Origin of the sequence: Castellaniella sp. GW247-6E4, from assembly GCF_040276065.1 — a bacterium.
In the GTDB taxonomy this organism is placed as follows: Bacteria; Pseudomonadota; Gammaproteobacteria; order Burkholderiales; family Burkholderiaceae_B; genus Castellaniella.
Genome location: NZ_JBELOI010000003.1, coordinates 57,121 through 246,520 on the forward strand (window position 1 = coordinate 57,121; position 189,400 = coordinate 246,520).

Sequence of the window (189,400 nt, forward strand, 5' to 3'; positions counted from 1 at the left end):
GCTCGTCATGCACCTGCATCACCATCAGGCTGCGCAGGCCCTCGGCGCTCAACCAGCGTTGCACCGCGACCATGGCCATCTTGATCAAATCGGCCGCCGTGCCCTGCATGGGCGCATTGATGGCGGCGCGCTCGGCCGCCGCCGCCCGCGGCCCCTTGGCGCCGGCGGACAGCTCGGGAAAGTGCAGCCGGCGCCCGAACACGGTCTGCACGTAGCCCTGCTCACGGGCCTGCTTGCGGATGCGATCCATGTATTGCGCCACACCCGGATAGCGCATGAAATAGCGGTCGATGTAGGACTTCGCCGCCGCGCGCGTGATACCCAGGTTCGAGGCCAGGCCGAATTCACCCATTCCGTAGATCAGGCCGAAATTGATCGCCTTGGCGGCCCGGCGCTGTTCGGCGCCGACCTCGTCCAGGGACAGGCCAAACACCTCGGCCGCGGTGGCGCGGTGAATGTCCAGGCCCTCGGCAAACGCCCGCCGCAGGTTTTCGTCGCCCGACACGTGCGCCATGACGCGCAGTTCGATCTGCGAATAATCGGCCGAGACGATTCGCCCCAGGCTGGAGACGAAGGCGGTGCGCACCCGGCGCCCCTCAGCCGTGCGCACGGGAATGTTCTGCAGATTGGGATCCGAAGAGGCCAGGCGGCCGGTGATGACCGCCGCCTGCGCATAGCGAGTATGCACCCGCCCGCTGCGGGGATCGACCATGCGCGGCAGCTTGTCGGTGTAGGTGGACTTGAGCTTGGCCAGGCCGCGGTACTCGAGCAGCAAACGAGGCAGGGGATAGTCCGCCGCCAGGCGGCTGAGCACCTCCTCGTCGGTGGACGGCGCGCCGCCGGCCGTCTTGCGCAGCACCGGCAGTTGCATGCGCTGAAACAGGATCTCGCCCAGTTGCTTGGGCGAGTTCAGGTTGAAGGGCTGTCCAGCCAGGGCGTGCGCCTCGCCCTCGAGCACAATCATCTGCTGGCCCAGCTCATGGCTCTGTGTCGCCAGGGCACCGGCGTCGATGGCCACTCCGTTGCGCTCGACCGTGGTCAGGACGTCCGAGGTCTCGATCTCGAGGCGATACGTGCGCTCCAGGCCCTCGTCGGCGCTGACCTTGGGATACAGGACCTCATGCAGGCGAAGGGTGAAGTCCGCATCCTCGGCCCCGTAATGCGCCGCACGCTCGAGGTCGACCTCATCGAAGCCGATCTGCCGGGCGCCCTTGCCGCACAGGTCCTCGTAGGTCGTGCCGGTCACGCCCAGCCAGCGCTGGCCGAGTTCCTGCAGGTTGACGCGCCGGTGGGATTCGAGCACGTAGGCCTGCAGCATCGTGTCGTGCTGGACGCCGCGCAGGGCCACCCCCTCGTTGGCCAGGACGTGCGCATCGTACTTCGCGTGATGCAGGAGCTTGGCCGCCTCGGGGTCCTCGAGCCAAGGCCGCAGCCGCTCGAGGACCAGGGCCCGGGCCAGTTGCACCGGCGCGCCCGGGCCACGATGCCCGACGGGGATGTAGCAGGCGCGGCCGGCCTCGACGGATAGGGAAATGCCCACCAGGCGCGCGGCCATCGGATCCAGGCTGGTGGTTTCGGTGTCCATTGCCACGAGCGCGGCCCCACGGATACGCTCGACCCAGCGTTCCAGGGCCGGGAGGTCAAGCACGGTCTCGTACTTGATCTCGGCGGGCGCCTCGACCTGCGGGGCGACGCGGGCGTCCTGCGCCGGTATGCGCTGCGGGTCGCCAGTGGCCTCGCGCAGCCACGAGCGAAAGCCATAGGCCTCGTAGAGGCGCAACAAGGTATCGTGGTCGGGCGCCCTGAAACTCAGGGCCGACGGCCGCATGCCCTCGGGCAGTTCGCAATCCAGCCGGATGGTCAGCAAGTCGCGGGTCAGGGGAAAATTAGGCAGGGCCGCGCGCAGGTTTTCCCCCGCCACGCCCTTAATCTCGCCGGCCCGGGCGATCAGCGTCTCGATGTCGCCGTAGGACGAGAGCCACTTGGCCGCGGTCTTGGGGCCGACCTTGTCCACGCCGGGTACGTTGTCGATCGTATCGCCCGTCAGCATCAGGAATTCGACGATGCGTTCGGGCGGCACGCCGAACTTGCGCACGACGCCCTCGATGTCCTGGCGCTCGCCCGACATGGTGTTGATGAGTTCGACGTGCTCATCAACGAGTTGGGCCAAGTCCTTGTCACCGGTCGAGATGATGGTGTGGAAGCCCTCGCCGCTGGCTTGCCGGGCCAGGGTGCCGATCACGTCGTCCGCCTCGACGCCCGGCTGCACGATCACCGTCCATCCCAGGGCCGCGGCGGCCTCGTGGATGGGCGCGACCTGCGCCCTGAGATCCTCGGGCATGGACGGGCGGTTGGCCTTGTACTCGGGATACAGGACCTCGCGAAAGGAGCCGCCGGGCGCATCAAACACACATGCGCCATAATCCGCCCTATCCTTGTAATCCTCAAGGAGCCTCCTTAACATGGAGATGACGCCATACAGGGCCCCGGTCGGCTCCCCTCGCGCATTGCGCAAATCAGGCATCGCGTGGTATGCGCGATACAGATAGCTCGACCCATCCACCAGCAACAAGGTTTTTTTCATGGCTAACAATAAAACGACACGGATATCCGCAGAACAACAGATTCCAACGATTATCTCAGAGATGAGCACGGCAGCTCAGGCTTTTCGACATATCGGCCTGGGCGTCAGTGTTTTCGGCAGCGCCCGCATTCCCCGCGGCCACCCCTTTTACGACCTCGGGCTCGAGGTCGGAGCGCGCATCGCCCAACTCGGCCTGCCGGTGATCGCCGGCGGCGGCCCCGGCCTGATGGAGGCCACCAACCGCGGCGCCTTCGAGGCTGGAGGGCGCAGCGTCGGCCTGAACATCCGCCTGCCGCGCGAAAAGCGCGACAACCCCTACCAGACCGACAGCCTCCATTTCGAGTACTTCAACTCGCGCAAGGCATCGTTCTTCATGCACAGCCTGGCCTACGTGGTCTTGCCCGGAGGATTCGGCACACTGGACGAGGTCTTCGAGGCCATCACACTGGTCCAGACGCTCAAGCAGCCCCCCGCGCCCATCATTCTGGTCGGCGTCGAATTCTGGTCGGGCCTGATGGGCTGGGTGCGCGATCAACTCCTGACCCACGGCATGGTCAGCCCCTACGATCTCGACCTGATTCTGATGACGGACGATCTGGACGAGGTCATGCGGCTCGTCCAGGAGGCCGCGCAGATCGAGCCCAACCGCGAGCCCGCCCTGCCTGAGTAAAGCGCCGACAGGGGTCATCATGATGCGACGAGGCGGGGTCCCGGGTTCAAGACCGCGCCTTGCCACGGGCGGTGCGGCATGCGCGCGCCCGGTCACTCCGGAGGTCCAACCATGAAGAGCACCATGCTGGGCGCCGCGCTACTCGCCATCGCGGGCCTGATCCCCGCCACGGGTGCCGCGCAGGATGCACAGACACTGAAGATCGCCACCGAGCCGGACTACCCGCCGTTCGAGTACCGCGACACCGATGGCCAGCTCGCGGGCTTCGATATCGACATCGGCAACGAGGTCTGTAAACGATTGGCCCGCGAATGCGCGTGGGTCGATCAACCCTTTGACAGCCTGATCCCCGGCCTGCAGGCCCATAAGTTCGATCTGGTCAACGCGACCATGACCGCCACCGACGCCCGCCGCAAGATCATCGACTTTTCCACGCCCATGTACATCGTGCAGGTCAAGCTCATGGTCCGCAAAGGCAGTGGCCTGCAGCCTACGGCACAGTCCCTCAAGGGCAAGCGCGTCGGCGTCCAACAGGGCACCACCATGGAAACCTACGCGCGCCAGGAATGGGCGCCCCAGGGTGTCGAGATCGTCTCGTATCCCAGCCATACCAATGCCTTCGTGGCCATGGCCTCGGGACGGTTGGACGCCACCTTCCAGGAGGCGCAAAGCGCGGTCGATGGTTTCTTGAACAAGCCCGAGGGCGCCAATTTCGAACTGGTCGCCTCGCCGCTGGACTCGCCGATCCTCAACCAGCCGATCGCGATGGGCATCCGCAAGGGCAACCCGCTCAAGGTCGAGGTCGACCGAGCGCTGGAATCCATGCTGGCCGACGGCACCCTCCAAGGCTACGCCCGGAAGTATTTCGCCGAGGGCAATATTGCGTTTCCCGGCGCCCGGTAGCCCGGTCCAGGCCCCATCGCTCACACATGCCCACACTCGACGTCCAAAACATTCACAAACGCTACGGCGACAACGAGGTCCTCAAGGGCGTCTCCCTGACGGCCGACGCGGGCGACGTGGTCTGCATCCTGGGGTCCAGCGGATCGGGGAAATCGACTCTCCTGCGATGCATCAATTTCCTGGAAAAACCCGACCAGGGCACCGTCTCGCTCAACGGCGAAACGCTCAGAATCGTCACCGACAAGCGCGGCGAGCCCCACGTGGCGGACCTGGATCAATTGCGCCGGCTACGCTCGAAACTGGCGATGGTTTTCCAGCACTTCAACCTCTGGGCCCACATGAACGTGCTGGGCAACGTGACCGAAGCGCCGATCCAGGTGCTGAAGGTCGGGCGGGCCGAGGCGATCGAGCGCGCGCGCCATTACCTGGCCAAGGTGGGCCTGTCGTCCAACCTCGAGACGCAGTACCCATCCTCGCTGTCGGGCGGACAGCAGCAGCGCGTGGCGATTGCCCGCGCGCTGGCGATGGAGCCCGAGGTCATGCTGTTCGACGAGCCCACCTCGGCCCTGGACCCCGAACTGGTCGGCGAGGTCCTCAGGGTGATGCAGAAACTCGCCGAGGAAGGCCGCACCATGCTGGTGGTCACGCATGAAATGGGATTCGCCCGCAACCTGGCCTCCCAGGTCATGTTCCTGCACCAGGGGCGGGCCGAGGAGGTCGGCCCGCCATCAGAGGTCTTCGACAATCCGCAAAGCCCGCGGCTGCGGCAATTTTTGTCCGGCAATCTGAAGTAGGGCCCGATGCCCGAGCCTGCGTCAACGGGCGGCGACCTTGCTGTTCGCACGCAGCTCCAGCTGGCGAGAGACGCGCTCTACTCTTTGGGTCACTACGCGCCCGGCGTCGATCCGCCTCCGGACTGGAGCAAGGAAAGCCATGGCGGCCCAACGACCTTCGGTTTCGCGCAATGGCAAAACGGCAAGCTCGTCACTCTGCGGGGCCGGTGAGCCGGCGCCGCATCAGCACGTGGGGGATGCCCGCCTCCATGAACGTCGGGCCCTCCTCCACAAAACCATGGCGAGCATAGAAGGGCCGCGCCCGCAACTGCGCGGCGAGGATGACTTCCTCGTCACCGCGCCGGCGGGCTTCATCCACCAGGGCGGCCAATAGGGCCGCGCCGACCCCCTGGCCTCGCCAGGGCTTGCGCACCGCCATGCGGCCGATATGGCCGTCAGGCAGCAAGCGCCCCGTGCCCATGGGGCGCCCGTCGGCGGCATAGGCGATGGCATGGACACACTGCGCATCCATCCCGTCGAGCTCAAGCTCGAGCGGGACATCCTGCTCGTGGACGAAGACCTCGCTGCGGATGCGCGAAGCCTGCGGACCCAGGTCCTCCCATAAACCCGTCGCCACGCGCCGCGCACTCCCGTCCGGTCGATCAATGTCCGCCGCGTCCTCCAGCCCAAGCGCGAACGCCAGCACCTCGGGCTGCCAATCGGCGAAATCCGCAAGTCCGTGGTCGCTGCCCTCGATGATCCGCTGGCGGGACCCCGCGTAGCGAGCCCGCATCTCGCGCCAATCCAGAACCTCGTCGCCGGTGGCGGCCACCAGGAAATAACGCGCCGGATCCGATAGCACGGGAATCTCGGCCTCGGCCTGCGCCAGTTCCTGGACGTAGTCCGGCAGGAATTCGAATGGCGCGTCGCCATGGAAGGTCCGGTGCGATCCAACCTGGGTCGCCAGGTCCCGGGCCGCATGGACGACCGGATTGAGCACAACGGCCCGGCATCCCAGGCGCTCGGCGAGCCAGGTGGCGTAGAACCCCCCCAAGGACGAGCCGATGACCGCCAGGTCCTCGCGACGCCCGCCGGCCGCCAGCCATTGCTCGGCCCGTGCCAGGGCCTGGGCCAGGGCCGCGCGCGGGCTGGCCGGTAATTGGGGGCACCACCACTGTCCGTCGAGCCCTCGTGCGGCCAGGGCCGCCGCCATCAGGCGCGCCTTGTGGGACTGTGGCGAGGAACGGAACCCATGCAGGTAGAGGATCATGGCCGGACTCGTGGCGGGGCGGCTCAGGCGGATTCGCGCAGGCTGCGACGGCGTTCGTGCTCCTGCAGATAGCGCTTGCGCAGACGGATGGACTTCGGCGTGACCTCGACCAGTTCGTCGTCGGCGATGAATTCGACGGCGTACTCCAGGCTCATCTCGATGGGCGGCACCAGGTCGATGTGCTCGTCCTTGCCGGAGGCGCGCACGTTGGTGAGCTTTTTTTCCTTGATCGGATTGACCACCAGGTCGTTGTCGCGCGAATGGATGCCGATGATCATGCCCTCGTACACCGGGTCCTGGGGCGAGACGAACATGCGACCGCGCTCTTGCAGCTTCCAGAGCGCATAGGCCACGGCCGTACCATCGTCCTGGCTGATCAGCACGCCGTTTCGGCGCTCGCCCACGCCGCCCTCGCGCATGGGGCCATAGCTGTCGAAAATATGGCTTATCAGCCCGGTGCCGCGCGTCAGCGTCAGAAATTCACCCTGAAAACCGATGAGGCCGCGCGCGGGGATGCGGTATTCCAGGCGTGTGCGGCCGCGCCCGTCGGCCTGCATGTCGAGCAGATCGCCCTTGCGACGGCCGAGTTCCTCCATCACACCGCCCTGGTGGCTGTCCTCGACATCCACGGTCAGCAGCTCGTAGGGCTCCTGGCGCACGCCATCGATCTCCTTGATCATGACTCGTGGCCGGGATACGGCGAGCTCGTAGCCCTCGCGCCGCATGTTCTCGAGCAGAATGGTCAAATGCAGTTCGCCACGCCCGCACACCTCGAACACCGTGTCGTCATCCGTATCGTTGACGCGCAGGGCCACGTTGGACTTGAGCTCACGCTCGAGGCGGTCGCGCAATTGGCGGCTGGTGACGAACTTGCCTTCGCGGCCGGCCAGCGGCGAGGTGTTGACCATGAAGTTCATGGTCAGCGTGGGCTCGTCGATGCGCAGCAGCGGCAGCGCCTCGGGTACGGCCGGATCCACCAGGGTGCAGCCGATGCCGATGTCCTCGATACCGTTGATCAGCACGATGTCGCCGGCCTCGGCGTGGTCGACCAGTTCGCGGTCCAGGCCCTTGAACTTCAGCACCTGGTTGACGCGGCCCTTGATCGGATCGCCCTCGGGCCCGAACTTGACGAGCACGTCCTGGCCGGTGTGCAAGCGCCCGCGGTTGATGCGGCCCACGCCGATCTTGCCCACATAGCTGCTGTAGTCCAGCGAGATGACCTGCATCTGCAAGGGGGCGTCGGGGTCGTCGTCGCGCTGCGGCACGTGGCGCAGGATGGCATCGAACAAGGGGCGCATGTCGCCCTCGCGCACGTCGTTGCTGAGGCCGGCGTAGCCCGACAGGCCCGAGGCATAGATCACGGGGAAATCGAGCTGCTCCTCGGTCGCGCCGAGCTTGTCGAACAGATCGAATGTCGCATTGACCACATAGTCGGGACGCGCACCCGGGCGGTCGACCTTGTTCACCACGACGATGGGCTTGAGGCCCAGGGCCAGTGCCTTGCGGGTGACAAAACGGGTCTGCGGCATGGGGCCTTCAACCGCGTCGACCAGCAGCAACACACCATCGACCATGGACAGCACGCGCTCGACCTCGCCGCCGAAGTCGGCGTGGCCCGGGGTGTCGATGATATTGATGTGGGTGCCCTCGTACTCGACCGCGCAGTTCTTGGCGAGGATGGTGATCCCGCGCTCGCGTTCGATGTCCCCCGAATCCATGACCCGTTCGGAGACCTGCTGGTTTTCACGGAAAGTGCCCGACTGTCGCAGGAGTTGATCGACGAGAGTGGTTTTGCCGTGGTCGACGTGGGCGATGATGGCCACGTTACGCAAAGCGCGTTTCATGCGGAGTCCTCTGGTTTGATGACCGCCGGCAACAAAGGGGCCGGCAGTGCGTGTAAGGGGATCAGCGCCGATTGCGGCGCCTCCATGGTCTGCAAGGCGTCAAGTCCGATCGAGCGCTCGATGTCGAAAGGGCCGACCCGGGTGCGGCGCAGGACCGCCAAGTGGGCATAGCATCCCAGGGCGCGGCCGATGTCCTGCGCGAGGGTGCGGATGTAGGTGCCTTTGCTGCAATCCACCTGCACGAGGGCCTGCCGGGGATCGCAGGAGAGCAGGTCCAGCGCGTGGATGGTCACACGGCGCGCGGGGCGCTCCAGCTCGATACCCTGGCGCGCGTACTCATATAGCGGCTTGCCGTCGCGCTTGAGCGCCGAGATCATCGGCGGCACCTGCTCGATGGGGCCGCGAAACTGCGCCAGCACCTCCTCGAGCCGATCGCGCGCGACACCCTCGAAATCCTCGGGCGCACGCCGGGTCACGACGCCAGTACAGTCACCGCTATCGGTTTCCTCGCCGAAAGCCAGCGTCGCCAGGTAAGTCTTGTCGGCCTCGAGCATGGCGCTCGAGATCTTGGTCGCACGGCCGAAGCAGCACAACAGCAAGCCTGTCGCAAAAGGATCCAGGGTGCCGGTATGACCGGCCTTGCGCGCGTCGACCGCGCGCTTGGCACGCTGCAGGGCATGGTTGCTGGACAGGCCTTCGGGTTTGTCCAGCAACAGGACGCCGTCGAGCAACTGCCCGCGTCGGGATGCCATCGTTCAATCCGTCCAGGGTGGAGACGACAGCCCGTCAGGGCTCGCCGTCGGGGTCTTCGAGCTCGGGGATTCCCGAGGCGCCCGCATGCGGGCGATTGGCCCGATCGATCAGTTGGGACAATTCGATGCCACGCGCCAACTGCGCATCGTGCAGAAAGCGCAGGGTCGGCACCGTATGGATGTGCAACAGCTTGAAGAGCTGGGAATGCAGCCAGCCGGCCTTTTCGTTGAGTGCCTGGGACGCGGCCTCGGGCTCGGCGCCCAGCACGGTGAAATACACCTTGGCATGGGCATAGTCGGCCGTCAGATCCACCCCGGTCAGCGTGATCAGCCCCACGCGTGCGACGTCCAGTTCGCGCTGGACGAGGCCGGCCAGATCCTTCTGGATCTGGTCGGCCAAGCGCGTATTGCGGCCGGGATTGGATTTGGGTTTATGACGAGCCATATCGATAGCGTCCGGACGGACTACAGCGTCCGGGCGACCTCCTTGATCTCGAAGATCTCGAGCTGGTCGCCGACCTGGATATCGTTGTTGCCCTTGAGCGTGATCCCGCAATCGAAGCCAGACTTGATCTCCTTGACATCGTCCTTGAAGCGACGCAAGGAATCAATCGAACCGCTCCAGTGCACGACGTGGTTGCGCAGCAGGCGAACCTGGGAATCGCGTCGCACCAGGCCCTCGAGCACCATGCAGCCCGCGATATTGCCCACGCGCGACACGGTGAAGACCTCGCGAATCTCGACCAGGCCGATGATTTCCTCGCGTTTTTCCGGTGCCAGCATGCCCGAGAGGGCATTGCGCACATCATCGATCGCGTCGTAGATGATGTTGTAGTAGCGCAGATCGATGTCGTTGGTCTCGGCGAGCTTTTTGGCGCTCTGGTCGGCGCGCACGTTGAAGCCGATGATGACCGCGTTCGAGGCGATGGCCAGGTTGACGTCGCTCTCGGAGATGCCGCCCACGGCCGCGTGCACGACCTGCACCCGGACCTCGTCGGTGGAGAGTTTCAGCAAGGAGGACACCAGGGCCTCTTGCGAGCCTTGCACGTCGGTCTTGACGATCAGGGCCAGCGTGCGGGCACCCTCGCCCATGTTGTCGAACATGGACTCGAGCTTGGCGGCCTGCTGGCGCGCGAGCTTGACGTCGCGGAACTTGCCCTGGCGGAACAGCGCGATCTCGCGCGCCTTGCGCTCATCGGCCAGAACCAGGACCTCGTCGCCGGCCGCCGGGACCTCGGCCAGGCCCTGGATCTCGACCGGCGTGGACGGGCCGGCGGATTGCGTGGGCTTGCCGGTATCGTTGAGCATGGCGCGCACGCGGCCAAAGGCCACGCCCGCCAGCACCGCATCGCCGCGATGCAGCGTACCGCTCTGGACCAGGATGGTTGCCACCGGGCCGCGCCCCTTGTCCAGGCGCGCCTCGATGACGATGCCCTTGGCGGGCGCGTCCACCGATGCGGTGAGTTCGAGAATTTCGGCCTGCAGCAGGACGTTCTCGAGCAACTCGTCGATGCCGGCGCCCGTCTTGGCCGACACAGGCACGAAAGGCACGTCGCCGCCGTACTCCTCGGGCACGACCTCCTCGGCCACCAGCTCTTGCTTGACGCGCTCGGGATTCGCCTCGGGCTTGTCGATCTTGTTGATCGCCACCACCAGGGGCACGTTGGCCGCCTTGGCGTGGTGGATGGCTTCCTTGGTCTGCGGCATGACGCCGTCGTCCGCGGCCACCACCAGGATCACGATATCGGTCGCCTGGGCGCCGCGCGCACGCATGGCGGTAAAGGCCTCGTGACCCGGGGTATCGAGGAAGGTCACCATGCCCCGGTCGGTCTTGACGTTGTAGGCACCGATGTGCTGCGTGATGCCGCCTGCTTCGCCGGTGGCCACTTTGGTGCGCCGGATGTAGTCCAGCAGCGAGGTCTTGCCGTGATCGACGTGGCCCATGACGGTCACCACGGGCGCGCGCGGCAGGGCTTCGGTCTCGGTCGACTCGGCATCCTCGAGGAAAGCCTCCGGATCGTCGAGCTTGGCGGCGATGGCGGTATGACCCAGCTCCTCTACCACGATCATGGCCGTTTCCTGGTCCAGAATCTGGTTGATGGTGACCATCTGGCCGAGCTTCATCAAGTGCTTGATGACCTCGGCGGCCTTGACAGCCATCTTGTGCGCGAGATCCGCGACGGAAATTGTCTCTGGGACGTGGACCTCGCGGGCGATGAACTCGGCATGCTGCACCTCGTTTTGCTCGATGCGCTGGCGGCCCTGGCGACCCTGACGGCCCTTGCCGCCCCCCCGACCCTTGCCGCCCGCGCGCCAGGCATCACGCCCCGCGCCCGGCGACAGCGTCTCGGCCCTGGAGGCGGGCTTCTTGCGTCCGCCGTCATTGGCCCAGCTCGAGGACACATCCGCGGTCTTGATGATTTTCTTGCCCTCGGTTTCTTTCTTGGGGGTCGTCTTGGCGCCCGCGGGCTTGTGCAGAGTGCCGGTCTTGGACTCCTCGGGCTCGGGCGCGCGCAAGACCTTGCGCGGACGGCTGAGCATCTCGCGCAGGGCCGCGGCCTCGGCCTCGGCGGCGCGGCGCGCCCGGTCGCGCTCGGGGTCGGCGGCCGGGGCCGCGCGGCGGGCTCGACCCGCCGTCGGCGCCGAAACCGGCGCGGCCGGCGGCGTGACCTCGGCGGCGCCGGCATCGGCCTCAGGCCCGGCATCGGCATCGGCATCGGCCGTAGCCTCGGCCTCGGCAGGCGCGGGCTCCGATTCCGGCGCTTCGGCGGCGGGTTGGGCCGGCGCGGCGTCTAGCGCCTCAACGGCCTCGGGTACGGTGGCCTCGTCGGGCGCGGCGGCCTCGACCACAACGGGGGCCTCGGGCGCCGGCTGGGCGGCATCATGTTCGGACGCGGATGCGGCCGGCGGCGTGGCCACCGGGGCCTCGGCCTGGGGCTCGGCAGGCACCTGGGCGGGCGCCGGGGCCTCGGGCGCGGCAGCGCCTTCGGCGCGTGCAGTCTCGACCAATTCGGCCGGATCGCGCTTGACGAAGACGCGCTTCTTGCGGACCTCGACCTGGATGGTGCGAGAACGCCCCGAACCATCCGCCTGATGGATTTCACTGGTCTGGCGGCGGGTCAAGGTGAGCTTCTTGCCCTGGCTGGTGCCGTGTGAGCGCTGCAAGGCCTCGAGCAAGGCGGCCTTGTCCGCGTCGGTCACGCCGGCGTCCACCGATTCGAGCTCGACGCCCGCCGAACGGAATTGTTCCAGCAGCACGTTAGCGGGCATGTTCAGCTCTTCGGCAAACTGAGCGACGGTGTTACTCGGCATTCGACTCTCTCTTTATCACTACTATTTCGGACAATGGCGCTGGGTGGACGGGCGGCGGCGGAATCAGGCCTCGTCCTCGAACCAATGCGCCCTTGCCTGCATGATCATGTCGCTGGCGACGTCCTGCGGCAGATCCGTCATTTCCGCCAGTTCGTCGGCGGCCAACTCGGCCAGATCGTCCAGCGTCGTGATGCCATGCTCGGCGAGCCTGGCCACCAACGCGGCATCCATGCCGTTGATTTCAAGCAGATCGCGCGCGGTCTGCACGCGTTCCTCGTGGGCAATCGCCTCAGTCAGCAAGGCATTGCGCGCCCGCGTGCGCAGCTCGTTGACCGTGTCCTCGTCGAAGGCCTCGATCTCGAGCAGCTCCTGCATCGGCACGTAGGCGACCTCCTCGAGGCCGGTGAAACCCTCGTCGATCAGGATGTCGGCGACCTCCTCGTCCACATCGAGCCTGGAAATGAAGGTATGCCGCAGCGTGGTGCGCTCTTCGTCCTGACGGTTCTGGCTCTCCTCGGGCGTCATGATATTGATCTGCCAGCCGGTGAGTTCGGAAGCCAGGCGCACATTCTGTCCACGCGCGCCGATCGCCTTGGGCAGATTTTCCTCGTCGACCACGACATCCATGGCGTGCCGATCCTCGTCGACGAGAATGGAGACCACGTGCGCAGGCGCCAGCGCGCCGATGACGAATTCGGCCGGGTCGTCGGCCCACAGCACGATGTCCACCTGTTCGCCGCCGAGCTCGTTGCGCACGGCGGTGACGCGCGACCCGCGCATGCCCACGCAGGTGCCGATCGGGTCGATGCGCTTGTCGTAGGCCACGACGGCGATCTTGGCACGCACGCCTGGATCGCGAGCCGCCGCCTTGATCTCGAGCAGGCCCTGCTCGATCTCGGGAACCTCGTTCTCGAACAGCTCGCGGATGAATTCCGGCGCGGTGCGCGAGAGGATGACCTGCTGGCCGCGCGCGGTGTAATCAACCTTCATGACCCAGGCGCGCACACGATCGCCGGCCCGGATATTTTCCTTGGGGATCATCTCGGTGCGCGGCAGCCGGGCCTCGACCTTGCCGATCTCGATGATGGCATCGCCCTTGTCCAGGCGTTTGACCGTGCCCGACACAATGGTTTCGCCCCGATCCAGGAAGTCATTGAGCACCTGCTCGCGCTCGGCGTCGCGGATCTTTTGCAAGATCGCCTGCTTGGCCGCCTGCGCGCCGATGCGGCCGAACTCGACGGGCTCGAGAGGCTCTTCGATGTACTCGCCCTCTTGGATGCCGGGCACGAGCTCCTGGGCCTCGGAGAGCAGCTCTTGCTGATCGGGCTCTTGGAGGCCAGCCTCGTCGGGCACCACCAGCCAGCGGCGGAATCCCTCGTGCTCGCCGGTCTGGCGATCGATGGCCACGCGAATGTCGGTGTCTTCTTTGAAGCGTTTTTTCATGGCCGATGCCAGGGCGCTCTCGAGGGCGCCGAACACGACCTCGCGCTCGACGTTCTTTTCACGCGCCAGGGCGTCGACCAATAGAAGAATTTCGCGACTCATCGCTTCTTACCTTTGAAATCAAGAACCGGGTCCAGCTTGGCCCGATCCACATCGTCAAAAGAAAACTCAAGCACCCGCGGCTGGCCCGGATGCGGTTCATATTCCAGGCTCAGGGCGGGCTCGGCGGCGTCCGCCACCCGCAGGACGCCGGTGAAGACCTTGCGGTTATCGACTGGTTCGCGCAGGCGGATCTCGATGCGCTGCCCGTCAAACCGCAAATAGTCGGCCAGACGGCGCAAGGGCCGATCGACGCCAGGCGAACTGACCTCGAGGCGCTGGTAGTCGACGCCTTCGACCTCGAAGACACGTGATAACTGCCGGGACACCTGCTCGCAATCCTCGATACGCACGCCCTCGGGACGATCGATGGTGACGCGCAGCAGGCCCAGCGGGGCGCGTTCCACATCCACCAGTTCCATATCGAGTCCCCGCATCGCCTGCTGGGTGATCGCAAAGATATCCGCCATAAATTCCAAAAAAAAGGGGCTGTCCGGCCAGCCCTTTGTCATAAGCCCCAGGGGGCCGCCAACGCCATGTCTGTAAAACAGTCTCGGCGGCAAAGCCCCCGGGGACGAGTCTGCCCAGGGGTCAGCCACCGGGGCCCTGGAAAACGGCAGCCACCAAAAGCCATGAGGCCCAACCCATCCACCACCCAGAAACTCGACCTACCGAAAACGCCATTCAGTCATGCATAACTCATCACTGTTATGCCATTCAGAACCGCCTGCCCGTCCACAACCACGACAACTCAAATGGCTGTAAAGCCTTTCATTATAACAGAATAGTGTCCTGTCACGGCGGTTTTCATTCACCGCCTGCCCAACCGCCCAAGCTGCGATTCATGGGCGTGCGCGCCGCTGGGCTGGCGCTCGCCCTGGCCCGTACCGCGCGCCCTGGGCGCGCGGTTTCCGGCGGGTTTTCGAGGTGCCTTGGCGGGACCGGTGCCCGCCCCCGCCCCCCCACCCTTGGCCGGGCGTTTACGTCCGCCCGCCGCCGGGCCGTGCTTGGCCGCGCCGGGCGCTCCCTGGGCAGCAGCCTTGGGGGCTTTCTTGCGACCCTGCCCGCCCTTCCCGGGCTTGTTGCCTTCAGGGTGGCCGTTGGCCAGGCCGCCGCTGATCAGCAGGCCCGGCGTGAACGGGTCGAGACCGCCCGAGCGTCCGCCCGAGACGCGGCCGCGGCGATTGAGGCGCGCGCCGTTCTGGCCATTCTGGCCGGGCGTCCCGAAGCCCGGCGGCAGCGCGCTGGCATACGAAAGCGGCTGGCGTTCCTGCAGCGGGCCCGCATCGTCCGAGGCCTCGCGGATCAGACCCAAGCGCAGCATCAGGGCGCCGACCATGGCGGGCTGGAGCTCCTCCCAGCGGCCGCGGCGCAAGGCCGGGGGCAGGACCACATCGCCGAAACGCGTGCGGATCAGGCGGCTGACCGTCACCCCCTGGGATTCGAACATCCTGCGCACCTCTCGATTGCGGCCCTCGCTGAGCGTCACGCGATACCAGCGATTGCTGCCCTCGCCCCCGAGATAGTCCAGCGTGCCGAACTGCGCCATGCCGTCTTCGAGCGCAACGCCCGCGATCAGCGTGTCCCGCTGCTCGGCACTCAATTCGCCGAGGATGCGCACCGCGTACTCGCGCTCCGCGCCGTAGCGGGGATGGGACAGGCGGTTGGCCAAGTCTCCCGAGGTGGTCAGGATCAGCAGCCCCTCGGTATTGAGGTCCAGGCGGCCGACCGACAGCCATTTGCTGCCACGAATCTTGGGCAGGCGGGCGAACACGGTGGCGCGCCCCCCGGGGTCGTCGTGGCTGACGATCTCGCCGGCCGGTTTGTGATAGAGAATGACGCGTGGCGGCTTGTTCGTCTTGGGGCGATTGACGGGCTTGCCGTTGACGCGCACCTTGTCGTCCGGGCCGATGCGCTGGCCAATGTGAGCCGGCTCGCCGTTGACGGACACCCGGCCCGCGATGATCAGTTCCTCCATGTCGCGCCGCGAGCCGACGCCCGCATCGGCCAGGACCTTGTGCAGCTTGGGCTGCAAGGCGTCGCTATTGAGGTATTTGTCCAGATGCTGCGCGGTCTTTGCCGAGTGCTCTAGATAGGACAAGGCGCGTGCCGCCTCCTCGTGGGACCCCTCGTCCACGGCGGGTGCCGCATCCACGGGAGCCTTGCCGGATTCGACCGCGTCCGCGTCGCCGCGCCGGCGGCGAAAGGGCGTGCGCAGCTTGCGGCCGCGCTGGCGTTGAGGTGCGCCGGCCGCGTCCTTCGCCCGTGCGGACTCCGGGGCGGACGTCTGCGGGGTGGAGTCGCGATCCGGCTTCGGCATCGCTTCGGTGTCTGAGGTCATGGGCTCCAGGGGCTCCTTCGATTTCAATTCCATCGACTGATTCAAGTTGTAGTAATTCGGATAATCGATTGGTCCGGGCATCCGGCTCATTCGGTCTGCGCGGCGGTCGATTCCTCGGCTGGCCGGCCCGCGGGCTCGGTGCCCGGCACGTCGGCCGACGCATCCGGCTCGAGATTCAAGATGCTCAGGACCTCGTGCTCTTGTCCGGATTCGAGCGCCGGCAACTCGTCGAGCGCCCGCAGGCCCAGATCGTCCAGGAAACGTCGAGTCGTGCCGAATAGCGCCGGGCGCCCCGGCGCATCGCGATGCCCGAGGACCTCGATCCAGCCGCGATCCTCGAGCGTGCGAACGATCTGCGCCGATACCGTGACCCCGCGCACATCCTCGATGTCGCCACGCGTCACCGGCTGGCGCCAGGCAATGATCGCCAGGGTCTCGAGCACGGCGCGCGAATAGCGCGGAGGCTTTTCAGGGTTGAGCCGGCCGAGGTAGCGCTGCATGTCCGGACGACTCTGGAAGCGCCATCCCCCGGCGAGCTGAACCAGTTCGAGGCCACGTTCCCGCCAATCCATCTGCAGGGTCGCCAGGTGGCGGCGTATATCGTCGCCCTCGACCGCATCGTCGAAGAGCTTGCGCAAATCGGATACCGCCAGGGGTTCGTCCGCGCACAACAGCGCCGCTTCGAGTACACGCAAGACTTCTGTGTCCGCCATTTTATCTTGAACTCATGTTTGTTGCTTGCCTACTTGCTTGGATTCACGATACTTGCTATTATTCTCTCTTCCAGACGCGGGGTGGAGCAGTCTGGCAGCTCGTCGGGCTCATAACCCGAAGGTCACAGGTTCAAATCCTGTCCCCGCAACCAGCTTTCCGGATCAAGGCCATTTGCCAATGCAAATGGCCTTTTTCCTTGGCGGCCCCAATCGCGGCCGCCCCAAGCCCTGCAATGCTCGAAACCCAGGCCATCGATCATGATTCGGATCGATCTGCCGCAGCGCGCAAAGCACCGGGCATAGCGAATATTCCGAGAGCAAAGTCCGCGAAAAACGCCGGAAAGAAAATGGGCCTGGAAACGGGCCTGCCGATGCGGCGGGCGGACGAACGGGGCATCGAGGCCGCGGGCCGCCGAAACCACACCCGCATCGTCCTGGAACTCGGCGCGCGATGCGCCTGGAGAGTGCCGCTATTACAACATCCGCCACACGACATTGCAATAGTGCGATGCGGCGCTACCACACCACGAAAAACAGGGCCCAGGCCACACAGAACGGCGCCAGGCCCAGCCCCACCAGGCCGACGGCGGCCACCCGGACGGATGGGCGCCGGCAGCGCAGCCCCGCGAGCCGCCACTCGAAGCGCAGGGTCCAGGCCAAGGCCAGGCCGAGCAGGAGGAAGCGCGCGGGATTGGCCCAGCCGGTCGGGACACCCTCGTGCTGCAGCAGAGTCAGCGTGGTTGCCGACAAGCCCAGGAACACCCCGGCCCCACCCGCCGGAATCAGCCCCTGCGCGAGCTTGTGCACACCCGCGAGGCGGCTGCGCAGCAGGCGCCCGGACGCATCCAGTACGCCCGGACGCCGCCAGGCGGGCAGCGCCCGATCGGCCAGCCACAGGCCAAGGAAGGCCGGGCCGCCCACGCACAGCGCCGCACCCGCGATGAACAGGAGGATGACCGCGCCATCGAGCCAGCTGAAGCTGTCGTTGACTTCGGGGTAATGCGTCAGCAGGAACCAGGGCGCATTCTGCGCCAGCGGCCAGTAGATGTCGCGCTCGACCAGCCAGGTCGCCGCCGCCTGTTTGATCGTCACGAACCAGGGGCTGGCGCTCCAGAGAAAGGCGCCGACTGCCAGGCCCATCAGGCCGAACACGATCAGCGTGGTCTGCCAGCCATCGCCCTCGGCGACGTGCATGATCTCGGACTCGGGCGAACGCGGACTCAGGGTGATCGCGCCGCGATAGTCGCTGCAGCGTCCACACATGTGGCACTCGGCGGCGCCCTTCATGTTGCGCAAGGGCAGCAAGGGCGCGCAGTTGATGGACTCGATCCGACGCACCGGCTGGCGCCAGGCCTGCGGATCGACGCGGTAGTACCAGGGCGCGAGCTTCGCGAGCAGATTGAACACGCCGCTGACCGGGCAGAGGTATTTGCACCAGACCCGTTTCTCGCGCCCGTACAGCCAGCCGACGATCATGGCGGCGACGGTCGAACCGCCCAGCACGGCGGCCACCGCCCACGGGTATTGATAGACGCTGACCAATTGCCCGTAGACCGTGGTCAAGGCGAACGCCACGAAAGGCCAGCCGCCCCAGCGCATCCAATGCGGGATGGCGCCGCCGCGCCCGTGTCCGCTCGCCCACTCGGTCAAGGCGCCCTCGGGACAGAACAGGCCGCACCAGGCCCGGCCGAACAGGGGAATCGACACCAGGACGAACGGCCACCAAATTCCCCAGAAGGCAAACTGCGCCAAGACCGTCAGATTGTTGAAAACGGAGGCCGTGCGATCCGGCAGCGTCATCAGGGCCGGCACCACCAGCAGAAAGACGTAGACTCCGACGATCACCCATTGCAGCCTGCGGATCGCCCGCTGGTGATCCCTGAGGAAACCCCCCGCGCGCGCTACGCGGGAACGAAACGTATAAGCCATCATCGTTCGCTAATCGCAGCCGGCGGGCCCGGCATTGGCCGGGTCCGGCTCGGCGAAGTTATGCCGCTGAATCACCGATGGAGACACCCGCCGCCGGCACGGCCGGGCGGGAGGCGCGGCGCAGCGTACCGATCGCGACCACCCAGTAGGCCAGCCAGATCAGGACCTGCGACAGGGCGGGATAGGCGCGATACCCGGCGAAATCCGCCAGCACCTTGCCCAGGCCACCCTCGGTGCCCAGCAGCCACGAGGTATTCCAGACCGGATCGATCAGGGCGGGCAGGACCTCGAGCGAAATCAGCCGGTCGGTGGCCGACACCAGCAAGGCGCCCGCGAGCAACAGCAGCAGGGCCTCGGTCAGCTTGAAGAAGCGCCGCCAGGTGATCAGCCGGCCGCCGAGCTGCAGGACCCAGAACGTCAGCAGCGCAGCGCCAAATCCGACAAGGCCCGCGAGCACCATTGATGCGGAGCGCCCCTCGTCCTGGGATGACAGGATGGCGCCGTAGAGGAACACGACCGTTTCGCTGCCCTCGCGCGCCACGGCGATCATGACTAGGGCGAGCAAACCCCACCAGCGATCCCGGCGGATCATCGAGCCCGCGCCGGCCTCGAGGTCGTGCTTCAGGCCCCGGCCGTGCGCGCGCATCCAGGCGACCATCTGGACCACTAGGACGCAGGCCACCAGGGCCATGATCGCCTGGAACCATTCCTGGCCGGTGTCCGAGAGCCACGAGGCCATGCCCAGCAGGACGAGCGCCAGCAGCCCCGCCAACGCCAGGCCACAGGCGACTCCCCCCCATAGCCAGGGCAGGCCGCGGCGGCCCGCGGGATCGCTGCGCAGCCAGGCATACAGAATGCCCACGACCAGCAGGGCCTCCACACTCTCACGCCAAACGATGAAACCGACTTGTTCCATGATGAAGAGGGCAATGTTTCAAGGAGAAGACGTCACGACCAGCGTTCCCTTGACCTCGGGATGGAAGTCATCGAAGAACGGGTACTCGCCCGGCCGGGAGAGCTTGAGCACGACGAAGGACTTGACCCCCGGGCCCAGCACTTTTTCCTTGCGCAACGGCAGGCTCTCGAATTCCACCGCCTCCGTGCTTTCATTGACCAGGACGATCTTGAACCGCCCCGCCGGCACCTCGAGGCGCGCCGGCTCGAATGTGCCGTCGGCCTTGAAGGTCAGCGTGTACGTGGGCAACTCGTCGGCCCGCACCATCACCGTCGCGCCGAACCCGAGGGCCAGCGCGCACATCCAGGCGACGAGCCGAGCACTCATCAATAGCCGCCTTTCTTGCCGGTTCCGGCATAGACGAACTCATAATGCGTCTCGAAAGTCTTGAACCATGGCGCGACGCCGGTTTCTTTATCCACGTGGCGGCCGAAATGGTTCATCGGGGCCGTTTCCGGCGAGCCGATGACGAACGTCAGGTTGTACTTGCCAGGTCCTTCGAGCTTGACGTTGTCGCCGTAGTGCGGGCCATCGTTGGCAACCATGGGCATGAGATCGCCCTTTTGCACCTTGTCGCTGCCCTGCTTGCGCAGCTCGTACTGGATGTTCAGATAGGGCGCCCACGCCCCTTCGGGCAGGCCGTTCTTGTTGTCGGCGGTCGCATGGATGTCGGCCTCGAGGTGGATGTCGGAATCCCGGGCCTCGCGCATCATGCCTGCGGGCTCCATTTCGACGGGCTGCAGATACACGGCGGCGATCTCCAGGCCGTTGACCTCGGCCGGTTCGCCGATGGGATATTCAGCGGCCACGGCCGAGGCTGCCAGCCCCAATCCCGCGAACGCCACGAGCCATTGCTTGACCATCGGCAGAGCCTCCTTTCGGATAAATATAACAAGATTGATTCTCGTTACTATATCACCGAGACTAGGCGTTCGACGACCCATGATTCAAAAAAAATCCGCCCGAAGGCGGATCATCCAAGCCCTAACCAAGATTGGGCGCGGCGCGTTTCACTTCTTTTTGCGCTTGGCCGAGGCCTCGGCATCGGCCTCGCCGAAGGGAAAGACCGAGAACATGCTGCGGGTCTGGTCCTGCATCTGGTCCTGCATCTGCACGAACAGGTTGCGGCTCTGCTCGATGTAGCTGTTCATCATGTTTTGCAGCGCCGGCGTCTGCACATTCATGAGCTGGGCCCAGACCTCGGGACCGAACTGCTGCTTGTACAAGCCCTGGGACTGTTCGGCCATCCGATCCTGGATATCCATGAGGACCTGGATGTTCTTTTCCAGGAACGACCCCATGACACCCTGCATGGCGTGACCATAGAACCGGATGATCTGCGACAAGGCCGTCGCCGAGAACATCGGAACCCCGCCCGATTCCTCCTCGAGGATGATTTGCAGCAGGATGCTGCGCGTCAGGTCCTCGCCGGACTTCGCGTCCACGACCTGGAACTCTTCGCTGCCGAGGACGAGCTCCTTGACATCCGCGAGCGTGATGTAGGCGCTGGACTGGGTGTCGTAGAGCCTGCGGTTGGGGTATTTCTTGATCAGGCGCACGGTCTTGGAAGTCTGTTGGGCCATTTTGCGCATCACCCCATGTGCAGGCCGCCATTGAGCGAAAAGTCCGCCCCGGTGGCAAAGCCTGAATCATCCGACGCCAACCACGCCACGATAGCCCCGATCTCCTCGGGGGTGCCCAGGCGTTTGACCGGGATCGTAGCGACGATCTTCTCGAGAACGTCAGGCCGGATGGCGCGCACCATGTCGGTCCCGATGTAGCCCGGCGACACTGTGTTGACCGTGACGCCCTTGCTGGCGACCTCCTGGGCCAGCGCCACGGTGAACCCATGGATCCCGGCCTTGGCGGTGGAATAGTTGGTTTGGCCGAACTGGCCCTTCTGGCCATTGACCGAACTGATGTTGACCACCCTCCCCCACTGGCGATCGACCATGTCGTCAATGACCTGCTTGGTCACGTTGAACAGGCTGTTGAGGTTGGTGTCGATGACCGTGCGCCAGTCCTCGAGCCCCATCTTGCGAAAGACCCCGTCGCGCGTGATGCCGGCATTGTTGACGAGCACGTCGATCGGGCCGAATTGTTCTTTGATCTGCGCAAAGGCCTGCACCGTCGAGTCCCAATCGGATACGTTGCCGACCGAGGCATGGAACTTGTAGCCCAGCGCGGCTTGCTCGCCGATCCACTTGGCATGATCCCGGCTGGGGCCGCAGCCCGCCACCACGGTGAACCCCTCCTTGGCCAGGCGCTGGCATATCGACGTGCCGATCCCCCCCATGCCCCCCGTGACGTAAGCCAGTTTCCCGCTCATGAGAATCTCCTGTTGTTGACGCGCTCACGCCGCGCGTACCCTCACATAATGCCCTGGCGCGGGCTCGAGAGTTCTGTATCGACGATTGCCGAGCGTGCCCTTGGAACGGGCCTTGCCACCGGAGTGGCCGGCCAGCCAGCCGAGCCAATCGGGCCACCAGCTACCCGAATGCCGAGGGGCGTCCCGCAGCCACGCATCGGCATCGGTCGCCCCCTCGCGGCGATCCCCCTCATCATACGCCCAGTAGCCTCGGCGCCCGCGCGCGGGCGGATTGATCACCCCGGCGATATGGCCCGACTCGCCCAACACGAAACGCGTGGCGCCGCGCAGCACGCGGCGGGACGCGTAGGCCGAGGTCCAGGGAACGATATGGTCCTCGCGCGAGGCGTACAGATAGGTCGGCATGCGCAAAGCGCCCAGATCGATTGGCTGGCCGCCGATCAGGACTGCGCCCGGGGTCTTGAGGCGGTTTTCCAGGTAGGTGTTCCGGAAATACCAGGCGAAGAACGGACCCGGCAGATTCGTGCCGTCGGCATTCCAGGCCAGCAGGTCGAAGGCCCGTGGGGCCTCGCCCATCATGTAGTTGGAAGCGACGTAGTTCCAGACGAGTTCGGCGGGCCTGAGAAACGAGAATGTCGTGCCCAGCTCGCGCGCGGTCATCAAGCCGCCGAGGCCGAATTGCCGTTCGCGCGCGCGCGCGTGGCATTCGTCGACGAACACATCGAGAATGCCGGTGTCGGCAAAGTCGAGGAAAGTCGTGAGCAACGTCAACGCGGCCACCGGGTCCTCGCCGCGCGCCTTGGCCAGGGCCAGCGTGCTGGCGAGCAGGGTCCCGCCGACACAAAACCCGAGGGCGTTGATCTGCGCTTGGCCGCTGATGGCGCGCACCACCTCGATGGCCCGCAGGACGCCATCCTGTATGTAGTCGTCCCAGCTCGCCTGATCGATGCCGTCCGTATCGGTGGCCAGCGGATTGCGCCACGAAATCATGTAGACGCTGAATCCGGCCTCGAGGGCGTGACGCACGAACGAGTTGTCGGCCTGCAGATCGAGGATGTAGAACTTGTTGATGCACGGCGGCACCATGAGCAGCGGGCGCGCATGCACCTGCGATGCCAGCGGGCGATACTGGATCACCTGCATCAAGGGGTTCTGGAAGACCACCGCGCCGGGCGTCGCGGCGATGTTCTCGCCCAGGGTGAACGCGGATTCGTCAGTCTGGCTGATGCGGCCTTTTTGCAGATCCTCGACCAGGTTTTGCAGGCCCTTGCGCAGCGATTCGCCCTGCGTGCGCCGCAGGGCCTCGAGGGCCTCGGGGTTGGTGGCCAAGTAATTGGCCGGCGAGGCGGCCTCGGTCCATTGCATGATCGCGAACTGCAGGCGCTGGCGTTCGTCCAGGGACAGCTCGGCGGCATCGGCCATTTGCCGCAGAGCGCGGGCGCCGATCAAGTAGGCATGTGCGGCAAACAGGCTCTGGGGGGTGTCGGCCCAGGCTGGCGAGGAGAACCGGCGGTCATCAGGCACGTCCAGCGTCCCCTCGCGCAGCCCCTCGAACAGGGCCTGGCATTCCCGCAGATAATCGGCCTGGATCCGGGCGAGGCGGTCGGGCGAAATGCCCTGCGGCACCTGCCCTGGAAACTGATTGCGCTCACCCACTGAAATTCCCCCTGCCTGAGTCCGGTCACGCATGACCGTCCATTGCAAACGATCATGGCCATTCTGACAAATCGTGTCAATCAGGGTAAGTCGCTAGTGTTCATGCGTCGTTTCAGCGGCGCCATGCGCGGGACGCGGCGCCAGCCACGCAACCGTTGCCTGCCGGCCCGTACGCGCGGCGCGCCGATAGGAATAGAAGCGCTGCGCATCGCGATACGTGCAAAGGTGGCTGCTCTCGATCTGCTCGACACCCGCGGCCCGCAGACGGTGGCTCGCAATCGCCGGCAAGTCGGCCAGCCAGCGATCGCTGCCAGGCCGCGCGTTAAAGAATGCAGCCGTCGACGGGTCAGGTCCGGTGAATGCCTCGCGCACCTCGGGCCCGACCTCGAAGCTCGCCTGGCCGATCGCCGGACCGATCCAGGCGTGCCAGCGGCTGTCGCGCGGCGCCCGCGGACGCATCCGCTCGAGGGTGTTCTCCAGCACGCCGGCCGCCAGCCCGCGCCAGCCCGCATGCGCGACGCCCAGCACGCCGCCCCCGGCATCGGCCAGCACCACGGGCAGGCAATCCGCGGTCATGATGATCAATGGACGATCGGGCCGCGTCGTGACCGCCGCATCGGCCCTGGGCGGCGCATCGCCGCCCCAGGCGTCGGCATCGCAGACCTCGGTGCCGTGCACCTGATCAAGCCATAGGGGTTCGGCCGGCAGGAGGCTGCCCAGCAAGGCGCGATTACGCAGGACATCCCGTGGCGCATCGCCCACGTGCAGCCCGAGGTTCAGGCCGTCCCAGGGCGGTGCGCTGCCTCCCCCGGCCCGCGTACTGCAGAAATAATGCACGCCGGGCCAGGGCTGGCCGGTCACGCGCTCGATGGCCGAATCCGCATACGCCGTGGTCATGATGTCTGGAGCCTCCTCACGATTGCCACTGGATCGCCGCACGCACCGCCATGAAGTCTGCGGGCGCACAGGCTTCGAACGCCAGCCACTCGCCCGAGGCCGGATCCTGGAAACTCAAGGCGCGCGCATGCAGCATCTGGCGGGCCGCGCCTGCCAGCGCCGCGCCCCCGTATACCGTGTCGCCCAACAAGGGATGGCGCAAACTGGCCATGTGCACGCGGATCTGGTGGGTGCGCCCGGTCTCGAGGCGGCAGGCCATCTCGGCCACCGGCGCCGGCCCGGCATGCCCGCGGCCCAGGGTCCGATAATGGGTGACCGCGGGCTTGGGCGCGATCGGATGCTGAGCGCTCATGCGCACCGGCACCCGCGCGTCGCGGCCGATCGCCAGGTCCACGGTGCCCTCGGGATCCGGCCAGCCATGCACCAGCGCGAGGTATTCGCGCTTGACGCTGCGAGCCTGCAACTGGCGCACCAGATGGGTCTGGGCAATCTCGTTGCGGGCGACCACCAGCAGGCCCGAGGTGTCCTTGTCCAGGCGATGCACGATTCCGGCCCGCGCCACGCGGGCGAGCTCTGGATATCGATGGAGCAAACCATTGAGCAGCGTGCCATGCCAGTTCCCCGCCCCCGGATGCGTCACCAGTCCCGCCGGCTTGTCGATCACGATCCAATCGGCGCCCTCGCCGACCACCCGGAATTCGACCGCCTCGGCGATGAACGCCATCGCCTCGGGCGCGGGCTGCGGCCAGACCTGGATCCGGTCGCCGGGTCCCGCCTTGGCGCGCACGCGCGCCGCCTGTCCATTGATGCGCACGTGGCCCTCGTCGATCCAGGCCTGCAGTCGGCTGCGAGAATGCTGCGGCATCAGGCGAGCCAGCACCTTGTCCAGGCGGTCGGCCAGCGCCGTAAACGGCAGCTCGAACTCCTCGGGCGGCGGCGCTTCGAAGTCCTCGGTTTCGATATCCGTGTCAGACATGTCGACAAATCATATAATCTGCCAGCAATGCTAACACCCTGATCAAGGATGCCCTGTGATCCTCTGCGACACGCTTCGTTTCAATGCCATCGCGCGGCGCGCGCTGGCGGCCATCGCTTTTCTCGCCCTGGCGCTCGCGGCGGGCTGCAGCTCGACCAAGGGAAATGTCGATCCGACCGCGGGCTGGAGCGCCGAGCGCCTGTACCAGCAGTCGCGCGAGGACATGAGCGGTGGCCGCTGGACCGAAGCCCGCCAAAACCTCGAAGCCCTCGAGGCACGCTATCCGTTCGGCATCTATGCCCAGCAGGCGCTGATCGACCAGGCCTACGTCAACTGGAAGGACGAGGAGCCCGAGCAGGCCAAGGCGGCGATCGACCGTTTCATGCAGCAATACCCCAACCACCCAGGCACCGACTACATGCTGTACCTCAAGGGCATGCTGACCTTCACCCCGCCCAGCGCGGTGCTATCGAACATCACGCGCCAGGATCCAGCCGAGCGCGACCCCAAGGGGCTGCGCGCGTCCTATGAGGCCTTCAACGAGCTGATCAAGCGCTATCCCGACAGCCGCTACACCCCCGATGCCCGCAAGCGCGTCGCCTGGCTGGTGAACACCATCGCCGAAAACGAGGTGCACGTCGCCGAGTATTACTACCAGCGCGGCGCCTACGTCGCGGCGGCCAACCGCGCGCAGACCGTGATCACGGATTTCGAGGGCGCGCCGATCGTGGAAAAGGCCCTCTACCTGATGATGATCAGCTATGACAAGCTGGGCCTGGACACGCTGCGCGACGACGCCAAGCGGGTCCTCGACCAGAACTTCCCCAACAGCAAGTACTACGCCCAGGGCCTGGACGAGTCCGTCAATTACTGGAACCCGATCAACTGGTTCTGAGGCCAGGCCCGCTCAATCGGCGGGCTTGCTGCCATCGATGGACTTTGCAACACGGGGTGGGCAGCGCGGACGCCGACTCTGAAACCGAACAGGGCACTAGCCGCTTGCCGAGCCCTCCTCGGCCGCCTGCGCGGGAGGACTTGCCAAAAACTCGCACGCCTGCGCCGCCTCGCGCGTGCGGGCGAACGGCGGCAGGCCGCGCCACAGGCGGCGACCGTAGGGTTTGTCGACCAGCCGGCCATCGCCAACCATCAGCACCCCCCAGTCCGCCTCGGAACGGATCAGGCGGCCGGCCCCTTGCTTGAGGACCAGCGCGGCTTGGGGCAGTTGATATTCCATGAACGGATTGCCGCCCTCGGCCCGGCAGGCGTTCAGGCGCGCCTCGATGACCGGATCGTCGGGCGGTGCGAAGGGCAGCTTGTCGATAGCCACCAGCGTGAGGGCATCGCCGGGCACATCGATGCCCTCCCAGAAACTGGCGCTGCCAACCAGCACCGCATCGCCTGCCCGGCGGAAACGCTCGAGCAGCAGTCCGCGGGAGACCTCACCCTGGCGCATGACCGGGCGCGTCGACGCGCATTCGGCGAGATGCCGCGCCAGCACGTCGGCGACCCGATCCACCGCTCGCAGGGTCGTGCACAGCACCAGCACCCCACCCGGACAGGCATCGACCAGCGGCAGCAAGGCCCGGGCGAAGGCATCGACGAACTGGGGATCCCCGGGCCAGGGCAAGCCCCGGGGTACGTACAGCAGGGCGCGCGCCGGGTAATCGAACGGCGAGGTCCAGTGGTCGGTCACCGCGTCCTCCAGGCCGAGCTGGCGCAGGAAATGTCCGAAATCCCCCTGAACCGAGAGCGTGGCCGAGGTCAGCACCCAGGTCTGTCCCGGACGCCGGAAGCCTGAAAAGATCCGTGCCACCGACAAGGGCGCGCGTTGCAAGCGCAGGGATTGGTTCCCAAGCTCGACCCAGCGCACCGCGGCCTCGCCTTCGGGGGCCGCCTCGCCGCGTGCGGGCAGGCGCCACTGCTGCAAGCGTCCGAGCAGGCCTTCGGCCGTGCGGGCCGCGGCCGCGAGGTCGGGATGGCGATCCTCCTGCGACTGCAGGCGCCGCGCGGCATCGTCCAGCGCCTCGATCAGAGCGTCGAGCTTTTCATCGAAAGCCTCGGCCTCGGGAATCGACTGGAAGGTTGCCCGTGCGCCGGGCATGAGCGCCACCGGCGCGGCGGCGAGCCGCAGCTCGCGCGCCGCGCCCTCGAGGCGCCGCGCGGCCTCGCTCCAGGGTGTCGCCTCGCGGGCATGCGCCAGACCTGCGGCCTCCATCGCACGCGCGCAGTCCAGCACCTGGTGCACGGAGACCGCTTGTCCCAGAAAGCGCGTGGCCGTATCGGGCAACTGATGAGCCTCGTCGAAGACCACCATGCGGGCCTCGGGCAGCAAGTCGGTGACGCCCTCCTCGCGCAAGGCGAGATCCGCCATGAACAGCGCATGATTGACCACCACCACATCGGCCTCCTGAGCATGGCGGCGGGCCTTGAGCAGGAAGCAGTCCCGCACGAAGGGGCACTCTTGCCCCAGGCAATTCTCACGGGTGGAGGTCGCGCGGTTCCAGATATCGGCCCCCTCGGGCACGGCGGGCAGCTCGGCCTTGTCGCCAGTGGCGGTCTCGCGGGTGAAACGCTGGATTTCGCGTAGCTGGCGGACCTCGTCGGCGGACTTCAGGCCGCGCTCGTCCTGGCCCAGGCGGTCAAGATGGTAATGGCACACGTAATTGGCGCGGCCCTTGAGCAACGCCACGTCGACCGGCAGTGCCAACGCCTCGCGCAGCCGCGGGATGTCGCGACGGAACAATTGATCCTGCAAGGTGCGGGTACCCGTTGAAATCAGGACCTTGTCGCCCGACAGGAAGGCCGGCACGAGGTAGGCCCAGGTCTTGCCCGTGCCGGTGCCCGCCTCGGCCACCAGCACGCCGCCGTCCGCCAGCGCGCGCCCGATCGCATCCGAGAGCTCGCGCTGGGCGATGCGCGGACTGTAGCCCGGCATATGGCGCGCCAGGGCGCCGGATGGGCCGAAAACATCGGTCAACTCGTGGGGAAACATGGCTGAGCGCTAGAGGGAGGATGGGGATCATGATAGCCGAGCCATTTCGGCAATGGCGCGGCCTTGTGGCAAAATCTGCCCCTTGTCGCTCGTACCTTATGATGAACCCATGAACACGATCAGCCCCACCCCCGCCGTCCGGACCGTCGACGACGCCCGCATTCTCAGATTGCTTGCCGAGGAATTGGGCGCACGCGCGGGGCAGGTCGCGGCCGCGGTCGAACTGCTCGATTCCGGCGCCACCGTCCCCTTCATCGCGCGCTACCGCAAGGAGGCCACCGGCGGCTTGGACGACACGGTGCTGCGCGCGCTCGAGCTACGGCTGATCTACCTGCGCGAACTCGAGGCGCGCCGCGTCGCGATCCTGGACTCGATCGAACAGCAGGGCAAGCTCGACGCCGACCTGAGCGCCCGCATCCTCGAGGCCGATAGCAAACAGCGCCTCGAGGACTTGTACGCGCCCTTCAAGCCCAAGCGCCGCACACGTGCCCAGATCGCCCGCGAGGCGGGCCTGGAGCCCCTGGCCGACGCCCTGCTCGAGGGTCCGGCGGTCGACCCGGTGGCCCTCGCCGCCGGATATCTGAACCCCGAGGCGGGTTTCGAGGATGCCAAGTCCGTGCTCAACGGCGCCCGCGACATCCTGGCCGAGCGCTTCGCCGAGGACGCCGCTCTGCTCGACACGCTGCGCGAGCACCTGTGGAAAACGGGCCTGCTCCACGCCCGCGTGGTCTCCGGCAAAGAGACCGAGGGCGAGAAATTCCGCGACTGGTTCGATTTCAGCGAAGCCTTGCGGGCCATGCCATCGCATCGGGCGCTGGCACTGCTGCGCGGCCGCCAGCAAGGCATCCTGGATCTGCGCCTGGAACTGGAACCAGACCTCGAGGCCCGCAATCCACACCCCTGCGTCCTGCGCATCGCCGAGACGCTGGACATCGATGCCCGCTTCGACACCCAAGCCGATGCCCGCCAGCACTGGCTCGCCGAGGTCTGCCGCTGGGCGTGGCGGGTCAAGCTGCTCACCGCCTTCGAGACCGAGCTCGTCGGACGGCTGCGCGAAGCCGCCGAGGCCGAGGCGATCCGCGTGTTCGCGGCCAATCTCAAGGACTTGCTGCTGGCCGCGCCGGCCGGCCCCAAGGCCGTGCTCGGCCTGGACCCGGGAATTCGTACCGGAGTCAAGGCCGCCGCCATCGACGCGACCGGCAAGGTGCTCGAAACGCACACCATCTACCCCTTCGAGCCGCGCCGTGACGTCGAAGGCAGCCTGCGCACGCTGGCCGACATGGTGCGCCGCCACGGGATCGACTTGATCGCCATCGGCAACGGCACGGCCTCGCGCGAGACCGAGCGCCTGGCGGGCCTGCTGCGCGAACGCCACCCCGAGCTGCGCTTCGAGCGCGCAGTGGTCTCCGAGGCCGGCGCCTCGGTCTATTCCGCCTCGGAGCTCGGCGCCCAGGAGTTTCCCGATATGGACGTGAGCCTGCGGGGCGCGGTGTCAATCGCCAGGCGCCTGCAGGACCCCCTGGCGGAGCTCGTCAAGATCGAGCCCAAGGCCATCGGCGTGGGCCAATATCAGCACGACGTCAACCAGCGCGACCTTGCGCGCTCGCTGGATGCCGTGGTCGAGGACTGCGTCAACGCTGTGGGGGTGGACGTCAACACCGCCTCGGCGCCGCTGCTGACGCGGGTGTCGGGGCTCAACGCCGCCCTGGCGCGCAACATCGTGGGCTGGCGCGAGCAGCACGGCGCCTTTCCCAATCGGCAGGCCCTGCGCGAGGTGCCGCGCTTTGGCGACAAGGCCTTCGAGCAGGCGGCCGGGTTCCTGCGCGTGCCGGCGTCGGACAATCCGCTGGACGCCTCGGCCGTGCACCCCGAAGCCTACCCGGTGGTCGAGCGCATCCTCGCGCGGATCGGCAAGCCGGCCGGCCAGATCATGGGGCAGGCCCAGGCGCTCAAGGGGCTGTCGCCCGCCGATTTCACCAGTGAACGATTCGGCCTGCCGACGGTGCGGGATATCTTTGCCGAGCTCGAAAAGCCCGGGCGCGACCCGCGTCCCGAATTCAAGACCGCGCGATTCATGGACGGCATCAACGACATCAAGGACCTCGTCCCCGGCATGATGCTCGAGGGCGTGGTGAGCAACGTCGCCAATTTCGGAGCCTTCGTCGATATTGGCGTGCACCAGGACGGCTTGGTGCACGTGTCGGCCCTGTCCGACCGCTACGTCAAGGACCCGCGCGACGTGGTGCGGGTTGGCCAGACTGTGCAAGTGCGGGTGCTCGAGGTGGACGCCGCCCGCAAGCGCATCGCGCTGAGCATGCGCAAGGACGAGCCGGCGGCGCGCGGGGACGGTGCGCGGGCGACCGAGCCCCGGCAACCGGCCCGCGCCGGCCAACGCGGCGGCCATTCCGAGCGTCCGACGGCGTCGCCCCAAGGCGCCATGGCCGATGCCTTCGCGCGCATGCAGGGCAAGCGCTGAGCCCATTTCCCACTACACATTCGGCAGAATTATTGATCCGTATCAGAACTGGAAAACGCACCATCGGTTAAAAGGTCGGCAAGGAGAACCGTCATGCCGCCCCCCCCGACCGACCGTGCCACTGATGCCCGGGCAGCCGCCCGGGCCACCGACCAGTATTTCCATGCCAGCCAGGCACGCGCCTTCGCATCGCTCTCGCCCGCCTCCCTCAGCCTGGCGTGGCTGGACTGGGCGATGCACCTGGCCGCCTCGCCAGGCAAACAGACCGAGCTCGCGCGCCTGGCCGTCGCCCACCAGAGCGAGCTGGCACGCTACCTGTACGATTGCCTGAAGACCGCAGGGGATCCGTCCCGAGCCTGCGTCACCCCCCCCGAAACCGACCGCCGCTTCAGCGACCCGGCCTGGTGCCGCTGGCCCTATAACCTGCTGCACCAGGGCTTTCTGCTGACCCAGAGCTGGTGGGAGGACGCCACGTCCGAAATACCAGGCGTCGACCCCCATCACCTGCACCAGGTGTCGTTCTGGGCGCGCCAATGGTTGGACATGATGTCGCCGGGCAACCAGCTCCATACCAACCCGGTCGCCCTGCGCCGTACCGCAAAGGAGCACGGCATGAATCTTGCGCGCGGCGGCGGGTATCTGCTGGAGGACATCGTCCGGCATCAGGCCGGCATGCCCATCGCGGGCGCGGAACGATTCCGCGTGGGCCGGGACGTTGCAGCCACCCAAGGCCAGGTGGTGGCCCGCAACCACCTGGCCGAGCTGATCCAGTATGCCCCGACGACCCGGACAGTCCGACCCGAGCCCGTGCTGCTGGTGCCGGCCTGGATCATGAAGTACTACATCCTCGACCTGTCGCCGCACAACTCCCTCGTGCGTTATCTTTGCGATCAGGGATACACCGTCTTTTGCCTGTCCTGGAAGAACCCCACCGACAAGGACGCGGAACTGGGTATGGACGACTATCTGCAGGACGGATTCTTCGCCGCCCTGGACATGATCGGGCGTATCCTGCCCGAACGCCGCATCCACGCGACCGGCTATTGCCTGGGTGGCACCTTGCTCGCCATCGCGGCGGCGGCCATGGCGCGCGATGGCGACGATCGACTGGCCACCATCAGCCTGTTCACCGCCCAGGTGGACTTCAGCGAACCGGGGGAGCTCGCCCTGTTCATCGACGAGGCACAGGTCCATATGCTCGAGGCGCAGATGCAGCGCCGGGGCTACTTCAGCGCCGACCAAATGGCCGGCGCCTTCCAGATGCTGCGGTCCTACGACCTGCTCTGGTCACGCATCCTCCACGAATACCTGCTGGGCGAGCGGCGCCCCATCAACGACCTGATGGCCTGGAACGCCGATACGACCCGCATGCCCGCCCGGATGCATTCCCAGTACCTGCGGCGCCTGTATCTGAACAACGACCTGAGTGCCGGACGCTATCCGGTGGGCGGTCGCCCGGTGTCGATCGGCGACATCCGCCGGCCGGTTTTCGCCGTCGGCACCCTCACCGATCACGTCGCCCCCTGGCGCTCGGTCTACAAGCTCCACCAGTTTTACCCCGGAGAGCTGAGCTTCGTGCTGACCAGCGGCGGGCACAATGCCGGCATCGTCAACGAACCCGGCCACCCCCGGCGCCAATACCGCATCCGCACTCGACAGCCCGGCGATGCCCACCTGCCGCCCGACGACTGGCTGGACGGGACGTCGGCGCACGCTGGATCCTGGTGGACCGCCTGGTCGCAATGGCTGGCGCAACGCTCGGGCCGCCGCGTAGCGCCGCCGACCCTGGGGGCACCCGGCTCGCCGGCCCTGGACGACGCGCCCGGCCGCTATGTATTGGAGTCCTGAACCATGATGCCGTGCAATCCCGAGGGCCCGCGGCGCAAGCGCGGGCGGGCCGCCGACATCACCCGCGCCCTGGGTGCGGCCTGCCTGCTGCTGATCCTCCCGGCATGCGTCAACCTGGCCCCCGAAACTCGAATTCCGCCCCTGCCGGTCGCCGATGCCTGGCCAGCCGACACCGGCACGGCCGCCGCCCGCGCGCTGGACGAGCTCGACTGGTCACATTATTTCCAGGACGCCGACATGCGCCGGCTGATCGGCCTGGCGCTGGCGCACAACCGCGATCTGCGCCTGGCCGCCCTGCGCGTGCGCGAGGCCGAGGCCGCCTATCGTATCCAGCGATCGGATCTGCCGCCATCGATCGGCGCCCAAGGCGGCACCGAGCGCAGCCACGTACCCGGCGACCTCAACCTGACCGGCCAACCTCAGATCCAGTCCCGGCACCAGGCCGGCATCGGCCTGAGCAACTGGGAAATCGACCTTTGGGGCCGGATCCGCAATTTGAAGGATGCCGCACTCGACGACTGGCTGGCCACGGAGGCTGCCCGCCAGGCCTTCCAGGTCGCGCTGGTGCGGCAAGTGGCCGATTCGGTATTGGCGCTGCGGGAACTGGACCAGCGCGCCTTTCTGGCGAACCAGGCGGTCCACAACCGCCGGCAGTCCCTGAATATTTTCGAGCAGCGCCTGGCGGTGGGCTCCTCGTCCGAACTGGAACTGACCCAAGTGCGCACCCTGCTGATCCAGGCCCAGGCGCTGCAAGCCCAATTGAAACAGGAACGGGCCGCCGCTGCCCACGCGTTGACCTTGCTGACGGGCACCGACCCCGGATTGGCGCCCATGGACGGCATCACACTGGAATCGACCTGGCTGACCCGGCTGGAACCGGGCCTGCCCTCTGAAGTCCTGCTGGCCCGCCCTGACATCCAGGCGGCCGAGGCCCAACTGCGGGCCGCCCACGCTCGGATCGGCGCCGCCCGGGCCGCCTTCCTGCCGCGCATCGCCCTGACCTCGAGCATCGGTTCGGCCAGTGCCGAGCTCGATGGGCTGTTCGACGGCGGCAGCAAGGCCTGGGTCTTTGCCCCCGTGATCCAGGTGCCGATCTTCACAGCCGGGCGCCTGCGCGCCAGCCTGGACGTCGCCGAAATCCGCCGTGACATGGCCGTGGCTACCTACGAGCGCAGCATCCAGGCCGCCTTCCGCGAGGTGTCCGACGCCCTGTCCGCGCGCCAGGGGCTGGCCGAGCAACTGGCCATCCAGGCCCGCATGGCGCAAACGCAGGCCGAGCGAGCCGGTCTGGCCCAACTACGCTACGACAGCGGCGCCACGCCCTATCTAGAGGTCCTGGATGCCGAGCGGGACTCGCTGAGCGCCCAACAGCAGTTGGTCCAGGTCCGCCGCGCCTGGCTGTCGAGTCAGGTCGCCCTGTATACGGCGCTGGGCGGCGGCACCGGCCAGGTCCCAGCCGACGCGCCTGCCTCGGCGGATACCGCCGCAGCCCCCGCCCCTAACGTTCTCCTCCCCCTATGACTCTCACCACCCACATCAGGAAATTCCTGCCGCTGATCCTCGTCGCCCTCATCGCCGTCGGCGCCTACGGTATCTGGCACTGGTCCCAGGACCAAGGTCCAGGGCCCGGCTTCGAGCGGGGCAACGGCCGGCTCGAAGCCACCGAAATCGACATCGCGACTCGGCTACCAGGCCGCATCGAACAAATCCTGGTCAACGAAGGCGATTTCGTGCAAGCGGGGCAAACCCTGGCCGTCATGAATCTGGACTCCCTCAAGGCTCAACTCGACGAAGCCCGCGCCCGCGAGCGCCAGGCCGGCCACGCCGCAATCGCCGCACAGGCCCAGGTCGCTCTGCGGCAAAGCGATGCCGCCACGGCGCAAGCCATCGTCAAGCAGCGGGAAAGCGATCTGTTCGCCGCGCGGCAGCGCTTGAACCGCTCCCGCTCACTGGCCCAGCGCGGAGCCGCCTCGCAACAAGAGCTGGACGACGACCAGGCGCGCCTATACAGCGCCGAGGCGGGGCTGGCCGCCGCACAGGCTCAAGTCGTGTCTGCCCAGGCCGGCATCTCCGCCGCACAGGCCGACCGGATCGGCGCTGAATCGGCCGTGGCGGCCGCCGCCGCCACCGTCGCCCGCATCCAGGCCGACCTCGAAGACAGCCGCCTGAAAGCGCCACGCGACGGCCGCATCCAGATGCGTGTCGCCCAACCCGGGGAGGTCCTGGGCGCCGGCGGACGTGTGCTCAACCTGTTGGACCTGGCCGACGTGACCATGACCTTCTTTATGCCCGAAACGGTCGCCGGACGTCTGGCCATGGGCAGTGAGGTACGCATCGTGCTGGATGCCGCCCCTCAATACGCGATCCCCGCCGAAATATCCTTCGTCGCCGGCCAGGCGCAATTCACCCCCAAAACCGTGGAGACCGCGAGCGAACGCCAAAAGCTCATGTTCCGTGTCAAGGCACGCATTCCACGAGACCTTCTGCTCAAGCACCTGGAACACGTCAAAACCGGCCTGCCCGGTGTCGCCTGGGTGCGCACCGACGCCTCGCTGCCCTGGCCGGCGTCACTGACCACCCGCCTGCCCGAGTGAGCCGATGAGACGGCACGCTTTCGTGGCGCGGATCCAGGGGTTGAACCACCGCTACGGCAAAACCCAGGCGCTGGAGCACATCGACCTCGACATTCCGGCAGGCCGCATGATCGGCCTCATCGGCCCGGACGGCGTGGGCAAATCCACACTTCTGTCGATCCTGGCCGGCGCGCGGATCATCCAGGATGGGCGGGTCGAGGTCCTGGGCGGCAATATGGCGCAACGCGCCCACCGCGGCCGAACCTGTCCGCGTATCGCCTACATGCCACAAGGCTTGGGAAAAAACCTCTATCCCACGCTGTCGGTCGAGGAAAACCTGCAGTTCTTCGCCCGCCTGTTCGGTCATGGGGCGGCCGAGCACCGCCGCCGCATCGACGAGTTGACGCGCAGCACCGGCCTGTATCCCTTCCTGTCGCGTCCGGCCGGCAAGCTCTCCGGAGGCATGAAACAAAAGCTCAGCCTGTGCTGCGCTCTGATCCACGACCCGGACTTCCTGATCCTGGACGAACCGACGACCGGCGTGGACCCCCTGGCTCGCGCTCAATTCTGGGACCTGATCGCCCGCATCCGCGGTGGCGCATCCAGCGGCCAGCCGACCCTGGAAAGCGCCACAAGCGTCATCGTCGCCACCGCCTACATGGACGAGGCACAAGGCGCCGACTGGCTGATCGCCATGGACGAAGGCCGTGTCCTCGCGACCGGCACGCCGGCTGAACTGTTGGCCAGCACGGGGCAGGCAACGCTGGAATCCGCCTTCATCGGCCTGCTGCCTGCCGCCAAGCGCGCGCGTCACGCGCCCGTCGACATCCCTCCATTGCCCGACGACACCGCCGACGATATCGCGATCGAAGCCCATGATCTGACCATGCGCTTCGGCAACTTCGTCGCGGTCGACCACGTCAGTTTCCGCATTCGCCGGGGCGAAATTTTCGGCTTTCTCGGCTCGAACGGCTGCGGCAAAACCACCACCATGAAAATGCTGACCGGACTGCTGCCGGCCAGTGAGGGCCGGGCCTGGCTGTTCGGCCGCGAAATCGACCCCGATGACCTGGGGGTGCGCCGTCGGGTCGGCTATATGTCGCAGTCCTTTTCGCTCTATGGAGAACTGACCGTCCGGCAGAACCTGGTCCTGCACGCCCGCCTGTTTCAAGTCCCGCCCGACAAGATCGATGAACGGGTCCAGGCCATGGTGGTGCGGTTCGATCTGGTCGATGTGCTGGACATGCTGCCCGTGAGTCTGCCGCTGGGCATACGCCAGCGCCTGTCATTGGCCGTGGCCATGGTTCACGAACCCGAGCTGCTGATTCTGGACGAACCGACCTCGGGCGTGGACCCTGTGGCGCGGGACGAATTCTGGCAGTTGCTGGTCACCCTATCACGGCGCGACCGGGTGACGATCTTCATTTCCACCCACTTCATGAACGAGGCCGAACGCTGCGATCGCATGTCCATGATGCATGCCGGCCGGGTGCTCGACAGCGATCGCCCGGCCGAATTGATGCGCAAACGTGGCGCCCACACCCTGGAGGAAGCCTTCATCGGCTACTTGCTGGAGGCTGAAAACAACCCGGCGCCCCCCGCGTACACCTCGGCCGGAGCAGTCGCACCCAGCGGTCGACTCGACAGTGCGGCACCCACCGTCCGCATCCGCCCCTTCAGCCTCGCACGGCTGCTCAGCACCATGCGGCGCGAATCCATGGAACTACGGCGCGACCCGGTGCGCGGCACACTGGCCCTGCTGGGATCCCTGGTGCTGATGTTCGTGATCGGCTTCGGCATCAGCATGGATGTCGAGAATCTGCGCTTTGCGGTCCTCGACCGGGATCAGAGCACCGTCAGTCGCGACTATGTGCTGAACCTCGCCGGATCGCGCTATTTCGTCGAACACCCCCCTATCCTCGACGAGGCCGACATGGATAGCCGCATGCGCAGCGGCGAACTATCGCTGGCGATCGAAATTCCTCCGGGATTCGCCGGCGACCTGCTGCGCGGCCGCAGAGCGGAAATCAGCGCCTGGATCGACGGCGCCATGCCACAACGTGCCGAGACCGTCCAGGGCTACGTCCAGGGGATGCACCAGCATTGGTTGGCGCAACAAGCGCGCGAGCGCCTGGGCCTATCGGTGGCGGCCCAGGCAACCCTCGAGACCCGCTTTCGCTACAACCCGGATGTACGCAGCCTGCCTGCCATGGTGCCCGTGGTCATCCCGCTGCTGCTGATCATGCTGCCGGCCATGCTGACCGCACTGGCCGTGGTTCGTGAAAAGGAAATCGGCTCAATCATCAATCTGTACGTCACTCCCGTGACCCGCACGGAGTTTCTGCTGGGAAAACAGATCCCCTACATCGGCCTGGCCCTGCTGAACTTCGCGGCCATGTGCCTGTTGGCAGTCACCGTATTCGAGGTGCCGATCAAGGGCAGTGTCGCCACCCTGGCACTGACCGGCATTGTGTACTGCATCGCCTCCACCGGCCTGGGCCTGCTGGCCTCGGCCCTGACACGCAGCCAGATCGCCGCGATGTTCTTCACCATGATGGCCACCCTGATCCCGGCGGTCCAGTTCTCGGGCCTGATGGATCCAGTCAGCTCGATGGAGGGCCTGGGGCGGATCGTCGGCGAGGTCTACCCGGCCGCCCACATGTTCACCATCAGCCGGGGGGTCTTCAACAAGGCGCTGGCATTCCGCGACCTGTGGCCGTCGATCTGGCCCATGGCGCTGTCCGTCCCGATCATCCTGGGCACAGCCATCGCCTTGCTTCGCAAGCAGGAACGCTGAGATGGCGCCTCATTCCCTTCGAACGATCTGGTGGTTGGGCATTAAAGAACTGTGGAGCCTATGGCGCGATCCCGTCATGCTCGTGCTGATCGCCTTTTCCTTCACGGTTTCGGTCTACACCGCCGCCACGGCAATCCCTGAAACCCTGCACCACGTCCCGATCGCCATCGTCGACGAGGACCATTCCCCGCTGTCGCAGCAAATCACGGCCGCCTTCTACCCTCCGCAATTCCTTTCGCCGGCCATGATCGGCCAGGAGCAAGTGGATCCCGGCATGGACACCGGCCGCTATACCTTCGCGCTCAACATTCCACCGAATTTTCAGCGCAACGTGCTGGCCGGGCGGACGGCGGAAATCCAGATCAACGTGGACGCGACGCGCATGAGCCAGGCGTTCACCGGCAACGCCCACATCCAGCAGATCATCCAAGGCGAGATCGAGGCGTTCATGCGCGCGCGCCGACCGGCCAGCGTGCCGCCGGTGGAGCTGGTCCTGCGCGCGCGATTCAATCCTGCCCTGGAAAACGCCTGGTTCGGCAGCCTGATGCAGATCATCAACCAGATCACCATGCTGTCTCTGATCCTGACCGGTGCCGCTCTGATCCGCGAACGGGAGCATGGCACCATCGAACACTTGCTGGTCATGCCCGTGACGCCGAACCAGATCATGCTCTCGAAAGTCTGGTCCATGAGCCTGGTGGTGCTGGTCGCCGCCGCCCTGTCGCTCAACGGCATCGTGCGCGGCCTGCTGCAGGTGCCAATCGAGGGGTCGCTGCCGCTGTTCTTCGTCGGCACCACCCTGCACCTGTTCGCCATGACGGCCATGGGCATCTGGCTGGCCACCCTGGCGCGCAATATGCCCCAGTTCGGCATGCTGATGATCCTGATCCTGCTGCCCCTGCAGATGTTGTCGGGCGGCAGCACGCCGCGCGAGAGCATGCCGCCGTTCGTCCAGGACCTGATGCTGGCCGCTCCAACGACGCACTTTGTCGAGCTGGGGCAGGCGATCTTGTACCGCGGCGCCGGATTCAGCGTGGTCTGGCCGGCCTTCCTTTCCCTCCTGGCCATTGGCTCGATTATGTTCTACTTGTCCTTGCGGCGCTTTCGCACGGCCATCGGCGCCATGGCCTGAAACGGCGGAACATTCCTATGAGCGATCCCTCACTGAGCACCCTGCGCAACCGAACCTTCGATGAACTTGCCGTGGGCGACCATGCCCGCATCGAACGCACCCTCGGCATCCGCGACATCCAACTATTCGCAGCCGTCTCGGGCGACGTCAACCCCCAGCATCTGGACCCCGACTACGCCGCCCACACCCCATTCCACGGCATCATCGCCCATGGCATGTGGGGCGCCTCACTGATCTCGGCCGTGCTGGGCACACAACTGCCGGGTCCCGGCACCATCTACTTGAGCCAGAGCCTGAATTTCCGCGCACCGGTGCGCGTGGGCGACAGGGTCACCGTCGAGGTCCGGGTCACGGATCTGGAAAAGGCGCAACAGCGCGTCCGCCTGGCCTGCATCTGCACGCTGCCAGACGGCACGGTCGCCATCGAGGGCGAGGCCCTCGTCCAGGCCCCCGAGGAACCCGTCGAACGCATCCGCACCACGCTGCCCGACATCCACATCCGGGAGCCGGCCGAAAATGGCCTCCGCACCCTGCTCGCCCACGTCCGCACGCTGGACGCAATTCGGGTGGCCGTTGTCCACCCCTGCGACGAGATCAGCTTGAAGGCGGCGCTCGATGCGCACCACGAGGGCCTGATCGAACCCGTTCTGGTCGCCCCACGAGCCCGGCTCGAGCAGGCCGCGCAAAGCCTGGGAGCGACGCTTGATGGATTGGATATTCGCGATGTGCCTCATAGCCATGCCGCTGCCGACCAGGCCGTCGCATTGGTCCGCGCCGGCGAGGTCGAGGCGCTGATGAAAGGCAGTCTGCACACCGACGAGCTGATGGCGGCCGTGGTACGCCGCGATGGGCTGCGCACCAAACGCCGGGTCAGCCACTGCTACCTGATGCAGACACCGCAGTACCCGCGCCCCTTCATCATCACCGACGCCGCCATCAATATCGCGCCGACGCTCGACCAGAAGGCCGACATCATCCGCAACGCCATCGACCTGGCCCACGCGATCGGTGTGAGCGACCCGCGCGTGGCCATCCTCGCCGCGGTGGAAACGGTCAGCGCCGCCATGCCCGCGACTCTGGACGCGGCCGCCCTGTGCAAGATGGCTGACCGCGGCCAGATCAGCGGCGGGCGTCTGGACGGACCGCTCGCCTTCGACAACGCAATCTCACAGGCCGCGGCCCGCATCAAGGGCATCCACTCGGATGTCGCCGGCCAAGCTGACATCCTGGTGGCGCCCGACCTGGAAAGCGGCAATATGCTGGCCAAACAATTGATGTACCTGGGAGACGCCGCCAGCGCCGGCCTGGTACTCGGCGCCCGCGTGCCGATCGTCCTGACCAGCCGGGCCGACACCTACGAATCGCGCATCGCATCCTGCGCCCTGGCGCTGCTGCTGGCGCACCACTATCGGAGCGCTCCGCCATGACCTTCGAGCACCCTGCGCCGCAGGAATTGATCCTGGTCCTGAACTGCGGCTCGTCGAGCATCAAGTTCGCCCTGTTCGATGCCGCAGCGGATCCACCCCCACGGCGTCCCGCCTGGAACGGCAAGGTCCAGGGAATCGGCGGCACACGACCGGATTTCGGTGAAACCGGCGTGACGGCGTTTCCGATCGATCTCGACGAGGCCCACCCCTACCGCAGCGCCCTGGATCTGATCCTGCGGCGCGTGCGGGCCCGCCTGGGCCAGGGTCGCCTCGTGGCCGCCGCCCACCGGGTCGTGCACGGCGGTCGCCGATACTCCACGCCGGCGCGCATCGACGCCGCCACGCTAGAGGACCTGCGCAGCTACATCCCCTTGGCGCCGCTGCACCAGCCTTTTGCGCTCGAGGCCATCGACATCCTGCTGCGCCAGCAGCCAGAGCTGCCCCAGATCGCATGCTTCGACACGGCATTCCACCATACGATGCCACAAGTCGAGCAGATGCTGCCCCTGCCCTACGATGCCTGGGAACGGGGCCTGCGCCGCTACGGCTTCCATGGCCTGTCCTACGAATACCTGTCCATCGCCCTGGCCGAGCGGCACGGAGAGCTCGCACATGGCCGGCTGATCGCGGCCCACCTGGGCAGCGGCGCCAGCCTGTGCGCCATGCGCGAACTGCGCAGCCAGGCGACCACCATGGGCTTTTCCTCGCTGGATGGCCTGATGATGGGCACCCGCACCGGCGCCCTGGATCCGGGAGCCTTGCTCTATCTGATGGAGATCGAGCGGCTCAGCCTCGAGGACGTCGGCCGGATTCTGTACCATGAATCCGGCCTGAAGGGCGTGTCGGGCATCTCGGCCGATCCCCGCGACCTGCTGGCGGCGGAAGCCCAGGCGCCACGCGCCCGGCTGGCCCTGGACCTGTATGTGCGCCGAATCGTGCGTGAGATCGGCGCGCTGACGGCCGTGCTGGGCGGGCTGGACATGTTGGTCTTCACGGCCGGAATCGGCGAACACAGTGTCGAGCTGCGCCGGCGTGTCTGCGAGGGCCTGGCCTGGCTGGGCGTGTCGCTGGATCCGGAGGCCAATGCGGCGCAGGCCACGACCCTCTCGATCGCCAGCAGTGCCGTGCGAGTCGCCATGGAGCCCACCAACGAAGAATGGGTCGCGGCCCGCCACGCAGGCGACCTGCTGGCCCGCGCGCGGGCGACCTTGTCCTAACTCAAGGCTGGCGGACGGACAAACCCCTATCATGGGGCTGCCAGCCACTCTACGTCGAGGCCCACTGAATGTTCCTGCACAACAACACGATTCTGGTGATCTTCATCCTCGGCGTCATCGCCACCTTCATCGGTTTCGGCATGCGCGATCGCAATCCAGGCATCGTCCTGCTGGGGATCGGCTTTCTGGCTGTCCTGTACGCCATCATCGGCAAGGCCATCGACGTCTTCGGCTAAGCGAGCGCCGGTCCGCCCCGATCCTCACCAAAGCGGCCCACCCCCCACTCAACCAGCTGCCCCTCGCGGCGCAACAGGAACAAGGCCTCCAGTCCCTGGCGCTGCGCCAGCGCCGGCCCCTCGCCGGGGCCGGCCACCAGCAGCGCCGTGGCCCAGGCATCCGCGCTCATGCAGTCGGCCGCCAGCACCGTGACGGATGCGACGGCATTGCGCACCGGCGCCACACGGCGCCCATCCATGGAGTGCGCGAGGCGCTCGGACCCCAAGCGGAACCAGCGCCGGTAGTCCCCCGAAGTCGCCACGGACAGATCCACGAGCTCGATCACCCCCCGGGCGGCACGCACACCGTCGCGCGGACTCTCCAGGGCCACGGCCCAAGGCTGCCCGTCCTCCCGCCCGCCCAGCGCCCGCAGCTCGCCATCCAACGATAGCAAGGCATGGCCGATCCCGTGTCGCTCCATCACGGCCGCCATGAGGTCCACGGCATAGCCCTTGGCGATCCCGCACAAATCCAGGATCATGGGCGCTTGCTTGCAGGCCCGGCCGCGCGCGCGATCCAGGGTGAGGGCACGATGCGCAAAATGATGCTCCGCGACCGCCTGACGAACAGCCTCGGGATCCGGCGCATCCCGTTCCGCGCCAAACCCCCAGGCGTTCACCAGCCCGCCGACGGCCGCGTCGAAGGCGCCGCCGCTGCGGCGGCCAACATCCAGGGCGCATGCCAGCACGGCCAGAATGTCCGGTGGCAGGGCCACCCACTCGCCAGGTGCGGCCCGGTTCAGGCGCATCAGATCGCTGTCCGCTTGCCATGGGGACATCTGCCGATCCACGCAGGCCACCGCCTCCTCGAGCTCGCGTGCAAGCGCCTGATGATCGGTGCCGACACCGGCCCGATAGCGCGCGGACCAGCGGGTCCCCATCGTCGGGCCGCTCAATACGGACATCCCGGCCTCAGAACACGTCTTCGGCATAACGCCCTCCTTCGCGCAGCCGCCGCACGTCCAGGCCGATGGCTCCGAGGATGTCATCCAGGGCCTCGGCCACACCGGCCGCCATCGGCCGGCTGCCGCAAACCCGCAGCGCGGCGCCTTCGGAGACCAGCGCGCGCAGGCGATCCGCATCGCGGCGCAAGGCATCCTGGACATAGCCGCCCCCATCCGGCACCCGGGAAAAGGCGGTCACCAGGCCCGACAAGCGGCCGTCGGCCAGCCAACCCCGGATCGCCTCGCCGAAATAAAAGTCCTCAGCGGGATGACGGGCACCGAAATACAGGAACATCGGAACTTTGCCGATATTGTCGCGAATGAAACCGGCCAGGGGGGCCACCCCTGTTCCGGCGCCGATCAGTGCCACCGGACGCTGTCCGCCCTCCAGGGTGAAGCCCGGATTGGGCTTGATGAACGCCCGAACGCGCTCCCCAGGCTCGAGTCCATGCAGAAAACCGGAACAGACGCCGCCGGGCAGCCGACGCACGCAGATTTCCAGAAATCCGTCCCGGCGGCTCGACGCCAGCGAATAGTAGCGGGGCACCGGGCTGGCGGGCGGCACGACGCCGACCAGATCCCCCGCCTCGAAACGCGGCATGCCCCGTCCGCGCAAACGGTCGACCCAGCCCGGATCGGACCAGCGAAAGCGCAGCACGACCGTCGGCCCATTGGCGCCGCCCACATACTCCTCGCGTCCGATCAGCTCCAGCGCAACGCTGGGGGGGACCCGAGGCACGTAGTCCAACACCAGCGTTTCCCCGAGGGCCCGCGAGAGGGCCACCCCCCAGCGCTCGAACTGCTGTGCAGACTGCTGGTGGATGCACTCCAGCGGCAAGGTTCGAGACCAGCCGCGGCCCCGCAGCACCCGCTCCACGGCCTCGGCATACGCGCAAAAGGCGGGAAACTGGCGATCGCCAAAACCCAGGACCGTGACCGGAACGGACCCCAATGGCAAGCCTGTGATCCGGTCCAGCGCCCGGGTGGCGTGGGCCGGCGCCTGGCCCTCGCCATAGGTGGCGGCCAGCACGAATACCTGACGCGCGGACTCGGGCACCTCGAACCGCTCCAGCGCAGCGGTATGGACTGCATGGCCATTGCGTGCGCAGGCCTCGTGCAGCGCCTGGGCGAACCCCCAGGTGGTGCCTCCCTCACTGGCCACGAAGATCAGGATATCGGCGCGCCTTGCCGGACGGTTGTCCCTCAGCCGCGGGACCCGGCCCCGGCCCTGACGCCAGATCAGCAAGCCAGATACCCAGAACGCCGGGAGGCTCGATCCGGCCAGACCCAGGATCAGCGCCCAGGCCCACAAGCCCTGGCCGGTGTGCAGCGCATGGGCCCACTCCTGGACTTGCCGGCCGACGGACGCAGGCTCCCACGCCAGCACATGACCGCTGCGTCGATCGATCCAGCCTGCGCCCCGATCCGTGGATACCACCCAGACATCCCCGGGATCATCGGCGGCGGGAAAGGTCAGCTTGCGCAAGCCATCCGCCGGCAGGCTGCGCAGCAACGGCAAATCCTCCACCGGCAGGTCGGGGCGATCGCCGGGCGCGGAAAGCACATCCGGATCGAAACCCGAATCGGCTGGAATCAGGCCGAAGGTCGTGGCGCTCATGTACAGCGCCGTCAGTGACAGCCAGGCCAGGATCAGCACCAGGATACGGCCCGCCACCGCGTGCACCCGCTGGGCGGACGTTCCACGAACCCGGCCCACAAGGCGGCGCCAGCCGCCCAGGCGTCGGGCCAGCATCACCGTCCCGGAGACCGACAACAGCAGCATGGCCAGGGCGAGCCCCGCCACCCCCAGCCGGCCGGCATCGCCCAGGAAGAAAGATCGGTGCAGATTGCGGAACCAGCGCTGCACCCCGGACGCCTGATAGTCGCCCAGCACCGTGCCGTCGGCGGGATCGATCCGGCGGGCCCGCGCCTGATTGCCGTCAAAGGAATAAGCCACGACCTCCCCGGCCGGCAGCCGCCGAAGCTCCTCGACCCCCGGAACATGATCGGCAACCCCGCGGGCCAGATCGGCCACCGTCAGGCCGGTCGGGACCGGTTCCGCCCGCCAGGCATCGCGTAGCGGAAAGAATGCCAGGACCGCCCCACTCACCCCGACGATCAAAGCCAGCGCGCCCGCCCACAAGCCCAGCCATCGGTGTATCCGCCGCCATTGCATGATGATCACCGAATCTGATAGCTGAAGGATCGGATGAATGGTCGTCCGGCGGTCTCCCGGCCGGCGCCGGCCACGGTCAGCGGCACGCGGATCTCGGCCGGACTGTCGCGCATGTCCTCGACCGCCGCATCGATACGCAGCTCATAACCGGCATCGAACAGCGCCTCGGCTAGATCCGCCGTCACCGTCAGCGTGCGGCCCGCGCCGACACTCGCGCCGGTCACCCCGTCCAGCCGGGCGGCGTCCCCCGCCGACAGGCGCTGCCAACCCGACAGATGCTTGTAGTATTTGGCCTTGCCGCCCGCGACCCACAAGGTGCCGGCGTAGGCGCCCTGGGCATCGGTCAGGTACACGGCCAGATAGGCGCCGTCGCCGCCGTAGTTCTTCAGCGTGGTCGACAGGGTCACGGTACGACTTTGCGCCAAGGCGGGAACCGCCAGCGCGCTAGCCGCCAGTAAAGCGGCAATAGAGAGGGTCTTCATGGCCGGCCCCCCTCCGGCGAACGCTCGGAGTTCAATTGATCCGGTCGCGCGCCCTCCCGCGGACGGCGAGCGGAGCGGTCCCGGTATTTCATCTTGACGATGTCGAGGGTTTCAGGATCGAGCGTGGCCTTGAAGGACCGGCCATCGGCGTCCCGGCCGGCGATCTCATAGCAACCATCGTCGATCTTTACGCGCGCCAGATCCCAGCCTTTGCGGCCCGCCAACTGATCGACGGCGTCCCGCGACTGCCAGCGCTCGATTGGCACCTCACAGTCTTCGCTCGCCGATGCCGGCGCGGCGGCCAGCCCCAGCGAGACCGCCAGCAGACAGGCACCGAATGTTCGGATCGTATGCATGTGGGTTCTCCTATTGTTGCGGCCACCGGGTGGCAGCCGTCGAAATCATGGTAAGAACCCAAACATTGACGCCAGATGAACGAGCGGTGGCGAGCCGCCCCCGAAAGGCCGGACCTTGATTAGGATCAAAGTTGGTGCCCGGCCAATCGCCGGGCGGCCTTTCAGTTGGCGAAGGCGGCGATGCCGGTGATGGCGCGCCCGAGAATCAGGGCGTGCACATCATGCGTGCCCTCGTAGGTATTGACCACCTCGAGATTGACCAAGTGGCGGGCGACGCAGAATTCATCCGAAATACCGTTGCCACCCAGCATGTCGCGTGCCATGCGCGCGATGTCCAGGGCCTTGCCGCAGGAATTGCGCTTGATGATCGAGGTGGCCTCGACGCACGCCATGCCCTCGCCCTTGAGGCGGCCGACGCGCAGCACGGCTTGCAGGCCCAGGGTGATTTCGGTCAGCATGTCGGCCAATTTTTTCTGGACCAACTGGTTGGCGGCCAGGGGGCGGCCAAACTGCTCGCGGTCCAGCACGTACTGGCGCGCAGTCTCATAGCAGGCCTCGGCCGCGCCCAGCGCGCCCCAGGCAATGCCATAGCGGGCGGAATTGAGGCAGGTGAAAGGCCCCTTGAGCCCCCGCACTTCGGGAAAGATGTTGTCCTCGGGGACAAAGACCTCGTCCAGCACGATTTCACCCGTGATCGAGGCGCGCAGGCCGACTTTGCCGTGAATGACGGGCGCCGACAGGCCCTTCCAGGCCTTTTCCAGAATGAAGCCGCGGATGTCGCCGGCCTCGTCCTTGGCCCAGACCACGAACACATCGGCGATCGGGCTGTTGGTGATCCAGGTCTTGGTCCCCGTCAGCTGGTAACCGCCCGGCACCTTCCGCGCCCGCGTCGCCATCGAACCCGGGTCGGATCCGTGATCGGGCTCGGTCAGCCCGAAGCAGCCGATCCACTCGCCCGAGGCCAGCTTGGGCAGGTATTTTTCCTTTTGCGCGGTGGTGCCGAACGTCTCGATGGGCACCATGACCAGGGAGCTCTGCACGCTCATCATCGAGCGGTAGCCGGAATCGATGCGCTCGACCTCGCGGGCGATCAGCCCGTAGCACACATCATTCATGCCCGCGCCGCCGTACCGCTCGGAGATCGTGGCGCCCAGCAGGCCCAGTTCGCCCATTTCGCGGAAGATCGCCGGCTCGGCCCGCTCATGGCGAAAAGCCTGCTGGACCCGAGGCAGCAAGCGATCCTGCGCATAAGCGCGCGCGGCGTCGCGCACCATGCGCTCGGTATCGCTCAACTGCTGGTCCAGCAGCAAAGGGTCGAGCCATTGGAACTGGGGGCGGGTAGCGGACATGAAAGTCTCCGGAAAAAATTCCACCAATGATTACAGTTATCCCACCCGAGCAGTCGACAAGGATGCCAGGGCCTCCTGGACCGCGCCCAGACGATCCGCCGGAATACGCGCCCAGCACTGGCCATCGACCTCTAGGCGGACCAGACCGTCGCCGTCCGTCGGCAGGCCGGACAGATCGCGGCCGACCAGAGAGCGGGTCAGACCATTGAGCCGCTTGGGGTCGCCAAAGGGCTCGGACAGCAGCAGCTCGGCGCCGTCCGCGCCGAACAAACGCTGGCGGAAGTGGCCGTCCTCATCCCGGAAGGACACGATCCGCGCACGACCGGCGCGCGTCCCGTCGGCGGTGGCGGGTCGGCCGCCGCCGACCGCCGCCCCGGAGGGCGAGCGCAAGCCCACGGCCTCGCGCAGGCGGGCCATGAAGGGCACGGCAATGCGTCGGGCCTTGGCGGCGCCGGCCTGGAGGACATCCTCGATCTGTTCCGGATGGGCCATCAGGTCCGCATAGCGTTCGCGCATCGGCCCGATCTGCGCCTCGATCCGCTCGCACAGGGCCTGCTTGGCCTCGCCCCAGCCCAGGCCCTGCTCCAGGGCGGCGCGAAATGATCGGCTCTCGTCGGGCGCGGCGAAGGCTCGGTACAGCGTATACAGATGCGAACCCTCGGCGTCCTTGGGCTCGCCCGGCTGGCGGGAATCCGTGACGATTTGCGCAACCGCGGCGCGCAGCGCCTTGGCCCCGCCCTCGAAGAGCGGAATCGTATTGTGATAGCTCTTGGACATCTTGCGCCCATCCAGGCCCGGCAAGGTGGCGACCTCCTCGTCGATCTGGACCTCGGGCAGCACGAACAAGGCCTCGCCCCCGCCGTATAGGTGGTTGAAGCGCTGGGCGATGTCGCGCGTCATCTCGAGGTGCTGGATCTGGTCGCGTCCGACCGGTACCCGGTGCGCGTTGAACATCAGGATGTCGGCGGCCATGAGCACGGGATACGAGAATAAGCCCATGGTCACGCCATCGTCCGGATCGACGGCCTTGGCCGCATTGGCGTCGACCGACGCCTTGTAAGCATGGGCCCGGTTCATCAGCCCCTTGGCCGTGACGCAGGTCAGCATCCAGCACAGCTCGGGAATCTCGGGAATATCCGACTGCCGATAAAAAGTGACGTGCCCGGGGTCCAGGCCGGCGGCGATCCAGGTCGCGGCGATCTCGAGGCGCGAACGGGCAATGCGGGCCGGCTCGTCGCACTTGATCAGCGCATGGTAGTCGGCCAGGAAAAAGAACGCATCCACCCCCGGCTGCGTGCTGGACTGGATGGCGGGACGGATGGCGCCCGCGTAGTTGCCCAGGTGGGGCGTGCCGGAGGTCGTGATGCCTGTGAGGACGCGCGTCGTGTCGATGGTCATGCGATAGGGGCCTGTTAACTGCTGCGCACAAGAGGGCCGGGTGTCAGAGCACCACCGCCGTCCGGCGCTGCTCGTCCAGATACTCGCGCGACTGCATTTCTATCAGGCGCGAGACGGTGCGGTGGAATTCGTTGGACATGGGACCCTGAGTATATAACTCGTCGGCGGGGCACTGCGCCGACAGGATGAGCTTGACCCGATGGTCGTAGAGCACATCCACCAGCCAGGTGAAGCGCCGCGCCTCGGAAGCCTGGCGCGGTGTCATGCATGGGACGTCCGACAAGATCACGGTCTGGAAGCGGTCGACCAGCTCGAGGTAATCGTTCTGCGAACGCGGGCCGCCGCAGAGGGTCGCGAAATCGAACCAGACCACCGTGCCGGCAAGGGCCACGGCCTGCACCTGCCGATTTTCGATGGTCAGCACCGGCTTTTGCGGCGCCGTGTCCGCCAGACGCTCGAAGGCCGCCCGCAATTCGTCGTGCGTGGCCGCCGTGATCGGCGTCAGATACGTGCGCAAGCCACCCAACATGAGGCGGCGGTAATCGATGCCGGCATCCACGTTCAACACGTCCATCCGGGCCTCGATCAGGTCGATCGCGGGCAGGATGCGATCGCGGTGCAGGCCGTCCGGATACAGGGTGGAGGGCTCGTAGTTCGAGGTCATGACGAAGGAGGTGCCGTATTCGAAGAGCCTGGACAGCAGGCGATACAGAATCATGGCATCGGCCACGTCCGAGACATGGAACTCGTCGAAACAGATCAGGCGATAGCGCTTGGCCACCTTGCGCGCCACATGGTCCAGGGGATCCGGCTCGCCGCTGACCGCGCGCAGCTCGCGGTGCACGCCGCGCATGAACTCGTGAAAGTGCAGGCGCGTCTTGCGCTTGACGGGCACCGTCACGTAGAACGCATCCATCAGGAAGCTCTTGCCCCGCCCCACCCCGCCCCACAGGTACACGCCGCGCGGGACCACCGGATGCAGGAAAAGCTTTTTCAGCGGGCTTGAGCGCTGCCGCTTGAAGTCGATCCAGTCGTCGTAGTAGCGCTGCAGACGCTCGACGGCGGTCCGCTGGGCCCCGTCAGCGACGAAGCCCCGCTCGCGCAGGGCTTCCTCATAGTATTCCCGGACATTCATGCCGGGCGGATCACAGGTTCAGCGTGCGCTTGTCGACCGCGAGCGCGGCCTCCTTGACGGCTTCCGAGAGGGTCGGATGCGCATGGCAGATCCGGGCGATGTCCTCGGCCGCGCCACGGAATTCCATAATGGCCACCGCCTCGGCGATGAGCTCGGAGGCCATGGGTCCCACGATGTGCACCCCCAGCACCTCGTCGGTCCGGGCATCGGCCAGGATCTTGACGAAGCCCGTGGTGTCGCCCAGCGCCCGCGCGCGCCCGTTGGCCATGAAGGGGAAGCTGCCCGCCTTGTACTCGCGGCCATCGGCCTTGAGGGCCTGCTCGGTCTTGCCCACCCAGGCCACCTCGGGCGAGGTGTAGATCACCCAGGGGATCGTATCGAAATTCACGTGGCCGTGCTGGCCGGCGATGCGCTCGGCGACCGCCACGCCTTCCTCCTCGGCCTTGTGCGCGAGCATCGGACCACGCACCACGTCGCCGACCGCCCAGACGTTGGCGAGATTGCTGCGGCAGTCCTCGTCCACGACGACAAAGCCGCGTTCGTCGAGCTTCAGGCCCACGACGTCGGCGCCCAGGCCCTGGGTATTGGGCACGCGGCCGATCGAGACGATCAACTGATTGACCGAGAGCTTCTGCTCGGCGCCCGCCGCGTCGGCGTAGGTGACGGTGACCCCCTTGGCCGAGGTCTTGACCTCGCCGATGCGCACGCCGGTCTGGATGTCCAGGCCCTGCTTGGCGTAGGCCTTTTGGGCTTCCTTGGCCACGTCGCGATCGACGGCGGCGAGAAACTCTGGCATGGCCTCGAGGATGGTGACCTCGGACCCCAGGCGGCGCCATACGCTGCCCATCTCGAGGCCGATCACGCCCGCGCCGATGACGCCGAGCTTCTTGGGCACCGCCGGAATACGCAGGGCGCCGTCATTGGACAGAACCTGCGTCTCGTCGAAAGGCAGACCCGGCAACTCGCGGGCGGCCGAACCCGTCGCCACGATCACGTGCCGACCCTCGAGCTCGTCCTCGGCGGCGCCGGAGACCTTGACCAGCCAGCCGAAATCGGTCTTGGCGGCCAGGGCGCCGGTCCCGTGGAAGAACGACACCTTGTTCTTTTTGAACAGGTACAGGATGCCATCGTTGTTCTGCTTGACGACGGTGTCCTTGCGGCCCACCAGTTTGTCCAGGTCCAGGCTTACGCCCTTGACCTGGATGCCGTGATCGGCCAGATGGTGGTTGACCTGGTCGAAGTGCTCGGAGGATTGCAACAAGGCCTTGGACGGAATGCATCCGACATTGGTGCAGGTGCCGCCGGGGGCGGGTTTGCCCGACGCGTTGGACCAGGCGTCCACGCAGGCCACCGACAGGCCGAGTTGGGCCGCGCGGATCGCGGCGATATAGCCGCCGGGGCCGGCGCCGATCACGATCACATCGAATTGTTTTGCCATGACTGTACTCGTAAATGGGTTCGAGGCGGCACCGGGTCGAGGCCGTGGGCACGCCCGGAGGACGCGCCCACGGCGTCCCGGCCAAAAGGCCGGCGCACGCCGTGGGGAAGCGGACTCAGACGCCGAGCAGCAGGCGCTGCGGGTCCTCGAGGGCTTCTTTCATGGCCACCAGGGCGAGAACGGCTTCGCGGCCGTCGATGATGCGGTGGTCGTAGGACAAGGCGAGATAGTTCATCGGGCGAATCACGACCTGGCCGTTTTCCGCCACCGGACGCTCTTTGGTGGCATGAATCCCCAGGATGGCCGATTGCGGCGGATTGATGATCGGCGTCGAAAGCATCGAGCCGAACACACCGCCATTCGAGATCGAGAAGGTTCCGCCGGTGAGTTCGTCCAGGCTGAGCTTGCCGTCCTGGGCGCGGCGGCCGAAATCGGCGATCTGCTTTTCGATCTCGGCGATCGAGAGCTGGTCGGCATTGCGCAGGATGGGCACCACCAGGCCGCGCGGGCTGCCGACCGCAATGCCGATGTCGAAATAACCGTGATAGATGATGTCCTTGCCATCGACCGAGGCGTTGACGACGGGATAACGCTTGAGGGCCGCGACCGCCGCCTTGACAAAGAAGGAGGTAAAGCCGAGCTTGACGCCGTGCTCTTTCTCGAATTGGTCTTTGTATTGCTTGCGCAGGTTGATGATGGCCTGCATATTGACCTCGTTGAACGTGGTCAGGATGGCATTTTCGGACTGGGACTGCAGCAGGCGCTCGGCCACGCGCGCGCGCAGGCGGCTCATGGGGACACGCTGTTCGGGACGGCCATCGAGGCCCAGCGAGGGCGGCGCGGAGACCGGGGCAGCGGCGGGCGACGCGCTTGCGGCGGTCGCCTGGATCGCGTCGCCTTTGGTGACGCGCCCCCCGCGGCCCGTGCCTTCGACGGTCGCCGGATCAATGCCTTTTTCCGACAGGATCTTGTTTGCCGCGGGCGAGGCCACGGCGGACTTGGCCGGCCCGGCCTCCTCGGCGGCCTGGGCCGCAGGGGCGGCGGGCGCCTGTGCGGCGGCTGTCGGCGCGGGCGCGGCCTTGGCGGCGGTGTCGATGCGCGCCAGCACCTCGCCGGACACGACGGTGCTGGCGTCGCCCTTGACGATTTCCGTCAACACGCCGGAGGACGGCGCGGGGACTTCGAGCACGACTTTATCGGTTTCCACCTCGATGAGAATTTCGTCCGCCTCAACGGCCTCGCCGGGTTGCTTCTTCCAATTGAGCAGCGTCGCCTCGGAAATCGACTCCGAAAGCTGCGGCACGAGGACTTCGATAATGGCCATAATGTGTTTCCCGTTCTATCTATGAATGTTCGCGTATCGGTGATCGGTCTTATTTGATGAGCGTGAAGCTTTTCAGCTTGGGCGAGAAGGCCTGCTCGATCAGATTGCGCTGCTGCTCCTGGTGCTTGGCCAGATAGCCCACCGCCGGCGAGGCCGACGCCTGGCGGCCAGCGTAGCCGAGCTTTTGCCCATCGGTCATGTTTTCGTAGAGATGGTGCTGGACGTAGAACCAGGGGCCCTGGTTCTGCGGCTCGTCCTGCACCCACACGATCTCGACGGCATTGCCGTACTTTTGCAGCTCGGCCTGGAAGGACTTGTGCGCAAAGGGGTAGAGCTGCTCGATGCGCAGAATGGCGACGTCCTTGCGGCCCTGATCGGCGCGGGCATGCACCAGATCGTAATAGACCCTGCCCGAGCACACCAGCACGCGCTTGACCTCGGCGGCGGCGATGCTCTCGTCGGCCTCGCCGATCACCGGCTTGAACCCGCCCTGGGCCAGATCCTCGAGAGGCGAGGTGGCATCCTTGTGGCGCAGCAGGGACTTGGGCGTCAAGATCACCAGCGGCTTGCGGAACGGACGGATCATCTGGCGGCGCAGCACGTGGTAGATCTGGGCGCCGTTGGTCGGCTGCACCACCTGCATATTGTTGTCCGCGCACAACTGCAGAAAGCGCTCGACGCGGGCCGAGGAGTGCTCGGGGCCCTGCCCCTCGTAGCCGTGCGGCAGCATCAGCGTCAGGCCGCATTGACGGCCCCACTTGGCCTCGCCCGAGCTGATGAACTGGTCGATCACGACCTGCGCGCCGTTGGCGAAGTCGCCGAACTGCGCCTCCCAGATGGTCAGCACGTTGGGCTCGGCGGTGGCATAGCCGTACTCGAAGCCCAGGACCGCCGCCTCGGAGAGCACCGAGTCGATGATCGTGAAGGTCGCCTGGCCGTCGGAGACGTTCTGCAGGGGCACATACGTGCCGTCGTCCCAGCGTTCGCGCTTTTGGTCATGCAGCACCGCATGGCGGTGGGTAAAGGTGCCCCGCCCCGAGTCCTGCCCGGTAATGCGGATGGCATAGCCGTTGGCCACCAGGGTCGCAAAGGCCAGGTGCTCGCCCATGCCCCAGTCCACGGGATGCTCGCCACGCGCCATGGCCAGGCGGTCGCCGAGGAGTTTTTTGACCAGCGGGTGCACGGTGAAGCCATCCGGCACCTGGGTGAGCGTTTCACCGATGCGTGTCAGTTCCGCCAACGGAATGCCCGTGTCGGCATGGTCGGTCCACTTGGCGCTCAGGAACGGCGACCAGTCGGTGGAGTATTTGTTCTTGTAGTCGGTCAGCACGGGTTCGACCGTGCGCTGGCCGTCCTCCATGAGCTGACGATAGTCCTTGACCATCTGGTCGGGCTCGGCCTCGGCCAGGATGCCTTGCGCCACCAGGCGGTCGGCGTAGAGCTTGCGCGTGCCAGGGTGCTTGCCGATACTCTTGTACATCAGGGGTTGGGTCAGCGAGGGCGTATCCTGCTCGTTGTGGCCAAGCTTGCGGAAACACACGATGTCGACCACAACATCGTGTTGGAATTGCTGACGGTAGTCCAGGGCGAGCTGGGTCACGAACACCACGGCCTCGGGATCGTCGCCGTTGACGTGGAACACAGGGGCCTCGATCATCTTGACCACGTCGGTGCAGTACAGCGTCGAGCGCGTATCGCGCGGATCCGAGGTCGTGAAGCCGATCTGGTTATTGATGACGATATGCAGGGTGCCGCCGGTGCCGTAGCCGCGGGTCTGGGCGAGGTTCAGGGTTTCCATCACCACGCCCTGGCCGGCAAAGGCCGCATCGCCATGCACCAGCACGGGCAGAACCTGCAGGCCCTCGTCGTCGCCCCGGCGATCCTGGCGGGCGCGCACGCTGCCCTCGACCACCGGGTTGACGATCTCGAGGTGCGAGGGATTGAAGGCCAGCGACAAGTGGACCGGGCCGCCCCGCGTCGACAGATCGCTGGAGAAGCCATTGTGGTACTTGACGTCGCCGTCGCTCAGGGCCTGACTGTGCTTGCCTTCGAATTCGGCGAACAGGTCGCCGGGCATCTTGCCCATGACATTGACCAGCATGTTCAGGCGGCCGCGGTGGGCCATGCCGACCACGATCTCCTGGACGCCGTTGTCGCCCGCGTGATTGATCACCTCGTCCATGGAGGCGATGAAGCTCTCGCCGCCCTCAAGGGAAAAGCGCTTCTGGCCCACATACTTGGTGTGCAGGAAGCGTTCCAGACCCTCGGCCTCGGTCACCTGGCGCAGGATGTTGCGCTTTTGCTCGACGGTGTACTCGGGCACGCCCAGCGTGGATTCCAGCCGTTCCTGGATCCAGCGCTTGACCGCCGGGTCCGAGATGTACATGAATTCGGCGCCGATGTTGCGGCAATAGGTATCGCGCAAGGCCTTGAGGATGTCCCGCAGGGTCATCGTATCGGCCTTGGTGAAATAGGTGTTGGTGGCGGAATAGACCTGGTCCAGATCGGCCTCGGTCAAGCCGTAGAACGCCGGATCCAGCTCGGGGATCTCGGGGCGGTCGCGGCGCTTGAGTGGATCGAGCTCGGCCAGGCGCGCGCCCAGCGAACGATACGCGGCGATGATGGACTGGACGTAGACCTGCTTGCCGGCGATCGCCAGGGCCTGGTCGGAGGCCTGCGCCGGGCGCACGGTGAAGCTGTTTTCACGGGCCCGCTGGGCGAACGACGCGACGATCGGCGCATGAGCTTGATCGCGGGTGGCCTCGCGGCCGTCGGCGGCGGGTTGGTGCTGGAGCTGGTCGAAGTAATTGCGCCACTGATCGGGAATGGAACCCGGGTTGTCTAGGTAGGACTCGTAGAGTTCCTCTACGTAGGGGGCATTGGCGCCGAAAAGATAGGAATTAGACTGGAGTTCTTGTTCCGTGGACATTGTATGCTTCACCTTACGAGTGCTTCACTCGAACGATGCAGGATTGGAAAACCTTCCGCGACACGGCCAGACCGGATAGCGGATAGCGGGGCAGAAGGCAACGTACGACGCCTTGCATAAGCCGTATTAGCGTCCAAGTATACCCGTGAACCTCTCGGGGTATACACTGATCGGCCCGAAACGGCTACTTTGACACCCATTCCAACCGCATCGGCGTTGGCATTAACAAACACCCGGCGCGAGCCGACCCTCCTCGGGTCACCGCGCACACTACAAACCAAGGGAAAAGGCAGGAGCTCGCTAAGACATGGACCTGAACGACGATCGAGCAAAAATGGCACTCGACTATCACGCGCACCCACACCCGGGCAAGATCTCCGTGATGCCGACCAAACCCCTGGCCAACCAGGACGATCTCTCCCTCGCCTACTCTCCCGGCGTGGCGGTCGCCTGCATGGCCATCCACGCCCAGGGCGAGGACGCGGCGGCCAAGTACACCTCGCGCGCCAATCTGGTGGGCGTGGTGACCAACGGCACCGCCGTGCTGGGCCTGGGCAACATCGGCCCGCTGGCGGCCAAGCCGGTCATGGAAGGCAAGGGTTGCCTGTTCAAGAAATTCGCCGGCATCGATGTCTTCGACATCGAACTCGCCGAACATGATCCCGACAAGCTCGTGGACATCATCGCTGCGCTCGAACCCACCCTGGGCGGGGTCAATCTCGAGGACATCAAGGCGCCCGAGTGCTTCTACATCGAAAGAAAGCTGCGCGAGCGCATGAAGATCCCAGTCTTCCACGATGACCAGCACGGCACCGCCATCATCTCGTCAGCCGCCATTCTCAATGGCCTCAAGGTCGTGGGCAAGCAGATCGGCGACGTCAAGCTCGTCTGCTCGGGCGCGGGCGCCGCGGCGATCGCCTGCCTCGACCTGCTGGTCAAGCTCGGCATACGCCAGGAAAACATCTTCGTGGTCGATTCGCGAGGGGTGATCTGGGATGGCCGCGACGAAAAAATGGAGGTCAACAAAGCGCGCTATGCCCAGCGCACCGACGCCCGCACCCTGGCCGACGTCTGCCGCGACGCCGACGTGTTCCTCGGCTGCTCGGCGCCCGGGGTGCTGACGCCCGACATGCTCAAGACCATGGCCGAGCGCCCACTGATCCTGGCGCTGGCCAACCCCGACCCGGAAATCCGGCCCGAGGACGCCAAGGCGGCCCGCCCCGATTGCGTCATCGCCACCGGTCGCTCGGACTATCCGAACCAGGTCAACAACGTCCTGTGTTTTCCGTTCATCTTCCGCGGCGCGATGGACTGCGGCGCGACGGTCATCAACGAGGACATGAAGCTCGCCTGCGTCAAGGCGATCGCCGAGCTGGCCGAAGCCGAATCCAGCGCCGAGGTCGCCAGCGCCTACGCCGACCAAGACCTGTCCTTCGGGCCCGAGTACATCATCCCCAAGCCCTTCGACCCGCGCCTGATCGCCAAGATCGCGCCGGCGGTCGCCGAGGCCGCCGCGGCCTCGGGGGTGGCCCAGCGTCCCATCGGGGACCTGGACGCCTACCGCCAGTCGCTCATGAGTTTCGTCTACCACTCGGGCCAACTGATGCGCCCCCTGTACCACCAGGCCAGGTCCTCGCCCAAGCGCGTCATCTACGCCGACGGCGAGGACGAGCGCGTCCTGCAGGCCGCGCAGACGGTACTGGACGAGGGCGTCGCCAAGCCGATCCTGATCGGCCGCCCGGCGGTCATCCAGATGCGCATCAAGAAATTCGGCCTGCGCCTGGCGCAGGACAGCAATATCGAGATTGTCGACCCCGAGGACGACTCGCGCTTCAACGAAACCTGGAGCGCCTATTACAAGCTGCGCGGCCGCGACGGCGTGACACCCGATATCGCCAAGGCCATGGTACGCAAGCACAACTCCCTGATCGGCGTGATGCTGCTGCAGCGCGGCGACGCGGACGCGATGATCTGCGGGGTGGCCAGCCGCTTCGACAACCAGCTGCGCTATGTGCAAGAGGTCATCGGCCTGAAGCCCGGGGCGCAGACCTATGCCGCCATGAACGTCCTGATGCTGCCGACCCAGACCCTGTTCATCTGCGACACGCACGTCAACGAGGACCCCACCGCCGAGCAAATCGCCGACATGACGATCCAGGCCGCCGGAGAGGTGCGCCGCTTCGGAATCGTCCCCAAGATCGCGCTGCTCTCGCACTCGAACTTTGGCAGCCGGCCCACCGCCTCGTCGCTCAAGATGGCGCAGGCTCGGCGCATCATCCAAGAGCGCGCGCCCGATCTGGAGGTCGATGGTGAAATGCACGCGGACTCGGCCCTGTCCGAAAAAATCCGCACCAAGGCCTTCCCGGACACCACGCTGGCTGGCTCGGCCAACCTGCTGATCACGCCAAACCTGGACACCGGCAACATCACCTACAACATGCTCAAGATGACCGGCAGCAACGGCGTGGCGATGGGTCCGGTGTTGCTGGGCGCCGCGCGCCCGGTGCACATCCTGACCACGAGTTCGACAGTGCGCCGGATCGTCAATATGACGGCTCTGGCCGTGGTGGATGCCCAGCAGGAGGCGGGCGAATACACCGTGTAAGCCACCTGCGGGGAACGACGCGCCGGCCAGGGGCCGGCGCGTCGTTCCCCGCAGAATATATCTACGCAAGAGACCTCATTGAGCGTCCTGCCCGGTTAATCCGAACAGGACGCTAGCCCAGTGCCCTGGGCTCGACGAATATCCGGCCGGCGGAATTCACGCGCAAGGTCATGGCGAATGCCTGGCTGGGGGCATCGGAGTGCTCGGACTCCAGCAGCCCCCGCAGCTCGAACCGCAGCGTGATGACGTCGCGCTGCTCCTGCTCGACGGTGATGCGGGCGTTCCTGAGACGGTGCTCGTAGCGGGCCACCTGGCGAATGATCGCCTCGGACAGGGACTCGGTCGTCCCCAGGGCAAACGAGCCGGCGATGTTGCTCATGTCCGGCATGCCGTATTCGTGGTCGATCGGCACCGACCCCGCGCGGGTGTTCAGCATCTGCTCGAGGTGGCGCGCCACGGAATCGCGCAACAGGCGATCCTGTGGCATCCCGGCCGCGCGGCCGGGATCCTCCAGCATCGTCAAGCGCTCAAACAGGCGAATGTTGCTCATGCCGTCGGACTTCCGTTGAAAGAATGGCGTGGGAAATCATAGCACCCCGCACGCACGTCCCTTGACATCGGGAAACCGGATCATGCAGTATGGGGCGCCGTCCTCGCGCAAGACTCCCTCACTGAATAGGCCATGGCCACCAGCTTCAACAGGTTCTACGCCACCGAACTCGCCCGCCTGCGCGCCAATTCGCTGGAATTCGCGCAAGCCAACCCGGCTGTCGCCCCCATGCTCGGCTCGGTATCGACCGACCCCGACGTCGAGCGTCTGCTCGAGGGGGTGGCCTTCCTCAACGGTCTGACGCGCCAAAAACTCGACGACGAGTTCCCCGAGATCGTCCAAGAGCTCGCCAGCATCCTCGTGCCGCAATTCTTGCGTCCGCTGCCCGCGTCGACCATGATCGCCTTCACACCCAAGACGCAGCTCGCCGAGGCGGCCACGATTGCCGAAGGCACCGAGATCGGCTCGGTCCCCGTCGAGGGCGTCTCGTGCCGGTTCCGGACCACGGCCGCGCTCGACATCCATCCGATCACCCTCGAGACCGCCTCCAGCGAGCGCCTGTCCGACGGCACGCACGCCCTGCGTCTGCAGTTCCAGGCACCCGAGGATGCCCAGGGGCTCGTGCTGCCCAAGCGCCTGCGCCTGTTTCTCGCCGGCGAACACGCCGACGCGGCCAACCTGTTCATGCTGCTGGGCAGCCAGGTCAAGAGCGTGCGCGCGCTCGACCAGACCGGGCATAGCGCCCCGCTCTCGCCCAGCCTGTCCGTGCCCGGTTTCGACGAATCGCTGCTGCCCTATCCCGACAACGCCTTTCCGGCCTTCAGCTGGATGCAGGAGCTCCTGTTCCTGCCGCAAAAATTCCTGTTCGTCGAATTCACCGACCTGCACAAGGGCCGCAGCCTCCTGCGGGGCAACCGTTTTCGCATCGAAATTATTTTCCACAAGAACGCCTACACCATGCCGGAGGTCACGGCGCGCAATTTCGCCTTGAACGTCACGCCGGCGGTCAACCTCTTTCCCGTCGAGGCCGAGCCCATCAACCTCGACCACGAGATGTCCGAGTACCTGATCCTGCCGCACGGCTCGCAGCGCCGGCACTACCAGATCTATTCCATCGACGCGGTCAGCGGCTACGTGCAAGGCGGCGCCGAACCCAAGCGCTACGTGCCCTTTTCGCTGCTGACCCATTCGCGCCAGGAGGCCCAGGCCAGCTACCGGACTTCGATGCGGCCAGCGATGGTGGGCGGCACCATCGACACCTACCTGTCGGTCGTCTACGAGCCCGACCAAGAGCCCACCAACGAAACCCTGTCGCTACGGCTCACCTGCACCAACCGCACCCTGCCCGAGGCCCTCAAGCTCGGCGACGTCTCGCGCGCCACCAGTTCCTCGCCCGAGCGCTTCGAGTTCCGCAACATCACGCCCGTCACCGCCGCCATCGATCCGCCGCACGGCGAGAAACTGCTGTGGGATGTCATCAGCCACACCACGCTCAACCTGCTGTCGCTCTCCAGCGCCGAAACCCTGCGCGCCATCCTGCGGCTGTACAACTCGACCTGTTCATACGACAGCGGCGTGCGCAGTGCCAACGAACGCCAGATCGACGGGCTGCTCGATCTGGCCATCACCCGCGAGATGCGCCTGGTGCGCGGCACCATGATGCAGGGTCAGCACGTCGTACTCGCCTGCGAGGAAAAAAACTGGCCCAGTCCGGGGGCGATGTATCTATGGGGCTGCGTCCTGGACCGCTTCCTCGCCTGCTACGCGGGGATCAATTCCTATACGCGTTTCGAAATCCACGACAAGAACACGGGGACCACGTTCAAATGGCCGATGCGCATGGGACGCAAGCCGGTGCTATGAAGCCCCGGCTGCTCGCCAACGGCGAGCGCTTCTCGTTTTCGCAGGCCTATCGCCTGCTGCGGCTGCTCGCCCGGCGCGAAGGGGCCGAAAACCCCGCCATCAAGGTACGGCCCAACCTCAGCCTGGACTTCCCCGGCACCGACCTCAGCTCAGTGCAGGAGGTCGGCACGGGCGAATACCGCCTGACCGCCAATTTCCTGGGCCTGTACGGGGTCACCTCGCCGCTGCCCAACTTCTATACCGAGGACCTGCTCGACGAGCTGCACGACGGGCACCACAGCAATCGCGATTTCCTGGACATCATCAGCCAGACCATCTACCCGCTGTTCTTCCGGGCATGGCTGAAATCGCGGGCGCACATCCGCATCAAGGAATTCGACGACCATCGGCTGCTCGAGATCTTCCACACCTTCGTCGGCATCAGCCGGCCGCTGCGCTACCTCGACCGCCCCGGCGTCTCTCACCTGCTGCGCTTTGCCGGCCTGTTCAGCCAGTATCCGCGCTCGGCCATGGGCCTGCAGACCATCGTCGCGGCCCTGTACCCGGGCACCCACGTGGACATCATCCAGCAAGACGAGCGCTGGCAGCCCATCCCGGCGGACCAGCGCCTGGCGCTGGGCACCCAGGCCTGCACCCTGGGCGAGGAGGCCCACCTCGGGGTTTCCGTCAAATGCCGCAGCGGCAACCTGACCCTGCGCATCACCGAGGTCGACAGCGGCCTGTTCCTGAAGCTGCTGCCGGGCGGCGAGGAATTCGAGAAATTGCGTTTTCTCGTGCGCTACTACCTGCTCGACCCCCTGCACGTCCAGCTCGACATCGGCCTGAAGACCGGCGTGGCGCGACCGCTGCTGCTTGGCGCCGGGCGCTGGACCGCCTTGGGCCGCGATAGCTGGCTCGTCTGGCATGACACCAAGCATCAGGGCCGGCTGAGATTCATTTTGTAAACCAAAGAATCATTTTTTAATTAAAAATCCCCCGCAAAAACATATCGGATGATTGTGTCTTGATGTAATCTTTCGTCAAAAGCAGCGACAGGAGACCGACATGGTGACCTCCAGCAAGCACGCCTTCCTCATCCCCTGGCCCCCTCCAGAAACCCGCCCCATCGCACCTCTCCAGCCACCCTCCGGCCTCTGACGCCCATCAGCCGGCGTCGGCCTCGCGACACCCAAAGCGCGATTCCCTCCTATCGCGATCCCCATTTCCCACTCCGGATCCCCTTAAGCGGTCCAGGTGGGCGAGCTTCCTGGACTCATCATGACAGAACCTGCACACGAAGGCGTCGCTGAATCCACCGAAGGGCATAAATTCTCCTGGTACGGCGATGGCGAGACCAAAATCGCCGCCAATTCGGAATTCGCGCTGACCTATGGGGTGAAAACCGAGGTTTCCCTGGGGATGAGCACGGAATTCTCGCTGGCCGCCAAAACCGAAATATCCATCGGCGCCAAACTCGAGGCCAACGTCGGCTATGCCTTCGAGTTCAAGAAGGACGGAGCGCTCGAGTTCGCCAAGGACGGCGGCGTTCACTACCTCGATTCCTATGCCGCCAACGTCGGCGCCAGTGCCGGCCAACGCGCCGCCATTAAAATCCTCTCGACCGCGGCCTGGGTCCTGATCGGCCTGCAGTCAGCCCTGATGATCTCGTACTCGATCGCTGCGGTCGCTCAAAAGGTGAAGGACCCCAAGGACGAGCACCTGTACCTGCCCGACAGCAAGTTCCCAATGGCACACCTGAGTTCGATACTCACGATCGCCACCAACGTCGGCGCCATGCTGACGATCGCGGCGGGCCGCCTCATGGATCTGAGCGAGACCAGCGATCCATCGGGCGTGCTCTCCATGGATTCCACCTCGGCGGTGTTCCTGGGATCCCGACCTGCAGCGGGCGCCACCTCCGCAGGCGTCACCCTCGATGCCACCGGTATCGAGCTGAGCACCGCAAACGCGGACCTGCGATACCGGAAACCGTCCCCGCACAGCTCGTCCATCATCGGCTTCCAGGATAAACCGGGCGAGCAGAATGTGGCGGGCGCCCGCCTGCAACTGAATACGGACGGCACCCTCCAGGCCTGGGGCAAGAGCCTGACGAGCACACTGACCGAATCCGCCACCCAAAAGGCGCCGACCCACGTGCTGCAGGTCACGGATGGGACTGGAGCCGACAAGCCCAGCTACCTGCGCACGGACGACAGCGGAACGTTCATCCAAGCCAAGGCGGATACCGCCCTGTACGTCAGTTCCGGAATCGGGGTCAACGCCGTCGCCGGAGACTCGTTCGTGGGCCTGAGCTCGGCAAAAGCCACGATTGGCCGGGACGGCAATAATCTGGAGTGCGGCGCGGGGGCTGTCACACTCGCATTCGGCAATACCAAGCTGACCATCGACGCCACCGGCATCAACCTGGGCGGTGGCGCGATCTCGATCATGGCGCCGGGCGGCCCCATCACGTCGGTCGACCTCGTCAACCTCAAGATGCGGTCCGCCGAGCAAGAGGCGCTCCAAAGAGCCCATGCCACCCGACTGACCGTGCACAATGCAAAGCTCCAGGCCCTGAGCAAGGCCGTGCGGACAGTGAACGAGACACTGATCACCCTCCGTCCGCGCGGCAAGATATAGCGCGCCTTCGCGTGATGGGTGCCCGGCACGAGCGGGCGCCCGCCGCCGCGCGTCATACACCTCAATATTGCTTGGTGTTAAGCTTGGCCCTGAGACAGCGACAGGAAGACATCCATATGGCGATCAACGATAAGGATCTGATCTTCACCTTCGAACTGGACGGGTCCGATTCAAAGCTGCGGGTGATCCGCTTCGAGGGCCGCGAGGCGATCTCGCGCCTGTTCGAGTTCGACATCACCCTGGTCAGTGACGATCCCGACATCGATCTCGATGCGGCTCTCAAGTCGACGGCGTCCCTTACCCTCCGGTCACGCGACCAATCGGCTTCCACGCCCTACCGCGGCATGCTCGCGCAATTCGAACAGCTGGGTGGCGTCGACAATTATTATTTTTATCGCGCCACGCTCGTCCCCCGGCTCTGGCGCGCCGGCCTCAACCGCTTGAACGAGGTCTACCTCGACGAACAAACCATTCCCCAGATCATCCGGACCTTGCTCGAGCGCAATGATCTCAAGGGTCCGGACGTCAAGCTGTTGCTGAAGGAACCCGCGGACTACCGAGCCCGCAGCTTCACCTGCCAGTACCAGGAAAGCGACCTGGACTTCGTCTCGCGCTGGATGGAACAAGAGGGCCTGTACTACTACTTCGATCACGCCAGCAGCCACTCCGGCGAGGTGCTCACCATCCTGGACTACAAGGAAGCCCAGCCCACCGACACCCTCCAATTGCGCTACACCCCGCCCGAAAATATCCAGACCGACCGCCAGGACAGCTGCGTCACCGCGTTCACCTGCCGCAAGACACACCTGCCAGGCAAGACGCTGGTCCAGGACTTCAACTACCGCTTGGCCAAGCTGGGCGACAACCTCAAGGCCGAGGCCCAGATCCGCAACGGCGCGCAAAGCGAATACATGCTCTATGGCCAGAACCTGCGCACCGAGAACGATGCCCGGCGCCTGTCTAGAATCCGCGCCGAGGAACTTGGCGCGCAAGGCACCGTGTTCCACGGCGAAACCCCGGCGATCGGCGTGCGCAGCGGTTTTTTCATCGAGATCGACAGCCATTTCCGCAGCAACTGCAACACCCGCTACCTCGTCACAGAAGTCACCCATCGCGGGTCCCAGGCCGGCGTCGTGCTCGCCGGACAGAACACCGCCTACAACGAGGATGAACAAGGCTCGACCTACCACTGCGCATTCCAGGCCATCGACTCAAGCCTGCAGTACCGCTCCCAACGGCTGACGCCGCGCCCCTCCATCGACGGGGTCCTCAGCGCCTTGATCGACTCCGAGGGCGACGGCGCAGTGGCCGAGCTCAACGAATATGGCCAATATAAGGTCCAACTGCTGTACGACTACTCGGACAAACCCATCAACAAAGGATCGTCGTGGCTACGCATGGCTACGCCCTACGCCGGGAAATCCGAGGGCATGCACTTTCCGCTGCTCAAGGGTACCGAGGTCCTGCTGGCCTTCAATCAGGGCGATCCGGACCAGCCGGTCATCCTGGGCGCCGTCCCCAATTCCGAGACGCAAAGCATCGTCGACAGTTCCAATGCCACTAACAACGGCATTCGCACGGCGGGCGGGAATTCCCTCGTTATGGTGGATACAAAAGATAAACAATTGATCAGCTTCTACTCTCCCGCCCAAAAGTCCCTGATATACATTGGCGCCTTCCCGGCGGCACAGGATGCGTCGGATAAGAATCAATCCACCAGCAACCCGGCCGACGTCCTGCAGTCCGTGCTATGACGCAAGGCGCCCAACGCACCACAACATCCCTGGATTGAACCTCACCTGGACTGGACAATGGCAGAAGACAAAGGCATGGGCTTTTTCACGGGCGGCAAGTACAAGACGTGGATCGGCCAGGGCAAGACCGAGGTTGTCGCCGCCTCGAACTACACGCTCACCTACGGGGTCAAGACCAGCACCTTCCTGGGCATGACCAACGATTTCACGATCGGCACCAAGAGCGCGTTTTTTCGGGGTGCGAGCTTCGACGCCAAAAAAGGGACCGCATTCGAAATCACCAAGGCCTCCACCCTGCGGGTCGGGGCGGAAGGCGGATTCCATTACTCGGACCACCACTTTGCCAGCGTCGGCTCGAGCCAGGCACAAAAACTCCTGATCGAAAAGGCGCGTTCAGCGGCCTGGTTGCTGGTCGATATCCAGACCGCAAGCATGGTCGCCCTGTCGAGCGCGGCCCTGATCTTCAAGGTCGATGAAACGCAAAATGCGGACAAGGCCAACCCGCACAGCAGCAAGGACGTCTTTGGCTACGTGGCCTCGATCGCAACGATCCTCACCGGCCTGGCCGTCATGCTGGGAATCCTGAACAAACGATTCAATCGGTATTGCAAGACCGATACACCGGTGGGCCTTCTTTCGATGCAAAGCGCCGCGACAGGCTCCGTCTTCCTGGGCACCCGCGATTCAACCGGACGCAGTTCGGCCGGCGTCGCCATGAACAAAACCGGGATCGAACTCAGCACCGCGGAGGCCGACCTAGAGTACAGAAAAGCCGGGACCGCCACCATCGGCTTCAAGAAGAAACCCGATGCGGGTCCCGTCGCGGGTGCGCGGCTGAAGCTCAATGCAAAAGGCGATATTGAGGCCTGGGCCACGGACATGGCGCTCACCCTCAAGGGCAACGCCACCCATAAGGCGAGCAAACACGATCTGACCATCATTGACGATCAAGGCGGCGATACCGAGTGCTACCTGCGCATGGACGCGTCCGGCGCCGCCATTCAGGCGGATAACACCACCGGATTTTTCGTGGATAGTGACACGGGCTGCTACCTCGCGACCGACCAATCCTCCCTGTTCTTGACCAAGAACTCGAGCCAGCTTTCGCAAGGCTCCGGCACGCTCCGCATAGAGGACAATAAGGTCACGTTGGAGTTGGGCGGCACCGAGATCAAGATCGACCCCAGCGGCATCAACCTGGGCGCCGGCGCACTGACGATCATGACCCCCAGAGGCAGCAGTTCGACCCTCGGCGCCAGCGACCTGGCCAAGATCAAAAAACACCTGAGCAAGACCAGAACAACCCGAAAATCCGAGGGCATGAAATTGAAGACCAAGCAAAAGAAACTCAAGCTCGAGGATGAATCCGTGGATTTGTCACAAGCGGCCATCATCAGCGCAAGCGTGATCCCCGACGACCCACAAGCATGAACGATTGTCTTTTGCAGCCAGGAAACCCCCTGTGAACCCCGCTTTCCCGTCCTTGCAAACCTTCACCCCCGAGGGCGCCGAGCTCATGCGGCGGATCTACAGCCCCGCCCCGGACCAAACAGCGCTCGTCTTCGGCGTCATTCTGCCGTTCCCGCTCTATCCCCCCGAGGGGGGACCAGCACCCGCGCTGGACGGCCTCTGGAATCGGGTGGCTCAAGTCTTGGGCAAGGATGGCCTGCTGGACGAAGGGTGGCCCAAACCCCGCGGCGAGCTGCTTGCGGCGGGCACCTGCCATCCGCCCCGGGGCCATCGCGAACAACCGGTATCCGCCAGCATCTCGGCGGGAAACCTCACCAAGCAGGTGGCGGTATTCGGCGAGCGGCGCTACGGCCCGATGGGGCGGATTTCGGCGCCCCTGCCCTTCGATGCCATGCCCTTGTCACTGGCCCAGGCCTTCGGCGGCGAGGATCATGCCTTCAACTCGGCGGGCAAGGGACTCGATACCCGGGACGGCGCCGAGCTGCCCAATCTCGAATCCCCGCACACGCTGATCGCAGCCCATGGTGAGCGGCCCGAACCCGCCGGCTTCGGGCCGCTGCCCATTACGGCGCCCCAGCGCGCGCGCCATCTGGGGTCCCACGGGCCGCAGTGGCTGGAGGACCGCTGGCCACACCTGCCGCTGGACAGCGATCCACAATCGTTCATGACCGCGCCCGAGGATCAGTGGCTCCAGGGATTCTGGAGGGGAGGCGAGCCCGTCCTGGCGCGCAATATGCACCCCGATTTTCCCGACCTGGGCGGCCGCGTGCCCCAGTTGCGGCCCCGATTCTTCGTCCACCAGACCCAGCCCGATGGCGAAGCGCGTTTCGTCGAACTGAAGGTCAACACCGACACCGTCTGGCTGCTGCCCGGCGAACGCATGGGCTTGGCGATCTATCGCGCCCTGGTCCCAATCCACACGCCCGATGCCCGCGACGTCAATGGGTTCCTGGCCGAATTCGAATCCCCTGATGACCCCGAAAATCCGCTTGAATACTATATCGGCCGCTGCCTGCGGGCCATGTCGCCCGAGTTGTTCAAGGACATCCCAGATCCGCTCGAGGTCGAAAAGGCCAACGCCAATCTGGACAACCACGAACTGCTGCAGAAAATCAGCGCGCAAAAGGAACTGTTCCAGCAAATGCTCGCCAACAGGGGGGTCGATGAAGCCGCCCTCATGCGCGAGCTCTCGGACAACCCCCATACCCGGAAGTTCGCTCAGACCATCGCGCAGCGCAGCGGCAGCCTGACCGGATTTTTCAACGAAATCGAGCAATTGCTGCACGCCATCGAGGGCTCGGACACTGCCCCAACCGTAGCACCCATGCCGTCCCTCGAGTCGGTACTGCCGCCGCCCGTCGCCACGGCGCCGCAGGCACCCGACGCTCCCATGGCACCCTTCGAATCCCGCAGCGACGCGCTGCGCGACGAAGCCCTCGCCGCCCGGCACCGCCAGATCGTGCTCAACCGCGCGAACAACGGTCAATCCTGCAGCCAACTCGACCTCAGCCAGGCGAATCTCGCGGGCCTGAACCTGGCCGGCATGGACTTTTCCGGCGCCCTGCTGGTGGGGGCCAACTTTGCAGGGGCTCAATTGCAAGGGGCCAACCTGCAAGAGGCCAACCTGCAAGGCGCCCGGCTGGACGCGGCCAACCTCGCTGGCTGCCGCCTCGTACAGGCAACACTGGATCACACCAGTTTTTCGGGTGCCATCCTGCAAGGGGCGATCCTGGACAGCAGCGACTGCACCGGCGCCAATTTCGCCGGCACCGACCTATCGGGCATCAGCTTGAACAAGGCAAGCCTTTCCTATGCGTGGCTCAACCGCGTTCGAGCCCCGCAGATCCAGGCCGACGGCGCCGATTTTTCGCATGCCAACCTCGAAGGCATCGACCTGACGCGCGCCAGCCTGGATCAGGCAAACTTTACCGGCGCGCGACTGCGGCGCGCCGTTCTGGACGATGCGTCCTGCGTGTCCGCCAACTTTACCCAAACCGACCTGAATGATGCGTCACTGACGCGCTGCGATCTGCGCAACAGTCAGTCGACTCCAGGCTCGCAATGGCGGGGAGCCAACCTGAGCAACGCGGTTCTGGATGATGCGAGCTGGATCGGCGCCTCACTGGAAGGCGCGCAAATGGACGGACTCAAGGCCCTGAATGCCGATCTGTCGGATACGGACCTGCGCAGCACGCGCATCGCGAACGCCGACCTGCGCAGGACCACCTTCGACCGCGCCGACCTCAGCCACGCCAGGCTCGAGCGCTCGAACCTGATGGAAGCCTCATTCATTCATGCCGATCTCAGCCACTGCCGGCTCGAGGACAGCAATCTGTACAGTGCGACATTCATGGATACGACGCTGGACCACACCAGGCTCACAGGGGCTAACCTGGACGGCACGATACTCAAGATTCGTGCCGATGCCTGAGACCGATCGACCGTAGCCCACCCACGGACCTGCCATGTCACAACACACGACCCCGCAAATCATCGATGGCACCCTCGAGGGCGCCGACCTCAGCGATGCCGCCCTGGCGGGCACCGACTTCACGGGCATCCGTTTCCGCCAGGTGATCTTCCGCAACGCCGACCTGGGGACCGTAGACTTCACCGGAGCGGATTTCCAGGCGTGCGACTTCACGGGCGCCAACCTGGCCGAGGCCAACCTCATGGGCGCCACACTGGCGGGCTGCATACTGGATCAGGCCCGGCTGGATGGCGCCAGCCTGACCACCGCCACCCTGACCGGCACCAGCTTCAACGGCGCCAGCGCAAACGGTGCGGACCTATCGGCTGCACTCTTCGATCAGTGCCCGATGAATCAGGCCGTGTTGTGCAACGCCGATCTGTCCCTGGCGCGCGTCAACGGCTGCCAGCTCGACAGCACCGATTTGTCGGGTGCAAACATGGAACGCTTCATGGCGCTCGAGACCGATCTCAGCAAGGCGATTTTCCGAGATAACAAACTGGGCAGCGCCATGCTGATGAAGGCCGACCTGGCGGGCCAGCGCTTCCCTGGATGCCTACTGGAACTAACCCTGTTCGTCGAGGCCGACCTGCAGGGGGCGGATTTTTCGAACTGCACCCTGCAGGACACGCAGTTCGCCAAATCCAAGCTGGGCGGCGCCAGCCTCAAGGGGGTCAATGCCAACAGCGTGAGCTTCGCCATGGCCGACCTGAGCGCCGCCGATCTCTCGGACGCCACTTTCGAGATGTGCGACTTCTCCAACGCAACCCTGAATGCAGCGCGCTGCACCAACAGTACATTCTCCACTTGCCCGCTGGTCCACATGCAGGCGAACGACAGTGTCTGGGACGGAGCCTCGCTCAAACTCTGCGACCTGTCCCACGTCACGTTCGACCGGGCCAGTTTCCGCAATGGTTCGCTGAGCATCTGCAACCTGCACGAGATATCCGAGGACAAGACCGTCTGGGACGGCACCACGTTCAACGAAACCCAGCGCACCAACCCGGAGCGCGCCCAGGCTGAAAACTGGGCGCCTCCCCAATAAGCCCCGGAGCCCGATATGGCCGCCACGATCTCTCCCCTGAAAATCCCCCTGCCCGATACCGAGGCGCGCCTGGTCCACACCCGCATCACGGACACGCAGGACGACCGCCTCTGGGTCGATCATCCCGAATGCAATGTCGCACGGCGCGCCTTCAGTTGCCTGATCGAACCCCTGGCGGGCGATCTCGTCCTCTTGGCCGTGGATCCGGCGGGTGGCCCTGGGCACGTCCTGGCCGTCCTCGAGCGACCGGGGCCGCAACGCGCGGACCTGGTCCTGCCCGAAGGCGGCGCCATCCTCGCCCGGGACGGCGAGGTGGCGCTGCGGGCGAAATCCCTGCGGTTCGAAGGCCGGGAGGGCGTCACGCTGGACGCGGGCAGGCTCGAGGTCGCCGCCGTGAGCGCCGCCACGACCATCAAGCACTGGCAAGGCTGGTTCGACACCCTCGAGGCCAACGCCGTCTCGATCGAATACGCAGCCAAGACCCTGTCGTCCAAGGTGGGGCGATTGCTGTCGCGCACCCTCGAAAGCTTCCGGTCCGTCGAGGGCCTGGACGAAATCCGTGCGGGACGCAGCCGCACCCGGGTGCGCGACGATCATCGGCTCGAGGCTGGCCACATCACCGCGCGCGCCGATGGCTTCGTCAAGATCGACGGCCAGAAAATCGACCTGGGTTGAGAGCACACCATGCCATTTGTCGCCACCATCAAATCCGGTCAGGCCATCTGCACCCCCGATGTCTGCAAGACCCCCGCGCCACCAGGCCCGCCCGTCCCGATTCCCTACCCCAACACGGCCATGACGACGCTGGCCAATCCGCCCACCACCAAGGTTCTGGTCGATGGCGCGCCCGCCGTGACCAAGTCCTCGAAGCTGCCGCTGAGCAACGGCGATACTCCGGGCTCGGTGGGCGGCGTCGTCTCGGGCACCATCATGGGCGAATGCGAGTTCGTCATGGCCAGCTTCAAGGTCAAGTTCGAGGGCAAGCCCGTGGTGCGCCAGGGCGACAGCGCCAAGTCTAACAAGGGCAACGCCTTCGGATCGCTGCTGCAGCCCAGCCAGGCCAAGGTCAACTGCAATTGAACGTCGCTGCAGGTCCCGCGCCGCACGCCGGGACACCCCCGCACCACGACACACAGACAGAAGGCGGGATGTGCGGCGGCGGCTTTCTAGGGCTGCGGGCGGAGCTCGTTGACCGGGCGGCCCGAAGCGTCCAGCGCGATCCGGTCGCCGGGATAGTGCCGGACCAGGGCGCTGCGCCGCTCGCCCGCGTATTCATAGGTGACCCGGAACGGGGACTCGGTGTATTGCACACGGATCCTGGGCAGGCAGGTGGTCTCGAGGTAGAACTGCTGGCTGGGCAGGAACTGCCCGGGCTGCGTGGGTTCGAGCAGGGATTTGGGTGGACTGTCCGGAAACAGCAGCTCGAACAGGCCATCGCCCAGGATCCCGCCAACCAGCGAAATCGCCGCGACCAGGGGCAGCTTGCCGGGCCAGTAATAATAAGCCAGGGAACCCAGGCCGTAGGCGCCCGCCACCATGCCCGGCCCCGCGATGGCGCCGACGCCGATGCCGCCGGCCACTGTCGGGTAGATCCATTTCTTGCTGTCCTCGCCATAGTTGCGGGTGAACTTGTAGCCCACGAGGCCACCCAGCACGCCGCCCAATATCGGCTTCCAGTATTTTACGAACCAGGGCTGGCTGTCGTACTGCTGGCGGGCCCGCTCGCGATCGCTGACGATCGTCTGCCAGCACACGTCCTCTTTTTTTGTTTTGGCGATTGTTTCATGCGTGACCGACAGGACCGGTACGCTGCCGTCCGCGCCAGACGCCCGCGCCCCGAACAAGGGCCCCGTCGCCGCCCATGCGGCGTTCGCCGTCCACCCCATGCCCAATGCTAGAAAAGACATTGAATAAAGCACGCAAACACATGATTTTCCGGGGGCGTGAGACAAAAAACCAGCGGATCGACGAGGGGTCATGGGCTATAATCCCTCGAGACGTCGGGACACATCTCGAATATTGAGGCAGTTTATTTTCATACCCTCATCATTGCAAGCACGCATCTGAATGCCTGACAAACGACATCTGTTGTTACCTGCCCTGGCCGGCGCCCTGCTCCTGGTCCAGGGCTGTTCGAGCATGAACTCCGCGATGGGCGGCAATACCCAAAAAGAAGCCAAGGCCGAGGTGAGCTGGGACTACGCCCGCAGCGCCATACAGATCGAACTGGCCTCCGACGACAATCTGAACGCCTATTTCAACCAGCCGCACACGCTGGTCATGGGGGTGTTCCAGCTCGAGGATCCCAAGACCTTCATGAAGCTGCTCGGGGATTCCGGGAAACTCAAAACCATCCTCGCCACAGGCGACGCCGGCCAGGACATCGTTCAGCTCGACCGCTACGTCGTCAGCCCGGGCAAGCGCACCATCCTCGACATCGACCGTGTACAAAACACCAAGTTCGTTGGTATCGTCGCAGGATACTACGACTTCGATGCCACGGCATCGGCGCGACTCTTTCGCATTCCCCTGAACATCCAGACCAGCGGACTGGTCAGCACCACCTACAAGGCCGAGCCCGCTCACCTGGCCCTGCGCGTGCAACTTGGCCGCACGCGCATCGCCAATGCGCAGAGCCTGACCTTCGATGCCGACCAGAAACCCAATATCGAGGCCGTGCCGCTCGAGGCCGGGCCCCTCGAAATCGAACTGAACGATAAAACCTTGACCGACGCCGAGGACTCCGCCGGCGCCGCCAGAAAGCTCAGGAAATAAGGATCACCATGGACTTCCGGACGGCTACGTACTGGCACCAGGGACTGTTTCTGCAACCCCAGCATTTCCAACGCCAGGAGCTGCACCAGCAATTCCTGAAAAGGCCCCTGTTCGACCTCATCGCGCCGCACTTCTGGGGCGTGGGCGAGCTGGAATGCGCGCCCGAATCCCTGTCGGCCCACACCGTGGAGGTCCGCGGCGCACGCCTGATTTTCCGCCAGAACCACTACGTCGAGTTCCCGGGCAACGCCGTCATTCCGCCCCGCTCCTTCGACAAAATCTGGACCGACAGCGATCAGCCACTGGACCTCTACCTGGGCCTGAAGAAATTCTCCATCGTCTCGCCCAACGTCACCGTCGTGGACTCGTTCGACGATGCCGCATCGGTCCAGACGCGTTTCGCCTCCGAGGCCAATGGACAGCCCACCCCCGATTTCTACGGCGAGGGCCCGAGCGCGCACATTCCCGTCGTCATGAACGTGGTGCGCATATTCTTCGGCCCAGAACTCGAGTCCCTGGACGAATACGACCTGATTCCGATAGGCCGCCTCACCCGCGACAACGACACGATCAAGCTCAGCGCCGACAACGTCCCCCCGTGCTATGCAATGTCGGGGTCGCACATCCTCCAGGATCTCGTGCGCGACATCCGCGACGACATGTCCGGGCGCATGCGCCAGCTCGCCGAGTACAAAGCGCCGCGCGACATGCTGCGCCAGGACCTGGACCCGGACTTCATCATGTTGATGCAATCGCTGCAGGCCCTCAACCGGCTGGTGCCGACCCTGACCCACTTGACCGAAACCAGCCAGATCCATCCCTGGGAGGTCTACGGCGCCTTGCGCCAGTGCGTGGGCGAGATCAGCACCTTTTCCGAACAGTACGACGCCCTGGGGCGTCGCCGCGACCGGCCGGGCGATGAGGGCCTGCCGCCCTATGATCACCAGCAGCTCTATGCCTGCTTCCACGCGGCCCGCCGCATGATCAACCGACTGCTGGGCGAAATCTCCGTAGGGCCCGAATTCCGCGTCACCCTCGAGCCCCTCGACAACTACCTTGTGGCACCCATCCCGCGCGACTACTTCACCTCGCGCAACCGCTTCTACCTGGTCATCCAGACGGCCTCCATCGGCGAGGACGGCGGCCAGGAATTCCTCAAGATCGCGCGCCTGGCCGCACCCCACGCCCTACCCGCCATGATCGACCACGCCCTGCCGGGCATCGACATGATCGAGGTCTCGACGCCGCCGCAAGGCATGCCGCAGCGCGCCAATGCCCGCTACTTCCGCATCGAACAGATGAGCGACGCCTGGGAGCAGGTCGAGCAGGCGGCCGAGCTGGGCCTGTTCTGGCCGGGCGCGCCCGACGACCTGCGGGCTCAGGTCATCATCCTCAAGGGCTGAGCGATGAAACTTTTGGACTACTTCATTCCCGTGACGGCCTTCGTCAAAGCCTTCGGACAGGCGTCCGGCGGGCGCACGCCCGAGGGCCTGTCCAAGGAAATCGACACTCTCGTCAACCAGGCACGCATGGATGCGCTCAAGGACGGCGTCGAGCTGCCCCGTTTCCAGGAGGCCCTGTTCCCGGTCCTTGCGTGGGCCGACGAGCAGATCGCACGGTCGGGCGCCTGGGACAGTGGCCACGCCTGGCAGCACTTCCTCCTGCAGCGGCGCTATTTCAAGACCGGCCTCGCCGGCCGCGAGTTCTTCGAGCGGCTCGAAGCCATCCAGGCCAGCGACAACGCCCTGCGCGAGGTTTATCTGCTGTGCCTGTGCCTGGGCTTCGAGGGCCGCTACAGCATCGCTCCCAACGCCTCCGACCTGGCCAATATCCGGATCGAGCAATACCGCCTGCTGCAACAGCACGACCCCAAGCTGGCCGGTGCCGGCCATGAGCTCTTTCCCGAGGCCTACAACCAGGGCGGCAAGACGCAGGCCCGGCCGCGTGGCGTGTTCGGGCGCTTTTCCATGCGGCGCGTCCTGTTCATCGTCCTGCCTCCGCTGATCCTGCTCGCCGTCGGGCTCGTGATGCACGCCAACCTGACCCACGCGGTCCAACAGTTTCGCGAAGCCGTCAATCTATGAAGACGATTCTCGTCCGGCTGCTGCAGCTCATCACCCTGGCGCTATTCAGCTGGGTGGTCACGCTCTACCTGCTCTGGCCTCTTTGGGGAGGCCTGGCGATTTTCTTCGGCGTGATCGGCGCGTACTTCGGCATCAAGCTCGCACGGCGCCTGTGGCTGGTCTCACGCTCGCGGGTCAAACTCGCCGCCTCTGAGGCGGCCGGGCGCGCGCAGGTCGAGAAGTCCAGCGCGCAGGCCGACCTCACGCACAAATGGAAGAACGCGATCGCCACGCTGCGCCGCTCGAGCCTGCGCCGCTTCGGCAATCCCATCTACGCCCTGCCCTGGTACATGGTGATCGGCGAATCGGGCGTGGGCAAGACCTCGGCCATCACCCGCTCGCGCCTGGGCTCGCTGAACAAGACTGGCAGCCAGTTCGAGCCAATCGCGCAGACCGTCAATTGCGACTGGTGGTTTTTCAACCGGACCGTCATCATCGACACCGCGGGCCGCTATGTCTCGCCCAAGGGCACGCCGGAAGACCAGGCTGAATGGGAGCGCATGCTCGAGCTGCTGGCCAAGTACCGCCTCAAAGAGGGTCTGAACGGGCTGGTCCTCGCCGTCGACGCCGACCAGATCGCCCGGGGCGACGACCAGCTCGAGCAATACGGCCATGTGATCCGCGAACGCATCGATCAGCTCATCCGCCTGTTCGACAAGCGCTTTCCCATTTTCCTGCTGGTCACCAAGTGCGATCGCATCTATGGCTTCGAGCAATGGACGCAGACTCTGCCGACCGAGGCGCTGGCCCAGGCCATGGGTTACGTCGGCGCCCTCGAGGAGGGCGACGGCGCCGAGGCGCGCTTCACTGACCAGGCCTTCGACCAGATCACCACCCGCCTGCGCCAACTGCGCCTGGACATGGGCGTCAAGGGCGTGGATCTCAGTGCTCCCCTGCTGCTGCTGCCCGAGGAAATCGACCGCTTGCGAGGCGGCCTGAAGCGATTCCTGGCCGCCTGCATGGGCAACAATCCTTACCTCGAACAGCCCCTGCTGCGCGGGCTGTTCCTGAGCAGCGCCCGCCAAGGCGGCGAAACCCTGCCCAATATGCTCGGCCTGATCCAGGAATCCGGCGCGGCGCAGGGCGCCGACAAAGGCGCCTTCCTGCATGATTTCTTTGAGCGCGTGCTGCCGGCCGACCGCTGGACTTTCCGCCCCACCGTCATCATCGACCGCTGGCGCCTGGCCACGCGCAACCTGGCGGCAGTCTTCTGGATCTGCACCTTCACCGCCGCGCTGCTGTTCCTGATGCTGTCCTTCTACCAGACCCGCAGCAGCCTGATCGCCATCCGCGACGCCTACCCCATGCAGGCGCTGGTCAACGACCAGCCGCCAGAGCAGCGCCTGCAGACCCTGCAGAGCATGCTCAGACTCATCGAGCTGATCCAGAATCACGAGCAGAACTGGCAGACCCGCTGGCTGGCCTTCAGCCCGGATCTCGAAAACCTCGAGGACGACATCAAGGCCGCCTACGTCAGGGGCTTTCGCGATCTACTGCAAAAAAACCGCCGCGAGGATATCTTGCCCGTCCTCGCGGACGAGGACTCGCCCAGCTCGACCTCATACGCCGAGGCGGTCCTCACGCTGACCCGCAACGTCAACATGACGCAGGCGCGCATCGATGGCGCGACCTACGACCAGCTCCTGCGGATGCCGCAAGCCCCCGAGCAGCTCTCGGAGGTGCTCGGCCTCGAGCTGCCCCCGCACCTGATCCAGGCACCGGCCCACATGTCCGCCGCCTACAAGGCCTGGAGCGATCCGGAGGACCCGGCCCTGTTGCAAAGTCTGCGCGCCGACCGGGCCGCCCTCGCCCAGGCCGTCGAGCAGTCCGAACACTTTTCCTGGCTGTTGGCGTGGGCCAACCAGCAGCGCGAGCTCAAACCCGTGACGCTGCGCACCTTCTGGCTCCCGGGCTCGCAAGGCCAGAATACGGGCGCCATCGCGCCCGCGCTGACGCTGGCCGGCCAGCGCCACATCCGGGGCTTTCTAAACGAACTCGAGCAGGCCCTGAACAACTCGACCGGGTTCCAGTTCAAGCGCGGCGCCTTCGAGGCCTGGTATCGAACCGAGCGATTCAACTCCTGGCAAAGCTTCGCCTGGTCCTTCGACAACGGCGAGCTGCTGCTGGCCAACGAGCCGGCCTGGCGCGACATGGTCACCAAGGTCGATACCGACACCAGTCCATACTACGAATTCTTCGACCGCTTGCGCAGCGAATTCGCCGAGATTCCCGATGGCGACCTGCCCGGCCTGATGCTGTTCGCCCGCGAATTCCCCGCTCTGCGGCGCGCCGCCGCCGAAGGCGCCTCGGTCGGCAAGGCCAAGGCGATCCTCCAGACGATCAACACCGTGGGCGAGCGCATCGTCCGCCCGTCCGACTTCCCCAATCCCTCGGCCACGCCCAGCTCCACCATCCGCCGCTCGATCCAGGGCGTCCAGGCCTTTGCGGACTACGCACAACAGTTCGATGTGGCGGCGGCCAAGGCCATGGAAGGCAACGGCCAGTCTTATCAGCTCATGGCCGACTACTTCAATCTGGGCGTCAGCCCCGACGCCACCACGTCGGCGCTGCAGACCGCGCAGGACAGCCTGAACGCATTCCGCAAGGCCTCGGGATTCGACCTGCCGGACGACCAGGTGATCTGGAAACTCATCGGTGGCCCGCTGCGCATCCTGACGCGCTACGCGCTCGAGCAAGGCTCGTGCCACCTGCAAAAGGAATGGGAGGAAAAAGTCCTCTGGAAGACCCAGATGGCGGTGAGCGCCCAGGAAACCAACGATCAACTCTTCGGCGACAAGGGCTCGGTCTGGGCCTTCGTCGACGGCCCGGCCAAGCCCTTCATCCTGCAAAAGGCGACTCAATTCACACCGGCCCAGCGGGGCGACTACACGTTCCCCTTTGCCGACCCCTTCCTGCCGTTCCTGAATCGTTCGGTCGACACCCGCGTCGAGGCCGTCGTCAAGTCCCAGCTCGCCGAATCGGCCAAGGGCAAGTCGGCCACCATCCTCATCACGGCCCGGCCCATCGGCGTCAACGACGGGGCCAAAGCCAAGCCCTATTCGGTCAACCTGTCGATCCAGTGCGCGCAACAGGAGATCACGCTGGACAACTTCAATATGTCGGTGACCAACAGCTTCGACTGGTCGCCCGACCAGTGCGGGGACGTGACACTGCGCATCTACATCGACGAACTCACGCTCACCCAGCGCTATCCCGGCCCCATGGGCATGGCCCGCTTCGTCGCTGAATTCAAGGATGGCGAACGCATCTTCACGCCTGAGGATTTCCCGCAGGCGCGCGAGCGGCTCGAGGCGCTGAACGTGCGCACGATTCATGTCCGCTATGATTTTTCGGGCCAAGGGCAACTCCTGAGCCTCGCGGACAACCTCGACTATCTGGCCGGCACCTCGACGCCCTCGATCAGCGCAACGCCGGCGCGCCTGGCCTTCAAGGTGCCCGAGCGGATCGGCCAATGCTGGACTGAAGGGCCGCCGGAGCAGGCCGCCTCGCCCATGCCGCTGTACATCCGGCAGCGGGCCGAAAAAATCATCGCGGCGCCACCGCCACCGCCGCTGCCGCCGGCCCCCGCGCCACTGCCCGAGCGTACGCACCGAGTCAAGGAAGGCGATACTTTGTATTCACTATCACGACAATACGGAACCGATGTCCAGGTGCTGCAGCAATTGAACCATCTGAAGAACACCGACTTGATCATGAAGGGTCAAATCCTCAAGCTGCCGCCTGAGAACAACTCCATGTAACAACGCGAAACTTACGGGAGACTTGCCTTTCCACGCATTGACACATATTGCTCCATAAGACAAAATCATTCCGCTGTTGCAAAGTTTATTAATAAAACATTAATACCTCCTTTTGCAGAAACTGTCAGCGCGCGCCGCCACGCGCGCTTTGCGGTTCAACCGGACAACCGCCCACGACACAGGAGAACACCATGGCAACCGAAGGATCAGTCGCCCCCAAAGAGCGCGTCAACATCACTTACAAACCAGCCACAGGCGATGCCCAGACCGAGGTCGAGCTGCCCCTCAAACTGCTGATCCTGGGCGACTTCACGCAACGCGCCGATGATCGCAGCGTCGAAGACCGCGCTCCCATCAGCGTCGACAAGGACAACTACAACGACGTCCTCAAGGCACAGAATCTGTCCCTGGACCTCTCAGTACCCAACCGCCTCGAGCCCGGCTCCGACGACAACATCCCGGTCAACCTGAAATTCGACTCCCTCGCCGATTTCCAGCCCGACAACATCGTCGAAAAGGTTCCCGAGCTGCGCAACATTGTCGAGCTGCGGGGTGCGCTCAAAGCGCTCAAGGGCCCGTTGGGCAACATTCCCGACTTCCGCAAGAAACTCCAGGAACTCGTCCAGGACGAGGGCGCCCGCGGAAAGCTCCTCAAAGAGCTCGACATCGAGGACAAATGAAGCGCGCCCCGTGGCATGAAATTGCCACGGACGGCGCGCAAGAATAGACACGCCACACAGGGTTGAAACACTATGAGCGAAGAAACCGCAAAACAAGAGGAAGCCACCGGCGGCGAAGCCGCCAGCGGCTCCCTGATCGACCAGCTCCTCGAGACCACCCGGGTGCGTCCGGGCGACGAGTCCTACGCGATCACCCGCCAGGGGATCCAGACCTTCATTTCCTCCCTGCTCGATCCGACCCGCGCCACCGACCGCATCACGGCCTCGCTGGCCGACGACATGATCGCCGAGCTGGACAAGAAACTCTGCCGTCAGGTCGACGAGATTCTGCACAATCCGGATTTCCAGCGGCTCGAGTCTTCGTGGCGTTCACTGAAGTTCCTGATCGACCGTACGAACTTCCGCGAGAACATCAAAATCCAGATCATGAACGTCAACAAGGACGATCTGCTCAGTGATTTCGAGGACTCGCCCGAGGTGACCAAGTCCGGTCTCTACAAGAATTGCTACACGGCCGAGTTCGGCCAGTTCGGCGGCCAGCCCTTCGGCGCCATCATCGCCAACTACGAGTTCGGCCCCGGCTCCTCCGACATCAAGCTCCTGCAGTACTGCGCCGGCGTGGCCTCCATGGCGCACGCGCCCTTCATCGCCGCCGCGGGCGCGCAGTTCTTCGGCCTGGATGACTTCTCCAAGCTGCCCGACCTCAAGGACTTGTCCTCGATCTTCGAGATGCCGCAATACACCAAGTGGAACGGCTTTCGCGAAAGCGAGGACGCGCGCAACGTCGGCCTGGTGCTGCCGCACTTCCTGCTGCGCACGCCCTACGGCAACGACACCACGCCCTCCAAGAAGTTCAACTACGAGGAAGACGTCTCGGCCGGCAACAACGCCTTCCTGTGGGGCAATGCGGCTTTTTCCTTCGCGTCGCGCCTGACCGCCAGCTTTGCCGACTACCGCTGGTGCGCCAATATCATCGGCCCCCAAGGCGGCGGCACGGTGGGCGACCTGCCGATCTACAACTACGAGGCGATGGGCGAGATCCAGACCAAGATCCCCACCGAGGTGCTGATCTCCGAGCGCCGCGAGTTCGAACTCGCCGAGCAGGGCTTCATTGGCTTGGCCATGCGCAAGAACAGCGACAACGCGGCCTTCTTTTCGGCCAACTCCTGCCAGAAGCCCAAATTCTTCGGCAACACCAAAGAAGGCAAAGAGGCCGAGACCAATTACAAACTGGGCACGCAGCTTCCCTACATCTTCGTGGTCAGCCGCCTGGCCCACTACATCAAGGTGCTGCAGCGCGAAAACATCGGCACCTGGAAGGAGCGCGCCGATCTCGAAGGCGAGCTCAACAACTGGATCCGCCAGTACGTGGCCGATATGGACGCCCCGGGGCCCGAAGTCCGCAGCCGTCGGCCGCTGCGCACGGCCCAGATCAGCGTCGAGGACGTCGAAGGCGACCCCGGCTGGTACCGCGTGTCCATGCTCGTGCGACCGCACTTCAAGTACATGGGAGCTTCATTCACGCTGTCGCTGGTCGGCAAGCTCGATCGCAAATAGCAGCGCGCAGCCCCATCCACGCCCATAAATCATGGATTACATAACCACCGCGCAATGCGGCTAGGAGGTCAATCATGCCAATGCCAGGCTACTTAACCCTCACGGGTCAGACGCAAGGGAAAATCGACGGTAGTTGCACCATTCAAGGCCACGAGGACACGATCCTGGTCCAGGCTGTCGACCACACGATAGAGATCCCCAAATCGATCCAGACCGGTCTGCCCACCGGCAAGCGCATCCACGGACCGCTAACCATCACCAAAGAGATCGACAAGGCCTCGCCGAAACTGTTCCAGGCGCTGACCTCGGGCGAGCAGCTCACCGACGCCAAGCTCGAGTACTACCGCATCTCGCCACAAGGGAAAGAAGAGCTCTACTACACGGTCGAAATCAAGAACGCGATCATCACTTCCATGCACAAATTCGTACCCATGTGCCTGGACCCGGCCAACAAGTCCATGGGTCACATGGAGGCCGTCTCGTTCACGTACGAAACGATCATCGAGACCTTCACGCCTGATGGCATCGAGGCTCAGGATTCCTGGAACGCGCCAAAATCCTAAGCCCCAAGGGGTGGCGTTCAGTCCACGACCGCCACGCCCGGCCGCCTCCCGCCCCGGCGCATCGCCTGGCTTCCCGGCGGGTGGTGAGTAGCACCACACTTTTTCCCCCAGGCGAGTAACCGGTTCCCGCACACGGGAGACCGGTTCGCCCTCCAATACGACTCAACCACCTCCGGGGACGAGCATGCAAATCGTCGAGTTCAAGTCTCTCGTCAGCAGACTGAACCCCACTTGCCGCGATGCGCTGGAAAACGCGGCGGGTATCTGCCTGAATCGCACGCACTACGAGATCGCCATCGAGCACATGCTGGTGCGCCTGATCGACGATCCGCGCTGCGATGTGCAACTCATCCTCAAACAGGCCGGCATCGATCCCGGGCGCGTGCAGCGCGCCCTCGAGCAATCCATCGAGGGCTTCAAGACCGGCAATGCCGGACGTCCGCAGTTCTCACCCCTGCTGCCCGATCTGTTCAGCGATGCCTGGATGGTCGCCTCGGTCGATCTATACGAGGGATCCATCCGCTCGGGCGCCCTGCTGGCGGCTTTCGTGGCACGCGCCTCGTTCTATGCCAGCGGCACCTATTCCACCTTGCTCTCCGAACTCGACAAGAACCGCACGGTCGAGTTGTTGGGCGTCATCGCCGCCACCTCGCGCGAGTCCCAGGAGGCGGTTGCCGCCGGCCCGGGCGGCTCCGCCGCGACGGGCGCCCCCGAGGGCCGCGCGGGCACGGCCATTCAGCGATTCTGCGAGGACTTCACCGCCAAGGCGCGCGACGGCAAGATCGACCCGGTCTTCGGACGCGATCCCGAAATCCGCCAGATGGTCGACATTCTGGCGCGCCGCCGCAAGAACAACCCCATCTGCGTCGGCGACCCCGGCGTGGGCAAGACCGCCGTGATCGAGGGCCTGGCCGTGCGCGTGGCCGAAGGCGACGTGCCCGAGATCCTCAAGGACGTCACGATCCTCGGCCTGGACATGGGCGCCCTCGAGGCGGGCGCCGGCGTCAAGGGCGAATTCGAAAACCGCCTGCGCGGCGTGATCAATGAGATCAAGGCCTCGCCCACCCCCATCATCCTGTTCATCGACGAGGCGCACACGCTGATCGGCGCGGGCGGCGCGGCCGGCACCAGCGACGCCGCCAATCTGCTCAAGCCGGCGCTCGCGCGCGGCGAACTGCGCACCATCGCCGCCACCACCTGGAGCGAATACAAGAAATACTTCGAAAAAGATCCGGCGCTGGCGCGCCGCTTCGAACTCGTCAAGCTCGACGAACCCACGGTGGACATGGCGGTGCAGATTCTGCGCGGTCTCAAGGAGCGCTACGAGCAAGTCCATAAAGTTATCATCCGCGAAGACGCGCTCGTCGCGGCGGCCGAGCTATCGAGCCGGTACATCACCGGCCGCCAGCTCCCGGACAAGGCGATCGACCTGCTCGACACCGCCTGCGCGCGCATCAAGGTCAATCTGTCCTCCAAGCCCGACTTCATCGAGGATCGCGAGCGCACCCTGCAGATGCTCGAGCGCGAAAAGCGCGGCCTGCTGCGCGACATCGAGAACCGCGTGCCGACCGATACGGCCCGCCTCGGTGAAATCGACGACCACGCCGCCCGGACCCAGGCCGAGCTCGACGAGCGCCGCGCCAAGTTCCAGGCGCAGTCCGACGCGGCCCAGCGCATCCTCGCCCTGCGGGCCGAGCGCCTGAAGGCACGCGAGGCCCAGGCGGCCGATACGCCGGCTGCCGGTGATCCACCCGCGACCTCTCGCGATCCAGCGGCCATCGAGACCGAGCTCGCCGAGGCCGAGCAGGCCTTCGACGCCCTGCAAGCCCAGGACAAACTCATCTTCATCGACGTCTCGCCGGACACGGTCGCCAAAGTGGTCTCCGATCGCACCGGCATCCCGCTGGGCAAGATGATGCGCGACCAGGCCGCGGCCGCCCTCGCCCTCGAGGACACGCTCCGGGCTCGGATCAAAGGACAGGACCACGCGTTGGCCCACATCGCCGAGGTCCTGAAATCGGCGCGCTCGGGACTGCGCGATCCCGATCAGCCCATGGGCATCTTTCTGCTGGTCGGCCCCTCGGGCACTGGAAAAACGGAAACCGCGCTGTCGGTGGCCGACACCATGTTCGGCGGCGAGCAGTCGGTGGTGACCATCAACATGAGCGAATTCCAAGAAAAACACACCGTCAGCCGCCTGGTGGGCTCGCCCCCCGGCTATGTCGGCTACGGGGAAGGCGGCGTGCTGACCGAAGCAGTGCGCCAGCGCCCCTACTCGGTCGTCCTGCTCGACGAGGTCGAGAAAGCCCACCTCGATGTGGTGAATCTGTTCTACCAGGTCTTCGACAAGGGCGTGCTGTCCGACGGCGAGGGCCGCGAAATCAATTTTCGCAACACAGTGGTATTCCTGACCTCCAACCTGGGCCTGGACGTGATCACCGAGATGTGCGCCGGCGACGAACCCCCGCCCGTCGAAGCCATCCAGGGGGCCATCCGCCCCATCCTGTCGAACCATTTCAAGCCGGCGCTGCTGGCGCGCATGACCATCGTTCCCTACGTGACGCTCAAGGGCGATGCCCTGCACGGCATCGTGCAGCTCAAGTTGCGCAAGCTCACCCAACGCATGCTGCGCAACAACAAGATCACGCTCGAGGTCGCCGAGGAGGCCGTCGACGCGATTGCCCAGCGCTGCACCGAGGTCGAGACCGGCGCGCGCAACATCGATTTCATTCTCAAAGGCACCATCCTGCCCTTGCTGTCCAACACCCTGCTCGCCCGCATGTCCGATGATCAAGAGCTCAGCCGCGCGCGGCTGGAGGTCGACGAGCATGGCCAGTTCACGGCCAGTTTCGAATAGAGGCGGACATGGCGGACAAATGCGCATGGTTCATCAATCTGGACGAGAATGACACGGCGGCGCGGCTCGCGGCCGCGCAGCTCGGACCCTACGGCCTGGCGGTCAAAGGCCAGCGCTGGCCCACCGAGGACAAAGCCTGGCTGAGCTCGGCCCAGGAGGCCGCCGACGCAGGCGCGGCCGTCGTTCTGGCGATTGGCTCCCCGGCGCGGCAGGCCGAGGGCGCCGTGCGCCGCGGCCTCGCGCTGTTCCGCCTGGCGCTGCAGACGCGGCTGGGCCGCCCGGTCAACGGCTTCGCGCTGGTCACCGGCGAGCCGGACGGCGCCGGCGATGCGTCGATGGGCAACGCCATCCTGGGCGACTGGGCCCGCCTTGACGGTACGCGCTGGCAGGCCAAGGTAGTGGCGCGCGCCCACGCGCCGATCGCGCCGCCCTGGCCGGTCCGGCTGGGCCTGCACGCGCACGAGCGCCTGGGCATCTGGCTGGAAACCCACCCCGCGCCCGGCAAGACCGCGGCCGGGGCCCTGGTCGGCGTCGCCGGCAACGCGGCCAAGATCGACTTCCACGCCGTCGGGCCGGCTGGCGGCATGCCCGAGCGCTCCGTCAACGAATACGAGCTTCAGGGCCTCCAGTTCGAGGCCGCGGGCCAGGCCTTCCAGGCCTGGGGCCTGAGAAACGCCATCGCTCCCGACCACAGCTATTACGTCCGCCTGGACGGCGAACCGGATACACTGGCCATCGGAGCCCTGCCCGACGGCGAACTCGAGGACGTCAGCCTCATCGCCATGGGCTAGGGTTCACCGCCCCTCCCGTTACCGCGACCCCCGGCCTCACGCATGCTCATCGATGTCACCCCCCTGCTGGAACCCGTTTCCGACGCCGCCCCTGGCGGCGCCGACATCCGCGACACTGAGGATTACGAGGCCATTGCCGCCGAGATCGAAAAAATGACCAGCCCCACCAGTTCCGGGCAGGTCGACTGGCAAAAGGTCGAGACCCTGGGGACCCGGCTGTTCTCGACCCAGGGCAAGGACTTCATGATTGCGGCCTGGGTGGCGGCGGCCTGGACCGAGCGCTATGGCATCGAGGGCCTGGGCGCCGGCCTACAGCTCCAGGAAGGCCTGGTCAGCCGCTACTGGGAGACGGCGCAGCCGCCGCTCAAGCGCCTGCGCGGCCGCCGCAACGCCTTGTCCTGGTGGACCGAGCGCACCACCGGCTGGTTCGAGGGCAAAGACATCCCGCCCCTGCGCGAGGAGGCCCACCACATGATGGTGGCCGCGGCCGAATCTCTGGATGCCCGGCTCGCCGAGCTCGACCCCGAATCCACGCCCCTGGGGCCTTTCGTCCAGCAAATCCGCCGACTGGAAGTCATCGCGCCGCCCGTATCCGAGGCTCCCGCGGCCGAGGGCGCAGCCTCGGGTACGGACACGCCCGCCACGACGCCGTCATCCACCCCGCCGGCGCCGCGCGCCGCGCCGGCCGGCGCGGCCGCCTCGACATCGCGAGCCTTTGGCGCGGCGGTTCCGGCCGCCGATACGCTCGATAGCGTGGACGCCGTCATCGGCGCATTGGCGCCCGCCCTGAGCTACGTCGGCCAGATCACCAACGCCCTGCGCACGCTCGACCGCTTCAATCCCCTGGCCATCGAGATGGGGCGCTTCGCCGCGCGCGGCGCCCTGGTCGTCCTGCCGCCCGCGCAACAAGACGCCACGCCGCTGATCCCGCCGCCTGTGGCCATCACCGACGCGTTCGCCACCATCGCCAGCAGCGGCAACGCCGACGGCCTGATCGAATTCTGCGAATCCCGCATCGCCACCTTCCCCTACTGGCTCGATCTGGACCGCGAATCGGCGCGGGGATACGGCATGCTGGGCGAGCCGGGGGCCGCCATGCGCCAGGCCGTCGTCCAGAGCGCCCTGGCCTTCGTCAAGCGGCTGCCCGGTATCGAGCGCCTGACGTTTTCCGACGGCACGCCGTTCGCCGACGAGGCCACTTTGCAATGGCTCGAGAATTGCAAGGCGGAAAACCGGGGCGGCGGCGCAGCCCTGGACCGTTACAGCCGGGTGCGCCAGCAAGCCCTCGAGGCCTTCGATGCCGGCCGGCGGGACGAGGCCATGCAATGCTACCAGGGGCTGATTGAATCCACCTGGAGCGGGCGGGAGCGTTTCCAGGCGCGCCTGGCTCTGGCCGAATTGCTGGTGAGCATGGCCGGCGACGCCGACCTCGTGCCCCTGGTATCCCACCTCGCCGACGAATGTCGCCGGCACCAGTTGGCCGACTGGGAGCCCGGACTCGCCCTCCAGGCGTGGCAACTCATCCTGCGCGTCGCGCGCCAGGCGTTGGCCAGCCCCGCCCTGGCCGACGACCCGCACCGACGCACGGCCTGCCAGGACGCGGCCCGGGAGGCCTTGCGCGAGCTGGCGGCCATCGACCTCGTCACCGCATCGAAAAGCCGCTAAAAAAGAACCGCGGACGGAAACAGCAAGGCCCAGCCGCCGGCCAGCGCCAGCCACGGCCCGAAGACCAGATGCCGTCCCGCCTCGGCGCGCCCGGTGGCGCGCAGCCACAGGGCAAAGCACAGGCCGCCCAGCGAAGCCGCCAGCAGAACGCCGGGCAGGGCCTGCCAACCCAGCCAGGCGCCCAGTGCCGCGGTCAGCTTGAAATCCCCAAAGCCCATGCCCTCGCGCCCCGTCACGCGCAAGAACACCAAGTACAGCACCCAGAGGCAGAGATAGCCGGCGGCGGCGCCCAGCACCGCATCGGGCAGGAACGCAAAGGCACCATCCAGATTCGTCAGCAGGCCCGCCCACAAGAGAGGTAGCGTCAGGCCGTCGGGCAGCAGGCCGGTGCGGCCATCGATCCAGGCCAGCGTCCAGAGCGTGAGGACGCAAACCGTGGCCGCCAAAGCGGCCGGCGTCGCTCCGAACCGCCAGCCGCACACCGCCGCGAGCACCAAAGCACCCGGCCACCAGACCGCCAGGATGCGCCGCCGCATGGGGCCCGTGGCCGGCAGCACGGCCTGGGCGCCCAGCGCCTCGGCCAGGCGATTCGCGATGCGCAGAAAACCGGCCCCCAAGAGCAGCGCGAGGCCCAGGCTCGCGGCAACGCCGACCCAGTGCGCCTGATGCCAGGGCAGCCACATTCCCATTGTCGTCTCCTCCCCTTGACCGGGGACGACAGCATAGCATCCCCCAGTGGGCTCACAGCACGAGCTGATTGATCTCGATGATGGGCAGCATCACCGCCAGCACGATGAGCAGCACGATCCCGCCCATGACGAGAATCATCAAGGGTTCGAGCACCGCCGTCATCGTCATGGCGCGGCGCTCGAGTTCGGTCGACATCACCGTGGCGGCGCGCGTCAGCATCATGGGCAGTTCGCCCGTGCGCTCGCCGCTGCCCACCAGATGCACCAGCAAGGGCGGAAAAACCTTCTGGACCTGCAGCGCCTGCGCCAGGGGGCCGCCTTCGCGCACGCGGCTGGTGGCATCGGCCACGGCCGCCCGCAGGCGATGATTGCCCAGGGTGCGGCGCGAGGCCTCCAACGCCGCGAGCAGCGGTACGCCGCTGCCTGTCAGAATGGCCAGGGTCGCCGAAAACCGCGCCACGTCCACCCCCAGCGCATAGCGCCCCAGGACGGGCAGCCGCAGCACCCGGGCGTCCCAGGCCAGGCGCGCCGCCGGATTGCGCAGGCGCAAGCGCCACAGCGTGAAAGCGAGCGCAAGCCCCAGCGCGCTGGCGAGGCCCCAGTCGCGGGCGAAAGCGCTGGCCGCCAGCATCGCACGCGTGAGCAAGGGCAGCGTCTGGTGAGCGTGCGCGAACGCTCCCACCACCTGCGGCACCACGTAACTGAGCAGGAAGATCACGATGCCGATCGATACCAGCGTGACCATGCCGGGATAAATGAAGGCGGTCAGGACCTTGTTGCGCAGGGCGCTGCGCGATTCGATATAGTCGGCGAGGCGCTCGAGCACCTGGACGAGATCGCCGGACTGTTCGCCGGCATCGACCAAGGCGCGGTAGATTTCAGGAAAATCGCGTGGATGCGCGGCAAGCGCCTGCCCAAAGCGCAGGCCGGCGCGCACGTCATCGCGCACCAGGGCCAGTACGCGCGCCACGTGCCGCCGTTGCGCCTGCTCGAGAGTGGCCCGCAAGGCGGCCTCCAGGGGCAGGCTGGCAGCCAGGAGGCTGGCGAGCTGGCGCGTGAACCAGCCCAGGTCGGCATCGCCGATCCGCGCGCCGGCCAATCCACTGCGCGCGGATCGGCGGCGCGTCTCGACAACCGACAGGGGTACGAGGCCGCGTGCGCGCAAGGTCTGGCGCGCGCCGCGCTCGCTGTCGGCATCCACCATGCCGCGTTCGCCGCGGCCCGCCGCATCCACCGCCTCATACTGGTAAGAAGGCATGCGCGCGCCCCCTTCAAGACTCGCGCGTGACGCGCATGATTTCCTCGAGCGAGGTCACGGCCTGGGCGACCCAGCGCTGCGCATCCTCGTACAGGCTGCGCATGCCCTCGGAGCGCGCCGCATCGCGCAAGGCCTGCTCGCCCCCGCCCGAATGGATGAGGCCGCGCAAGGCGTCGTCCAGCACAAACAGCTCATGAACCCCCGTACGGCCGCGATAGCCGGTGTGGCCGCAGGCGGCGCAGCCCCCGGGGTTCCAGGCCGCCGTATCGTCGGCCTGGGGCGTCTTGCAGTGTTCACAGAGCTTGCGCACCAGGCGTTGCGCCAGCACGCCCCGCAGGGTCGAGGCCAGCAGGAACGGCTCCACGCCCATGTCGATCAGGCGTGTCACCGCGGACACGGCGTCGTTGGTGTGCAGCGTGGCCAGTACCAGATGGCCTGTGAGCGAGGCCTGTACGGCGATCTCGGCCGTTTCGAGGTCGCGGATCTCGCCCACCATGATGACGTCCGGATCCTGGCGCAGAATGGCGCGCAGGGCCGAGGCAAAGCTCAGTTCGATGCGGGCGTTGATCTGCGTCTGGCCGATGCCGGGCAGATCGTACTCGATCGGATCCTCGACAGTGAGAATATTGGTGGTGGCGGCATCCAGCCGGCCCAGGGCGGCGTACAGAGTGGTCGTCTTGCCGCTGCCGGTGGGGCCGGTCACCAGCACGATGCCATGCGGCAAGTGAATCAACGAGTCCAGGCCCCGCAGGATGCCGGGCGCCATGCCCAGGCGCTCCAACTGAAGGCGGCCGGCCTCTTTGTCGAGCAGGCGCAAAACGACTCTTTCGCCGTGCCCGGTGGGCAGCGTCGAGACCCGCACGTCGATGGACCGTCCGCCCACCCGCAAGGCGATGCGGCCGTCCTGCGGCATGCGCTTTTCGGCAATATCCAGGCTCGCCATGATCTTGATGCGCGATACCAGCGCATTGTGCAGGGCCCGGCGCGGGCTGACGATATCGCGCAAGGTGCCATCCACCCGGTAGCGCACGACGGAATGGGTCTCGAAGGCTTCGAGGTGGATGTCGCTGGCATGATCGCGCACCGCCTGGGTGAACAGCGCGTTGATCATGCGGATGATGGGCGCATCGTCGCTCGCGTCCAGCAAGTCCTCGATCTCGGGCATGTCCTGCAACAGGCGATCCAGATCGATCTCGCTGGCCGCCGCATCAACGACGCTCGCCGCATCGTCGGTGCGCGCATAAGCCGCCGCCAACAGGGTGTCGAGCTCGGTGTCGGGCACCGTGCGCAGCGGCAGGGCGCCGTATACGCGCCGGATCTCGGCCAGAGCCCAGTCCGGCGCGCGCTCGGACACCGTCAGCGTGAGGCCCTCGGAGTCCGTTCGGATCAGGGCGCGATGGCTGCGCGCCCAGGCATAGGGCAGACGGGCGATCATTGGGCGGCTGCCGCTCCGGCATCGGGGGCCGCCTGCGGCCGCAAATCCAGCAGGCCGCTGTCCGGATCGCGCCGGATCGCCGGCAGGCTGGTGGTCGAGGCCTCGGGCAACAGCCACGAGGCCCTGACCGGCAGATCCAACTGCGCGGCGCGCATATAGTTGTAGCGATCCAGGGTCAGGCTGGCGCCGTCACGCGCCGTGCGCACGATGTGCGGACGCAGGAACAACATGAGGTTGGTTTTTTGGTTGGTGCGCTTCTGGTATTTGAACAGATTGCCCAGGCCTGGAATATCGCCCAGCAGCGGCACCGAACTCGTCGTATCGTTGACCACGTCCTCGAGCAGGCCGCCCAGCACGATGATCTGCCCATCGTCGACCAGCACCTTGGTTTCCAGAGCCCGCTTGCGCGTGATGATGTTGGACGGCGTCGAGGACGCCGGGTCGATGCTGCTGACCTCCTGGTAGAGGGAAAGCTTGACCGTGCCGCCCTCGGATATCTGCGGCCGGATCCGCAGGGTCAGGCCCACATCCTCGCGCTGCACGGTCTGGAAGGGATTGCTCGCGCCGTCCCCCGACGTCGTATAGGTGCCGGTCACGAACGGCACCGTGTTGCCGACGATGATGGTGGCCTGCTCGTTGTCGAGCGTCATCAGATTGGGGGTGGACAGCACGTTGACCCCGCCCTGGCGCTGCATGGCGCGCGCCAGCACGCCGAGGTTGAGCAGCTCGGTGCCCAGCACATTGACCGTGCCCCTGACCATGCCCGCGCTCAGGCCGGCGCCCAGCGCATCGATGGTGGTGCGCGCGCCCTGCACGCTGCCCACGCCGGTACCGCCAAGATTCGCGCCGCCAAAGAACGCCGTGCCGCCGCCGTCGATGCTGTTCCCGCCCGCGGACCACTGGACCCCGAATTCCGCCGCCTTCTCGGCATTGACCTCGACGATGAGGCTCTCGATCAGGACCTGGGCGCGGCGCTGGTCGAGCTGGTCGATCACCTCGCGCAGGCTGCGATACAGTGGATCGGGCGCCGAGATGATCAGCGTGTTGGTGGTCGGATCCGCCTGGACCGTGGCGCCGCCGGCCGAAAAGGCGACGGTCCGCGCGCTCGCCTCGGCACCTGGAGCCATCGAGGCCATCGAGGCCAATTGCTGGGTCGCCCCCCTGGGCGCGCCCCCGGCGGTCGAGCCCGACGACAGGGCACCGGCTCCGGCCTGCGAAAGCGGCGTCTCGGCGGTATCAGCCCCCGTGCCCGCGCCGCCCTGCCCGGTCAGCGCCCCGCGCAGGACCTCGGCCAGATGGGTGGCCTGCGCATTGCGCAGATACACCACATGCAGATTGCCTGCCCGCGTCTCGGGCGTGTCGATGCGCAGGATCAGGTCGCGGGCAAGCCGCAGGCGCTCGGGCGTGCTTGCGCGCACCAGAACGGTATTGCTGCGCGGATCGGCCACGACCACCACCGGCGCGCGCCCCTTGCCGGCCGAGCCGTCCTGCATCAGTTGCTGTGCGAGCGCCGCCACGTCCAGCGCGACCCCGTACTCGATGGGAATCACGTCCGTGTTGACCGCCATGGGCGTGTCGATGCGGGCAATCACTTCGGCGATGCGCGCGAGGTTGTCCGCATAATCGGTGATGACCAGGGCATTGGCGCCGGCCTCGGCCACGATCGTGTTGTTGGGTGTCACCATGGGACGCAGCACGGGCACCAAGTCGGCGGCGTCCTCATAGTGCAGCGAAAAGACCCGCGTGACGAGTTCGCCGCCCGCGCCGGCCTGGCCCGGGGACACGACGACCCCGCCTTGCATCTTGGCGTCGGCTTCGGGGACGACGCGATTGACGCCATCGACGTCCACGACGGCGAATCCCTGCATGCGCAGCGCGGCCAGCAGCATTGCATACGCCGTATCCGCATCGACCGGCGCATCCGACACCAGGGTCAACTGTCCCTTCACCCGCGGATCCACCACGAAGTTGCGCCCGGTGAACTGGGCCAGGGCCCGCACCACGCCGTACAGATCAGCTTCGTTGAAATTCAGCATCGTCCGCTCCCCGGACTCTCGTCCCGACGGCGTCGACTCTGTCGCATCGACATGCCCTGGCCGGGTCGGGATGGGCGGCAGCGCGCGCCGCCCCGCGGGTGCCCCGGCGGCCGGCGGCGCGACCGAGTAGCGATCGGCCTCTTGAGGCGGCTGCGATCCGACGGCCGTGAACACCGTCAAGGGCGTGCCATCATTGCCCGGCGCCGTACCCGGCCCGGCGCACGCGCTCACGGCAAGGGCCAGGAGCAGAACCAGGATGGGCGCACCCGGGCGCCCAGCCGCAAGACCGGTCCGCAGCCCATCGGACAGAAGATAAGAATTCATCAAGGTAACCATTCCATAATCATGTACCGAAATCTAACATCTTCACGAAAAGCGTAGTGGCTCGAATCCAGGGCACGCTAGCGCATCCGCAACACCACGCCCCCGCCGCTGCCGGCAGACGGGCCCAGGGCGTCGAGCACGGGCCGCAACGCCTCCCGGGTCTCGCGCGGCGCCAAGGGCTCCACCCAGGCGCGCCCGTCGAAATGCGCGCGGCCGCCCCTTTGCAACACGCCCGCGCCCTCCATGTGTAAAAGACCCCGCAAGGTCTCGAGCGCAAGCACCGGCTCGCCTTCGCCCGTCAAATTCAGGGACAAGGCGTAGTCCCCCAGGGGCCGCACCCGGCTCAGTGAGGAAGACGCATTGCGCCATTGGATCCGCAGTGCCCCGGAGCCCGAACCCGTCACGCGGCCGGGCCGCAGGAGCAGCTCCGGCCATTCCAGCAAAACCTCACCCCCTGGATCGAGGGCGTTGAACACGGCATGCAGGGTCGTGAGCGCGGACGCCGGCAACTGCAGAGACTGTGCGGAAAGCCTCAAGCCCCGCCAGGTCGGGTCGAGCCGGACGGGACCGCGCAGCCAGGGATGGGCAAGGACGAGGCCCGGTCCGCCATCGAACGTCACACGCCAGTGCGCCGCGCCGGGCAGGCTGCGGCGCAGGCCCGGCGCACCCAAGGCCAGATTGGCCCGAGCCTCCCATAAGGTGCCAGTCGCATCGACCACGACGATTGGAGAAGATGCTGGAATCCATGCCATGACCCAGCGCGCCGGCAGCCTCCACAATGCCGCCGCGCAGCCGACGGCCAGCAATGCGGTCCACCAGGCGGCCCGGCGCGCGCGGGTCACGGATTCTCCCTTGCGGGCAGCGCCAGCAGAACCTCGCCCGTCAGGCGCCCCGGTCGATCGCGGCCATCAACGACGCTGCGCGCGATGTCTACGCGCAGCACGCGTAGCTGCGCGATGGCCGGCAAGCTGGCCATCCAGCTCAACACCCGCGCCGCCGGCGCATCCTCGAGCGCGAGCCGCCAGCGGCCCAGGTCGCCGCCGGTCTCGGCGATCGAGGTCAGGCCGCCCGACGTGCCGAGGCCCGCGCTTTCAAGACTGGTTTCCAGGGCGCGCCCGGTCTCGGTGGCAGACAGGACGCCCTGGCGCTCGCGCCCCAGCGCCTCTGCCTCGAGGATGATGGCGTCCAGTTGCGCCGCGCGCGCCTGCAAGCCGGGCAGTTGGGTCTGCACGCGCGCGATCGTGTCCAGAGCCGGCCGCACGCCGATGAACCAGCATCCCGCGCACAGCACCAGCGCTGCGGCGATGCACAGCAGGATCCGTTCCCTGGGCGTGCGCTGCGCCCACGACACCGCCAGGCGCAAGCGCAGCGGCTCGAGGCGGCCCCGCCATTCCCGGACCAGCCGCCTGGGCATCATGACGGGTCTCATGACCGCCCCTGCGTCGCGGAGGCCACGGCGGCGCGCCGGACGCGCCAGACCAGCGGATGGGCAGGGTCCCTGGCGAGCATGATGCCCTGGACCGAAGCGGCCTGCTCCAGGACCGATTCGTTGGCCGGCGGCAGGAACCCCTCGGCCAGCGTGAGCGCCAGCTCGCCGTTCTCGTATTGCAGGGCCTGGACGTGGCCCCGGGCGAACTCAAGCACCCGCGCCGTGGCCAGGGCGAGGGGCACGAAATCGTCATCCGCGGCTGCCCCGCGCGCCAGCCGCAAGGCGTCGCGTTGATGCATGGCTTGTCTGAGAGGGTCGATGATGACCGGAATCGAGGGAAATGCCCGAGCTGCGGCTTGCCGCATGCCTTGCTCCAGGCCCCTCAGCCGCCCTTCCACCTGCATGGCGTAGCCATTCAAGCCCAATATCCAGACCAGCAGCGCCACAAACACCCAGCATGCCGGCCGCCGCCAGCGTCGGCGGCCGGTGGCTGGCCGCAACTCTTCCAGCGCCAGCGACCAGGGCGGCAAGGGTGCGAGCCACCTCGGCCCGGCGGGTGGTGAGAGGGCCTTGTCCGGATTCGGATCGCCCGCCGGGATCGCCAGCGCGTGCGGCACCAGGGCCGCGACCTGCAAGCCCGCGCCCGCCAGCAAGGTCCAGGTGCGTCGCAGCGCCGCGCGCGTTGCCCACGCCACCGTCACCGTCCCATCGGCCAGCCGCGGCCCATGCGCCAGGCCCAGCTCGGACAGATCGGACAGCACGAGAGGTTCAACACTGCCGGCCACCGCCGCTCGCAGCTTCGAGGCCGGGACCGGCGGTACGGCCACCCGCGCGACAATCGCGTCCTCCGCCCGCAAAACGGCGTGAACCGGCAGGCGCCCGGCCACCGCCGCGAGCTCGTGCAGCGGCAGTTCGCCCGCGCGCTCCAGACGCCCCTCGCGCCCGACCACGGCGAAGGCCACGGGCGACTCGGCGGACAGCCCGGACAGGGGTGGCAAGGCCACACGAAGGTGTTGTCTCATTGTTCTATTTATTGATAGTCCACCCAGCGTACGGCGGGCGGACCTTGTTTGTCGCGATGAAGCAATGCCCTGAGGCCCATAATCGTAGCATCCACGCGGACTTCCCCGCTGACTCGGAACCACGTGCTCTCGACCGCGATATCCTGCACCGCCTCCCCAGGCGCGATACGCGAGCGGTTGAAAAAGTCGCCGCGGCTGACAAACCACTGGCCCCTGTCGCGCTGACCCAGCAATTCGCGAGCGGCCGCCAGGCCCAGCCCCGGTATGGCCGCCGCTAGCACCTCGGGCGGGCAGGTGTTGACGTTCAGAGGCGTGCGGGCCGGCAAGACGGTCAGGTAGGCTTGCAGCACGTCGACCACAGCCGCTGGAAAACCCTCCGTCAGGCGCAGATCGTCAATACCACGCAAGCCCATGGCGGTCGGAGCCCGATCGTCCCCCGGCTGCGATTGCGCGACCCTCTGGGCCATGACGGCAGCCAGCGTCGGATCGATGCGCAGTTGTCGCAGCATGCCTTCCAGGGCCGCCAGCGCCCGTGCCTCGATACGGCCACCCTGCGCCAGCCGCGCGAGATTGAATTTTCCCTGCTCGTCCTCGATCTGCCCGGACAGCAGCATGCGTCCCGGCGCCTCGGCGCGGCCAACGGGCAGGTCCAGGACCGGATGCGTCCACAAACCGTCCAGCCTGGTGGCTGCGTTACGCTGCGCATCGATCCGCAGAATCAGGCGCGACCAGTCCAGCCCTCCGCGCAACAGCCACTGCGCCTGGGCCCGATTGCGTTCGGTGATCAGAAAATCCGCCAGGACGCCCTGCCGCTGGATCACGGCCGTCGCCATGGCCGAGGCGGCCAGCACCACGATCAAGGCGGCGATGATCGCCAGGCCACCTTGCCGACCGGCGCTGACGCTCATTGCAGCACCACCACTTTTCGGTAGGGTGAACCATCGGCCGATCCGGCCAGGCGCAGCGAAATCTCCAGCCCGGCATAGGCCTGCGGGCCGGCCGCCCGCCCTGAGCCGCGGGCAGGATCGATCCAGCCTTGCCCCGGCAGCCAGAACCGGACGGACCAGGCCCGCAGCCCGCTCATCACCTTGACGGGTGAATCCGCGGCGGACAGCGGCAAGCGCGGGGACGCCGGCCCGGCCGCCCGGTACAAGGCCCCATCCTCGAGATGCCAACGCACCTGCTGCCACCGGCCCGCGCCGGCCGAGCGCACCAGCGACAGCCCGGCACTCGGGGACCAGGCCATGCCCGGTGGCATCGACGCGGGCATGGCGGCCTTCCCGGGGGCGGCCAATGCCGGTTCGGGCAGAATGCCGGGCGCAGGGTGCAACAGGACATCGCGCTCGAGCTGCGAGAACACGCGCACCAGCGCGAGTGTCTCCTCGGCCCGTTCGTCCAGGCGCTCGCCGGTTTGCTGCGCGGCATCCAGGCCACGCCAGGAAATCAGGCTGAGTAGCGCCAGCAGGGCCAGGGCGACCAGCACCTCGATCAGGGTAAAGCCACGTGCCCGCACGCCGAACGTCTTCATCGCAGGCTCGACGCCAGGCCATCCAGGCTGGCCAGCGCGGGGCCGTCGTCGGCCAGACGCACCGTGATAGTCACTCGGCGGAACTGGTAATTCGGCGTCGCCTGGACCCATTGCTCGCAGCGGAAGGCCAAAGGCCCCTGTGGGCAGGGCAGCCGGCGCCGGCCGAGATCCGGGAACACGCCCACCAAACGCATTTCCGCCAGGAAGTTCTGCGCAGCCTGGAGCGCCAGGCTGCGCTCGTGCAAGCCCCGCACGCCGCCCGCACCCACGCCCAGCGCCCGCACGCTGGCGGCGAGCGCGATCGCCACGATGGTCAGCGCCACCAGCACCTCGATCAGCGTGAAGCCGCGTTGTCGCGCCGCTCGGATCACGGGTCGACCACGAAGCGCCCGCCATCCAGGCGGGACAGGCGCAGGCTGCGTCCGTCCGCCCGCAGCTCCACTTGCGCGGGCTCGTGAATCCATTCCCCGTCGAACACCAGCGCGTCGGGCGGCTCCAGCCGCACGTCCACCGGCCCCCGGGACAGCCAATCGCGCTGACGCAGCGCTGAATCGCGCCCCGGCTTGCCCGGCGTCGCGGACGAAGCGGCACGACGGGCGGCCAGGCGCGCCGGCAGGACCATCGGACGTGGCAGAGGGGCGAAGGCGTATCCCTCGTGGTCGGGCTTCCAGACGATCATCGTGCCGCTGGACCGGGCCTGGGCCTGGGCCACGGCAAACAGCTCGACCAGCCTGTCGGCGTCGCGACGCAGAGTCCGCGCGCCCTCATCGCCAAAGACCGATACACTGGCCACGGCCGTGGCAACCCCGATGATGAGCACGGCCACCATCATCTCCAGGAGGGTGAAACCCGCCTGGTGCTTAGTCGGACCAGGAGCCGATGTCGCCATCGAACCCTTCGCCCCCAGGCTGTCCGTCCGCCCCCAGCGAAAACACATCGATCTCACCGTGGACCCCGGGGTTGAGGTACTGGTAGGGCGAGCCCCAGGGGTCCTTGGGCAACTGGTCCATGTAGCGCGATGCCTTGCCAGGCCCCTGTCCATCCACCAGCACCGCCAGACCCTGCCCGGTCGAGGGATAGCGACCGTGATCCAGGCGATAAAGCTTGAGCGCCTGCATGATGGCGCCGATGTCCTGGCGGGCCGCGATCACCCGGGCCTGGTCGGGCCGGTCCATGACGTTGGGCACCACCATCGCGGCCAGGACGCCCATGATGACGACCACGACCATGATCTCGATGAGGGAGAAGCCCGCCTGCGGGCGAGCGAGCCGCGCGCGCGGCATCGGCGGTGTATGCCTGCAATTCATTGTGTTTGTCTTGGTGCCCGGAGATATCGATGCCCAACCATCGACGGAAAAGTCATGTTACCGGCCAGGGAAGCGGACCGTCAATGCGCGGACGGACGCTGATGGCGTGGTATAAAAACCGAGGCGCTGCCGCACCCCCTTTGTACAACTCTCGAGCCTGCCCATGAATTTGCACACCGGCCCGTCCATCGATTGGTTTCGTCAGCACGGCCCCGGCCTGACGCAGACGCTGGCGGCCCTGGCCGTCGCGGCGGGCCTCGGCTTATGGGGCGCCCTGCTGCTGGCGCCCCGTCCCGCCCCGCCGCCGCCCGCCCTGTCGCCGACGCCGGCGCCGGGCGCGGACGCCGGCCCCGTGGCCGACTGGTTCGGCGGCGGCAGTGCGCGCTTGCGCCTGACGGTCATCGGCCTGATCTCATCCGGCGAAAACGGCGCCGCGCTGCTGTCGATCGATGGCGGCCCGGTGCGTGCCTACCGGGTGGGCCAGAGCCTGGCGCCCGGCATCGTCCTCTCGGCCGTCCGTCCCGACGCAGTGGCGCTCGACCAGGCCGGTGCCATCGAAGAGGTGGCCATGCCGGCCAGCCGGCCGCCGATCCAGGGCTTTCTGCCGGCCCCCGCCAACGCGCCAGCCAAATAAAAAAGACCCGAGCGCCTCAGCCGCCGGACGGCTGCAAGGCGATGATGGACATGCCTACCAGTGCCACCACGGCGCCGGTCACGTCCCAGCGGGTCAAGGCCATTCCATCCACGAGCCGGAGCCACAGCAGCGCAACCACGACGTACATGCCGCCGTAGGCGGCATAGGTGCGGCCGGCGGCGCTCGGATGCAAGGTGAGCAGCCACACGAACAGCGCGAGGGATAAGGCAGCCGGCGCCAGCAACAGGGGGTTCCCGCCCCGCCTCAGGACCAGCCATGGCAGATAGCAGCCCACAATCTCGGCCAAGGCCGTCACCGCAAACAGGAAACTCAGCCGCAGAAGCTCCACATCGTCCTCCCCGCGGCGCGCCGCGCATTCCGAAAGCCCATCCCGACTGATCCGGGCCGACGGGGCTCATTGCCCGCGCCAGGCGTCGATCCGCCGCCGGTCGCGCTTGGTCGGCCGGCCATCGGCCAGCCCCGCCGCGGGCTCGGGCGCGAGCCTGCGCAGCTCGGCCGCCCGCTGCCGGGCGGCCGAGCTGTCGGCGGTTTCCTCGTAGAGCCCGCGGGCCACCGGAGCCGGGCCGCGCACCGCGCTGACAGCCAGCACGCGCACGTGGATCGGGGGATCTTCCTTGCGCACGGTCACGAGGTCGCCCGGCCCGACCTCGCGCGCGGGCTTGGCCGGCTGGCCGTTCACCAGCACCCGCCCCCGGCCGATCTCGTCCACGGCCAAGCCGCGGGTCTTGTAGAACCGTGCCGCCCACAGCCATTTGTCCAGCCGAATCCGCTCGAGCATCCCGCCTCGCCGAAAATTTGTCCGAAAGGAGCATGATAAAAGAAGCGGGCCCATCGGGCCCGCCTCATCGATCCGACCGCGCAACAGGAACCACTTATTTGACGTCGCGCAGGGGGGCGCCGGAATAGAGCTGACGCGGGCGGCCGATCTTGTAATCGGGGTCCGACAGCATCTCGTTCCACTGGGCAATCCAGCCCACTGTGCGCGCCAGGGCGAAGATCGCCGTGAACAGCGAGGTCGGGATGCCGATGGCCCGCTGCACGATGCCCGAATAAAAATCGACGTTCGGATAGAGCTTGCGGTCGACGAAGTACCGATCCTCGAGCGCGATGCGCTCGACCTCCATGGCCAGCTTGAATAAAGGATCGCTGTGCAGGCCCAGCGCGTCCAGCACCTCGCGGCAGGTTTCCTGCATCATCTTGGCGCGCGGGTCGTAGTTCTTGTAGACCCGGTGGCCAAAACCCATCAGGCGCACGCCCGAGTTCTTGTCCTTGACCTTTTCCATGAACTCGCCGACCTTTTCCACGCCACCCTCGGCCTGCAGGCGTTCGAGCATGTTCAGGCACGCCTCGTTCGCGCCACCGTGCGCGGGACCCCACAGGCAAGCCACGCCTGCCGCAATCGCCGCGAACGGATTCGTGCCCGAGGAGCCGCACAGGCGCACAGTCGAGGTGGACGCGTTCTGTTCGTGGTCGGCATGCAGGATGAAAATGCGATCGAGCGCGCGTTCGACCACCTCGTTGACATGATAGTCGTCGCAGGGTGTAGCAAACATCATGCGCAGGAAATTGCCCGTGTAGGACAGATCGTTCTTGGGATAGATGAAGGGCTGGCCGACCGAATGCTTGTAGGCCATGGCAATCAGCGTGGGCATCTTGGCGACCAGGCGGATGGCCGAGACCTCGCGATGGCGCGGATTGGTGATGTCGGTCGAGTCGTGGTAGAAGGCCGAGAGCGCCCCCACCAGGCCCGTGAGCACCGCCATCGGATGCGCATCCCGCCGGAATCCCTGCAGGAAGGTATGCATCTGCTCGTGCACCAGCGTGTGGTGCGTCACCAGGTCGTCGAAGTCGGCCTTTTGCTGGGCATCGGGCAGCTCGCCGTTGAGCACCAGATAACAGATTGTCAGGAAATCGCACTTTTGGGCGAGCTGATCGATGGGATAGCCGCGGTACAGCAGTTGGCCTTTGTCGCCATCGATGAAGGTGATCGACGATTCGCACGACGCCGTCGCGAGAAAGCCCGGATCGTACGTGAACATCCCGGTCTGGCTGTAGAGCTTGCGGATATCGATAACGTCCGGGCCCACGGTGCCCTGGTAGACGGGGAACTCGACGGACGGGCTCCCGTCCGAGAACGATAGCGTGGCTTTGTTATTGGATAACTGCATGTCGGATTCTTCCTTAAAGTGATATCGCTTTCATTCGCTCGACCAACCGGCGAACGTCGGGATCGTCATAGTCTCCCGCAAGGTCGGTGCGGCCCAGCAGCACATCGAGCAGCTCGTTGTCGCCCATTTCAAAAAGGAGCGTCAGCGCCTGGACGTCCCGCTCGGTCAGCGCCGATTCATGGGCATCCAGGAAGCGTGTGATGATCAGATCATTCTCAAGCAGGCCGCGGCGCGCGCGCCAACGCAGGCGCGCGCGCTCCAGGCCTGACAGTTCTCCGGGCATCCCTTGCCTATACCGTGCGGCGCACGAGCATTTCCTTGATCTTGCCGATCGCCGCCGAGGGGTTCAGGCCCTTGGGACACACATCCGTGCAATTCATGATGGTGTGGCAGCGGAACAGCCGATAAGGATCCTCGAGATTGTCCAGTCGCTCGCTCGTCGCCTCGTCACGCGAGTCGGCGATGAAACGATAGGCCTGCAACAAGCCGGCGGGCCCGACGAACTTGTCGGGGTTCCACCAGAAAGAGGGACAGGCCGTCGAGCAGCAGCCACACAGGATGCATTCGTACAGGCCGTTGAGCTCCTCGCGTTCCTCGGGGCTTTGCAGACGCTCTTTTTCCGGCGGCGGGGTGTCGTTGATCAGGTACGGCTTGACCGAGTGATACTGGTCGAAGAAGAACGTCATGTCCACGACCAGGTCGCGCACCACCGGCAGGCCGGGCAGCGGCTTGAGCACGATCGGTTCCTTGAGGTCCAGCAGGTTCGTCGTGCAGGCCAGGCCGTTCTTGCCGTTGATGTTCATGGCATCGGATCCGCATACGCCCTCGCGGCACGAGCGGCGCAGCGCCAGGCTGTCGTCGACCTCGTTCTTGATGCGCAGGATCGCATCCAGCAGCATCTTGTCGGTGGGCTGCAGCTCGACCTCGAGCTTTTGCATGTAGGGGCGCTCGTCCTTGTCAGGGTCGTAGCGGTAGATCTCGAATTTGACGATGCGTTTTTGGCTCATTTCGGATTCCTGCTCAGAAAGTGCGCGGCTTGGGCGGCATGCTGTCCACGGTCAGCGGCTTCATGCGCACCGGCTTGTATTCCAGGCGGCTGCCTTCCGAGAACCAGAGGGTGTGCTTCAGCCACTCGACGTCGTCGCGCTCGGGATACTCCTCGAGGGCGTGGGCGCCGCGGGACTCGAGGCGGTTGACGGCCGACTTGGTGGTCGCGCGAGCCACCTCGATCATGTTGGCCGCCTCGAGCGCCTCGATGCGGGCAGTGTTGAAGACCTTGGATTTGTCGGCGTAGTGGATGGCCTCGAACTCCCCGACCATATCCTCGATCATGCGTTCGCCTTCGGCCAGGATGTCGAGCTTGCGGAACACGCCGCAATGGCTCTGCATGATCGCCCGCATCTTGTCGATGACGTCGTGAGTCTTTTCGCCCGAGGTGCGACGCTCGGTGCGGTCGACGCGATCCACCGAAGCATCGATGGCCGACTCGGGGATGTCCTGGTGGGCGTGTTGTCGTTCGGGATGCTGGGAAACGATGAAGTTGCCCGCCGAGCGGCCGAAGACGATCAGATCCAGCAGCGAGTTGGTGCCCAGGCGATTGGCGCCGTGCACCGAGGTTGCCGCGCACTCGCCCACGGCATACAAGCCGTTGACGATCTGGTCCTCGCCATTGACTCGGGTGACGACCTGGCCGTGATAGTTGGCCGGGATGCCGCCCATCTGGTAGTGCAGGGTCGGCACCACCGGGATCGGATCCTTGATCGGGTCGATGTTGGCGAACTTGATCGAAATCTCGCGGATCGAGGGGAGGCGCTTCATGATGGTCTCGGCGCCCAGATGGTCGAGTTTCAGCACCACATAGCTGCCATCGCCGCAGCCGCGGCCCTCTTTGATTTCCTGGTCCATCGAACGGGACACGAAATCGCGCGGGGCAAGGTCCTTGAGCTGGGGCGCATAGCGTTCCATGAAGCGCTCGCCGTCCTTGTTGAGCAGGAAGCCGCCCTCGCCGCGCACGCCCTCGGTGATGAGCACGCCCGCTCCGGCCACACCGGTCGGGTGGAACTGCCAGAACTCCATGTCCTGCAGCGGAATACCGGCGCGCGCGGCCATGCCCAGGCCATCGCCGGTGTTGATGAAGGCATTCGTGGTCGCCTGGAAGATGCGCCCCGCCCCGCCCGTGGCCAGCACGGTGTGCTTGGCCTCGAGGACGTAGATCTGCCCGGTTTCCATTTCCATGGCGGTCACGCCGAGGACGTCGCCGTCGCCGTTCCTCAGCAGGTCGAGCGCCATCCACTCGACAAAGAACTGGGTGCGCGCCGCGACGTTGCGCTGGTAGAGCGTATGCAGCATGGCGTGGCCGGTGCGGTCGGCCGCCGCACAGGCGCGCTGCACGGGTTTTTCACCGAAATTCGCCGTGTGCCCGCCGAATGGACGCTGATAGATCGTGCCATCGGCGTTGCGGTCGAACGGCATGCCGAAGTGTTCCAGCTCGTAGACGGCGTTGGGCGCCTCGCGCACCATGAATTCGATCGAATCCTGGTCGCCGAGCCAGTCCGAACCCTTGACCGTGTCGTACATGTGCCAGAGCCAGTGGTCCTCGCTCATGTTGCCCAGCGAGGCGCTGACGCCGCCTTGCGCGGCCACCGTGTGCGAACGCGTCGGAAAGACCTTGGAGAGCACGGCCACCGACAGGCCCGCCTGCGCGAGCTGCAGGGAGCAGCGCATGCCGGCCCCGCCGGCGCCGACGACCACCACATCGAACTGGCGGCGCGGGAGAGATGTCTTGACTGCGGCCACGGTTATAGACTCCAGAGAATTTGAGCGAAGAAAACCACTGCGGCCACCAGCCACATGATGGTCAGCACCTGCAGGAACAGGCGCAATCCGTCGGAACGGGCATAGTCCATCCAGATGTCGCGCACGCCCACCCAGGCGTGCCACGCCAGCGACAGGAAGGCGACCGTCGCCAGGAGCTGGCCAAGCGGCAAGGCGCCGACGGTGAAGGAGAAAAATGCACGCCAGGACTCGAAGTCCAGACTGGGGACGAAAACCGCGTACAGCACCAAGGCCAGAGTATAGATCGCCATGATGACGGCAGTCGCACGCTGGACGATGAAGTCGCGCGTGCCGTAGTGGGCGCCGACGACCAGGCGCCTGCGGCCGATGCGTTCTTGGTGTTCCATTACCAGACTCCAAACAGTTTCAAACCGAATACGACCGTCAGCGCAAGGCCAATGCCCAGCACCAGGGCGCCCGAGCGCTGGGATGGCTCGCGGGCGTTGCCGATGTGCAGATCCAGCGTCAAGTAGCGGATGCCGGCGCAGAAATGGTGGAAATAGCCCCACATCAGGACCAACAGAATGATCTTACAGAAGGGGTTGGCGACCCAGGACTGCATGGCGGCGAACGTCGCCGGCGACTGGACGCTTTGCGCGAACAGCGGCACGAGAATGACCGGTAGCGCAAGGAACAGCAAGGCGCCGCTGATGCGGTGCAAAATCGAGGACAGGGCGGCCGGAGGCTGTCGATAGGTCAGTAGGTCGCTCAAGCCCAGATTGCGAAACTGCGGGCGCGGTTTTATAGCGGGTTCAGACATGATGGCCTCTTTTATCAAACGATGTCATGGGTTCGCACCCCTGGATAGGCATTTTCGCCCATCCGGGGTTCAATTCAAACTGTTTCGGTAATGATAGCGCTCGGTCACGTAGTGACCCCGGCGCAGCTCCATGGGGCGGTCGCCATAGGTATAGGAGACGCGCTCGACCTGCAGCAGGGGGCTGCCCACGGCAACTCTCAGCCATTCGGCCTGCGCCGCGCTCGCGACCACCGCCCTCAGCTTTTCCTCGGCGCGCACCATGCTCACGCCGAACTCGGTCTCGAACAGCGCATAGACCGGCCCTCGATAGCGCGTCAGGGAATCCATGGTCAGGCCCTTGAAGGCGCCGCCAGGCAGCCAGATATCGTCGAGGATGGTGGGAATGTCGTCGAAGGAGAGCACACGGCGCATGTTGACAACGATGTCGCCCGCGCGCAGATCCAGGGCTTGAGCCACGTCGGCGGGTGCCTTGACGCGCTTGCAGTCCAGAATCTGGCTGGCCGACACCGCCTGGCGGCCATCGTCGGGCGCCAGGCGCAAGAACCGGTAGCGGACCTTGGCCTCGTTGTGAGTCGCCACAAAGGTGCCCTTGCCCTGGCGACGGATCAGGAGGTTGTCGGCGGCCAGCTCGTCAATGGCCTTGCGCACCGTGCCCTGGCTGACCTGGTAGCGCGCCGCCAGCTCGAGTTCGCTGGGGATGGCCTCGCCGGGTTTCCATTCGCCCCGGTCCAATCCTTGAAGGATCAGACCCTTGATCTGCTGGTACAGCGGGCTGAAGGCTGCGCTGCTGGCGCGGCCCAACTCGTGCACTCGGTCGGTCGGGGATGGATCGGACATTGGGGAAGGGGCCGGGGTACGGCCGTGCTACAAAATAAAACCTTCGTATTTTCGCATGGCGAGCGCCAGATGTCTAATACTCTTGTGTCTTATATAAGATATAAGAGTCTTGACGCAAGAACTGGAATAAACTACTCTTTTCCGCGATTCTGGATCCCCCGTTTCCGCCATACACCCTCTCGGAGATTTTTATGTCCAAACCCGCCATGCGCGTGGCCGTCACCGGCGCGGCCGGTCAAATCGGCTATGCCCTGTTGTTTCGCATCGCTTCCGGAGAAATGCTGGGCAAGGACCAGCCCGTGATCCTGCAATTGCTGGAAATCCCCGATGAAAAAGCCCAGAACGCCCTGCGCGGCGTCATGATGGAACTCGAGGACTGCGCCTTCCCGCTGCTGGCCGGCATGAGCGCCCACAGCGATCCGCGCGAAGCGTTCAAGGATGCCGACGTGGCCCTGCTGGTCGGCGCCCGCCCCCGCGGCCCCGGCATGGAGCGCAAAGACCTGCTGCACGTCAATGCACAGATCTTCACCGCCCAGGGCAAGGCGCTCAACGAGGTCGCCAGCCGCAACGTCAAGGTCCTGGTGGTCGGCAACCCCGCCAACACCAATGCGTACATTGCCATGAAGTCCGCCCCCGATCTGCCGGCCCGGAACTTCACCGCCATGCTGCGCCTCGATCACAATCGCGCCCTCTCGCAATTGTCGGCAAAGTCCGGCAAGCCGGTGGCCGACATCGAAAAACTGATCGTCTGGGGCAACCACTCGCCCACCATGTACCCCGACATCCGCTTTGCCACAGCCGGCGGCCAGAATCTCGCCGCCCTGATCGGTGACAAAGCCTGGAATAGCGACACGTTCATCCCGACGGTGGGCAAGCGCGGCGCCGCCATCATCGCGGCGCGCGGCCTGTCCTCGGCCGCCTCCGCCGCCAATGCCGCCATCGACCACATCCACGACTGGCTGCTGGGCTCCCACGGCAAGTGGGTCACCATGGGCGTGCCCTCCGATGGCTCCTACGGCATCCCCGAAGGCATCATCTACGGCGTGCCGGTGACCACCACCAACGGCGAGTACACCCGCATCGAGGGCCTCGAGATCGACGCTTTCTCGCGCGAACGCATGGACTTCACCCTGAAGGAATTACTCGAGGAACGCGACGGCATCGCCGAGCTGCTGAAGTAAAACACCCCGGCCGCCGTGAGCGGCGGGCCGGCATGCCGCGGCGAAACGCCCCGGGAACGAGGGGCACCGCACACACTCGGCACGATGTACCGCCCGGCCAGGACACAGCACCCGCACAGGAGACCCCGCATGACTCGACCCGCCTCCCCCGGCGCGCTCTTTCGCCAAGCGCTCAAGGACGAATCCCCCCTGCAGATCATCGGCGCCATCAACGCCAACCACGCCCTGCTCGCACAGCGCGCCGGCTACCGCGCCATCTATCTGTCGGGCGGCGGCGTCGCCGCCGGCTCGCTCGGCATGCCCGACCTGGGCATCAACACGCTCGACGACGTGCTCATCGACATCCGCCGCATCACCGACGTGTGCGACACGCCGCTGCTGGTGGACATCGACACGGGCTTCGGCCCCTCGGCGCTGAACATCGCCCGCAGCATCAAGTCCCTGATCAAGGCCGGCGCCGCCGGCTGCCACCTCGAGGACCAAGTGGGCGCCAAGCGCTGCGGCCACCGTCCCGGCAAGGAAATCGTCAGCGCCGACGAAATGGCCGACCGCATCAAGACCGCCGTGGACGCGCGCACCGATACCGATTTCTACATCATCGCCCGCACCGACGCGATCGCCGTCGACGGCGTGGACGCGGCGCTGGAGCGCGCCCAGGCCTGCGCCGAGGCGGGCGCCGACGCGATATTCGCCGAAGCCTCCTACGACCTCGAGACCTACACGCGCTTCACGCGCGCCCTCGAGATCCCCGTGCTGGCCAACATCACTGAATTCGGCCAGACGCCGCTGTTCTCGGTCGAGGAGCTCGCCGGCGCCGGCGTGGGCATGGTGCTGTATCCACTGTCCGCCTTCCGCGCCATGAACAAGGCGGCCGAGGCCGTCTACACGGCCATCCGCCGCGATGGACACCAGCGCAACGTGGTTGATTTGATGCAGACGCGCGAGGAACTCTACGACCGCATTGGATATCACCGATTGGAAGCCCAGCTCGACGCCCTGTTCCAACAGGGCAAGACCCGATAAGCCAACCAGGAGCCCCCCATGGCCACAAAATCCAAGACCACCGCCAAGGCGCCAGTGGAAACCACCACCGGCTTCAAGCCCAAGAAATCCGTCGCGCTCTCGGGCATCGTCGCGGGCAATACCGCGCTATGCACCGTGGGCCGCAGCGGCAACGACCTGCACTATCGCGGCTACGACATCCTGGATATCGCCGATACATGCGAGTTCGAGGAGGTCGCCCACCTGCTGATCCATGGCAAGCTGCCGACCAAGGCCGAGCTCAAGGCCTACAAGGAAAAGCTCCGACGCCTGCGCGGCCTGCCCGCCCAGGTCCAGGCCACTCTCGAGGCCCTGCCCGCCGCCAGCCACCCGATGGACGTGATGCGCACCGCCGCCTCGGCGCTGGGCTGCGTGCTGCCTGAAAAAGACGACCACAATCTGGCCGACGCACGCGATATCGCCGACCGCTTGATGGCCAGCCTGGGCTCGGCCCTGCTGTACTGGTACCACTACAGCCACAACGGCCGCATCATCGACGTGCAGACCGACGATGACAGCATCGGCGGCCACTTCCTGCACCTGCTGCACGGCGAAACCCCCAGCCAGGACTGGGTTCGCGCCATGCACACTTCGCTGAACCTGTACGCCGAGCACGAATTCAATGCCTCTACCTTCGCCGCCCGCGTGATCGCCGGCACGGGCTCGGACATGTACTCGGCCATCACCGGCGCGATCGGCGCGCTGCGCGGACCCAAGCACGGCGGCGCCAACGAGGTTGCCTTCGAGATTCAAAAGCGCTACGAAAATCCCGACGAGGCCGAGGCTGACATCCGCCGCCGCGTCGAGGCCAAAGAGGTCGTCATCGGCTTTGGCCATCCGGTCTACACGGTTTCCGATCCGCGCAACAAAGTCATCAAGGCCGTGGCGCAAAAGCTGTCCAAGAAGGCCGGCTCGACCAAGATGTACGACATCGCCGAGCGTCTCGAATCCGTGATGTGGGATGCCAAGCGTATGTTCCCGAACCTGGATTGGTTCTCGGCCGTGTCCTATCACATGATGGGCGTGCCCACCGCCATGTTCACACCGCTGTTCGTCATCGCGCGCACCGCCGGCTGGTCGGCGCACATCCTCGAACAACGCGTCGACAACAAGATCATCCGCCCGACGGCCAACTACGTCGGACCCGAGGACCGCAAGTTCCTCCCCATCGAAAAGCGCAAATAAGCCGCAACTTCTTTCAGGAAACACCATGTCTGCGACTATTTCAAACGTGCGTCCCCAGCCCGACCAGGTCCTGGTGGATATTGCCGATTATGTACTGAACTACAAGATCGACAGCGCGCTCGCTCTCGAGACCGCGCGCAACTGTCTCATCGACACCCTGGGCTGCGGCCTGGAGGCGCTGGAGTATCCCGCCTGCCGCAAGCTCCTGGGACCGGTCGTCCCGGGCACCGTGGTGCCCAACGGCGCCAAGATCCCCGGCACGCAGTTCCAGCTCGATCCGGTGCAGGCCGCCTTCAACATCGGCTGCATGATCCGCTGGCTGGACTTCAACGACACCTGGCTCGCAGCCGAATGGGGCCACCCGTCGGACAACCTGGGCGGCATCCTGGCGGTGGCCGACTGGCTCTCGCGCAACGCGGTGGCCGCGGGCAAGGCGCCGCTGACCATGCGCACCGTGCTCGAAGGCATGATCAAGGCCCACGAGATTCAGGGCTGCATCGCGCTCGAGAATTCCTTCAACAAGGTCGGCCTGGACCACGTGGTGCTGGTCAAGATCGCCTCGACGGCCGTGGTCTCGCAGATGCTCGGCCTGTCGCGCGAGGAAACCATCAACGCGGTGTCCCTCGCCTGGGTCGATGGCCAGAGCCTGCGCACCTATCGCCACGCCCCCAACACCGGCAGCCGCAAGTCCTGGGCCGCGGGCGACGCCACCAGCCGCGCCGTGCGCCTGGCGCTGATCGCACGCACCGGCGAGATGGGCTATCCCTCGGTGCTGACGGCACCGACCTGGGGCTTCTACGACGTGCTGTTCAAGGGCCAGCCCTTCAAGTTCCAGCGGCCCTACGGCAGCTACGTGATGGAAAACGTGCTGTTCAAGATTTCATTCCCGGCCGAGTTCCACTCCCAGACCGCCGTGGAGTGCGCCATGCAGATCCATGACAAGCTCAAGGCCCTGGGCAAGACCGATGCCGACATCGCCAAGATCACCATCCGCACCCACGAGGCCTGCATCCGCATCATCGACAAAAAGGGCCCCCTGGACAACCCGGCCGACCGCGACCACTGCGTGCAGTACATGGTCGCCGTGCCAGTGATCTTCGGGCGCCTGACAGCCGCCGACTACGAGGACGGGATCGCGGCCGATCCTCGCATCGACACGCTGCGCGACAAGATCGTCTGCGTCGAGGACCCGGCCTTCACCGCTGATTATCACAACCCGGAAAAACGCTCCATCGCCAACGCGCTGACCGTGGAGTTCACGGACGGCACGCGCCTGGACGAGATCGTCTGCGAGTACCCGATCGGCCACAAGCGCCGCCGCAAGGACGGGATCCCGCTGCTCGAGGACAAGTTCCGCATCAACCTCGCGCGCCAGTTCCCGGCCCGCCAGCAACAACGCATCCTGGATGTGTCCCTGGACCAGAAGGCGCTCGAGGCGATGCCGGTGCACGAGTACGTGGATCTGTACGTCATCTAAGGCCCCGGCGTGACGCCGTCGCGCACCGGAACCAAATCCGCCAGGCAGAGAGGATCGCCATGACCCGCACCATACGCCACGACGAGGCCCACCAACGCTTCGAATGGACCGAGGAAGGCCACCGCTGTGTACTGGACTATGTCCTGGCCGACGGCGTGGCCGCCTTCACGCACACCGGGGTCCCTCGTCCGGTCGAGGGCCGCGGCATCGCGGCGGACCTGGTGCGCGCCGGCCTGGACACCGCACGCGCGCGGGGCTGGCGCGTGGATCCGGTGTGCTCCTACGTCGCCGCCTTCATGCGCCGGCACCCGGAATACCAGGATCTGCTGGACTGAACGGCATGTGCGGATGCGGAGCGAGCTGCGCGCAGCAGCACGCGATGCGATGTGCAAAGAGTCCTGGCAACCCTGTGCTTCCGGCAACCTTGTGAGACGCCGAATGCTGACGAAGGAAGCGCGGGATAAAGGCGGGCACTGTCTGAGGCGCGCAGCGCCGAGTTTGCCCGCCGCCCGCGCGGACGAGGCAGATTCGGGGAGTCCGGCCGGCGGCCGGACCGTCGAGCCGTTGCCGGAAGCACAGGGTTGCCAGGACTCCGCCGCTGGACCCAGATCGCCCTGCTCCCCTCCAAACTCGGGCAACCGAAAAAGCAGGTGCTCCCAACGCACCTCCGACCTCGTTGCAGGCCACCCACCACATGTCTTATATCTTATATAAGACTATTGCCTCAACCCATGCCTCCCCGTAAAATGGAGGCTGGCCCAATCCCCTGAAACCCTACTTTCTAGAGCCCCCGACATGCTGGATTCTTACCGCACAGAAGCCGCCGCGCGCGAAGCCATGGGTATCCCCCCGCTTCCGCTCACCGCGCACCAGACCGCCGACCTGATCGAGCTGCTGAAAACCCCGCCCAAAGGCGAGGAGCAGTTCCTGCTGAACCTGTTCATCCATCGCGTGCCGGCCGGCGTCGATGAGGCGGCCAGCGTCAAGGCGTCCTACCTGGCCGCCGTGGCCCTGGGCAAAGAGGTCTGCCCCCTAATCGACGGCAAGCACGCCACCGAGCTGCTGGGCACCATGCTGGGCGGCTACAACATCGGGGCCCTCATCGAGCTCCTAGATCACGCCGAACTGGCACCCGTGGCCGCAGAGGGCCTGAAAAAGACCCTGCTGATCTTCGACGCCTTCCACGACGTCGAGGAAAAGGCCAAGGCAGGCAACATGCACGCCCAAGCCGTGCTGCAGAGCTGGGCCGATGCCGAGTGGTTCACCAGCCGCCCCGAAGTCCCTCAGAGCCTGACCCTCACCGTGTTCAAGGTCACGGGTGAAACCAACACCGACGACCTGTCGCCGGCCCCCGACGCCTGGAGCCGCCCGGACATTCCCCTGCACGCGCTCGCCATGCTCAAAAACCCGCGCGAGGGCATCGAGCCCGACGCGCCCGGCAAGGTCGGTCCCATCAAATTCATCGACGAGCTCAAGGCCAAGGGCCACCTGGTCGCCTACGTCGGCGACGTGGTCGGCACCGGCTCCTCGCGCAAGTCAGCCACCAATTCGGTGATCTGGCACACCGGCGAGGATATCCCCTTCGTACCCAACAAGCGCTTCGGCGGTGTCTGCCTGGGCGGCAAGATTGCCCCCATCTTCTACAACACGATGGAGGACTCCGGCGCCCTGCCCATCGAGCTCGACGTCTCGGCCATGCACATGGGCGACGTGATCGAGCTGCGCCCCTACGAGGGCAAGGCCCTCAAAAACGGCCAAGTCATCTCGGAATTCCAGTTGAAATCCGACGTGCTGCTCGACGAAGTCCGCGCCGGCGGCCGCATTCCGCTGATCATCGGCCGCGGCCTGACGGCCAAGGCGCGCGCCGCGCTGGGCCTGTCCGCAGCCTCGCTGTTCCGCCTGCCCGAGGATCCGGCCGACAATGGCAAGGGCTTCTCGATCGCCCAGAAGCTCGTCGGACGCGCCTGCGGCCTGCCCGAGGGCCGCGGCGTGCGGCCCGGCACCTACTGCGAACCGCGCATGACCTCGGTCGGCAGCCAGGACACCACCGGTCCCATGACCCGCGACGAGCTCAAGGACCTCGCCTGCGTCGGCTTCTCGGCCGACCTGGTGATGCAGTCCTTCTGCCACACCGCCGCCTACCCCAAGCCCGTGGACGTCAAGACCCATCACGAGCTGCCCGCCTTCATCAGCACGCGCGGCGGCGTGTCCCTGCGCCCGGGCGACGGCATCATCCACTCGTGGCTCAACCGCATGCTGCTGCCCGACACCGTCGGCACCGGCGGCGACTCGCACACACGCTTTCCCATCGGCATCAGCTTCCCCGCCGGTTCGGGGCTGGTGGCCTTCGCCGCGGCCACCGGCGTGATGCCGCTAGACATGCCCGAATCGGTCCTGGTCCGCTTCAAGGGTCAAATGCAGCCCGGCGTCACGCTGCGCGACCTGGTCAACGCCATCCCCTTGTACGCCATCAAGCAGGGCCTGCTGACGGTTGAAAAGAAAGGCAAGAAAAACGTCTTTTCGGGCCGCATCCTCGAGATCGAGGGCCTGCCGGACCTCAAGATCGAGCAGGCTTTCGAACTCTCGGATGCCTCGGCCGAGCGCTCGGCCGCGGCCTGCACGGTGCGCCTGAACAAGGAACCGGTCATCGAGTACCTCAACAGCAACATCACGCTGCTGAAATGGATGATCGCCAACGGCTACCAGGACGCCCGGACGCTGACGCGACGCATCAAGGCCATGGAGGCCTGGCTGGCCGACCCGCAGCTCGTCGAGCCCGACGCCGATGCCGACTACGCGGCGGTGATCGAGATCGACCTGGCCGACATCCACGAACCCATCGTCGCCTGCCCGAACGACCCCGACGACGTCAAGACGCTGTCGGACGTGGCCGGAACCGCGATCGACGAAGTCTTCATCGGTAGCTGCATGACCAACATCGGCCACTTCCGCGCGGCCGCCAAGCTGCTCGAGGGCAAACGCGACCTGCCCTCCAAGCTCTGGGTGGCTCCGCCCACCAAGATGGACGCCAGCGAACTCACCAAGGAAGGCCACTACGGCACCTTCGGCACCGCCGGCGCCCGGATGGAGATGCCCGGCTGCTCTCTGTGCATGGGCAACCAGGCGCAGGTGCGCGAGGGCGCCACCGTGTTCTCGACCAGCACCCGCAACTTCCCCAACCGCCTGGGCAAGAACGCCAATGTGTTCCTCGGCTCGGCCGAACTCGCCGCGATCTGCTCACGCCTGGGCCGCATCCCGACGCGCGACGAGTACCTCGCCGACATGGGCCTGCTGGCCAAGGACAGCGACCGGATCTACCGCTACATGAACTTCGACCAGATCGAGGACTTCACCGCGGTGGCCGGCACGGTTGAGGCGTAACAAAGCCATCTGGGAAGGGCCGTCCCTGCTGATGGGGCGGCCCTGTGTAGCCAAAACAGGATATACACCGATAATGGATATCGGTGCGGATAATAAGCCTATTGATCGATAGACCCGAGATACGTCAGTGTCGTAAGGTCGACACCCAGCTTGAGGAAATTTGGATTGCCCTCGGAAGCCTCCGAGAATGCCCGGAAGGCGTCCATGCTATCGGCCTCCACCAACAAGCCCGTCGTATCTGGATCCTGAAGGCCGCGAAAACGATCGATAACTCGAATACCGGCATCCTCGAACGTAGCCGGAACGCCCTCTGGTGATGAATCGCTCCACGAGGCAACCCAATTATCGCCATTGCACTTGTGGGTAATAAAAATTCTAACCATGTAATTTTTCCTCTCAATTATATTTAGACGGAATGGATTCAATTGCGGCCCAATAGCTGGTAAACATTTGTGGCGCCTGCGCTAAGATTCCCAATCTCGAAGTGAACGCTAGTATCATGCACGAGAACTTGAATGCGGCCACGTCCTGAAAATAGGCAAAATCCGTGATTTTTATGCCTCCTGCACCTTCGTATAAGGAAATCAATGCATGCTCATCCGGAAACCATCCTGGATTGGGACTATCTGGAGGCGTGAGATTGCGTGTCGTAAAGAGAAGATACGCCAGATCCATCTGAGGTGGTGCAAAATTTGCCATCTCGAAATCGATAATCGACGCCACTTTGCCATCAGAGAAAAGATAATTGTCGAATTTATTATCTCCATGGTTGAAGACATCCGTGTACTGATCCGGTATGGCCAGGCGCAGAGCGGCAGCGGCAGCATCGATTCTAGGGTCCGAGAAACCATGGTATTTGATGAGATCAAGAGACCACCTGATCTCTCTCTCAATAGAGTTGCCCCCAGGAGCGATCTCTTTGAGAAAGGCCAACTCTGGCTTGCTCGTGTCAATAGAGTGCATCCTGACCATCTGCCGTACTGCATCATGCAGCATGCCGTCTCTTTCCTGTGGTTCTACCTTTGCCAGCGCCCCCTCCAACCATGCTTTACTGCTGCCTGGTTCCCCAACAACCACTCTCATGACAAAGCCAGCACGACCAAGTTGATCCCCATTGGCATCCAGGTATAGCGGTTCAGGGACGGGTAGCCCTGCGGCGTACAGCACGCTCTGCACTCGATATTGTCCGGCAATGTCGTAGATGTGAAAGGGGCGGACTTTAGCCTGAGTGTCATACTTCAAGAACAGCCTCTGTGTCTCCCCGCTGCCATCCCGACAAGTCAAAAAAAGTCCGCCACTCGAGACACCAGTCGCGTCTGGACTCTTGGCTTCGACAACATCAAATTTGTCGTCACCGCTCTCGCGTCTAAGAAAGTCGACAATTTTCTCAATCGGAAGAGCATCACGCACATCCAGACTGGCTTGGCGAATCGTACTAACGGAATCATCAGACATGATTTTTCTCCAACAATGATCGGACGGTTGGTAAAAGTACAGACCGATGATCGACAAAAGGCGAGAGTCCGTCCTCAACACATGTTAGGCGGAGTTCAGCAGCCATCGGAATGTAACTGCCACGCAAGGCGTTCTGAACAACGCCGAAATCCCCAAACCCAACCTGACCATCAACCCGGATGAGCGAAGACTGGTTAGTGACGATGAAGGGTCCAGGGGCTATTCTTTGCATGAAACCCTGAACGGTCTCGATTTCCAGATTCAAACTTTCCGATGGCGTCTCAAGCGTCATAAAAGCTCGTAGCGGTGTCACCCCATCGGCTGCAGTCAACACATTGACACCGCAGGAAATGAGTTCTTCTGATCGCCCCTCTCGCACGACAAAGCCGACCGTCCGGCGGTGCCCCCCGGCCAGCCGGATATCCATCGCAGCCCAGGACAGTTGTGGCCCCGTCGTGCCGTTGCAAAACCAAAGCACGTCGAATCCGACCAGGTTGCGTGGCCCCCATGAACGATCACGATGCGCAAGCGCGTTGACGTCGAAGACTCTATCAGCAATCCTGAGCGTCCCACGGAGCCTACCGGAAACCTCAAGATGGCCCGTTTCAGACTGCAGGTCATAGGCTGTCTTGGCGCCGGAAATCCAATCACGAGGGGTATAGAAGCTTTCTTCGAATATTAAGGAGACCTCGGCATCCACGCCTTTATATTCAAATGCAGGACGCAGTGGCGCAAGCATGCTGATTTTCGATAGGCCTACAACTTGATGTGCCTCCGCGCGAGCACATTGATCGGCAGAAATTTCGATATTACGATCCAAAAAACGATCCCCACCCATCTCGTAGAGGAAGATGGAGCTTTGTCCAATTTTCTGGTTTGGATACCAACCTATCCGATGCCATCCACCTATACGGGCTTCGGCATCAAGCCACCAATAACAATCACTCTCTTGCCAGTTCTCCTCAGGCCCCACCGTATGAGGATAATCCCAGCTCTCTTCATACCCCATGTCTCGTCCCTCTCTACCGCTGATCCAGAAAAACCCCTAGCGCAACACGGCGCGACCGCCATCGACCATAAAGGTATGCCCTGTAATATATTTTGAGTCATCGGTAGCAAGAAAAACCGCCACCGGCCCAATGTCTTTTTCGCAATCACCCAGATAACCGAGAGGAACCTGCCGCAATACGGCCTCGAAGTGTTCCGGATGGGTTTCCTGGAACCACTGCATTCCAGGGGAATTGGCCAATGGACAAATCACATTGACATTGATGCCGAATGGCCCCCACTCCTTTGCCGCTGTCCGGCTGATAGCACGAACTGCCTCTTTGGTCGCTGCATAGGCACCAAGCTCCGCCCATCCCTCCGTACCTGCTTCAGACGCAAGATTGATCACACTGCCGCGACTTGCCTTCAAATGGGGAAATGATGCGCTCATGAACCAGAAGGTACCGAAAAGATTAGTATCAATGGTCTCCTTGAGATACTCGTTCGTCATATCGCTGATAAGAAATTTCTCATAGCCCGCGGCGGCATTATTAACCACAACATCCAGGCGTCCAAATCTCTCGATTGCAGTCTTGACCGTCTCGCCGACCGCAGCCTGGTCAGCAACATCACAAGTCAGGGCGATCGCTGATAAAGAAAGATCCTGCAATTCCTTCTGGACCGCATGGACCCTCTCGGGCACAATGTCCACAAGCACCAGCGATGCACCTTGTTTAGCAAACGCATGCGCTATGCCTCTGCCAACACCCTGCCCGGCGCCTGTGACAATGGCAACTTTGCCATTCATTCTTCCCATGTTTCTGACTCCCGTGGGCTTAAGAATATCTCGATGCGCCAGATGGCGATCACGAGATCGATTACTAGCAATGACCTGGGCTTTCCTACTTCAATAGGTCTTCGATCTCACGGCCTGCGCCCAGCCAGTCACTGACAGAACGGATATCAGAGACCACCTCAATCGCACGGCCTGGCGTCACGACCTTCAGCACGTCGACGGGATCACTGTCCAAATGCCCATATTCGACCCTGCCTGTGCCATAGCGAACGCTTGCAACGTTGTCCCACATACGATCCAGCGAGAACGCTGTGACCTTGCGGACGTCATAACCTGTGAAGTCGCAGTTTGGAATTTCCTTGACGAACAGGAACTGATTGAATCCTGCCGCCTTAAACATATCCACGGAAGGCTCGGCCTCTTCGACAAAATCCAGGTGCATTGAAACCAGTCGCACCCCCCTTCGATCGACCGTCCCCGACATCTTGGAACCCAAGCAATCGAGATTGACCGTGGCCACGGTCTTTACATAGCCAAAGATTTCCCTGCCGGTCGTAGCTCCCATATACCCACCATCGGCTTGGTCATGAGACGAGCTGTCCATATAGGTTATCGCCATATGCAAGCCTCGCTCACCTTTGTACTGACAAGGGATCCACCAACCGACCTCACAGTAAGTGTGTTGTTCGCCATTGATAAACCGAACGTGAGGCGCCCAGCCCGCAAAAATCATGACTTCATCCACACCCGGGATGGCTTCGAGCGGATCCGGCAGCATCGCTCGAATACCCTCCTCGGTGGTCTTATAGGACAGTGCCCAAAGCCTCATCTGTTCCGAAAACGTCCCCTCATAGGCTGGTGCCGGGACACTTGGCTTCTTTCCATAGATCCACATCATCCCCGCCGGCACAGTCATTTTTGGCATGTCCGTCATCCTTGTCTCTCGATCAATAAAGTTAAGGAACAAATTTAATGGTTTCATCCGTGCCTAAAGGCAGCATCAAACGCCTTAACAGTCCATAGTTATGTGGATCAACGCACTCCGGCGGATGCAATAGCCTCCGGAGAGTAAAACGTATTTGATGGCGGCTCCTCCAGCACGACTGCACTACCCTCATCAGTCAGGTCCTGTTGACGCGCATAAACCCCTGTGGCGAGATCATATGTGACCCATTGCGTTGTCACATGCCCTTTTGTCTCGTACAGCGTAATAGGCAGACCATGACTAAACCTGTAGACCTTACCAGCGGCATCGTAGTTATCACCCATTCCTACAGCTGGAAGATCCTCATCCCAATAAAACACCCGTCTCGGATAGACGTGGCGCTTGCCTGGCTTGAGATTCGCCTCTACAACCCATACACGATGCAATTCCCACCGGACGCAATCAGGATTCAGGTGGTACTGCATGTAAGACACCGAACTAGAGCACTGCTTGGGGTCTGAGATCTTATAGCTGTTATAGGGTATGAACATCTCCTTCTTACCTAAGAGTTTCCAGTCGTAGCGATCCAAGGCTCCGAGAAAAACTGAATTATCATCCATGGTCAGCGCACCGCCACCAACAGGACTAGGAGTGTCGTAAGAGAGATCTGGCGATAATTTCACTCTACGCTGACCGGGCAGATACTGCCAAGCTCGCCTACCAATATTGACCATATCCACAGATTCGAGGACAAGCATGATCTCGCCAGCCTTGCGTGCCGGTTTCTTCCAATCTGCGCGATTTTTCATGTAATACGCATCTCGTCCAAAAACCTTGTCAGCGTTCTTTGGATCAAGAATAGGATAATGCAACCACTGATTAAATCCACCTGCCAACATAAGTTTACCGGTATTACCCATCACATTATTCTGACCACCTGTAAACTTAAGCGCATACGCATCATATTGGAATGCTCGATTCCACATGATCTCACTACCAGTTTTTGGAATCGGGAATGGCAGTCCACCAACACACCCGACAAGCTGAAGACCATCACCTTCGGTCTCACATTGTGTGGCATTTTTAATGCTGTTTTCCAGATAGTGCCCCGGATAATTTGCAGTTCTATGGCTTGGGTAAATATCCAATCGATAGGTTGGATATTTTCTTAGCATTTCCTTTGCACCTTCTGCCAGCTTGTCTGCATACTGCTCAACATTTGCAGCGGTAATGGAAAAAAGTGGCTTTTCTGCTGCAAATGGATCGGGACGTAAACCGGGTTTTCCTGGGTCATAGTCGGCTGGCGGTGCTATTGGTCCTGTATAAGCGGGGATCGTCCCTTCCTTATTACCTGCCTGTATTGCTCCCCAGGGTGTAAGCGTCGTGCCGAGCTTCCCAGCCTCCTCCACACTCACCGCAGCCAGCGATACATTGCTCACAGCCAAGGCGATCATTGCAGCAAAGGCGAAAACTTTTCGAGTCATGAGAATTCCCTCAATACTTAGAATGTAGTCTTGAACGTGAGCGACAGCCAATCCCTATCCCAGTACTTTCCAAGACTCGAATTACTGTTGGATGCGATCCCCGCTGCATCATTGCTGTGCTTGGCTAAAAAGCCATTGTATTTAAGTGATACAAGATATTTGCTCTGAATATCGGCTGTCAGACCAATGCTCCAGTTACCTTGACCCTCATTATCGCCAAAGGGTACAGGCGAGTTCCCCTTAAGGCCAAGGCCGAGGAACATCGGCATGCTCAGATCAGTGCCATCGACAACCTGAAACCATTTTGGCTCAAAAAGGACGGCTAGCCCCCAGGCGTCCCTTGTCGGACAACCATGATTGGTCGCAACTCCATCAGACCCACAATTCGCGGTTTTCCCGTAATACACGTTCAGCGGATCATGATTGATCTTATCGAGCATCGAATAGTTCACCTCGCCCATCAGAATGGCGGAATCGAATATTGCGTTTTTGCCGAAATAGGCTGTTGCGTTTACAAGGGCTGTCCACACATCCCCTGTCGGGCGCCAATCGATGCCCGATGCATTGGCTGCGATGACATTCGAGAACGGCGTTGCAGCCAACTGAGCATTCTTGCGGTAGGTCAGATCAGCGCCAAAGGAAATATCGCCAATCAGTTTTGAAAGGCTGAGGGCATACATCTTTTGACGAGGGGTCTGGTAATCGAGATCCACATGCAGGGCCCCAGAGGCGTCCATGCCTCCTATGACCATCTGCGGAAATTTGTCGGTGTACTCACGGTAGTACGCGCCAAGCGTACCGCCAAGCCACTCGGGACGCCAGTGAACGGCTAATCCGAAGTCACCACGTTTTTTATCTGGAGCCTTGGTGCCGTCGAAATAGGCCGGAACGCCAAGGAACGGCACAACCGTCCCCCCTCCAGCGGTAAAGAAGTCTGCCGGGCCGAAATAGGTGCCACCATCGGGAAGCACAGATGGCTTCCAATCGAACATGTATTGCCCAGAAATGGTCAATCTGTCATTGGGGGAGGCAGAGAAGGAGAATTGATTCAGGGGTTTGAATAGCTCTTTTGCTTCGCTTCCCGGATTGGCCATCGCCTTCCGTATATCCACGGGGCCTTGGCTATAGGAAACCCCATTCACGAATGAAAAGAGCGACTCACCCCAATAGATATTATGTTGGCCCAGTTTCATGTTAACGGATGTGCTGCCAACATCAAACCCAGTGAACACAAAGGCATCAAGAAGCTCCGCCGAAGGCCCACGGTTCCAGCGTCTTATGTAATTTGTGTACTCGCCGCCAGGGAATGCATTCACCCCGGCAGCCATGAGCGCAGGATCACCCTTGGGCTTGGTGCCACTGTAGGCATCGTCATACCAGCCAGCGCCACTGAGGCGAAAGCCCGTCCTGCCCTTGTAGATCAGATCCAGCTCGCTGAGGAGGTCCAGACGATTGGTAATTATGTCGCCTGCCTTGCCGAATCTGCTGTCCGACTGATGGGCCGATACGTCCCCGCCCCCTTGCCCATCCCCACAGATATCCGTGTCACAGTCATTGGCTCGGACGCCGATGGTGTAACGCACGGTATTGTCCCAGCGCAATTGCACATCACTATTTCCCGTGTCAATCTCGAACGCATTCGCACCCGCTGAGAAACCAAGGATAGTCAGAACAGAAACATACAACAAACCATCCGTATATCTGCGCGGCCGGGGGCCGCTGGAAAGCTCCCTTATCATGGATTTTGTCTCCTATTGCCTTATAGTTTATTGACTGCCAGGCTACCTAGCCAAAAACAGCCTCAATCGATTATTTCAAATAGTGGCGAACCAGGCTTGTGCAAACCAGCTACCATAAAATCGTAATAGGTTATCGCTGATCACAGTTTCACACCTTCCAACCCACTCTCTTCTTAAGGATAATGACGGAGCAATTCCCGCCTGCGCCTTCCGAATGAGACAGCCCAACACGGGCACGCCTGAGTTGGCGTGGGCCTGCGTCGCCCCGAAGCTGCCAGGTCACTTCGACAATCTGTCCGAGGCTGGAGGCTCCGAGGGGCTCACCCTTCGATAAGAGGCCACCACTCACGTTCACTGGAATGCGTCCATCCGATTCAGTGGCTCCGTCATCGATCAGCTTTCCAGCCTCACCCATTGCGCAAAGCCCAAGCCCTTCCATATAGACGATCTCAGAGCCAACGTCGGTGTCCTGCAATTCGACGAGGTCCAGGTCCTCGGGACCGATACCAGCGGCCTCATAGGCCTGCGCTGCGGCACGCTGAGTCAGCGACGCGTGCCGCAGACCAACGGGTACTGATACCGCAGGCACGAACATATCGCCTGCAAGTCGAGTGCACAGCTCTGCTGCAGCCACTTCGACATACCGGCTTGTAAACTTACGGACGACATCCTCAGCACACAGCACTGCCGCGGCTGCACCTTCGTTCGGAGCGCAGAGCATGAGCAACGTGAGGGGATCGCACACTCGCTTGGAATTGATGACCTCCTCCAAGCTGACTTCCTTGCGGTACATGGCATACGGATTATGGACTGCATTGCGATGGTTCTTAACTGACACCTTGGCTAATTGCTCGACCGTCGTTCCCCAGCGGATCATGTGTTCCTGCGCCTGCATCGCAAAGTAAATAGGGTTTACACCAAGGCCGGTCCACATTTGCCACCGATCATAGCCGGAGTTCGCCACAAAACCACGAGGCGCCTTTTCAACACCAACAACTAGTGCAATATCATGAATTCCATGGCGGATGGCCTCATACGCGAGGCGCAGGCTGCTGCCGCTGCTGGCACAGGCATTTTCGATATTGATGATGGGAATCCCCGTCACCCCAAGTGGTTGGAGAATATTGTGGCCAGCAGCCATCTCGGCCATCACGTTCCCGACAAAAGCACCCTGGATATCTTTCCACTCTACATTGGCGTCCTTCAGAGCCATCACCACCGCCTCACGGCCCAGTTGGCGATAATCCTTCTGAGGAAAACGCCCGAATGGATGAATACCTACACCTGCAATGACCACCTTACGCATGCCCAGCCTCCTGAGAAGGATGGAACTTATAAGAAACGATATCGTTACCATCTTCTTTATATACCGTCTCGACAACCACCTCCATATTCATGCCTGGCCGCAGAGAGCCCAGATCGGAGACTGTCAACAAACCAAGAATACAGATACCTTCCGGGAATTCGACTATGCCGACACCATAAGGTACTTCGCCTTTGTACTCAGGCGGACGCATCAGCACGCTAGTAAAGTTACGTAGCTTGCCGATACTCTCGAGCTGTCTAAATTCCACGTCACTTGAAGCGCAGGACGGGCAATACTCTACTCTTGGAAATGCAACCACCAGGCACTGCCTACAGTGCGTCACTTGTAATGCTGGCTTCTTGTTAGGCCATGAAAAGAGCCCTTCCAGGACCGGAACGGCATTGCTCATCTGAACTCCCTACGATATGGCTTTCATCACAAAGATCCTACATGCGCAAACTACCTGAACATGTCGGGCGAGAAACGGGGTCCGTCAATCCGAACAAATACAAGGTACGGCTTTACTCGGATGATCCCTAAAGCGCACGTGCAATCACTTCCTTCATGATTTCATTCGAGCCCCCGGCGATACGCATCAACCGCCCATCCGCGAATAACTTGGCAATTGGATATTCCATCATGTAGCCATAGCCGCCGTGCAATTGCAGGCACTCGTCGGTGACTTCGAACTCCATCTGAGTCGTCCACCACTTTGCCATCGACGCGGTTGAGTTATCCAGAGTACCGGCCATCACGCGGCATATGCAATCAGTCAAGAATATCCTGGCGATCTTGGCAAACGTCGCGCACTCAGCCAGTTTGAAGCGAGTATTCTGCTTGGCAAAGAGAGGAGCACCAAAGGCCCTTCGATCCTTGGTATATTGCGTCGTGATCTCCACGGCACGCTCCATCACTGCCACCGCCTCAGCGGCGATGATGGTGCGCTCCCAGGGCAGTTGCTCCATCATTTGTGCAAAACCGGCTCCCTCGTCTGGTCCCAGAAGATTTCCAACTGGGACCCGAACATCGTCAAAGAACAGTTCACTAGTATCCTGTCCCTTGCGACCCAATTTGTTCAAGATGCGTCCGCAGCGAAAACCCTTTAGACCCTCAGTCTCGACGATAATCAGCGATATGCCGCGTGCACCAGCTGCCTGATCCGTCTTGGCCGCCAGACAGATCAGATCCGCCATATAGCCGTTAGAGATAAAAGTCTTGGAGCCGTTGATGATGTATTCGCCCCCATCGCGTACTGCATTCGTCTTGATTGACTGCAAGTCCGAGCCTGCGCCTGGCTCGGACATGCCGATGGCAGCAATTTTTTTTCCACAAGCCATGGCTGGCAACCAATGCAATTTCTGTTCTTCTGAACCGTACGACAAAATATAATGAGCAACAATGTCATGGACGCTCACAGCGAGGCTATTAACCGGAACACGAGCCAGTTCTTCAAGAACGACACATTCATGTGCGAAAGTAGCTCCGCCACCTCCGTACAGATCCGGGACGTCACTCAGCAACATTCCCATCTCGCCAAGCTTCTCCCAAGCCTCCCGGTCGGGGTATTGCTGCTCTGCCCAGCGGTCTTCATGCGGAGCTAGTTCTTTCGCAATAAAGCGACGAACATGATCGCGAAATATCACGAGCTCCTCTCTGATGGAGTCATATTTGATGTCTGTGCTCATCGTCATTCCTGAAAAATGCAATACGCACCGTACATGCGCCGCACCACTTGTACCCGCCGTTCACGTGGGATCTTATCGGACTGCCAGCGGACTCTCTTGTGTGAACTGGCTATACAACGGACCATACGATGCTCACACCTCATGTGGATAGGTGCCCATGAATTTCGATAAAATCTGCATCATGATTTCGTCGGCACCACCACCGATCGATACCAGCCTGCCATCCCTGAATGCGCGGGATACCTTATTTTCAATGGTGTATCCCATCCCTCCCCAGAATTGGAGGCATCCATCAGTAACCTCACGAATCAGGCGTCCGGCCTTCAGCTTGGCCATCGTCGCCAGTTCTGTCGCGTTGTCTCCCGCAACCAGAACCTCAACCGCTCTATGAGACAAGGAACGCAATGCCTCAACCTCGGTCTTATACTCGGCAAACTTGAATTGCACCCACTGATTATCGAGAATAGGACGACCAAACGCCTTACGTTCTCGCGTGTACTCGATAGTTTCATCAATTACGTTGGCAATCTGTTTTCCAGCGGTCAATGCGCCAAAAATCCGTTCAACCTGAAATTGCTCCATCTGATGTATGAAACCCTTACCCTCTTCGCCTATCCGATAACGTTGCGGAACACGCACATCGTCGAAAAATATCTGTGCGGTGTCTGAGCTGTTCATTCCGATTTTTCGGATCTTTTTCGCAACATCTACGCCCTTAGTTTTCATCGGCACGACGATCAGGGACTTGTTTCGATGCGCTTTATCGTCGGACGTATTGGCCAGCACTACGCAAAAATCAGCCTGTGTGCCATTGGTAATCCAGATCTTGCCACCGTTGATGACGTAATCATCGCCATCCTTGCGCGCGATGGTTTTGATAGACGCCACGTCCGAGCCACTGCCGACTTCTGATATTCCGATACAAGCCACGAGCTCCCCCGCAATAGACGGTGCAAGAAACTCATGGCGGAGATCGTCCGTACCGTACTTTGCCAACGCTGGAGTGGCCATATCCGTCTGCACGCCGACAGCCATCGGTATTCCGCCACAATGGATATCAGCCATCGCCTCAGCCATGACTGCCGAATATGAATAATCCAACCCCATGCCACCAAACTCCACAGGTTTGTTCAAACCAAGAAGCCCGAGATCTCCCATTTTTCGGAAGAGTGTATGCGCTGGGAAGATCTCGTCTGCCTCCCATTGCTCAACGTAGGGGTTGATTTCTTCATCGATCAGGCGCTTGATCATGCGCTGAATCGCCACGTGCTCAGGCGTGAGCTGAATCATGAGGGGGGCTCCCTGGATGGGATTCAAAAATAAGGAAAATATCGTTCGCCATCGAGATGCCTGGGCGCCACATAATTTAGTCGCGCCGTTTTTTGAATCCCGATCTGTACCGCCGTAGCTTAGATGTGACGTGTTCTTCTATCTTGCGCAAAGCTGCTGCGATCACCGCTACGGCTATCCGATACGTCGTAATGGTCAAGCCTGCCGACTGTCCGGAACCAGACTTCGTGCCAATTCCTCCGGAACCATCACTGTCATGTCCAACAGCATCTGTCCCATGCCCTTTCCAAGCGGATCCATACGCAAGGACGCAGTGCCGCCGCCATCCAAGGCATCAAAGAGCAGAAAATTGCACGCATAAATGCCGGGCAGCAGAAAGCGCCGGACCTCCCCATTTACCAGATGGGAAAAATACAATTTCACAGCCTCGGGGGTCACCTGCCCAAGTATCAGTGGCAGATATTCCGGCTTGCGGGCAATCACACCGATATTCGAGATATTCCCTTTGTCCCCGCTGCGCGCGTAAGCAAGCCTGACCAGAGGCACAGCGACCGTCCAGCCTTCAGCAGGCGGCGTCTCGAGGATGGGATCCTGCGGCGAGGCGCGAACCTCGTCGTCCCCGGGTGGAATCATCACGCTCCGATCTTGCCCTCCCATCCGAATTTGTATGGGCACGAGGCCTTTGCTCAAAGTGAATGCAAACTGCTTGACCAGCGGAGAGACTGCCGGACGTGCCAGCGAGGGGCCCGTGGTACCCGGAGACCAGGAGGTTCCGGCAGGTGCGATTTCGCGGGAGAAGATGCCGAGCGCTTCCTTCGATGCATGATGAACCGCCACCCGCATCAAGACCTCACGTGCAGCCCGCGTTCTCGCATGGGGGCCATAGGTGTCCTCCGCCCCTATGATCTCGACACGGGAGGCGCTGTAGTCGGCTAACCCCCTCTGCCTGAAGATTTCTCGGGTTCGCTTCAAAATAGACTCACCAGTGCGGCGCGCCTTGCGAACTGCGTCAATCCCAAGGATCACCAGACTGCCAGCACAGCGATAGCCGTCACTGTAGGTTGCGGATACTTTGTAGGAAGACGGTGGCGGCAAACCACGCGCACCACTGACGATCACTCTGTCTTGACCATCCTGCTCGACACGTACATTTCTGAAATCACAGACCACATCCGGCAAAATATAGGCCGACGGATCGCCTATCTCGTAAACCACCTGCTCAGCGACAGCCGCGGATAGGATGCGGCCCCCTGTACCCATCGGCTTGGTCACCACGAACAAACCGTCCTCGTGACACTCTACAATCGGATAGCCGATGATCGGCCAATCTGGAATGTCCTCCCAATCGGTGTGCAGGCCGCCGGTCGCCTGACACCCACATTCGATGATATGCCCAGCAAGACTGCCGCCTGCCAGCTTGTCGTATTCTTGGTCCGACCAGCCGAATTCGTGGATTAATGGCCCGAGCGTCACAGCGCTGTCGACGCAGCGTCCGGTAATGACGATGTCGGCGCCCTGCCTCAGGGCCTCCGCAATCGGCAAAGCGCCAAGATAGGCGTTCGCACTCAGAATATCTTGCGGCAGTTCTGCACCGGTAAACATGTCGTTCTGTCGCGCTCTTCTCAAATCCGGGATGTGGGCGCTGACATCGTCGCCGAGAACTACGGCAATCTTGACCGAAACCCCCAGCTCTTCCGCCAGCCGGGCCAGCGCATCGGCGCAACCCTCTGGATTGATGCCCCCAGCGTTGCTTACAACCTTGATACCTTGTTTCACGACCTCCACCAGAACACTGCGCATCGTGTGATCGATAAAATCCGTGGCATAGCCAAGCGAGGAGTCCTTGCGACGCGCCGATACCAAAATCGCCATCGTCAGCTCCGCCAGATAATCGAACACGAGGTAATCGATTCGGCCGTCACGCACCAGTTGCGGGGCGGCGACCGCGCTGTCGCCCCAAAAGCCAGAGGCACCACCTATGCGAACCACTTTACGTTCTGTATCCTGCATTGCCTTCCCTTTAACGGCCGGGCCATACGGGCCTGCGTTTCTCGTTGAAAGCAGTAATGCCTTCCTTTGCATCCTCAGTCATCGCCAGCAATCCGATCTGACCTTCGGCGTAACAGAGTGCCTCGTCGATCGACATGGAACCCATCGCACGCAAGGCGTACTTGCCGCGCCGGATGGCTGTCGGCGATTTGTCGACGATCCGCTCGACCAGCCATTGGGTCTTCTCGGCAAGTTCCTCCTTCGGTACGGCGTAATTGATGAGACCGCAAGCCAATGCCGCCCGAGCATCAAAGGGCTCGCCACTGAGGCTCCACTCGCGCACAAGCCGTGATGGCACGAGCTGTTGCAGGAGGCTGAGCACCTGCATCGGGAATACCCCGACTTTCACCTCCGGCAAACCAAATAGTGCGTCATCGCATGCGACAGCCATATCAGCCATGCACAACAAACCCATCCCGCCAGCCATACAAACACCGTTGATTGAAGCAATCACCGGTAAAGTGGCATCTAGACCAGCGCGCAACATGTCTGCATAGTCCAGATTAGGTCGGGCATAGTCAAAAACAAAGGCCCCACCGGGCTGCAGGTCGGCCCCTGCGCAAAAGGACCGTTCACCTGCTCCCGTCAGAACGATCGCGCGCACGCCTGCATCTGCATGAGCCAGCCGGTACCCCTCGCATACCCCGTCAAGCACGGATTGATTGATTGCATTGCGCTTTTCGGGACGATTGAGGATGATCCACAAGACAGCACCGCGCCTCTCGAGTAAAACGTTCTGATCAGCCTGCATACTTGTCTTGACCTCTCTCACGTCGTCTGCATTGCCACGGTCTTATCAGCCGCGACGATTTCGGCTAGCACCCGGCTAGTCGACACCTGATCGTTCGGGTGCACATTTAGTGAACTCACTTCGCCCGCAACAGGAGCAACATGAATGTGCTGCATCTTCATCGCTTCGACAGTGATGATCGGGTCACCTGAGTCGACCAGATCGCCGACCGCCACATGCACCGCCACCACCTTTCCGCCCATCAGTGCCTTGATCTTGCCATCGATTGTTTTGTCTGGAGATTCCGCCGGCGCATAGGTCCGATCGATGACATCGAAGGGGATCCCACGGTATTGCATCAATAGCCTGTCGTCGTCACGCATGAAAACCGCATGTTCCACTCGGCCATCGAGCTCGAAGCGAACGCCGTGGCACTCAAGCTCCAGGAATTCGACATCGAAACAGTCATCGCTGATCTCTATCTGGAAGCGGCTCAGGCCGACTTCGAGTAGCGTCGCCACATATGAATGCTGGTCATATTCAAAATGAAGAGTGATCGGCAATCTGGGGCGGAGCGTGTGGGCCCGAACGCCACCGCTAGTGGAACCGCCAGTTGCATAGAGCAGCGCCGCGATCAGCGCCCTGGCACGAGTGTCTCGCTGTGCATCCCGTTCGAGCAGGGACTTGGCGTGAGTCGCGACAAAGGCCGTCGAGGCCATTCCGGCGACAAACTGAGGGTGCGAGAGACATGACGCCAAAAACCCCTGGTTGGTCTTCACACCGAGCGCCACGAGATCATCGATCGCAACCAGCAGCTTGCGGCGCGCCTCCTCGCGTGTCGCCCCATAAGCAATCAACTTGGCGAGCATGGAGTCATAGTAGGGTGAAATCTCTGCTCCGGATGTGAGGGCGTGCTCCACTCGGATACCCGCAGGAACGCGCCACATCGTCATGACGCCGCTCTGCGGCACGAACCCCAGTACCGCATCCTCGGCACACAACCTCACCTCGATGGCGTGCCCATGGAAACAAATATCTTTCTGACGCAAGGGCAGCTTCTCACCCCTTGCCACCTCAAGTTGCAGTGCGACCAGATCAAGGCCGGTGATCATCTCAGTTACCGGATGCTCCACCTGCAGGCGCGTGTTCATCTCCATGAAGTAGTAGGCGCCGTCATCATCGAGCAGGAACTCGATAGTGCCCACCCCCTCGTATTGAATGGCTGAGGCAGCAGCGACAGCCGCGGCGCCCATACGCTCACGCAGGCCGGCATCGACAGCAGGCGACGGTGATTCCTCTATCACCTTCTGATGACGGCGTTGGACGGAACAGTCGCGTTCGCCCAGATGGATGACATTCCCGTATCGATCGGCAAGGATCTGCACTTCAATGTGACGCGAACTCATGATGGCGCGCTCGAGGATGACCTCGGAATTGCCAAATGCACTTTGGGCCTCCGAGCGAGCACCACGCAGTGCATCCATGAATAGCTCGGAATGACTGACCAGACGCATGCCCCGGCCGCCACCTCCGGCGGTGGCCTTGATCATTAAAGGAAAGCCGACTTGCGCTGCTGCCGCCATCAAGGTGGCATCCCTCTGATCCTCGCCGTCATAACCAGGAATGCACGGGACGCCAGCCGCCTGCATCAGGCGTTTTGCAGCCGCCTTGTTGCCCATGGCGCGAATCGCCTCCGGCGAAGGGCCTATGAATACCAGGCCGGCATCCCTGCATGCCTCGGAGAACTCGGCATTCTCGGCAAGAAATCCGTAGCCGGGATGCACCGCGTCGGCGCCGCTGCAACGGGCTGCTTCAATAATGGATTCGATTCGTAGGTAGGATTCCGCTGGAAGCGGTGCACCGATCACAATGGCCTGATCAGCCTTTGTGGCGTGCAACGCCATTCTGTCAGCATCGGAATAAACCGCAACCGTGCGGTATCCCATCGCCTTTGCGGTGCGCATGACGCGTAGCGCGACTTCACCACGGTTGGCGACCAAGATCTTGCTGAAATTCGTCACTTTGCTCATGAGATATCCTGATTGCACACGCGGTTCATGGATAAGCCTCGCCCCCAGAACGGCTATCTGACGTTCAGGGGCGTGCCACCGAGAACTGCATCGCCTGCGTGTGGCGCGATCGAGCTTCGTGGCACACTGAAAGCACGAAAGAAAGGACTGCACGCGTGTCACGCGGATCAATCACGCCATCGTCTAGCAGGTGAGCGCTTGTCGTAAATACGTCCATCTGCCGATCGAAGGTGTCGACGATCCGTCTCTGCATGTTTTCCAATTGCACCTGATCCACGGCTACGCCCTTACGCCGGCTGGCGGTCTCACTGACTATCTTCATCGTCTGCGCCGCCTGCTCCCCCCCCATCACCGCCGTCCTCGCATTCGGCCACGAGAAACAAAAGCGGGGATGCAGTCCACGACCGCACATGCCGTAGTTGCCAGCACCGAACGATGCGCCGCAATAGATCGTGATCTGCGGCACCGTTGCATTGCTGATCGCCTGGATCATCTTGGCACCGTGTTTGATCATGCCGCCTTCCTCATAGACGCGCCCCACCATGAAACCAGTGATGTTGTTCAGGTACACAAGAGGCACGTCAGCCTGGCAGCAGGCTTGTATGAAGTGCGTGGCCTTTGCCGCACCGGCCGGATCTATAGGTCCATTGTTCGTGATGATCCCCACGGAATGCCCTTCGATTCTTGCATGGCCACACACTGTCGATGAACCGTAGCGCGTACCAAATTCGAGGAAATCCGAATCATCGACGATACGTGCGATCACCTCCTTCATATCCACGGGGCACTTGTAATCCACCGGCATAATCCCGAGCAGTTCCCCGACCGGGTAACAAGGCGCCGACGCCTTGCGTCCGGGGCTCTTGAGCAAGGGCTGGTCCCAATCGATCTTGGACAGTATGTCGCGAGCAATACGAATGGCATCCCGATCATCCTCCGCAAGATAATCACCCAGCCCAGAAACGCCCGTGTGCATCTCGGCCCCGCCCAACTCCTCCTCGGTCGCCTCCTCGCCGGTGGCCGCCTTCAACAACGGGGGCCCGGCAAGAAAGGCGCGCGACCGGCCACGCACCATGACGATGTAGTCGGAAAGCCCTGTCTGATAGGCGCCGCCGGCGGTCGAGGATCCATGCGTGATCGTAATTACCGGCAGCCCGGCGGCGGATAACCGAGCCAGGTTGTAGAACAGGCTGCCACCACGTACGAATTCGTCCACCCGATAAGACATCAAATTCGCACCCGCGCTTTCCACCAGCTGTACATAGGGCAGTTTATTTTCCAGCGCCAGTTGCTGGGCCCGCAATTGCTTGTCCAACCCCTTCGGCTGCAATGCTCCAGCATCGATACCCGAATCAGAGACAAGCACCATGCAGCGCACACCCGAGACAAACCCGATACCCGCAATCAGACCACCGCCCGGGATGCTCTTATCGGGATCAGGCGTGTCCAGGCAATAGCCCGCTAACGATGACAGTTCCAGGAACGGCGTACCATGATCAAGCAACAGCGACAGCCTTTCGCGCGGTAGCAACTGCGCTCGCTTCTCGAACCTCGGCCTTGATTGCGCGGACGCATCGCGGACACGAACCTCAAGGGCACGGACACGCTCAACCAAGATCAGGTTGGCGGCCTGATTCGCCTTGAATTGTTCGCTGTCGGGAGAGATACTCGTTTGGATAAAAGGCATATTTGATCCATTCCGAACCCAGGCTTCCTCTGAAAATTGATTTCAGATTGGCCGAGGCACAAAGTGGCCAGCACGCCAACGCACCCTGAAAGAGATGCTCCATGAGGCGCCGCCATCGAATCCACTATAGGGGAATGAACATGCAGCATCTTGCGCAAAGATGCTGCCAAGATCGAATGTCGACATTAAGGCTATCCAACCTATTCCGCCAGAATATCGATATGCAGACGGTCAGACAGACTGTCCAACAATATGATGGCTCTAACCCGTCCAGGGCAGTCGTACGGGTGAGCCTAGCAACAGGCTAGGTGACACACATAGCCCATAATGCGGAATACACAGCTGCCGACTCGACTCATTCGGCGTCTTGGCCCCAGTGCGAGTCTCCTCGAATACACCGACCGCTTGCGCCAACAGCCCCACTGCTGCAACGAACAGTGCCGCTTTGATCCACTTCTTCGTCATCTCAACGCCCCTGTCAGATCGATCATGCACAACTTGTAAACGAAACCGCCCTGAAAGACGGGGTACCAGCTCAGACTAGTATGGGAGCCCGGAAAATACTTGTGAAAACCTGCTATGGCTGCGCAATGCGAGCGGCGGCCAGCATCGTGTCACCAAACCGCCCCAAATGATGATCAGCATCACCATGACTGGCGCCGATCACCGTGAGGCGCTTGAAGTAATGGCCGACTATCAACTCGTCGGTCACACCTATCCCGCCATGCAGTTGTACGGCCTCTTGGCCCACTAGACGCGCCGAACGCATGACCAGTGCCTTTGCGCCCGACGCGGCATGCTGTCCATCCAGAGCGGACGAATCCATTTTCAGTGCAGCCCAATGGCATATCGAGCGAGCCTCCTCGGCCGCGATGTACATATCCGCCACGCGGTGCCTCAACGCCTGAAAACTCGCTAGCGGCTTACCGAACTGCTGTCGCGTCTTCAGGAATTCAACGGTGATTTCTATCAGGGCCGACATGATGCCGACAGCCTCGGCACACATCGAGATATTGGCAAAAGCCAAGGCACGTTGAATATATGGCATTGCCCCCCCGAGCGGTCCGAGCAGGGCATTGGGCGGCGCGGCGACATTGATGAAACGGACATCCGCGGCACGCCCTCCGTCATGGGTCTGATAGTCGTGCAGCACAACACCCTTCGTGGCGCGATCTACGATAAAGAGCGAAATCCCGTTGCTGTCACCGGGTGCGCCTGATGTGCGCGCAGACACGATCAGCTTGTCCGCCATTGACGCTCCCAGCACTACCGTCTTATCACCGGACAATCGCCAGCCTGCGGACGTCCTGATTGCAGCGGTCGCCACCTGGTTCGGATCGCAGCGTCCTACAGGTTCATAAAGGGCCGCCGCCAACAACAAAGAGCCCGCCGCAATGGCCGGCAACAGACTTGCCTTTTGTACCGATGAGCCCGCATCCAGAAGCATTCCCCCAGACAGCACCACAGTCGAGAGCATGGGCTCCGACAGCAGCCCGCGTCCGATATTTTCCATCACCACTATCATGTCGACGGCGCCTCCGCCAGTTCCCCCGTACTCCTCGGGGAATGGCAGCCCAGCGATCCCCAGTTCCGCTATTTGCCGCCAGGCTTCGCGATGGAAACCATAGCGATTTGCACTCGGATCCCTGTGGTGGCGAATGCCATTGTGCCTGGCAACGAAGCGACGGAGCATGTCGTGCAGGGCTGTCTGTTCCTCAGTAAGATTGAAATTCACGACACCCCCTCATAGGCCCATGACCTGCGCGATGAGATTCTTCTGAATCTCGGTTGTCCCACCGTAAATTGTGGTCTTGCGCAAATTAAAGTAGCGGGCAGCAAGCCAGCGCACGGACTCTGGGAGAGTATTCTGATCCGCTGTCTCCTCGTTGGCGTCCGACGCTTCGACAGGGCGTAGATCAGGCAAACCATGGACACCGAGTGCGAGCAGTTGGGCTTCAGCGATGGCCTGCTGCAATTCGGTACTTCTGATCTTGAGCAAAGATGCCTCGGGCCCGGGCTGTCGCTCCCGCGCGACCGATAGCAAGCGCAGGCAAGTAGCCTCCAGTGCAATCGCGTTCAGTTCCAGCCACGCAACCCTGTCTCGAAAGCGGACATCATCGATGACGGCTCCAGTGAGCGCCCGCTCATTTATCACCAAATTCTTCAGCCGCCGTAACTCACGCTTGAGAGAGCCAATATCGGCTATTGCCGTGCGCTCATGGCCCAACAGGAACTTGGCATAAGACCACCCCTTGTTTTCTTCGCCCACCAGGTTTTCCGCAGGAACACGGACATTCTCCAGCCAGACTTCGTTGATCTCATGTTCCCCATCCATCGTGATGATCGGCCGAACCATGATGCCAGGTGCTTTCATATCAATGAGCAGGAACGAGATTCCTTCCTGCGGCTTGCCTTCGCTGCGGGTGCGGGCAAGACAGAACATCCAGTCAGCGTGCTGTGCATACGTGGTCCAGGTCTTCTGCCCATCGACGATGTACTCCTGGCCCGATCGCACTGCTCTCGTCTTCAATGACGCAAGATCTGATCCGGAACCAGGCTCGGAATAGCCCTGGCACCACCAGTCCTCGCCGGAGATTATCCCTGGTAGAAACCGGGACTTCTGGACTTCACTGCCAAACGCAATCAGAACCGGCGCGAGCATTCTCAACCCGAATGCAATCTGAACCGGTGCGCCCGCGAGGGCGCATTCCTCCTCAAAGAGGTGGCATCGCAACGGATCCCAGCCGGCTCCACCATATTCGATAGGCCACCAGACGGCTCCCCAGCCAGCCTGATGAAGTATTCGTTGCCAACGCACGAAGTCGCCCTTGGCCAAACAGCGGCCATGAATCACTTTGGCGCGGAGATCCTCGGGCAGATTCCGCCTGAGAAATTCACGCACATCACGCCGAAAATTTTCTTGATCAAACGCCACGTCGATTGTCACCGTGCTGCATCTCCATACTTGCGCAACCACTTGCCATAGGGCTAATCGTTATCCGTGATCCGACACCAGATACAACGCTCTGGCATCTCCTTCATGCGACTTCGAATAGTCCTGCGGCCCCCTGGCCACCACCGATGCACATCGTCACGACCACGTACCTCACACCGCGACGCTTGCCTTCGAGGAGCGCATGCCCGACCAGCCGGGTGCCGGACACACCGTATGGGTGGCCGACGGCGATGGCCCCCCCATTGACGTTCAGACGCTCATCCGGAATACCCAAGATGTCGCGGCAGTAAATGACTTGCACCGCAAACGCTTCGTTGATCTCCCACAACCCAATATCAGCCACGCTCAACCCGGCACGTTCAAGCAAACGCGGAACGGCAAGCACCGGGCCAATACCCATCTCGTCAGGTGCGCAACCTGCCACCGCAAATCCCCGAAAGATGCCAAGAGGCTGCAGATTCCGCCGCTCAACGAGTCTGGCATCCATGACTACGCAGGCCGCGGCACCGTCCGAAAACTGGCTGGCATTTCCCGCGGCAATGACCCCGCCAGGCACGACGGAACGGATCATCGACACGCTCTCGTAGGTGGTGTCGGGGCGTATGCATTCGTCCTTGGCGACAATAACCTCCTGGGTATAAATTCGCCCGGATATCTTGTCGGCAACAGCCATTGTTACGCCCATCGGCACTATCTCATCATCAAACTTGCCAGCCACTTGCGCAGCCGCTGCCCTCAACTGACTGCGGGTGCCGTATTCGTCCTGTTGCTCGCGCGAGATGCCATAGCGCTTGGCAACGATCTCAGCCGTCTGCACCATGCTCCAATAGATTTCTGGCTTGTGCTCGGCCAACCAAGGGTCGAACAACATGTGCCGATTCGTCTCGTTCTGCACGCAAGAAATCGATTCCACCCCTCCCGCAACTATCACCGGTACCTCGTCGACAATGACACGCTGGGCCGCGATGGCGATCGCCTGCAGACCAGAGGAGCAGAAGCGGTTCACCGTCATTCCCGCTGTGGCCACAGGCAGGCCTGCACGCAAGGCGATCTGGCGCGCGATGTTGTTGCCGGTTGCTCCCTCCGGACTTGCACACCCCATGATCACATCTTCAACTTCCCCGGGATCGATATTGGCTCGCTGCACGGCAGAATCCACCACATGCCCCCCCATGGTGGCACCATGCGTCATATTGAACGAGCCACGCCATGATTTTCCAAGCCCGGTGCGGGCAACGGATACGATTGCTGCTTCACGCACTATCACGCTCCAGTTTGTGTTCCGTTAAATGTCTTACCCTCAGCGGCCAACTGCCGCACCAGGGCAGCAGGCTGCCAGAAGGGGTCACCGCTTTCGCGGGCAAAGCGATCCATCGTGCGGGCGATGCCATACAGGCCAACCTCATCGGCATAGAACATCGGGCCACCACGCTGTCGCGGAAACCCATAGCCGCTCAGATACACGACATCGATGTCCGACGCGCGCTGGGCAATGCCATCCTCAAGGATCCTCGCTCCCTCATTGACGAGCGCGTAGATACAGCGCTCGACAATCTCTTTGTCGCTAACCCTGCGCGCCGAAATGCCCAGCGTATTGCGATGGCTGACAATCATGTCATCGACTGCGGGATCTGGCTTTCCATTTCGCCGCCCCCCTTCATAGGTGTACCAGCCTGCGCCTGTCTTCTGACCGAAACGACCCATCTCGCAAAGCATGTCGGGAATGCGGGAATACCTGACCCCCGGGGCTTCGGCTTGATGACGCTTCCGAATGACCCAACCGATATCGTTACCCGCCAGGTCGCCCATGCGGAACGGCCCCATGGCCATGCCCCACTTTTCCAACGCCCGGTCAATCTGCCAGGGTGTCGCGCCCTCTTCGAGCAGCAAACCAGCCTGACGGCTATAAGGGAAGAGCATCCGATTGCCAATGAACCCATCACAAACACCGGCCAGCACCGCCGTTTTCCCAATTTTCTGCGCAAATCGCATCACAGTCGCAAGCACATCCGCACCCGTGCGGTCGCCGCGCACTACTTCCAACAACCGCATGACATTGGCAGGACTGAAAAAGTGCAGACCCACAATATCTTGCGGGCGCTGCGTGATGGCTGCGATGCGATTCACATCCAGTGTCGATGTATTGGTGGCGAGGATTGCCCCAGGCTTGGCGACTTCGTCAAGCCTGCGAAAGACATTTTGCTTGGCCTCCATATCCTCGAACACAGCCTCGATGATGAGATCAGCTTCACCAAGATCGCCATACGCGAGTGTGGGCCGCAGCAGCGCCATACGGGCGTCCAGATCCATTTTGGACAGCATGCCCTTGCGGACTAAATTTTCGTAGTTGCCACGGATACGAGCCGTACCGTGTTCCAGCATCTCCTGTTTGGACTCCAACAGAACGACGGGGATGCCCACACTCAAGAAATTCATGGCAATGCCACTGCCCATGGTGCCGGCGCCGATCACCCCCACCACATCGATGGGGCGCGTCGTTTCAACCCCGGATAGGCCAGCCACTTTCGCGGCTGCCCGCTCGCTGAAAAAAGCGTGACGTAAAGCTTTCGATTCGGGTGTCCCAAGCAAACCGACAAAATAGTCACGCTCGACGCGCAAACCGTCATCGAAGGACATCGAGACGGATGCCGCTACCGCGTCAATACACCTGCGTGGTGCCGGGAGGCTCTTTGCGGCCCCACCGACGGCGTTGCGCGCGAACTGAAAGAAGGCCTCCGCATTCGGATGATGGACTGTCAGGTCACGCACACGTTGCAATGGCTTCTGGTCACGGACGATCTCGCGGGCAAAGGCGAGCGCGCCTTCAAGCAGATCGCCTTCGATCACCGAATCAAACATGCCTGCTGCTTCGGCTTGTCCCGCGGTTATCGTGGCACCCGAGAGAATCATATTCAGAGCCGCTTCCGCACCAATCAGGCGCGGCAACCTCTGGGTACCACCGGCGCCAGGCAGCAGCCCGAGCTTTACCTCGGGTAGCCCGACCACGGCCTCCCGGATGGCAATCCTGTAATGACAACCCATGGCGAGTTCCAGCCCGCCTCCGAGGCACAGGCCCCCAACGGCCGCTATAACGGGTTTTCGACAGGCCTCAATCTCGCAGATCACGGTCCGCAGGGACGGTTCAGCCAGGGCCAACGGTGTGCCAAACTCACGGATATCGGCACCGCCGGAGAAAGCTCGATCGTTGCCGACAAGGACCACGGCCCTGACCCGGCTATCAGCGATCGCCCGATCAATACCGTTAACAAGGCTGGAGCGCAGCTCGAAACTAAGCCCGTTGACGGGAGGATTATTCAGAGTAAGGATCGCAACATCATCGCGAATCTGAAAATTGGTACAACCCATTTGTGCTCCTGTTGCATGGAATGAAGGCTCCACAACTGATAAGACGCTTGCATGCGCCGTTCTTCAGCCCTGGCGTCCCACCCAGGACATCTCACGCGCGGGTCTATCCCACACCACAGCATGCCCTGGACGTCCTGTTGACACAGTCCCGGACCCCAAGTGCCCGGACTCCAGTGAGAGGCTCAGGTATCGGGAGGCATAAAACATCGTCCTGGGCGAAAAACCGTAGGCCTTCCTGATCGAGTGAGAGAAATGGGTGGAGTCCGGGTAGCCCAGCTCAAGCGCGATATCAGTAAGATTGGATTGATGCTTGACATACTCCAGCGCGCAGCGCACCCGCTTCCACGCGATGAAGCGACGGAAGGTAGTACCTATCTCGCTTTTGAACAGGTGCAGGAAGCGTGAGACGGAAATGCCTGAGATCGCAGCACAGGATTGGGCCGAGAAGCGCTCCCAGGGTTGATCCCGGATCATGGCCACGACATGCCCGATACGGGAGTCCAGGCCGCGGTGCAGAAACTGGGCGCGCAGTGCCACGTCCATATACTCCGCAATGCTGCCCTCGCCCGGCTCGTGCGCACGATCACCAAGATCAAGCGTGAGTTCCGTCATTCCGTCGATGATCTCCGCTAGATCAGCACAGGGATCGCTGTCGGCGGACATGCCGATGACACTCTTCATGTCGACAAACTCCGGTTCGATCAGCAGGACCCCGACACGATCGCAAGCTACGATCTGATGCTCAAGATATGGAGCCACGACGGCTGACTCCCGCTCTTCCCACTGCCCGTCATCCGCACGGAACCGAAAAGGTTCGCCGACAGCGAGGTAAACCGTCAACGAGCCAAGCGATCGTCGCGAGGTTTTTCCAAGCAACCCTAGATAGAACACGGCATCGGGTCTGATTACCATGATGCGATTATTCTCACGATGCTCCCGCGGCCCCTTTGCGCTCATAAGTTCCAGAGGTCGTTTCATTCTCAGCTCCTCGCCCCTATCCAGTTGCAGGGTTATTGCTATGGTCGAATCATCCTCGCTCGCCGGCCAGGAGACGGCTTCATGAAAAGCGCGAAAAATCCGGTTTTCTCCTTTCAGTAAAGGCGGCCACAGCTTCGGCGACTTCCGGCGCCCTGGTCCTTCCAACAAAACATGTCATCTCATGCTCTATCGTGCGCGCCACAATCTCGGCATCGTGAGCTTTCAGCAATTGCTTTGTCAGCCGAATGGATGCTGCCGGCTGGAGAGAGAGCCTGTGTGCTCTGGCCATGGCGAATTCGAGTAGGGAGGATGCGTCAACAATATCGTTAACCAGCCCAATTTCCCGTGCCAACTCCACTGAAAAAAATTCACCAAGCATCAATAATTCCGATGCGCGCTGGTGGCCGGCAAGACGCAGCAGGGTATAGCTGCTACCAAACTCAGGACACAGGCCGAGATTCACAAACGGAAATTGAAAACACGCCTCGTGGGATGCATATACAAGATCGCAATGGAGCAGGAGAGTTGCCCCAACACCAATGGCATGACCATCCACCGCCGCCACAATCGGCTTGGTGGCACCACTGATCTGCCGCATGAAGGCCATGATCGGATCAAGCTGTGCAGCCCGTTCTGGCGTTGAAGCGGAAAATTCCTGTATCTCGTGCCCAGCAGAAAAAATCCCGGTCTGGCCATGCAGCAGCAGCACACGAATTCTCGGGTCACGCTCGGACCAGGCCAGAGCCTCGCTCAAATCACGATAGACACCGGCGTTAAAGGCATTTTTCTTTTCAGGCCGATCAATCTCGATGCGCAGCACACCTTCAGCAAGCTCAGTACGTATAACCTGATCCACGCCACTCCTCCACACGTTGCTGCTGTTTCACCATCGCTGGCAAACTAGCTGAAAGGGCCTCACCCAACCATGCGGTCATGACCACTCCAGTAGGTGTCACGCACCTTTCTCTTCAGAATCTTTCCGACGGGGCTGTGTGGCAACTCCGAAACAAAATCGATGCTCTTGGGCGCCTTCACACTTCCAAGCCTGGACTTGCACAGAGCAATCAGTTCCTCTTGACTCACTGTTCTGCCCGGTCTGGTCTGCACGACCGCTTTGACTGCCTCGCCCCACTTGTCATCAGGCACGCCTATGACCGCGCATTCGTGAACCGCGGGATGCGAGGCGATGACCTGCTCAATCTCGGATGGAAAGACGTTGAAGCCCCCTGTAATGATGAGATCCTTCTTGCGGTCGATGATGTAATAAAAACCTTGTGCATCGCGATAACCGATATCGCCTGTGTGATGCCAGCCGAACCTGCTCACCTGGGCAGTCGCGTCGGGATTATCAAGATAACCCTTCATGACGAGGTCGCCCTGCACCACAATCTCGCCGACCATGTCGTCTCCAAGCAGTCTGCCCTCATCGTCCATGACCGCAACGCGAACAAACGGCGACACGCGACCACAGCTCCTGAGTCGCGATGGAAAATCAAGAGGGCGATGCTCCTTAGGCCCCATGAAGGTGATTGTCATGGGCGCCTCGGCCTGCCCATACATCTGTGTCATGACCGGCCCGAACACTTCAATGGCTTCACGCAATTTCTCCGTCGACATGGGTGCCGCAGCATAGATGAAGTACTTAAGCGACGAATAGTCGAAACTACGCACGTTTGGCTGGCTGAGCAGCATGTAGATCATCGTAGGCGGCAACAGCAATGTGTCGATCTGATGCTCACTCACCGACTTCATGATGGTCTGTGGATCGGGCTTTTCCAACACGACCGTGGTGCCGCCCAGCGCCATAAACGCCAATACCATAATCCCGGCGGCATGGGTCAGTGGCGCGGCAGCCAGGTAGACAGGAGGGCTCTCGAATGGCATGCATGCCAAAACGTTGGCAACGAAGGTGGCTATATTCCGGTGCGAAAGCATCACTCCTTTGGACTGCCCTGTCGTGCCCCCGGTTGCACCGATCGCAACTGTATCGGCTGCGTCATATGGCACAAAGAATGCACGGGCATCAAAAGGCTTGATCCAGTCGCTCAGTCCAACCCCGTTAGTGCCAATTGCATCGATACAGACGAAGGAGCGGATACCAGGGCACCGCTTGCGCAAGCTGGTCACCAAGTCCTCGAAGGCACTGCCGTAGAACAGTGTCTGAACACCGGTAAAGTCCAGAAAGTAGGCAATTTCCTCGGCCACGCTCCTTGGATTGATAGGAACCCAGATTCCACCAGCCCTTACCAACGACAATGCGCAGGTAAACGCCGTCGCATCGTTGTGACTGAGTACCGCCCCCACATCGCCCGGACAAAAGCCCTCTGCGCGCAAAGCGGAGCCGATCCGAAAAGTTAGATCACGCACGTCTCCGTAGGTGAATGTCCTCCCTTCCTGCAAAAAGCAGGGACGCTGCGCATCAAGACAGGCACCTCGATCCAGCAAGTCGATCAGGTTCAATGTGATGACTCCCAGCTATGCCAGATTCGGCAGCGGCCGACCCAGCCACTCTCTATAGAAGCCCTCGAGGTCCGGTTCAAAGTTGTGCACAATCGGATAACCCGGCGGCACCACCTCGACATCAAGCAGGCTACCGTCCAACGGATCGTAATATTCCCTCAACTCCATCCAGTCTGGATCGCCATAAGCCATCTCGGTGTACACCTTCTGGTATGACTCATGCGTATTGCGCACGTAGATCCTGGTTCCTAATTTCCAGTTCTTGCGGTAGTCTCCGAACTCGTGCCCGCTGAGGCTCTTGGTTATGATTGATCCGTCCGCCTTGCGCACGATAAAAAGCCGCGGCCCGAGGGGCAGCAGGATCTGATCATCCCAATCAACACGTTCCTGCAGCACTGCAATGTATTTGTCGAACCGATCAGCATCCTTGAAACTGCTCATCATGTCCTTCAGAACATCCCATGGCAATTTGCCATCGAGCAGTTCCGCAATCATGTTCTTGTCGTAGGTCGTCATTCAGCTCGCTCCTTGGGCTCACGGACTAGGCGCTGTCGGTCAGGGCACCCAAATATCATCATATTGTTGAGAACTGCGCTCAGGCGCTCCAGTCTTTTGAAAGACCCCAGAAGGCGACAAAATCCGAGTGCCATTTCTTACTTAGCTCACAACTTTCTTGGTACATCCGTTTGACTGGCGCAATAAAATCAAGCGACTGGACGCGTGGGCGTTCCTGTTCGATCCACTCGGCAACAGGCATGCTACGCGCCAATCGCTCATCGCGAATCGCCTGGCGGCGAGCCGAGGTCGCTTCTTGGTCGACATCCCATTGGCCATCTTTTCCCTGATGGGCCACGACACCATAAGCCGACTGGGCAAAGCGGGGCAGGAGCAAACCCTCGCTCAGATCGCTGGCAACCATTTTCGGATCGCGTTCGATGACATCGCCAAGACCGTGTCCGCCAAGCAGAATCGATAAATAGAGATCGTATTCCTCGTACGAATCGCTTAGGCGGTTCATCAGGTGGTCGCGCAGATGCTCGCCATTAACATGCGCACTGATGCCGCTTTCTTCCGGATTGCCATCTGCAACCGGATAGGGGAGGCCTTTTTCGAAGCGTTCCTTGAGATCAGTACGCCTGACATTGTGCCGGTAAGGATTGGAAGCCGGATAGCCGCCGAACAAACCACCCGAACAAAACACACGCGAATGGATAAGGTTGTACAGTTCCTGCCTCTGCGTGCCATGCAGCATGCGAACCGACTCCCACCCCGACCCGCCACGATACTTGCCCATACCCGCCGTACTCGGGCGCAAGCGGCGTCCAAGGTACATCAACGGCTCTATCAATTCCCAAGCTTCCACATCGCCCATATCCCCCTCGGGATTCCACATCGCAGCGCAGGAGTGCTCACCATCCTTCACGTAGCCGGCTGAAATGCCGACACAGCTCATCTCGAAATTGCTCCAAGCCATGTCCTGCCCGTAATGATTGATCCCACCACCCTGCGTCACATTACCTGTCAGCGGGATACCGGAAAGCACCTCTTCGACATAGCCGCGTGCAGTGAAGGCAATACCGAGTGCTCGTATCAGGCCCGTATAGGTGGGCACCAGATAACCCCAGGCGAGCGTGTTCGAGCAATACGGATTATCCGGATCGCCGAGCGAGCCATGTGGAATGTTCAATGTCGTAGCAAGATAGGCGCCATCGTTGACCTTGTCGTTTGGAATCAAGGTCTGCGTTAGCGCCACCCAGAGCCCCGCCTGCATCGCCGTCGGGGTGGCATTGAAAGAGTGATAGCCCCACTTGCTTGCACCCTCGAGACTGATGTCGAAGGTGCCATTCACTCCGATCTTGAGTTCCAGCGGCGCATGAATGAGGGTGTCGATGGCTGCATGCGGAGGCATGCGACCCACATCGATACTATGATTGAGATCGATGAAACTGCCAAACCTATATGTGCCTGGCACAGTCATGGATTTCAAGCTATTGATAAAGGAACGCCTGGTATCCTCAATCGCCTCACGGCAAAACAAGCGGAAGGCTTCAATGCCTTCACTCTCGATGAGGCTCAGCACAGCCTTGCGAATAAGGTGACAACCCGCGATACGGCATTTTTCATCAAGCACCCAATAAAAGGGCACCCTGGTAGCCGTCTGTGAGCGGATCTGATAGTCACGATGCAGCTCATCGTTGCTGCCGACCTTTTCAGCCGACAATATCCAGCCATCCTCGAAACGCGTGGTGCTGCCCATCGGCATGCCCGAAGGCTGTGCGGCCCCGACATCAAGTTCGTGAGTCACGCCAGCCGCCCAGGCAACCAGTTCGTTTTTCCAGAATATGGGTACGAACTGCTGCACATCAGCGGTATGAACATCCCCGATATGGGTGTCGTTGTTGATAAAGATATCTCCATCGGCGATTCCAGGATTCGTTTCATAACCACTACGAACCATGTGTTTGATCGCCTCGGACATCGTATGAATATGTGCCATGATGCCGGTGGACAGCGTGATCGAATCACCTTCCGGAGTGTAGAGACCGAAGCACAGCTCACCAATTTCACGCACGATCGGGGATGCAGATATATTCAAAGCTGTCTCGCGCGCCCCGACCAAGGCGCCGCGCAATCGTGATGCTATTTTCTCGAAGCGAATCGGATCAGCCGACTTGAGCGTCAATTCATGAATGCCCTGATACGAGCCAGTCTGACGAAATATCTGCTCACTATCCTCCAGCGCCTGGGCAAGCGACTTTCCCTGAAAGCCAATACCGGGGGCAACCGTCTGGTTGGACGAGTATTCTCTTAATTTCATATCCATCCTTTCCTAGGTGGAAAATTCAGCGATGACACAACCAATCGGTCAATGGATACTTGCCGGACCAGGCTTGACAACCGCATTCGTGTTCATATGAAAAATCCGATGCTCATCCAGGCGAGCCGAGCGCTCGGGAGGAATCAGCATCGTCGACGAAGGCGATTCGACCACGGCGGGGCCCTCGATCTCGCTACCCGCGGGTAATTGCAGCAGATCGATGATCATTGCGTCCATCCACTGAGCATTCCAATAGATTTTCCGCGAACCTTTTACGGCAACCTTCTTCCATTCATCGGGACCCGCAATTTGTTCGCGTGGAAGTATCGGCTTGTCGACCTCCGTAATGCCCCGCATGACCAGGCTGGTGATGAAATAGCCGAATTGTGGAGTGCGCGCAGCGAGCCCGTACACCTGCCCGTAAAGGCCTTCAAAAGCGTCACAAATGAGGTTCAGATCCTCAGCGGATTCAAGACGCTGTACCGGCGATGAGATCTCCAGATCGTTCAACTGGCCGTGATACAGCATGCGCACTCCCGGTTTGAATGTGATCAGATCTCGTGTTACGCCGCTCTTGGCGAAATCTTCGGCAACCTGATCGGCCATTTCACCCCATGCAGCAGTGATCGCATTTGCGAGAGCAGCACGCGCCTCGTGATCCATGGTTGGCAACAACGGCATATCAAGCTGGCGATCGACACGATATTCATAATCTCCGCAGGCGCATCCGAAAGCGGAAAATCCCGGAGCCCATGCAGGAATCAAGATATCCTCAAAAGCGATTCCATCTGTATAGCCGGCCACATGCAAGGGCCCGCCGCCGCCATAGGAGAGGCAAGTGAACGTTTCGGCGCCGTATCCTCTGCCTATGATCTGGCTGAGCAGGCTGTTACGTAAGTGATCCTCAAAAAGTTCCAAGACACCCGCTGCAGCACGGTACACGTCGATACCGAGCGGATTGGCAAGTTGGTCTTGTACATTGCGGATTGCGCGCTCACGGTCGAGAGTGATGTCACCGCCCAGGAAGAAATCCGGATTCACGTAGCCAAGCACCACGTTGCAATCAGTGATCGTGACGGTCGACACGTCTCCTTCGGGCCAACACGTGCCGATTCTCGAGCCAGCGCTGTCCGGTCCGATCTCAATACGGTTGTTGACTGGATTGACCCGCACGAAAGATCCAGTGCCCGACCCCACTGAATCGATGCGTACTAGCGGTATTGTCAGCAGGAACCGGGCAATATCCGGATTCTGCTTGATGGTGAACTCGCCATCGGTTATCAGCGCAAGATCGAACGACGTGCCACCGATATCCGAGCAAGCAATATTCCTGATGCCCATCTGGCCACCAAGATAGCGGGAGCCGATGACGCCCCCGATAGGACCACTGGTCAATGTGCATGCCAGCGTACGCGCTTCGGTGGAAACCGATCCGCCATGGCTCGCCATCACACGAATGTCAAATGCCCCCCCCGCATCCACGAGCCGACTCTTGACGTTACTCATAGTATTGCGCGAAGGCTCGGCCGCGTAGGCTTCAATGAGTGTCGAATTGAGCCGCGGGAAATCCTGGCGCATCGGATAGAGTTCGCTCGACAGAAACAATTTCACCGAGGCGCCACGGGTTTTGATGATTTCGCTTGCAATCGCCTTCACACGCTGCTCGTGGGCTCCATTCTTGTATGAGAAGATCAGGCATACGACGATTGCCTGCACCTCATCCTCGAGCAGGGCCTCGACAGCGAGACGAACCTCGTCGTCATATAGCGGGATCACCTCGCTGCCAAAAACATTGACCCGGCCACGCACGCCATGAATCCTGCTGCGGGGCACCAGCGGTTTATTGTGGCGATGAGTTGCCGTATGAATCCGATCAGAAAAACTATAGCCAAGATACGTCTGCACCCCGCGCTCCATGCGCAGGTAATCCTCCATCCCTCCGCTGACGATGATCCCCACCTTGTTGCCCTTGCGCTCGAGCAGGCGGTTCAGCATGGCTGTGCCAGAAAATATGCCGGTACGTATCTGGCTCAACCCCTCGGAGATGCCAAGATCCCACTGGCGCATCGCATCTTCCGCCGACTGCATGAACCCGATTGCTTCGTCCTGCGGCGTGCTTTGCGCCTTTCCGACGACAAACGCACCGGTGTCATCCACAACAAATGTGTCGGTCATCGTACCCCCGGCGTCAATACCCAAAATACGCGGCTTGCGCTTCATCCTGTCTCTTCCTTTACGGGCGTTGGCGTAATTCCGAATGCCCATGCTTGATACGACTCGAAAACCAGGTGATTCGGTTCAATAAAACACGACCCAATCCTGTCCTGACGCTTATGGTAGGTTCAAGCGCTGTCGAAGAAACCGTCTGAAGGGATAGATTTCGCGGTCTGCCTCCACCTATCCGAAAGAATAGGCGGAGCGCCATCCGTGCTGACAAGCAAACGTAGCGGCAAGGCCTCAGCGACTTCGCAAGGGAGTCCGTGCCGTCGGATCGCCCCATGCCATGCCACGGGGACCGCTCGAACCAGCATGACAACTTGACACAAGCTTCCTGCTAGCGCAGTGCGTACGCTTCCAGTCGTTCCGTGCTGTCAACGAGTACGCATTCAGATGGCCCGAGGAGGCTGTCTGGTTTGGGATGTCGAAAACGAAAAGCAGTCCCAGCGAAGGCTGTTTTTGCTGGATTTACGGTCCTATAGCTTGGCTCTGGGACAAGAAGGCGATAAAAAAATGGACTACTGCGATCGTTTTGCAGTCCACGTTTCCCACGCCCGACAAGCTACTATGCCCCGAGTGCAGCGATTTTCGCTCGGGATAGCCCTTCACAGGAAACGATATGACCTCCCTAAAAGGAAAGACCCTATTCATTACTGGTGCCAGCCGAGGCATCGGCAAGGCGATCGCACTTAGGGCCGCACGTGAGGGGGCAAATATCATTATTGCCGCAAAAACGAGCGAACCCGATCCGCGCCTCCCTGGAACAATCCATACTGCCGCCCGAGAGATACACGCTGCAGGAGGGAACGCGCTGGCCGTGGCTGTGGACATCCGGCACGAGCAACAGGTTGCTCATGCCGTCAGCCTGGGTGTCGCTGAATTTGGCGGTATCGATATACTGATCAACAACGCCAGCGCGATCGGCATCACAAGCATCCCTGAAACATCGCTAAAGCGCTACGACCTCATGATGGACATCAACGTCCGAGGTACATTCGTATGCTCGCAACTCTGCCTGCCACACTTGAGGCGCAGCAAAAATCCACACATCATGACTTTGTCACCTCCAATTGATCTGAATGCGAAATGGTTCGTCAACCACGCAGCGTATACCACATCAAAATACGCGATGAGTCTGCTGGTGCATGGGATGGCATCGGAATTCAGAAAATGGGGGATAGGCGTCAACGCCCTATGGCCCAGAACAGTCATCGCCACTTCAGCGCTCAATGTGGCCCAGGCTGGAGGCTCGCACTACAGCCGGACCCCTGAAATCATGGCTGACGCTGCTTACGAAATCCTGACCCGGGACAGCCGGCGAATAACCGGTAATTTTTTCCTTGATGAGAATGTGCTACGTGAAACTGGAGTCACGGATTTCTCGAAATACCTGACGGTTCCCGGTTCAGAGCCCACGACCGATCTATTCGTCGATCCCTGAGCCGCCATGCTGCCTACGATTGCCACAGATCGTTCAAACACAGCGCCTGGCCGCTTGCAACACATGAATCCCACGAGTGGGCTTCACCAGATCGTCCATTATGGGGTTACACGATGAGAAATCATTTCCGAGTCATGGCCCAGCACTGACCACTTGTGTTACGAGGAGGAAAAATTTCGTGCAAAACCACCATTTTGCTTGCGCCAAAATATTCAGTGCAATGCTGTGCCTGCTCATTCCCGCTCTGGGGTGGGCATTTGATGATCCGCTTGAAACTCCTGCCATGATGAGTGCCAAGGCCGCGACGTCGCCCATGCAAGGAATCGCTGTCGCAGGCTCCCACACCGTAGCGGTCGGAATACGAGGCCAGGTAGTGCTGTTTAATAGCGAGGGAGTTGCCTCGGCTCAGGCAGAGGTCCCTGTGAGCACGGATCTGCTGGCGGTGAGCTTCCCCACCGCCGAGCAAGGCTGGGCCGTGGGACACGGTGGTGTTGTCATTCATACGTCCGATGGCGGTATGAATTGGACCAAGCAATTGGATGGCCAACAAGCTTTCGCACTCGCCGTACATCATTTCCGACAGACCGGTGAGCCGGCAGCGGAACGCTTGTTCAAGCAGGAGGAAAGCCTGATGGAGGATGGCGGAACGCCTTCGTTCATGGGAGTGTATTTTAAAAGCCCAACCAGCGGCTATGTTGTCGGAACATTCAATCGAATTTTTCGAACAAAGGACGGCGGTAAGAGCTGGGTGCCCTGGATGGGTCATATAGACAATCCCGACGAATTGCATTTTCATGCAATAGCAGGCAACGGCAGCGAAGTCTATCTCGTCGGCGAGCGCGGCATGGTGTGGCGTCTGGACGCCGCTCGTCAACGTTTTTTGCCGATTCCAACACCGTACTCGGGAAGCCTGTTCGGCTTGGCCGTGATCAGCCCGGAAAGCTTGCTGGTGTTTGGCATGCGTGGACGGATTTATCGCAGCGAAAATGCGGGCACGACGTGGGACGAGGTGCCCAGTGGCACCTCCGCTGGCATTACGGCCGGTACCGTCCTGTCGAATGGAGACATCCTGCTAGCCAATCTCGCAGGCGGAATCTCGCTCAGTCGCGATGGCGGGCGGACATTCTCAGACGTGCAACCAAAGAGCCCCATGTCTTATTACGACCTCGTTGCACTGCCGGACGGTCACGTCGCAATCTCGGGATCCGAGGGCGTTCGGGTCGAGATAATCGGAAAATAGCCGATACAGTACCCCTATTGTAGACATGGAACTGAAATGATTGAAGTGGATGACATGAATAAATCCGAGCAGATGGCCGTCATCTCAAATCCCAAGGATTTCGATCAAAAATCTGGCAACCTCCTCGAGCGATTGATATTCAATAACCGACTTCTTCTGGTCATCGGATGCGCTATCCTGACGGTCATTTTTGGATTGAATCTAAGAGGACTGGAAATCAGTGCCAGCTATGAGAAGATGCTGCCTCAAAGCCATCCTTTCATTCAAAATTTTCTTGAATATCGAGGGGAACTGAAAGGACTAGGGAACTCCGTTCGTGTGGTCGTTACAAATCCCAATGGCGACATCTTCAATGCGGAATACCTCTCGGTCCTTGAGCAGATCAACGACGAGATATTTCTTTTGCCAGGAGTCAATAGGGCTTGGATAAAATCGATCTTTACACCGGTGGTACGCTGGTCGGAAGTGACGGAAGAAGGCTTCGACGGAGGCCCCGTTCTGCCGCATGACTACGATGGCAGTGCCAGGTCAATCGAGGACCTGCGAATCAATATCAATCGCGCGGGTGTCGTCGGCGATCTGGTAGCAAACGACTATGGGTCCAGCATGATCCAGATTCCACTGCTAGCATCGGACGCGCACGGCCAGTCAGTCGATTACGCTCAATTGTCGCAGGCGCTTGAGGAAATCCGGGCCAGATACTCATCGGTGGACGGCGCGACCGAACCCAAGGTGGAAATTCACATCATTGGATTCGCAAAACTCGTCGGCGACCTGATCGATGGGCTGGGCAAAGTCATGACGTTCTTTGGCGTGGCTGCCGCTGTCGCGGCACTCATCATTTTCTTGTACACCCGCTGTATCCGCAGCACCCTACTGGTGCTGGCCTGTTCGCTGATCGCCGTGATCTGGCAGTTGGGTATCGTGGTCGGTCTGGGGCATGGTCTCAACCCATACTCGATACTCGTACCTTTCCTGGTGTTCGCCATTGGCGTGAGTCATGGCGCACAGAAAATGAATGGCATCATGCAGGACGTAGGCCGCGGCATACACAAATTGGTGGCTGCCCGCTACACCTTTCGTCGCCTGTTTGTAGCCGGGCTGACAGCGTTGCTCGCAGATGTCGTGGGCTTTGCGGTCCTGATGGTGATTGATATTCCGGTCATTCGCGAGCTGGCTCTGACCGCCAGTCTGGGCGTAATGGTGCTTATTATCACCAATCTCATATTGCTGCCTGTACTATTGTCGTACATAGGGGTCAGCCCAATCGCCGCCAAGCGCAGCCTGAAAGAAGAGCGCGACGGAGCCAAAGAGCACGGAATCATCGCCGCGCTATGGTGCGGAATCAACCGATTTACTGAGAGAAGCTGGGCATCCGTAGCCATCATATTTTCCCTGGTTCTCGGTGTGAGCGGATTCATCGTTAGCACGGATCTGAAAATCGGCGACCTAGACCCTGGAGCTCCGGAGTTGCGGGAAGACTCCCGTTACAACCTGGACAATGCATACATCACTTCTCATTATGCAATTTCGAGTGATGTCTTTGCGGTCATGGTGAAAACCCCGGCAAACGGTTGCGGCACATACGAAACGCTGGTCGAAATGGACCGCCTGAGCTGGCTACTGCGCCAACAGTCCGGTGTGCAGCATGCTGCTTCCCTTGCAGATACCGTACGCAACTACACCTCGGGATCGTACGAAGGCAATCCGAAATGGTTGACGATCAGCGACAATCAACGTGTGCTTGATGCCCAAATCAGCAATGCGGCTGGCTGGGACTCAGAGTTCATCAATACCGACTGCTCATTGGTTCCTGTTCTGGCATATCTCTCTGATCACAAAGCGGAAACACTGGAGCGCGTCGCTGATACGGCAAGCGCGTTCGCCAAACACCATGATACCGATCAGCGGAAATTCCTCTTGGCAGCAGGAAACGCAGGAGTCGACGCAGCCACTAATGCCGTAGTACGTGATTCGAATCGGCTCATGCTGCTCTATGTATACGCCGCCGTGATCTTGCTCTGCGCCATTACATTTCGCAGTTGGAGGGCTGTCGTGGTGGCCGTCATGCCGCTCGTGCTGACATCCATCCTTGCCGAAGCACTCATGGTACAGCTCGGCATGGGAATCAAGGTTGCCACGCTGCCAGTTGTCGCGCTGGGGGTAGGCATCGGTGTTGATTACGCGCTTTATCTGCTGAGCGTTCAACTTGCGGTCCAGCGCGCGGGCCTCCCGCTACGAGAAGCCTACCGTAGGGCGGTTGGTTTTACCGGCAAAGTCGTGGGACTCGTTGGCATAACCCTGGCGGCTGGAGTGATTACATGGGCTTGGTCCCCCATCAAATTCCAGGCGGACATGGGCATCTTGCTGACTTTCATGTTCATCTGGAACATGTTGGGCGCACTGATATTGATTCCCGCGTTGTCACATTTTTTACTTCAAGGCGAAACTTCCGTAAGAACGCGGCACGATACAAGGACAAGCCCGGAAGAACAGGATTCCTCACAGCCCATTGTGACTGCCCATATCATCTAAGAATTGTAAATATCCGCCAATTACCGCTCAAGTTCAAATGACTTGAGAGCTAGCTAAGCAAGCCCAGACGGCGCGCAATAGCGACAGCCTGAACGCGATTCTTGGCGCCTGTCTTGGCGTTGATGTTCCGTAGATGGAACTTGATCGTCGCTTCAGACAAGAATAAGCGATCCGCAACCATCTGATTAGAGAACCCCTGTGCGACGAGATACAGCACTTGCATCTCCCGGCTTGAAAACTGCTCTCTGATATTGAAGGAGTCCGTGAATGGGACTCGCACCCCAATGCTCGAGGCACCAGGTCGACCACCTTGATTGCGATGCTCATCAAGGCGTCTCGGTTCTTCGAGAATTTTCTCGGCATGGATACGACACAAGATGCGGGTAATCGGCTCACCTTCGTCCAGTAGCGTCCGACGATAGCCTTCGCGCATGGCCAGCGAAACGACTTCACCCAGAATTTCGATGGCAGCCGCCTCGTCTCCCGAAAGCACTGTCGCCTTGACCAAAAGTACCCTGATGAGCAAAGCGCGGTGCGAGCGTTGCTTGGCTTCAGCTTGCCGCAGCAGGAGCTTAAGCCTCGCTTGAGCGGCATGATACTCGCCCTGGGCCAGCATGAGGCGGCACCGAACGTAGGAGGGCATTAAATGCTCGTTGGCGAAGGGACGCCAATCTTCGTAGCGCAACCAGTCGGCTCCCGCCTCTGCCAATTCAATTTGCTGTTCAGCATAGTTGAGGTCGCCGCTATCGATCGCGAGCCTCGCCCGCAAAAGACGCGCAGAAGCAACGATACGAGAAACCTCGCGCTTCTGCCCCAGGCGCTCAAGCGCGTCAACCCATTTGTGCGCACCGTCCCAATCCTGCCTGGCACGGTGAATTAGCGTCAGAGTGCGATGGCTTTGGATCAGGAAATCCCACATGCCGCTTTCGGTGATGCCCTCCAGGTGACAAAGCAGGTGTTTCTCGCTGTCACCGATCTGGTTCGTTTCGTACATCGCGTCAGCTAGATAAACGGCAGCAGCGACTGGGCCCTGGGAGTTTGGACTCATCCCCTCGGGCACGATGGACGCGCCCGTGAAATGCCGCAACGCCGCATGCAAACGCCCTTGCGCAAGCTCTGCCATCCCGGTCAGAAGCTGGTGGTGGATAAGACCGACCGCGCTATTAGTGCGCTGATGGCTTTCCCGGACGATATCGAGAAGCGGGGTCGTTTCGGCGAAGCGACCCGAGGCGATGGTTGCATAGGCCATAGCGCTTGCGACGATAGCCCGGCCAAACGGGCCATCGTTCGAGATGCGCGGGAGTTCCTCGACTCCCATGGTATAGGCATCCTCAAAGTGATCTGTGAAACCCAATAGCACAACCCGCATTGCCCGCAGATCGTCGGCGTGACACTGTTTTCCACCATCTGATGCCGCCAATCTAAGCGCCAACGACTCAAGGCGCGTTTGCGCCTCTGCATAGCGGTAGAGAAAGATCAAAGCCCAGGCGTACTTGATTTCGAGTGCGATGCGCGTCCGAAGAATCTCGGCGGGTAGCGAATCGATCCATCCAGCGATCGTCGCCATACGCCCGGCGTGAAGCGTTTCGTCAACGCCCTGTTCCATACGCTGCGCCGCATAGTCCATATCACCAGTAGTGAGAGCATGGCGCACCGAAGAAATCCACCAGCCTTGCTCAGCATGCCAAGCCGAGGCTCTACGATGTAGCGCGGAAGCGTCTAAGCTATGCGTACGCAACAATCGGCCTCGCAGAAATTCCGCAAACACACTATGGTAGCGAAAGCGCGTGCGCTCGCTGTCTAGCGGCATGAGAAAGAGGTTCGATCGCTCAATCTGTTCGAGCAGAAAAAGGCTGTCCTGCCGACCAGTCACCATATCGCAAAGCGGGGCGGAAAGTTGATTGAGAATGCAGGTTTCCAGCAAAAAAAGGCGAATATCCTCAGACTGGCGAGAAAAGACGTCATCCGCCAGATAATCTGTGATACCTGCCGAGCTGGTGCTGAGCGCATCCAGCAGCGACCCTGCACTCTGCCCAGCCGCGAGAGAAAGCGCGACAAGCTGCAGGGCCACGACCCAACCTTCAGTATCTTTCTGGAGTATATGCACCTCATGGTCAGAGAGTGCAAGCCCTCTGGTGGTGCGGAAAAACTCCCGCGTCTCGTCCTCCGAGAATCGTAAGGCACCCATCGAGAACTCAATCGCCAGACCTCTTACGCGCAGACGGGCGAAGCCAACCTCAGGTGCGCGTCGAGAACCAATGACAATCTGTTGATGCATGGGGAGTTGGTCAGCAAGCCGACGGACCGCTTCCAGAACGCGCTCGTCTGTAATGTACTCGAAATCATCCAGGAAGAGAACAAAAGGCACCTCGAGATTTGCCAGAGAGTCGATCAGCTCAGTCACAATCCCAAGAAAACTCCTCACTTGATCAGGACCATAGGAACCAAGTATGGATTCCTGGCCAAGCTCCGGCACGATCGGTGCCAACGCCGCGACAAGATAGCCCAGAAAGCGCGCCGGATCATTGTCGGCTTCATCGAGCGTAATCCAAGCCGTGGCGGTTTTGTTATTTTGCAGTTGCTCTCGCCACTGAGCCAAAAGCGTCGTCTTTCCGAATCCTGCCGGAGCATGCACCACGATCAGCTTGGCTGCTGGGAAGAGCCCCGAGCCAATTCCAAGCCGATTACGCACCAAGAGTGCGGCTGGGGAAAGTGGCGGCAAAAGCTTGGAGAGTCGCAGATTCATTGGCACCGAAGTAGATATATCCAATGTGCCACCGATGGCGGGGGATACTCCAGCAGTGTAACCGGTCAGCAAGCCATGCCGCATTTACCCTTACTCCTCTTATTGTGATCCAGTCCAGCTGCATGCAGACCAGGAAAACTGACGCTACTCATTGCATCTCGAACGACACCCAGGCATCATCTATATTCAGAAGGCCCCTCTGCGGTCAATGACCGCACCCCCGGCACCGCCGGCGCTTATGCGGGGATGGCGGTACACTAGTGAGCTGTAGCTCTTCGTCCGCACGTCATGGCCTCCACCTCTCGTCACACCCACCTCTCCCGCCCCTCCCGGTCCCTGATCGCCTTGGCCGACGCGCTGGCGCGCTCGGGCAGCCGCATCGAGGACGAGTATTGGGAACGCCAGATCGGCGTCCTGCTGGACCGCGCGCTTTCGGGCAAGCCCGGACGCACCGTCGAATCCGCCCTCGACCACCTCATGGACGCCCAGTCGCAGGCCTACGAGGTCCTGGTCGAACAGGCCGAGAACCGCTCGGAATCCCTGCGATTCACGCACCAGGGCCAGACCTGGGACGCCCTGCTGTTTTCCGCCCCCATCCTGGCCTGGACGCGCTACAAGCTGCCTGAGGGCGGGCTGATCGCGTCACAGACGCGCGAACTGGAAGCCCTGCTGGCCGACTCCATCGCGGCGCCAGGCGCGCACCTGGCGCTGCTGCCCGAGCTGGTCCGCTTCGAGCGCCTGCCGCAATCCTTCCACGAGACCCGCGCCTGGACCCAAAGCCTCGCGCTGCGCGCCCTGGGCAGTGGCCAAGGCGCGCCGGTCCAGGGCGATGCCGAGCAACCCGACAATCTGCTCGCCGACGTGCTGTTCCTCGTGGGGGCGATCGCGGTCCCCGAGGGCGAGCCGCTATTCCGGTGGCAGGATGCCCGCGCCGAGCGCCCCGGCGAGCTGCGCGAGGAATCCTCGATCCGCTGGGGCGCGAATTGCGCCCGGCTCCTGGATCCGGCGTTCACAGGCTGCCAGGTCGAGTATCTGCAGCCCGAGGCCTACTACACCAGCACCCGCCTGGCCGACCAGCGCATCCGCCCGCTCTCGATCAAGGCCGCCGTGACCTGGCTGCAGACCGCCGGACACATCCCCGCCAAGGATCTGCGCGCGGCCATCGTCGCCTGCGGGGAGCAAAGCATCGAGGAATACCGGGTCGGGTTCTGCACACGCGAGAACAACGACGTCATCTATGGCTGTGTCTGGCCGGCCCTGAGCCGCGAGGAGGCCTCGCCAGAGCCCGGCGCCGACGGGCAGGTCAACACCTGGGAAGAGATCGCCGCGCTGCTGCGCGAGGAAGGCATCCAGGACGTTCGCCGCCTGCCGGGCGTGCAGGCGCTCGAATTCTGTGACGACTGCGGCACCCCTTACTTCCCCAATATGCTGGGTGAAATGCAGCATCCCGAGCTGCCCGAGGAAATCGACCCGGAGCCCATGCATTTCCATTAAGGTCCGCCAAGACCGCCAGGAGGCATCGCTCCGATGACCCGACCGGCCTTCGACGTGTTCTGCCGGGTGATCGACAACCTCGGAGACGCCGGCGTCTGCTGGCGTCTCGCCGCCCAGCTCGCCGCCGCGGGCCACGCCGTCAGGCTCTGGATCGATGACCTGGCGCCGCTGGCGCGGATCCTGCCCGAGATCGACGCCTCGTCGACAGACCAGACGATGGCGGGCGTCCGCGTCCTGCCCTGGGCGGGCGCCGAAACGGCCCTGCCGCCCGCGGACGGCGTCGTCGTTGAGGCCTTTGCCTGCACGCCGCCCGCAGCCTACCTGAGCGCCATGGCGGGTCGCGGCTGCCTCTGGATCAATCTCGAGTACCTCAGCGCCGAGGACTGGGTGCGGGGCTGTCACGGCCTGCCCTCGCCCCAAGCCAACGGAGTTCCCAAGTATTTTTTCTTTCCCGGTTTTGCCCCAGGCACCGGCGGGCTGCTGCGCGAGCCCGGGCTGATCGCCCGGCGCGATGCCGCGCGGATGATCAGCCGGCGGCACCGTTTGCACGCCCTGACCGGCCGGGATTTCGGCGACCTGGCCGACGAGGCCCGGGTGGTCCTGCTATTTTGCTATCCCGACGCCCCTCTGGCGGGCCTGCGGCGCGCGCTCGCGACCGATCCCCGCCCCACTCTGCTGCTGGCGCCGGGCGCGCTGCCCGACGGCCTGGCCGACGAGGACAGCCTGCACGTGCAGGCTGTCCCTTTCGTGCCTCAACAGCGCTTCGACGAGTTGCTGTGGTGCTGCGACCTGAACCTTGTGCGCGGCGAGGACTCTCTGGTGCGCGCCCTCTGGGCGGGCACCCCGCTGCTCTGGCACATCTACCCCCAAGCCGACGACGCGCATCTCGACAAACTGGAGGCCTGGCTGGCGCTCGCGGCGCTGCCACCGGCCGCCGCCGACGCGGTGCGCGCCTGGAACGGCCACGACGACGCGGCCTGCGCACAAGCCCTGGTGGAGGCCCTAGCGGCACCGAGATTCGAGGCCTGGTCCCAGCGCAGCCGGCAATGGTCGGACGCGCTGTCGGCGCACACGGATCTGGCCCAGAATTTGTTGGCGTTTTGCATGCGGTGTCGCCAAACGAGTTAGAATAGAGAGTTAATATTTGTCAGCCGTGCTCCGCACCCCACGGGGCAGATCACCCCGGAGTCCTTTCCCCTATGAAAACCGCACAAGAATTGCGCGTCGGCAACGTCGTCATGGTCGGCAGCGATCCCTTGGTCGTCCAAAAGGCCGAATACAACAAGTCGGGCCGCAACTCCGCCGTCGTCAAACTCAAATTCAAGAACCTGCTGTCCGGCAGCGCCAGCGAGTCCGTCTACAAGGCCGACGAAAAATTCGAACAGGTCGTGCCCGACAACAAGGAATGCACCTATTCCTATTTCGCCGACCCGATGTACGTGTTCATGGACGAGGAATACAACCAGCACGAGGTCGAGGCCGACAGCATGGGCGAGGCGCTGAACTACCTCGAGGAAGGCATGACCGTCGAGGTTGTCTTCTACGAAGGCCGCGCCATCTCGGTCGAGCTGCCCACGATCATCGTGCGCGAGATCTCGTACACCGAGCCGGCCGTCAAGGGCGACACGTCGGGCAAGGTCCTCAAGCCCGCCAAGATCAACACCGGCTACGAGCTCGCCGTGCCGCTGTTCTGCAACATCGGCGACAAGATCGAAATCGACACGCGCACCAACGAGTACCGCAGCCGCGTGATGTAAGTCCGAAGGCACCAAACAAAAGAACTCGAGTCCTTGAAGGACGGCCTCGAGTCCGGCACAGGCAGGCCCACCTGATATCCAGTCGGCCGGCATCACCCGCCTGGCGCTCGCCTACTGCAGGCGGTCGTCGTCGAGGATGTCGGGGATGGGCATGATCGAAACCCCATCCTCGAGCAGCTCCTGGCATTCCTCGGCCGTGGCGGTGCCGCGGATCGCGCGATGCTCGATCTCGCCCTCGTGCATGCGCCGCGCCTCGTCGGCAAAGCGCGCGCCGACATCATCGGACTGGCTGACGATCCGGCGAATATGGCGCAGCACCTCGGCCTGCAACTGGGCCAATTGCCCGCCCGAGGGCGCCATGACCGTGGCCCGCGCCCCAGAAGGCGCCGCCGGCGGCGCGACATCCTCGCGCTGGGCTTTCAGGTGGCTGACATTCAGGTGCGGGGCCGAGACGCGACGAGTGATCTGCGAGCTCTGGCAGATGGGACAGCGCACGAGCCCCCGCGAGGCCTGGCCCTCATAGCTTTCCAGCGAGGCGAACCAGCCTTCGAAGAGATGATCGTGCTCACACGAAAGGTCGAATACTTTGAGTGCCATGATCAGCAAATGGGGGTGGCCGCGCCGGATTCAAGGGCCGCCCAGCAGCGCCACCGCCATTCCCAGGGCGCGACCGCGTCCGGTCGCGCCCACAGGCCCAGGCGCTGGGCGCGGGCCTTGTCCTGCAGCCCCGGCAGGACGGCATCACGCATATATTTTCCACCGCCCTGCATATTGGCCCAGGCCATGCCCGCAGCGACCAGCCGCCGGCTGGCGGTCTCACCCCCACCCAGCGGCAGATCGCAGACATGCCGTTCGTAGCGGTCGCGCTCGTAGCACGCGAGGGTGTAGGTGCCGCCGGCAATCTGCTCGGCCAGGGCCTTGCGCGCGGCTTGGCCAAAGGGCTGCCCGGGGCGATCCCGCCCATGCGAAGTCTCGGGCGCATCGATGCTGGCGAGGCGGATGCGCTCGCGCGCACGGCCCACGAGCAAGGTCAGCGTATCGCCATCGGACACGCTGACCACCCGGCCCGTCAGCGAATAGGTCTGCGCCGGCGTCGCACCCTCGACACCCAGCCCGAAGGCCGTCGCCCCAAGGCCCACGGCAAAGGCCACCGCCAGTAGCCATCCCGCCGCCCGCCAGCGAATCTTCCGCCCGACCGGCCCCCGGCTCCGTATCCTCATGCCTTTCATCACCCCGTCGTTAATCCGGCCAGGCCCGCCGCAGCAAGGCATCCGAGGCCAGCATCGCCGCCTGGGCGCCGTACACGCGTCCGCCCCCGCCGCCCAGGCGACTGTCGACGAAGGCGCGCGCCAGCCAGTCCGGCGCATGGCGCAGCAGCAGGTCGGCCTGCACCAGCAGGACCAAATCCTGCGCAGTATAACGGGCCGCCGCCTGCTGTTCGTCCTCGGGACGCCGCCAGGCCTCGAGCAGGCGCTGGGCAGCCGCCTGGACCGCTGTCTCGCCCGGATGCGCCGCCGCCATGCCGGACACTGCCCGGCCCACAGCGTCCGGGGCATGGCGAGCCGCGCGCAACACGTCCAGGCACATTACATTGCCCGAGCCCTCCCAGATGGAATTGACCGGCGCCTCGCGATACAGGCGGGCCATCGGGCCGTCCTCGATGTAGCCGTTGCCGCCCCAGACCTCCATGCACTCGCCCGCCGCCTCGATCGTGCGCTTGCAGATCCAGAACTTGGCGGCCGGCGTCAAGAGGCGGCGCAGGGCATGCTCGTCCTCGTCCACGGGCGCGTCGAAGGCCCGCGCAAGGCGCAGGGCCAACGCGGTGGCCGCCTCGGATTCGAGGGCGAGGTCCGCCAGGACCTGGCGCATGAGGGGCTGGGCGATCAGCGGCCGCCCGAAGGCACTGCGATGGCGGGCATGGTGGATAGCCTGGACCACCGCCTGGCGCAGCAGCGCGGCGCTGCCCAGAACGCAATCCAGGCGCGTATAGGAGGCCATCTCGACGAGCGTGCGGATGCCACGCCCCACCGGCCCCACCCGGCGGCCCATGACACCATCGAATTCGACCTCGACGCTGGCGTTCGAGCGGTTGCCCAGTTTGTCCTTGAGGCGCTGGATGTGCATGCCGTTGCGGCGACCGTCCTCGCGCCAACGAGGCACATAAAAGCAGCCATGGCCCTCCTCGTCGCGCGCCAGAACCAAATGCGCATCGGACATGGGCGAGGACAAGAACCACTTGTGCCCGCTCAAACGATACCAGCCGTCCCCCTCGCCAACCGCCAGGGCGAGGCTGGTGCTGCTGCGCAAGTCCGAACCGCCCTGCCGCTCGGTCATGCCCATCCCGACCATCATGGAGGCCTTGTCCGCCAGCGGGCGATCACGGCCGTCGAAGCGGCGTGAATACAGCAGGGGCCGCAGGGCCGCGAACCACGGCTCGCAGGCCAGCAGGGGGATGGCCGCCGAGGTCATGGTGGTCGGACACAGCGACCCGGCCTCGACCTGGCCATGCATCAGGTAGCGCGCGGCGCGGGCCACATGGGCCCCGGGGCCGGGTTGCGACCAGGCGCTGCAATGCATGCCCTGGGTAAACGCCATGCCCATGAAATCCGCCCATCCGGGGTGGAAAACGACCTGGTCGACGCGCACCCCCCTGCGGTCGTAGGCCCGTAGTTCGGGGCCGTGCCGATTGACCTCGCGGGCGAGCGCCAATGTCTCGCCGTGGCCCAGCAGCGCGCCATAGGCCTCGAGCCCGGGCTCCTCGGCGCCCGCACCCTCTCGCCTCACCCCTTCGCGCAAAGCAGCGTCGCTCAGGTACAGGTTGTAGTCGGCCAGGTCGGGAACCTGGTTGTCGACCTGCTGCGTGCGCGGCCCCTCGCCATCCAGTGACATGGTCACCTCCATCAGGGTCCGTCCGATACCCTCGGACACTCCCAGTCTACCTGCGAACGCCCGTCGGGACCATCGCCGCAAGGCCACTGGGGGATACAATCAGGCGGCACGCGGGCCGGCCCCGCGCGCCCGGTCCGCCTGGAGACCGGAAGCGCCCCCGCCCGAACCATCCATCCACCCTTTCACGGAGATTCCCCCATGTCGATCCGGACCATGCTCATTGCCGGCGCGCTCCTCCTCGCGCTGGGCGTCGCGGCGGGTGCTTTCGGTGCGCACGGCCTCAGACGCATCGTGTCCCCCGACCTGCTCGAGGTCTGGAAGACCGCCGTGCTGTACCAATTGATCCACGGTCTGGGCCTGCTGCTGCTCGCCGCGCTCGCCCGCTCGCTGGACGCCGGTCTGGCCACCTGGGCCGCCGGACTGATGCTGGGCGGCGTCCTGGTGTTTAGCGGCAGCCTGTATGCGTTGACCCTCTCGGGCGTGCGCGTGCTGGGCGCCATCACCCCCGTGGGCGGCGCCCTCATGATCGCCGCTTGGGCGGTTCTCGCCGTGGCGGCCTGGCGGGCCGCGCCGGGCTGAATCCGGACACCCCCGCCGTGCCTATAATAGGGGCAGGTCTTTCACCGGATATGCCATGCCCACCGATTCCACCGAGGACCCGGCCGCGCTGCGCGACTGGCTGCGCGCCCTGCCCAAGGCCGAGCTGCACCTGCACATCGAAGGCACGCTCGAGCCCGAGCTGATGTTCGAGCTGGCCTCACGCAATGGCATACGCCTGCCCTATGCCGACGCGCAGGCGCTGCGCAGCGCCTACCATTTCGCCGACCTGCAATCCTTTCTCGACCTGTACTATGCCGGAGCCGGCGTATTGCGTACCCAGCGGGACTTCCACGATCTGGCCGCCGCCTACCTGGCGCGGGCGCACGCCGACGGCGTCGTCCATGCGGAAATCATGTTCGATCCGCAGACGCACACCGCGCGCGGCGTTCCGATCGAAACCGTGTTCGCGGGCCTGGCCTCGGCCCTGCGCGAGGCACGCGACACCCTCGGCCTGACCAGCCGCCTCTTGCTGAGCTTCCTGCGCCACCTGCCCGAGGAGGACGCCCTGCGCACACTCGAGCAGGCCCTGCCGCTGCGCGAAGCCTACGCCGACCTTTGGATCGGCATAGGCCTGGATTCCGCCGAGCACGGCAATCCTCCAGAGAAATTCGCACGCGTCTACGCACGCTGCGCGGAACTGGGCTTTCGACGAGTGGCCCACGCGGGCGAGGAGGGTCCGCCTGAATACGTGCGCGGCGCCCTCGAGACGCTGGGCGTCGAGCGCATCGACCACGGCGTACGTGCCAGCGAGGACCCGGCGCTGCTGGCCGAGCTGATTCGACGACGCATCCCGCTGACGGTATGCCCCTTGTCAAACCTCAAACTGGGCGTGGTCGACGATCTGCGCCGGCACAATCTGGCCCGGCTGCTACGCGCGGGCGTCATGGTGACGCTGAACTCGGACGACCCCGCCTATTTCGGCGGCTACGTCCTGGACAATTACACCGCCAGCGCCACGGCGCTGGACCTGGACCGCGACGAGCTGGCGACCCTGGCGGCCAACAGCCTCCAGGCGAGTTTCCTGCCGCAGGCGGACAAGGCCCGTCTGCTCGACCGCCTGGCGCGAGCGGTGGCGCGGCCATGAAGACCGCAAGCCTGGAAAAGCTGCGTCACGACTTCTACGACCGCGACGCGGTGAGCCTGGCTCAGGCCCTCATCGGCAAGCTTCTCGTCCACCACGTTGCCGACGACGCGCGCATCGGCCGCATCGTCGAGGTCGAGGCTTATCTGGGGCCCGGCGATCTGGCAGCCCATACGGCGCGCGGCCCGACCCCACGCACCCGCGCGATGTTCGGCCCGCCCGGCCACGCCTACGTCTATCTGGTCTATGGCATGCACCACTGCATGAATGTGGTGGCCGGCCCCGAGGGCAGCGGCACGGCGGTGCTGCTGCGCGCACTCGAGCCGGTCACGACATTGCCCTGCGCCACCAACGGCCCGGGACGCCTGTGCAAGGCATTGGGCATCAGTCTGGCGCATTACGGCCAGGACTTGTGCAGCGACAGCCTGTATCTGGCCGACGATGGCCTGAGCCTGGGCTACGACATCGCGCGCGGCCCCCGGATCGGCGTGGACTACGCGGGCGAATGGGCGGCCAAGCCGCTGCGGTTCTATGCGGACGGACACCCCTGTGTCAGCCGTGCACCGGGCAAGCGCAGGCACTGAGGATCGGGTCGGAAATACCGACCCCATATCCGGGCACACACGAAACACCATCGATATAGAACTGATTTAGTACTGATCTAGCGGCATCGTCGCATATTTTCAACAATACGCATAAAAACAGACGGGTTCGCCAAAATCTTTTGATCTAGATCAATCTAGGGTTATCCCCTATTATCTACCATGGCACATCGACGATGCATTTCGATGGTGGTCCATGCGTTGCTTTCCCAGGTTTCTCCTCCGTTGCGGCCGCCGGCTGGCACAGGCCGCGGCAATCGCAGTCCTGTCCCTGGGCCTGTGCACCGCGCCCGCCCACGCGGCATCGCGCCTTGGCGACTTCCTGCAAACCATCGTGCCGGCGGACATTTTCCCAGGCGCCGACCGCTTGGGCCCGCCAGAGGGCAAACCCACTGTCGCCCGAGCCTACGCGGGCGAACGCATGCTGGGCTACGTCTATCTCACGAGCGACATCGTCAATACGCGTGGCTATTCCAGCAAACCCATCGACACCCTGGTCGGCCTGTCGCTCGAGGGTGAGATCGTGGGCGCGCGGCTGGTCGAGCACCACGAGCCCATCGTCCTCATCGGCATCCCCGAATCCAAAGTCGAAGCCTTCATCCGAGGCTACGTTGGCCTGAATTACGTGAAGGCGCCACCGCGCCCCGGCGCCCCGCCACCGGTCGACATCATCAGCGGCGCGACCGTCACCCTGATGGTGATCGGCGACAGCATCACCCGCTCGGCCTTGTCCGTCGCGCGCCAGTACCGGATCGGTCTGGCCGGCCAGGCCGAGGCCCCGCCCCGGCCGCGCCGCGAGGTCAATACCGCGCTGGACGAGATCCAGTCCTGGGACCAGTTGCTGCAAACCGGCGCCGTGGCGCAGATGCGCCTGACGGTCGACGCGGTCAACCGGACCTTTGCCGACACCGGCCGCCAGGGCGCGATCGAGCGCCCCGAAGCGGGCCAACCGGACGACACCTTCATCGATCTGTATGCCGCGCTGGTCAGCGTGCCCTCGATCGGCCGCAGCCTGTTGGGCGACGTGGAGTGGGCCTATCTGCGCGACCACCTCAAGCCCGGGCAGCAGGCGATCCTGGTCGCCGGCAACGGCCCCTATTCCTTCAAGGGCTCGGGCTACGTGCGCGGCGGCATCTTCGATCGCATCGAAGTGATCCAGCAGGACGGCAGCTTCCACTTCACCGACCTGGACCATCAGCGACTGGCCGATCTGATGGCCGCGGGGGCCCCGTCGTTCAAGGAAATCGCCCTGTTCACCGTGCCCGCCAGCGCCACCTTGGACGCTGTCGAGCCCTGGCGCCTGCAGCTCCTGGTGCAACGCGTGATCAGTGTCAAGGAAAAGGCCTTCGTGACCTTCAATCTGAACTACGCCCTGCCCGACGCCTACACCCGGCCGGCCGCTCAGCAGGTCCCGGCATCCGGCGCCACCGACGCGGCGGCCTCGCTGGAGGACGACGCCCAGAGCGCCGCCCGCGACGCGGCCGAGACCGCGCCCGCGCTGTGGAAACAGATCTGGCGCGCCAAGACTGGTCAAGTCGCCACCGTGCTGGCCGCCCTGCTGCTGCTCGTGGGGGTGTTCTTTTTTCAGGACCAACTCACCAAGCGCGAGGTGTTCTACGAGCGCTTCCGCCTGGCCTTTCTCGCCTTCAGCCTGGTGTGGATCGGCTGGTACGCCCAGGCTCAGCTCTCGGTGGTCAATGTGCTGACATTCACCACCGCCCTGCGCTCCGATTTTCGTTGGGAATACTTCTTGATGGATCCCGTAGTGTTCATCCTGTGGGTGGCCACCGCGATATCGCTGGTGTTCTGGAACCGGGGTGCCTTCTGCGGCTGGCTCTGCCCGTTCGGGGCGCTGCAAGAGCTCACCAACAAGATCGCGCGGCGGCTGCACGTGCCCCAAATCAAAGTTCCGCACGGCGTCAACACGCGTCTGGCGGGCCTCAAGTACGTGATTTTCCTCGTGCTGTTTGGCTACTCGCTCTACGAGCTGGGGCTGGCCGAGCAACTCGCCGAGATCGAGCCCTTCAAGACCGCCATCATCCTCAAGTTCGTCCGCGACTGGCCCTTCGTGGTCTTCGCCGCGGCGCTGCTGGTGGCCGGACTGTTCATCGAGCGTTTTTACTGCCGCTACCTGTGCCCCCTAGGCGCCGCGCTGGCCATCCCGGCGCGGCTGCGCATCTTCGACTGGCTGCGCCGCTACAAAATGTGCGGCAACCCCTGCCAGCGCTGCGCAGTGGACTGCCCGGTACAAGCCATCGCCCCCGAGGGGGACATCAATCCCAACGAGTGCATCCAGTGCCTGCACTGCCAGATGCTGTACCACCACGAACAGAAATGCCCGCACCTGCTGCAAAAGAACGCCAAGCTGCAGCGGCGTAAAGCGCCGCCGGCAGCGGCAGGCGCGGCGATACCGGGCGAGACCATTGCGCGCCGCAGCCCCACCGTACGCCCTCGCCAACCCGGCGACGGCCAGCCAGTTTCATCGAACCCATAGCCTGGGAGAGGCGGGCAGCCGTCCGCCCGAGGCTATGCAAACCCAGGGAGAGCACCATGTCTGACCACAATCCTGAGAAGCCCGGCCTGAGTCGCCGGAACTTCCTCGGCACCGCAGCGGCCTCGGGCGCCGCCGGCCTGATCGCAGGCTCGCACCTGCCAGCCACCGCCAAGGACAAGGCCTCGGGTGGCCTGAAGGCCCATGTCGAACCCGGCGAACTGGACGAATACTATGCCTTCAACTCAGGGGGTCAGTCGGGCGAGGTCCGCATCCTGGGCCTGCCATCGATGCGCGAGCTGATGCGCATCCCGGTGTTCAATATGTGCAGCGCCACAGGCTGGGGCCGTACCAACGAAAGCCGCAGGATCCTCACCGAAGGCCTACAGCCCGACACGCTCGAGTACGTGAAGTCCATCGGCGGCGTATTCCCGAACGGCGACGCGCACCACCCGCACATGTCCTTCACCGACGCGACCTACGACGGCCGCTACATCTTCATCAACGACAAGGCCAACAATCGGGTGGCCCGCATCCGCTGCGACGTGATGAAGACCGACAAGATCACTGAAATCCCCAACGCCTCCGGTATCCACGGTCTGCGTCCGCAGCGCTATCCGCGCACCGGCTACGTCTTCGCCAACGGCGAGCACATCGTGCCCCTGCCCAACGACGGCACGGTTCTGGACAATCCCAAGGACAATTACTGGGCGGTCTACACGGCGCTCGACGGCGACACCATGAAGGTCGCCTGGCAGGTCCTGGTCGACGGCAACCTGGACAACGGCGATGCCGATTACCAAGGCAAGTACTCCTTCGCGACCTGCTACAACTCGGAAAAGGGCCTGAACGTCACCGACATGTCCTCCAACGAGCAGGACTGGGCCGTGGTGTTCGACATCAAGGCCATCGAGCAGGCCGTCAAGAGCGGCGACTACAAGGAAATGAACGGCGTGCCGGTGGTCGATGGCCGCCACGGTTCGAAATACACCCGCTATATCCCCGTGCCCAACTCGCCGCACGGCTGCAACGCCGCGCCCGACGGCATCCACGTCGTTTTCAACGGCAAGCTCTCGCCCACGGTCACGGTCATCGACGTGCGCAAGCTCGATGACCTGTTCGCCGGCAAGATCAAAGAGCGCGACGTGGTCGTGGCCGAGCCGCAACTAGGCCTGGGGCCCCTGCACACCGCCTTTGATGGCCGCGGCAACGCCTATACGACCCTGTTCATCGACAGCCAGATGGTCAAGTGGAACATCGACAAAGCCAGGCGCGCCTATGCGGGCGAAAACGTCGATCCGATCGTTCAGAAGCTCGACGTGCACTACCAGCCCGGCCACAACCACAGCACCATGGGCGAGACCAAGGAGGCCGACGGCAAGTGGCTGGTGTCGCTGAACAAGTTCTCCAAGGACCGCTTCCTGAACGTGGGTCCGCTCAAGCCCGAGAACGACCAGCTCATCGACATTTCGGGCGACGAGATGAAGCTCGTGCACGATGGCCCGAGCTTCGCCGAGCCGCACGACATGCTGCTGGTGCACCGCTCAAAGGTCCGTCCGGCGCACATCTGGAAGCGTGACGACCCGATGTGGGCCGACGTGCGCGAGATGGCCGCCAAGGACGGTGTCACCCTCGAGAGCGCGGCCAACGTCATCCGCGACGGCAACAAGGTGCGCGTCTACATGGTGGCTGTGGCGCCGATCTTCAGCGTGCCCAAGTTCGACGTCAACCAAGGCGACGAAGTCACCGTGATCGTCACCAATATGGAGGTGATCGAGGACTTGACGCACGGCTTCACGCTCGAGGGCTACGGCCTGGCCATGGAGATCGGACCGCAAGCGACGGCCTCGATCACCTTCACGGCCTCACGCCCGGGCGTGCACTGGTACTACTGCCAGTGGTTCTGCCATGCCCTGCACATGGAAATGGCCGGACAGATGAACGTCCTGCCGAAGAAGGCCTAAGCCGCCATGACGCGTGCGTCCTTCGGACTCGGCACCCAGCTGGGCCTGGCCGCCCTCATGGCGGCCTGGAGCGCGCACGCCGCCCAGATCGACGTCGCCCCAGGCCACGACCTGAGGGCGGCGATCACGGCGGCGGCGCCGGGCGACATCCTGCGCCTCGCGCCAGGCGACTACCCCGGCAACATCGTGATCGACAAGCCACTGACGCTGCTCGGTCCGCAGGACCGGTCCGCCCGCCTCATCGGGGAACGCACGGGCCGCACGGTGTGGATCCAGTCGGCCGACGTCGCGCTGCGGCATCTGACCATCCGTCATTCGGGCCTGAGCCTACCCGACATGGACGCGGGCGTGTTCCTCGACAAGACCGCCGAACGCGCGCGGATCGAGGACAACGACATCATCGACAACTCTGTCGGCGTCTACCTGTGGGGCGCCCGGGATGCACTGGTGCGCGGCAACCGCATCGTCGGCAACACCGGCCTGCGCGTCAACGAGCGCGGCAACGGCATCACGGTGTGGAACGCACCGGGCTCGCGGGTCCTGGACAACGACATCTCAGAAGGCCGCGACGGCATTTTTTCAAACAACAGCCGCCAGAATCTTTTTCGAGGCAACCGCTTCAGCCGGCTGCGCTATGCGGTGCACTACATGTACACCAACGACAGCGAGGTCAGCGGCAATATATCGGTGGGCAACGAGATCGCCTACGCCATCATGTTCTCGGAAAATCTCGTCGTCACCGACAACATCGCCATCGACAGCGCTCACCAGGGCCTGATGCTCAATGCCGCCAACAAATCCACGATCGAGGGCAATGTGATCGACCGCGCTGAAAAATGCGTCTTCATCTATAACGCCAATTTCAACCGCATCGCGCACAACCACTTCCACAACTGCCAGATCGGCGTGCACTACACGGCCGGTGCCCAGGGCAACGTCATCAGCGCCAACGTCTTTGCGGACAACCAGAACCAGGTCAAGTACGTCGGTACGCGCTACCTCGAATGGTCCGCCGATGGGCGCGGCAATTACTGGAGCGACCACAGCGCCTTCGACCTGGATGGCGACGGCATCGGCGACACCGCCTACCGTCCCAACAGCATCATCGACCAAGTGCTGTGGCGCGCGCCGGGCGCGCGCCTGCTGCTCAACAGCCCCGCCGTCTCCATCGTGCGCTGGGCCCAATCACAATTCCCGGCGATCCTGCCCGGCGGCGTGATCGACAGCGCGCCCCTGATGGCCATGCCGCGCACGGCCACCTGGGAAAAACTCAAGGACCTGCCATGACCGCGCCCCATCTCCAGCTCCGGGACGCCAGCAAGATCTACGGCCGCCAGCGCGCGGTGGACGGCGTCACGCTGGCCGTGCATCCGGGCGAATGCGTCGTGCTGACCGGCCACAACGGCGCCGGCAAGAGCACCCTCATCAAACTGATCCTCGGCCTCATCCATCCCGACGCGGGCGAGGTGTCGCTGCTGGGACACCCGGCGACGAGCCGCGGCGCGGCGCGCAGCCGCCGCCACGTCGGCTACCTGCCCGAGACCGTGGCCCTGCACCCCTCGCTGACCGGCGCCGAGACCCTCGCCTTCTACGCCCGCCTCAAGGGCCTGCCGACCGATGGCAACGGCGCGCTGCTCGCGCGCGTGGGCATTGCCCAGGCCGCCGACCGCCGGGTGGGCGGCTATTCAAAGGGCATGCGCCAGCGGCTCGCGCTCGCGCAGGCGCTGCTGGGCGGACCCCGCGTCCTGCTGTTGGACGAACCCACCACCGGCCTGGATCCGGCCTCGCGCCTGCTGTTTTACGAAATCGTGCGTGAGCTGCGCGAGGCGGGGGCCGGCATCCTGCTGAGCACACACGCCCTGGCAGAACTCGAGGGCCAGGCCGACCGGGTGGTCGTGATGCGCGAGGGCCGCAAGATCGCCGACGGCACGATGGGCGAGCTGCGGCGCAGCGCCGACTTGCCGGTGCGCATCCGCGTGACGCTGCGTGCCGACGGCCCGAACCAGGTCCCGCCCGGCTGGCGGCGCCTCGGGCCCACGCGGCTCGAGCGCAGCTGCGCCGAACGCGACAAACTCGCCGAGCTGCGCGGGGCGCAAGCCCTCGAAGGCCTCGAGGACCTCGAGATCGAGACCCCGGGCCTCGACGAGATGTACGCCCACTTCCTTCGCAGGGACGACTCATGAACGCCATCCTCATCATCATCCGCAAGGAAATCCGCGATGGCCTGCGCAACCGCTGGGTCCTGGCCGTCACGCTGCTGCTGGCCATGTTCGCGCTCTCACTGGGCTTTCTAGGCAGCACCCCCACCGGCACCGTCAAAGTGGACCCCCTGACGGTGACCGTGGTCAGCCTCTCGAGCCTGTCGATCTTTCTGGTACCACTGATCGCCATGCTGCTGTCCTACGACGCCATCGTGGGCGAGATCGACCGCGGCACCATGAACCTGCTGCTCAGCTACCCGGTCGCCCGCTGGCAGGTGATCGTCGGCAAGTTCTGCGGCCATCTGTCCATTCTGGCGCTGGCCACGACCGGCGGCTACGGTCTGGCGGGGATCGCGCTGCAGCTGGCCCACGGCGGACTGGACTTTTCGGCCTGGACGCCGTTCGCGCTCCTGATCGCCGCGAGCATTCTGCTGGGCGCCGGCTTCCTGTCCCTGGGCTACCTCATCAGCACCCTGGTCCGCGAGCGCGCGACCGCGGCCGGGATCGCCATCGGCGTCTGGCTGTTTCTGGTCGTGATCTACGACATGGCCTTGCTTGGCGTTCTGGTGGCCGACCAAGGCAGGATCATCACCGCGCCGCTGCTCAATATCCTGCTGTTGCTCAATCCCACCGACGTCTACCGCCTGATGAACCTGACCGGCTACGAGAATATCGCCATGTTCGCCGGCATGGCGGGGCTGAGCCAGCAGGCCAAACTGTCGATGCCCACGCTGCTGCTGGCCCAGCTTCTCTGGATCGCCGTGCCTTTTGCCCTGGCCGCCCTGAGCTTCAAGAGGAAGTCCCTATGAAAAATGCCTCCAGGCGCCTCTTCGCGCCCGCCACCCTGACCCTCGTCCTACTACTGGCGGGTTGTGGCGGGAACGACGCCACCCAGCCGCCTCCGGCGCCACACGCCATCACCTCCGAAGCCGTGGGGCACTATTGCGGAATGAACCTCGACGAGCACACCGGACCCAAGGGCCAGATCCTGCTGCGCGACACATCGCAGCCCGTATGGTTTACCACCATCCGCCAGGTTTTTGCCTATACCTTGCTGCCCGAGGAGCCCAAGGCCATCCGCGCCATCTACGTGCAGGACATGGGGCGCGCGCCAGCGGGCGGATCGCCCCCGAGCGACGCCTGGATCGACGCGCGCGAGGCCTACTACCTGATCGAGGGTGGCGCCATCGGCGGCATGGGCGCACCCGATGCCCTGCCTTTTCTCCACGAAGAGGACGCCCAGGCGTCCGGGCGCCGCCATGGTGGCCGCGTGGTGAGATTCGAAGACATGCCCGAAGACTACATCCTAGGCGACGCCGCGACCGCCCCCCAGAACCCCCATGTGGGCCACGCGTCCGTCGGAGCATCATCATGAGCCCCTCGCCTGTACGCCGCCGCTTCATCGGCATTCTCGCCGCCTGCTCGGCCCTCGGTGCCGTGCCCTGGGCCGCGCGGCGCGCCGCCGCCATGCCCGCCGCGCCCGAGCCCGAGACCTGGCGCGGCATCGCCCTGGGCGCGGACGCCGAGCTGCGCATCTATCATCCGGACCGCCGGTTCGCGCGAGACCTGATCCAGCGATCGATCGCGGAAGTGCACCGCCTGGAGCAGGTCTTCAGTCTGTACCGCGAAGACAGCGTCCTCGCGCGCCTCAACCGCGATGGCCGGCTCGATGAGGCGCCCAGCGACATGCTGCGCATCCTCGAGCTGTCCGCCCACATTGGCGCCCTGAGCGGCGGCGCCTTCGATCCCAGCGTCCAGCCGCTGTGGACCTTGTACGCCGAAGGCCTGTCCCGGAACCCGGCCTGGACGCCCGATGCGCGGGTTCTCGCCCAGACCCTCGAGCGGGTCGACTATACCGCCATTCACCTCGAGGGTCGCACGGTGCGCCTCGGCCGGCCGGGCATGGCCTTGACACTCAATGGCATCGCCCAGGGCTACATCACCGATCGCGTGACCGAGTTGCTGCGCGACGCCGGCCTGGACCGCGCCCTGGTCGATATGGGCGAGATCCGGGGCCTGGACCGAACGGGAGTCGCGCCCCCCTGGCGAGCCGGCCTGGCCGACCCCGAGGCCCCGGGAAGTCCCCTGCGGACCGTCGAACTGCGCAACCAGGCGCTGGCCACCTCGAGCGGCGTGGGTACCCTCCTGGACAGGTCCGGTCGCTACACCCACCTGTTCGACCCGCACACGGGCGAGGCCCGCCCACGCCACCGTAGCGTCTCGGTCCTGGCCCCCGAGGCCGCCACCGCCGACGCGCTATCCACCGCATTCTCGGTAATGTCCGAACCTGCCATCCACGGCGTGCTGCGCCGGACGCCGAGGACCCGCGCGTGGGCGCTGCCCAACGGCGCGGGGGAATGGCGGGAGCTCGCCTGAGGCTCGGCTGCAAGGCTCTCCGCAGATGAACGAACGGTGTCCGATTGGGCCGCAACCGACATGACATGGCGAAAAAAGCATGCTATAGTTACGCCTCTTTTGCGGCTGTAGCTCAGTTGGATAGAGTACTTGGCTACGAACCAAGGGGTCGTGGGTTCGAATCCTGCCAGCCGCGCCATACACGTCAAGGGCTTACAGATTTTGGTCTGTAAGCCCTTGTGCTTTTTTGGCGCTGGAGGGTGCTTAGCCGCCGGCGCCGCGTCGCAACCTGTCGAGCGCCGCCTGATTCAGCCGTCTTGCTTCCTGCTCAGCATAGTCCCGTTCCCCAGGCTCGTACGCCCCCTCGTAGAGGCACCGGCTGCGGTTCCATTGGCACTCGTTTCCGCCGCGCTCCGAGAACATCGACTCGACCGACGAGCATCCCGAAACCAGCAGGGCGAGCAACAGCACCGCTCCGTAGCGGCCGTGCGTTCGAATGGACATTCTTGGCGATGACATGCCGTTCGACCCTCCTGGTCATACGAAAGCCAGAATCGAGGCTCCATGCCCCGCACTATAGGTTGCCTTGCAGACAGTGTGCGTAACGGTCAGAAACAGGGATAGACAGACGAATAAGGACCGGACACCGGCCCTACACTGCCATGCGCCGGATCATGGCGCAAGCGCCACGCGCTCGAGCATCCAGGCCGCCGAGAGCATCCGGGCGTCCTCATGCAGTGCCCCCACGACTGTGACTCCCACAGGCATACCGGTCGCCCCCGCGCCGATCGGCACATGGACACAGGGATTGCCAAGCAGGCTCCACATTCGGTTGAAGACCGGATCGCCCGTGAATTCGAGGCCACGCGGCGCCTCTCCGGGGGTGCTTGGCGCGAGCAGCACGTCGAACGATCCGAACACCCGCGCCAGATCGCCGCGCAAAGACGCCGCCAGCCGACGGGCCTGCGCATAGCTCTCGCCGGCGACCCGAGCCCCCTGACCCAGCAGATGCGCAAAGGAGGAGCTGAATCCTCCGGCCTCACTCCGCGACTCGGCTTCGAATGCCGCCGCGGCCTCGTAGTTCATGATCATCACCTGGGCCTCGTTCAGGCCGCCCGAGGCCGCGGGCAAGACGGCGTCCGAGACCCTTGCCCCCATCCGTTCAAAGTGGCGGATCCCTTCTTCGAGAACCCGGCGCGTGTCGGCGTCCGCAAAATCCCAGTATGGCGTGTGGCAGACCCCGACGCGCAGGCCCTGCAGCGGCTGCGGGTCCAGCGTCCAGCGGGTCAGCGCTGCGACGAACCAGGCGGCGTCCTCGACCCGCCGGGCCAGCACCCCAACCGTGTCCAGGCTGGGCGCAAGCGCCTTGATCCCCACCCCCGAAATCATGCCTAGGGTGGGCTTGTAGCCCACCACCCCGCAGAAGGCCGCCGGCCGCACGATCGAACCCGCGGTCTGAGTACCCAGGGCGAGGGGCACCATGCCCGCGGCCACCGCTGCGGCCGATCCGCTGGATGAGCCGCCCGGCGTGTGCAAGACACCCGCGGGACTGCGTGGATTGCTCGTAGGCCCTGGCTGGAACGCCGCAAACTCGGTCGTGGTGGTCTTGCCCATCACCACAGCGCCCAACCGCCGGCTCTGGGCGACGCAGGCCGCGTCCCGGCTCGGCGCATGGCCGGCATAGATCGGCGAGCCATAGGCGGTCGGCATGTCGAAGGTATCCATCAGGTCCTTGACGCCAATAGGCACGCCCGCCAGGGGGAGCACGCCGCCGCGCGCGTCGATCGCCCGTGCCTGGCTCATTACCGCCTCACGGTCGAAGTATGCCCAGGCGTGAACCGAGGCGCGCGCCTCGACGCGCTCGGCGAACGCGGATGCAACATCCACCGCGCTCAGGGAGCCGCTCGAGACCCGGCGCGCCAACTCGCGCACGGGAGAATGCACAATGTCCCTATCCATATCGCTGCCGCAGCACGTTCTTTTGCACCTTGCCCATGGTGTTTCGCGGCAGCGAGTCGACCACGTGAATCTGCTTGGGAACCTTGAAATTGGCCAGTTCGGCCTTCAACCCGGCGAGCATGGCGGGCACGTCGATCGAAGCGCCCTGACGGGGCACCACGACGGCGACCACGGCCTCGCCAAAATCCTTGTGTGGCACACCGATAACGGCGGATTCCTGGACGCCGGACATGTCGTCGAGGATGATCTCGATCTCTTTTGGATATACATTATATCCACCAGAAATAATCAGATCTTTGCTGCGGCCGACAATACTCAGGTAATGATCCGGAATACCAGCACCGCCTAGCGTGCCCAGATCGCCGGTGCGAAACCAGCCATCGCCGGTGAACTCCTGCTGCGTCTTTTCAGGCATGCGCCAGTATCCCGCGAACACATTGGGGCCGCGCACCTGCACATGGCCGGTGACCCCCGCAGCCACAGACCGGTCGGCATCGTCGACCACGCGCACCGCGATCCCCGGCAGCGCCGGGCCGACAGTTCCCGCGATACGCTCGCCCAAGGCCGGATCGCAAGGGTTCGACGTGATCATGCCGGCCTCGCTCATGCCGTAGCGCTCGAGGATCCGCGGGCCGATACGCGCCTCGAACTCACGGAAGGTATCCTCCAGCAGCGGCGCCGATCCCGACACAAACAGGCGGACCCCGGCGCAAAGCTCGCGGGTGAAACGCGCATCACCCAGCAGGCGAACATAGTAGGTGGGTACGCCCATCATCAGCGTGCACTCGGGCAGGTAGCGCAGCGCCTGGTCAATGTTCAGCCCGGGCAGCCACACCATCCGGGCCCCCGAGAGCAGCGCGCCATGCGTGGCGACGAACAGGCCGTGGATGTGGAAGATCGGCAACATGTGCAGCAGGACATCGTCCGGACGCCACCCCCAGTACTCCTTCAGGGTCAGGGCATTGGATGCCAGATTGCCGTGGGTAAGCATGGCCCCCTTGCTGCGGCCAGTGGTGCCCGAGGTGTAGAGGATTGCCGCAAGGTCGCCGGCCTGCCGCGCCACCGCCACGAACGCATCGCCCTGCCCGGCCGCGGCGGCCATCAGGGTGCCGCCCGCATCGGCATCCAGAGTCAGCACATGCGCCGTCCCCGCCTGCCGTGCGACGCGCTCGACCCACTCCAGATTACCGCTGTCGCATACGACGACCGCAGGCTCGGCATCGCCCAGGAAATAGGCGACTTCAGATTCGTGATAAGCCGTGTTCAGCGGCAGATAGACCAGCCCCGCCCGCAGGGCCGCGAGGTATAGCATCAAGGCTTCTGGGGACTTGTGAACCTGCACCGCGACCCGCGCACCCGGGCACGCGAGCATGCGCAGCACATTGGCGATGCGCGCGCTGCCGCGATCGATATCGTCCCAGGAGTAACCTCGCTCGGGAGTCTGAAGGGCGACCGCCCCGCGATCCTCCGGAAAGCCGGAGGCGAGCACCACGTACAAATTCTCGTTGGACTGCACAATCAATCTCCTGTGAATACGAGATTCTAAAGGAGCGGGCCTCAGTCCTCGCGATTGCCCATCGAAGCAAGAAACGACATCAACTCGGAAAAGCGCTGCGCATGCATGGTGATGTGCGTCCGCATCAGGAGATCGACCGCTTGTTCGTCATGCGCCTGCAGCGCCTTCACGATGGCGCAATGCTCTTCGAACGACTGACTGACGCGCGCCCGCAAGCGCAGTTGGAGCCTGCGGTATGGCCGCAGCCGCCGCTGCAGGTTCCTCGTCTGCTCGATCAGGCAGCGGTTTCGGCTACCGAGATACAGCAGTTCGTGGAATCTCTCGTTGGCATAGTAATACGCATCCTCGTGGGCCTCCGACAGCGCGCGGCGGCAGTCCTCATTGGCGCGCGCGAGTTCATCGAGCTCGTCGGCCGACATGCGCCTGGCGGCAAGCCGGCCGCACATTGCTTCCAACTCGGCCATGACCTCGAACATCTCGACGAGCAGGTGCGGATCAAACTGCGCCACGCGCGCGCGGCGGCGCGGACGTATTTCGACGATACCCACCGAACCAAGCTGCAGCAAGGCCTCGCGAATCGGCGTACGCGATACCTCGAATCGTTTCGCAAGCTCGCCTTCCTCAAGATACTGGCCAGGCTTGAACTCTCCCGTTGCAACCATTTCCTCGATTGCATCGCGTAGGATTTCGGACTGCTGCTTCTTCATATTGGCTTCTTCATACCACGGATTTTAATAGAATGCGGCGCGGCGCACGTTCAGCTTCCCCCCAATCCGCCCATGGGGCCGATCCGCTGGAGCGTAGGCAACTCGATCTGGACCGTATCGGGATCGACCGTGGACTCGCCGCTCTTGTAGACCATGACAATCTCAGGAAAGACGACCAGGACCGCGACCATGAGGATCTGGATCAGAATGAAGGGAATTGCGCCCCAATAGATTTGCCCCAGGGTGACTTTCGCCGTGGGCTTTCCACTGATTTTGTCGACATAATCCCTGTCGGGCGCGACGCTTCGCAGGAAAAATAGCGAGAACCCGAACGGTGGATGCAGGAACGAGGCCTGCAGATTGACGGCGATCAGCACCCCGAACCAGATCAAATCGATCCCGAGCGACTCGGCCGCCGGCACGAGCAGTGGAATGACAATAAAGGCCAGCTCGAAGAAATCCAGGAAGAAGGCCAGCAAAAAGATCAGGATGTTGACGACGATCAGAAAGCCGGTCTGCGCGCCCGGCAGGCCGAGCAGCAGGTTCTCGACCCAGAGGTGCCCCTCCACCGCATAAAACGTCAGGCTGAACACTCGAGCGCCCACCAGAATGAACAGAACGAACGTCGACAGTTTTCCCGTCACATCCATGGCCTGCTTCAACAAGGTCCAAGAAAGCCGCTTGCGGGATGTCGCCATGATCAAGGCACCCACCGCCCCCATGGCACCGCCCTCGGTAGGCGTGGCCACGCCGAGGAAAATCGTGCCGAGGACCAGGAAAATCAGCACCAGCGGGGGAACGAGCACAAAGATTGCCCGTTCGGCCAGCCGGGACAGCAGGCCCGGCCACGCCAGCCGGCAAAGCCAAGCTCCCAGGAAAGAGAGGGTCGTGATCGAAAGGACCAGGATGACGATCTTTTCGTCCATGGGCGTATCGGCGGGAAGCTCGGCGTGCATCAGGCCGACCGAGACGAGCGTGGACAGGGCCACGAGCACCAGTAAAGACCTGAGGCCGCTGCGCTCGGCGGATTCCCGCAACATGACGGCGTCCCCCGGCATCGCTGGCGCCCAGTCGGGCTTCAGTACGGCAACACCGGCCGCGAACGCCACATAAAGCACAACCAGCAGGGCCGCCGGCAGAAATGCGCCCGCATACATGTCGCCCACCGAGCGCCCCAACTGATCAGCCATGACGATGAGCACCAGCGACGGCGGAATGATCTGGGCCAGGGTGCCCGAAGCCGCGATCACGCCGCAGGCGAACCGCCGGTCATAGCCGTAGCGCAGCATGATCGGCAGAGAGATCAGCCCCATCGAAATGACGGATGCCGCCACGACGCCGGTGGTCGCCCCCAGGAGAGCGCCGACGAAGATGACCGCATAGGCCAACCCGCCGCGAATCGGCCCAAAGAGCTGTCCGATCGTGTCCAGCAGATCCTCGGCCATCCCGCTGCGCTCGAGGATGAGGCCCATGAACGTGAAAAAAGGAATGGCCAGCAGCGTGTCATTGGACATGATTCCCCATATCCGTTGAGGCAGGGCCTGCGCCAGCGAGGGCTCGAGCAAGCCGAGATGGATCCCCAGCGCGCCGAACCCGATCCCCACCGCGGCCAGGGAGAACGCCACCGGATAGCCCAGCAACAGGACGATGACCAGCGCGGCGAACATCAGCGGCGCGATATTCTCGATCAGGAATTGGGTCATTTGACATCCCCCGCCGCGGCGGGCGCCTGGCCGGCCAGGCCCTCGGCCGCCGCGTCCGGCGCCCGTCCCGCCTGGTCCCTGGGGTCCGGCCCCATGCCCCGCAAATAGGCGATGCGCTTGATGAGTTCCGAGAGCGCTTGCAAGCCGAGCAAAAAGAACCCCACGGGTATTAGCAAGCGAGCGGGCCAGACGATCAGGCCTCCGGTGTTCGAGGACACCTCCGCGCGCACGAAGGACTCCACGAATTGAGGCCAAGACAGCCAACAGATCAGGACCACCATGGGCAGAAGGAAAAATACGGTCCCGAATATATCGATCCAGGCCTGCGCCCGCGCAGACAGGCGGCCTGCCAGCACGTCCACCCGGACGTGTTCGTTGCGCATCAGGGTGTATCCCGCTCCCAGCAGAAAGACCGCCGCGAACAAGTACCACTGGATTTCCAGCAATCCGTTGGAGCTGTACCTGAACACCTTGCGGATGACGGCGTTGAACGCGCTGATCAGCACCGTGACCAGCACGAGCCGATACACCCATTTCCCGACCTGAGCGGACAATCTGTCCACGAACCCAGAAAAAAGCAGTAAAGCTCTCATCACAGAATTCCCCATGGGCGCCGCCGGCGGGCCCGGCCTGGGCCGCAGCGCCCACGCCAAATCCCCCCGTGCGCGCAACGTGCGTCTTTACGCTACGATGTCCCCGGACAGCAGGGCCCGGATCTCGTCATCCCCAAACCCCCAGCCCTCGAGCACCGACACCGAATGTTCGCCCAGCCCCGGCGCCTGCGACACCGGCACCCTGGGCGTATCGGACAGATAGACCGGCACGTCCAGGATGCTGAGCTCGCCTGCCTTGGAGTGCTGGACCTGAGCGATCATCCCCCTGCGCTTGACTTGGGGATCATTGAGCGCCTCGTCGTAGCGCTTCACCAGCCCGCAGGGCACGGAGGCCGCATTCAGAAGGGACAGCCACTCGTCGCTCGTCTTGTCGTGGAACAGGGGCTCCAGAGCCGCTTCGAGGACAGCCCGATGGCGCACCCGCAGCGGCGGCGAGCCAAAGCGCTCGTCCTTGAGCAGGTCCGGCACGCCCAAGGCCTGGCAGAGCTTTTCCCATAGCGCCTGGCTGGCGGCGCCGATGACCACGTGTCGGTCATCGGCACAGCGGAACGCCCGATACGGGGCGACGTTGCGGTGCGAGGACCCCAGCGGCTCGGGGATTTCCCCCAGGCCGAAGTACCGGGAAGCCTCCCAGAGCGACCAGGCGATCGGCGTGTCCAGCAGCGCGGAATCGACAAGCTGCCCGCGGCCGGTATGGCGCCGGGCGTTCAGGGCCGCGAGGATGCCGATCACGGCCCACATGCCGCAGCCATAGTCGGCAATCGGCAGGGACACCTTGACCGGTTCGCCGTCCTGCTCGCCGGTCATGCCCATGAGCCCGCCCATCGCCTGCGCCACGATGTCGACGCCGCCAAGCGTGCGATAGGGTCCGTCCTGGCCGAAGCCAGAGATCGAGCAGTAGATGATTCGAGGATTGATCTGGCTCAGCCGCTCGTAGGACACCCCCAACCGCTCCGCGGTCCCCGGCCGCGAACTCTCGAGGACGACGTCGGCGTCTCTGACCATGCGATGGACGACCTCTTGTCCGCCGGGCTTCTTCAGGTCGATGACGAGACCCTTTTTATTGTGATTCATCATCTCGAACGGTATCCCGACCCCTGCCTTCGTCGGGCCGAAACTGCGCACGACGTCCCCATCCGGGGGTTCGATCTTGACCACGTCCGCACCCAGGCTCGCCAGGACGCTGCCCGCGTACGGCCCCGCGATGAACCGTGTCATTTCCAGAACTTTGATACCTTGCAAAGCGGTAGCCATTTCCTCTCCAGAGCTGTTCCAAATCGCAACACCGATGCCGCCGGGCTCACTTGCCTGATTGTTTGGCGAACGCCATGACATAGTGCTCGGCGGCCCCATCATTGATCGACGACCACAGGGACTGGCCCGCGCGGAAGTCGTCCCACTGCTTGTGGACCTTGGCGAACAGCGGATCGGCTTGCGACTTTTCCTGCAAAAGATCCACCGTCGCTTTGTACATGGCCTTGACGACATCCTCGGGCCAATAGCGCAGCTTGACGCCGTTGGCGAGCAGCCGCCGCAGCGCGGCGATATTCACCGCGTCGTACTTTGCGATCATCTTGGTGCGCGCCTCGGCGCTCGCGACGGCGACCGCCGCCTGATAGGTCGGCGGCAGGCCGTCCCAGCGGCTCTTGTTCACAATGAAACTCAACTGCGCATCGAGCTCCAGCACGCCAGGCGAGTAATAGAACTTGGCCGCCTTCCACAAGCCGAGCTTTTCATCATCATGCGGGCCGATGATTTCGACGGCGTCGAGCGTGCCTTTCTCAAGAGAGGAATAGACGTCGCTGTGGGCGATCTGCTGCGGCACCGCGCCGAGCCTTGCATAGACCTCGCTGACAAAACCGGGCGTCCGAATCCGCAATCCCTTGAGGTCTCCTGCGCTTTTGATCTCCGAGCGGAACCAGCCGCCCATCTGAGCCCCGGTTCCGCCGCAGGGAAATTGCAGGACGCCGAATTGGCCATACAGTTCGCGCATGAGCTCGAGGCCGCCACCGTAGTTCATCCAGGCATCCTGTTGGCGGGGCGTCATCCCGAAAGGCAGGCACGTATCGAACACCAGTGCTGGAAGCTTGCCCAAATAGTAAAAACCGCAGGTCACCCCGCACTCGGTCGTCCCCTGTTGGACCGCGTCGAGCACCTGATAGCCCGGGACGATTTCCCCCGCGGGAAACACGCTGATTTCGAACTTGCCGTCTGTCAGTTCCTTGACTCGCCGTGCGATCAACTCGATGCCTCCGTGAATCACGTCGAGTGTCGTTGGAAAGCTGGATACCAGGCGCCACTTGATCCTGGGTTCGGAAGCCGCCTTCGCGGGCAGGGCTACCCCCGCCATCGCGGCCGCAGCTGCGGCCGACCCGGTCCGCATGAACGCACGCCGGGACACCTCATCCTTTGTCATTGCTCTCTCCTCGGTAGTTTTAGATATTTTCTTTATCTAAAAGTGTATGCACTTTTAGATAAAGTGGATGCATAATAAGCGTGCGCCTGTTTCATGTCAACGCATCGATGTCAATAAAGGGAGACGGGCCGCGCCGACGTGCACAAGGCACAGACCAGCCGCGCGGCGGGCCAGAAACGCGAAACCCGCCGGATAGGAATACCGGCGGGTTTCGGGAATAGAACCGGCCGCGATGCGGCCGATGAAACAAGCATGCGGGCGGCCCGCGCGGGGTGGGCGCCCCAGAGTCCCTCAGGGCATGCGCTATTCGACCCGTGCCAGCGGCGCGCCGGCCTCGACGCCGTCGCCCGCGGCGCGCAGTTGCCGCAAGGCTCCCGCCGCGGGCGCCGTGACCTGGGTCTCCATCTTCATAGCTTCCATCACGGCGATCACGTCTCCCTCGTCAACCCTGGCGCCGTCCTTGACCTTCCAGGCCAGCAGCGTGCCGGTGATGGGCGCCATCACGTCGCCCGGACTGGACGCGGGTGCCGGCACCTGGGCGTCGGCATCCGTCGCGGAGGCGGCACCCACCATCGGCTCGGCGCCGCGCAACAGCGCGGCGGGCAGCCCCAGGCTGACGCGGCGACCGTCCAGCTCGATGAACGTGCGCAGCAGAGACGCATCGGCCGGAGCCTCAGGCCGGTCCACAGTCGCCAGGTCGACGGGAAATTCTGTCTCGATCCAGCGGGTGTGGATGCGGAAACCCGCCGTGCCGGTGAAATCGGCAGCCTCGAGCACCGCGCGATGAAACGGCAGGACGCTCGCCACGCCCTCGATGCAAAACTCGCGCAACGCGCGACGTGCGCGTCGCAACGCATCGTCCCGCGTATTGCCGCTGACGATCAACTTGGCGATCAGCGAATCAAAAGTACCCGGCACCGCCGAACCAGTCTCAACCCCGCTGTCCACGCGCACCCCCGGCCCGCCGGGCGGCGAAAAGCGGGTGATCCGGCCAGGCGTGGGCAGATAGCCACGGCCCGGATCCTCCGCATTGATGCGGAACTCGATGCTATGGCCGCGCGGTGTCGGCGTGGCCGCCAACGACAGGGGCAGACCATCGGCGATGCGCAACTGCTCGACGACCAGATCCAGGCCCGTGGTTTCCTCGGTCACCGGATGCTCGACCTGCAAGCGCGTATTGACCTCGAGAAAGGAAATCCGCCCGTCTTGCGCCAGCAGGAACTCCACCGTACCGGCACCGACGTAGCCGGCGCGCGCGCAGATGGCCTGCGCGGCCTCGTGGATGCGGGCGCGCTGCACATCGTCGAGAAACGGCGCTGGCGCCTCCTCGACCAATTTCTGGTTGCGCCGCTGCAACGAGCAGTCCCGGTCGCCCAGCACCAGGACCCGGCCATGGGTATCGGCCACGACCTGCGCCTCGATATGGCGCGGCCGGTCCAGGAACTGCTCGATGAAACATTCACCACGGCCGAATGCGGCCGTCGCCTCGCGCACGGCGGACTCGTAGAGCTCGGCAACCTCGTCCAGGCGCCAGGCGACCTTCAAGCCCCGGCCACCGCCACCGAAAGCCGCCTTGATGGCGATCGGCAGCCCGTGAGCCTCGGCAAAGGCCACGGCCTCTTCGGCCGCAGACACCGGCCCAGGGGTTCCCTCGACCAGCGGAGCGCCGACCGACTGGGCGATGCGCCGCGCCGCCACCTTGTCGCCCAGGGCCTCGATGGCCTCGGGCGGAGGCCCGACCCAGGCCAGGCCGGCATCGATCACCGCGCGGGCGAACTCGGCACGCTCGGACAGGAAGCCGTAGCCGGGGTGTACGGCGTCGGCGCCAGCTTTGCGCGCCACCGCCAGCAGCTTGTCGATGTCCAGGTAAGTCTCGGACGGCCGCGACCCCTCCAGAGCCCACGCCTCATCGGCCATGCGAACGTGCAAACTCTCGGCATCGCCATCCGCGTAGACGGCGACCGATCGCACCCCATAATCAGTGCAGGCGCGCGCGATGCGCACGGCGATTTCACCGCGGTTGGCAATCAGGACTTTACGTATCATGGCTGGATTTCCTCGAACGGCCCGATCGGCCGGAAGTACACGTGAGCACCGACGGGAATTTGCGCGGCGCGGTCGAGTTCATGGCTGGCGAGCGCACCGATCACCGGATAGCCGCCTGTCAAGGGATGGTCGGCCAGAAACAGCACGGGCTGGCCGCTGGCGGGCACTTGGATCGATCCGACCACCGCGCCTTCGCTAGGCAACTCGCCCATGATGCGACGCGCCAGCGGCTGGGCGCCCGCCAGCCGCATGCCGACCCGGTCCGATTGGGGTGTGACCGTCCACGCCTGAGCGGCCAGCAGCGTCAGCGCGTCGGGGATAAACCAGTCGGCGCGGGGTCCCAGCACGACGTCCAGGGTCACCGTATCGCCGGCACGCGGCGCGGGCGCGGGCGGCTCGATGTCGGGCAGCACCGCTCCCAGGGCCGATGGCGCGAGCGCCGAGCCGACGCCTAGCACATCGCCCACCCGCACGGGCGCCGGCCCGATGCCCGACAGCGTATCGGTCGCATGACTGCCCAGCACCGGCTCCACCCCCCAGCCGCCGCGCACCGCCACATAGCAGCGCACGCCCGCATGCGCTGCGCCAATCCGCAGCGTCTCGCCGTCGTTCAGCGCCAGCGGCCGCCAGGTCCGGACCGGCAGCCGGCGCCCCGCGGCGGTAACGATCTCGACGTCGGCCGCGGCACCCGTCACCGCCACCACCGCCCGTCCACGGCAGCGCAGCGCCAGGCCGCCCAACAGATTTTCCAGCACGGCGGCATTCACCGGATTGCCGACAATCCGGTTGGCCGCCCGCAAAGCCCCATGATCCAGGGCGCCCGACGAGGATACGCCCTGGCCCGCCTGGCCACGCCGCCCGAGGTCTTGCACCAAAGTCCGCAGGCCTGCAGCCACGACCTCGAGGCGATCCGCGGCAAGCGCCGCCACATGCGGGGCGACCTGGGCAGCAGCGGCTGTCGCCTCCGCGCCCGGCAGGCTGACGACGATGTCACCGCGCGCCAGATCTCGGAAACGCACGCGGAATCCGGGCTGGACCAGGGCCGGCTCGGTACGCGCCAAATCCCACATGCGGCACGGTGTCACCCCCAGCAACTGCCAGCCGCCGGGGCTCTCGGACGGATAGACGGCGCTGAAGTCACCCGCCATCGCCACCGAGCCCGCCGGCACGCGGGTCCGTGGCGATGGGCGCCGCGGCACGCCATGAAAGCACGGATCGCCGCCCGCCAAATACACGAATCCTGGCGCAAAGCCCGCGAATGCAGCCTGGAACTCTGTGCCCACATGACGTTCGATCACCTCGGCACGCGACAGGCCCAGCAGTTCCGCGACAGCTTCGAGATCCTCGCCGTCATAGCGCACGGGGATCTCGACCAACCGGTCACTGGGCGCAGCAACCACGAACGCCGCAGCCTCGCCGGACAGCCCGACCAATCGGTGCACCTCGGCCGCCAACCGTGCCGACGACACCCTGCTCGGCTGGTAACGCACCAGCAGCGTCCGGGCCGCCGGGACGACCTCCTCCACCCCCCCCGGCATGTGTTGTCGCAGCGCCTGGAACACCGCCAAGGTCTGCTCGAGAGAACCCAGTTCAACCAGCAGGGCACGATCACCGGCAGGCAATAAACGCACGTCGCCTACTCCTCGGGTGCGGTCACAAACGACCGCAGGGATACGCCTGCCGCCTGCAACTTTGCGCGCACCGCGCGCGCCATGGCCACGGCATCCGGGCTGTCGCCATGCACGCAGATCGAGTCCGCCTGCAAGGCCACCGAACTGCCGTCAATGGCGGTGATCCGACCGGTGCGGGCGAGTGCCAGCATGCGGTCCGCGACCTCTGCGGGATCGTGCAGCACCGCACCGGGCTCGCGGCGCGAGACCAGCGCCCCTTGCGGCGTATAGGCGCGATCGGCAAAGGCCTCGGCCACCACGCGCAGGCCGCGATCACGCGCCCGCTGCAGCAGGGGTGAGCCCGCAAGGCCCATCAACACCAGCGTGTCGTCGACCGCCAGGATGGCCGCGATCACGTCGTCGGCCTGGCGCGCATCGTGGGCAATGGTGTTGTACAGGGCACCATGCGGTTTGACGTAGCGCACCCGTGTGCCGGCGGCCGCCGCCAGACCCTGCAGGGCCCCAATCTGATAGATCACGTCGGCCACGAGCTCCCGGCTGGTGGGGTCCATGTTGCGCCGCCCGAAGCCCACCAGGTCCGGATAGCCGACATGCGCACCCACCGCCACGCCCCGTGCCGCCGCGTCGCGCAAGGTCTGCAAAATGCCCGCGGGGTCCCCCGCATGGAACCCGCAGGCGACGTTGGCGCTGGTCACGACCTCGAGCATGCTGGCATCGTCGCCCATGCGCCAGGGGCCAAAGCTCTCACCCAAATCACTGTTCAAGTCCATCATGCACCCTTATGATTCAACCAATACTTGTGGATTGTTGAGCAATCCACGGATGAGACCCGCTGTCTCTGCAAAACCGATCCACACCATCCGCCAGGGAAACCCCATGAACGCCAAGCACTACGCCACCCGAGGCGCCACCCCCAGCCTCACCGACACCGTGGCCGAGAAGATCCGCCAGCAACTGATCCTCGGCCATTTGCGCGCAGGTCAACGGCTGTCCGAAGCGGCGCTGAGCGAACAACTGGAAGTCTCGCGCAATACTCTGCGTGAGGCCTTCCGCATCCTGGCCAAGGAAGGCCTGGTGCGTCACGAACCCAACCGGGGCGTGTCGGTGGTGGTGCCGTCGATCGCCGACATCATCGACATCTACCGCGTGCGGCGCCTGATCGAATGTCAGGCACTCGCCCAGGCATGGCCGCGCCACCCCGCGCACAAACGCATGATCCAAGCTATTGAAGAGGCCCGGCAGGCCCGCGACACCGGTCGATGGCTCGATGTGGGCTCGGCCAATATGGCGTTCCATGCCGGCATCGTCGCCCTGGCCGATAGCGTGCGCCTGACCAAGATGTTCTCGGACATCGCTGCGGAACTGCGGCTGGCCTTTGGCTTGCTGGACGATCCGGAATACCTGCATGCGCCCTTCGTCGATAAGAATATTCATCTGCTGGAATTGTTTGAATCCGGCGACACGCGGGCGGCGTCAGCGGCACTGGAAGACTATCTGACCCAATCCGAGCGCATCGTGCTGTCAGTCTATTCCATCCATGTCAGCTGATGACCATAGTAGAGGACATAATCTATATTTTAGTTGAACAATTATCTTATAACAAAGAACAAACATATCACATATTACCGACAAAAATTTATTATTGTTGATAACCATAATAGCCCAACTTAGCTCCCTGCGATATCTTTGCTCCAAGTCTTCTGTCCACGGCCGGTCGCTCTCGCTTGGACAATCCCCGCCAGAACGCCGATGGCCAGATGCAGGCCCACCATCCGGTCCCCCAGGGCCAGCGCCGCGCTCCCCGCGCCGCCGCGGATGCGCAAACCCTCCCAGCGGCCCACCGACGTCACGGATCGGGCCTAGGCGCAGTATTCGTCCGACCGTCCCTGAGCCCACCCTCATTTCCGCTACGGATGGCGATCCCCTGGGCAGCCCGCCTTATTTCAAGGCCAGGCGCACCGTAGTCATTTTCTGTGCGCTGTCCAAGCCCACACGGCTCATCAGGCCGTTGAGCTTGTGCATGGCGGCGATCATCGCCGCGTTGTACGTCGAAATCTGCGCCTGCAACTGCTGCTCGCGCGCCTGCTTGGCCGGGGCCTCTGCCCGGACATCAGCCTGTGCCTGCCGCAACTGGAGGACCAACCGCTCGAGGATGCGGCGCAGTTCGCGAATGTGGCGCAGCACGCTCTTGATCTGGTCCGGCAGGCTGCTGTCCTCGATATCGTCCGAGCCGCCCGCGGCCCCCATGGCACCGGCCAGCGCCCGCCCGGCCGACGAGATCGTCAGCGTGCCGGCGGGACCGAGGTTCACGTGGACGGCGTCCGCCGGCGCATCCCGGCGGACGGGGGACGATGGGCCGGCCGCTGCGGGAGCGGCGGGAAAAGCAGGCGCCTCAAGAGCACTCATGGCGATGATGCCTCGTCGGAAGATCGGGGATGCGGGCCACACGGATCGCTGCGGCCCCTGAGATCGCTCTACGGTCGACGGCGTCAGAACTTTAGAGACGGAAGGCGTCGCGCAGGCTGGCGATGAAATCCATCAAACACATTACAATCTCGACGCCACCCTTAACCGCGCAGCGCCAGCGCAACGGCCTGCAACAAGACGCGGACCGTCACCGCATACACCGGGACCCCATGCAATTCGACGATACCTCGAGCACGCTCAGTGCCACGCTGACTCAAGCCATCGATGGGATACAGGGCGAAACGGTGACGTTCCGCGAACTGATGGCCGCCATCGGCGAACAGGGGCTGCTGCTGTTGTGCGCCCTCGCGACCCTGCCTTTCCTGTTTCCCGTTTCCATCCCGGGGGTTTCCACGGTCTTCGGGGCGGCCATCGTCCTGCTGGGGGTCGCCATCACCCTGAACCGCATGCCGTGGCTGCCCAACAGCATCCTGCACCGTCGGCTCGAAGCGGCCAAACTGGTGCCCATCATGCGCAAGGGTGTGACAATCGTGTCGCGCATCGATGCCTGGGTGCGGCCTCGCGCCTTGCATGTCACCGCCGGCCGCATGACGGTGATCAACGGCTGCGTGCTGGTGCTGGGCGGCCTGCTGCTCATGGCCCCGTTCGGGCTGATTCCGTTTTCAAACACTGCGCCGGCGGTGGGCATCCTGCTGTTGACCATCGGCATGATTCAGCGCGACGGCGTGTTTGTGCTGCTGGGCTACCTGGGCACAGTGCTGACCATCGTCTACTTCAGCGCGTTGCTGTACGCAGCCTGGTGGGCTGGCGGCGCCTTGCTGGGATAGAACGGGAATTGCCTGGCTCAACCGGATTCATGTAGACATGAAAAACCCGCAGGAACCTAATGTTCATGCGGGTTTCCGGTACTTTCTGGGCTGTTCTGGAACAGCCTGATTTTTAACTGTGGTGCCGTCGGCGAGACTCGAACTCGCACAGCTTTCGCCACTACCCCCTCAAGATAGCGTGTCTACCAATTCCACCACGACGGCTTGACGCCTCTCGGCAAAGAGCGGCATTCTAACACGATTCCTTATTTCGCGGGCACGCTGGGGACCGACGGATCGGCCTTTGCGGCATTGTCCACGGACGGGACGCCTGTGGCCGACGGAACAGCGGGCGAGGCGCTCTCGGAGGACGCCGGCGAGGCTCCCGCGCCAGGGGCGGTGGGTACGACCGAGGGCACTGCCGGGCCGGCGGGCACGGCCTCCTTGGCCGGGGCTGTGAAGCCCTGCATCACGCCGCCATCCAGAGGCGAGCCCGAGGGATGGTGCGCGACCCAGGCCAGGCCGCCGGTGGTTGCGAAAAATATGATCGCGGCCCACTTGGTGGCACGCGACAGAAAGTTGGCCGCGCCCGCTGAGCCAAACACGCTGCCCGCCGAGCCGCTGCCGAAGGCGGCGCCCATGTCGGCGCCCTTGCCCTGCTGCAACAGGACCAGCACGATGATCAGGATCGAGGAAATGACCTGGAGGGTCAACAGGAGCGGGGACAACCATTGCATGATCAAGGGACTCCGGGCCTCAGGCGGCCGCTATGTTCAGGAATTCGTCGGCGGCCAGGGAGGCGCCGCCCACCAGCGCGCCATCGATGTCGGGCTGGGCAAACAGGCTGGCGGCATTGCCGGCCTTGACGCTGCCGCCGTAGAGGATGCGGACTTGGCCGGCATCCCGTTTCTCCAGGGCACGGCGAATGAAGGCGTGGACGGCCTGCGCCTGCTCGGGCGTGGCGGTGCGCCCGGTGCCGATGGCCCAGACCGGCTCATAGGCGATGACGAGCCGCCTCACGGCGTCGGCCCCAAGAGCCAGGACCGGATCGAGTTGGTCGCCGATGACGCACTCGACCTGGTCGGCATCGCGGTCGGCCAGGGTCTCGCCCACGCACACCACCGGGGTCAGGCCCGCGGCGAGCGCGGATGCCGCCTTGGCGGCGACCTGAGCGCTGGTTTCGCCATGCAGGGCACGGCGCTCGGAGTGACCGCACAACACCCAGACGCAGCCGAAGTCGGCCAGCATGCCGGCCGAGGTCTCGCCGGTATAGGCACCTTGCGCATGAATGCTGACGTCCTGGGCCCCCCAAGAGACCTGGGTGCCCGCCAAGGCGTCGCGCGCCTGGGCCAGATAGGGAAACGGCGCGCACACCGCGAGCTCGGCATCCCCGGCCCGCGCCGCGCCGGACACCAGACCATCGAGCAGCGTGGCGTTGGCGGCAAGGCTGCCGTGCATTTTCCAGTTGCCCATGACGAGGCGTTTACGGGTATTGCTCATGCGTATCGTCGTTCCAATCAAGCGATAATCCGCCGCAACCGACGAATCGATTCCGGCAAAATTGAGTAACCCTGTATTGTAGCGTGTTTGCCCAGACGACGCCCCGTGGCCGCGCGGGAGCGTCCCGCGACATCAGAACTCGGTCCACTCTCCGGGGGCGGAGGAGGCGCCCGCCAGCGCCGGCGCCCCCATGGCCGGCCTGCCGGCCATGGCCTCGGACCCGCTCGATGCGGAGCGCCTGGGCGGGGGGCTGACGACTTTTTCGGGTGGCGACGGCAGGCGCGCGGGCGCGGCCTGCTCGGGAGCGTGCG

General features: G+C 63.7%; 154 protein-coding genes, 3 tRNA genes and 2 pseudogenes (1 of these 159 cut by a window edge). 60 read left to right on the forward strand and 99 right to left on the reverse strand.

Going from position 1 to position 189,400, the window contains the following annotated elements:
* Positions 1 to 2,584: the 5' portion of a DNA polymerase I gene (gene polA, locus ABS761_RS05480; RefSeq protein WP_350407112.1), read on the reverse strand. Its footprint begins 137 nt before the window's first position; 2,584 of the gene's 2,721 nt are visible here — the first part of the coding sequence; it begins with the start codon at positions 2,582 to 2,584; the stop codon falls past the left edge of the window.
* On the opposite strand from polA, the gene ABS761_RS05485 reads away from it, so the two are divergent.
* The 3 genes from ABS761_RS05485 (at position 2,583) to ABS761_RS05495 (ending at position 4,951) form a co-directional block, all read left to right on the forward strand.
* On the forward strand, positions 2,583 to 3,254 hold the full coding sequence (locus tag ABS761_RS05485; protein ID WP_502881387.1) for an LOG family protein: 672 nt from the start codon (positions 2,583 to 2,585) through the stop codon (positions 3,252 to 3,254). The genes polA and ABS761_RS05485 overlap by 2 nt on opposite strands.
* A 111-nt stretch (positions 3,255 to 3,365) precedes the next feature.
* Positions 3,366 to 4,157, forward strand: a complete 792-nt coding sequence (locus ABS761_RS05490) for a transporter substrate-binding domain-containing protein (RefSeq protein WP_350407113.1) — start codon at positions 3,366 to 3,368, stop codon at positions 4,155 to 4,157.
* Between the two features lie 26 nt (positions 4,158 to 4,183).
* Entirely contained in the window at positions 4,184 to 4,951 is a 768-nt protein-coding gene (locus ABS761_RS05495) for an ABC transporter ATP-binding protein (protein WP_350407114.1), read from the forward strand.
* Between the two features lie 190 nt (positions 4,952 to 5,141).
* Here the strand turns inward: ABS761_RS05495 and ABS761_RS05500 are convergent, their stop codons facing one another.
* The 10 genes and pseudogenes from ABS761_RS05500 to scpB form a co-directional block, all read right to left on the reverse strand.
* Entirely contained in the window at positions 5,142 to 5,462 is a 321-nt protein-coding gene (locus ABS761_RS05500; RefSeq protein WP_350407268.1) for a GNAT family N-acetyltransferase, read from the reverse strand.
* Positions 5,463 to 5,615: 153 nt separating this feature from the next.
* Positions 5,616 to 6,200 (reverse strand): annotated as a pseudogene (locus ABS761_RS05505) (YqiA/YcfP family alpha/beta fold hydrolase); the annotation flags it as partial.
* 23 nt (positions 6,201 to 6,223) lie between these two features.
* Complete coding sequence (gene typA / locus ABS761_RS05510; RefSeq protein ID WP_350407115.1) at positions 6,224 to 8,044, reverse strand: translational GTPase TypA; 1,821 nt, start codon at positions 8,042 to 8,044, stop codon at positions 6,224 to 6,226.
* Complete coding sequence (truB, locus tag ABS761_RS05515) at positions 8,041 to 8,796, reverse strand: tRNA pseudouridine(55) synthase TruB (protein WP_350407116.1); 756 nt, start codon at positions 8,794 to 8,796, stop codon at positions 8,041 to 8,043. Before truB ends, typA begins: the two co-directional genes overlap by 4 nt.
* Before the next feature lie 34 nt (positions 8,797 to 8,830).
* Entirely contained in the window at positions 8,831 to 9,241 is a 411-nt protein-coding gene (gene rbfA, locus ABS761_RS05520) for a 30S ribosome-binding factor RbfA (RefSeq protein ID WP_350407117.1), read from the reverse strand.
* 20 nt (positions 9,242 to 9,261) lie between these two features.
* Positions 9,262 to 12,108, reverse strand: coding sequence for a translation initiation factor IF-2 (gene infB, locus ABS761_RS05525; protein WP_350407118.1), 2,847 nt, complete (start codon positions 12,106 to 12,108; stop codon positions 9,262 to 9,264).
* 63 nt (positions 12,109 to 12,171) lie between these two features.
* Complete coding sequence (gene nusA, locus ABS761_RS05530; protein ID WP_350407119.1) at positions 12,172 to 13,653, reverse strand: transcription termination factor NusA; 1,482 nt, start codon at positions 13,651 to 13,653, stop codon at positions 12,172 to 12,174.
* On the reverse strand, positions 13,650 to 14,120 hold the full coding sequence (gene rimP, locus ABS761_RS05535) for a ribosome maturation factor RimP (RefSeq protein ID WP_350407120.1): 471 nt from the start codon (positions 14,118 to 14,120) through the stop codon (positions 13,650 to 13,652). The genes nusA and rimP overlap by 4 nt, the downstream gene beginning before the upstream one ends.
* Before the next feature lie 341 nt (positions 14,121 to 14,461).
* Positions 14,462 to 15,991 carry a pseudouridine synthase gene (locus ABS761_RS05540; RefSeq protein ID WP_350407121.1) on the reverse strand — a complete coding sequence of 510 codons (1,530 nt, stop codon included), beginning with the start codon at positions 15,989 to 15,991 and terminating at the stop codon, positions 14,462 to 14,464.
* Between the two features lie 89 nt (positions 15,992 to 16,080).
* Positions 16,081 to 16,704: pseudogene (scpB, locus tag ABS761_RS05545) on the reverse strand (SMC-Scp complex subunit ScpB); the annotation flags it as partial.
* 75 nt (positions 16,705 to 16,779) lie between these two features.
* On the opposite strand from scpB, the gene ABS761_RS05550 reads away from it, so the two are divergent.
* Positions 16,780 to 16,856, forward strand: a tRNA-Met gene (locus ABS761_RS05550).
* Here the strand turns inward: ABS761_RS05550 and ABS761_RS05555 are convergent.
* The 10 genes from ABS761_RS05555 to ABS761_RS05600 all read right to left on the reverse strand — a co-directional run bounded on the left by ABS761_RS05555 (position 16,827) and on the right by ABS761_RS05600 (position 25,446).
* Positions 16,827 to 16,964 carry a hypothetical protein gene (locus ABS761_RS05555; RefSeq protein ID WP_350407123.1) on the reverse strand — a complete coding sequence of 46 codons (138 nt, stop codon included), beginning with the start codon at positions 16,962 to 16,964 and terminating at the stop codon, positions 16,827 to 16,829. The genes ABS761_RS05550 and ABS761_RS05555 overlap by 30 nt on opposite strands.
* 256 nt (positions 16,965 to 17,220) lie before the next feature.
* A complete protein-coding gene (locus ABS761_RS05560; protein ID WP_350407269.1) occupies positions 17,221 to 18,633 on the reverse strand; it encodes a 4Fe-4S binding protein in 1,413 nt (470 codons plus the stop codon).
* 58 nt (positions 18,634 to 18,691) lie between these two features.
* Positions 18,692 to 19,549: an FTR1 family iron permease gene (locus ABS761_RS05565; RefSeq protein ID WP_350407125.1), complete on the reverse strand. Its 858-nt coding sequence runs from the start codon at positions 19,547 to 19,549 to the stop codon at positions 18,692 to 18,694.
* 18 nt (positions 19,550 to 19,567) lie between these two features.
* Positions 19,568 to 19,891, reverse strand: coding sequence for a cupredoxin domain-containing protein (locus ABS761_RS05570; RefSeq protein ID WP_350407270.1), 324 nt, complete (start codon positions 19,889 to 19,891; stop codon positions 19,568 to 19,570).
* A gap of 23 nt (positions 19,892 to 19,914) precedes the next feature.
* A complete protein-coding gene (locus ABS761_RS05575; RefSeq protein WP_350407126.1) occupies positions 19,915 to 20,451 on the reverse strand; it encodes an iron transporter in 537 nt (178 codons plus the stop codon).
* 147 nt (positions 20,452 to 20,598) lie between these two features.
* Complete coding sequence (phaR, locus tag ABS761_RS05580; RefSeq protein ID WP_350407127.1) at positions 20,599 to 21,171, reverse strand: polyhydroxyalkanoate synthesis repressor PhaR; 573 nt, start codon at positions 21,169 to 21,171, stop codon at positions 20,599 to 20,601.
* A gap of 8 nt (positions 21,172 to 21,179) precedes the next feature.
* Positions 21,180 to 21,917 (reverse strand): acetoacetyl-CoA reductase, encoded by a 738-nt coding sequence (gene phbB, locus ABS761_RS05585; protein ID WP_350407128.1) that lies wholly within the window; start codon positions 21,915 to 21,917, stop codon positions 21,180 to 21,182.
* Between the two features lie 24 nt (positions 21,918 to 21,941).
* On the reverse strand, positions 21,942 to 23,606 hold the full coding sequence (locus tag ABS761_RS05590) for a PHA/PHB synthase family protein (RefSeq protein WP_350407129.1): 1,665 nt from the start codon (positions 23,604 to 23,606) through the stop codon (positions 21,942 to 21,944).
* A 60-nt stretch (positions 23,607 to 23,666) separates the two neighbouring features.
* Positions 23,667 to 24,470 carry a peptidoglycan editing factor PgeF gene (gene pgeF / locus ABS761_RS05595; protein WP_350407130.1) on the reverse strand — a complete coding sequence of 268 codons (804 nt, stop codon included), beginning with the start codon at positions 24,468 to 24,470 and terminating at the stop codon, positions 23,667 to 23,669.
* Between the two features lie 16 nt (positions 24,471 to 24,486).
* Entirely contained in the window at positions 24,487 to 25,446 is a 960-nt protein-coding gene (locus ABS761_RS05600; RefSeq protein WP_350407131.1) for an RluA family pseudouridine synthase, read from the reverse strand.
* Between the two features lie 103 nt (positions 25,447 to 25,549).
* On the opposite strand from ABS761_RS05600, the gene ABS761_RS05605 reads away from it, so the two are divergent.
* On the forward strand, positions 25,550 to 26,341 hold the full coding sequence (locus ABS761_RS05605) for an outer membrane protein assembly factor BamD (protein ID WP_502881391.1): 792 nt from the start codon (positions 25,550 to 25,552) through the stop codon (positions 26,339 to 26,341).
* Positions 26,342 to 26,437: 96 nt separating this feature from the next.
* Here ABS761_RS05605 and yoaA read toward each other — a convergent pair whose 3' ends face one another.
* Complete coding sequence (gene yoaA / locus ABS761_RS05610; RefSeq protein ID WP_350407133.1) at positions 26,438 to 28,438, reverse strand: DNA repair helicase YoaA; 2,001 nt, start codon at positions 28,436 to 28,438, stop codon at positions 26,438 to 26,440.
* Between the two features lie 109 nt (positions 28,439 to 28,547).
* Between yoaA and ABS761_RS05615 the strand changes: the two genes are divergently transcribed.
* From ABS761_RS05615 to ABS761_RS05655, 9 genes are all read left to right on the forward strand, one after another.
* Positions 28,548 to 30,914, forward strand: coding sequence for a Tex family protein (locus tag ABS761_RS05615; RefSeq protein ID WP_350407134.1), 2,367 nt, complete (start codon positions 28,548 to 28,550; stop codon positions 30,912 to 30,914).
* A gap of 93 nt (positions 30,915 to 31,007) precedes the next feature.
* Positions 31,008 to 32,762: a PHA/PHB synthase family protein gene (locus ABS761_RS05620; RefSeq protein WP_350407135.1), complete on the forward strand. Its 1,755-nt coding sequence runs from the start codon at positions 31,008 to 31,010 to the stop codon at positions 32,760 to 32,762.
* A 3-nt stretch (positions 32,763 to 32,765) separates the two neighbouring features.
* Complete coding sequence (locus ABS761_RS05625; RefSeq protein ID WP_350407136.1) at positions 32,766 to 34,283, forward strand: efflux transporter outer membrane subunit; 1,518 nt, start codon at positions 32,766 to 32,768, stop codon at positions 34,281 to 34,283.
* A complete protein-coding gene (locus tag ABS761_RS05630) occupies positions 34,280 to 35,356 on the forward strand; it encodes an HlyD family secretion protein (protein WP_350407137.1) in 1,077 nt (358 codons plus the stop codon). The genes ABS761_RS05625 and ABS761_RS05630 overlap by 4 nt, the downstream gene beginning before the upstream one ends.
* 4 nt (positions 35,357 to 35,360) lie before the next feature.
* On the forward strand, positions 35,361 to 38,132 hold the full coding sequence (rbbA, locus tag ABS761_RS05635) for a ribosome-associated ATPase/putative transporter RbbA (protein WP_350407138.1): 2,772 nt from the start codon (positions 35,361 to 35,363) through the stop codon (positions 38,130 to 38,132).
* Position 38,133: 1 nt separating this feature from the next.
* Entirely contained in the window at positions 38,134 to 39,264 is a 1,131-nt protein-coding gene (locus ABS761_RS05640; RefSeq protein ID WP_350407139.1) for an ABC transporter permease, read from the forward strand.
* A gap of 17 nt (positions 39,265 to 39,281) precedes the next feature.
* Complete coding sequence (locus ABS761_RS05645; protein ID WP_350407140.1) at positions 39,282 to 40,691, forward strand: bifunctional enoyl-CoA hydratase/phosphate acetyltransferase; 1,410 nt, start codon at positions 39,282 to 39,284, stop codon at positions 40,689 to 40,691.
* Positions 40,688 to 41,908 carry an acetate/propionate family kinase gene (locus tag ABS761_RS05650; protein WP_350407141.1) on the forward strand — a complete coding sequence of 407 codons (1,221 nt, stop codon included), beginning with the start codon at positions 40,688 to 40,690 and terminating at the stop codon, positions 41,906 to 41,908. The genes ABS761_RS05645 and ABS761_RS05650 overlap by 4 nt, the downstream gene beginning before the upstream one ends.
* Positions 41,909 to 41,976: 68 nt before the next feature.
* A complete protein-coding gene (locus tag ABS761_RS05655; RefSeq protein ID WP_350407142.1) occupies positions 41,977 to 42,144 on the forward strand; it encodes a hypothetical protein in 168 nt (55 codons plus the stop codon).
* On the opposite strand, the gene ABS761_RS05660 is transcribed toward ABS761_RS05655, so the two are convergent.
* The 10 genes from ABS761_RS05660 to ABS761_RS05705 all read right to left on the reverse strand — a co-directional run bounded on the left by ABS761_RS05660 (position 42,141) and on the right by ABS761_RS05705 (position 55,714).
* Positions 42,141 to 43,115 carry an FAD:protein FMN transferase gene (locus ABS761_RS05660; protein WP_350407143.1) on the reverse strand — a complete coding sequence of 325 codons (975 nt, stop codon included), beginning with the start codon at positions 43,113 to 43,115 and terminating at the stop codon, positions 42,141 to 42,143. The two genes, ABS761_RS05655 and ABS761_RS05660, sit on opposite strands and share 4 nt — an antisense overlap.
* Positions 43,096 to 45,303, reverse strand: coding sequence for a PepSY domain-containing protein (locus ABS761_RS05665; protein ID WP_350407144.1), 2,208 nt, complete (start codon positions 45,301 to 45,303; stop codon positions 43,096 to 43,098). Before ABS761_RS05665 ends, ABS761_RS05660 begins: the two co-directional genes overlap by 20 nt.
* Before the next feature lie 5 nt (positions 45,304 to 45,308).
* Positions 45,309 to 45,785 carry a DUF2271 domain-containing protein gene (locus ABS761_RS05670; RefSeq protein WP_350407145.1) on the reverse strand — a complete coding sequence of 159 codons (477 nt, stop codon included), beginning with the start codon at positions 45,783 to 45,785 and terminating at the stop codon, positions 45,309 to 45,311.
* The gene (locus ABS761_RS05675; protein WP_350407146.1) at positions 45,782 to 46,141 is read right to left on the reverse strand and encodes a PepSY domain-containing protein; all 360 of its coding nucleotides are present in this window, start codon (positions 46,139 to 46,141) and stop codon (positions 45,782 to 45,784) included. The genes ABS761_RS05670 and ABS761_RS05675 overlap by 4 nt, the downstream gene beginning before the upstream one ends.
* 161 nt (positions 46,142 to 46,302) lie before the next feature.
* On the reverse strand, positions 46,303 to 47,490 hold the full coding sequence (locus tag ABS761_RS05680; RefSeq protein WP_350407147.1) for an acyl-CoA dehydrogenase: 1,188 nt from the start codon (positions 47,488 to 47,490) through the stop codon (positions 46,303 to 46,305).
* A gap of 36 nt (positions 47,491 to 47,526) precedes the next feature.
* Positions 47,527 to 48,888 carry a tryptophan--tRNA ligase gene (locus tag ABS761_RS05685; protein ID WP_350407148.1) on the reverse strand — a complete coding sequence of 454 codons (1,362 nt, stop codon included), beginning with the start codon at positions 48,886 to 48,888 and terminating at the stop codon, positions 47,527 to 47,529.
* Positions 48,889 to 48,931: 43 nt separating this feature from the next.
* Positions 48,932 to 50,023 (reverse strand): cell division protein ZapE, encoded by a 1,092-nt coding sequence (gene zapE, locus ABS761_RS05690; RefSeq protein ID WP_350407150.1) that lies wholly within the window; start codon positions 50,021 to 50,023, stop codon positions 48,932 to 48,934.
* 10 nt (positions 50,024 to 50,033) lie between these two features.
* Entirely contained in the window at positions 50,034 to 51,461 is a 1,428-nt protein-coding gene (gene lpdA, locus ABS761_RS05695) for a dihydrolipoyl dehydrogenase (RefSeq protein WP_350407152.1), read from the reverse strand.
* Positions 51,462 to 51,576: 115 nt separating this feature from the next.
* Positions 51,577 to 52,785, reverse strand: a complete 1,209-nt coding sequence (odhB, locus tag ABS761_RS05700; protein WP_350407153.1) for a 2-oxoglutarate dehydrogenase complex dihydrolipoyllysine-residue succinyltransferase — start codon at positions 52,783 to 52,785, stop codon at positions 51,577 to 51,579.
* Positions 52,786 to 52,834: 49 nt separating this feature from the next.
* Positions 52,835 to 55,714 (reverse strand): 2-oxoglutarate dehydrogenase E1 component, encoded by a 2,880-nt coding sequence (locus ABS761_RS05705; RefSeq protein ID WP_350407154.1) that lies wholly within the window; start codon positions 55,712 to 55,714, stop codon positions 52,835 to 52,837.
* A gap of 307 nt (positions 55,715 to 56,021) precedes the next feature.
* Between ABS761_RS05705 and ABS761_RS05710 the strand changes: the two genes are divergently transcribed.
* Positions 56,022 to 58,319 carry an NADP-dependent malic enzyme gene (locus tag ABS761_RS05710; RefSeq protein WP_502881388.1) on the forward strand — a complete coding sequence of 766 codons (2,298 nt, stop codon included), beginning with the start codon at positions 56,022 to 56,024 and terminating at the stop codon, positions 58,317 to 58,319.
* Between the two features lie 112 nt (positions 58,320 to 58,431).
* Here the strand turns inward: ABS761_RS05710 and tssE are convergent, their stop codons facing one another.
* Entirely contained in the window at positions 58,432 to 58,869 is a 438-nt protein-coding gene (gene tssE, locus ABS761_RS05715) for a type VI secretion system baseplate subunit TssE (protein WP_350407155.1), read from the reverse strand.
* A gap of 132 nt (positions 58,870 to 59,001) precedes the next feature.
* On the opposite strand from tssE, the gene tssF reads away from it, so the two are divergent.
* The 9 genes from tssF (at position 59,002) to ABS761_RS05760 (ending at position 71,170) form a co-directional block, all read left to right on the forward strand.
* Entirely contained in the window at positions 59,002 to 60,732 is a 1,731-nt protein-coding gene (tssF, locus tag ABS761_RS05720; RefSeq protein ID WP_350407156.1) for a type VI secretion system baseplate subunit TssF, read from the forward strand.
* Positions 60,729 to 61,676 carry a type VI secretion system baseplate subunit TssG gene (gene tssG, locus ABS761_RS05725; RefSeq protein ID WP_350407157.1) on the forward strand — a complete coding sequence of 316 codons (948 nt, stop codon included), beginning with the start codon at positions 60,729 to 60,731 and terminating at the stop codon, positions 61,674 to 61,676. Before tssF ends, tssG begins: the two co-directional genes overlap by 4 nt.
* A gap of 313 nt (positions 61,677 to 61,989) precedes the next feature.
* Positions 61,990 to 63,351, forward strand: coding sequence for a hypothetical protein (locus tag ABS761_RS05730; protein ID WP_350407158.1), 1,362 nt, complete (start codon positions 61,990 to 61,992; stop codon positions 63,349 to 63,351).
* A 116-nt stretch (positions 63,352 to 63,467) separates the two neighbouring features.
* On the forward strand, positions 63,468 to 65,105 hold the full coding sequence (locus tag ABS761_RS05735; protein ID WP_350407159.1) for a type VI secretion system Vgr family protein: 1,638 nt from the start codon (positions 63,468 to 63,470) through the stop codon (positions 65,103 to 65,105).
* Positions 65,106 to 65,162: 57 nt separating this feature from the next.
* Entirely contained in the window at positions 65,163 to 66,536 is a 1,374-nt protein-coding gene (locus ABS761_RS05740; RefSeq protein WP_350407160.1) for a hypothetical protein, read from the forward strand.
* A 31-nt stretch (positions 66,537 to 66,567) separates the two neighbouring features.
* Positions 66,568 to 69,006, forward strand: coding sequence for a DUF2169 family type VI secretion system accessory protein (locus tag ABS761_RS05745; RefSeq protein ID WP_350407161.1), 2,439 nt, complete (start codon positions 66,568 to 66,570; stop codon positions 69,004 to 69,006).
* A gap of 34 nt (positions 69,007 to 69,040) precedes the next feature.
* The gene (locus ABS761_RS05750) at positions 69,041 to 70,090 is read left to right on the forward strand and encodes a pentapeptide repeat-containing protein (protein WP_350407162.1); all 1,050 of its coding nucleotides are present in this window, start codon (positions 69,041 to 69,043) and stop codon (positions 70,088 to 70,090) included.
* Between the two features lie 15 nt (positions 70,091 to 70,105).
* Positions 70,106 to 70,765 carry a DUF3540 domain-containing protein gene (locus ABS761_RS05755; protein ID WP_350407163.1) on the forward strand — a complete coding sequence of 220 codons (660 nt, stop codon included), beginning with the start codon at positions 70,106 to 70,108 and terminating at the stop codon, positions 70,763 to 70,765.
* A gap of 9 nt (positions 70,766 to 70,774) precedes the next feature.
* Positions 70,775 to 71,170, forward strand: a complete 396-nt coding sequence (locus tag ABS761_RS05760) for a DUF4150 domain-containing protein (protein ID WP_350407164.1) — start codon at positions 70,775 to 70,777, stop codon at positions 71,168 to 71,170.
* Positions 71,171 to 71,256: 86 nt separating this feature from the next.
* Here the strand turns inward: ABS761_RS05760 and ABS761_RS05765 are convergent, their stop codons facing one another.
* Positions 71,257 to 71,976 (reverse strand): hypothetical protein, encoded by a 720-nt coding sequence (locus ABS761_RS05765; RefSeq protein WP_350407165.1) that lies wholly within the window; start codon positions 71,974 to 71,976, stop codon positions 71,257 to 71,259.
* A 181-nt stretch (positions 71,977 to 72,157) separates the two neighbouring features.
* Between ABS761_RS05765 and tssJ the strand changes: the two genes are divergently transcribed.
* The 10 genes from tssJ (at position 72,158) to tssA (ending at position 86,862) form a co-directional block, all read left to right on the forward strand.
* Positions 72,158 to 72,865: a type VI secretion system lipoprotein TssJ gene (tssJ, locus tag ABS761_RS05770; RefSeq protein WP_350407166.1), complete on the forward strand. Its 708-nt coding sequence runs from the start codon at positions 72,158 to 72,160 to the stop codon at positions 72,863 to 72,865.
* Between the two features lie 8 nt (positions 72,866 to 72,873).
* Positions 72,874 to 74,268 (forward strand): type VI secretion system baseplate subunit TssK, encoded by a 1,395-nt coding sequence (gene tssK / locus ABS761_RS05775; RefSeq protein WP_350407167.1) that lies wholly within the window; start codon positions 72,874 to 72,876, stop codon positions 74,266 to 74,268.
* A gap of 3 nt (positions 74,269 to 74,271) precedes the next feature.
* Entirely contained in the window at positions 74,272 to 74,949 is a 678-nt protein-coding gene (locus ABS761_RS05780; protein ID WP_350407168.1) for a DotU family type IV/VI secretion system protein, read from the forward strand.
* Entirely contained in the window at positions 74,946 to 78,749 is a 3,804-nt protein-coding gene (locus ABS761_RS05785) for a type VI secretion protein IcmF/TssM N-terminal domain-containing protein (RefSeq protein ID WP_350407169.1), read from the forward strand. The genes ABS761_RS05780 and ABS761_RS05785 overlap by 4 nt, the downstream gene beginning before the upstream one ends.
* Before the next feature lie 191 nt (positions 78,750 to 78,940).
* Complete coding sequence (gene tssB / locus ABS761_RS05790; protein ID WP_350407170.1) at positions 78,941 to 79,429, forward strand: type VI secretion system contractile sheath small subunit; 489 nt, start codon at positions 78,941 to 78,943, stop codon at positions 79,427 to 79,429.
* A 72-nt stretch (positions 79,430 to 79,501) separates the two neighbouring features.
* A complete protein-coding gene (tssC, locus tag ABS761_RS05795; RefSeq protein ID WP_350407171.1) occupies positions 79,502 to 80,986 on the forward strand; it encodes a type VI secretion system contractile sheath large subunit in 1,485 nt (494 codons plus the stop codon).
* Between the two features lie 74 nt (positions 80,987 to 81,060).
* Entirely contained in the window at positions 81,061 to 81,549 is a 489-nt protein-coding gene (locus ABS761_RS05800) for an Hcp family type VI secretion system effector (RefSeq protein ID WP_350407172.1), read from the forward strand.
* 184 nt (positions 81,550 to 81,733) lie between these two features.
* Positions 81,734 to 84,406, forward strand: coding sequence for a type VI secretion system ATPase TssH (gene tssH / locus ABS761_RS05805; RefSeq protein WP_350407174.1), 2,673 nt, complete (start codon positions 81,734 to 81,736; stop codon positions 84,404 to 84,406).
* Positions 84,407 to 84,414: 8 nt separating this feature from the next.
* The gene (locus ABS761_RS05810) at positions 84,415 to 85,197 is read left to right on the forward strand and encodes a hypothetical protein (protein ID WP_350407175.1); all 783 of its coding nucleotides are present in this window, start codon (positions 84,415 to 84,417) and stop codon (positions 85,195 to 85,197) included.
* Positions 85,198 to 85,239: 42 nt separating this feature from the next.
* Entirely contained in the window at positions 85,240 to 86,862 is a 1,623-nt protein-coding gene (gene tssA, locus ABS761_RS05815; RefSeq protein WP_350407176.1) for a type VI secretion system protein TssA, read from the forward strand.
* On the opposite strand, the gene ABS761_RS05820 is transcribed toward tssA, so the two are convergent.
* The 12 genes from ABS761_RS05820 to gspG all read right to left on the reverse strand — a co-directional run bounded on the left by ABS761_RS05820 (position 86,859) and on the right by gspG (position 97,890).
* On the reverse strand, positions 86,859 to 87,551 hold the full coding sequence (locus ABS761_RS05820; protein ID WP_350407177.1) for a prepilin peptidase: 693 nt from the start codon (positions 87,549 to 87,551) through the stop codon (positions 86,859 to 86,861). The genes tssA and ABS761_RS05820 overlap by 4 nt on opposite strands.
* Positions 87,552 to 87,603: 52 nt before the next feature.
* Positions 87,604 to 88,809 carry a type II secretion system inner membrane protein GspF gene (gene gspF / locus ABS761_RS05825; protein ID WP_350407178.1) on the reverse strand — a complete coding sequence of 402 codons (1,206 nt, stop codon included), beginning with the start codon at positions 88,807 to 88,809 and terminating at the stop codon, positions 87,604 to 87,606.
* A gap of 13 nt (positions 88,810 to 88,822) precedes the next feature.
* Complete coding sequence (gene gspE / locus ABS761_RS05830) at positions 88,823 to 90,244, reverse strand: type II secretion system ATPase GspE (protein ID WP_350407179.1); 1,422 nt, start codon at positions 90,242 to 90,244, stop codon at positions 88,823 to 88,825.
* A complete protein-coding gene (gspD, locus tag ABS761_RS05835) occupies positions 90,241 to 92,604 on the reverse strand; it encodes a type II secretion system secretin GspD (protein ID WP_350407180.1) in 2,364 nt (787 codons plus the stop codon). Before gspD ends, gspE begins: the two co-directional genes overlap by 4 nt.
* A 77-nt stretch (positions 92,605 to 92,681) precedes the next feature.
* On the reverse strand, positions 92,682 to 93,446 hold the full coding sequence (gene gspN, locus ABS761_RS05840) for a type II secretion system protein N (RefSeq protein WP_350407181.1): 765 nt from the start codon (positions 93,444 to 93,446) through the stop codon (positions 92,682 to 92,684).
* Positions 93,443 to 94,033 carry a type II secretion system protein M gene (locus ABS761_RS05845; protein ID WP_350407182.1) on the reverse strand — a complete coding sequence of 197 codons (591 nt, stop codon included), beginning with the start codon at positions 94,031 to 94,033 and terminating at the stop codon, positions 93,443 to 93,445. Before ABS761_RS05845 ends, gspN begins: the two co-directional genes overlap by 4 nt.
* Positions 94,030 to 95,055 (reverse strand): type II secretion system protein GspL, encoded by a 1,026-nt coding sequence (locus ABS761_RS05850; RefSeq protein ID WP_350407183.1) that lies wholly within the window; start codon positions 95,053 to 95,055, stop codon positions 94,030 to 94,032. Before ABS761_RS05850 ends, ABS761_RS05845 begins: the two co-directional genes overlap by 4 nt.
* An 8-nt stretch (positions 95,056 to 95,063) precedes the next feature.
* The gene (gene gspK / locus ABS761_RS05855) at positions 95,064 to 95,963 is read right to left on the reverse strand and encodes a type II secretion system minor pseudopilin GspK (protein WP_350407184.1); all 900 of its coding nucleotides are present in this window, start codon (positions 95,961 to 95,963) and stop codon (positions 95,064 to 95,066) included.
* Complete coding sequence (locus tag ABS761_RS05860) at positions 95,960 to 96,583, reverse strand: type II secretion system protein GspJ (protein ID WP_350407185.1); 624 nt, start codon at positions 96,581 to 96,583, stop codon at positions 95,960 to 95,962. Before ABS761_RS05860 ends, gspK begins: the two co-directional genes overlap by 4 nt.
* Complete coding sequence (gspI, locus tag ABS761_RS05865; protein ID WP_502881389.1) at positions 96,580 to 97,047, reverse strand: type II secretion system minor pseudopilin GspI; 468 nt, start codon at positions 97,045 to 97,047, stop codon at positions 96,580 to 96,582. The genes ABS761_RS05860 and gspI overlap by 4 nt, the downstream gene beginning before the upstream one ends.
* A complete protein-coding gene (locus ABS761_RS05870; RefSeq protein WP_350407187.1) occupies positions 96,951 to 97,472 on the reverse strand; it encodes a prepilin-type N-terminal cleavage/methylation domain-containing protein in 522 nt (173 codons plus the stop codon). Before ABS761_RS05870 ends, gspI begins: the two co-directional genes overlap by 97 nt.
* Complete coding sequence (gene gspG, locus ABS761_RS05875) at positions 97,444 to 97,890, reverse strand: type II secretion system major pseudopilin GspG (protein WP_350407188.1); 447 nt, start codon at positions 97,888 to 97,890, stop codon at positions 97,444 to 97,446. The genes ABS761_RS05870 and gspG overlap by 29 nt, the downstream gene beginning before the upstream one ends.
* A 163-nt stretch (positions 97,891 to 98,053) precedes the next feature.
* Between gspG and ABS761_RS05880 the strand changes: the two genes are divergently transcribed.
* A complete protein-coding gene (locus tag ABS761_RS05880; RefSeq protein ID WP_350407189.1) occupies positions 98,054 to 98,524 on the forward strand; it encodes a type II secretion system protein N in 471 nt (156 codons plus the stop codon).
* Between the two features lie 16 nt (positions 98,525 to 98,540).
* Here the strand turns inward: ABS761_RS05880 and ABS761_RS05885 are convergent, their stop codons facing one another.
* The 9 genes from ABS761_RS05885 to ABS761_RS05925 all read right to left on the reverse strand — a co-directional run bounded on the left by ABS761_RS05885 (position 98,541) and on the right by ABS761_RS05925 (position 105,145).
* Complete coding sequence (locus ABS761_RS05885; protein ID WP_350407190.1) at positions 98,541 to 98,873, reverse strand: YnfA family protein; 333 nt, start codon at positions 98,871 to 98,873, stop codon at positions 98,541 to 98,543.
* 66 nt (positions 98,874 to 98,939) lie between these two features.
* Positions 98,940 to 99,323 (reverse strand): RNA-binding S4 domain-containing protein, encoded by a 384-nt coding sequence (locus ABS761_RS05890; RefSeq protein ID WP_350407191.1) that lies wholly within the window; start codon positions 99,321 to 99,323, stop codon positions 98,940 to 98,942.
* Between the two features lie 94 nt (positions 99,324 to 99,417).
* Positions 99,418 to 100,713, reverse strand: coding sequence for a citrate synthase (gene gltA / locus ABS761_RS05895; protein ID WP_350407192.1), 1,296 nt, complete (start codon positions 100,711 to 100,713; stop codon positions 99,418 to 99,420).
* 13 nt (positions 100,714 to 100,726) lie between these two features.
* The gene (locus ABS761_RS05900) at positions 100,727 to 100,996 is read right to left on the reverse strand and encodes an FAD assembly factor SdhE (protein ID WP_350407193.1); all 270 of its coding nucleotides are present in this window, start codon (positions 100,994 to 100,996) and stop codon (positions 100,727 to 100,729) included.
* Between the two features lie 7 nt (positions 100,997 to 101,003).
* Complete coding sequence (locus tag ABS761_RS05905) at positions 101,004 to 101,720, reverse strand: succinate dehydrogenase iron-sulfur subunit (protein WP_350407195.1); 717 nt, start codon at positions 101,718 to 101,720, stop codon at positions 101,004 to 101,006.
* A gap of 13 nt (positions 101,721 to 101,733) precedes the next feature.
* The gene (sdhA, locus tag ABS761_RS05910; RefSeq protein WP_350407196.1) at positions 101,734 to 103,509 is read right to left on the reverse strand and encodes a succinate dehydrogenase flavoprotein subunit; all 1,776 of its coding nucleotides are present in this window, start codon (positions 103,507 to 103,509) and stop codon (positions 101,734 to 101,736) included.
* Between the two features lie 2 nt (positions 103,510 to 103,511).
* Complete coding sequence (gene sdhD, locus ABS761_RS05915) at positions 103,512 to 103,895, reverse strand: succinate dehydrogenase, hydrophobic membrane anchor protein (RefSeq protein ID WP_350407197.1); 384 nt, start codon at positions 103,893 to 103,895, stop codon at positions 103,512 to 103,514.
* Positions 103,895 to 104,308 (reverse strand): succinate dehydrogenase, cytochrome b556 subunit, encoded by a 414-nt coding sequence (gene sdhC, locus ABS761_RS05920; RefSeq protein ID WP_350407199.1) that lies wholly within the window; start codon positions 104,306 to 104,308, stop codon positions 103,895 to 103,897. The genes sdhD and sdhC overlap by 1 nt, the downstream gene beginning before the upstream one ends.
* Before the next feature lie 69 nt (positions 104,309 to 104,377).
* Positions 104,378 to 105,145, reverse strand: a complete 768-nt coding sequence (locus ABS761_RS05925; protein ID WP_350407200.1) for a GntR family transcriptional regulator — start codon at positions 105,143 to 105,145, stop codon at positions 104,378 to 104,380.
* A 191-nt stretch (positions 105,146 to 105,336) separates the two neighbouring features.
* Between ABS761_RS05925 and ABS761_RS05930 the strand changes: the two genes are divergently transcribed.
* From ABS761_RS05930 to acnB, 6 genes are all read left to right on the forward strand, one after another.
* Complete coding sequence (locus tag ABS761_RS05930) at positions 105,337 to 106,326, forward strand: malate dehydrogenase (RefSeq protein ID WP_350407201.1); 990 nt, start codon at positions 105,337 to 105,339, stop codon at positions 106,324 to 106,326.
* A 129-nt stretch (positions 106,327 to 106,455) separates the two neighbouring features.
* Positions 106,456 to 107,349 carry a methylisocitrate lyase gene (gene prpB, locus ABS761_RS05935; RefSeq protein ID WP_350407202.1) on the forward strand — a complete coding sequence of 298 codons (894 nt, stop codon included), beginning with the start codon at positions 106,456 to 106,458 and terminating at the stop codon, positions 107,347 to 107,349.
* 18 nt (positions 107,350 to 107,367) lie between these two features.
* The gene (gene prpC / locus ABS761_RS05940) at positions 107,368 to 108,552 is read left to right on the forward strand and encodes a bifunctional 2-methylcitrate synthase/citrate synthase (protein ID WP_350407203.1); all 1,185 of its coding nucleotides are present in this window, start codon (positions 107,368 to 107,370) and stop codon (positions 108,550 to 108,552) included.
* 25 nt (positions 108,553 to 108,577) lie between these two features.
* Entirely contained in the window at positions 108,578 to 110,029 is a 1,452-nt protein-coding gene (locus ABS761_RS05945) for a bifunctional 2-methylcitrate dehydratase/aconitate hydratase (RefSeq protein WP_350407204.1), read from the forward strand.
* Positions 110,030 to 110,088: 59 nt separating this feature from the next.
* Complete coding sequence (locus tag ABS761_RS05950) at positions 110,089 to 110,364, forward strand: GNAT family N-acetyltransferase (RefSeq protein WP_350407205.1); 276 nt, start codon at positions 110,089 to 110,091, stop codon at positions 110,362 to 110,364.
* 460 nt (positions 110,365 to 110,824) lie between these two features.
* Positions 110,825 to 113,410 carry a bifunctional aconitate hydratase 2/2-methylisocitrate dehydratase gene (acnB, locus tag ABS761_RS05955; RefSeq protein ID WP_350407206.1) on the forward strand — a complete coding sequence of 862 codons (2,586 nt, stop codon included), beginning with the start codon at positions 110,825 to 110,827 and terminating at the stop codon, positions 113,408 to 113,410.
* 98 nt (positions 113,411 to 113,508) lie between these two features.
* On the opposite strand, the gene ABS761_RS05960 is transcribed toward acnB, so the two are convergent.
* The 25 genes from ABS761_RS05960 to ABS761_RS06080 form a co-directional block, all read right to left on the reverse strand.
* Positions 113,509 to 113,793 carry a hypothetical protein gene (locus ABS761_RS05960; protein ID WP_350407207.1) on the reverse strand — a complete coding sequence of 95 codons (285 nt, stop codon included), beginning with the start codon at positions 113,791 to 113,793 and terminating at the stop codon, positions 113,509 to 113,511.
* Between the two features lie 13 nt (positions 113,794 to 113,806).
* Entirely contained in the window at positions 113,807 to 114,865 is a 1,059-nt protein-coding gene (locus tag ABS761_RS05965) for a phosphotransferase family protein (protein WP_350407208.1), read from the reverse strand.
* Positions 114,858 to 115,874: a DUF7064 domain-containing protein gene (locus ABS761_RS05970; protein ID WP_350407209.1), complete on the reverse strand. Its 1,017-nt coding sequence runs from the start codon at positions 115,872 to 115,874 to the stop codon at positions 114,858 to 114,860. The genes ABS761_RS05965 and ABS761_RS05970 overlap by 8 nt, the downstream gene beginning before the upstream one ends.
* A gap of 36 nt (positions 115,875 to 115,910) precedes the next feature.
* Positions 115,911 to 116,669, reverse strand: a complete 759-nt coding sequence (locus tag ABS761_RS05975) for an SDR family NAD(P)-dependent oxidoreductase (RefSeq protein ID WP_350407210.1) — start codon at positions 116,667 to 116,669, stop codon at positions 115,911 to 115,913.
* An 85-nt stretch (positions 116,670 to 116,754) separates the two neighbouring features.
* Positions 116,755 to 117,573 (reverse strand): acetoacetate decarboxylase family protein, encoded by an 819-nt coding sequence (locus ABS761_RS05980; protein WP_350407211.1) that lies wholly within the window; start codon positions 117,571 to 117,573, stop codon positions 116,755 to 116,757.
* 107 nt (positions 117,574 to 117,680) lie between these two features.
* Positions 117,681 to 119,057: a DUF1329 domain-containing protein gene (locus ABS761_RS05985; RefSeq protein ID WP_350407213.1), complete on the reverse strand. Its 1,377-nt coding sequence runs from the start codon at positions 119,055 to 119,057 to the stop codon at positions 117,681 to 117,683.
* 17 nt (positions 119,058 to 119,074) lie between these two features.
* Complete coding sequence (locus ABS761_RS05990; protein ID WP_350407214.1) at positions 119,075 to 120,796, reverse strand: DUF1302 domain-containing protein; 1,722 nt, start codon at positions 120,794 to 120,796, stop codon at positions 119,075 to 119,077.
* 148 nt (positions 120,797 to 120,944) lie between these two features.
* Positions 120,945 to 122,102 carry a thiolase family protein gene (locus tag ABS761_RS05995; RefSeq protein ID WP_350407215.1) on the reverse strand — a complete coding sequence of 386 codons (1,158 nt, stop codon included), beginning with the start codon at positions 122,100 to 122,102 and terminating at the stop codon, positions 120,945 to 120,947.
* Positions 122,095 to 122,511 carry a Zn-ribbon domain-containing OB-fold protein gene (locus tag ABS761_RS06000; RefSeq protein ID WP_350407216.1) on the reverse strand — a complete coding sequence of 139 codons (417 nt, stop codon included), beginning with the start codon at positions 122,509 to 122,511 and terminating at the stop codon, positions 122,095 to 122,097. The genes ABS761_RS05995 and ABS761_RS06000 overlap by 8 nt, the downstream gene beginning before the upstream one ends.
* Positions 122,512 to 122,638: 127 nt before the next feature.
* Complete coding sequence (locus ABS761_RS06005; RefSeq protein WP_350407217.1) at positions 122,639 to 123,787, reverse strand: acyl-CoA dehydrogenase family protein; 1,149 nt, start codon at positions 123,785 to 123,787, stop codon at positions 122,639 to 122,641.
* Positions 123,788 to 123,919: 132 nt separating this feature from the next.
* On the reverse strand, positions 123,920 to 125,074 hold the full coding sequence (locus tag ABS761_RS06010) for an acyl-CoA dehydrogenase family protein (RefSeq protein WP_350407272.1): 1,155 nt from the start codon (positions 125,072 to 125,074) through the stop codon (positions 123,920 to 123,922).
* A gap of 198 nt (positions 125,075 to 125,272) precedes the next feature.
* Complete coding sequence (locus tag ABS761_RS06015; RefSeq protein WP_350407218.1) at positions 125,273 to 127,087, reverse strand: acyclic terpene utilization AtuA family protein; 1,815 nt, start codon at positions 127,085 to 127,087, stop codon at positions 125,273 to 125,275.
* A 10-nt stretch (positions 127,088 to 127,097) separates the two neighbouring features.
* Complete coding sequence (locus ABS761_RS06020; protein WP_350407219.1) at positions 127,098 to 127,877, reverse strand: enoyl-CoA hydratase/isomerase family protein; 780 nt, start codon at positions 127,875 to 127,877, stop codon at positions 127,098 to 127,100.
* Positions 127,878 to 127,894: 17 nt separating this feature from the next.
* Entirely contained in the window at positions 127,895 to 129,886 is a 1,992-nt protein-coding gene (locus ABS761_RS06025) for an acetyl/propionyl/methylcrotonyl-CoA carboxylase subunit alpha (protein ID WP_350407220.1), read from the reverse strand.
* A gap of 64 nt (positions 129,887 to 129,950) precedes the next feature.
* The gene (locus ABS761_RS06030; RefSeq protein WP_350407221.1) at positions 129,951 to 131,573 is read right to left on the reverse strand and encodes an acyl-CoA carboxylase subunit beta; all 1,623 of its coding nucleotides are present in this window, start codon (positions 131,571 to 131,573) and stop codon (positions 129,951 to 129,953) included.
* A gap of 577 nt (positions 131,574 to 132,150) precedes the next feature.
* Positions 132,151 to 133,308, reverse strand: coding sequence for an acyl-CoA dehydrogenase family protein (locus ABS761_RS06035; protein WP_350407222.1), 1,158 nt, complete (start codon positions 133,306 to 133,308; stop codon positions 132,151 to 132,153).
* A gap of 9 nt (positions 133,309 to 133,317) precedes the next feature.
* Positions 133,318 to 134,520: an acyl-CoA dehydrogenase family protein gene (locus ABS761_RS06040; protein ID WP_502881390.1), complete on the reverse strand. Its 1,203-nt coding sequence runs from the start codon at positions 134,518 to 134,520 to the stop codon at positions 133,318 to 133,320.
* 91 nt (positions 134,521 to 134,611) lie between these two features.
* Positions 134,612 to 135,790, reverse strand: coding sequence for an acetyl-CoA C-acyltransferase (locus ABS761_RS06045; RefSeq protein WP_350407223.1), 1,179 nt, complete (start codon positions 135,788 to 135,790; stop codon positions 134,612 to 134,614).
* Between the two features lie 2 nt (positions 135,791 to 135,792).
* Positions 135,793 to 137,895, reverse strand: coding sequence for a 3-hydroxyacyl-CoA dehydrogenase NAD-binding domain-containing protein (locus tag ABS761_RS06050; protein ID WP_350407224.1), 2,103 nt, complete (start codon positions 137,893 to 137,895; stop codon positions 135,793 to 135,795).
* A 63-nt stretch (positions 137,896 to 137,958) separates the two neighbouring features.
* Positions 137,959 to 138,873 carry a helix-turn-helix transcriptional regulator gene (locus ABS761_RS06055; protein ID WP_350407225.1) on the reverse strand — a complete coding sequence of 305 codons (915 nt, stop codon included), beginning with the start codon at positions 138,871 to 138,873 and terminating at the stop codon, positions 137,959 to 137,961.
* Positions 138,874 to 138,952: 79 nt separating this feature from the next.
* Entirely contained in the window at positions 138,953 to 139,729 is a 777-nt protein-coding gene (locus tag ABS761_RS06060) for an enoyl-CoA hydratase (protein ID WP_350407226.1), read from the reverse strand.
* A gap of 59 nt (positions 139,730 to 139,788) precedes the next feature.
* Positions 139,789 to 141,333, reverse strand: a complete 1,545-nt coding sequence (locus ABS761_RS06065) for an AMP-binding protein (protein WP_350407227.1) — start codon at positions 141,331 to 141,333, stop codon at positions 139,789 to 139,791.
* A 15-nt stretch (positions 141,334 to 141,348) separates the two neighbouring features.
* The gene (locus tag ABS761_RS06070) at positions 141,349 to 141,849 is read right to left on the reverse strand and encodes an acetone carboxylase subunit gamma (RefSeq protein WP_350407228.1); all 501 of its coding nucleotides are present in this window, start codon (positions 141,847 to 141,849) and stop codon (positions 141,349 to 141,351) included.
* A 79-nt stretch (positions 141,850 to 141,928) separates the two neighbouring features.
* Positions 141,929 to 144,157 carry a hydantoinase B/oxoprolinase family protein gene (locus ABS761_RS06075; protein WP_350407229.1) on the reverse strand — a complete coding sequence of 743 codons (2,229 nt, stop codon included), beginning with the start codon at positions 144,155 to 144,157 and terminating at the stop codon, positions 141,929 to 141,931.
* Positions 144,158 to 144,199: 42 nt separating this feature from the next.
* Positions 144,200 to 146,371: a hydantoinase/oxoprolinase family protein gene (locus tag ABS761_RS06080; RefSeq protein WP_350407230.1), complete on the reverse strand. Its 2,172-nt coding sequence runs from the start codon at positions 146,369 to 146,371 to the stop codon at positions 144,200 to 144,202.
* 616 nt (positions 146,372 to 146,987) lie between these two features.
* Between ABS761_RS06080 and ABS761_RS06085 the strand changes: the two genes are divergently transcribed.
* The 3 genes from ABS761_RS06085 (at position 146,988) to ABS761_RS06095 (ending at position 151,584) form a co-directional block, all read left to right on the forward strand.
* On the forward strand, positions 146,988 to 147,809 hold the full coding sequence (locus tag ABS761_RS06085) for an SDR family oxidoreductase (RefSeq protein ID WP_350407231.1): 822 nt from the start codon (positions 146,988 to 146,990) through the stop codon (positions 147,807 to 147,809).
* 178 nt (positions 147,810 to 147,987) lie between these two features.
* A complete protein-coding gene (locus ABS761_RS06090; protein WP_350407232.1) occupies positions 147,988 to 149,049 on the forward strand; it encodes a WD40/YVTN/BNR-like repeat-containing protein in 1,062 nt (353 codons plus the stop codon).
* A gap of 36 nt (positions 149,050 to 149,085) precedes the next feature.
* On the forward strand, positions 149,086 to 151,584 hold the full coding sequence (locus ABS761_RS06095; protein ID WP_350407233.1) for an efflux RND transporter permease subunit: 2,499 nt from the start codon (positions 149,086 to 149,088) through the stop codon (positions 151,582 to 151,584).
* A gap of 49 nt (positions 151,585 to 151,633) precedes the next feature.
* On the opposite strand, the gene ABS761_RS06100 is transcribed toward ABS761_RS06095, so the two are convergent.
* Complete coding sequence (locus ABS761_RS06100; protein ID WP_350407234.1) at positions 151,634 to 154,414, reverse strand: winged helix-turn-helix domain-containing protein; 2,781 nt, start codon at positions 154,412 to 154,414, stop codon at positions 151,634 to 151,636.
* Positions 154,415 to 154,618: 204 nt separating this feature from the next.
* On the opposite strand from ABS761_RS06100, the gene ABS761_RS06105 reads away from it, so the two are divergent.
* The 3 genes from ABS761_RS06105 (at position 154,619) to efp (ending at position 157,581) form a co-directional block, all read left to right on the forward strand.
* Complete coding sequence (locus tag ABS761_RS06105; RefSeq protein ID WP_350407235.1) at positions 154,619 to 155,824, forward strand: DUF2863 family protein; 1,206 nt, start codon at positions 154,619 to 154,621, stop codon at positions 155,822 to 155,824.
* A 33-nt stretch (positions 155,825 to 155,857) separates the two neighbouring features.
* On the forward strand, positions 155,858 to 156,952 hold the full coding sequence (gene earP / locus ABS761_RS06110; RefSeq protein WP_350407236.1) for an elongation factor P maturation arginine rhamnosyltransferase EarP: 1,095 nt from the start codon (positions 155,858 to 155,860) through the stop codon (positions 156,950 to 156,952).
* A 71-nt stretch (positions 156,953 to 157,023) separates the two neighbouring features.
* Positions 157,024 to 157,581: an elongation factor P gene (efp, locus tag ABS761_RS06115; protein ID WP_350407237.1), complete on the forward strand. Its 558-nt coding sequence runs from the start codon at positions 157,024 to 157,026 to the stop codon at positions 157,579 to 157,581.
* Positions 157,582 to 157,692: 111 nt separating this feature from the next.
* Here efp and ABS761_RS06120 read toward each other — a convergent pair whose 3' ends face one another.
* Genes ABS761_RS06120 through ABS761_RS06130 form a run of 3 tightly spaced genes read right to left on the reverse strand, consistent with a single transcriptional unit; the run spans position 157,693 to position 160,470 of the window.
* Positions 157,693 to 158,178 carry a DUF1178 family protein gene (locus ABS761_RS06120; RefSeq protein WP_350407238.1) on the reverse strand — a complete coding sequence of 162 codons (486 nt, stop codon included), beginning with the start codon at positions 158,176 to 158,178 and terminating at the stop codon, positions 157,693 to 157,695.
* A 2-nt stretch (positions 158,179 to 158,180) separates the two neighbouring features.
* Positions 158,181 to 158,801, reverse strand: a complete 621-nt coding sequence (locus ABS761_RS06125; RefSeq protein ID WP_350407239.1) for a thermonuclease family protein — start codon at positions 158,799 to 158,801, stop codon at positions 158,181 to 158,183.
* Positions 158,802 to 158,820: 19 nt separating this feature from the next.
* Positions 158,821 to 160,470 carry an acyl-CoA dehydrogenase family protein gene (locus ABS761_RS06130; RefSeq protein ID WP_350407240.1) on the reverse strand — a complete coding sequence of 550 codons (1,650 nt, stop codon included), beginning with the start codon at positions 160,468 to 160,470 and terminating at the stop codon, positions 158,821 to 158,823.
* A gap of 198 nt (positions 160,471 to 160,668) precedes the next feature.
* Here ABS761_RS06130 and ABS761_RS06135 point away from each other — a divergent pair, with 198 nt between their 5' ends.
* The 11 genes from ABS761_RS06135 (at position 160,669) to ABS761_RS06185 (ending at position 171,963) form a co-directional block, all read left to right on the forward strand.
* Entirely contained in the window at positions 160,669 to 161,049 is a 381-nt protein-coding gene (locus ABS761_RS06135; RefSeq protein WP_350407241.1) for a DUF423 domain-containing protein, read from the forward strand.
* Positions 161,050 to 161,104: 55 nt separating this feature from the next.
* A complete protein-coding gene (locus ABS761_RS06140; protein ID WP_350407242.1) occupies positions 161,105 to 162,154 on the forward strand; it encodes an adenosine deaminase in 1,050 nt (349 codons plus the stop codon).
* Positions 162,151 to 162,735 carry a DNA-3-methyladenine glycosylase gene (locus ABS761_RS06145; protein WP_350407243.1) on the forward strand — a complete coding sequence of 195 codons (585 nt, stop codon included), beginning with the start codon at positions 162,151 to 162,153 and terminating at the stop codon, positions 162,733 to 162,735. Before ABS761_RS06140 ends, ABS761_RS06145 begins: the two co-directional genes overlap by 4 nt.
* Positions 162,736 to 162,949: 214 nt before the next feature.
* Complete coding sequence (locus ABS761_RS06150; RefSeq protein WP_350407244.1) at positions 162,950 to 165,247, forward strand: 4Fe-4S binding protein; 2,298 nt, start codon at positions 162,950 to 162,952, stop codon at positions 165,245 to 165,247.
* A 56-nt stretch (positions 165,248 to 165,303) separates the two neighbouring features.
* The gene (nosZ, locus tag ABS761_RS06155; RefSeq protein ID WP_350407245.1) at positions 165,304 to 167,208 is read left to right on the forward strand and encodes a TAT-dependent nitrous-oxide reductase; all 1,905 of its coding nucleotides are present in this window, start codon (positions 165,304 to 165,306) and stop codon (positions 167,206 to 167,208) included.
* A gap of 6 nt (positions 167,209 to 167,214) precedes the next feature.
* A complete protein-coding gene (locus ABS761_RS06160) occupies positions 167,215 to 168,495 on the forward strand; it encodes a nitrous oxide reductase family maturation protein NosD (protein WP_350407246.1) in 1,281 nt (426 codons plus the stop codon).
* A complete protein-coding gene (locus tag ABS761_RS06165) occupies positions 168,492 to 169,391 on the forward strand; it encodes an ABC transporter ATP-binding protein (RefSeq protein WP_350407247.1) in 900 nt (299 codons plus the stop codon). The genes ABS761_RS06160 and ABS761_RS06165 overlap by 4 nt, the downstream gene beginning before the upstream one ends.
* Positions 169,388 to 170,218, forward strand: a complete 831-nt coding sequence (locus tag ABS761_RS06170; RefSeq protein ID WP_350407248.1) for an ABC transporter permease — start codon at positions 169,388 to 169,390, stop codon at positions 170,216 to 170,218. Before ABS761_RS06165 ends, ABS761_RS06170 begins: the two co-directional genes overlap by 4 nt.
* Positions 170,215 to 170,784 carry a nitrous oxide reductase accessory protein NosL gene (locus tag ABS761_RS06175; RefSeq protein WP_350407249.1) on the forward strand — a complete coding sequence of 190 codons (570 nt, stop codon included), beginning with the start codon at positions 170,215 to 170,217 and terminating at the stop codon, positions 170,782 to 170,784. The genes ABS761_RS06170 and ABS761_RS06175 overlap by 4 nt, the downstream gene beginning before the upstream one ends.
* Complete coding sequence (locus tag ABS761_RS06180; RefSeq protein ID WP_350407250.1) at positions 170,781 to 171,785, forward strand: FAD:protein FMN transferase; 1,005 nt, start codon at positions 170,781 to 170,783, stop codon at positions 171,783 to 171,785. Before ABS761_RS06175 ends, ABS761_RS06180 begins: the two co-directional genes overlap by 4 nt.
* A 101-nt stretch (positions 171,786 to 171,886) precedes the next feature.
* A tRNA-Arg gene (locus tag ABS761_RS06185) sits at positions 171,887 to 171,963 on the forward strand.
* A gap of 65 nt (positions 171,964 to 172,028) precedes the next feature.
* Here ABS761_RS06185 and ABS761_RS06190 read toward each other — a convergent pair.
* From ABS761_RS06190 to ABS761_RS06240, 11 genes are all read right to left on the reverse strand, one after another.
* Positions 172,029 to 172,268: a hypothetical protein gene (locus ABS761_RS06190; RefSeq protein WP_350407275.1), complete on the reverse strand. Its 240-nt coding sequence runs from the start codon at positions 172,266 to 172,268 to the stop codon at positions 172,029 to 172,031.
* Between the two features lie 168 nt (positions 172,269 to 172,436).
* Complete coding sequence (locus ABS761_RS06195; protein WP_350407251.1) at positions 172,437 to 173,723, reverse strand: amidase; 1,287 nt, start codon at positions 173,721 to 173,723, stop codon at positions 172,437 to 172,439.
* Positions 173,716 to 175,239 carry a malonate--CoA ligase gene (locus tag ABS761_RS06200; protein ID WP_350407252.1) on the reverse strand — a complete coding sequence of 508 codons (1,524 nt, stop codon included), beginning with the start codon at positions 175,237 to 175,239 and terminating at the stop codon, positions 173,716 to 173,718. Before ABS761_RS06200 ends, ABS761_RS06195 begins: the two co-directional genes overlap by 8 nt.
* Before the next feature lie 41 nt (positions 175,240 to 175,280).
* Positions 175,281 to 175,946, reverse strand: coding sequence for a GntR family transcriptional regulator (locus tag ABS761_RS06205; RefSeq protein ID WP_350407253.1), 666 nt, complete (start codon positions 175,944 to 175,946; stop codon positions 175,281 to 175,283).
* Between the two features lie 50 nt (positions 175,947 to 175,996).
* Complete coding sequence (locus tag ABS761_RS06210; protein ID WP_350407254.1) at positions 175,997 to 177,649, reverse strand: TRAP transporter large permease; 1,653 nt, start codon at positions 177,647 to 177,649, stop codon at positions 175,997 to 175,999.
* On the reverse strand, positions 177,646 to 178,242 hold the full coding sequence (locus tag ABS761_RS06215) for a TRAP transporter small permease subunit (protein WP_350407255.1): 597 nt from the start codon (positions 178,240 to 178,242) through the stop codon (positions 177,646 to 177,648). Before ABS761_RS06215 ends, ABS761_RS06210 begins: the two co-directional genes overlap by 4 nt.
* An 87-nt stretch (positions 178,243 to 178,329) precedes the next feature.
* On the reverse strand, positions 178,330 to 179,517 hold the full coding sequence (locus ABS761_RS06220) for a CaiB/BaiF CoA transferase family protein (RefSeq protein ID WP_350407256.1): 1,188 nt from the start codon (positions 179,515 to 179,517) through the stop codon (positions 178,330 to 178,332).
* Between the two features lie 46 nt (positions 179,518 to 179,563).
* The gene (locus tag ABS761_RS06225) at positions 179,564 to 180,664 is read right to left on the reverse strand and encodes a TRAP transporter substrate-binding protein (RefSeq protein ID WP_502881392.1); all 1,101 of its coding nucleotides are present in this window, start codon (positions 180,662 to 180,664) and stop codon (positions 179,564 to 179,566) included.
* A 318-nt stretch (positions 180,665 to 180,982) separates the two neighbouring features.
* Positions 180,983 to 182,722 (reverse strand): acetyl/propionyl/methylcrotonyl-CoA carboxylase subunit alpha, encoded by a 1,740-nt coding sequence (locus ABS761_RS06230; RefSeq protein ID WP_350407276.1) that lies wholly within the window; start codon positions 182,720 to 182,722, stop codon positions 180,983 to 180,985.
* On the reverse strand, positions 182,722 to 184,356 hold the full coding sequence (locus ABS761_RS06235; RefSeq protein ID WP_350407259.1) for a 5-oxoprolinase subunit B/C family protein: 1,635 nt from the start codon (positions 184,354 to 184,356) through the stop codon (positions 182,722 to 182,724). Before ABS761_RS06235 ends, ABS761_RS06230 begins: the two co-directional genes overlap by 1 nt.
* A gap of 5 nt (positions 184,357 to 184,361) precedes the next feature.
* A complete protein-coding gene (locus ABS761_RS06240) occupies positions 184,362 to 185,126 on the reverse strand; it encodes a LamB/YcsF family protein (RefSeq protein ID WP_350407277.1) in 765 nt (254 codons plus the stop codon).
* Between the two features lie 106 nt (positions 185,127 to 185,232).
* Between ABS761_RS06240 and ABS761_RS06245 the strand changes: the two genes are divergently transcribed.
* The gene (locus ABS761_RS06245; RefSeq protein ID WP_350407260.1) at positions 185,233 to 185,904 is read left to right on the forward strand and encodes a GntR family transcriptional regulator; all 672 of its coding nucleotides are present in this window, start codon (positions 185,233 to 185,235) and stop codon (positions 185,902 to 185,904) included.
* A 390-nt stretch (positions 185,905 to 186,294) separates the two neighbouring features.
* Here ABS761_RS06245 and ABS761_RS06250 read toward each other — a convergent pair whose 3' ends face one another.
* Positions 186,295 to 186,762 (reverse strand): hypothetical protein, encoded by a 468-nt coding sequence (locus ABS761_RS06250; RefSeq protein ID WP_350407261.1) that lies wholly within the window; start codon positions 186,760 to 186,762, stop codon positions 186,295 to 186,297.
* A gap of 122 nt (positions 186,763 to 186,884) precedes the next feature.
* On the opposite strand from ABS761_RS06250, the gene ABS761_RS06255 reads away from it, so the two are divergent.
* The gene (locus tag ABS761_RS06255; RefSeq protein WP_350407262.1) at positions 186,885 to 187,610 is read left to right on the forward strand and encodes an exopolysaccharide biosynthesis protein; all 726 of its coding nucleotides are present in this window, start codon (positions 186,885 to 186,887) and stop codon (positions 187,608 to 187,610) included.
* A gap of 119 nt (positions 187,611 to 187,729) precedes the next feature.
* On the opposite strand, the gene ABS761_RS06260 is transcribed toward ABS761_RS06255, so the two are convergent.
* The 3 genes from ABS761_RS06260 to tpiA all read right to left on the reverse strand — a co-directional run bounded on the left by ABS761_RS06260 (position 187,730) and on the right by tpiA (position 189,089).
* Positions 187,730 to 187,814 (reverse strand) — tRNA-Leu (locus ABS761_RS06260).
* 41 nt (positions 187,815 to 187,855) lie between these two features.
* On the reverse strand, positions 187,856 to 188,326 hold the full coding sequence (gene secG, locus ABS761_RS06265; RefSeq protein ID WP_350407264.1) for a preprotein translocase subunit SecG: 471 nt from the start codon (positions 188,324 to 188,326) through the stop codon (positions 187,856 to 187,858).
* 19 nt (positions 188,327 to 188,345) lie between these two features.
* Complete coding sequence (tpiA, locus tag ABS761_RS06270) at positions 188,346 to 189,089, reverse strand: triose-phosphate isomerase (protein WP_350407265.1); 744 nt, start codon at positions 189,087 to 189,089, stop codon at positions 188,346 to 188,348.
* Positions 189,090 to 189,400 lie beyond the last annotated feature (311 nt).

Bases quoted from the DNA above. Each gene is read 5' to 3' on its own strand.
- ABS761_RS05485 (WP_502881387.1), top strand. From the start codon at position 2,583: ATGGCTAACAATAAAACGACACGGATATCCGCAGAACAACAGATTCCA.
- ABS761_RS05490 (WP_350407113.1), top strand. From the start codon at position 3,366: ATGAAGAGCACCATGCTGGGCGCCGCGCTACTCGCCATCGCGGGCCTG.
- ABS761_RS05495 (WP_350407114.1), top strand. From the start codon at position 4,184: ATGCCCACACTCGACGTCCAAAACATTCACAAACGCTACGGCGACAAC.
- ABS761_RS05500 (WP_350407268.1), bottom strand. From the start codon at position 5,462: ATGGATGCGCAGTGTGTCCATGCCATCGCCTATGCCGCCGACGGGCGC.
- typA (WP_350407115.1), bottom strand. From the start codon at position 8,044: ATGAAACGCGCTTTGCGTAACGTGGCCATCATCGCCCACGTCGACCAC.
- truB (WP_350407116.1), bottom strand. From the start codon at position 8,796: ATGGCATCCCGACGCGGGCAGTTGCTCGACGGCGTCCTGTTGCTGGAC.
- rbfA (WP_350407117.1), bottom strand. From the start codon at position 9,241: ATGGCTCGTCATAAACCCAAATCCAATCCCGGCCGCAATACGCGCTTG.
- infB (WP_350407118.1), bottom strand. From the start codon at position 12,108: ATGCCGAGTAACACCGTCGCTCAGTTTGCCGAAGAGCTGAACATGCCC.
- nusA (WP_350407119.1), bottom strand. From the start codon at position 13,653: ATGAGTCGCGAAATTCTTCTATTGGTCGACGCCCTGGCGCGTGAAAAG.
- rimP (WP_350407120.1), bottom strand. From the start codon at position 14,120: ATGGCGGATATCTTTGCGATCACCCAGCAGGCGATGCGGGGACTCGAT.
- ABS761_RS05540 (WP_350407121.1), bottom strand. From the start codon at position 15,991: ATGACCTCAGACACCGAAGCGATGCCGAAGCCGGATCGCGACTCCACC.
- ABS761_RS05555 (WP_350407123.1), bottom strand. From the start codon at position 16,964: ATGATCGATGGCCTGGGTTTCGAGCATTGCAGGGCTTGGGGCGGCCGC.
- ABS761_RS05560 (WP_350407269.1), bottom strand. From the start codon at position 18,633: ATGGCTTATACGTTTCGTTCCCGCGTAGCGCGCGCGGGGGGTTTCCTC.
- ABS761_RS05565 (WP_350407125.1), bottom strand. From the start codon at position 19,549: ATGGAACAAGTCGGTTTCATCGTTTGGCGTGAGAGTGTGGAGGCCCTG.
- ABS761_RS05570 (WP_350407270.1), bottom strand. From the start codon at position 19,891: ATGTGCGCGCTGGCCCTCGGGTTCGGCGCGACGGTGATGGTGCGGGCC.
- ABS761_RS05575 (WP_350407126.1), bottom strand. From the start codon at position 20,451: ATGGTCAAGCAATGGCTCGTGGCGTTCGCGGGATTGGGGCTGGCAGCC.
- phaR (WP_350407127.1), bottom strand. From the start codon at position 21,171: ATGGCCCAACAGACTTCCAAGACCGTGCGCCTGATCAAGAAATACCCC.
- phbB (WP_350407128.1), bottom strand. From the start codon at position 21,917: ATGAGCGGGAAACTGGCTTACGTCACGGGGGGCATGGGGGGGATCGGC.
- ABS761_RS05590 (WP_350407129.1), bottom strand. From the start codon at position 23,606: ATGCGTGACCGGACTCAGGCAGGGGGAATTTCAGTGGGTGAGCGCAAT.
- pgeF (WP_350407130.1), bottom strand. From the start codon at position 24,470: ATGACCACGGCGTATGCGGATTCGGCCATCGAGCGCGTGACCGGCCAG.
- ABS761_RS05600 (WP_350407131.1), bottom strand. From the start codon at position 25,446: ATGTCTGACACGGATATCGAAACCGAGGACTTCGAAGCGCCGCCGCCC.
- yoaA (WP_350407133.1), bottom strand. From the start codon at position 28,438: ATGTTTCCCCACGAGTTGACCGATGTTTTCGGCCCATCCGGCGCCCTG.
- ABS761_RS05615 (WP_350407134.1), top strand. From the start codon at position 28,548: ATGAACACGATCAGCCCCACCCCCGCCGTCCGGACCGTCGACGACGCC.
- ABS761_RS05620 (WP_350407135.1), top strand. From the start codon at position 31,008: ATGCCGCCCCCCCCGACCGACCGTGCCACTGATGCCCGGGCAGCCGCC.
- ABS761_RS05625 (WP_350407136.1), top strand. From the start codon at position 32,766: ATGATGCCGTGCAATCCCGAGGGCCCGCGGCGCAAGCGCGGGCGGGCC.
- ABS761_RS05630 (WP_350407137.1), top strand. From the start codon at position 34,280: ATGACTCTCACCACCCACATCAGGAAATTCCTGCCGCTGATCCTCGTC.
- rbbA (WP_350407138.1), top strand. From the start codon at position 35,361: ATGAGACGGCACGCTTTCGTGGCGCGGATCCAGGGGTTGAACCACCGC.
- ABS761_RS05640 (WP_350407139.1), top strand. From the start codon at position 38,134: ATGGCGCCTCATTCCCTTCGAACGATCTGGTGGTTGGGCATTAAAGAA.
- ABS761_RS05645 (WP_350407140.1), top strand. From the start codon at position 39,282: ATGAGCGATCCCTCACTGAGCACCCTGCGCAACCGAACCTTCGATGAA.
- ABS761_RS05650 (WP_350407141.1), top strand. From the start codon at position 40,688: ATGACCTTCGAGCACCCTGCGCCGCAGGAATTGATCCTGGTCCTGAAC.
- ABS761_RS05655 (WP_350407142.1), top strand. From the start codon at position 41,977: ATGTTCCTGCACAACAACACGATTCTGGTGATCTTCATCCTCGGCGTC.
- ABS761_RS05660 (WP_350407143.1), bottom strand. From the start codon at position 43,115: ATGCCGAAGACGTGTTCTGAGGCCGGGATGTCCGTATTGAGCGGCCCG.
- ABS761_RS05665 (WP_350407144.1), bottom strand. From the start codon at position 45,303: ATGCAATGGCGGCGGATACACCGATGGCTGGGCTTGTGGGCGGGCGCG.
- ABS761_RS05670 (WP_350407145.1), bottom strand. From the start codon at position 45,785: ATGAAGACCCTCTCTATTGCCGCTTTACTGGCGGCTAGCGCGCTGGCG.
- ABS761_RS05675 (WP_350407146.1), bottom strand. From the start codon at position 46,141: ATGCATACGATCCGAACATTCGGTGCCTGTCTGCTGGCGGTCTCGCTG.
- ABS761_RS05680 (WP_350407147.1), bottom strand. From the start codon at position 47,490: ATGTCCGCTACCCGCCCCCAGTTCCAATGGCTCGACCCTTTGCTGCTG.
- ABS761_RS05685 (WP_350407148.1), bottom strand. From the start codon at position 48,888: ATGACCATCGACACGACGCGCGTCCTCACAGGCATCACGACCTCCGGC.
- zapE (WP_350407150.1), bottom strand. From the start codon at position 50,023: ATGAATGTCCGGGAATACTATGAGGAAGCCCTGCGCGAGCGGGGCTTC.
- lpdA (WP_350407152.1), bottom strand. From the start codon at position 51,461: ATGGCAAAACAATTCGATGTGATCGTGATCGGCGCCGGCCCCGGCGGC.
- odhB (WP_350407153.1), bottom strand. From the start codon at position 52,785: ATGGCCATTATCGAAGTCCTCGTGCCGCAGCTTTCGGAGTCGATTTCC.
- ABS761_RS05705 (WP_350407154.1), bottom strand. From the start codon at position 55,714: ATGTCCACGGAACAAGAACTCCAGTCTAATTCCTATCTTTTCGGCGCC.
- ABS761_RS05710 (WP_502881388.1), top strand. From the start codon at position 56,022: ATGGACCTGAACGACGATCGAGCAAAAATGGCACTCGACTATCACGCG.
- tssE (WP_350407155.1), bottom strand. From the start codon at position 58,869: ATGAGCAACATTCGCCTGTTTGAGCGCTTGACGATGCTGGAGGATCCC.
- tssF (WP_350407156.1), top strand. From the start codon at position 59,002: ATGGCCACCAGCTTCAACAGGTTCTACGCCACCGAACTCGCCCGCCTG.
- tssG (WP_350407157.1), top strand. From the start codon at position 60,729: ATGAAGCCCCGGCTGCTCGCCAACGGCGAGCGCTTCTCGTTTTCGCAG.
- ABS761_RS05730 (WP_350407158.1), top strand. From the start codon at position 61,990: ATGACAGAACCTGCACACGAAGGCGTCGCTGAATCCACCGAAGGGCAT.
- ABS761_RS05735 (WP_350407159.1), top strand. From the start codon at position 63,468: ATGGCGATCAACGATAAGGATCTGATCTTCACCTTCGAACTGGACGGG.
- ABS761_RS05740 (WP_350407160.1), top strand. From the start codon at position 65,163: ATGGCAGAAGACAAAGGCATGGGCTTTTTCACGGGCGGCAAGTACAAG.
- ABS761_RS05750 (WP_350407162.1), top strand. From the start codon at position 69,041: ATGTCACAACACACGACCCCGCAAATCATCGATGGCACCCTCGAGGGC.
- ABS761_RS05755 (WP_350407163.1), top strand. From the start codon at position 70,106: ATGGCCGCCACGATCTCTCCCCTGAAAATCCCCCTGCCCGATACCGAG.
- ABS761_RS05760 (WP_350407164.1), top strand. From the start codon at position 70,775: ATGCCATTTGTCGCCACCATCAAATCCGGTCAGGCCATCTGCACCCCC.
- ABS761_RS05765 (WP_350407165.1), bottom strand. From the start codon at position 71,976: ATGGGGTGGACGGCGAACGCCGCATGGGCGGCGACGGGGCCCTTGTTC.
- tssJ (WP_350407166.1), top strand. From the start codon at position 72,158: ATGCCTGACAAACGACATCTGTTGTTACCTGCCCTGGCCGGCGCCCTG.
- tssK (WP_350407167.1), top strand. From the start codon at position 72,874: ATGGACTTCCGGACGGCTACGTACTGGCACCAGGGACTGTTTCTGCAA.
- ABS761_RS05780 (WP_350407168.1), top strand. From the start codon at position 74,272: ATGAAACTTTTGGACTACTTCATTCCCGTGACGGCCTTCGTCAAAGCC.
- ABS761_RS05785 (WP_350407169.1), top strand. From the start codon at position 74,946: ATGAAGACGATTCTCGTCCGGCTGCTGCAGCTCATCACCCTGGCGCTA.
- tssB (WP_350407170.1), top strand. From the start codon at position 78,941: ATGGCAACCGAAGGATCAGTCGCCCCCAAAGAGCGCGTCAACATCACT.
- tssC (WP_350407171.1), top strand. From the start codon at position 79,502: ATGAGCGAAGAAACCGCAAAACAAGAGGAAGCCACCGGCGGCGAAGCC.
- ABS761_RS05800 (WP_350407172.1), top strand. From the start codon at position 81,061: ATGCCAATGCCAGGCTACTTAACCCTCACGGGTCAGACGCAAGGGAAA.
- tssH (WP_350407174.1), top strand. From the start codon at position 81,734: ATGCAAATCGTCGAGTTCAAGTCTCTCGTCAGCAGACTGAACCCCACT.
- ABS761_RS05810 (WP_350407175.1), top strand. From the start codon at position 84,415: ATGGCGGACAAATGCGCATGGTTCATCAATCTGGACGAGAATGACACG.
- tssA (WP_350407176.1), top strand. From the start codon at position 85,240: ATGCTCATCGATGTCACCCCCCTGCTGGAACCCGTTTCCGACGCCGCC.
- ABS761_RS05820 (WP_350407177.1), bottom strand. From the start codon at position 87,551: ATGGGAATGTGGCTGCCCTGGCATCAGGCGCACTGGGTCGGCGTTGCC.
- gspF (WP_350407178.1), bottom strand. From the start codon at position 88,809: ATGCCTTCTTACCAGTATGAGGCGGTGGATGCGGCGGGCCGCGGCGAA.
- gspE (WP_350407179.1), bottom strand. From the start codon at position 90,244: ATGATCGCCCGTCTGCCCTATGCCTGGGCGCGCAGCCATCGCGCCCTG.
- gspD (WP_350407180.1), bottom strand. From the start codon at position 92,604: ATGAATTCTTATCTTCTGTCCGATGGGCTGCGGACCGGTCTTGCGGCT.
- ABS761_RS05845 (WP_350407182.1), bottom strand. From the start codon at position 94,033: ATGAGACCCGTCATGATGCCCAGGCGGCTGGTCCGGGAATGGCGGGGC.
- ABS761_RS05850 (WP_350407183.1), bottom strand. From the start codon at position 95,055: ATGAGACAACACCTTCGTGTGGCCTTGCCACCCCTGTCCGGGCTGTCC.
- gspK (WP_350407184.1), bottom strand. From the start codon at position 95,963: ATGAGCGTCAGCGCCGGTCGGCAAGGTGGCCTGGCGATCATCGCCGCC.
- ABS761_RS05860 (WP_350407185.1), bottom strand. From the start codon at position 96,583: ATGAAGACGTTCGGCGTGCGGGCACGTGGCTTTACCCTGATCGAGGTG.
- gspI (WP_502881389.1), bottom strand. From the start codon at position 97,047: ATGGATTCACGAGCCCGCGCAAGTGGAGCTGCGGGCGGACGGACGCAG.
- ABS761_RS05870 (WP_350407187.1), bottom strand. From the start codon at position 97,472: ATGGCGACATCGGCTCCTGGTCCGACTAAGCACCAGGCGGGTTTCACC.
- gspG (WP_350407188.1), bottom strand. From the start codon at position 97,890: ATGAATTGCAGGCATACACCGCCGATGCCGCGCGCGCGGCTCGCTCGC.
- ABS761_RS05880 (WP_350407189.1), top strand. From the start codon at position 98,054: ATGAATTTGCACACCGGCCCGTCCATCGATTGGTTTCGTCAGCACGGC.
- ABS761_RS05890 (WP_350407191.1), bottom strand. From the start codon at position 99,323: ATGCTCGAGCGGATTCGGCTGGACAAATGGCTGTGGGCGGCACGGTTC.
- gltA (WP_350407192.1), bottom strand. From the start codon at position 100,713: ATGCAGTTATCCAATAACAAAGCCACGCTATCGTTCTCGGACGGGAGC.
- ABS761_RS05900 (WP_350407193.1), bottom strand. From the start codon at position 100,996: ATGCCCGGAGAACTGTCAGGCCTGGAGCGCGCGCGCCTGCGTTGGCGC.
- ABS761_RS05905 (WP_350407195.1), bottom strand. From the start codon at position 101,720: ATGAGCCAAAAACGCATCGTCAAATTCGAGATCTACCGCTACGACCCT.
- sdhD (WP_350407197.1), bottom strand. From the start codon at position 103,895: ATGGAACACCAAGAACGCATCGGCCGCAGGCGCCTGGTCGTCGGCGCC.
- sdhC (WP_350407199.1), bottom strand. From the start codon at position 104,308: ATGTCTGAACCCGCTATAAAACCGCGCCCGCAGTTTCGCAATCTGGGC.
- ABS761_RS05925 (WP_350407200.1), bottom strand. From the start codon at position 105,145: ATGTCCGATCCATCCCCGACCGACCGAGTGCACGAGTTGGGCCGCGCC.
- ABS761_RS05930 (WP_350407201.1), top strand. From the start codon at position 105,337: ATGTCCAAACCCGCCATGCGCGTGGCCGTCACCGGCGCGGCCGGTCAA.
- prpB (WP_350407202.1), top strand. From the start codon at position 106,456: ATGACTCGACCCGCCTCCCCCGGCGCGCTCTTTCGCCAAGCGCTCAAG.
- prpC (WP_350407203.1), top strand. From the start codon at position 107,368: ATGGCCACAAAATCCAAGACCACCGCCAAGGCGCCAGTGGAAACCACC.
- ABS761_RS05945 (WP_350407204.1), top strand. From the start codon at position 108,578: ATGTCTGCGACTATTTCAAACGTGCGTCCCCAGCCCGACCAGGTCCTG.
- ABS761_RS05950 (WP_350407205.1), top strand. From the start codon at position 110,089: ATGACCCGCACCATACGCCACGACGAGGCCCACCAACGCTTCGAATGG.
- acnB (WP_350407206.1), top strand. From the start codon at position 110,825: ATGCTGGATTCTTACCGCACAGAAGCCGCCGCGCGCGAAGCCATGGGT.
- ABS761_RS05960 (WP_350407207.1), bottom strand. From the start codon at position 113,793: ATGGTTAGAATTTTTATTACCCACAAGTGCAATGGCGATAATTGGGTT.
- ABS761_RS05965 (WP_350407208.1), bottom strand. From the start codon at position 114,865: ATGTCTGATGATTCCGTTAGTACGATTCGCCAAGCCAGTCTGGATGTG.
- ABS761_RS05970 (WP_350407209.1), bottom strand. From the start codon at position 115,874: ATGGGGTATGAAGAGAGCTGGGATTATCCTCATACGGTGGGGCCTGAG.
- ABS761_RS05975 (WP_350407210.1), bottom strand. From the start codon at position 116,669: ATGGGAAGAATGAATGGCAAAGTTGCCATTGTCACAGGCGCCGGGCAG.
- ABS761_RS05980 (WP_350407211.1), bottom strand. From the start codon at position 117,573: ATGCCAAAAATGACTGTGCCGGCGGGGATGATGTGGATCTATGGAAAG.
- ABS761_RS05985 (WP_350407213.1), bottom strand. From the start codon at position 119,057: ATGACTCGAAAAGTTTTCGCCTTTGCTGCAATGATCGCCTTGGCTGTG.
- ABS761_RS05990 (WP_350407214.1), bottom strand. From the start codon at position 120,796: ATGATAAGGGAGCTTTCCAGCGGCCCCCGGCCGCGCAGATATACGGAT.
- ABS761_RS05995 (WP_350407215.1), bottom strand. From the start codon at position 122,102: ATGCGTAAGGTGGTCATTGCAGGTGTAGGTATTCATCCATTCGGGCGT.
- ABS761_RS06000 (WP_350407216.1), bottom strand. From the start codon at position 122,511: ATGAGCAATGCCGTTCCGGTCCTGGAAGGGCTCTTTTCATGGCCTAAC.
- ABS761_RS06005 (WP_350407217.1), bottom strand. From the start codon at position 123,787: ATGAGCACAGACATCAAATATGACTCCATCAGAGAGGAGCTCGTGATA.
- ABS761_RS06015 (WP_350407218.1), bottom strand. From the start codon at position 127,087: ATGCAGGATACAGAACGTAAAGTGGTTCGCATAGGTGGTGCCTCTGGC.
- ABS761_RS06020 (WP_350407219.1), bottom strand. From the start codon at position 127,877: ATGCAGGCTGATCAGAACGTTTTACTCGAGAGGCGCGGTGCTGTCTTG.
- ABS761_RS06025 (WP_350407220.1), bottom strand. From the start codon at position 129,886: ATGAGCAAAGTGACGAATTTCAGCAAGATCTTGGTCGCCAACCGTGGT.
- ABS761_RS06030 (WP_350407221.1), bottom strand. From the start codon at position 131,573: ATGCCTTTTATCCAAACGAGTATCTCTCCCGACAGCGAACAATTCAAG.
- ABS761_RS06050 (WP_350407224.1), bottom strand. From the start codon at position 137,895: ATGGGTTGTACCAATTTTCAGATTCGCGATGATGTTGCGATCCTTACT.
- ABS761_RS06055 (WP_350407225.1), bottom strand. From the start codon at position 138,873: ATGAAACGACCTCTGGAACTTATGAGCGCAAAGGGGCCGCGGGAGCAT.
- ABS761_RS06070 (WP_350407228.1), bottom strand. From the start codon at position 141,849: ATGACGACCTACGACAAGAACATGATTGCGGAACTGCTCGATGGCAAA.
- ABS761_RS06075 (WP_350407229.1), bottom strand. From the start codon at position 144,157: ATGGATATGAAATTAAGAGAATACTCGTCCAACCAGACGGTTGCCCCC.
- ABS761_RS06080 (WP_350407230.1), bottom strand. From the start codon at position 146,371: ATGAAGCGCAAGCCGCGTATTTTGGGTATTGACGCCGGGGGTACGATG.
- ABS761_RS06085 (WP_350407231.1), top strand. From the start codon at position 146,988: ATGACCTCCCTAAAAGGAAAGACCCTATTCATTACTGGTGCCAGCCGA.
- ABS761_RS06095 (WP_350407233.1), top strand. From the start codon at position 149,086: ATGATTGAAGTGGATGACATGAATAAATCCGAGCAGATGGCCGTCATC.
- ABS761_RS06100 (WP_350407234.1), bottom strand. From the start codon at position 154,414: ATGCGGCATGGCTTGCTGACCGGTTACACTGCTGGAGTATCCCCCGCC.
- ABS761_RS06105 (WP_350407235.1), top strand. From the start codon at position 154,619: ATGGCCTCCACCTCTCGTCACACCCACCTCTCCCGCCCCTCCCGGTCC.
- earP (WP_350407236.1), top strand. From the start codon at position 155,858: ATGACCCGACCGGCCTTCGACGTGTTCTGCCGGGTGATCGACAACCTC.
- efp (WP_350407237.1), top strand. From the start codon at position 157,024: ATGAAAACCGCACAAGAATTGCGCGTCGGCAACGTCGTCATGGTCGGC.
- ABS761_RS06120 (WP_350407238.1), bottom strand. From the start codon at position 158,178: ATGGCACTCAAAGTATTCGACCTTTCGTGTGAGCACGATCATCTCTTC.
- ABS761_RS06125 (WP_350407239.1), bottom strand. From the start codon at position 158,801: ATGAGGATACGGAGCCGGGGGCCGGTCGGGCGGAAGATTCGCTGGCGG.
- ABS761_RS06130 (WP_350407240.1), bottom strand. From the start codon at position 160,470: ATGTCACTGGATGGCGAGGGGCCGCGCACGCAGCAGGTCGACAACCAG.
- ABS761_RS06135 (WP_350407241.1), top strand. From the start codon at position 160,669: ATGTCGATCCGGACCATGCTCATTGCCGGCGCGCTCCTCCTCGCGCTG.
- ABS761_RS06140 (WP_350407242.1), top strand. From the start codon at position 161,105: ATGCCCACCGATTCCACCGAGGACCCGGCCGCGCTGCGCGACTGGCTG.
- ABS761_RS06145 (WP_350407243.1), top strand. From the start codon at position 162,151: ATGAAGACCGCAAGCCTGGAAAAGCTGCGTCACGACTTCTACGACCGC.
- ABS761_RS06150 (WP_350407244.1), top strand. From the start codon at position 162,950: ATGCGTTGCTTTCCCAGGTTTCTCCTCCGTTGCGGCCGCCGGCTGGCA.
- nosZ (WP_350407245.1), top strand. From the start codon at position 165,304: ATGTCTGACCACAATCCTGAGAAGCCCGGCCTGAGTCGCCGGAACTTC.
- ABS761_RS06160 (WP_350407246.1), top strand. From the start codon at position 167,215: ATGACGCGTGCGTCCTTCGGACTCGGCACCCAGCTGGGCCTGGCCGCC.
- ABS761_RS06165 (WP_350407247.1), top strand. From the start codon at position 168,492: ATGACCGCGCCCCATCTCCAGCTCCGGGACGCCAGCAAGATCTACGGC.
- ABS761_RS06170 (WP_350407248.1), top strand. From the start codon at position 169,388: ATGAACGCCATCCTCATCATCATCCGCAAGGAAATCCGCGATGGCCTG.
- ABS761_RS06175 (WP_350407249.1), top strand. From the start codon at position 170,215: ATGAAAAATGCCTCCAGGCGCCTCTTCGCGCCCGCCACCCTGACCCTC.
- ABS761_RS06180 (WP_350407250.1), top strand. From the start codon at position 170,781: ATGAGCCCCTCGCCTGTACGCCGCCGCTTCATCGGCATTCTCGCCGCC.
- ABS761_RS06190 (WP_350407275.1), bottom strand. From the start codon at position 172,268: ATGTCCATTCGAACGCACGGCCGCTACGGAGCGGTGCTGTTGCTCGCC.
- ABS761_RS06195 (WP_350407251.1), bottom strand. From the start codon at position 173,723: ATGGATAGGGACATTGTGCATTCTCCCGTGCGCGAGTTGGCGCGCCGG.
- ABS761_RS06205 (WP_350407253.1), bottom strand. From the start codon at position 175,946: ATGAAGAAGCAGCAGTCCGAAATCCTACGCGATGCAATCGAGGAAATG.
- ABS761_RS06210 (WP_350407254.1), bottom strand. From the start codon at position 177,649: ATGACCCAATTCCTGATCGAGAATATCGCGCCGCTGATGTTCGCCGCG.
- ABS761_RS06215 (WP_350407255.1), bottom strand. From the start codon at position 178,242: ATGAGAGCTTTACTGCTTTTTTCTGGGTTCGTGGACAGATTGTCCGCT.
- ABS761_RS06220 (WP_350407256.1), bottom strand. From the start codon at position 179,517: ATGGCTACCGCTTTGCAAGGTATCAAAGTTCTGGAAATGACACGGTTC.
- ABS761_RS06240 (WP_350407277.1), bottom strand. From the start codon at position 185,126: ATGGACTTGAACAGTGATTTGGGTGAGAGCTTTGGCCCCTGGCGCATG.
- ABS761_RS06245 (WP_350407260.1), top strand. From the start codon at position 185,233: ATGAACGCCAAGCACTACGCCACCCGAGGCGCCACCCCCAGCCTCACC.
- ABS761_RS06250 (WP_350407261.1), bottom strand. From the start codon at position 186,762: ATGAGTGCTCTTGAGGCGCCTGCTTTTCCCGCCGCTCCCGCAGCGGCC.
- ABS761_RS06255 (WP_350407262.1), top strand. From the start codon at position 186,885: ATGAAATCCATCAAACACATTACAATCTCGACGCCACCCTTAACCGCG.
- secG (WP_350407264.1), bottom strand. From the start codon at position 188,326: ATGCAATGGTTGTCCCCGCTCCTGTTGACCCTCCAGGTCATTTCCTCG.
- tpiA (WP_350407265.1), bottom strand. From the start codon at position 189,089: ATGAGCAATACCCGTAAACGCCTCGTCATGGGCAACTGGAAAATGCAC.